General features: G+C 71.4%; 203 protein-coding genes and 5 pseudogenes (2 of these 208 running past the window's edge). 98 read left to right on the forward strand and 110 right to left on the reverse strand.

Translation table 11 applies throughout. The features are described 5' to 3' along the window. Positions 1 to 751: the 5' portion of a transporter substrate-binding domain-containing protein gene (locus Actob_RS19765; RefSeq protein ID WP_284921768.1), read on the reverse strand. The gene continues 89 nt to the left of window position 1, outside the view; the window shows 751 of its 840 coding nt (coding positions 1–751); it begins with the start codon at positions 749 to 751; the stop codon falls past the left edge of the window. Positions 752 to 840: 89 nt separating this feature from the next. Here Actob_RS19765 and Actob_RS19770 point away from each other — a divergent pair, with 89 nt between their 5' ends. After that, positions 841 to 2415 (forward strand): methyl-accepting chemotaxis protein, encoded by a 1575-nt coding sequence (locus tag Actob_RS19770; RefSeq protein ID WP_284921769.1) that lies wholly within the window; start codon positions 841 to 843, stop codon positions 2413 to 2415. 33 nt (positions 2416 to 2448) lie between these two features. On the opposite strand, the gene Actob_RS19775 is transcribed toward Actob_RS19770, so the two are convergent. Further along, positions 2449 to 3345, reverse strand: coding sequence for a tachylectin-related carbohydrate-binding protein (locus Actob_RS19775; protein WP_284921770.1), 897 nt, complete (start codon positions 3343 to 3345; stop codon positions 2449 to 2451). Positions 3346 to 3553: 208 nt separating this feature from the next. On the opposite strand from Actob_RS19775, the gene Actob_RS19780 reads away from it, so the two are divergent. After that, positions 3554 to 3946 carry a hypothetical protein gene (locus tag Actob_RS19780; protein ID WP_284921771.1) on the forward strand — a complete coding sequence of 131 codons (393 nt, stop codon included), beginning with the start codon at positions 3554 to 3556 and terminating at the stop codon, positions 3944 to 3946. Here the strand turns inward: Actob_RS19780 and Actob_RS19785 are convergent, their stop codons facing one another. Further along, positions 3947 to 4891 (reverse strand): alpha/beta fold hydrolase, encoded by a 945-nt coding sequence (locus tag Actob_RS19785; RefSeq protein ID WP_284921772.1) that lies wholly within the window; start codon positions 4889 to 4891, stop codon positions 3947 to 3949. Positions 4892 to 4954: 63 nt separating this feature from the next. Between Actob_RS19785 and Actob_RS19790 the strand changes: the two genes are divergently transcribed. Beyond that, on the forward strand, positions 4955 to 5908 hold the full coding sequence (locus Actob_RS19790; protein ID WP_284921773.1) for a helix-turn-helix transcriptional regulator: 954 nt from the start codon (positions 4955 to 4957) through the stop codon (positions 5906 to 5908). A 64-nt stretch (positions 5909 to 5972) separates the two neighbouring features. Here Actob_RS19790 and Actob_RS19795 read toward each other — a convergent pair whose 3' ends face one another. From Actob_RS19795 to Actob_RS19810, 4 genes are all read right to left on the reverse strand, one after another. Beyond that, a complete protein-coding gene (locus Actob_RS19795; RefSeq protein ID WP_284921774.1) occupies positions 5973 to 7349 on the reverse strand; it encodes an extracellular catalytic domain type 1 short-chain-length polyhydroxyalkanoate depolymerase in 1377 nt (458 codons plus the stop codon). A 35-nt stretch (positions 7350 to 7384) separates the two neighbouring features. Then, positions 7385 to 9715 carry an endo-1,4-beta-xylanase gene (locus tag Actob_RS19800; protein WP_284922352.1) on the reverse strand — a complete coding sequence of 777 codons (2331 nt, stop codon included), beginning with the start codon at positions 9713 to 9715 and terminating at the stop codon, positions 7385 to 7387. Between the two features lie 543 nt (positions 9716 to 10258). Then, on the reverse strand, positions 10259 to 11458 hold the full coding sequence (locus Actob_RS19805) for a cellulose binding domain-containing protein (protein WP_284921775.1): 1200 nt from the start codon (positions 11456 to 11458) through the stop codon (positions 10259 to 10261). Then, positions 11455 to 12537 carry a sialidase family protein gene (locus Actob_RS19810; protein WP_407653676.1) on the reverse strand — a complete coding sequence of 361 codons (1083 nt, stop codon included), beginning with the start codon at positions 12535 to 12537 and terminating at the stop codon, positions 11455 to 11457. Before Actob_RS19810 ends, Actob_RS19805 begins: the two co-directional genes overlap by 4 nt. Positions 12538 to 12990: 453 nt before the next feature. Here Actob_RS19810 and Actob_RS19815 point away from each other — a divergent pair, with 453 nt between their 5' ends. Next, positions 12991 to 13947 (forward strand): PaaX family transcriptional regulator, encoded by a 957-nt coding sequence (locus Actob_RS19815; RefSeq protein WP_284921777.1) that lies wholly within the window; start codon positions 12991 to 12993, stop codon positions 13945 to 13947. A gap of 711 nt (positions 13948 to 14658) precedes the next feature. On the opposite strand, the gene Actob_RS19820 is transcribed toward Actob_RS19815, so the two are convergent. The 5 genes from Actob_RS19820 to Actob_RS19840 all read right to left on the reverse strand — a co-directional run bounded on the left by Actob_RS19820 (position 14659) and on the right by Actob_RS19840 (position 18650). Next, complete coding sequence (locus tag Actob_RS19820; RefSeq protein ID WP_284921778.1) at positions 14659 to 15675, reverse strand: LLM class flavin-dependent oxidoreductase; 1017 nt, start codon at positions 15673 to 15675, stop codon at positions 14659 to 14661. A 149-nt stretch (positions 15676 to 15824) separates the two neighbouring features. Beyond that, the gene (locus tag Actob_RS19825; protein WP_284921779.1) at positions 15825 to 16532 is read right to left on the reverse strand and encodes a class I SAM-dependent DNA methyltransferase; all 708 of its coding nucleotides are present in this window, start codon (positions 16530 to 16532) and stop codon (positions 15825 to 15827) included. A gap of 67 nt (positions 16533 to 16599) precedes the next feature. Further along, positions 16600 to 16845: a hypothetical protein gene (locus Actob_RS43900; protein ID WP_328518437.1), complete on the reverse strand. Its 246-nt coding sequence runs from the start codon at positions 16843 to 16845 to the stop codon at positions 16600 to 16602. Between the two features lie 42 nt (positions 16846 to 16887). Then, a complete protein-coding gene (locus Actob_RS19835) occupies positions 16888 to 17271 on the reverse strand; it encodes a peptidoglycan-binding domain-containing protein (protein WP_284921780.1) in 384 nt (127 codons plus the stop codon). 473 nt (positions 17272 to 17744) lie between these two features. After that, positions 17745 to 18650: a LysR family transcriptional regulator gene (locus Actob_RS19840; protein ID WP_284921781.1), complete on the reverse strand. Its 906-nt coding sequence runs from the start codon at positions 18648 to 18650 to the stop codon at positions 17745 to 17747. Between the two features lie 71 nt (positions 18651 to 18721). Here Actob_RS19840 and Actob_RS19845 point away from each other — a divergent pair, with 71 nt between their 5' ends. From Actob_RS19845 to Actob_RS19860, 4 genes are all read left to right on the forward strand, one after another. After that, on the forward strand, positions 18722 to 19675 hold the full coding sequence (locus Actob_RS19845; protein WP_284921782.1) for a cyclase family protein: 954 nt from the start codon (positions 18722 to 18724) through the stop codon (positions 19673 to 19675). A 4-nt stretch (positions 19676 to 19679) separates the two neighbouring features. Continuing rightward, on the forward strand, positions 19680 to 19946 hold the full coding sequence (locus tag Actob_RS19850; RefSeq protein ID WP_284921783.1) for a CBU_0592 family membrane protein: 267 nt from the start codon (positions 19680 to 19682) through the stop codon (positions 19944 to 19946). A 218-nt stretch (positions 19947 to 20164) separates the two neighbouring features. Beyond that, the gene (locus Actob_RS19855; protein ID WP_284921784.1) at positions 20165 to 21538 is read left to right on the forward strand and encodes an outer membrane protein assembly factor BamB family protein; all 1374 of its coding nucleotides are present in this window, start codon (positions 20165 to 20167) and stop codon (positions 21536 to 21538) included. A 10-nt stretch (positions 21539 to 21548) separates the two neighbouring features. After that, positions 21549 to 22340: a hypothetical protein gene (locus tag Actob_RS19860; protein ID WP_284921786.1), complete on the forward strand. Its 792-nt coding sequence runs from the start codon at positions 21549 to 21551 to the stop codon at positions 22338 to 22340. A gap of 12 nt (positions 22341 to 22352) precedes the next feature. Here Actob_RS19860 and Actob_RS19865 read toward each other — a convergent pair whose 3' ends face one another. The 4 genes from Actob_RS19865 to Actob_RS19880 form a co-directional block, all read right to left on the reverse strand. After that, positions 22353 to 22928, reverse strand: coding sequence for a TIGR03086 family metal-binding protein (locus Actob_RS19865; RefSeq protein WP_284921787.1), 576 nt, complete (start codon positions 22926 to 22928; stop codon positions 22353 to 22355). A 157-nt stretch (positions 22929 to 23085) separates the two neighbouring features. Then, positions 23086 to 23997: an NADP-dependent oxidoreductase gene (locus Actob_RS19870; RefSeq protein ID WP_284921788.1), complete on the reverse strand. Its 912-nt coding sequence runs from the start codon at positions 23995 to 23997 to the stop codon at positions 23086 to 23088. Positions 23998 to 24023: 26 nt separating this feature from the next. Continuing rightward, positions 24024 to 24551 carry a GNAT family N-acetyltransferase gene (locus Actob_RS19875; RefSeq protein ID WP_284921789.1) on the reverse strand — a complete coding sequence of 176 codons (528 nt, stop codon included), beginning with the start codon at positions 24549 to 24551 and terminating at the stop codon, positions 24024 to 24026. Between the two features lie 60 nt (positions 24552 to 24611). Beyond that, positions 24612 to 25178 (reverse strand): MarR family winged helix-turn-helix transcriptional regulator, encoded by a 567-nt coding sequence (locus Actob_RS19880; protein WP_284921790.1) that lies wholly within the window; start codon positions 25176 to 25178, stop codon positions 24612 to 24614. 91 nt (positions 25179 to 25269) lie between these two features. On the opposite strand from Actob_RS19880, the gene Actob_RS19885 reads away from it, so the two are divergent. Then, positions 25270 to 25860: a hypothetical protein gene (locus Actob_RS19885; protein ID WP_284921791.1), complete on the forward strand. Its 591-nt coding sequence runs from the start codon at positions 25270 to 25272 to the stop codon at positions 25858 to 25860. 69 nt (positions 25861 to 25929) lie between these two features. Here Actob_RS19885 and Actob_RS19890 read toward each other — a convergent pair whose 3' ends face one another. From Actob_RS19890 to Actob_RS19910, 5 genes are all read right to left on the reverse strand, one after another. Beyond that, on the reverse strand, positions 25930 to 26130 hold the full coding sequence (locus Actob_RS19890) for a ferredoxin (protein ID WP_284921792.1): 201 nt from the start codon (positions 26128 to 26130) through the stop codon (positions 25930 to 25932). Further along, positions 26127 to 27341 carry a cytochrome P450 gene (locus tag Actob_RS19895; protein ID WP_456319254.1) on the reverse strand — a complete coding sequence of 405 codons (1215 nt, stop codon included), beginning with the start codon at positions 27339 to 27341 and terminating at the stop codon, positions 26127 to 26129. Before Actob_RS19895 ends, Actob_RS19890 begins: the two co-directional genes overlap by 4 nt. A gap of 84 nt (positions 27342 to 27425) precedes the next feature. Next, a complete protein-coding gene (locus Actob_RS19900) occupies positions 27426 to 28064 on the reverse strand; it encodes a TetR/AcrR family transcriptional regulator (protein ID WP_284921797.1) in 639 nt (212 codons plus the stop codon). 294 nt (positions 28065 to 28358) lie between these two features. Then, positions 28359 to 28871 (reverse strand): hypothetical protein, encoded by a 513-nt coding sequence (locus Actob_RS19905; protein WP_284921798.1) that lies wholly within the window; start codon positions 28869 to 28871, stop codon positions 28359 to 28361. A gap of 56 nt (positions 28872 to 28927) precedes the next feature. Beyond that, positions 28928 to 29377, reverse strand: coding sequence for an SgcJ/EcaC family oxidoreductase (locus tag Actob_RS19910; RefSeq protein ID WP_284921799.1), 450 nt, complete (start codon positions 29375 to 29377; stop codon positions 28928 to 28930). A gap of 69 nt (positions 29378 to 29446) precedes the next feature. Here Actob_RS19910 and Actob_RS19915 point away from each other — a divergent pair, with 69 nt between their 5' ends. Both Actob_RS19915 and Actob_RS44080 read left to right on the forward strand, forming a co-directional pair. Continuing rightward, positions 29447 to 29905, forward strand: coding sequence for a MarR family winged helix-turn-helix transcriptional regulator (locus tag Actob_RS19915; RefSeq protein WP_284921801.1), 459 nt, complete (start codon positions 29447 to 29449; stop codon positions 29903 to 29905). 340 nt (positions 29906 to 30245) lie between these two features. Further along, on the forward strand, positions 30246 to 30629 hold the full coding sequence (locus Actob_RS44080) for a DUF1990 family protein (RefSeq protein ID WP_407653677.1): 384 nt from the start codon (positions 30246 to 30248) through the stop codon (positions 30627 to 30629). Here Actob_RS44080 and Actob_RS19920 read toward each other — a convergent pair. Then, a complete protein-coding gene (locus Actob_RS19920; protein ID WP_284921803.1) occupies positions 30547 to 31212 on the reverse strand; it encodes a DUF4304 domain-containing protein in 666 nt (221 codons plus the stop codon). The genes Actob_RS44080 and Actob_RS19920 overlap by 83 nt on opposite strands. 245 nt (positions 31213 to 31457) lie before the next feature. Between Actob_RS19920 and Actob_RS19925 the strand changes: the two genes are divergently transcribed. The 8 genes from Actob_RS19925 (at position 31458) to Actob_RS19960 (ending at position 40583) form a co-directional block, all read left to right on the forward strand. Continuing rightward, positions 31458 to 32351: a HEAT repeat domain-containing protein gene (locus Actob_RS19925; RefSeq protein ID WP_284921804.1), complete on the forward strand. Its 894-nt coding sequence runs from the start codon at positions 31458 to 31460 to the stop codon at positions 32349 to 32351. A gap of 157 nt (positions 32352 to 32508) precedes the next feature. Continuing rightward, positions 32509 to 33096, forward strand: coding sequence for a hypothetical protein (locus Actob_RS19930; RefSeq protein ID WP_284921805.1), 588 nt, complete (start codon positions 32509 to 32511; stop codon positions 33094 to 33096). 258 nt (positions 33097 to 33354) lie between these two features. Further along, complete coding sequence (locus Actob_RS19935) at positions 33355 to 34779, forward strand: GGDEF domain-containing protein (RefSeq protein ID WP_284921807.1); 1425 nt, start codon at positions 33355 to 33357, stop codon at positions 34777 to 34779. A gap of 34 nt (positions 34780 to 34813) precedes the next feature. Beyond that, a complete protein-coding gene (locus tag Actob_RS19940; protein ID WP_284921808.1) occupies positions 34814 to 35950 on the forward strand; it encodes a DUF805 domain-containing protein in 1137 nt (378 codons plus the stop codon). Positions 35951 to 35959: 9 nt separating this feature from the next. Next, a complete protein-coding gene (locus Actob_RS19945; protein WP_284921809.1) occupies positions 35960 to 36556 on the forward strand; it encodes a Crp/Fnr family transcriptional regulator in 597 nt (198 codons plus the stop codon). Between the two features lie 45 nt (positions 36557 to 36601). Beyond that, the gene (locus Actob_RS19950; protein WP_284921810.1) at positions 36602 to 37456 is read left to right on the forward strand and encodes an NADP-dependent oxidoreductase; all 855 of its coding nucleotides are present in this window, start codon (positions 36602 to 36604) and stop codon (positions 37454 to 37456) included. 92 nt (positions 37457 to 37548) lie between these two features. After that, on the forward strand, positions 37549 to 39855 hold the full coding sequence (locus Actob_RS19955) for a putative bifunctional diguanylate cyclase/phosphodiesterase (protein ID WP_284921811.1): 2307 nt from the start codon (positions 37549 to 37551) through the stop codon (positions 39853 to 39855). Between the two features lie 92 nt (positions 39856 to 39947). Then, positions 39948 to 40583 carry a dihydrofolate reductase family protein gene (locus tag Actob_RS19960; protein WP_284921812.1) on the forward strand — a complete coding sequence of 212 codons (636 nt, stop codon included), beginning with the start codon at positions 39948 to 39950 and terminating at the stop codon, positions 40581 to 40583. Positions 40584 to 40595: 12 nt separating this feature from the next. Here Actob_RS19960 and Actob_RS19965 read toward each other — a convergent pair whose 3' ends face one another. Continuing rightward, positions 40596 to 41519: a quinone oxidoreductase family protein gene (locus Actob_RS19965; protein WP_284921813.1), complete on the reverse strand. Its 924-nt coding sequence runs from the start codon at positions 41517 to 41519 to the stop codon at positions 40596 to 40598. 92 nt (positions 41520 to 41611) lie between these two features. Here Actob_RS19965 and Actob_RS19970 point away from each other — a divergent pair, with 92 nt between their 5' ends. Then, on the forward strand, positions 41612 to 42304 hold the full coding sequence (locus tag Actob_RS19970) for a TetR/AcrR family transcriptional regulator (RefSeq protein ID WP_284921814.1): 693 nt from the start codon (positions 41612 to 41614) through the stop codon (positions 42302 to 42304). Positions 42305 to 42642: 338 nt separating this feature from the next. Here Actob_RS19970 and Actob_RS19975 read toward each other — a convergent pair whose 3' ends face one another. From Actob_RS19975 to Actob_RS19990, 4 genes are all read right to left on the reverse strand, one after another. Then, entirely contained in the window at positions 42643 to 44094 is a 1452-nt protein-coding gene (locus Actob_RS19975; protein WP_284921815.1) for a PepSY-associated TM helix domain-containing protein, read from the reverse strand. A 253-nt stretch (positions 44095 to 44347) separates the two neighbouring features. Beyond that, a complete protein-coding gene (locus Actob_RS19980; RefSeq protein ID WP_284921816.1) occupies positions 44348 to 45208 on the reverse strand; it encodes a class II fructose-bisphosphate aldolase in 861 nt (286 codons plus the stop codon). After that, complete coding sequence (locus Actob_RS19985; protein ID WP_284921817.1) at positions 45202 to 46206, reverse strand: 1-phosphofructokinase family hexose kinase; 1005 nt, start codon at positions 46204 to 46206, stop codon at positions 45202 to 45204. Before Actob_RS19985 ends, Actob_RS19980 begins: the two co-directional genes overlap by 7 nt. A 210-nt stretch (positions 46207 to 46416) precedes the next feature. Continuing rightward, entirely contained in the window at positions 46417 to 47190 is a 774-nt protein-coding gene (locus Actob_RS19990; protein ID WP_284921818.1) for a DeoR/GlpR family DNA-binding transcription regulator, read from the reverse strand. 121 nt (positions 47191 to 47311) lie between these two features. On the opposite strand from Actob_RS19990, the gene Actob_RS19995 reads away from it, so the two are divergent. The 3 genes from Actob_RS19995 (at position 47312) to Actob_RS20005 (ending at position 49751) form a co-directional block, all read left to right on the forward strand. After that, on the forward strand, positions 47312 to 48250 hold the full coding sequence (locus Actob_RS19995) for an SIS domain-containing protein (RefSeq protein ID WP_284921819.1): 939 nt from the start codon (positions 47312 to 47314) through the stop codon (positions 48248 to 48250). Between the two features lie 102 nt (positions 48251 to 48352). Further along, complete coding sequence (locus Actob_RS20000; protein WP_284921820.1) at positions 48353 to 49213, forward strand: hypothetical protein; 861 nt, start codon at positions 48353 to 48355, stop codon at positions 49211 to 49213. 121 nt (positions 49214 to 49334) lie between these two features. Next, positions 49335 to 49751 (forward strand): hypothetical protein, encoded by a 417-nt coding sequence (locus Actob_RS20005; RefSeq protein ID WP_284921821.1) that lies wholly within the window; start codon positions 49335 to 49337, stop codon positions 49749 to 49751. Between the two features lie 105 nt (positions 49752 to 49856). Here the strand turns inward: Actob_RS20005 and Actob_RS20010 are convergent, their stop codons facing one another. After that, positions 49857 to 50483 carry a DUF4360 domain-containing protein gene (locus Actob_RS20010; RefSeq protein ID WP_284921822.1) on the reverse strand — a complete coding sequence of 209 codons (627 nt, stop codon included), beginning with the start codon at positions 50481 to 50483 and terminating at the stop codon, positions 49857 to 49859. A gap of 436 nt (positions 50484 to 50919) precedes the next feature. Between Actob_RS20010 and Actob_RS20015 the strand changes: the two genes are divergently transcribed. Next, positions 50920 to 51510 carry a DUF4360 domain-containing protein gene (locus tag Actob_RS20015; RefSeq protein WP_284921823.1) on the forward strand — a complete coding sequence of 197 codons (591 nt, stop codon included), beginning with the start codon at positions 50920 to 50922 and terminating at the stop codon, positions 51508 to 51510. A gap of 306 nt (positions 51511 to 51816) precedes the next feature. Here Actob_RS20015 and Actob_RS20020 read toward each other — a convergent pair. The 4 genes and pseudogenes from Actob_RS20020 to Actob_RS20035 all read right to left on the reverse strand — a co-directional run. Continuing rightward, positions 51817 to 52342 (reverse strand): annotated as a pseudogene (locus Actob_RS20020) (IS30 family transposase); the annotation flags it as partial. Positions 52343 to 52417: 75 nt separating this feature from the next. Continuing rightward, positions 52418 to 53398, reverse strand: coding sequence for a phytanoyl-CoA dioxygenase family protein (locus Actob_RS20025; RefSeq protein ID WP_284921824.1), 981 nt, complete (start codon positions 53396 to 53398; stop codon positions 52418 to 52420). Positions 53399 to 53512: 114 nt separating this feature from the next. Further along, positions 53513 to 54115, reverse strand: a complete 603-nt coding sequence (locus Actob_RS20030; RefSeq protein WP_284921825.1) for a hypothetical protein — start codon at positions 54113 to 54115, stop codon at positions 53513 to 53515. Further along, positions 54112 to 54984, reverse strand: coding sequence for an ATP-binding cassette domain-containing protein (locus Actob_RS20035; protein WP_284921826.1), 873 nt, complete (start codon positions 54982 to 54984; stop codon positions 54112 to 54114). The genes Actob_RS20030 and Actob_RS20035 overlap by 4 nt, the downstream gene beginning before the upstream one ends. Positions 54985 to 55244: 260 nt before the next feature. Between Actob_RS20035 and Actob_RS20040 the strand changes: the two genes are divergently transcribed. After that, on the forward strand, positions 55245 to 55676 hold the full coding sequence (locus tag Actob_RS20040; RefSeq protein ID WP_284921827.1) for a universal stress protein: 432 nt from the start codon (positions 55245 to 55247) through the stop codon (positions 55674 to 55676). A 12-nt stretch (positions 55677 to 55688) separates the two neighbouring features. Here Actob_RS20040 and Actob_RS20045 read toward each other — a convergent pair whose 3' ends face one another. Then, positions 55689 to 56330 carry a TetR/AcrR family transcriptional regulator gene (locus Actob_RS20045; RefSeq protein WP_284921828.1) on the reverse strand — a complete coding sequence of 214 codons (642 nt, stop codon included), beginning with the start codon at positions 56328 to 56330 and terminating at the stop codon, positions 55689 to 55691. 176 nt (positions 56331 to 56506) lie between these two features. After that, the gene (locus Actob_RS20050; RefSeq protein ID WP_284921829.1) at positions 56507 to 57718 is read right to left on the reverse strand and encodes a multidrug effflux MFS transporter; all 1212 of its coding nucleotides are present in this window, start codon (positions 57716 to 57718) and stop codon (positions 56507 to 56509) included. A 35-nt stretch (positions 57719 to 57753) separates the two neighbouring features. Between Actob_RS20050 and Actob_RS20055 the strand changes: the two genes are divergently transcribed. After that, complete coding sequence (locus tag Actob_RS20055) at positions 57754 to 58194, forward strand: MarR family transcriptional regulator (RefSeq protein WP_284921830.1); 441 nt, start codon at positions 57754 to 57756, stop codon at positions 58192 to 58194. A gap of 9 nt (positions 58195 to 58203) precedes the next feature. On the opposite strand, the gene iolC is transcribed toward Actob_RS20055, so the two are convergent. From iolC to Actob_RS20070, 3 genes are all read right to left on the reverse strand, one after another. Next, positions 58204 to 59166: a 5-dehydro-2-deoxygluconokinase gene (iolC, locus tag Actob_RS20060; RefSeq protein ID WP_284921831.1), complete on the reverse strand. Its 963-nt coding sequence runs from the start codon at positions 59164 to 59166 to the stop codon at positions 58204 to 58206. Positions 59167 to 59182: 16 nt separating this feature from the next. Continuing rightward, entirely contained in the window at positions 59183 to 59476 is a 294-nt protein-coding gene (locus tag Actob_RS20065; protein WP_284921832.1) for a YciI family protein, read from the reverse strand. Positions 59477 to 59689: 213 nt separating this feature from the next. Further along, entirely contained in the window at positions 59690 to 60763 is a 1074-nt protein-coding gene (locus Actob_RS20070) for an alkene reductase (protein WP_284921833.1), read from the reverse strand. 161 nt (positions 60764 to 60924) lie between these two features. Here Actob_RS20070 and Actob_RS20075 point away from each other — a divergent pair, with 161 nt between their 5' ends. Then, positions 60925 to 61491 (forward strand): TetR/AcrR family transcriptional regulator, encoded by a 567-nt coding sequence (locus Actob_RS20075; RefSeq protein ID WP_284921834.1) that lies wholly within the window; start codon positions 60925 to 60927, stop codon positions 61489 to 61491. Between the two features lie 70 nt (positions 61492 to 61561). Here the strand turns inward: Actob_RS20075 and Actob_RS20080 are convergent, their stop codons facing one another. Continuing rightward, positions 61562 to 62131: a TetR/AcrR family transcriptional regulator gene (locus Actob_RS20080; protein WP_284921835.1), complete on the reverse strand. Its 570-nt coding sequence runs from the start codon at positions 62129 to 62131 to the stop codon at positions 61562 to 61564. 158 nt (positions 62132 to 62289) lie between these two features. On the opposite strand from Actob_RS20080, the gene Actob_RS20085 reads away from it, so the two are divergent. Further along, the gene (locus Actob_RS20085) at positions 62290 to 63009 is read left to right on the forward strand and encodes an ABC transporter ATP-binding protein (protein WP_284921836.1); all 720 of its coding nucleotides are present in this window, start codon (positions 62290 to 62292) and stop codon (positions 63007 to 63009) included. Then, a complete protein-coding gene (locus Actob_RS20090) occupies positions 63006 to 65426 on the forward strand; it encodes an FtsX-like permease family protein (protein WP_284921837.1) in 2421 nt (806 codons plus the stop codon). Before Actob_RS20085 ends, Actob_RS20090 begins: the two co-directional genes overlap by 4 nt. Positions 65427 to 65782: 356 nt before the next feature. Here the strand turns inward: Actob_RS20090 and Actob_RS20095 are convergent. From Actob_RS20095 to Actob_RS20105, 3 genes and pseudogenes are all read right to left on the reverse strand, one after another. After that, positions 65783 to 66158: pseudogene (locus tag Actob_RS20095) on the reverse strand (transposase); the annotation flags it as partial. Positions 66159 to 66346: 188 nt separating this feature from the next. Continuing rightward, positions 66347 to 66811, reverse strand: a complete 465-nt coding sequence (locus Actob_RS20100; RefSeq protein WP_284921838.1) for a hypothetical protein — start codon at positions 66809 to 66811, stop codon at positions 66347 to 66349. A gap of 215 nt (positions 66812 to 67026) precedes the next feature. Further along, positions 67027 to 67437 carry an HflX-like GTP-binding protein gene (locus tag Actob_RS20105; protein WP_284921839.1) on the reverse strand — a complete coding sequence of 137 codons (411 nt, stop codon included), beginning with the start codon at positions 67435 to 67437 and terminating at the stop codon, positions 67027 to 67029. 279 nt (positions 67438 to 67716) lie between these two features. Between Actob_RS20105 and Actob_RS20110 the strand changes: the two genes are divergently transcribed. Continuing rightward, positions 67717 to 68304 carry a hypothetical protein gene (locus Actob_RS20110; RefSeq protein WP_284921840.1) on the forward strand — a complete coding sequence of 196 codons (588 nt, stop codon included), beginning with the start codon at positions 67717 to 67719 and terminating at the stop codon, positions 68302 to 68304. A 479-nt stretch (positions 68305 to 68783) separates the two neighbouring features. Here the strand turns inward: Actob_RS20110 and Actob_RS20115 are convergent, their stop codons facing one another. Beyond that, a complete protein-coding gene (locus tag Actob_RS20115) occupies positions 68784 to 69263 on the reverse strand; it encodes an RICIN domain-containing protein (protein WP_284921841.1) in 480 nt (159 codons plus the stop codon). A 195-nt stretch (positions 69264 to 69458) separates the two neighbouring features. After that, the gene (locus Actob_RS20120) at positions 69459 to 69725 is read right to left on the reverse strand and encodes a hypothetical protein (RefSeq protein WP_284921842.1); all 267 of its coding nucleotides are present in this window, start codon (positions 69723 to 69725) and stop codon (positions 69459 to 69461) included. Positions 69726 to 70244: 519 nt separating this feature from the next. On the opposite strand from Actob_RS20120, the gene Actob_RS20125 reads away from it, so the two are divergent. From Actob_RS20125 to Actob_RS20140, 4 genes are all read left to right on the forward strand, one after another. Continuing rightward, positions 70245 to 70451 carry a heavy-metal-associated domain-containing protein gene (locus tag Actob_RS20125; protein ID WP_284921843.1) on the forward strand — a complete coding sequence of 69 codons (207 nt, stop codon included), beginning with the start codon at positions 70245 to 70247 and terminating at the stop codon, positions 70449 to 70451. A gap of 3 nt (positions 70452 to 70454) precedes the next feature. After that, positions 70455 to 71405, forward strand: coding sequence for a hypothetical protein (locus Actob_RS20130; RefSeq protein WP_284921844.1), 951 nt, complete (start codon positions 70455 to 70457; stop codon positions 71403 to 71405). Between the two features lie 10 nt (positions 71406 to 71415). Next, positions 71416 to 73626, forward strand: a complete 2211-nt coding sequence (locus Actob_RS20135) for a heavy metal translocating P-type ATPase (protein WP_284921845.1) — start codon at positions 71416 to 71418, stop codon at positions 73624 to 73626. 172 nt (positions 73627 to 73798) lie between these two features. After that, positions 73799 to 77059 carry an NACHT domain-containing protein gene (locus Actob_RS20140; RefSeq protein WP_284921846.1) on the forward strand — a complete coding sequence of 1087 codons (3261 nt, stop codon included), beginning with the start codon at positions 73799 to 73801 and terminating at the stop codon, positions 77057 to 77059. 228 nt (positions 77060 to 77287) lie between these two features. On the opposite strand, the gene Actob_RS20145 is transcribed toward Actob_RS20140, so the two are convergent. From Actob_RS20145 to Actob_RS20155, 3 genes are all read right to left on the reverse strand, one after another. Next, on the reverse strand, positions 77288 to 78694 hold the full coding sequence (locus Actob_RS20145; RefSeq protein WP_407653713.1) for a glycosyl hydrolase family 18 protein: 1407 nt from the start codon (positions 78692 to 78694) through the stop codon (positions 77288 to 77290). 199 nt (positions 78695 to 78893) lie between these two features. Further along, complete coding sequence (locus Actob_RS20150) at positions 78894 to 79592, reverse strand: molybdate ABC transporter substrate-binding protein (RefSeq protein ID WP_284921848.1); 699 nt, start codon at positions 79590 to 79592, stop codon at positions 78894 to 78896. Between the two features lie 7 nt (positions 79593 to 79599). After that, on the reverse strand, positions 79600 to 80325 hold the full coding sequence (locus tag Actob_RS20155) for a lytic polysaccharide monooxygenase (protein ID WP_284921849.1): 726 nt from the start codon (positions 80323 to 80325) through the stop codon (positions 79600 to 79602). Positions 80326 to 80562: 237 nt separating this feature from the next. Here Actob_RS20155 and Actob_RS20160 point away from each other — a divergent pair, with 237 nt between their 5' ends. Together Actob_RS20160 and Actob_RS20165 are read left to right on the forward strand one after the other, a co-directional pair. Next, positions 80563 to 81861 carry a carbohydrate-binding protein gene (locus tag Actob_RS20160; RefSeq protein ID WP_284921850.1) on the forward strand — a complete coding sequence of 433 codons (1299 nt, stop codon included), beginning with the start codon at positions 80563 to 80565 and terminating at the stop codon, positions 81859 to 81861. 82 nt (positions 81862 to 81943) lie between these two features. Then, the gene (locus tag Actob_RS20165; protein ID WP_284921851.1) at positions 81944 to 84277 is read left to right on the forward strand and encodes a M4 family metallopeptidase; all 2334 of its coding nucleotides are present in this window, start codon (positions 81944 to 81946) and stop codon (positions 84275 to 84277) included. An 8-nt stretch (positions 84278 to 84285) separates the two neighbouring features. On the opposite strand, the gene Actob_RS20170 is transcribed toward Actob_RS20165, so the two are convergent. From Actob_RS20170 to Actob_RS20180, 3 genes are read right to left on the reverse strand one after another with little or no spacing between them, the layout of a single operon-like run. Beyond that, a complete protein-coding gene (locus Actob_RS20170; RefSeq protein WP_284921852.1) occupies positions 84286 to 85545 on the reverse strand; it encodes a helix-turn-helix domain-containing protein in 1260 nt (419 codons plus the stop codon). After that, a complete protein-coding gene (locus Actob_RS20175) occupies positions 85542 to 86831 on the reverse strand; it encodes a transcriptional regulator (RefSeq protein WP_284921853.1) in 1290 nt (429 codons plus the stop codon). Before Actob_RS20175 ends, Actob_RS20170 begins: the two co-directional genes overlap by 4 nt. 51 nt (positions 86832 to 86882) lie before the next feature. Then, positions 86883 to 87305, reverse strand: a complete 423-nt coding sequence (locus Actob_RS20180) for a MarR family winged helix-turn-helix transcriptional regulator (protein WP_284921854.1) — start codon at positions 87303 to 87305, stop codon at positions 86883 to 86885. Between the two features lie 83 nt (positions 87306 to 87388). On the opposite strand from Actob_RS20180, the gene Actob_RS20185 reads away from it, so the two are divergent. Then, on the forward strand, positions 87389 to 88315 hold the full coding sequence (locus Actob_RS20185) for a quinone oxidoreductase family protein (RefSeq protein ID WP_284921855.1): 927 nt from the start codon (positions 87389 to 87391) through the stop codon (positions 88313 to 88315). 21 nt (positions 88316 to 88336) lie between these two features. Here the strand turns inward: Actob_RS20185 and Actob_RS20190 are convergent, their stop codons facing one another. After that, the gene (locus Actob_RS20190; protein ID WP_284921856.1) at positions 88337 to 89614 is read right to left on the reverse strand and encodes an MFS transporter; all 1278 of its coding nucleotides are present in this window, start codon (positions 89612 to 89614) and stop codon (positions 88337 to 88339) included. Next, complete coding sequence (locus tag Actob_RS20195) at positions 89614 to 90249, reverse strand: ArsR/SmtB family transcription factor (protein WP_284921857.1); 636 nt, start codon at positions 90247 to 90249, stop codon at positions 89614 to 89616. The genes Actob_RS20190 and Actob_RS20195 overlap by 1 nt, the downstream gene beginning before the upstream one ends. A 102-nt stretch (positions 90250 to 90351) precedes the next feature. Between Actob_RS20195 and Actob_RS20200 the strand changes: the two genes are divergently transcribed. Continuing rightward, positions 90352 to 90951 carry an HAD-IA family hydrolase gene (locus tag Actob_RS20200; protein WP_284921858.1) on the forward strand — a complete coding sequence of 200 codons (600 nt, stop codon included), beginning with the start codon at positions 90352 to 90354 and terminating at the stop codon, positions 90949 to 90951. 454 nt (positions 90952 to 91405) lie between these two features. Here the strand turns inward: Actob_RS20200 and Actob_RS20205 are convergent, their stop codons facing one another. Further along, positions 91406 to 92368: a helix-turn-helix transcriptional regulator gene (locus tag Actob_RS20205; protein WP_284921859.1), complete on the reverse strand. Its 963-nt coding sequence runs from the start codon at positions 92366 to 92368 to the stop codon at positions 91406 to 91408. Positions 92369 to 92424: 56 nt separating this feature from the next. Between Actob_RS20205 and Actob_RS20210 the strand changes: the two genes are divergently transcribed. Continuing rightward, positions 92425 to 93165: an alpha/beta fold hydrolase gene (locus Actob_RS20210; protein ID WP_284921860.1), complete on the forward strand. Its 741-nt coding sequence runs from the start codon at positions 92425 to 92427 to the stop codon at positions 93163 to 93165. 415 nt (positions 93166 to 93580) lie between these two features. Here Actob_RS20210 and Actob_RS20220 read toward each other — a convergent pair whose 3' ends face one another. The 3 genes from Actob_RS20220 to Actob_RS20230 all read right to left on the reverse strand — a co-directional run bounded on the left by Actob_RS20220 (position 93581) and on the right by Actob_RS20230 (position 96616). Then, positions 93581 to 94642, reverse strand: a complete 1062-nt coding sequence (locus tag Actob_RS20220) for a glycerophosphodiester phosphodiesterase family protein (RefSeq protein WP_284921861.1) — start codon at positions 94640 to 94642, stop codon at positions 93581 to 93583. Between the two features lie 156 nt (positions 94643 to 94798). Further along, a complete protein-coding gene (locus Actob_RS20225) occupies positions 94799 to 95749 on the reverse strand; it encodes a M20/M25/M40 family metallo-hydrolase (protein ID WP_284921862.1) in 951 nt (316 codons plus the stop codon). A gap of 246 nt (positions 95750 to 95995) precedes the next feature. Beyond that, positions 95996 to 96616 carry a TetR/AcrR family transcriptional regulator gene (locus Actob_RS20230; protein ID WP_284921863.1) on the reverse strand — a complete coding sequence of 207 codons (621 nt, stop codon included), beginning with the start codon at positions 96614 to 96616 and terminating at the stop codon, positions 95996 to 95998. A 158-nt stretch (positions 96617 to 96774) separates the two neighbouring features. On the opposite strand from Actob_RS20230, the gene Actob_RS20235 reads away from it, so the two are divergent. The 3 genes from Actob_RS20235 (at position 96775) to Actob_RS20245 (ending at position 100721) form a co-directional block, all read left to right on the forward strand. Then, on the forward strand, positions 96775 to 97797 hold the full coding sequence (locus tag Actob_RS20235; RefSeq protein WP_284921864.1) for an NAD(P)/FAD-dependent oxidoreductase: 1023 nt from the start codon (positions 96775 to 96777) through the stop codon (positions 97795 to 97797). Between the two features lie 67 nt (positions 97798 to 97864). Then, positions 97865 to 99364 carry an MFS transporter gene (locus tag Actob_RS20240; RefSeq protein WP_284921865.1) on the forward strand — a complete coding sequence of 500 codons (1500 nt, stop codon included), beginning with the start codon at positions 97865 to 97867 and terminating at the stop codon, positions 99362 to 99364. Positions 99365 to 99656: 292 nt separating this feature from the next. Further along, entirely contained in the window at positions 99657 to 100721 is a 1065-nt protein-coding gene (locus Actob_RS20245) for a DUF3616 domain-containing protein (RefSeq protein WP_284921866.1), read from the forward strand. A gap of 5 nt (positions 100722 to 100726) precedes the next feature. Here Actob_RS20245 and Actob_RS20250 read toward each other — a convergent pair whose 3' ends face one another. Then, positions 100727 to 100948: a hypothetical protein gene (locus tag Actob_RS20250; RefSeq protein ID WP_284921867.1), complete on the reverse strand. Its 222-nt coding sequence runs from the start codon at positions 100946 to 100948 to the stop codon at positions 100727 to 100729. Between the two features lie 207 nt (positions 100949 to 101155). Between Actob_RS20250 and Actob_RS20255 the strand changes: the two genes are divergently transcribed. Beyond that, positions 101156 to 101749, forward strand: coding sequence for a DUF4352 domain-containing protein (locus Actob_RS20255; RefSeq protein ID WP_284921868.1), 594 nt, complete (start codon positions 101156 to 101158; stop codon positions 101747 to 101749). 56 nt (positions 101750 to 101805) lie between these two features. Here Actob_RS20255 and Actob_RS20260 read toward each other — a convergent pair whose 3' ends face one another. After that, a complete protein-coding gene (locus Actob_RS20260) occupies positions 101806 to 103014 on the reverse strand; it encodes an MFS transporter (protein ID WP_284921869.1) in 1209 nt (402 codons plus the stop codon). A gap of 67 nt (positions 103015 to 103081) precedes the next feature. On the opposite strand from Actob_RS20260, the gene Actob_RS20265 reads away from it, so the two are divergent. Together Actob_RS20265 and Actob_RS20270 are read left to right on the forward strand one after the other, a co-directional pair. Continuing rightward, the gene (locus tag Actob_RS20265; protein WP_284921870.1) at positions 103082 to 104032 is read left to right on the forward strand and encodes a winged helix-turn-helix domain-containing protein; all 951 of its coding nucleotides are present in this window, start codon (positions 103082 to 103084) and stop codon (positions 104030 to 104032) included. 148 nt (positions 104033 to 104180) lie between these two features. Beyond that, entirely contained in the window at positions 104181 to 105437 is a 1257-nt protein-coding gene (locus Actob_RS20270) for a sialidase family protein (protein ID WP_284921871.1), read from the forward strand. Here Actob_RS20270 and Actob_RS20275 read toward each other — a convergent pair. After that, positions 105397 to 105630: a hypothetical protein gene (locus tag Actob_RS20275; RefSeq protein WP_284921872.1), complete on the reverse strand. Its 234-nt coding sequence runs from the start codon at positions 105628 to 105630 to the stop codon at positions 105397 to 105399. The genes Actob_RS20270 and Actob_RS20275 overlap by 41 nt on opposite strands. 134 nt (positions 105631 to 105764) lie before the next feature. Here Actob_RS20275 and Actob_RS20280 point away from each other — a divergent pair, with 134 nt between their 5' ends. From Actob_RS20280 to Actob_RS20290, 3 genes are all read left to right on the forward strand, one after another. Further along, entirely contained in the window at positions 105765 to 108203 is a 2439-nt protein-coding gene (locus tag Actob_RS20280) for a sensor histidine kinase (protein WP_284921873.1), read from the forward strand. Further along, positions 108200 to 108616: a roadblock/LC7 domain-containing protein gene (locus Actob_RS20285; RefSeq protein WP_284921874.1), complete on the forward strand. Its 417-nt coding sequence runs from the start codon at positions 108200 to 108202 to the stop codon at positions 108614 to 108616. Before Actob_RS20280 ends, Actob_RS20285 begins: the two co-directional genes overlap by 4 nt. Positions 108617 to 109029: 413 nt before the next feature. Continuing rightward, entirely contained in the window at positions 109030 to 110751 is a 1722-nt protein-coding gene (locus Actob_RS20290) for an aminotransferase class I/II-fold pyridoxal phosphate-dependent enzyme (RefSeq protein WP_284921875.1), read from the forward strand. Here the strand turns inward: Actob_RS20290 and Actob_RS20295 are convergent. After that, complete coding sequence (locus Actob_RS20295) at positions 110738 to 112111, reverse strand: permease prefix domain 1-containing protein (protein ID WP_284921876.1); 1374 nt, start codon at positions 112109 to 112111, stop codon at positions 110738 to 110740. The two genes, Actob_RS20290 and Actob_RS20295, sit on opposite strands and share 14 nt — an antisense overlap. After that, positions 112108 to 112458 carry a PadR family transcriptional regulator gene (locus tag Actob_RS20300; RefSeq protein WP_284921877.1) on the reverse strand — a complete coding sequence of 117 codons (351 nt, stop codon included), beginning with the start codon at positions 112456 to 112458 and terminating at the stop codon, positions 112108 to 112110. Before Actob_RS20300 ends, Actob_RS20295 begins: the two co-directional genes overlap by 4 nt. Before the next feature lie 139 nt (positions 112459 to 112597). Here Actob_RS20300 and Actob_RS20305 point away from each other — a divergent pair, with 139 nt between their 5' ends. After that, positions 112598 to 113065 carry a peroxiredoxin gene (locus tag Actob_RS20305; RefSeq protein ID WP_284921878.1) on the forward strand — a complete coding sequence of 156 codons (468 nt, stop codon included), beginning with the start codon at positions 112598 to 112600 and terminating at the stop codon, positions 113063 to 113065. Positions 113066 to 113069: 4 nt separating this feature from the next. Next, positions 113070 to 113723: a hypothetical protein gene (locus tag Actob_RS20310; protein WP_284921879.1), complete on the forward strand. Its 654-nt coding sequence runs from the start codon at positions 113070 to 113072 to the stop codon at positions 113721 to 113723. Between the two features lie 171 nt (positions 113724 to 113894). Here Actob_RS20310 and Actob_RS20315 read toward each other — a convergent pair whose 3' ends face one another. The 3 genes from Actob_RS20315 to Actob_RS20325 are packed head-to-tail and all read right to left on the reverse strand — an operon-like array spanning position 113895 to position 115190. Further along, entirely contained in the window at positions 113895 to 114503 is a 609-nt protein-coding gene (locus Actob_RS20315; protein ID WP_284921881.1) for an NIPSNAP family protein, read from the reverse strand. Then, on the reverse strand, positions 114500 to 114925 hold the full coding sequence (locus Actob_RS20320) for an Rrf2 family transcriptional regulator (RefSeq protein ID WP_284921882.1): 426 nt from the start codon (positions 114923 to 114925) through the stop codon (positions 114500 to 114502). Before Actob_RS20320 ends, Actob_RS20315 begins: the two co-directional genes overlap by 4 nt. A 55-nt stretch (positions 114926 to 114980) precedes the next feature. Then, positions 114981 to 115190 carry a VOC family protein gene (locus tag Actob_RS20325; protein ID WP_284921884.1) on the reverse strand — a complete coding sequence of 70 codons (210 nt, stop codon included), beginning with the start codon at positions 115188 to 115190 and terminating at the stop codon, positions 114981 to 114983. A gap of 255 nt (positions 115191 to 115445) precedes the next feature. Here Actob_RS20325 and Actob_RS20330 point away from each other — a divergent pair, with 255 nt between their 5' ends. The 3 genes from Actob_RS20330 to Actob_RS20340 all read left to right on the forward strand — a co-directional run bounded on the left by Actob_RS20330 (position 115446) and on the right by Actob_RS20340 (position 117027). Then, positions 115446 to 115898: a hypothetical protein gene (locus tag Actob_RS20330; protein ID WP_284921885.1), complete on the forward strand. Its 453-nt coding sequence runs from the start codon at positions 115446 to 115448 to the stop codon at positions 115896 to 115898. Positions 115899 to 115936: 38 nt separating this feature from the next. After that, positions 115937 to 116248: a hypothetical protein gene (locus tag Actob_RS20335; RefSeq protein WP_284921886.1), complete on the forward strand. Its 312-nt coding sequence runs from the start codon at positions 115937 to 115939 to the stop codon at positions 116246 to 116248. Between the two features lie 377 nt (positions 116249 to 116625). After that, the gene (locus tag Actob_RS20340) at positions 116626 to 117027 is read left to right on the forward strand and encodes an MmpS family transport accessory protein (protein ID WP_284921887.1); all 402 of its coding nucleotides are present in this window, start codon (positions 116626 to 116628) and stop codon (positions 117025 to 117027) included. A gap of 220 nt (positions 117028 to 117247) precedes the next feature. On the opposite strand, the gene Actob_RS20345 is transcribed toward Actob_RS20340, so the two are convergent. After that, on the reverse strand, positions 117248 to 117649 hold the full coding sequence (locus Actob_RS20345; protein ID WP_284921889.1) for a VOC family protein: 402 nt from the start codon (positions 117647 to 117649) through the stop codon (positions 117248 to 117250). A 294-nt stretch (positions 117650 to 117943) separates the two neighbouring features. Between Actob_RS20345 and Actob_RS20350 the strand changes: the two genes are divergently transcribed. Then, the gene (locus Actob_RS20350) at positions 117944 to 120967 is read left to right on the forward strand and encodes an AfsR/SARP family transcriptional regulator (protein WP_284921890.1); all 3024 of its coding nucleotides are present in this window, start codon (positions 117944 to 117946) and stop codon (positions 120965 to 120967) included. A gap of 47 nt (positions 120968 to 121014) precedes the next feature. Here Actob_RS20350 and Actob_RS20355 read toward each other — a convergent pair. The 4 genes and pseudogenes from Actob_RS20355 to Actob_RS20370 all read right to left on the reverse strand — a co-directional run bounded on the left by Actob_RS20355 (position 121015) and on the right by Actob_RS20370 (position 124107). Further along, positions 121015 to 122482 (reverse strand): annotated as a pseudogene (locus Actob_RS20355) (NF041680 family putative transposase). Between the two features lie 268 nt (positions 122483 to 122750). After that, entirely contained in the window at positions 122751 to 122954 is a 204-nt protein-coding gene (locus tag Actob_RS20360) for a tautomerase family protein (RefSeq protein ID WP_284921891.1), read from the reverse strand. Positions 122955 to 122956: 2 nt separating this feature from the next. Beyond that, the gene (locus tag Actob_RS20365; protein ID WP_284921892.1) at positions 122957 to 123373 is read right to left on the reverse strand and encodes a nuclear transport factor 2 family protein; all 417 of its coding nucleotides are present in this window, start codon (positions 123371 to 123373) and stop codon (positions 122957 to 122959) included. Then, on the reverse strand, positions 123370 to 124107 hold the full coding sequence (locus tag Actob_RS20370; protein ID WP_284921893.1) for an SDR family NAD(P)-dependent oxidoreductase: 738 nt from the start codon (positions 124105 to 124107) through the stop codon (positions 123370 to 123372). Before Actob_RS20370 ends, Actob_RS20365 begins: the two co-directional genes overlap by 4 nt. 122 nt (positions 124108 to 124229) lie before the next feature. Here Actob_RS20370 and Actob_RS20375 point away from each other — a divergent pair, with 122 nt between their 5' ends. After that, positions 124230 to 125177 carry a LysR family transcriptional regulator gene (locus Actob_RS20375; protein WP_284921894.1) on the forward strand — a complete coding sequence of 316 codons (948 nt, stop codon included), beginning with the start codon at positions 124230 to 124232 and terminating at the stop codon, positions 125175 to 125177. Positions 125178 to 125412: 235 nt separating this feature from the next. Here Actob_RS20375 and Actob_RS20380 read toward each other — a convergent pair whose 3' ends face one another. Next, positions 125413 to 126738: a BTAD domain-containing putative transcriptional regulator gene (locus Actob_RS20380; protein WP_284921895.1), complete on the reverse strand. Its 1326-nt coding sequence runs from the start codon at positions 126736 to 126738 to the stop codon at positions 125413 to 125415. 61 nt (positions 126739 to 126799) lie between these two features. Here Actob_RS20380 and Actob_RS20385 point away from each other — a divergent pair, with 61 nt between their 5' ends. Then, positions 126800 to 127282, forward strand: a complete 483-nt coding sequence (locus tag Actob_RS20385) for a hypothetical protein (protein WP_284921896.1) — start codon at positions 126800 to 126802, stop codon at positions 127280 to 127282. Positions 127283 to 127315: 33 nt separating this feature from the next. Here Actob_RS20385 and Actob_RS20390 read toward each other — a convergent pair whose 3' ends face one another. Beyond that, positions 127316 to 127894 (reverse strand): TetR/AcrR family transcriptional regulator, encoded by a 579-nt coding sequence (locus Actob_RS20390; protein ID WP_284921897.1) that lies wholly within the window; start codon positions 127892 to 127894, stop codon positions 127316 to 127318. Positions 127895 to 127984: 90 nt separating this feature from the next. Here Actob_RS20390 and Actob_RS20395 point away from each other — a divergent pair, with 90 nt between their 5' ends. The 3 genes from Actob_RS20395 to Actob_RS20405 all read left to right on the forward strand — a co-directional run bounded on the left by Actob_RS20395 (position 127985) and on the right by Actob_RS20405 (position 129728). After that, positions 127985 to 128431 (forward strand): DUF1772 domain-containing protein, encoded by a 447-nt coding sequence (locus Actob_RS20395; protein WP_284921898.1) that lies wholly within the window; start codon positions 127985 to 127987, stop codon positions 128429 to 128431. Positions 128432 to 128458: 27 nt separating this feature from the next. Further along, positions 128459 to 128884 carry a DUF4267 domain-containing protein gene (locus Actob_RS20400; protein WP_284921899.1) on the forward strand — a complete coding sequence of 142 codons (426 nt, stop codon included), beginning with the start codon at positions 128459 to 128461 and terminating at the stop codon, positions 128882 to 128884. 67 nt (positions 128885 to 128951) lie between these two features. After that, complete coding sequence (locus Actob_RS20405; RefSeq protein WP_284922353.1) at positions 128952 to 129728, forward strand: sterol desaturase family protein; 777 nt, start codon at positions 128952 to 128954, stop codon at positions 129726 to 129728. Positions 129729 to 130067: 339 nt separating this feature from the next. On the opposite strand, the gene Actob_RS20410 is transcribed toward Actob_RS20405, so the two are convergent. From Actob_RS20410 to Actob_RS20440, 7 genes are all read right to left on the reverse strand, one after another. Continuing rightward, positions 130068 to 130529 carry a hypothetical protein gene (locus Actob_RS20410; RefSeq protein WP_284921900.1) on the reverse strand — a complete coding sequence of 154 codons (462 nt, stop codon included), beginning with the start codon at positions 130527 to 130529 and terminating at the stop codon, positions 130068 to 130070. Between the two features lie 481 nt (positions 130530 to 131010). Beyond that, positions 131011 to 134352, reverse strand: coding sequence for a TIR domain-containing protein (locus tag Actob_RS20415; RefSeq protein ID WP_284921902.1), 3342 nt, complete (start codon positions 134350 to 134352; stop codon positions 131011 to 131013). Positions 134353 to 134572: 220 nt separating this feature from the next. After that, complete coding sequence (locus tag Actob_RS20420) at positions 134573 to 136117, reverse strand: RICIN domain-containing protein (RefSeq protein ID WP_284921904.1); 1545 nt, start codon at positions 136115 to 136117, stop codon at positions 134573 to 134575. After that, on the reverse strand, positions 136114 to 136788 hold the full coding sequence (locus Actob_RS20425; RefSeq protein ID WP_284921905.1) for a hypothetical protein: 675 nt from the start codon (positions 136786 to 136788) through the stop codon (positions 136114 to 136116). The genes Actob_RS20420 and Actob_RS20425 overlap by 4 nt, the downstream gene beginning before the upstream one ends. After that, positions 136788 to 138596: an Ig domain-containing protein gene (locus Actob_RS20430; RefSeq protein ID WP_284921906.1), complete on the reverse strand. Its 1809-nt coding sequence runs from the start codon at positions 138594 to 138596 to the stop codon at positions 136788 to 136790. The genes Actob_RS20425 and Actob_RS20430 overlap by 1 nt, the downstream gene beginning before the upstream one ends. Before the next feature lie 524 nt (positions 138597 to 139120). Continuing rightward, positions 139121 to 139687 carry a dienelactone hydrolase family protein gene (locus Actob_RS20435; protein ID WP_284921908.1) on the reverse strand — a complete coding sequence of 189 codons (567 nt, stop codon included), beginning with the start codon at positions 139685 to 139687 and terminating at the stop codon, positions 139121 to 139123. A 366-nt stretch (positions 139688 to 140053) separates the two neighbouring features. Next, complete coding sequence (locus Actob_RS20440; protein ID WP_284921909.1) at positions 140054 to 140719, reverse strand: PaaI family thioesterase; 666 nt, start codon at positions 140717 to 140719, stop codon at positions 140054 to 140056. A 93-nt stretch (positions 140720 to 140812) separates the two neighbouring features. Here Actob_RS20440 and Actob_RS20445 point away from each other — a divergent pair, with 93 nt between their 5' ends. Next, positions 140813 to 141244: a type II toxin-antitoxin system Rv0910 family toxin gene (locus Actob_RS20445; RefSeq protein WP_284921910.1), complete on the forward strand. Its 432-nt coding sequence runs from the start codon at positions 140813 to 140815 to the stop codon at positions 141242 to 141244. Positions 141245 to 141279: 35 nt separating this feature from the next. On the opposite strand, the gene kstR is transcribed toward Actob_RS20445, so the two are convergent. Continuing rightward, entirely contained in the window at positions 141280 to 141900 is a 621-nt protein-coding gene (kstR, locus tag Actob_RS20450; protein WP_284921912.1) for a cholesterol catabolism transcriptional regulator KstR, read from the reverse strand. 108 nt (positions 141901 to 142008) lie between these two features. On the opposite strand from kstR, the gene Actob_RS20455 reads away from it, so the two are divergent. The 6 genes and pseudogenes from Actob_RS20455 (at position 142009) to Actob_RS20480 (ending at position 146976) form a co-directional block, all read left to right on the forward strand. Next, positions 142009 to 143010 carry an acyl-CoA dehydrogenase family protein gene (locus tag Actob_RS20455; protein WP_284921913.1) on the forward strand — a complete coding sequence of 334 codons (1002 nt, stop codon included), beginning with the start codon at positions 142009 to 142011 and terminating at the stop codon, positions 143008 to 143010. Further along, a complete protein-coding gene (locus tag Actob_RS20460; protein ID WP_284921914.1) occupies positions 142991 to 144124 on the forward strand; it encodes an acyl-CoA dehydrogenase family protein in 1134 nt (377 codons plus the stop codon). Before Actob_RS20455 ends, Actob_RS20460 begins: the two co-directional genes overlap by 20 nt. An 8-nt stretch (positions 144125 to 144132) precedes the next feature. Then, positions 144133 to 144966: pseudogene (locus tag Actob_RS20465) on the forward strand (bifunctional MaoC family dehydratase N-terminal/OB-fold nucleic acid binding domain-containing protein); the annotation flags it as partial. Then, on the forward strand, positions 144958 to 145326 hold the full coding sequence (locus tag Actob_RS20470; RefSeq protein WP_284922354.1) for a hotdog family protein: 369 nt from the start codon (positions 144958 to 144960) through the stop codon (positions 145324 to 145326). The pseudogene Actob_RS20465 and the gene Actob_RS20470, both read left to right, overlap by 9 nt. Positions 145327 to 145387: 61 nt before the next feature. Further along, positions 145388 to 146515 carry a lipid-transfer protein gene (locus Actob_RS20475; protein WP_284921916.1) on the forward strand — a complete coding sequence of 376 codons (1128 nt, stop codon included), beginning with the start codon at positions 145388 to 145390 and terminating at the stop codon, positions 146513 to 146515. 140 nt (positions 146516 to 146655) lie between these two features. Then, a complete protein-coding gene (locus tag Actob_RS20480; RefSeq protein WP_284921917.1) occupies positions 146656 to 146976 on the forward strand; it encodes a hypothetical protein in 321 nt (106 codons plus the stop codon). 51 nt (positions 146977 to 147027) lie between these two features. Here Actob_RS20480 and Actob_RS20485 read toward each other — a convergent pair whose 3' ends face one another. After that, the gene (locus Actob_RS20485; protein ID WP_284921918.1) at positions 147028 to 147483 is read right to left on the reverse strand and encodes a hypothetical protein; all 456 of its coding nucleotides are present in this window, start codon (positions 147481 to 147483) and stop codon (positions 147028 to 147030) included. A gap of 197 nt (positions 147484 to 147680) precedes the next feature. Continuing rightward, the gene (locus Actob_RS20490; protein ID WP_284921919.1) at positions 147681 to 148658 is read right to left on the reverse strand and encodes an AAA family ATPase; all 978 of its coding nucleotides are present in this window, start codon (positions 148656 to 148658) and stop codon (positions 147681 to 147683) included. 436 nt (positions 148659 to 149094) lie between these two features. On the opposite strand from Actob_RS20490, the gene Actob_RS20495 reads away from it, so the two are divergent. After that, positions 149095 to 149796, forward strand: a complete 702-nt coding sequence (locus Actob_RS20495) for a hypothetical protein (protein ID WP_284921920.1) — start codon at positions 149095 to 149097, stop codon at positions 149794 to 149796. Positions 149797 to 149831: 35 nt separating this feature from the next. Here the strand turns inward: Actob_RS20495 and Actob_RS20500 are convergent, their stop codons facing one another. Beyond that, the gene (locus Actob_RS20500) at positions 149832 to 151445 is read right to left on the reverse strand and encodes a methyl-accepting chemotaxis protein (RefSeq protein ID WP_284921922.1); all 1614 of its coding nucleotides are present in this window, start codon (positions 151443 to 151445) and stop codon (positions 149832 to 149834) included. A gap of 236 nt (positions 151446 to 151681) precedes the next feature. Here Actob_RS20500 and Actob_RS20505 point away from each other — a divergent pair, with 236 nt between their 5' ends. Beyond that, positions 151682 to 152269 (forward strand): GNAT family N-acetyltransferase, encoded by a 588-nt coding sequence (locus tag Actob_RS20505; RefSeq protein ID WP_284921924.1) that lies wholly within the window; start codon positions 151682 to 151684, stop codon positions 152267 to 152269. On the opposite strand, the gene Actob_RS20510 is transcribed toward Actob_RS20505, so the two are convergent. The 8 genes from Actob_RS20510 to Actob_RS20545 form a co-directional block, all read right to left on the reverse strand. Continuing rightward, positions 152255 to 153154 (reverse strand): hypothetical protein, encoded by a 900-nt coding sequence (locus Actob_RS20510; RefSeq protein WP_284921925.1) that lies wholly within the window; start codon positions 153152 to 153154, stop codon positions 152255 to 152257. The genes Actob_RS20505 and Actob_RS20510 overlap by 15 nt on opposite strands. Continuing rightward, positions 153151 to 156090 carry a hypothetical protein gene (locus Actob_RS20515; protein WP_284921926.1) on the reverse strand — a complete coding sequence of 980 codons (2940 nt, stop codon included), beginning with the start codon at positions 156088 to 156090 and terminating at the stop codon, positions 153151 to 153153. Before Actob_RS20515 ends, Actob_RS20510 begins: the two co-directional genes overlap by 4 nt. Before the next feature lie 33 nt (positions 156091 to 156123). Further along, positions 156124 to 158364, reverse strand: a complete 2241-nt coding sequence (locus tag Actob_RS20520) for a hypothetical protein (protein ID WP_284921927.1) — start codon at positions 158362 to 158364, stop codon at positions 156124 to 156126. Positions 158365 to 158374: 10 nt separating this feature from the next. Next, positions 158375 to 160561 carry a hypothetical protein gene (locus tag Actob_RS20525; protein ID WP_284921928.1) on the reverse strand — a complete coding sequence of 729 codons (2187 nt, stop codon included), beginning with the start codon at positions 160559 to 160561 and terminating at the stop codon, positions 158375 to 158377. A gap of 43 nt (positions 160562 to 160604) precedes the next feature. Beyond that, positions 160605 to 162623, reverse strand: coding sequence for a hypothetical protein (locus Actob_RS20530; RefSeq protein WP_284921930.1), 2019 nt, complete (start codon positions 162621 to 162623; stop codon positions 160605 to 160607). 8 nt (positions 162624 to 162631) lie between these two features. Further along, on the reverse strand, positions 162632 to 164710 hold the full coding sequence (locus Actob_RS20535) for a hypothetical protein (protein ID WP_284921931.1): 2079 nt from the start codon (positions 164708 to 164710) through the stop codon (positions 162632 to 162634). Between the two features lie 72 nt (positions 164711 to 164782). After that, a complete protein-coding gene (locus Actob_RS20540) occupies positions 164783 to 165028 on the reverse strand; it encodes a hypothetical protein (protein ID WP_284921932.1) in 246 nt (81 codons plus the stop codon). 1 nt (position 165029) lies between these two features. Beyond that, positions 165030 to 166265, reverse strand: a complete 1236-nt coding sequence (locus Actob_RS20545) for a neprosin family prolyl endopeptidase (protein WP_284921933.1) — start codon at positions 166263 to 166265, stop codon at positions 165030 to 165032. A gap of 186 nt (positions 166266 to 166451) precedes the next feature. Here Actob_RS20545 and Actob_RS20550 point away from each other — a divergent pair, with 186 nt between their 5' ends. After that, on the forward strand, positions 166452 to 166973 hold the full coding sequence (locus tag Actob_RS20550; RefSeq protein WP_284921934.1) for a hypothetical protein: 522 nt from the start codon (positions 166452 to 166454) through the stop codon (positions 166971 to 166973). A gap of 14 nt (positions 166974 to 166987) precedes the next feature. On the opposite strand, the gene kstD is transcribed toward Actob_RS20550, so the two are convergent. Continuing rightward, positions 166988 to 168607 carry a 3-oxosteroid 1-dehydrogenase gene (gene kstD / locus Actob_RS20555; protein WP_284921935.1) on the reverse strand — a complete coding sequence of 540 codons (1620 nt, stop codon included), beginning with the start codon at positions 168605 to 168607 and terminating at the stop codon, positions 166988 to 166990. A 50-nt stretch (positions 168608 to 168657) separates the two neighbouring features. Here kstD and Actob_RS20560 point away from each other — a divergent pair, with 50 nt between their 5' ends. From Actob_RS20560 to dmpG, 4 genes are read left to right on the forward strand one after another with little or no spacing between them, the layout of a single operon-like run. After that, on the forward strand, positions 168658 to 170175 hold the full coding sequence (locus tag Actob_RS20560; protein ID WP_284921936.1) for an FAD-binding protein: 1518 nt from the start codon (positions 168658 to 168660) through the stop codon (positions 170173 to 170175). Next, positions 170159 to 170944 carry a 2-keto-4-pentenoate hydratase gene (locus tag Actob_RS20565; protein ID WP_284921937.1) on the forward strand — a complete coding sequence of 262 codons (786 nt, stop codon included), beginning with the start codon at positions 170159 to 170161 and terminating at the stop codon, positions 170942 to 170944. Before Actob_RS20560 ends, Actob_RS20565 begins: the two co-directional genes overlap by 17 nt. Continuing rightward, the gene (locus Actob_RS20570) at positions 170941 to 171795 is read left to right on the forward strand and encodes an acetaldehyde dehydrogenase (acetylating) (RefSeq protein WP_456319255.1); all 855 of its coding nucleotides are present in this window, start codon (positions 170941 to 170943) and stop codon (positions 171793 to 171795) included. Before Actob_RS20565 ends, Actob_RS20570 begins: the two co-directional genes overlap by 4 nt. Then, entirely contained in the window at positions 171792 to 172793 is a 1002-nt protein-coding gene (gene dmpG, locus Actob_RS20575) for a 4-hydroxy-2-oxovalerate aldolase (RefSeq protein WP_284921939.1), read from the forward strand. Before Actob_RS20570 ends, dmpG begins: the two co-directional genes overlap by 4 nt. On the opposite strand, the gene Actob_RS20580 is transcribed toward dmpG, so the two are convergent. The 3 genes from Actob_RS20580 to Actob_RS20590 are packed head-to-tail and all read right to left on the reverse strand — an operon-like array spanning position 172780 to position 175189. Further along, positions 172780 to 173835, reverse strand: coding sequence for a ferredoxin--NADP reductase (locus tag Actob_RS20580; protein WP_284921940.1), 1056 nt, complete (start codon positions 173833 to 173835; stop codon positions 172780 to 172782). The genes dmpG and Actob_RS20580 overlap by 14 nt on opposite strands. Next, positions 173835 to 174071, reverse strand: coding sequence for a hypothetical protein (locus Actob_RS20585; RefSeq protein WP_284921941.1), 237 nt, complete (start codon positions 174069 to 174071; stop codon positions 173835 to 173837). Before Actob_RS20585 ends, Actob_RS20580 begins: the two co-directional genes overlap by 1 nt. Next, a complete protein-coding gene (locus Actob_RS20590; RefSeq protein WP_284921942.1) occupies positions 174068 to 175189 on the reverse strand; it encodes a Rieske 2Fe-2S domain-containing protein in 1122 nt (373 codons plus the stop codon). The genes Actob_RS20585 and Actob_RS20590 overlap by 4 nt, the downstream gene beginning before the upstream one ends. Positions 175190 to 175284: 95 nt before the next feature. Here Actob_RS20590 and hsaA point away from each other — a divergent pair, with 95 nt between their 5' ends. The 5 genes and pseudogenes from hsaA to Actob_RS20615 all read left to right on the forward strand — a co-directional run. Then, positions 175285 to 176448, forward strand: a complete 1164-nt coding sequence (hsaA, locus tag Actob_RS20595) for a 3-hydroxy-9,10-secoandrosta-1,3,5(10)-triene-9,17-dione monooxygenase oxygenase subunit (RefSeq protein WP_284921943.1) — start codon at positions 175285 to 175287, stop codon at positions 176446 to 176448. 7 nt (positions 176449 to 176455) lie between these two features. Beyond that, positions 176456 to 177247, forward strand: a complete 792-nt coding sequence (gene hsaD / locus Actob_RS20600) for a 4,5:9,10-diseco-3-hydroxy-5,9,17-trioxoandrosta-1(10),2-diene-4-oate hydrolase (protein ID WP_284921944.1) — start codon at positions 176456 to 176458, stop codon at positions 177245 to 177247. Continuing rightward, a complete protein-coding gene (gene hsaC / locus Actob_RS20605; protein WP_284921945.1) occupies positions 177244 to 178149 on the forward strand; it encodes an iron-dependent extradiol dioxygenase HsaC in 906 nt (301 codons plus the stop codon). The genes hsaD and hsaC overlap by 4 nt, the downstream gene beginning before the upstream one ends. Beyond that, the gene (locus Actob_RS20610) at positions 178146 to 178796 is read left to right on the forward strand and encodes a flavin reductase family protein (protein ID WP_284921946.1); all 651 of its coding nucleotides are present in this window, start codon (positions 178146 to 178148) and stop codon (positions 178794 to 178796) included. Before hsaC ends, Actob_RS20610 begins: the two co-directional genes overlap by 4 nt. Positions 178797 to 178862: 66 nt before the next feature. Then, positions 178863 to 179078: pseudogene (locus Actob_RS20615) on the forward strand (IS701 family transposase); the annotation flags it as partial. A 12-nt stretch (positions 179079 to 179090) separates the two neighbouring features. Here the strand turns inward: Actob_RS20615 and Actob_RS20620 are convergent. Next, complete coding sequence (locus tag Actob_RS20620) at positions 179091 to 180014, reverse strand: NADP-dependent oxidoreductase (protein ID WP_284921947.1); 924 nt, start codon at positions 180012 to 180014, stop codon at positions 179091 to 179093. A gap of 88 nt (positions 180015 to 180102) precedes the next feature. Between Actob_RS20620 and Actob_RS20625 the strand changes: the two genes are divergently transcribed. Beyond that, positions 180103 to 181038: an AraC family transcriptional regulator gene (locus Actob_RS20625; protein ID WP_284921948.1), complete on the forward strand. Its 936-nt coding sequence runs from the start codon at positions 180103 to 180105 to the stop codon at positions 181036 to 181038. A gap of 246 nt (positions 181039 to 181284) precedes the next feature. On the opposite strand, the gene Actob_RS20630 is transcribed toward Actob_RS20625, so the two are convergent. Continuing rightward, positions 181285 to 182340 (reverse strand): hypothetical protein, encoded by a 1056-nt coding sequence (locus Actob_RS20630; RefSeq protein ID WP_328518438.1) that lies wholly within the window; start codon positions 182338 to 182340, stop codon positions 181285 to 181287. Positions 182341 to 182453: 113 nt separating this feature from the next. Here Actob_RS20630 and Actob_RS20635 point away from each other — a divergent pair, with 113 nt between their 5' ends. Continuing rightward, positions 182454 to 183029 (forward strand): MOSC domain-containing protein, encoded by a 576-nt coding sequence (locus Actob_RS20635; protein WP_284921950.1) that lies wholly within the window; start codon positions 182454 to 182456, stop codon positions 183027 to 183029. Positions 183030 to 183041: 12 nt separating this feature from the next. On the opposite strand, the gene Actob_RS20640 is transcribed toward Actob_RS20635, so the two are convergent. Genes Actob_RS20640 through Actob_RS20660 form a run of 5 tightly spaced genes read right to left on the reverse strand, consistent with a single transcriptional unit; the run spans position 183042 to position 188334 of the window. Continuing rightward, positions 183042 to 183983 (reverse strand): acyl-CoA dehydrogenase family protein, encoded by a 942-nt coding sequence (locus Actob_RS20640; RefSeq protein WP_284921951.1) that lies wholly within the window; start codon positions 183981 to 183983, stop codon positions 183042 to 183044. Then, positions 183974 to 184945 carry an acyl-CoA dehydrogenase family protein gene (locus Actob_RS20645; protein ID WP_284921952.1) on the reverse strand — a complete coding sequence of 324 codons (972 nt, stop codon included), beginning with the start codon at positions 184943 to 184945 and terminating at the stop codon, positions 183974 to 183976. The genes Actob_RS20640 and Actob_RS20645 overlap by 10 nt, the downstream gene beginning before the upstream one ends. After that, positions 184942 to 186021 carry an acyl-CoA dehydrogenase family protein gene (locus Actob_RS20650; protein WP_284921953.1) on the reverse strand — a complete coding sequence of 360 codons (1080 nt, stop codon included), beginning with the start codon at positions 186019 to 186021 and terminating at the stop codon, positions 184942 to 184944. Before Actob_RS20650 ends, Actob_RS20645 begins: the two co-directional genes overlap by 4 nt. Continuing rightward, positions 186018 to 186845, reverse strand: coding sequence for an enoyl-CoA hydratase (locus Actob_RS20655; protein ID WP_284921954.1), 828 nt, complete (start codon positions 186843 to 186845; stop codon positions 186018 to 186020). Before Actob_RS20655 ends, Actob_RS20650 begins: the two co-directional genes overlap by 4 nt. Further along, positions 186838 to 188334 (reverse strand): FadD3 family acyl-CoA ligase, encoded by a 1497-nt coding sequence (locus Actob_RS20660; protein WP_284921955.1) that lies wholly within the window; start codon positions 188332 to 188334, stop codon positions 186838 to 186840. The genes Actob_RS20655 and Actob_RS20660 overlap by 8 nt, the downstream gene beginning before the upstream one ends. Before the next feature lie 159 nt (positions 188335 to 188493). On the opposite strand from Actob_RS20660, the gene Actob_RS20665 reads away from it, so the two are divergent. The 3 genes from Actob_RS20665 to Actob_RS20675 all read left to right on the forward strand — a co-directional run bounded on the left by Actob_RS20665 (position 188494) and on the right by Actob_RS20675 (position 192797). Then, positions 188494 to 189648: an acyl-CoA dehydrogenase family protein gene (locus Actob_RS20665; RefSeq protein WP_284921956.1), complete on the forward strand. Its 1155-nt coding sequence runs from the start codon at positions 188494 to 188496 to the stop codon at positions 189646 to 189648. 104 nt (positions 189649 to 189752) lie between these two features. Then, positions 189753 to 190541 carry an SDR family oxidoreductase gene (locus Actob_RS20670; RefSeq protein WP_284921957.1) on the forward strand — a complete coding sequence of 263 codons (789 nt, stop codon included), beginning with the start codon at positions 189753 to 189755 and terminating at the stop codon, positions 190539 to 190541. A 246-nt stretch (positions 190542 to 190787) separates the two neighbouring features. After that, positions 190788 to 192797, forward strand: a complete 2010-nt coding sequence (locus Actob_RS20675; protein WP_284921958.1) for a M6 family metalloprotease domain-containing protein — start codon at positions 190788 to 190790, stop codon at positions 192795 to 192797. Between the two features lie 30 nt (positions 192798 to 192827). Here the strand turns inward: Actob_RS20675 and Actob_RS20680 are convergent, their stop codons facing one another. Next, a complete protein-coding gene (locus tag Actob_RS20680) occupies positions 192828 to 193943 on the reverse strand; it encodes a steroid 3-ketoacyl-CoA thiolase (protein ID WP_284921959.1) in 1116 nt (371 codons plus the stop codon). 129 nt (positions 193944 to 194072) lie between these two features. On the opposite strand from Actob_RS20680, the gene Actob_RS20685 reads away from it, so the two are divergent. Together Actob_RS20685 and Actob_RS20690 are read left to right on the forward strand one after the other, a co-directional pair. Continuing rightward, positions 194073 to 195296 carry a cytochrome P450 gene (locus Actob_RS20685; RefSeq protein ID WP_284921960.1) on the forward strand — a complete coding sequence of 408 codons (1224 nt, stop codon included), beginning with the start codon at positions 194073 to 194075 and terminating at the stop codon, positions 195294 to 195296. Positions 195297 to 195790: 494 nt separating this feature from the next. Further along, a complete protein-coding gene (locus Actob_RS20690) occupies positions 195791 to 197134 on the forward strand; it encodes a phospholipase (protein WP_284921961.1) in 1344 nt (447 codons plus the stop codon). A gap of 339 nt (positions 197135 to 197473) precedes the next feature. On the opposite strand, the gene Actob_RS20695 is transcribed toward Actob_RS20690, so the two are convergent. The 3 genes from Actob_RS20695 to Actob_RS20710 form a co-directional block, all read right to left on the reverse strand. After that, positions 197474 to 198001, reverse strand: a complete 528-nt coding sequence (locus tag Actob_RS20695; RefSeq protein WP_284921962.1) for a hypothetical protein — start codon at positions 197999 to 198001, stop codon at positions 197474 to 197476. A 219-nt stretch (positions 198002 to 198220) separates the two neighbouring features. Continuing rightward, complete coding sequence (locus Actob_RS20705) at positions 198221 to 199033, reverse strand: inositol monophosphatase family protein (protein ID WP_284921963.1); 813 nt, start codon at positions 199031 to 199033, stop codon at positions 198221 to 198223. Then, a complete protein-coding gene (locus tag Actob_RS20710; protein ID WP_284921964.1) occupies positions 199017 to 199451 on the reverse strand; it encodes a DUF5919 domain-containing protein in 435 nt (144 codons plus the stop codon). Before Actob_RS20710 ends, Actob_RS20705 begins: the two co-directional genes overlap by 17 nt. Between Actob_RS20710 and Actob_RS20715 the strand changes: the two genes are divergently transcribed. Both Actob_RS20715 and Actob_RS20720 read left to right on the forward strand, forming a co-directional pair. Next, complete coding sequence (locus Actob_RS20715) at positions 199419 to 199991, forward strand: DinB family protein (protein WP_284921965.1); 573 nt, start codon at positions 199419 to 199421, stop codon at positions 199989 to 199991. The genes Actob_RS20710 and Actob_RS20715 overlap by 33 nt on opposite strands. A gap of 79 nt (positions 199992 to 200070) precedes the next feature. Further along, the gene (locus tag Actob_RS20720) at positions 200071 to 202323 is read left to right on the forward strand and encodes a protein kinase domain-containing protein (RefSeq protein WP_284921966.1); all 2253 of its coding nucleotides are present in this window, start codon (positions 200071 to 200073) and stop codon (positions 202321 to 202323) included. Positions 202324 to 202352: 29 nt separating this feature from the next. Here the strand turns inward: Actob_RS20720 and Actob_RS20725 are convergent, their stop codons facing one another. From Actob_RS20725 to Actob_RS20735, 3 genes are all read right to left on the reverse strand, one after another. Further along, entirely contained in the window at positions 202353 to 203501 is a 1149-nt protein-coding gene (locus Actob_RS20725) for a thiolase domain-containing protein (protein WP_284922355.1), read from the reverse strand. A 70-nt stretch (positions 203502 to 203571) separates the two neighbouring features. After that, the gene (locus Actob_RS20730) at positions 203572 to 204627 is read right to left on the reverse strand and encodes a thiolase domain-containing protein (RefSeq protein ID WP_284921967.1); all 1056 of its coding nucleotides are present in this window, start codon (positions 204625 to 204627) and stop codon (positions 203572 to 203574) included. Further along, positions 204624 to 205580, reverse strand: a complete 957-nt coding sequence (locus Actob_RS20735; protein ID WP_284922356.1) for a Zn-ribbon domain-containing OB-fold protein — start codon at positions 205578 to 205580, stop codon at positions 204624 to 204626. The genes Actob_RS20730 and Actob_RS20735 overlap by 4 nt, the downstream gene beginning before the upstream one ends. Before the next feature lie 81 nt (positions 205581 to 205661). Here Actob_RS20735 and Actob_RS20740 point away from each other — a divergent pair, with 81 nt between their 5' ends. Next, a complete protein-coding gene (locus Actob_RS20740) occupies positions 205662 to 207176 on the forward strand; it encodes an acyl-CoA synthetase (protein WP_284921968.1) in 1515 nt (504 codons plus the stop codon). Between the two features lie 9 nt (positions 207177 to 207185). Here the strand turns inward: Actob_RS20740 and Actob_RS20745 are convergent, their stop codons facing one another. After that, positions 207186 to 207803 carry a TetR/AcrR family transcriptional regulator gene (locus tag Actob_RS20745; RefSeq protein ID WP_284921969.1) on the reverse strand — a complete coding sequence of 206 codons (618 nt, stop codon included), beginning with the start codon at positions 207801 to 207803 and terminating at the stop codon, positions 207186 to 207188. 63 nt (positions 207804 to 207866) lie between these two features. Between Actob_RS20745 and Actob_RS20750 the strand changes: the two genes are divergently transcribed. From Actob_RS20750 to pabB, 5 genes are all read left to right on the forward strand, one after another. Then, positions 207867 to 208862, forward strand: a complete 996-nt coding sequence (locus Actob_RS20750; RefSeq protein ID WP_284921970.1) for an aldo/keto reductase — start codon at positions 207867 to 207869, stop codon at positions 208860 to 208862. Between the two features lie 74 nt (positions 208863 to 208936). Beyond that, entirely contained in the window at positions 208937 to 209599 is a 663-nt protein-coding gene (locus Actob_RS20755) for an FKBP-type peptidyl-prolyl cis-trans isomerase (RefSeq protein WP_284921971.1), read from the forward strand. A 138-nt stretch (positions 209600 to 209737) separates the two neighbouring features. Then, the gene (locus tag Actob_RS20760; RefSeq protein WP_284921972.1) at positions 209738 to 213742 is read left to right on the forward strand and encodes a non-ribosomal peptide synthetase; all 4005 of its coding nucleotides are present in this window, start codon (positions 209738 to 209740) and stop codon (positions 213740 to 213742) included. 11 nt (positions 213743 to 213753) lie between these two features. Beyond that, a complete protein-coding gene (locus Actob_RS20765) occupies positions 213754 to 214344 on the forward strand; it encodes an anthranilate synthase component II (RefSeq protein WP_284921973.1) in 591 nt (196 codons plus the stop codon). Further along, a complete protein-coding gene (gene pabB, locus Actob_RS20770) occupies positions 214341 to 216590 on the forward strand; it encodes an aminodeoxychorismate synthase component I (RefSeq protein ID WP_284921974.1) in 2250 nt (749 codons plus the stop codon). The genes Actob_RS20765 and pabB overlap by 4 nt, the downstream gene beginning before the upstream one ends. On the opposite strand, the gene Actob_RS20775 is transcribed toward pabB, so the two are convergent. Beyond that, positions 216559 to 217293 carry a TetR/AcrR family transcriptional regulator gene (locus tag Actob_RS20775; protein WP_284921975.1) on the reverse strand — a complete coding sequence of 245 codons (735 nt, stop codon included), beginning with the start codon at positions 217291 to 217293 and terminating at the stop codon, positions 216559 to 216561. The two genes, pabB and Actob_RS20775, sit on opposite strands and share 32 nt — an antisense overlap. Before the next feature lie 29 nt (positions 217294 to 217322). On the opposite strand from Actob_RS20775, the gene Actob_RS20780 reads away from it, so the two are divergent. The 3 genes from Actob_RS20780 (at position 217323) to Actob_RS20790 (ending at position 225059) form a co-directional block, all read left to right on the forward strand. Next, positions 217323 to 218417 carry an FAD-dependent oxidoreductase gene (locus tag Actob_RS20780; RefSeq protein WP_284921976.1) on the forward strand — a complete coding sequence of 365 codons (1095 nt, stop codon included), beginning with the start codon at positions 217323 to 217325 and terminating at the stop codon, positions 218415 to 218417. 143 nt (positions 218418 to 218560) lie between these two features. After that, positions 218561 to 224698: an RHS repeat-associated core domain-containing protein gene (locus tag Actob_RS20785; RefSeq protein ID WP_284921977.1), complete on the forward strand. Its 6138-nt coding sequence runs from the start codon at positions 218561 to 218563 to the stop codon at positions 224696 to 224698. 19 nt (positions 224699 to 224717) lie between these two features. Continuing rightward, entirely contained in the window at positions 224718 to 225059 is a 342-nt protein-coding gene (locus Actob_RS20790) for a hypothetical protein (protein ID WP_284921978.1), read from the forward strand. Between the two features lie 46 nt (positions 225060 to 225105). Here the strand turns inward: Actob_RS20790 and Actob_RS20795 are convergent, their stop codons facing one another. Continuing rightward, positions 225106 to 225834 (reverse strand): crotonase/enoyl-CoA hydratase family protein, encoded by a 729-nt coding sequence (locus tag Actob_RS20795; RefSeq protein WP_284922357.1) that lies wholly within the window; start codon positions 225832 to 225834, stop codon positions 225106 to 225108. Between the two features lie 106 nt (positions 225835 to 225940). Between Actob_RS20795 and Actob_RS20800 the strand changes: the two genes are divergently transcribed. Both Actob_RS20800 and Actob_RS20805 read left to right on the forward strand, forming a co-directional pair. Beyond that, positions 225941 to 227551: an acyl-CoA synthetase gene (locus tag Actob_RS20800; RefSeq protein WP_284921979.1), complete on the forward strand. Its 1611-nt coding sequence runs from the start codon at positions 225941 to 225943 to the stop codon at positions 227549 to 227551. After that, positions 227541 to 228052: the beginning of an NAD(P)H-dependent flavin oxidoreductase gene (locus Actob_RS20805; RefSeq protein WP_284921980.1), read on the forward strand. 586 nt of this gene lie beyond the right edge of the window; only the first 512 of its 1098 coding nucleotides appear in the window; its start codon is at positions 227541 to 227543; its stop codon lies off the right edge, out of view. The genes Actob_RS20800 and Actob_RS20805 overlap by 11 nt, the downstream gene beginning before the upstream one ends.

Below are 228052 nucleotides of genomic sequence, written 5' to 3' on the forward strand. Positions count from 1 at the left end.
TCAGCGAGTACAGCGCCGTCTGCAGCGCGGTGGTCAGGGCCTTGCGGTCCTTGGCGACGCCGATGCCGTACGGAATGGCCTCGATCTGTGGCCCGGACAACTCCAGCCCGGCGTTGCGCTGGACGTCCAGGGCGGCGATCGGGAAGTCGTTGAGTGCGGCGTCGGCGCTGCGCCGTGCCACCGCGACCGACGGTGTGGCGGTGCGGACCAGGGTCAGCTTCTTCCGGCACTTCGCGGCCTGCGCGCCGGCCATGTCGACGTAGACGGTGTCAGGCTGCACGGCCACCCGGCGCCCGCAGAGTCCCGGCATGCCGCCGATGTCACCGGTGCCTTTGCCCACGACGATCGAGGTGCCGGCGTTCAGGTAGTTGACGAAGTCGGCCTTCTTCTGCCGTTCCGCCCTGTCGAACATCGACGAGACCGACACGTCGATCTTGTGCTGCTCGACGTTGTCCAGCAGGTCGCCGAAGCTGACCGTCTGCCAGGCGACCTTCAGGCCGAGCCGGGCGGCCATCGCCTCGACGAGCTGGACGTCCAGGCCGGTGTAGGTGCCGCCCTGCTGAAAGGTCATCGGCTCGAACGTGGGGTCGGTGCCGCCGACCAGCCGGCCCGACTGCTTGATGTCGGCGGGCAGCGCGGCGCGGGCCTCGGCCAGGCGGTCCACCGTCGTGGTGCCGGCATCGGATCCGCAGCCGGCGATGCCGGCGGTGAGCAGCAGCCCGGCCAGCAAGGGAAGGATGCGTCGTCCCATGCCCCTCTGTTCGGGCGGATGCCGGGCGGGCTGAGGCGAATCGGCACAAACACGAACTCTGCTTATTAATCTGACGGCGGGAGGTCAGCGTGACACTCACGATCCGGCGCCAGGTGGCGGCGCTCGCCGTCGCCGGTTTCCTGCTGGTCATGACGGCGAGCGCGATCGGCTACATCGGTACGTACGCCCTCGCCGCCCAGCAGGCCACCGCGCGCAACGCCGCCGTCGCCCTGCAGGCGGCTCAGTCGGCAGACATCGCCCGCGTGCTGTTCCGCGGCAACGTGCTGGCGGCACTGGTCACCAACGACGCCACCGAACGGCAGGAGGTTCTCGACAAGCTCGGCGAGAACGTCCACCAGGCCCGTACCGGGGTGGACGACGCCATCCGTCACCTGCCGGCGATCCGGTCCCGGGCCGACGCGGTGCTGCCGGTGCTCAACGACCTGATCGCCTCCGGGCAGCGCATCGTCACCCTGGCCAGCCGGGTGGCCTCGGACCCGAAGCGGACCGCGGCACTCGCGGCCCGCGGCGACTACGACGCCGTCGACGCGAAAGCCGCGCAGGCCATCGGTGCCCTGCAGGCCGCGATCAACGAGCGGGTCAAGGAGGCCTACGACAGCGCCACCTCGGAGGCCCGCTTCGCCAAGACCCTGGCGCTGGTGACCGGCCTGCTCGCGGCGCTCGTGCTGGGCGGCGCCGCGATGCTGCTGGCCCGCCGGATCGCCCGCCGGGTGGACAAGTGCCTGACGGCGGCCCGCGCGGTCGCCGACTACGACCTGACCGTCGACGCCCGGCTGCCCGGCAGCGACGAACTGTCCCAGCTCGGCGAGAGCCTCGACACCATCGTCGTCTCGCTGCGCGCCGCCGTCTCGGAGATCAACGGGAACGCCGCCTCGGTGGCCGCCGCCTCCGAGGAGCTGTCGGCGACGAGCCGGCACCTGTCCGAGGGCGCCGGCACCGCGTCGGCCGAGGCCGCCGAGGCCAACCAGGAGATCGACCAGGTGACCGCCGGCGTGGGCGGGACCACCAGCGCCGCGCACGACCTCGACTCCTCGATCCAGGAGATCACGTCGGCGGTGGCCGAGGCCGGCTCGGTGGCCCGCGAGGCGGTCGGCCTGGCCTCGGACGCGAACGGCATGATCGAGCGGCTGCGCAGCTCCAGCGACGAGGTGTCGGCCGTCGTCAGCATCATCACCTCGATCGCGGAGCAGACCAACCTGCTGGCCCTCAACGCCACCATCGAGGCCGCCCGGGCCGGCGAGCACGGCAAGGGCTTCGCCGTGGTGGCCGGCGAGGTCAAGGACCTGTCGCAGGAGACGGCGTCGGCGACCGGCGACATCTCCGCCAAGGTCACCGCCATGCAGGCCGACACCACCACCGCCTTCGAGGCGATCCAGCGGATCGGTCAGGTCATCTCCCGCATCGACGAACTCCAGCACTCGATCTCCACGGCGGTGCAGGCCCAGACCGGCGCCACCAGCCAGATCGTCGCGAACGTCGAGGTGGCGCAGCGCTCCGCGCAGGCCGTCGCCGGTTCCATCAGCCGGGTGACCGGCACGACCACGCTCACCCACGAGGCGGCCAACCAGACCGAGGCGGCAGCGGTGGAACTCAGCCACCTGTCCCACCAGCTCAGAACCGTCTCCGACCGGTTCCGCCTGTGACGGTCGGCCGGGGCCGGGCACCCCGGCCGGCTCTCACATCCAGCCGGGGCCGAGGATCCGGCCGCCACCGGTCGGGTACTGCCAGGTCGGCTCGCCGACCCAGTAGTTCAGCTCCTTGTTCCAGCGCAGGTCGCCGTTCCGGTCGATCATGTAGAGGCCGCCGGCGCCCGCCGACTGCACCGTCTGGTAGCCGTACGTCCCGCCGAGCCAGCCGGTACCCACCACGGTTCCGCCTTGCCAGCCCGTGATGTCGCCGTTTGTCGGGCCGCTGTACCTGTACCAGTACAGATCGCCGTTCGGCTTGACTCCCCAGAACACGTTGAGGGTGTCCGCCGTGACATAGGTGAAGTCCCAGCCGACGCCGATCCTCGTCCCGCTGTCCCGCGACCATTGCCCGCCCTCCCCGGGCAGGCCCTCATAAATGTGGCGGTAGAGGGTGCCGGCGGTGTCGATGGTGTAGAAGTAGGTTCCGCCGCTGTTGGCGTTGCCCTGGTTGGTGCCGCCACCGAAGAAGAGCCGGGTGTTGGCCCAACTGCCGGTCCGCGGCGCCGTCCAGACGGGCGCGCCGTCGTTGCGCCACCGGTTCTCGCCCTGGCTCCAGTAGTAGGCGTAGACGCCGTCCGAGGCCAGCCCGATGTAGAGGTTGTCGTAGCTGCCGTACATGCCCGATGTGGCGATCAGGCCGTACCTGTTCCACCCGCTTCCGCGCGGCTGCGGACCGATGATCGACGGGCCGCCGTACTGCCATTCGTTGTGGTAATACATCAGCATCTCGCCGGCCGGCGTGATCAGGCTCAGATTGCCGGTCTGCCCGCTGAGAAACAGATTTTTGGTACGCGCTGCCGCCGCCGGTGTCGCCGTGGCCAGCGACCCCAGGCCCGTGGCGACGGCCGCGCCGGCGGTCGCCCCCAGCAGGCGTCTCCTGGTCATCCCCCGCATGTTTACCGCCCCCGTTCTTCTCGGCATGCCGTCGTCGCCGGTCCCGGCGCGCTGACATTCATCAATGATGGCCAAGGCCGGTGCGGACGTCGTTGTCATCGCGCGCACGGTGGTTGCCACAGCGCGCAGGCCCGGCCCACGCTCGGCCGGGAACAAGGGCCGCCCGGCCGGCGCTGCACTCTTCGTGATCAACAGTGCGGTGCGGCTTGCCGCACCATCAACCGCGCACCCGCGGCCGGACCCGGCCATCCCGATGTACGTGCTGGCCACCGGCACCGGCCTGCCGATCGCCGCCGAGCTGCTGCTGCCGGAGGCGTGGGCGATGGCGCGCAGTCGTACCGAAGGCGTCTTCCCGCCCCTGGAACCGGTGGCCACGGTCCGGGCCGCCAGGTGGACCGCGCGACAGCGGCAGTACCTCGAGCAGACGGCCGCCGCGGCGATCGCCGGCACGCCGGAGCGGGTGGAGCGCCGGCTCGCTGAGCTGCTGGAGCGCACCGGTGCCGCCGAACTGGTCGCCGCGGGCAGCACCTTCGACCGGGACGCCCTGCGCGCCTCGGACGCGGCGCTGGCCGCGATGTTTCACCAGGCCTGATCAGGTACAGGGGGCATCGCGCCGGGCCAGCCACTTCAGAATCGCCTCGGTCGTCTCCGCCGGCTTTTCCTGCTGGATCCAATGACCGCAGTCCAGACTGAGCACTTCCACATTCGGCACGAACTCCGTCAGTCGTTCAGCCCTCGCGACCGTGTCGCGGTCGCCGTAGATCATGAGGGCGGGCTGTCGGATGATCGGGTCCACGTCCGCCAGCAGGCGCCAGTTGCGGTCCAGGTTTCGGTACCAGTTGATGCCACCGGTGAACCCTGTCGAGGCGAAGGCCGAGACGAAGACGGCCAGTTCGCTGTCACTCATGACGGACTCACCGAGTGGGGTTTCCGCTCTGGCGAGGTTGATCAACGCATTGCCCGGCTGAGGCTCTGCGAGGGGCACGTTCTTCCGGTACAGGTTCCGAAGGAATCGGACCGTGTTCTCCTCGAACACGGCGTCCGCGACGCCCGGCTGCCGGTTGAAGTGGACGAAGTAGAAGTCGGCGCCGAGCACGGCCTCCATGAACTCGATCCACGGAATTTCTCCGCGCTCTTGGTAGGGCACGCTCAGCGCCACCACGCCGTTGACCCGGTCCGGGTGCAGCAGGGTCAGGCCCCAGACGACGAACGCGCCCCAGTCGTGGCCGACAAAGGTGGCGTCCTCGTAGCCGTAGTGATCGAGGAGGGCGACGAGGTCGCCCGACAGGTGTGCGATGTCGTAGTCGGTGACTTCGGCCGGACGCGACGAGTTGCCGTAACCCCGCTGATTCGGGACGATGACGTGGTATCCCGCCGCGGCCAGGGCCGGCACCTGATGGCGCCAGGAAAAGGCGTGCTCGGGCCAGCCGTGACAGAGCACGATGGGGTTCCCGGCGTTCTGCCGGCCGGCTTCGAAGACTTCGAGTTCCACACCGTTGACCGAAATGCGGGTGGGCTCGGGAAAATCGGTGGTCATGCCGGCATCCTGCCGACCGATACCGGTCACCTGCTGTCCGGTTTTCGCGGAAGTGTTGTCCGGGTGCGAGCCGACCGGTTGATGGCCATTCTTCTTCTACTGCAACACCGCGAGCAGGTGACCGCGGCGGAGGTCGCCCGGGAGTTGGAGATCTCCGAGCGCACCGCCCGCCGCGACCTCGACGCCCTGGGCATGGCCGGAGTGCCGGTGTACTCCGTGCGGGGCCGCAGCGGCGGCTGGCGCCTCGTGGGCGGCGCCCGCACCGACCTTTCCGGGTTGACCGCGAGTGAGGCCCGCGCCCTGTTTCTGGTCGCCGGACCGGCCTTGTCGGTGACGTCGATCGGGAAGGCGGCGCTGCGCAAGCTCGTCCATGCCTTGCCGGAGCCGTTCCGGGTGCCGGCCACGGCGGCGGCGTCGTCGCTCGTCGTGGACCCGGAACGATGGGGGTGGAGCCGGGTCGAGTGCCGACCGCCTCGCTTCCTCGACGAGCTCCAGGACGCGGTGATCCGCGGCGTCCAGGTCCGGCTCGGCTATGTCGACCGGGAACGCCGCGAAACCGAGCGAACCGTCCACCCGCTGGGCATCGTCGCCAAAGGCCCGGCGCGGTATCTCGTCGCCAGTACCGAGGCCGGTCGGCGGACCTTCCGGATTGACCGTGTGTCGTCCGTCGACGCGACCGGCGATCCCGTGCACCGGCCCGATGACTTCGATCTTGCCGAGAGCTGGCGCGCGATGGCGGACGAGGTCGAACGCCAGCGAACACCCCTCGAGGTCCGGGCAGTGTGCGCGCCCTACGGGATAGGCGTGCTCCGGATGGGGTTCGGTGATCGGCTCGAGGTGGGAGGTGCCACGACCGACGGCCGCATCGAGGTCGTGATCCGCGGCAACGACGAATACATACTCGCCGGCGAACTCGCCGGGCTGGTCGCCTGGGTCGAGGTGACCGGCCCTCCGGGTGTGCGGGACCACCTCGCCTCGATCGGCAACGCGCTCGTCGAGCGATACGGCTCAGACTAGCTTTCCCGCCGCCGCCGTCGTCGCGCCCGGGGCGCGACGACGGCGGGACCGATGACGGCCGGGCCTACGACGAGCCACCCAGGGGTACGAGCTTGAACTGCTGGTTGGGCTGCCCGTTGCAGTCGTAGATCTGGACCTGCTGCCCGTTGCCGGTGCCCCAGACGTCCACGCAGCGGCCGGACTGGACGCCGGTGACGGTGCCGTTGGCGTTGACGTTCCACTGCTGGTTGCTCTGGCCGTTACAGGAGTAGATCTGCACCGCAGACCCGTTGCCGGACCCGGCGGCGTCCAGGCACATGCTGCCGTACACCTGGAGCTGCTTGCTTGCCGTGTACGTCCACTGCTGGTTGGCCTGGCCGTGGCAGTCGTAGAGCTGCACCCGCGTCCCGTTGGTGCGCGCCGCACCGGGCACGTCGACGCACCGGCCGGACTGGGTCCCCACGATCTCGTTCGCGCCCCCCGGGGGCGGGGGTGATGACGACGGGCTTGACGACGGCGGGGTCGACGGCTGGTCGAGTCCGAGGAAGGAGATCGCGTACGCGATCTGACCGCTCATCGGAAGCTGGTGGCCGGCACCGGAGATGCTGATCCCCTCGACGGTCGCCCGGGTGCCGGTGTCACCGTAGCGGGTCCGGGTCCAGGTGGACTGCGGGTGGTCGGTGTACGCCGGCGTCTGCGACAGGCCGTGCAGGTTGGTCCACTGCTTGATCTCCTCGCCGAAGTTGGGATAGGCGAGCGTGGTGTCGGTGGTGCCGTGCCACAACTGCATGCGCGGGTAGGCGCCGGTGTAGCCCGGGTACATGGCCCGGGCGGTGTCGCCCCACTGCTGGGCCGTCCGGATGACGTTGCCGCCGGAGCACTGGCTGTTCCACATCGACCCGTCGCTGGTGGCGAAACAGCCGGCCGGTACGCCGGAGAAGGCCGACCCGGCGCTGAACACGTCCGGGTACTCGGCGGCCAGGACGTTGGTCATCATGGCGCCGGAGGAGAACCCGGACACCACGATGCGGGAGGAGTCGATGCTCGGGTAGTGCGAGCGGGCGTAGCCGACCATCGACATGATGCCGGTGGAGTCGCTGCCGCCGTTGCGCCGGAGCCCGGCGGCGGTCGACACGTCGAAGCAGCCGCCGCTGCGGGTGGCCTCGGGCAGCACCATGATGTAGCCGTAGCGGTCGGCGGCGGTGACGTAATCGTGGCCGTTGCCGTTGAAGACCGCGCTTGCCGAACCGCTGCAGTAGTGCACCAGCACCAGCAGCGCCGGCCGGGGAGCGAGGTTGGCCGGCACGTAGATGTACATGTTGAGGTTGGTCGGGTTGGTGCCGAAGTTGGTCACCCGGGTCAGGCTCGCCGCCATCGCCGGGGAACCGGTCATCAGGATCGCGGCGAGGCCGGCGACCAGCGCCGTGCCGGCCGCGAGCAGGGCATACAAGAGGCGTTTCATCAGACCTTCTTTTCGACGACGGGATGCCGGCTCGGTCAGCTCAGGCTGAACCGCTGGTTGGCCTGGCCGCTGCAGTCCCAGAGCTGGATCTGCTGGCCGTTGCCGGTGCCCCACACATCGAGGCAGCGGCCTGACTGGACTCCAGTGATGGTCCCGTCGGCGTTGACGTTCCACTGCTGGTTGGCCTGGCCGTTACAGCTGTAGATCTGGACCGCCGACCCGTTGCCGGAGCCGGCCGCGTCCAGGCACACGTCGCCGTACACCGTCAGTTGCTTGCTCGAGGTGTAGGTCCACTGCTGGTTGGCCTGGCCGTTGCAGTCGTAGAGCTGCACCCGGGTGCCGTTGTTGCGGGTGGCGTTGGGCACGTCGACGCACCGGCCCGACTGAGACCCGAGGATCCGCCGCGGCGACGGCACGGGCGGCGAGCTGGACGGCGGGACGGACGGGCTCGAAGGCGTCGAACCGCCGCTCGGGATGGTCGAACACTTGACGTTCGACCGGACGATGCCGGTGGTGTCCTTGATGCTCGGGCAGAGGAACTGGGTGTAGCGGGTGTCGTTGTCGACGAAGATCTTCAGCCATTCGATCTGACTGCGCAGCTCGATGTCGTTGGGCCGGGTGAAGTAGAGGTGGTCGGCGTTGGCGAGCTGGATGTACGCGCCGGGCGTCGCCGCCGGGAGGGTCGGGTAGAGGCCGTCGAGGTAGGACGGCGTGACAGTGGTGTCGTTGATCCCGCCGATGATCATCGTCGGCACGTTGTCCGAGGCCAGGTTGCCCGACGGCTTGAACGGCGCGAGGCCGATGGCGGCCTTCAGCGACGGGCGCTGGGTGGCGGCGTACAGGGCACCGCCGCCGCCCATCGAGTGGCCGATGACCGACAGCCGGTTGCGGTCGACCCGGTCACGTACCGCGCTGGAGTTGGTCAGGTAGTCCAGGGCGGCGAGCAGCTGGGTGCCGCGGGCGGCGTCGTAGTCGTTGCGGCTGTTGGTCTCGACGCCGATGACGACGAACCCGAAGGACGCCAGCCGCGGACCCATCCAGGCTTCCTCATTGGCGAACAGGGCGGTGTAGCCGGGCACGATGGCGACCGCGCCGTACGTGTGACTGGTGTCGGTGGGGTAGTAGATGAAGCCGCCGTTGAAGCCGTTGCCGGGCGGCACCGTGATCTGGGCGGTGGCGAACGGCCCGTACTGTGCGGCGACGCTCGCCACGGTGGGATCCGGTCCCCGCTGGTAGGGGTTGTCATCGGTGGGGGTGCTGGGGCTCGGGGAATTCGGCACGCTGGGCGAAACCGGCACGCTCGGGGATGCCGGGGTGCTCGGCTCGGCGGCGTTGAGGGCGTTGAGCACCGAGGTGTACGCGGCCTTCTTGTTGCCGCCGCCGTCGAACAGCAGCGGGCTCTCGCTGGAGCGCCAGGAGTCGCTGTCGCGTACGCCCCAGACCGTGATGCCGACGCACCTCGGCACGTTGACGCAGGCCTGGGTCAGGCCGGCGTACTGCGAGGTGGACGCGTTGGTGACGTCGGCCTCGGTCAGGGCCACGTCGACGCCGAGGTCGGCGAAGCTGGCGAGGGTCTGCTGGAAGTTGCCGGGCAGCGAGCTGCCGCCGGTGAAGTGGGTCTGCAGGCCGACGCAGTCGATCGGGACGCCGCGGGACTTGAAGTCCCGGATCATGTTGTAGACGCCCTGCGTCTTCGCGTACGCCCAGTTCTCGATGTTGTAGTCGTTGTAGCAGAGCTTGACCGACGGGTCGGCGGCCCGCGCGGTGCGGAACGCGACCTCGATCCAGTCGTTGCCGGTGGCCTGCAGGTTGGAGCTCCGGCGGCTGCCGTTCTCGGCGAAGGCCTCGTTGACCACGTCCCAGTAGGCGAGCTTGCCCTTGTAGTGCGCCATCACGCCGTTGATGTGGTCGATCATCGCCTGGCGCAGGGTGCTGCCGCTGATACCGCCCCACCAGCTCGGCTGCTGCGCGTGCCAGGCCAGGGTGTGCCCACGGACCCTCATGCCGCGCTGGGTCGCCCAGTTGTAGATCTGGTCACCGGCACTGAAGTTGAACTGGCCCCGCTGCGGCTCGGTGGCGTCCGGCTTCATCTCGTTCTCGGCCGTGACCATGGTGAACTCACGCCCGGCGATCGAGGTGTAGGTCGAATCGCTGAGCCGGCCGGCCGCGATGGCCGTACCGAAGTAGCGGCCGGACTGCGCGGCCGCGGCGCCGAGCGTGTTCGCCGCCGCGCTCGCGTCCGGGACCATCGCGATCATGCCGAGCGCGACGGCGGCCGCCGTGACCGTGGCTCCGACCACGGTCCGTATTCCCACCGACCGTCTGCGCCGCGTACCGCCGAGGTGGACTGAGGGGCTGTCCGCCACCATGGCCTCTCCCTTCTCGAACCCGCGCCCGGGTCGCGGTCACGAGGGCACACCGGCAGGCGGAGACCACCCGTACGCCGAGGGGGATGCCGATGCGACAACGACCGGAGCCATTCATGGATTCATCTCGATATCGATGGATGCTAGGCACAGGCCTCACCCGTGAACAATAGTTTTCGGAAATGCTTCGTAAGTTTCTCTCGGCAAGGTAGGCCCCTCTGCGGAAGGTCTGAGCCGCTAGGCGGCCAACACCCGGAAAAGGGACAGGAAGAATCTGCGACGGCACCGCCACCGGCCCATATCGCAGGTTCTGAAATATTCCGGAAATCTTCCGGGAAAACTTGTTATGGCCTTACCGGGTGATCGGTCGCGCAGGAGCCGCAGGAGGAGCCGAAAGCCCCGCCCCGGGCCACCGCGGAGTGCTGACGGGTTTGCGGGCGAACACGAACGCTTTCGCCACGCTCATGACGGTGGATCCGTAATCGGCGCACAGACCAAGCACATCTCCCATCGCCGGAGCGCACGTTCTCCGCCGCCGGTCGGTCAACCCGCCGAACAGGTGGCGCTTGCTCCGGTGCCTGTGCCGGTGCCCTGGAATCCGAAGCTGGCGGTCTGACCCGGGGCCAGCTGGCCGTTGTACGACTGGTTCGCCATGGTGACCGTCCCGGTAGTGCCGGTGTTGACGGCGTTCCAGACCGAAGTGATGGTGGCGCCGCCGGGCAGGGCGAGGGTGACCCGCCACCCGTTGAGCGCGGCGCTTCCCGCGGTGACTACGACTCCGGCGACGAATCCCCCGTTCCACTGGTTCTGCAGCGTGTAGGTCGCCGTGCAGCCGGGAGTGCCGGACGGTGCGGGCGACGGTGAGGACGGCGTGACCGGCGGTGTGCTCGGTGGGGTGCCGTCGCCGAGCGTCAGGTTCTTCTGCCGTACCTGCCACTGGCTGTGGCACAGGCCGCAGTCGGAGCCGACGAAGTTGGCGCCGGCGGTGAGATCGCCCTTCAGCCGCCACTTGAGGTACAACACCGCCACGCGGCCGAACTCGCCGCCGTTGGTCTGGTCATACGTGCCGCCGTGCCCGACGTTCAGGTTGCCCATGAAGGCGGGTAGCGTGGCCGGCAGCTTGCCCCAGTCGTCGATGGCGTTCGGGTACGCGATGTCGCCGGGTCCACCGATGAAGTAGGCGATCGGCTTGGTCAGCCTGGTGAGCTGATAGTCGTCGCCGTCGTTCAGCAATCCGCTGCTGAAGATCAGCGTTGTGGTGATCCGCGAGTCGTTGGAGACGGCGTACGCCTCCAGGCCTCCGCACGACCAGCCACCGACCGCGACCTTGCTGGTGTCCAGCCGGCCGTAGTACTTGCTGCTCGGCTGGGCGTTCTGGGCGACGGCCCAGTCGATGGACTGGGTGAGCATCGAGGACGTGGTGGACCCGGAGCCGTTGGGCGCTCCGTTGGCGACGACCAGGAAGCCGTACGAGGAGATTTCTCGCAGGAAGTTGATCTGCGCGGTGCCGTTGGCGGCGCAACCTCCGTTGCCCCACACGACAATGGGCATGTGCTCGGACGGTAGGGTCGACGGCCGGTAGATGGTGTGATTGGCCAGGCTCGCCGAGGTCTCGTAGTCGGCGGGGTACGGCCCGGAGCCGCCGGCCGCCGCATCAGCCGGTGGTGCACCGACGGTGAGCACCGCGACCGCCGAGACGATCACGGCTGCCAGTCCGGTACCGACCTTGGTTCTTGTTCTCATCTGGGACTCCGCCCGGTCAGTGGGACCACGCCGGCCTGGATCGGACCGTTCTCGGCGTAATCCGGACCGGTGATGATGAACAGAAGACCGGGTTGCCGCCGGGAATCCGGGCACGCGAGCGGGATCGTTTGCCGGCTGTAGCCGCTGGGAATCGCCGAGGGCACCCGCGTCCATCTGCCGGGATCACCCAGGTGACGATTGACGAAGAGGTCTTGGTCGCCGTTCGCCGTCACCACGATCGTCCCGTTCGGTCCGCCGGAGTCCGACCACGACACGGTCGGCGCGGCTGACGGGACGTAGCCGTCCTGGTCGCGCAGCACGATGTCACGGGCCGGTCCGAACGACTCCGGATCCCTCGCCAGCTTGTAGTGGACGGCGTAGAAATTGTCGCCGGCCTCGTGGGTCAGGATCCACAGGCGCTCGTGTATCCGGGCGACGGTGGTCATGCCGGGCCGCTGGTCGTAGTCGGTACCCACGGCGTCGTCGACGACCGGTCCCCAGGTACGCAGATTCCGGCTGCTCTGGTGTGCCAGCTTCTGCCCGTACCGGGGGTCTCGCTGATCGGAGTAGTAACAGATGAGCCGGTCTTTGTGCAGCAGGAGGAACGGCTCCCACACCGGCGTGTTGCCGTTCTCCGGGATCGGCGCGCCGCCCTCCGCGACCGTGCTCAGGAACGTCCACGTGACGCCGCGGTCGCGGCTCGCGTACAGCTGGATCGTTGTGCTGGTGAAGTTCCCGAGCGCGTTGCCGGCAAACAACAGCGTGCCCTTGGGGAAGCCGGCGAAGGCGCGCGGCAGCTCGTACAGGAACGGCTGCAGCCAGACGCCCGACGTGTCGCCGGTGCTCGGCACGTTGCTCAGCGGATACCAGGTGCGGCCGTCGTCGTCGCTCCGATGGATGGCGAATCCCGGCGCCCCGAACTGCTGGAACGTCGCCAGCCAGGACCGGGAATTGCCGAGTCGTACGGCTCGGGCGTACGCCGCTCCGGATCCCGGATCGGCAACCACCACCGGTCCGAACGGCGTCGCGCCATGCGGCTTTCCCGGACCGCCCGGCGTCGCGAGCGCCGGTTCCGCCACGCCCAGAGTCAGCCCGGCCAGCGCGACGGCCCCGGTGCGCAGAAATGCTCGACGCGACCGGGCAATGGCGTCGTCCGACGCGCTCCCGAGCGGATCGTGGTGGCCGGGCTCGTGGGGATGACGTGGAGCTTCGTTCATCGATGCTTCCTCCTCCGGGGCGAGTCGGCAGTTGCCAGGAGCCATCGAGCCGCCCGCGGGCGAGACGAGGCGTCCGACGATCGGTGCCGCGCGATGTGCCCGAGCCGCCGGTGAGCAACTGTTGGCAGAGTCGACGAGCATCGATGTGTGTCAAACATGTTGCCCCTGGGACACGCTACTGTCAAACGTCGGCTCAGGTGGCACGGCGGTGCGCCCGCGGACGCGGCGGAACAGCGGGTGGAATGGATACTCGTGATCGGCGTCGCGTCGACCACGCGCCGCCGATCACCTCCCACTCGACGCCGGAGCAGCTAAGTGGTCAGCCCGTACGACATCGAGGACATCTTTCCCAACGACCCGGCGAGCGTGCGCCTGCCGCGCCAACAGGCCGGCAGTACCGCACAGAATCTGGCCGTGACGCTCCTGGCCGACTACACCCTGAGTACACGGGCCTGGCTGCCGTCGGCGTCGATCGTCGCGCTGCTGGAGGAGGCGGGGGTCGGAAGCGGCGCTGCCCGTACCGCCATCAGCAGGCTGTTCCGGGCCGGGATACTGGAAAGTTCCCGGGACGGCCGCTACAGCTCCTACCGCCTCACGACGGCTGCCGCCGCCAATCTGAGCGCGGGCGGCGCCTGGATCGCCCGATTCGCCAACCGGGTGGAGCCCTGGGACGGTTACTGGACCCTCGTGTCCTTCTCGTTCCCTCAGGATGAGCGCGGCCGGCGACGAACTCTCCGGGGGCAACTGAGATGGCTGGGGTTCGCGCCCCTGTACGACGCCCTCTGGGTCTCTCCCGACGCACCGAACCCGGTAGTCAAGGAACGACTGACGACCACCACCCTGGGCACCATGACCATGTTCCGGGCGCGGCAGGTGGACCTGGCCACCCCGGCCAGCCGCAACCCGATCGACGCCTGGGACGTCGCCGCGATCGCGAGGCGCTACCACACCTTCATCCGCCATTGGGAGCCGATGCTGCCCCGCATCCGCGCCGGAGAGGTCTCCGGTGCCGCCGCCGTGCAAGCCCGTACCGAGATCATGGATGCCTACCGGCAGTTCCCCATCGTCGATCCCGAGCTGCCGATCGAGCTGATGCCCGCGAACTGGCCGCGGGCGCAGGCCCGGGAGCTGTTCGTCACGGTCTACGACAGGCTCGCCGCGCCCGCCCAGGACCATGTGCGCACCCTGGTGACCCGGTTCAGCGACGTGCCCAGCAGCGAGATCCGAGCCCACAGCACGGCGGAGATGGCCGAAGCGGCGGATGCCTCGTGAGGCGGCATCGTTGCGCGTGCACCGACGCCTCGCCGGCGGGTTCGGCAATGGTCCAGCAGTTCTTCACCGGCAGCGGTGCCAGGAGCCCGGCCACGAGGTCACGGACGCATCCTCCGGCGATCAGGTCCGCCACCGGCTCTCCCGAGCGGGTGATCGGCAGATCAACCGGGTCCCGCACATCATGGCGACCGTCCAGCTGCGCAATCCCGCCGAAGGCCGCGCCTACCTCGACCGCGGGAAAGCAACCGGCAAGACGTCGATGGAAGCGATGCGGGCGCTGAAACGGCGACTGTCCGATACCGCCAGATGGTCGACGACGCCACCACGGCGATGGCGACGGGTTCGGGAGGACACCGGGGAACGTCAACGAACTCCAGCGTGACCGGCTCTCATCCCCACACCGGCTCTTCGGAGAAATCACTTCCCGAACCCGCCGACAACAACCCTACAACGTCGATGCAGACCACGTCTTGACACAGAGGAGCCAGATCAGCGCATCCGTAGGCTCCGCCTCCGGTCTGGTCGGCGGTGACGGAGCGTCATCCGGTGAGGATGGGGCGCCCCTCACACCTATCGACGCTCGTTGCGGCGGTCGTGACGGACAAGGTGGAAGCGATCGATGCGCTGGCGGGGTTCCGTGAGGAGCAGCAGCCGGGGCAGCACCCACTGCCCCCGCCCGCCACCGCCATCAGGACGGTCGACCGGGGCTGATCAGACGCGCGCGCCCAGCACCGCGCCGGCGGTCAGCCGCACCGACTCCACCCGGTCCTCGATGAGTGTCGACTGGTGGGCCAGGATCAGCTCGTCGGCCCGCGCCTCCTCGGCGAACGCCGTGAGGTACGCCGCGACCTCGTCCGGGGTGCCCACCGCCGCGTAGGTCAGCATCGAGGCGAGCTGCCGGCCGTTCGGCGTGGTCAGGAACTCGTCGATCTCCTCGTCCGAGTAGTCGGCCGGGCCGGTGGAGCGGGTGATCAGACCGCGCACGATGGTGCGGCGGGTGGTCTCGAACTGCTGCCGCGCGGACTCGGTGGAGGCGGCGGCGACCACGTTCACCCCGGCGATCACGTACGGCTCGGCGAGCTGCGCCGACGGCCGGAACTCGGCGCGATAGGCCGCGACCGCCTGGTGCAGCAGGCCGGGGGAGAAGTGCGAGGCGAACGCGTAGGGCAGGCCGTACGCGGCGGCGAGCCGGGCACCGAACATCGACGAGCCGAGAATGTACAGCGGCACGTACGTCCCGGCGCCGGGTGTGGCCCGGACACCGGCGACCCGCGACTCCTCGCCCAGGTAGCCCTGCAGCTCCAGGACGTCCTGCGGGAAGCTCTCGGCGGACATCGGGTCGCGGCGCATCGCCCGCATCGTCACCTGGTCGCTGCCGGGCGCGCGGCCCAGGCCCAGGTCGATGCGCCCGGGGTAGAGCGAGGCCAGGGTGCCGAACTGCTCGGCGATCGTCAGCGGGGCGTGGTTGGGCAGCATGATGCCGCCCGCGCCGAGGCGGATCGTCGAGGTCTGGCCGGCGATGTGGCCGATCAGCAGGCTCGTGGCGCTGGACGCGATCCGGGCCATGTTGTGGTGCTCGGCGTACCAGACCCGCTCGTAGCCGTACTTCTCGGCCGCACGCGCCAGGGCGACGGAGTTCTCGAAGGCCTGCGCCACGGTGCCGCCGGGCGCGATCGGCGCGAGGTCCAGGATCGAGAGGCGCGGCTCGGCCGAAAAGGTGCTCGTCATGGGACCTACCAACATCGGGTTCCGCCGGATCGTTCCCGCCGGTGCGGCAGGCCACATCTAGTCAGCTAGGTTCCTAGGATGCTCTAGCGGGTGTGACGGCCGCTGCGACGGCGCCGGGGAGTCACCGGGGACGAGCTGCCAGAGCGGTTTCAGCGACGGGCGAGGAGCAGCCAGTAGTGCAGGTTGTCGCCCGGACTCCGATGCTCGGTGGCCAGCTCGACCGTCTCCACGTCGAAACCGGCGGCCCGCAGATCGCGCCGCACCGCGTGCGGCGGGGTGGTCCGGTAGTACATGACGAAGGGCGGGGCCACCACCGTGTTGCGGACGACCATGGCCAGGTCCAGCCCGAGCGTCGCCCAGTAGACGCTGCCGGCCCGGGACGGCAGGTCGCCGATCGCGACGGCGAAGAGGCCGCCGGGGCGCAGCGCGCGGTGCACCCCGGCGAACAGCGCCGGCCGTTCCGAGGGCAGGAAGTGCCCGAGCGCACCGAAGGTCACCGCGAGGTCGAAGCCGCCGGCGAAGGGCAGGGCCCGGGCGTCGGCGCGCACCAGCGCGGCCTCCGGCACCGCGGCGCGCGCCTGGCGGAGCATGCCCGCGCTGAAGTCGACGCCGGTGATGCGCTCCCGGCACAGCCGCCGCAGCACGGTCAGCCCGGCGCCGGTTCCGCAGCAGACGTCCAGGCCGCTGCGGAACGGGCCGGCCGCCGACAGCTCCCGGACGGTCGCGTCGAGAATGCCGCGCGGGGTGCGGAACGGCGTGTGGTCGAACTTCTCCGCCAGCCGGTCGTAGCCGCGTTCGACCGAGGACAGCGCCTGGACGCACAGCTCGCGCAGCGACGGCCCGTGAGGAGAGAACATCCGGCCGAGCGTACCTTCCGGAATGTCGACATCAGGGGCGGGAAGACCGATTTCCGGTACGGCGGGGTCAGCGCGCCGAGCGGAACGCCTCCCGCAGTGCGGCCGCGAACAGCTCCGGTTCCTCCCAGGCGGCGAAGTGGCCGCCGCGGACCGGCTGGTGGTGGTAGTTCAGCGTCGGGTAGCTCGCGGCGACCCAGCTGCGCGGCGCCTGGAACAGGTTCAGGTGGAGGCCGGCCAGGCCGGTGGGTGCCAGGCGGTGGAAGGCGTCCGCGGCCCGGCCGCCGGAGCGGGTCGGGACGGCGAAGCCCCTCACCGCCGCATGCGGTGAGGGGCTTCGTGTTGTTGGTGTGCGGTGTCAGCTCACGCGTCCGCAGGGGGAGTCGCCGGCGAAGGGGTGGTTGATGGCGCGCCGGGTTTTGGGTCCGTAGATGCCGTCGGCCTTGGTGTTGGCCTTGGCCTGGGCGCTGCGCAGCGCTTGTTCGGTGCCTGCGCCGAAGAAGCCGTCCTTGGCGATGTCCGCCTTGTAGCAGTCCACCAGTGTTCGCTGAAGCTGCTTGACGCCGTCGCCGCGGTCACCGCGGCGCAGGCCGCAGTCGATGTTGTGGTTGGCGGCCGAGGGCAGCAAGGCTCCCGCGTTCTCGGTGAAGGTGGTGCAGGTCGGCCGGGCGGCCGAGGCCGGAGCGGCCGAGGCCGGAGCGGCCGCGAGGGTAACGGCTGCCGGAACGGCGAACGCGAGCATGGCCAGCACCGCGGCGCCACGGCGCTGACGAACAGAGAAAGTGAACATGTGATTCCCCCGTATGAAAGTGGTGCCCAGTCGAAGCAGCAGTACGTCTTGCGTGGACAGTCTGCTCAACCCGCCGGGGCGGGAACGGGACGCTCGGGACAGGCGGCACGAACCCGGGAGGAAGATCAGCGACCCAAAATTCTCCTGTTCCACTTCCATGGTTGTGGAACGGCATGGCCGCCCGATCGCCCTGTGCAAGATTTCCAGGCCGGAGACTTGCACCAAGATCACCTCTGCTCCGCCCGATCTCACCGTTGACGACCAGGGTGGCCTTCCCGACCTCGATCCAGGTGGCGCCAGTACGCGCCGCCGCCGTGGTCTTCCCTCCAGACAGGAGTCCCCGCGAGCGTCGCAGCAGCGGGTGTCGCACCGCTCGTGGCCCGTGGATCAGGCGGGTTCCGTACGGCCGCGGGAGGGTCCGGTGTCTAGCCCGGCTCGGCGGCGGTGCGCAGGGCGTCGAGGACCGCGCCGAGCAGCGGGGCGAGCCGCCGGGTGCGCTGGGCGTAGGCGCTGATCGTGCGGGCGCCGAGGCCGGGCAGGCGGACCACCTGGGTGGCCGGTTCGGGCGTGCGGGGCAGGGCGAGGTCGGGGACCAGCGCCACGGCGAGGCCGGCGTCGACCAGGGCGAGCGCGGCGGGGAACTCCAGGCAGGTGTGCGCGCCGCGCAGCGGCAGTCCGGTGGCGGCGCGCAACCGGTCGAGGACGCCGCGGACGGCGGAGCCGGCCGGGCCGTCGACCCACGGCCGGTCCGCCAGGTCGCCGACGTCGCCGGGAACCGGCCAGGCCAGCGGCACGGCGAGCCGGTAGGGGTCGTCGAGCAGCCGGTGTGCCAGCAGGCCGGGCGGTGGCGGTCGCAGCGCGTTGGCCTCGTCCTCGACGAGCACGATGTCGAGGTCGCCGGCGTGCAGGGCGGCGACGGCGGTGGTCTCGTGGAGTTCGTGCACCGCCACGCGCAGGCCGGGGGTGGTCTCGTGGAGCGCGAGAACGGCCGGGACGACCAGCCGGCGGATGGCGGTGGGGAAGGCGCCGACGCGTACCTCACCCGCCAGGCGATGACTCATCGCCAGGGCGTCGGCGGCGGCGTCGGCCAGCACCTCGGCGAGCCGGTCGGCGTGCGCGGCCAGCTGCCGGCCGGCGGCGGTGAGCGTGGCCGGGCGTTGCCCGCCGCGCCGGGACCGGTCCAGCAGGACCAGGCCGCTCTCCCGTTCCAGCGCGGCGAGGTGCTGCGACACCCCGGACGGCGCCAGGTGCAGCCGCGCGGCGGCGGCGGTGACCCCACCGGCCTCGGCGACGGCACGCAGGACGAGCATGCGGTACGGCGACAGGTGCATGCAGCCAGACTGTACGCCGGGTTCATCGGTACTCACTTCTCCTGCACGCCGTGCTGGGCGACGATGTCTTCATGATCGATTCGCAGTACCGCGCGGTGTTCGACGCGACAGTGACCTTCAGCAACGGCGGCGGCCTGAAAGCCGACGGCTTCCGGGTCGACCTGCCCGGCCCGGAGGTGACCGAGCGGCAGGTCGGCGAACTCTTCCTGGCCTCGCTGGGCCTGCTGCTGACCGACACCGTCGAGATCGCGAACCTGCGGGTGGTCGCCGAGGCGCACCGCGGCACCCGTGGCGGTCCCAGCGCCACCGGCCCCGCCCCCGAGGCCTCCGCCTGGCGGTACGTCGATCTCAGCCACGTCGTCCAGGCCGGCATGACCACCTATCCGGGACTGCCCGGACCGGAGATCACCCCGCATCTGAGCCGGGCCCGGTCACGCGAGACGTACGCGCCCGGCACGGAGTTCACCATCGACCGGATCAGCATGGTCGGCAACACCGGCACCTACGTCGACAGCCCGTTCCACCGCTATCCGGACGGCACCGACCTGGCCGGCCTGCCGCTGGAGAGCCTCGCCGGCCTGCCGGCCGTGGTGGTGCGCACCGCCGGCACCGGGGTGCGGGGTGTCGGCGTCGGCGCGCTGGCCGCCCACGACGTCGCCGGCCGTGCCGTGCTGCTGCACACCGGTGGCGACGCCGGCTTCGGGACGGCCGACTACGCGCGCCGGGCGCCGTACCTCACCGAGGACGGCGCGCGCTGGCTGGTCGAGCACGGCGCCCGCCTGGTCGGCATCGACGCGGTCAACATCGACGACATCGAGCCCGACCCGTCGTCGGGTGCCGTGCCGGGTGCCCGGCCCGCGCACACGCTGCTGCTGGCCGCCGGCATCCCGATCGTCGAGCACCTCACCGGCCTCGGCCAGGTCCCGCCGCACGGTGCCCGGTTCACCGCGGTCCCGCCGCGCGTCGCCGGTTTCGGCACCTTCCCGGTGCGTGCCTACGCCGCCGTCCCCGACCACGGGGAGTGATCCGATGTATCTCGCCGACCTGCTCGGCTGGGCCGGTGCCGGCGCCCTGCTGCTCGGGCACGCCCTGGTGACCCGCGACCCGGGGCAGGCGGCCGGGTGGCTCTTCCCGCTGCTCAACCTGGCCGGCTCGGCCGGGCTCGCGGCCAGCGGCGTGGTCCACGCCGCCTGGCCCTCGGCGGTGCTGAACCTGCTCTGGCTGGTCCTCGGCATCACCGCGTTGCGCCGGCTGCGCCCGGGTGGCGACCGGCACTGCCGCGCTGACGAGGCGTAGCCCGGCGGGAGCGGTGACCGGGACGGGCGAGTCCGCGGTGGGCGGGTGCTCCGGCGCGGTGCTACTGGACCGTGCTCTGGGCGTACCGAAAGTGGCGGCGCGGTGGGCCAGCGGTTTCTGACCGTTCGGACGGCCCCGATGGAGACCGGCCGTTTGGCGATCTTCCCGGGCCACGCGATATTCCTCTAACCCGCGACGGACGAGCGGGCGGAGGAGCCATGAACGGGCGGGGATGGGCCGCGCTGGCCGCTGCCGGCGCGCTCCTGGCGAGCGGCTTCGGGTACGGGCTGGCCGATCGTGCGGTGACACCGGCGGCGAGCCGCCCGGTCTTCGTCGACCCGTGCGCCCCCACCGGCGCGGGCACCGGGCGGATCGCACGCGAGCTGCCCGCGCCGGTGCGGCTGCCCGGCCGGTTCGGCCCGATCCTGAGCGCCACCCTGACCGACGACGTCGTCCTGCTCGACGTCGGCGAGTCGCCCCGGGCCGCGCCGCGCCCGCAGTGGCTGGTCGGGCTCGACCCGGACACCCTGGCGACGCGGTGGCGATGGCGGTTCCCGGCCGATCCGGGCCCGGCCACCCAGGGGATCGACGACGACTCGTGGGTGAAGGTGGTCGGCGAGGTGGTGCTCGCGGTGAGCGACGTCTACGGCCGCCGGCCCGTCCTGCACGCGGTGGACCTGCGGACCGGCCGTACCCGGTGGACCCGGCGGTTTCCCGCCGGTGCCCTGCCGGTCGCGGTGGCCGCCGACCGTTGCCTGGTGGTCGTCGACGCCGCGGCGGGCAACGGGACGCTGGGCCTGTGGGGGATGGACCCGGCGACCGGCCGGGTGCTGTGGCAGGACGGTCCCGCCGAGGAGCTGATCTGCACGGTCCCGGCGCGGCCGTGGCTGTTCGGCCTCAGCCGCGGCCACCTGGTCCGGTACCGCCTCGCGGACGGCACGGTCACCGCGGTACCGGCACCGCTGAGCGGCTGCGGCCCGGTCTGGCTCGCGGACGACCGGCTGGTCGACCGGTTCACCGGCCGGTGGTACACCGTCGACTGGTCCCGGCCGGCGGTCACCGCCGCCGGGCCCGGCCCGGTGCGGATCCAGCCTCAGGCGTACCCGGAGTTCCTCCCGATCGGCGAGGTGCTGGTGGTCGACGACCACGGGAAGGTGAGCGTCCACGATCGTGGTGCCGGGACGCCGCTCTGGCAGGACGACGGGACCGGCCGGGGCTACTTCGTCGCGGCGGCCGGGCAGCCCGCGGACCGCCTCTTCTTCCGCGGGCACTCGCCCTTCACCGCGAAGCAGCGGACCGTGTCGCTCACCGCGGTGCTGGCGCGCAGCGGGCGGACACTGTGGCGGTCGCCGTCGTGGCCGGGCACCGACGAGTACCCGATCGTCGATCCGCGGACCGGCGCGGTACTGGTACGCGTCACGACGACCCGGCAAGTCACCCCGGACCAGGTGGCGACCACCGGATCACATCTGTACGGCCTGGACGACGCGGGCCGCCCGGTGTGGGATCTCGGCGGCGACGGATTCAGCGTCGCCGGCCGGTGGCTGCTGGTCGAGCGCGGCGGCGTGGTCCGCGGCTTCCGGATCAGCTGAGGAGGTCCTCGTGCCCGAGCCCCGTCACCGCCGTCCGACGCGGTTCTGGGTCGCCGCCGGTCTGATCGTCGCCGCCGTCGGCGCTCTCGGCACCGTGGCCAGCGCCGTCGCCGACGGGTTCGCCGAGGTCCGCGAGCAGACCCAGCCGTCGCCGGCCACGGTCAGCGCCGCGCCGGGTGACGCGCTGCGGGTCTCGGTGCAGGGCGCCGGAGCCGGGGACGCGTCGTGCCTGCGTGCCCAGTACGTCGCCCGCGGCGGCCTGGCCGATCTGCGGGGCGATCCGCAGCCGCCGGACGCGCTGTTCGGCCCCGACGAGTCGGACGCGTGGTTCGCCGCGCACGGCGCGTCCCCGACCGCCGACACCGTGGTGTTCGTGGTGGAGAGCCTGCGCCGGGGCCGGGCGGTGCTGCGCGATCTGCGGGCCGTCGTGGACAGCTGGGAGCCGGCGCCGGCTGCCGTGCGGGTCGTGCCGAACGGCAGCGGGTGCGGCGCGCACCTGGACATCCAGGACTTCGGGCTCGCCCTGCGCGACGTCCACCGGCCGATCCTCGCCGTGCCGCACCGCGGGACCAGGGGTTTCCCGTACACCGTCGCCGAGGACGACCCGATCCAGTTCGAGGTCTTCGTGGCACCGCCCGCCGGCATCGCCACCTGGCACCTGGAGTTGCGGTGGACGTTCGGCGGGGAGGCGCACACGACGCGGCTGCCGGCCGGCGCCGGCACGTTCCGCAGTGGTGCCGGTCCCGCCTACTGCGCGGAGACCGTCGTCGAGGCGGTCCGGTCGCCGCGGCGTTGCCGGTGACTCCCGGGCCGGTCAGGCCGGCGTCCAGTACGGGTCACGGCCGATGAAGGCGATCATCCTGGTCTGCACGTCGGCGTCGTCCGGGACGGGCACCCGCGGGCCGTACTGACCGGAGGCGCGCAGCATCGCGTCGGCCGGCTCCAGGCCGGACAGCATGGTGGCGCACTCGCCGGTGTCCAGCCGGTCGTCCTGGGCGGTGGCGCGGGCCAGGTCCCAGGTGTGCATGAAGACGTCCGAGGTGTAGAAGCGGTCGATCGCCTGGTCCAGCGGCAGGGCGCCGATGTGCGGGTTGTCCAGCCGGCGGTGCGGCGTCGCCGGGTCGTCGAGCAGCTCCTGCACCGCCGCGGTGTGGTGCCGCCAGGCCGCGACCGGGTCGTCGTCGACGCGGGGCCCGGCCGGCAGCGTGACGCCGGCGCCGGAGTCGAGGAAGCCGGGCAGCCACTCGACGAGATGCCGCACGACGTCGCGGGCGGTCCACTCGGCGACCGGGGACGGGCCGTCCCAGTGCTTGGCGCCCTCCACCCGGGAGGTGAACCCGGCGGCGATCTGGCGGTGCCGCTCGGCGGGCGGTAGATCGGAGTACGACATCGAGGCATCCTTTCAACCGATTAGTTGAAAATCAGCTTAGCCGGTCGGCCGGGCGGGTCAAGGAGCGTTTCGCGCGGGCGGCCTGGCCGTCGCGGCTGACCCCCGCCCCGCGAGCCGGTGACCCGGCGCCGGGCGGCGGTGGCGGCGGTGGTGGTGGTCAGGGAAGCAGCACGAGTTTCCCGCGCAGGCCGCCGCGCTCGGCACGGCGATGCGCCTCGGCTGCCTCCGCGAGCGGCAGGGTGGCGGCGACCCGGGTGCGCAGGCGGCCGTCGGCGACGGCCTCGACCAGGTCGTGCAGGGCGAGGCGGTCCGGGCGTACCAGAACTGTCTCCTGACGCACCTGCCGGTCCGGATCGATCGGCGGTGCCGGACGCGTGCTCACCAGCGTGCCGCCCGCGGCGGCCAGATCAAGGACAGGACCGCTTATCGGTACGGCGTCGAGCACGGCGGGCACCGGATCGATGGCGAGTCCCGCCGAGCGGGGCAGGACGGTGTGCACGCCGAGGCCGGCGACCCAGTCGTCGTCCCCGTGCGTGGCGCCGGCCAGCACGGTGTGCCCGGCCCGCACCGTGAGCTGGGCCGCGAAACCGCCGACGCCGCCGCTCGCGCCGGTGATCAGCAGGATGGTCGGTGCGTCGAGCGCCAGCATCGCCAGGGCCCGGTGCGCGGTCAGCGCGTTGAGCGGCACGGTGGCGGCGAGCACCGGGTCGAGGCCGGCGGGCACCGGGACCAGCCAGTCGGCGTCGGCGGCGACCAGTTCGGCGTAGCCGCCGGGGGTGCCGCGGGTCAGGTACCAGGGGATCATCCCGGCGACGGTGTCGCCGGGGGAGAGGCCGGAGACGCGATCGCCGACGGTGATCACCTGGCCGGCGATGTCCCAGCCGGGGACGAACGGCGGGGGCACCGGGCCGCCCGGGATCCGGCCGGTGCGGGCGGCCAGGTCGGCGGGGTGCACGGCGGCGGCGTGCACGCGGACCAGCACCTGGCCGATTCCCGGCACGGGGTCGGGCCGCTCGACGAGTCGGAGCACTTCCGGGCCGCCCAGGGCGGTGACTTCCACGGCACGCATCGCAGCCTCCCTGTCAGCAGCACATATTACTGACAATCGATGCGCGGTGGGCCGGGCGTCCCGCCGTCGGGGCTGAGGGGAAGTGTCAGGTACACGCTGTTCGGGTCCGGCGAGTAGTCGGCGAACGGTGGGCACGTCACGAACCCGTGCCGGGCGTACAGGCGTCGGGCCGGCGCGAAGAACTCCTGCGATCCGGTTTCCAGGCTGACGGTGCGGTAGCCACGCCGGCGGCACTCGTCGAGCAGGAACGCGAGCAGGTGCGCGGCCACGCCCCGGCCACGGGCCTGCGGCCGGGTCCGCATCGCCTTGATCTCACCGGCGGACGGGCTGAGCTGCTTCAGGGCGCCGCAGCCCAGCAGCTCGGCCGCCGCCCAGACCGTCCAGAACGACACGCCGGGTGCGCGCAGCCCCGCATGGTCGAGCGCGTGCACGCTCTCGGCGGGGGACGTCGCGTGCATGTCGCTGAGATGGTCGGCGATCAGTTGCTGGACCTCGGGGCGGCTGAGGTCGTCGGGTTCGATCCGCAGTGGTCCGGGCTGCTCGTGCGTGATCACGCCGACAAGTATGGGGCAGCGGTGTCTCGCGACCGTTTCGGCGTGCGTTGGCCGCGCCGGTCATCGCGCCGCGTCGCGGTAGCGCAGCCATGCGGCGAACGCCCGCAGCTCGGCCTCCTGCTCGGCCGTCAACCAGGACGTGTCGGCCGGCAAGCTACGGGTGACGTGCTGCGCGCTGACCCGATAGGGCCGGGGCGGCAGCTTCAACGCCTCACGTGTGGCCGCATCCACTTGTTGGAGCGTGGCGCGGGCGTCATCGTCCGGCAGGTCGAGGTGCTCAGCGAGCCGCTGCTGCGCCATGGCCAGCGCCGGCAGCGCCGCGTCGTACACCGCGCGCCCCTGCTCCGTCAGTTCGACCAGCGTGCTGCGCCGGTCGGCGGCGTTGGGCGTGCGCGCCAGTTCGCCGCGCGCCTGACAGCGACGCAGCATGGCTGACAGCGTCGTGGGTGACATGCCGGTCCACTGCGACAGCTGGGTGGCTGTCACCGGGCCGAGATCGCTGACCAAGCCGTAGAGCGCGAACTCGTCGACGGACAACGGACTGTCGGCGAGTTCCTCGGCGACGAGCGCGGTGGCCACCGACGAGAGCAGCCAGATGTCGACGAGAACGTTCTTGGGGCCCGGCACGGAGGGCAGCATACCAACCGGTCATTGCATTATCGCAGTTACTAGTGCGAAAATGCACTATCTGATGTGCCTACCCCTCGGAGGTCTCACCGTGGTCACCGCAGCGCCCAGGCAACTGTCACATCCCCTGCAACGGCTTGCCGGTGTCGCCGGTCTGCTCGGTGCGAGCGTGCTCGTGGTCAACGCGGCCAAGCGTTCTCATCTCATTCCGACATCGGCGTTGACGCAGCTGCTCGCACCATTGGCCGAGGTCTTCGCCCTCGCTCTGATCACCGCCCTCTACCTCGTGTGCGAGGGGCGGATCGGCCGGATCGGCCGGATCGCCTTCGCGGTGAACTACGTCGCGCTGGCCGCGCTCGTCGGCGTCGAATTCGTCATCAACCTGGTGTTCTCGCGGCTGAGTACCGACCAGATAGCCGTCCTGCGCGCCGGTCCGCTCGGCGCGGCGCTGACTGTCGCGTCCCTCCTGTTCCTAGTGGGATCGGTGGGCTTCGCCATCACCCTGGCGTCGACCGCCATCCCGCCCCGAGGGGCCCTGGCGCTCTACGGCCTCGGGTCGGTGCCGGTGGCGCTGCGCGCCTTCGTGCCGGAATCGGTTCTCGACGCATCTCTGGTCGTGTTGGCGCTCGGGGTGGCTTGGCTGTCGATGTGGCTGGTCGGCACCCGGCACGCCGGGAACTGAAGCCTTCATCCCCTGCCGCGGCTGCTGGCGCGGCCGGGGATGGCGGCACCGGTCGCGGCCGCCCGGCGGTTACTCCGTCAGGGAGAGGGCCCGGCTCGGGCAGATGTCGACGGCGACCCGGGCCCGCTTCAGCGCCTCGTCGTCGGCCGGGGTGTCCTGGATGACGACGACCGTACCGTCCTCATCGCTTTGATCGAACGCGTCGGGGTCGGTCAGGACGCACTGGCCCGCTCCGACGCAGCGGTCCAGGTCCGCCACGATCTTGGTCATGCCGGGTCCTCCCATGTCACGGGTACCTCGTGGATGCCGTAGATGAAGGCGTCGTTCTTGTACGGCAGCCTGTCGGCAGGCGCGGCGAGCCGCAGTGTCGGAATGCGGCGGAAGAGGGTGTCGAAGACGATCTGCAGTTCCATGCGAGCCAGGTTCTGGCCGAGGCACTGGTGGATGCCGAATCCGAAGGCGACGTGGTTACGGGCGCCCCGGTCGAGTTTGATCTCGTCCGCCTCGTCGAAGGCCGACGGGTCGTGGTTGGCGGCGTTGCTCAGGGCCAGGACGGGGTCGCCGGCCCGGATGGTGACGCCGCCCATCTCCACGTCCTCGACGGCGACGCGGGAGTTGGCGAACTCGGCGATGGTGTAGACCCGCAGCAGCTCCTCGATCGCGGGCAGCGTACGCGCCGGGTCCTCGCGCAGCGCCACCAGTTCGTCCGGGCGCTCCAGCAGCGTCACCACGCCAAGCGAGATCATGTTGGCGGTGGTCTCGTGGCCGGCGATCAGCAGCAGGAAGGCCAGCGACAGGACGTCCTCGGGATCGTTGCCCTGGGCGAGCTGACGGCCCAGCAGGTCGTCGGCCGGGTCGGCGGCCTTCTCGGCGATCAGCTCCTTGAGGTAGTCACGCAGTTCCTTGACCGCCTGCTGCCGTTCGTCGGCGGTGACGTTGCGGCTCAGCAGGGCCGAGCTGTGGCTCTGGAAGAAGTCGTGGTCACGGTAGGGCACACCGAGTTGCTCGCAGATGACCAGGGACGGCACCGGCAGGGCGAGGGCCCGTACGAGGTCGGCGGGGCGCGGCCCGGCCAGCATGGCGTCGATGTGCTCGTCGACGATCTGCTGGACGCGCGGGCGCAGGCCGGCCATGCGCCGCACGGTGAACTCGCCGATCACGGCCTTGCGGGCGGGACCGTGCTCCGGCGGGTCCAGCTGGATCATCGATGGGCGCATGAGGCCGAAGGCGGGTTGCTCGCGGGTGAACCGGGGGAAGTTCGGATGCTGGCGGTCGGAGCTGAACCGCGGATCGGTGAGCATGGCGCGGATGTGTTCGAGTCGGCCCAGCGCCCAGGCGACCTGGCCACTGGGCAGGGTCACCTGGGAGATCCCGGATGCGGTGTCCCGGAGGCGGGTGTGCTCGTCCGGGGGCGCGTACGGGCAGCGGCGGGTGGTCTGCAAGACGGGAGCGGTCACCGAGGAACCTCCATCGGTCGCGATCGAATCTAAGCGGAATAAAACCGTCCGCTTCCCGCTGAGAATAGCTCTGAATCCGGACAATCGTCCAGAGTTGACAGTGAGCTCTCAGGAATCCAGGTGGAGGTCGGTGATACTGACCGGCTCGCCGGGAAGCACGCTCTGCCCGCCGGCGTGCAGGCCGTCGAGGATGAGCGTCAAGCAGCGGCGCATCAGCAGGTCGGACATCTCCGCGGACCGGCTCGGTGGCGGTTTGAGCAGCAGCGACACCACCGCGAACACGTCACCGACGCCGACGTCGGACCGCATCGAGCCCTCGGTCTGGGCCCGCTCGACCAGGTGCTCGACCAGGTCGAGCACCGCGGCGCGGGTGTGCCGGAAGTCGGGCGCCTCTTTGAGGGCCTGCCGCGTGTGCTCGTCCATCATGGTCACGTGCGTGCTGAACCGTAGGTCGACGGCCCGGCGGACGATCCGCGTGAGGGCGTCCCAGGCGGTCGGCTCCTCATCGATCGCGGCGCGGGCGTCGGCCAGGACGGCCGAGAGGCTCTCCAGGGCCACGGCGCGCAGCAGCGACCCCCGGTCGGGGAAGCGGCGATAGAGCGTGCCGACGCCGACCCCGGCCCGCCGGGCGATCTCGTCCATCGGCGCACCCGGGCCGATCTCGGCGAACACGACCCGCGCCACGGACACGATGTGGTCGCGGTTGCGCTGGGCGTCGGCCCGCAGCCGGGTTGTTTCCGCCTTCATCGCATCCTCCCGCGTTCCCGGCAGAGTAGCCGGACGCGGTCGTGCCGGCCACCGGCTGCCGGTCCGGATCCACCGGCGTCCGGCCAGATCCGTGCCCATCTCGCCACCAGGGACGACAGCGTGCCGGGTCGACAGCACCCGCATCCCGGTCGTGCGCACGAAGCCGAGGCGGTCACCGCTCGTGTCGCTGGGCCGTGCTGCGTGTACGCGGATCTGGCCGGGCCGCGGTCGTACCAGTAGATAAGTAGCCGCAAGGAGTGAATCCGATGGTGGCGGCGGATCGATTCCAGCGTTCTAGGTGTCGTATTCGCCGTTCCACGGCTCGTGGAACCCAAGTCTCTGCGGGTAGAGCTCGGCCCATGGCCCGCCATGGCCCTCGTCTGGGTAGTCGGTCGTCTCATCGATGAGGCCGAAGACGACGTTGTCGAAGCCGACCCGGAAGGTTCGAATGGCGATATTGCAGTTCGTGACCGCCTCAAGGCCGGCCAGCCAGTCCGACAGGACCTGCTCGGCCGACTCGACTGCTGCGGGATGGTCGCCCCTGACTCCGGTGAACCGGAGATTCGAGCCAGTGTGGTGCCCGCTTTCATCGAAGAGATGAAGCACCGCGTGGATCCGCTGCTGGTTCCGCCAGTCGTGACCTGGCCTGACGCCTTCCTGGTAGGCGCCGGTGATGTCAGCGAAGAACTGTCCGCCCGCATGTCGCCCGATGCGGTCGGTACGGTAGCCGGGCTCGTACTTGATCGGGATGACGTCTGGGAGCCGCACAGCGCGAATCGTAGCCAGCGCCGCCTGCCGTCCGCTCATGCCGATGTGAGTGCACCCGATAATGGCGAGAATGCCGTTGATTTGGCATGCGGAAGTCAATCGGTTGATCGGGTCATCAGTCGCCCCATGAGGGTTTTCGCCCACGGGCGGTAGCGCGTATTCTGGAATGCTGTCACCAGCCAGTCGTCTCCGTCGTTGCGCAGAACTGTCGTGTTCGTCGATAGGCGCTTTCTGGACGGACGCTTCCGACTCTTCTGCCAGCGCATGATGATGCCGGCGCGTTGCACCACGATCGCCGTCTCGGCATCAGCGAATCGGACGTCACGGTCGACGACCGCAAGCCGTGAGCCTCGCATGATCCCGTCGAACAGGGGTTGATGGCCCGCGGCGATCTCTGCCCGACCGGTCAGAACGGTGCCGTCGAACGCCACGTAGGTCGCCTCGACGTCGTGCAGGCGCGCGTAGCCGTCGGCATCACCCGCCGCCCAGCAAGCCTCGAGGTTGGTCAGAGTGTCCAAGACACGGGCATGGGCTGTAGTGGTCATCGCGCCCTCCTGGTTTACTTAGATCGAGCGTAGTAATTACTACGCCAAATCTAAGTAATGGTGGGTGGAGTGTCAACCGAAGGTCAGCACACTGGTCGCAACCTGGGCCGCGATCTCAGCGGAGCAGTCGTGTTGTTCCATCAGGCGGCAGCGGCGCGCGTAGGGCTGTCGGCAGGCGACCTCAAGACGCTCGAGTTGATCGCGGCCGAGGGCCCGTTCAGTGCCAGCGAGCTGGCCCGGCGTATCGGGCTTACCGCCGCTGGAGCCACGAGCGTCATCGCCCGGCTCGCCGCCGGTGGCTTCGTCGTACGAGAGATCGATCCGCGCGATCGGCGGCGAGCGATCGTACGTGCGGCCGATGGCGAACGCCCGGAGCTGGCCGAGGCGTTCGCGCGACTCGGCCAGGCACTCGGTGGCGTCATCGCCGAATACGACACGGCTGAACAGGCGGCAATATTGAGCTACCTATCCCGGATGATAGATGTTCTGCGCGAACAAACACTCCAGTTCGGTTCTGACGCTCGCTGATTTTCATTGCCCATGCGACATGTACTTCAGCAGGCCTGATAAAGCCATTGATTGTGGCGTCGACAATTGATTCTCCGGCTCATTTCGGCGCCTCTCAGCCGCGGCTGACCGACATCCTCATCTAATAGGTTTTGTCAGCCTGCGGGTCGAGGACAGGTGCAGGATGGCTCCGGTAGCGGCCGCCACTTGACAACGAAAAACATGGGATGTCTGCCGCGAAGCGGACGTACGCCGGCTGCCCATGGTGATCGGCTGGTGGAGGCTCGCCGGCAGACGCATCTCGGTGGGAGACGGTCCGTTTCAGTCGTGCAGGTCGGCCGATAGTGCCACGATGGCGTCGATGGCAGGCAAGTTGAGCTACGGCGCGGTGGGGCTGACGCGTCCGGGCGAAGAAGCCTGGTCCGGGCGGCCGAAGGGTTACCTCTGGCATGCTGCCACGACCGTCGTCGGTCATGGCCGGCTGTGTTGGGACGAGGCGGCTTCAGCGGTCATGGACTGGGAGGTGAAGACCCGCAGTGGGTTCGTGGTCGAGTCGCTGACGAATGGACTACGGGCGCGCGAGAACGCGGACTATCGCCTTACCGCTCGTTTCGGCCCGTTCATCGTTCATGAGCCGGTGCGGGCTCGGTCACTGGTCGCGGTCAGGGGCCGTTGCCGGAGCGGCTGCGGTGGACGCAGCGGGACACCGCGTCCCGTATCCGCTGACCGAGAGACGTGGCAGTGAGGTCGGCGGTGGGAACTCCTGGTGGGTGACGTTCGCCCTTGATCGCGGGGACGGCGTGGTCCCGGATCGCGGTGATCAGGTCGGCGGCCGCGTCGTCGCTCGGGAAGCCTGCCCACACCGACCACCAGTGGTCGCAGCCATGGTGGCTGATGAGACCGAGGCGGGCGGTCCAAGCGGACGGCGACGCCGCGCTGACGTTGACGGTGAACCGCACGCCCATCCAGGTATTGCCCTGCGACTGCTGGAACTCGATTGTCCCGAGGTGCTTCGGAGCCTGCAGGGTGAACCGGCGCCCCGAGCCGGTGAAACCGAGCCGCCGCAGTTCCGGTACCACCGTTGTCCGCATCATCCGCAAGTAACCGTCCCGGGCTGACGGACCGGTCTCCTGGACGAAGCCCGCCTGAACGACGCCGGTCGCCTTGTCCACCTGGGCGCAGAACTCCCCGAGGTGAGTGCCCGGCTTACCCGTTACCGCCCGCCACACCTGCCCGCCGTCGGCCAGCGCTTTGACCCGGAACTCGCCGTCCAGCCCGTCCAGCCAGCTCTGGACGGCCGCCGCAGCCGCCTCCTCGGTGTCAATCACGTCAGGCATTGTGCCGTCCCACACCAACCGAAGGAATTCACGACGCGCTGCGCTCGACTGTCGCAGACAACGCGCGGCCGAGGGACGGGCCCGGCGTGTCCAACAGCGTGCTGGTGGTTTCTCGGACACGCTGGACGGCGTGACCGCCATCCCGCATCGGCGCCATCGACGTGGCGAACACCAGCGAGGGCCGGGTCGCCGGCGGTCGACCGAGATGAAGCCCTGCCGGCCCGGTGACCGCGCCGATGTCTGACCTCCCCGCCCGGGAAGAGGTGCCGCTCGAGGTGTTGCTGCGGTTGGCGAGGCGCGAGGTCGAAGACGACTACGGTGACTCGCCGAGACCGGCACTCGCGGCCCTGCACCTGCGGGCGACCCGGGAGGTCTTCGACCGCGCCGCCGTACTCGTCCGCGACAACGACAGCACGCAGCGGGAACTGGGTGTGCAGATCCTGCGGGAGCTCGGCGGTGAGCGGCCCGACGGACGCCGGCCCTTCCACGACGAGACGGTCGCACTGATGCGAGCCCGCCTTCGTGACGAGACCGATCCCGCCGTGGTGCGCTGGATCGTCTCCGCGCTCGGCTATCACCGATGCCACGAGGCGTTGCCACAGGTGGTGGCGCTCGCCGGCCACCCCGACGAACGGGTGCGGTTCCACGTGGCGGCCGCCCTGCCAAGCCTGGTCGACCTCGACCGGGTGGAGCCGGAGGCGGCCGGCGCGCTGATCCGGCTCTGCCACGACGAGGACGACGAAACCCGCTTCTACGCCCTGTACGCCGTGACCCGGGAGATCGCGGGCCTGGAGGTTCAGGCGGTCACCGAACTGACGGCGCAGCTCGCGGACGATCCGGACGAGCAGATCCGCGCGATGGCCGCCGCGCACCACGAGGCGATCCACGAGGTCCGTGAGCTGCTCACCGAGGCCTTCGAGCCCGGCGACACCACTGGCTCGTACGACCATCTGATCGGACCTGTGCTGGTCACACTCGCCTGTGCCGGTGACGCCGACGATGCCCCGCTGCGGCTGGATGACGAAATCCACCGTCACCTCGCTACGGCAGCGGACCGGCTCGACACCTCGAGCCTCGCGGCCCGCCTCGTCACCTGGTGGGCCGACAAGGAACAGCGCAGATGGTCCTGAATCGGAGCGCTTCCCGTGACTATTGCCGCCGGACGTCACTACGGCCCGCCGCGGCGGGTGGCCGACCGTGGCGCAGGCCGGCCCATCGACGTCGGTACGTTCCACACCATGGACAGCATCGATGCGCCGTTAGCGTCTGCTCCATATGGTGGAGCGCATGCGGGATTATTTCCGGTGGATGGTGCTCGGTACCGTTGTGGCAATATCTGCGCTGACTGGCCACTGGATCTTGGGCGCCGGCGGCAAAGCGCGGTATGAGCCCAAGCCTCTCCCCACAAACGTCAGTGCGATCATGGCTTCGTATGGCTACAAGAAAAGCGGGGACAACTCGCAGAGTTATGCCGGCCGCATACTGGGCGCTGAGCATTACTTTTACTGTCCCACTGAACATGACTGCAACACGGCGGCCGGCAACGCCGCACATCCTCCCGTTGACATCTACGGTGCCGCAGCTGTGGAGGTGGAAATCTGGTGGCCGCCCGCGCTTCCCGCCAAGGACAGCCCGCTGGCGGGCAAACGCCTTACCATCTGCACGTATACGCCGGAGGTGATCTCTTCGGCACGTATAACCAACGATGAGTGGGCCAAGAACATCGCCTCGCTGTCCCAGGCGGCGCGAAGTCTGGTCACCGAGAAAATGGCGGCGAGCCCGCAACGGCTGCCCGTGGCTCCGGGAGACGAACAAGCCATCCCCGTGAACGGGTGGCAGTGCCCGGTGCCCGCGAGGCGTTCCCTGACCTGGTGACCTCGCTGTCGGGGTCGTTCCTGGGCTTCCTGTTCCTCCTCCTGGACGCTGCCTAGGCGTGCCGCCCGCGCACCGCCGGGCTGACGGGTCACCACGCCGACCCCCTGTTCGGTCAGGGGGACGACTCCATGCGGTTGACGGCGACGTCGCCGGGCCGAGACGGGCGGGTGCTCCGCGCGTACGCGAAACGGGTTTTTGGTGGTGTGGGTCACTCCTCGGGTGGCAAAGGTCGGGCGGTGCGCTGCCGACCCTCACACCATGGCAACACGCGGGGTCTGGTGGTTTCTCGGTGGCGCGCTGGTCGCTGTCGCCGCGTCGGTCGTCACCTACGACACGACGCTCGGCAACGTGCTGTACTTCGTCACCTACGCGGCCCTCTGCGCGGTGGCCTGGCGGGCCGTCGCCCGGACCCCGGCCGGCCCGCAGCGCCGGCTGTGGGCGCTGGTCGCGGTCGCCCAGACGCTGTGGCTGACCGGTGACGTCATCGAGATCGTCTACTACTACCTGTCGAGTGTGCCGCCGGTCGGCGTGGCCGACGCGTGCTGGCTCGCCGGGTACCCGCTGCTGGCGGTGGCGCTGACCCGGATGGCGGCCCGCCGCGCGCCGGGCCGGATGCGGGCCGCGGTCCTCGACGGCATGACCCTGGCCGTCGCCGCCGGCCTGGCGAGCTGGCAGTTCCTGATCCAGCCGATGCTCGGCGGCCCGTTCTCGCTGGCCCAGACCGTGGTGCCGGCGCTCTACCCGGTCGCCGACGTGGTGCTGCTGACCGCGGTGCTGTTCATCTCGCTGTCGCCCGGCGACCGTCGCGCGCCGACCCGGCTGCTGCTCGCGGCGGTGTCGCTGTACCTGTGCGTCGACGTGGCCTACAACGTGCTGCCGATGTTCCTCGACTACGACCTGGTGGCCCGGATCGGGCCGCTGATCATGCTGGGCAACGCGCTGATGATCGCGGCCTGCCTGCACCCGGACCGGGCCGAGCTGACCCGCCCCGGCCAGCAGGTGAACGTGCTGCACCCGTCCCGGGTGCTCTTCCTCGGCCTGGCGTTCCTGACCGCGCCGACGCTGAGCGTGATGCGCTCCGGGCTGGACAGCAACACCATGGTGGCGCTGGGCGCGACCGCGCTGAGCACCGCGTTCGTGCTCAGCCGGTTCACCATCGCGGTGCGCGAGCAGGAGAAGGCGCAGGCGCAGATGGCGTACCAGGCCCGGCACGACCCGCTCACCGGGCTGGCCAACCGGGCGGTGCTCACCGCCGCGCTGGACCGGGGCACGCCGGGGCCGGTCGCGGTGCTCTACCTCGACCTGGACGGCTTCAAGGGGGTCAACGACAGCCACGGGCACGAGGCCGGTGACCTGGTGCTGACCACGGTGGCGCGGCGGCTGTCGGCGGCGGTGCGCGGCACCGACCTGGTGGTGCGGCTCGGCGGCGACGAGTTCGTGCTGCTCTGCCCGGGGCTGCCGGAGACCGAGGCGGTCGGGCTGGCGGAGCGGATCGTCGGGGACGTCGCCCAGCCGATCATGTTCCGGGGCACGGCCCTGGACGTCGGGGCCAGCGTGGGCATCGCGGCCTACGGGGCGGACGCGCCGGCCAACGACGGGGACATGCTGCGCACCGCCGACCACGCGATGTACGAGGCGAAGCGGCAGGGACGGGGGCGGTGGGTGTTGGCCGCGTCCGCATAGATCTCTAGGCTGACGGGTTCGTCGAGGAGTCTGGATGAACTGGTACCTGTCAGCACTGCGCAACTATGCGAACTTCAACGGGCGGGCGGGACGCGCCGAGTACTGGTGGTTCCGCCTGGTCGATGCCCTGATCAGCGCGTTCCTGCTGGGTCTCGCCATCGTGGTGGACGACCGCGCGCCCAGCGCCGGGCCGATTCCCACCACGGTCTTCTTCGGGTACGCGATCGCCACGGTGTTACCCGGCTGGGCGGCGACGGTCCGGCGCCTGCACGACACCGACCGGTCCGGGGCGAACCTGTTCCTCGGACTGATCCCGCTGGTCGGGCCGCTCGTCCTGGTGGTGCTGCTCTGCCTCGCCGGCACCCGGGGCCCCAACCGGTACGGCCCGGACCCGACGATGCCGGCCGCCGCCTACCCGTATCCGCAGCCGTACCCCCAACCGCAGCCGTATCCGCAACCGCAGCCCTTCATCCGGTCCAAGCCGGCCTTCCTGCTGCGACTGATCGTCGTGCCGGTCCTGCTGATCGCCGCCTGCATGTTCGGCGGCCCCGCCCTGATGGACCTGGCCCGCCACGACAAGCCGGCCACCCCGGACCCCGGCGAGTCTGCCCGTCCCCGCGACGGCGCCGCCAAGGTCCACGGCGTGGCGACCAAGGGCACCCGCAAGAGCGCGACCCCGGTTCGCGGCGGCGACGACCTCGGCAAGGTCTGCGAGGGCGTGTACTACCCGTCCGCCCCGCGGTACACCGGCCTGGCCCCGCACCCGATCACCATCGTCACCCGCAACCGCCTGGTGCTCGACCACTGGACGACCACCGAGTACTTCCAGGCGCCGGACGCCGGCTGGTCGAGGGCCAAGGACGCCTGGCGCCCCACCGACCCGGCCAAGGTCCAGCTGGTGGCGTGCGCCGACCGGACCGCCACCGGCCCCAAGGTCGGCACCTGCCACGTCGACTCGAAACCGCCCGCCGACGTGACGATGCGACAGGCGGTCTTCACCGTCACGCTGTACGAGGTGGCCACCCGCAACCGCCTCGCGCAGGCCCGGGTGACCGGCGACGACGAGGACTGCGGTGTCATCGCGATCTTCGTCGACGAGCACGATCAGGCGTACACCGGGATCTCCGATCAGCGCATGTGGGAGACCCTGGAACGCTACGTCGAGGAGTAGGTTGCGGCAATGCGGGATTCCTACGCGGTGCTGGCGGCGGGGCTGCGGCGGTGGGCGCCGATCCCGGACGCCGAGCTGGTCAAGGCGCGGGCGGTGTTCCGGCCCCGGTGGGTCGCCGCCGGCACCGTGCTGCAACGAGCCGGCGAGCCGTCCCGGGACGTGTCGTTCGTGGTGCGCGGGCTGACCCGGATGTGCTATCCCGGCGTCGAGCGTACGAAAGGCTTCCGCGCCGAAGGCGACCTGGTCTGCTCCTACGCGGCGGTGTTGCGCGAGGTCCCGTCGGAGCTGCGCATCGAGGCCGTCGAGGCGTGCGAGTTGCTCACCGCCGGCCGGGCCGCGTTCGACCGGCTCTGCGCCGGCGACCCGGCCTGGCAGGCGATGCTGTCGGCGATGACCGCCCGGCTCTTCCTGGACGAGGAGCGCCGCCAGCGTGACCTGCTCACCATCGACGCGACCGGCCGCTACCGGGCGTTCCTCGCCGAGCAGCCGGAGCTCGCGGCCCGGCTCACCCAGCGGCAGATCGCGGCGTACGTCGGGGTGTCGCCGGAGGCGCTGAGCCGGATCCGGCACACGCTGCGGGTGACCGGCGTCTCGCTGCCGGCTTGATCTGGGTCAAGGCGGCCGGTCGCCGCGATTCCTAGCGTTACCGGCATGACGAATCACGAGATGATCGGGATGGGTGTCGAGCGCTTCGGCGAGCAGCCGCGGCCGCTGCGGGTGCCGGTCCCGGTGGCCGGGCCGGGCGAGGTGCTGATCCGGGTGGCCGCCGTCGCGGTCAATCCCGCCGACGCGGGCATGGTCGCCGGCACCTACCCGTGGGCCGAGCCGGCGCGGTTCCCGGTGATCCCCGGCTACGACGTGGCGGGTACCGACGTGGCGACCGGCCGGCCGGTCCTCGCGTTCACCGCGCACAAGGCGACGCAGGCCGGTGGCTACGCGCAGTACGTCGCGCTGCCCGCCGACCTGGTCGTGCCGCTGCCGCCCGGGGTGAACCCGGTCGACGCCGCGCCGCTGCCGCTGGCCGGACTGACCGCCCGCCAGCTGCTGGACGCGGTCGATGACGCCAAGACACTGCTGATCAACGGGCCGGGCGGCGCGATCGGCACCCTGCTGTCGCAGCTCGCCGCGGAGCGTGGGATCACCGTGGTGCCGGTCGGCCACGAGGGCCCGGTGGACGCGGCCGTCGACGTGGTGGGTGGCGCGGTCGCCCGGTCCGCGTTCGATCGGGTCCGCGACGGCGGCCGCTATGTGACGGTGGTGCCCGAGTTCTGGGTGCCGGGCGGACCGTTCGGCACCGAGCGGGGCATCACCCCGCGGGTGCTGGTCGTCGCCTACCGCCGGGAGCAGCTGGTGGACCTGGTCGAGCGGCTCGCCGCCGGCAGGCTGACCACCAAGGTCGGCGCGGTCCTGCCGCTGGCGGAGGCGGCCGAGGCGCTCCGGATCGTGGCACGCGCGCCGGGCGCCCCGCGGGTCTCCGGCAAGATCGTCCTGGTGCCGGACAACTAGTTCGGCGTCGTCGGCCACTCGGGCCCGCCAGAGGTGTCGACCGGGCGGGCCGAATGGCTCAGGGATGCGCGGCTTCGTCCGATTGTGCGAGTGTGGCATCGGTGAGGGTGGCGCCGGCGCGCGGACCGATCTGGCTCCGCGCCGGGTTCGTCCTGGGCGGATTGTTGCTGATCGCCCAGCTCGTGGCGATCATGCCGGTGGCGCGTGCCTGGATGGATCGCCACGCCACCGTCAACGACGCCCTGCAGGACGCGATCTACCTGCTGGCCGCCCTGCTGGTCGCGGCCCGGGGCGTCCGGGTGCGCCGCGACCGGGGCGCCTGGTTGCTGATGGCCGGTGGCCTGACCTGCTACGCCGCCGGCACCGTCTACTGGGTGGCGTTCGTGGCGGTGCTGGATCCCCAGCCGTACCCGTCGGCCGCCGACGCGATGTGGCTGGCCTACTACCCGTTCGCCTATGCCGCGCTGCTGCGGCTGCTGCGCGCCCGGCGTTCCCGGATCAGCGCGGCGACCTCGCTGGACGGGCTGATCGCCGCGGCGTGCGCGGCCGCGCTGGCGTCGGTGATGTTCCTGTCCGGCTTCACCTTCGGTGGCTCGGCGCTGCCGGCCGCGGTGAGCCTGGCCTATCCGATCGCCGACATCGTGCTGGCCGGCCTGCTCCTGGGCGTGTGGGCGATCAGCGGCTGGCGTACCGAACCGGTGTGGTTGCTGCTGCTGGCCGGGATGGGGCTGAACACCACGGCCAACGGCATCCACATGTTCGAGACGACGCACGGCTCGTACATCCCGGGTGGCTGGCCGGAGGTCCTGTGGTCGGTAGCCCTGGCCGTCATCGTCGCGGCCGCCTGGACGATGCCGAGGCCGGCGACCGCCCGCCCGCCCGGCCGGGCGGTGGTCGGCGTGGCGCTACCGGCGGTACTGGCCTGCGCGGCGATGGGCCTGCTGCTGTACGGCAGCTGGCGCGACCACGTGCTGCCCCGGGCCAGCAGCCTGCTCGCCGCCGCCGCGATCACCGCGACGATCGTCCGGATGCTGCTCACCGTTCGCGCGGTGGAGGGGCTCGCGGACGCCCGCCGGCAGGCCCGCACCGACGACCTGACCGGGCTGCCCAACCGCCGGCTGTTCCAGGAGACCCTGGACCGTGACCTGCGCCGCCGTGACCCGGCCGAGCCGATGGCCGTGGCGATCGTCGACCTGGACCGCTTCAAGGAGATCAACGACAGCTTCGGCCATCACCTGGGTGACCGGTTGCTGCAGCTGGTCGCCAACCGGCTGGCCGAGGCGTTCGGCAACGCCGGCCTGCTGACCCGCCTCGGCGGCGACGAGTTCGGCCTGCTGCTGCCCGGTGCCGGGGTGGACCGTGCGGTGGAGGTGGTGACCGGGCTGCTCACCGCGTTGCGGCACCCGTTCGACCTGGAACGCGTCACCCTGCACGTCGACGCGAGCATCGGCCTGGCCGTCTTCCCCGACCACGGCACCGACCGCAGCACCCTGCTGCGGCACGCCGACAACGCGATGTACACGGCCAAGAGCGACCACAGCGGTCTCGGCCTGGCCAGCGGCGGCGCCGACGACGAGGACAACGGCCGGCGGCGGCTCACCACGCTGGAAGAGCTGCGCACCGGCCTCGACCAGGGTGAACTCGTCCTGCACTACCAGCCGCAGCTGGACCTGGCCACCGGCCTGGTGTCCGGCGTCGAGGCCCTGGTGCGGTGGAACCATCCCACGCGCGGGCTGGTCTATCCCGACGGCTTCCTGTCCCTGGCCGAACACGCCGGCCTGATGGGGCGGATCACCACCCAGGTCCTCGACCTCGCCGTCGAGCAGTGCCGCGCCTGGCGGGCCGCCGGCCTGGACCTGACCGTCGCGGTGAACCTCTCCACCTCCAACCTGCACGACCCCGGCCTGCCCGAGCACGTCGCGGCGCTGCTGGCCCGGCACGGCGTACCGCCCTGCGCGCTGCACCTGGAGGTCACCGAGGAAGTCCTGATGCGCGACGCCGCCCGGGCCACCGAGACCCTCGCCCGGCTGCGCGCCCTGGGCATCCGGCTCGCCGTCGACGACTACGGCACCGGCTACTCCAGCCTGGCCTACCTGCACGCGCTGCCCGTCGACGACCTGAAACTCGACCGGGCGTTCGTCGCGCACTGCGACACCGATCCGCGCAGCGCCGCCATCGTGAAGAGCACCGTCGAGCTGGCGCACAACCTCAACATGCGTCTGATCGCCGAGGGCGTGGAGAACGAGGTGGTCCTCGACCGCCTCCGCGGGTGGGACTGCGACCTGGTCCAGGGCTACCACCTCAGCCGCCCGCAGGCCCCGGACCGGCTCACCCCCTGGCTCCTGCAGCGCCAGGCCGACGCCCTCGCCTCGGCCGGAGGCCAGCTCCGCAACAGATAGGCGACGGGTGCCCCGTGTTTCGGCGGCGAGCGATGAGTTTCCCGGCCCGGACCGGTCCTACTGGCGACGGTGACTAGTGGAGGAGGACCCCGATGGGCATGATCCATATCGACCTGTTCGCGACGCTGGACCTGATCGGCCAGGCGCCGGGCAGCCCCGAGGAAGACCCGGACGGCTTTCCGTACGGCGGATGGCAGGCACCACTGTTCGACGAGACGGTGGGCGAGCACGTCGGAGCCGGGATGGCGGGCCTGGACGCCCTGCTGCTGGGCCGGCGGACCTACGACATCTTCGCCGGCTTCTGGCCGCATCAGCAGGACGGCGTCGACGGCGGGATCGCGACCCTGTTCAACAGCATCCCGAAGTACGTCGCCTCGCGCGGCAACCCGAGCCTGGACTGGGCCGGCTCGACCCGGCTGGGCCCGGACCTGGCCGCCGGCGTCCGGGAGATCCGGGCCAAGCACGAGCACGTCCACGTGATCGGAAGCCTGGACCTGGTGCAGACCCTGCTGCGTGAGCGCCTCTTCGACCGGCTCAACCTGTGGATCTTCCCGATCACGCTCGGCGTGGGCAAGAAGGTGTTCGACGGCGGTACGGTGCCCACCAACCTGGAACTGCTCGAGCCGCCGGTCACCTCGGCCAAGGGCGCGGTGCTGCTGCGCTACGGCCTGGGCGCCGGGGTGCCGGCGGGCGGCGACATGCGTCGCGCGGATCGCGGCGTCAGCTGACCGCGGCTGCGCTCAGGTGGTGTGCAGGACGACGCGTCCCAGGTTGGCTCGCGTCGTGACCAGGTCGACCGCCGTCGTGATCTGGTCGAGCGGCAAACCGGTGTGCCGAGGGCGCAGCCGGCCGGCGGCGAGCAGTTCCCACAGCTCGGCGCGGTGCCGCTCGACCAGCTCCGGTCGCGTCCGGTGGAGCTGTCCGACGGTGAACCCGATCACCGCCCGGGAACCGCCGAGCAGGCTGCCGGCGTCGACGCTGCCACCGCCCGCGCTGAAGGCGACCAGCCGGCCGTACGGGGCGAGCGTGTCCACGCCACGCTGCACCAGCTCGCCGCCGACCCCGTCGAGCACCACGTCCACCGGGTCACCCCACGCCGGCTGGGCGTAGGTCACCACCTCGTCGGCACCGCACTCCCGGACGAAGCCGGCCTTCTCCGCCGAGCCGACCGCGCCGGCCACCCGGGACGCGCCGAGCGCCCTGGCCAGCTGCACAGCGACGTGACCGGTGCCGCTGGCCGCCGCGGTGACCAGCACGGACTGACCGGGCCGGAAGTCGCCGGCGCGCAGGGCGCCGAGCGCCAGCAGGCCGCCGCGGACCAGGACGAGCGCCGCTGCGGCGTCCACACCGGCCGGTACCTGGGCGACCAGCCGGGGATCGGCGACGACCAGGTCGGCGAAGGCGTCCTGGAACACCACGCCGCCGACCCGGTCGCCGACCTGGAACCCGGTCACGCCGGCGCCCAGCGCCGTCACCGTCCCGACGATCTCGCCGCCCGGCCGGACCGGCTCGCCACCCTCGGCGGCGGACGCCAGCATCCGGACCAGTCCGATGCCGACCCCGACGGCCTCGGTGCGAACCAGGATCTGCCCGGGACCGGGCATCGGCTCCGGTGCCCGCACGACCTCTGCCGGACGGCCGGCGGCGAAACGCACCACGCGCATCGCGAACCTCCTTCAACGGTGTTGAAGTTCAACAGTGTTGAAGTCTGCGGCATACTGGTGGAGATCGTCAAACCGTTCGTGAGGTGGCAGAGATGCGGCTCAACCGCGACCAGGTGCTCAGCGCGGCGCTCGACCTGCTCGACGAGGCAGGCCTCGACCAGCTGACGATGCGCCGGCTGAGCACCGCCCTGGGCGTGCAGAACGGCGCCACCTACTGGCATTTCCGCAGCAAGCAGGCCCTGCTGGAGGCGATGGCCGACACGCTGCTCACCGGCGTGGCCGACACGTTGCTCACCGGCGTGGCGGACGCGCGGCACACCGGCGAGGCCGACCTCGGCGAGCCGGAGCCCTGGGACGAGCGGATCGCCCGGCTGGCGCATCGCCTGCGCCGGGCGCTGCTGTCCCGCCGCGACGGCGCCCGGCTGTTCTCCGCCGCCTTCTTCCCACTGCCGAACGCCCTCGCCTACGGCGAAGCCATGATCGCGACCCTGTGCCAGGGCGGCCTGACCGCCCGGGACGCGTCCTGGGCCGCCGACACGCTCACCTACTACGTCGTCGGGCACACCATCGAGGAGCAGCTCGCCGCCGCCCTGCCCGACGGCGGGGCCGAGGGCGCCGCCCGGCTCGCCGAGGCCGTCGACCCGCAGCGGCATCCCCACCTGTTCGCCGCGCTCGCCCACATCCCGGCCCCGCACCACGAGGACCATTTCGCGTACGGCCTCCAGCTGGTCGTCGCCGGCATCCGCAGCACCGCCACCGCCGGCCGTGTCGCCGACCCCCGGTAGCGTTCCGTCGCCCGGTCCCGCGTCGTCCTCGGCTGCGATCCGGCAGGGCCCGTTCCGGATCGCTCGCCACGACGATCTCGAAGAGGTGCCGTGGCCTGAGCCGTTCACGGCCCTGCTCGAATCCGGTGCCGAGTTCTCGGCAGAGGCGCCGGGCGCTGGGCATCGCAGCCCGACCGGCGCGGGCGGTGTTCCGCCGAGCTCGGCTGCGGCTGCGGGTCGGCGATGTGGCTCCGCGGGCGCTGACGGACGCGCAGTGGGATGAGCTGTTCGCGGCGCCCTGATCCAGTCCCGCGGTTTAGCCGGACCTGACCCGGCTGCCCGCGCCCGGCGACGGGCGGCTACTGCCTGGCCGGGGCCGGGCTGACCGGAATGTTCGGGCGGCGGCGCCCACGCAGGCCGGTGAGGACCAGGTCCAGCGCCAGGAAGGCCAGCAGCGGGACGCCGAACAACGGCAGGAACCAGCCGACGGCGAAGAGCACCGGCAGTCCGACCGCGATCGCCGAGTTCGGTAGGCCGGTCCAGTTGCCACCGGCCGGCGCGACGCCGACCAGTGCCCGGCGGCCGGCCCGGGTCGGGCGGCGCTGCCACCACATCCGGTAACCCCAGATGATCACGCAGATCAGGCCCAGCGCCAGCGCGGCGAGCACGATCTGGTTGGGCAGGCCGAACAGCTGGCCCATGTGCGCGTAGATGCCCCACTGGGTGAGCTTGGCCAGCAGCGGCCAGTCGGCGAAGTCGATCCGTTGAACGATGGTGCCGGTGGAGTCGACGGCGACGCTGTCGCGGCCGACCGGCCAGAGGCTGTCGTTGCCGGTGACGCTCCAGGCGGTGGCCGCATCGGCCGGGACGGTGATCGAGACGGCGCCGGTGATCCCGGCGTCGCGAGCGCTCCGCAGGACCGTGGTGATCGCGGCCGGGTCGACGGCCGCTGTACTGGAGCCGCCCGTGGTCGTACCGCCGTGGTGCCCACCAGCGGTGGCCGGAGCCGCGGCCCCGACCAGGTCGGTCGAGACCGCGGGGCGGCTGGCGTCGAGCGAGTCGATCAAGTCGTTGAAGTTCTCGCCGGCGTGGCCGGACCAGGTCAGGCCGGTCGCGGACAGAAACAGCAGACCGATGGTGATCCACAGGCCGGTGGCGGCGTGCCAGCCGCGGGTGCGGCGCACACCCTTCTTCGCGGCCAAGTCCGGGACGAACATGCGCCGGTTGCGGTCACGCTGGCGGCGCCACCACAGGATCACGCCGCCCAGCGCGAGCACCCACAGCCAGCTGGCGGCCAGTTCCGAGTACAGCGCGCCGGTCTCGCCCAGGTGCAGGTTGGCGTGCAGGTTGTCCAGCCACTCGTTGAGCGGGGTGGCGGCCCACCAGGTGGTCAACTGGCCGGTGACCTTGCCGGTGTACGGGTTCACGTACACCGTGTGCTGGTGGTCCGCGTCCAGGGACGGGTCGCTGAAGTCGACCTGGGTGGTGGCGCTGCCCTCGCCCGGGCGGACGGTGACCAGATCACCCGCGGGGTGCGCGGCTCGGGCGGCGGCGACCTGGTCGGCCATCGGCAGGGCCGGGCTGCCCGGGGTGTCGACGGTCAGCTCGGTGCTGTAGACGGCCTTCTCGATCTGCGGGGTGAACGCGAACAGGATGCCGGTGGTCGCCGCGACCAGCAAGAACGGGGCGACCAGGATCCCGGCGTAGAAGTGCAGGCGCAGCAGCAGCCCGCCGAAGGCGGAGGGCTGTCTGGGTGATCTGGCCGGTGTCGCGGCCTGCTCCTGGGTGGTGAGGTCGGGGGTAACGGCCATCGGCTGTCCTCGTCGAGGTGTCGGCGGCGCGCAACGGGTGCGCCGGCATCCAGGGGGTTGCAGTCGACGCGCCAGGAATCGCGGTGGAGCGTCGCACCGATAGTCGCGACAAGCCGCTGATTGGTTCCCCGCTCGTTCTCCGAAGTTGCGGACCAGCTGTCAGCCGGCGCTTGGTGAGACGGCCGGGCGGTCCACGCGCCAGGCCGTGACCAGGCTTTTCGCGGGCGCGGGCGCGTATCACTTCGTGCTGGGTTCACGCCCCGCGCGCCGAGGCCACCTGTCCCGGAGTGAGCAGGCGCAGCACCGCGGCGACCGTGCCGGCCATCGCGGTCCGGGCCGGCGTCAGGTAGCGCCGAGGGTCGACGAGTTCCGGCCGTTCGTCGAGCGTGGCTCGGACCGCGCCGGTGAAGGCGGTGTTCAGCGCCGTACCGATATTGATCTTCACCATTCCGCCGCGCACCGCGGCGGTCAGCTCGTCGTCCGGCACGCCCGACGAGCCGTGCAGCACCAGCGGCACCGGGACCGCCTGCCGCAGCCGCACGATCAGGTCCTGGTCGAGCCGCGCCGTGCGGTCCAGCATCGCGTGCGACGAGCCGACCGCCACCGCGAGCGCGTCGACGCCGGTGGCGGCCACGTAGGCGGCGGCCTCCGCCGGATCCGTCCGGACGCCCGGCGCGTGCGCGCCGTCCTTGCCGCCGACCTCGCCCAGCTCGCTCTCCACCCACAGGCCCGCCGCGTGACAGGCCGCCGCGGCGCTCGCTGTCGCTGCGACATTTTCCCGGTACGGCAGGTGCGACGCGTCGACCATCACCGAGCCGAACCCGTTCGGGGCGGCCTGGTCGAGCAACTCGGCGGAGACGACGTGATCGAGGTGCAGGGCCACCGGCACGCCGGCTGTCGCCGCGACGGCACGGGCGGCGGCCGCGATCGGGGCGAGCCGACCGTGGTGGAAGCGCACCGCGTTCTCGCTGATCTGCAGGATCACCGGGCAGCCGGCGGCCTCGGCCCCGCTGACGATCGCCTCGGCGTGCTCGACGGTGATCACGTTGAAGGCGCAGGCCGCCCCGCCGCGGGCTCGCACCGCCGCGACAAGCTCGCCGGTCGGGGTCAGCACGGTATTCCTCCAAGTTCGCGAAAGTCCTGGTAGACGGTGTGGTCGAAGGCTCCGGCGACCGGGCTGGCCACGGCGGCGGCACCGAGCGCGACGGCGTCGGCGAGCAGCGCGGGCCAGGCGGTGCCGTCGCGCATGCCGCGGGCCAGCGCGGCCGCGCACGCGTCGCCCGCCCCGGTGGGATTGCCGGTGACGGGCCGCGGCGGGACACAGTGGAACTCGGCGTCCGGGGTGATCGCCCGCAACCCGGCCACCCCGTCGGTGACCACGACGGCGCCGCTGGTCAGGCCGCGCACTGCCGCGCTGGTGAGGCCGGATCGTGGGACGCTCGGCTCGGCGGCGCTGGTGGTGCCGGTGGATGGGTCGGCCGGCTCCGCGTGGGGGACGCCGGACGGTGGGTCGGCCGGCGCCGCGCCGGCGACGGCGGACAGCAGGTCGGCCAGCTCGGCGGCGTTCGGTTTGGTCACCGTGGGGCCGGCGGTCAGGCCGTGCGCCAGGGCGGGGCCGCTCGTGTCGAGCAGGACGGGAACACCGGCTTCGGCTGCCAGGTGCGTCAAATGGGCGTACCCGTCGATCGGCACGCCTCGCGGGAGGGAACCGCAGAGCGCGACCACCGGCGCGCCCCTGATCAGGCGGCCGAAATGATCGACGAACCGGGACCACTCCGCGGTCGTGACCACCGGGCCCGGCTCCCAGAACCCGGTGGCGTCCGCGGCGTCGACGACCGCGACCGTGCGCCGGGTCTCGCCGGCGACCGGCACGAAGGACGACGGTACGCCCTCCGCGTCGAGCAGCCGCGCGACGAAGGCGCCGGTCGGGCCGCCGAGCAGGCCGGTGGCGAGCACCGGTTCGCCGAGCGCGTGCAGCACGCGGGCGACGTTGAGGCCCTTGCCGCCCGCGCGCTCGGAAACCGCGGACACGCGATGCGTGCGGTGCGGGACGAGGTGGGTGATCGGGTAGGTGAGGTCGAGCGCTGGATTGAGGGTGACGGTGACGATCATGCGGGCTCCCGTGCGGAGGAGATGCCCCGGCACGGGCTCGCGGTAGCGCGACACCTCTGCGGCCCGACGGGCGCCCCGATTCCAGCTGACCGAACGCTCACCTGTCAATAGCGATCATGCACGTTTGGCTGTTCAGGATGCGCATATGAACATTTTGAGTTTGCCGTTTGGCGGTGGGCCGCTGCCTCGACGGGCGGCCGGACGCCGGGCTCAGGCGCCCGCGACGACCACCTCGGTGCCGGTCCGGCGGATCGCGTCGAGGGCGGCCGGGTCGGCGCTCGCGTCGGTGACCAGCGTCGCCACCCCGGTGATCGGGCAGATGCCGGCCAGGCACACCTTGCCGACCTTGGAACCGTCGGCGACCACTATCACCCGGTCGGCGCGACGGATCATGGTGGCGTTGGTGTTCGCCTCGATCTCGTCGTGCGTGGTCAGGCCGCCGCGGGCGCTGATCCCGTCCACACCGACGACGGCGACCGCCATGTTCAGCCCCTGCAACGCGTGGTCGGCGATCGGGCCGACCAGCTCGTAGGACTGGGTCCGGGACACCCCGCCGGTCATCACCAGTTTCAGCCGCGGGCGCAGGGCCAGCTCGGCGGCGATGTTCAGCGCGTTGGTCACCACGGTCAGGTCGACCCGTTCGGCGAGCAGCCGGGCCAGCAGGTGCGTCGTGGTGCCGCCGGTCAGCCCGAGGGTGAGCGGGCCCCTGGGCAGCAGGTCCGCGGTGGCCTTGGCGATCAGTGCCTTCTCCTCGCGGTGCTGGCCGATCCGGTAGCGCACCGGCAGCTCGTAGGCGACGTCGACGGCCACGGCTCCGCCGTGGGTGCGGGACAACAGCCGCTGATCCTCGAGGTTCTGCAGGTCACGGCGGATGGTGGCGGGGGAGACGCCGAACTCCTCGGCCAGCTGCCCGGCGTCGATCGAGCCGGCCCCGGACAGCCGTTCGAGAATGGCCGAGACCCGGTCGGCGCGACGCAGCGACATGAGTGTCTCCCCCACCTGGTGATCGAATACGCGGCCAATATAGCGCCCGGCGCGCACTTGAGAATGCTCGTTTGGTGCTCGGATCTTGTGAAACGCGCACGAACGAGCATAATCCTCGGACATGAACAGCACGCTCCACGAGGTCTTCAGCCAGCCCGCGACCTGGCGGAAGACCGAGCCGCTCACCGCCGGCGCCCACCGGGAGCTGGCGGCACCCGGCGAGCGGATGCTCCTGCTCGGCTGCGGCACCTCCTGGTTCGTCGCACAGAGCATCGCCGAGCTGCGGGAGAGCGCCGGTCTGGGCGAGACCGACGCGGTCTGCGCCTCCGAGTACGTGCCGCGCCGCCACTACGACCGGATCGTCGCGATCACCCGTTCCGGCACCTCGACCGAGGTCCTGGACGCGCTGCGCCGCGCGCCGGCCGGGGTGCGGCGAGTGGCGGTGACCGCCGTCGACGGCGAACCCGTCGACGACCTCACCGACGCGCGGCTGCTGCTCGACTTCGCCGACGAGCGGAGCGTGGTGCAGACCCGCTTCCCCACGTCGGTGCTGGCACTGGTGCGCCGGGCGTACGGAAACAATCTTGACGGGGTGATCGCGGACGGTGCGGCGGCTCTGGCCGCAAGCCTCCCCGCGGACCCGGAGGCCGTCGACCACCTGGTGTTTCTCGGCACCGGCTGGACAGTGGGCCTGGCGCACGAGGCCGCGCTGAAGGTGCGCGAGGCGGCGCAGGCGCACGCCGAGTCCTATCCCGCGATGGACTTCCGGCACGGGCCGGTGGCGGTGGCGGGGGAGCGGAGTCTGGTCTGGTCGCTCGGCGACGTGCCGGCGTCGCTCGACGAGACGGCCCGGGCCGCGGGAGCGATCGTCCACCGCGACGACCGGGACCCGCTGGCGCAGCTGATCCTCGCCCAGCGGTTCGCGATCGCCCTGGCCGAGTCGCGTGGCCTCGACCCGGACCGGCCCCGCCTGCTCACCAGATCTGTCCTGCTCGGCGCGGTGATCGGACATGTAGCTCCAGCAGAAGGCTCTGACACGAGCGTTGCGGGACGGCGATGACGGGTATGCCTGGCCACACCTCAAGAGTCGTGCCAGGCACCTGGTTCTCGTCGGCCGGTCCCGCATAGCGTGACCGCGTCCGTTCGGCATTAGGAGCAGGTCATGACCTCTGTGGCGTCCCCGCCGCGAACTCCCGCCCGGCCCGCCGCGTTGGCCGCGCTCATCGTGATGGTGCCGACGCTCGTCATCGCGTTCGTCCTCGGCCCGCCGCGGCTGTCCGGGGACCGCGCGCTGGGCGAACCGGGTGGGATGGAGGCGGCGTTTCGCGCGGCGCTGGTCGACTACTGGCGATCGCGGGACCTGACCCGGCCGCCGGCGGTGCAGCGACTGGTCGACTACTGGTTCCGGTGGCACTTGATCAAGATCGGGATCTCCGCGCTGATGCTGATCGTGCTCGTCGCGCTGACCGTCATGCTGTGGCGTGCGTTCCTGCGCACCGACCGGCGCGGCGCGGGACGCACGGCCGTCCTGGTGTCGGCCGGCGTCGCCCTTCCGATGGCGACGTTGTTCACGTTGTTCGTGTTGGACGTCAACATCAACACCACGGTGGTGCCGTTCCCCGCGTTGTTCCCGTTCCTGGTCGACGGCGCTGCACCCGATCCGGCTCTGGCCGGTGTCCTGGAACAGGCCAAGGCTCAGCTCGCCGGATCACACCTAGCGGGTGGTTACACGCCACCCGCGCTGCGCGACATGGTGGGCGAGTTCGCCCGGTATCACACAGTGCTGGCCCTGATCGACGCCGGCACGATGGTCGCCTTCGCCGGCCTGGCGGTCGTCCTGTGGAGGCGCTTCGCCCGGGCAGCGAGGGCGGACCGCCGGACGAAACGGGTCCTGGGTTGGTTCGGCGCCGTCGCGGTGGTGGCTGCGCTGCTCACGATGGTGTTCGTTGTCGCTAATGTGTCCGCCGCGCTAGACCCGGCACCAGCCCTCCTGGCCCTACTCAACGGCAGCGACGACTTCTGACGGTTAAGAGCGCCTAGGCTTGTCGTTCAACCGTCAGCCCTACCGGCGCCGCGGCGGAGCAGCCCGCTGCGTCGGGTCAATGGCAGCTACAGGGAGTGCCGGCCGACAGTGTCGGCCGGCCATGCGCGCCGCTCAGCAGGATCCGCGGTTCGCCGCGACCATCAACCTGGACGGCGGCGTCAACACCGGCCAGGGCCCCCGGCGCCAGCCCGCTCTCGCGCTGACCCACGAGGTCCGGGACCGGGCGGACGCCGACTTCGTCGCGCGGGTGTCCAAGCTGTTCGACGGCGGCCGGGCGACCAGCGATCGGCTCGGTGTGCCCGGTAGTGCCCACCTCAGTTTCACCGGTGCCCCGCTCTTTCTGCCGCCGATTCCCGCGCTGGTGGGTTCGCTCGGCCCGGCGGAGAGTGTCCGGATGACGGTGGAGACCAGCCCCGCGTTTTCGCCGTCGCCACGGCGCGCAGCCGGGCGCCGGCCTGGCCGCGACGCTGGCGGCGTACGGCGAACTGTCGGTGATCGGCCCGCCGCCGGGCGCTGACAGCGGCCCGGCTGGTCGCCTGCTGCTTCGTCCGCCTGGGGCGGACCGGCGAGGTGCGGTCGGCTCAGCGGGCCCTCCGTCACGGGGAGGGCCCGCTCATCGAGGTCAGCAGGAGGACAGGCTGAAGTTGAAGAGGGTGTCGACATCGCCCTCGGTGGTGTTCATCGACATCGTGCTGGTGCTGGTGGAGGAGCCGGCGTTGACCCGCAACTCGGTATTGACGTTGAGAACGCTCTGGGAGCCGCACGCGGTGTAGGTCAGCACGGGGGCCACGTCCCAGGTCGTCCAGAGGCCGGACCAGGGCCCGCTGAACGTCACGTCCTTGCGCTCGGTCGCCGAGGACCCCTGCCAGTAGTAGCTGGTGCGCTGCAGGGCGCTCGCTCCGGACTTCAGGTTCGCCCGGCCACGGTAGTTGGCCGAGGCGATGGCGACGGTCCAGCCGTCCGGGATGGTCACCAGGACGCCGAGCTGGCAGTTCTTGCGACGGTCGACGACGTCGGCGTCCCCGCCCGCCGCGGCGACGAAGTCGTGATATCTGACCCGGAACCCGGTGTCGTCGCCGTTGCTGTAGACCGAGGCGGTGCCCGGGGCGCAGCCCGATCCGCTGGCGGCGATCACCTCGACGGTGATCCTGGCCGCGGCGGCTCCGGTGGCGGCGTGTGCGGGGGTGCCGAGCGGGAGCGCGAGGGCCGTGGCCAGCGCGGCCGCCAAGACGCGATTGCTGTTTTTCATAGAAATCCTTCCGGGCATGGTTTTATCAGGGACGACCGCATTGACTCTTGAGTCATTCCAGAACGGCTGCCGTCACATCCGCGACAACCGTAGTGGCGCTGATAAGTCATACACAAGCATCAATTTCATATTGATCTACATCGAACTGTGGAGCGTACGGAGCGGGTAGCCGCCGATGGGTCGGGAGTGCGGTCAAAAGCGGGCATACCTGGCAATAAGTCGGCGCTTAAGCGGCTTATGTTCGGGTTCGTGCCTCGGCGACCTCTTTCTCGATGGGCTTCAAGAACCTCGCCGACCTCGGCGGCGGCTATTGACTTACATTGAAGTGAATCAATAGCTTGACTCCGGCCCGCCTCGACCCCGAAGGGATAAGAGAATGAAAGATTTGTTAACTCGTGCCGGCGTTGCGCTCGCGGTCCTCACGTCCTCGCTGCTCATGGCATCGCCAGCGTCCGCGGGACTCATTCTCACCGACCCGCCGCCCACCGACGAGATCTCCATCCACCTGGTCGCCATGGCGGGCTCCGGCTGCGCGCCGGGGACCGCCGACGTCGCGATCTCGCCGGACCACTCCGCGTTCACCGCGATCTACAGTGCCTACCTGGCGCAGGCCGGCCCCAGCGTCCCGGTCACCGAGAACCGTAAGAACTGCCAGCTCAACGTGCTGGTCAACGCGCCGTCCGGGTACACCTTCGCGATCGCCAAGGTGGACTACCGGGGATACGGATTCCTGCAGCGCGGCGCGACCGCCCAGCAGCGGGCGAACTACTACTTCCAGGGCATGTCGATGGGCAGTTACGCCAACCACCCGATCGCCGCGCCCCTGGACGACAACTGGATCGCCACGGACGAGGTCCCGATCGCGTCGCAGGTCTTCCGCCCCTGCGGCGAGCAGCGCAACCTCAACATCAACACCGAGCTGCGGGTCACCAAGGGAACCTCGACCGACGTCAGCTACCTGACGATGGACTCCACCGACGGCAGCATCGAGACGATCTACCACTTTTCCTGGATGCGCTGCCACTGACCGTGGTGCCGGGACGTCGGGCGGCCTCGGTCCCGAGCGGGCCTGGCGGCTCGGCGTCCCGACCGGCAGGGTGCGGGGCAAGGCGAGGTTGGATGCGTCCAAGGCACGGTACGGAGGCGGGCCGCCGCGGAGACGGTGTGCGCGGCATGATCTGCGCCAGGGCGTTGGACCGGCGCCGCGATCGCCTCGCTGAGCGCTCGGCCCGGACTTGAAGGTCCGGGCGCTCAGCGAGGCTCACCTCGTCCCGGCTGCCTCTTTCGCCAGAGCCTGCCGGTCGACCTTGCCGTTCGTCGTCAGTGGAAGGGTGTACTGGCGGAGCGGGCCGTTGGTGTTCTCGTTGGAGCCGCGTTGCCAGGGGCTGGCTGGGTCGCAGAAGTCGACCGGTGTGCTGGTGGCTGCGGTGAACTCGGCATGCCGGCCCATCTCGACGCCCCGGTCCCAGGCGAGCGACTGTGGCAGTCCTGCTGGAAGGGTCGAGAACGTGGTGATGAGCCGGTCGCAGAAATGTGCGGCGTTGCGGCCCTGTGGCAGGTGGACGAGGAGGACGTCGCGGGTGGTGCGCTCGACCAGGGTGCCGATGACCGGGCAAGGCGCGGTCGTCGGCGGTGGCGGGCCGGTCGTGAATTCTCTTCGAGCGGTCGGTGAACCGCGGTGTCCGCTGCTCGCGGCTGCGACGACGCTTGCGATAAGTGCGACCCGTGCGCAGCAGCGGCAAGCGACTGCGAATTAGCCCGCCGCGATCGGGCCGATACAACGCCTGGTAGATCGTTGCGGGCGTGAGCCGCAGCTCCGGCCGGTCAGGATGCTGCGACGGCAGGGTCCGGCAGATCTTTGTTCGCTTGCTCCGAACCGGCACCTGGTGGCTTACGTGGACGACGGGGCTCGGGCACGGCAGCTCCTGAACGGGTCAGGTGTTGCGACGACCGTGAGAACCTAAGCCGCCCGGGCCCCGGGTGCCCATGTCAGCGCTTCGCTTCCTGACTCGCCGGTCGCCAGGGCGAAAGGTCGCGCCTCGGATAGCGCAATGCCATGCCTGCCAAGGTCTCAGGCGTCCAGTAAGGGTGTCCGGGCCGGGGGAAACCGAGGACCTGCAGTTGCCGCGGGGTGGCGCGGCTGACGAACTCGACCCACTCGCTCGTGAAGCTCTTCGCCGCCCAACCGACCCGCTGTCCCCACTGCAGGCCGGCCGGCCGGAAGCACAGATGCATGCTGTACTGCGCCCCCTAGGTGCGCTCAGCTGCGTACCGCGGTGATAGGTCCCTGGCTCGAAGGCGATGACGGTTCCCGCCGGCCCCGCACCGGAGACCTCCGCTTCGTAGAGCTGTGGATCGGCCTCGGCCACGAACCGATCGGTACCTTCCTGTCCCGGCGGCAGCAACCAGTTGGGAACGGCGGGCAGGTGCGCGGTGTGCTTACGGGAGACCAGATGCGGCGGCCCGAGCTCCTCGGGAACGTCGTTGAGGAAGACGAACATCTCGACCTGCTGGCAACCCGGCGTGGTACTGGGCACCAACACGGTGTGGTTGAGATAGTCACGGTGCAGGGCCTGGTCGTAGTCGCAAGCGCCGGTGTACTTGGCCCAGGCCTCCGCCCCGTACAGGTGAAGATCGTCGTCCCCCAGCAGCGCCTCAGCCAGCGCCAGGATGCGATGGTTCACGGCCGCCAGGCTGATCTCCGCGCTGGCGAACGGGAAGGTGTCGATCCCAGCGAACTCGTCGCCAATGAAACGCTCGTGACGCGGATCGGTGCCGTCATGGAACCCGTCAGCCGAGGGGAACAACAGGTCCAGTTCCCCCAGCGCTGATGTCAACTCCTCCGCGGGCAAGAAGCCTGGGAGGATCACGAAACCGTCGGTCCGCCAGGCCTGCGCCGCCGCTGTGAGGTCCATCGGGCCAGGATCAGTGACCCGAGTTCGCCAGGCAACCACTTTTCTGTAGCGCCGCCGTGCTCACAGCTACCGGGACCCCGGATAACCCAGCGTTCGTCCCGGGGCGACAGCCGGTCAGTCGCCCGTCAGGTCGCGGCGGATCGACCAGGCCGCCACCGGCAGCGCCGCCACCGTCCACGCCGCCAGCGCCAACAGTCCACGCGTGTCGCCGGCCGAGGCCATCAGGAAGCTGCTGAACGGCAACGGCTCCTCCAGCCTGCCGATCAGCCCTTCCGCGAAGATCAGCCACCCGAGGTATCCCACCAGCAGCCAGAGCGGCTTCCTGATGATCGTCGCGTTGGCTACCCCGAAGATCGCCATCAGTGGGGTCGCGGTCAGCGTCCTGACGTACTGCGCCGCCTCCCCGCTGAAGACCACCGTGATCCCGCTGACCGCCACCAGCACGACACCCATGAGCACCGCCACCATGCACTGCACGGCCAGCACCCCGACCCGCTGCGGCCGGCCGAGGAACACCAGCAAGGCGGTGCGGTGCTGATAGTGCTGCGCGGTGGTCATCACCGCGGTGCTGAACGTGCCGAGCCCGGCCAGCAGGGCCCAGAAGTCCTCGTCGAACCAGCCGGTCAGGGCCGCGACGAACCCGAACCCGGCCAGCGCGATGATCGACGACGGCACGGTGAGAGCGCGGTACAGCTCGCTGCGCAGCACGGCGATCATGAGGCCTCCGCCAGGTTCAGGAAGACGTCCTCCAGATGGGGCGTCTCGGCGACCAGCTCGTAGAGCGGTACCCGCAGGTGCAGGGCCAGGTCGCCGGCGTCCTCCGCGGTGAGTCCCGAGACGAACAGCACGTTGCCGTCCGCGGTGACCTGGGCGCCGTGCCGTTCGAACGCCTGCCACAGCAGCGCCGGATCGCCCCCGCGCACCCGCAGGCGCGTCCCGCCGATCAGCCCGGCGAGTGGTCCGTCGTGCAGGACCCGGCCCTGCCCGATGACGACCACGTCGTCGGCCACCAGTTCCAGCTCGCTCAGCAGGTGACTGGAGATCAGCACGGTGCCGCCGTGCGCGGCGTGCCGGCGCAGCAGCTCGCGCAGCCAGGCCATGCCGGACGGGTCCAGGCCGTTGGCGGCCTCGTCGAGGATGAGCACGTCGGGCTCGCCGAGCAGCGCGGTCGCCACCGCGAGCCGCTGCCGCATGCCGAGCGAGTAGTTGCCGGTGCGCTTGGCCGCGGCCGCGTCCAGCCCGACGAAGTCGAGCAGCTCCTTGACCCGCCGGCGGGAGGCGCCGCTGAGCAGCGCCTGGGTGACCAGGTGGGTGTACCCGGTCTGGCCGGGGTGGGCCAGCCCCTGCTCCAGCACCGCGCCGACCTGCCGCAGCGGGTGCTTGAGGTCGCGGTATCGCCGGCCGTTGATCAGTGCGGCGCCGCGGGTGGCGCGGCTGAGCCCGAGCAGGATCCGCAGCGTGGTGCTCTTGCCGGAGCCGTTGAGCCCGACCAGCCCGGTGACCCGGCCCGGCGTGGCGGTGAACGTGACGTCCCGGATCGCGGTCACCCGCCGGTAGGTCTTGGTCAACTCGCGAGTCTCGATCATCAGCGCGCCTCAGCGCCGCCGCGCGTTCACGATCAGCAACGTGGCGATCACACCGAGCGTGAGGGCCACGCCGGCGCCGGACAGCAGGAGCAGCACGTGCCAGGGCTTGAGGGCATCCATGATCAGCGACCGTAGTGATCACTCAAGTCGGCGACATCGGCCAAAAGGAAGAGTTTGCCGATGGGTTCCCGCCGCATTACAGTCGACCTAAATGAACGGTAAGCGTTCAGTATGCGGCGCTGATGTCGGAGGAGGCTGCTGTGAAGCAGCGAGTGTTCGTCGTCGGCATCGACGGTTCCGAGTCGTCCCGACGGGCCGCCGCCTATGCCGTCGGCCTTGCCCGGCGCGAGAGTGCCCGGCTGATCGGCATCTATGTCCGCCCGCTGCCCAGCGGCATCGTGTCGCTAGCCGACGCCTCCGGCGCGGCGGCCAGCTCGGTGGTCGCCTCGCAGGACCAGGTGGTCACCGAGTTCCGTGACACGCTGCAGCGGGAGCGGACCCGGCTGGGCGTCGACATGGAGATCGTGGTGCGCCAGGGCGACCCGTTCACCGAGCTGTGCCAGGCGGCCAGGGAGCTCTGGGCGGACGCGGTGATCGTCGGCCGCTCGGAGGGCCTGCTGCACCGGATCGCCGGCTCGGTCGCCCAGCGCCTGGTCCGCTGCGGCCACTGGCCCGTCACCGTCGTCCCCTGAGGCGAAACCGCTTTACGGTACGCCCGGGGCGGCGCTCTCCCGGCCGGCCCGGTCCGGCGCGACCACCGCGTGCAGCAGAAAGCCCACCAGCTCCCGGGCATGTCCGGCCGCCCCGGCGGCCAGCGCCGCCCGCCGCTCCGGCGGCGTGGTCAGCGCGTGCATCATCGCCCCGCCCAGCAGGGTGTCCAGCAGCAACGTGACCGACGTGCCGGCCGGCAGCTCGCCCCGGCCGATCCCGCGCCGGACGATCGCCCGGGCCGCCGCGATCTGCGACGTGCGCAGCTGCGCGTAGTGCTCGGCAACGCCCGGAATGCTCGGCGCCTCCAGGTTCAGCCGCAGCGCCGCCCGGCTGGCCGGTCCGGTGTAGAGCTCGATCATCTGAGTCGCCAGCCGCACCAGGTCCCCGTGCAGCGTCCCGGTGTCCACGTCGCTGATCCGGGCCAGCCCGCCGCAGACCGCGTCGGTGAGCAGCTCTTCCTTGCTGTTCCAGCGCAGGTAGAGGGTCGCCTTGCCGATCCCGGCCCGGCGGGCCACGGTCTCCATCGCGAACCCGGCCCAGCCGGCGTCCCCGAACACGTCCAGAGCCGCCTGGTTGATCCGCCGATCCACCTCGGGGTCGCGCGGCCGCCCCACACCCGCCGACGTAGCGCTCATCGCCCCACTGTCGCACATTCCTGAACGCTCCCCGTCGGGATACCGCCCGGTACGCGGCTGCCGTGCTGACCCGCCGATGCGGCGTGGACCGCCCAGCATGCCCTCGACGTGCGCGCCTGAATCTGAGCGGGGGACGGGTTCGGGGCCGGCCGAGGGCCCCCGAACCCGGCGCGTGGTCAGCGGGCGGCCGGCCGCGGGCGGCGGACGACGAGCACGGCGAGCGCGGCCGTGGCGCAGACGACCATGGTGGCGCCCATGGCGGTGGTGGTGACATGCCCGGACAGGCTCATCGCGGCGGCCGCCAGGCTGCCGACCAGGAACTGCAGCAGGCCCTGCAGCGACGAGGCCGCCCCCGCGGCGGACGCGTGCCCGGCCAGCGCCAGTGAGGTGGCGTTCGCCAGGACGATGCCGAGCATCGAGACCAGCGGGAACAGGCAGCACAGCAGCAGCGGCAGCGGGAGACCGAACAGGCCGCAGGCCAGCACCCCGGCGGAACCCAGGACGGCGACGGTCAGGCTGATCCGCAGCAACCGGTGCTCGTCGGCGACACGGCCGACGAGCAGGCCGTTGACCTGGCCGAACATGACGATGCCCAGGCCGTTGAGGCCGAAGACCACGCTGAACTGCTGTGCGGAGAGTCCATAGGCGTCCTGCAGGACGAACGAGGACCCGGAGATGTACGCGAAGACGGCCGCGAACATCAGCGCCGCGGCGGCGACGTGGCGCAGGTACCGCTGATCGGCGCCGAGCGTACGGAAAGTCCGCAGCGTGCCGCGCGGGTGGGCCGGAGTCCGGCGCGGCGGCGGCAGCGACTCGGGCAGTGTGAAGACGACAGCGACCAGCAGGGTCGCGCCGACAGCGGCCAGCACCACGAAGACGGCCCGCCAGGTGGTGAACGTCAGCAGCTGGCCGCCGATGACCGGCGCCACGATCGGGGCCACCCCGTTGACCACCATCAGGCTGGAGAAGAACCGGGTCATCGCGATGCCCTCGAACAGGTCCCGCACCACGGCCCGGGCCAGCACGGTGCCGGCCGCCGCGCCCAGCGACTGCAGGACCCGGCCGGCGAGCAACCAGCCGACGGTGGGCGCCAGGGCGCACCACAGCGATCCGGCCACATACAGCGCCATGCCCGCCAGCAGCGGACGGCGCCGGCCCCAGGCGTCGGAGAGCGGGCCGACGATCACCTGTCCGACGGCCAGCCCGACGACGAAGACCGTCAGGGTGAGCTGCACCGGCAACGCGCCGGTGTGCAGCTCGTCCGCCATGCCCGGCATGGCCGGCAGGTACATGTCGATGGTCAGCGCGCCGAACGCGCTCAGCGAGCCCAGGATCAGGGCCAGCCGCGCCCGCTGTCCGGGCCGGGCCGCGGTTTGAGTTATGAGCACATAATTATCCTGCCATAATCCACTAGGCTGGGGCCATGCCCCGTGACGATGCCGACGCCGCCCTGGCCGACCTGGCCGACCTGATCCTCAACGTCGGCCGGCTGGTGCGTGCCCGGACTCCCGAGGAGAGTCCGCACGTGGTGCCGCTGAACGAGACGGAACGGCAGGTCATGCGCGTCGTCGACCTGTACCCCGGTGCGGCGCCGAGCGAGATCGCCCGGCGGACCCGGCTGCAGCGCACCAACGTCAGCACGGCGCTGCGTTCGCTGGAGGGCAAGGGGATGATCTCGCGCGTCGCCGCCGCCGGTCGCGGCGTGGCGGTGCACCCGACCGAGCTCGCCGCGGCCAACTTGCGGGTGCTGCGGGCCGGCTGGGCGCGGGAGCTCAGCGGCGTCCTGGGCGACGATCTCGACGCGGTCCGCCGCTGCACGGCACTGCTCAGCCGACTGGAGCAGCAGCTCACCGCCGACGAGTAGCCGGGGACGTCAGCGCCCCGGCCGTACCCGAGGGTGTGTGTCGAGCAGAAGTTGCACCTCGGCCTCGTCGGGCATGGCGGTCGAGCAGGCCAGGCGGCCCGCGACGATCGCGCCGGCCGCGTTCGCGAACCGCAGGATCCGGCGCAGGTCCCATCCGGACAGCAGACCGTGCACGAGGGCGCCACCGAACGCGTCGCCAGCGCCCAGGCCGTTGACGACCTGGACGGGCACCGGTGGCACCTCGACCCGTTCGTCGCGGGTCTTGGCCAGGACGCCTTCCGGTCCCCGCTTGACGATGGCCAGTTCCAGCCCACGGTCGAGGAGGGCGTCCGCGGCGCGGTCGGGATCCGTCTCGCCGACCGCGACAGCGCACTCCTCGCGGTTGCCGACCGCCACGGTCACCCCATGCAGTGCGCGCCCCACCTGCTCGGCGGCCTGGGCCGGATCCGGCCAGAACATCGGGCGGTAGTCGAGGTCGAGCACCGTGTGCGGCCGGCGGCCCCGGGCCGCCCAGGCGACGTGGTGCGCCTCGCGCGACGGTTCCTGGGACAGCCCGGTGACGGTCGACCAGTACACGCGCGCCTCGCGGATGGCGTTCAGCGGCAGCTCGGCGGGTTCGATCAGCAGGTCCGGGGCGATCGGGTAGCGGTAGAAGTAGAGCGGGAAGTCGTCCGGCGGGAAGACCTCGCAGAAGGTGACGGGCGTCGGCGGCCCGGTCACCGTGCCGATGAACCGCGGGTCGACACCGAGCCGTTCGGCCTCGCGAGCCACGTACCGTCCGAAGGGGTCGTCGCCGGTCCGGGTCACCAGGGCCACGCGGCGGCCGTAGCGGGCCGCGGCGACGGCGACGTTGGTGGCGCTGCCACCGAGGAACTTCTCGAACGTCCGCACGTCCGCCAGCCCGACGCCGTGGTCGAGCGGGTAGATGTCCACACCGGTGCGACCCGTCGCGACGAGGTCGAAGGCCGTCATCGTCTCAGCGTAGACGTCATCTGGCCGGCATCAGGAAGTCCAGCCGCGGGTCGGCCGTGCCCGGCGTGATTTCCAGGATCTCGGCGTCGACGACCCGGTGGATGACGAACGGGTCGGCGTCGACTCGCTGCTGCAACTGCGGTAGGGACACGTTGTGTGCCAGCACGGCGCCCCCGAGTCCTGGCTGGATGCCGCCCACGAGCAGAAATACTTGATCTTCCAAACCTAGCTTGATCCACTGCTGGTGGCCGGGCATGTGCTCGCCGGCGGCGGCCTTGTTGTCAGTGAACCGGAGCAACACGATGAACATGCGGTTCCTTTGCGGGTTGGGTCTTGGCGGATGTGACGATGCAGGTGCGCCGAGGGTGTCGGCGAGTATCGCGAGGCCCTGGCCGGAAGCCGGGCCATAGGCAGGCGATCGTGTCGGCAGAGCCCGCTGACGCGGTAGATCGCGTCCGCGGGCTCCTCGCCGCACGTGACGTCGCCGGCGACTTCGGGGCCGGGGATCGTGTTTCAGAGAGGGTCAGGCGTCGTACGCCGGGTAGTCGATGTATCCGAGTGGACCGCCTGTGTAGAAGGTGGATGGGTCGGCGGCGTTGAGGGCCAGGCCGTCGCGGTAGCGGCGGACCAGATCGGGGTTGGCCAGGAAGGGGACGCCGAAGGCGACGAGGTCGGCGGCACCGTCCCGGATCGCTGTCTGGGCACGGGCGAGGTCATAGCCGTTGTTGGCGATGTAGGTGCCGGTGAAGGCGGCGCGAAGACTGCGGTAGTCGAGGCCGCTGGTTTTCGTCGTCATGTCACCTTCGAGCATGTGGACATAGGCGAGGTCGCGGGTCCGGAGTTGTTCGAGGAAGTACCGGAAGTGTGCCTGTGGGTCGGAATCCGCCATCGAGTTGAAGCTGTTCTCGGGGGTGAATCGCACTCCCACCCGGTGTGCCGGCCACACTGCGCACGTCGCGTCGAGGATTTCGTTGAGCAGGCGCATCCGGTTGCGGGCACTGCCTCCGTACGCGTCGGTGCGGATGTTGCTCGCATCGCGCAGAAACTGGTCGACGAGGTAGCCGTTGCCGGCATGGATTTCGACGCCGTCGAATCCGGCATCGAGCGCCCGTTTGGCGGCATGCTCGAATTGGGCGACGACCTCCGGTACCTCGTGGGCTTCGAGCTGGCGTGGCGTGACGAATTCCTGAAGCCCCGAAGGGGTGAACGTGTGGCCCGACGGCCGTAGCGCCGAGGGCGCCACGGGGGTGCTGCCGTCCGGCAGCAGGCTCGGGTGCGAGATCCGCCCACAGTGTTGCAGCTGGACGAAGACGTGGCCTGATTCGGCGTGGACCGCCTCGGTGAGGCGGAGCCAACTGGCTGCCTGGGGCTCGGTGTGAATGCCGGGGGTGTTGGGGTAGCCGACGCCCTGGGCCGAGACGGGAGTGGACTCGCTGATGATTAGGCCTGCGGCGGCACGCTGCCGATAGTGGGTGACCATCATCGGCGTGACGACCCCGTCATGGTCGGCGCGATTGCGGGTCAGCGGGGCCATGACCATTCGGTTGGCGAGGGTCAGATCTCCCAGGGGGAACGGCTCGAAAAGGCCGGTGTGCACGGTGACCTCCGCTAGTCTCCACTTATTAGGACGAGTGCCCTAGGACGAGAGGCTAGGACGATTGACCTAGAGACGTCAAGCCGAAGCTCCCTGCCGGCCGATCATGTAGGACGGGTGACCTAAGGGGTGTTAGGATTTGCGCCCTGACGAGGGGATGTGTGATGGGCAGGGCCAGGGCGACCCGAGAGCAGATCATCGAGGCGGCCGATCGGTTGTTCTATCGGCAGGGGTACGAGCACACGTCGTTCGCCGCGATCGCCGAGGCCGTCCAGATCTCGAGAGGGAACTTCTACTACCACTTCAAGACGAAGGACGACATCCTGGCGGCCGTGATCGATGCCCGTCTCGCCGAGAGGCGGCGGATGCTCGAGCGCTGGGAGGCCGAGGAGCCCACGCCCGCCGGGCGGATCCGCAAGTACATCGAGATTCCGCTGACCAATCGGGCTGACGTCCAGATGTACGGGTGCCCGGTAGGCACCCTGAGCACCGAGCTGGCGAAGTTGAACCATGCGTCGTTCGCTGAGGCCAACAGCGTGTTCACCCTGTTCCGCACCTGGTTGCGCGAACAGTTCGCGCTACTGGGCCACGAATCGGAGGCCGACGCGCTCGCCATGCACGTCATAGCGTTCAGTCAGGGCGTTGCGACCTTGGCGAACGCCTTCCGCGACGAAGGTTTCATCTGGCGCGAGGTGAAGCAGATGTCCGACTGGCTGACCGCTTACGAATAGGCTCAAACATCCGCATGCGCCTTGAGCGGCAGGTCTCGCGTGTTGACCAAGCTGAGACTTCAGTTCCTGGTCAGGCGGAACTCGACCCGCGCAGCCCGGGCATGACGAGAGTTTGGAAGATGCGGTCGGCGTCCTCGGCCGCCAGCTCCGGAGCGCTGGTGAGCCACCAGTCGAGCAGGGACAGGTAGGCGCCGACGACGTAGTGGGCGACCGCCTCGTCCGGGATGCGGGGCGGGCGGCCGGGCGCCGCGGCCAACTCGGTGCGGACCACCTCGGTGAGCACGTCTTGGATCCGGGCGAGCACCGGCGTCCGATTGCCCCGGCCGAACAGCGCGCCGCCCAGCCGGCGCTGGCCCGCGACGTGTCGCAGCAGGGGCAGGCTGAACCGCAGGCCATGCTGGGTGCCGCCGACCGGCTTGGCGGGGGCGGCCAGGATCGACTGCAATTCGCCGAGGGTGTCGTGCAGCAGCTCGTCCTTGTCGGTGTAGTGGTTGTAGAACGTGGACCGGCCGACGTCGGCGCGGTCGATGATCTCGTGGACGGTGACCGCCTCGTATCCGCGCTCGGCCATCAGGCTCAACAGCGCGTCGCGCAGCGCGGCGCGGGTACGACGGACCCGGCGATCCGGTGTTGTGGCCATCGTCACTCCTCGTTCCTGGACGGCGAGGCGCTGGGGTGTCCAGATCGGCGCACTCGCGCCTGGACTGTTCCTTGCCCCGCTCCTTGCTGGACGGAGACCCTCTTTTCGGACCCGATGTCCAGAAATGAATCTACCGTCCAGCAGGGGAGCGCACCAGCATGGAAGTGTCCGGCACCGTCATCTCCGTACGCGATCTGGTGAAGGACTATCCCGGGCCAGCCGGCCGGGTCGCCGCTGTGCGCGGCATCGATCTGGACGTCGACGCCGGCGAGTTCGTAGCGGTGGTGGGCCGCTCGGGCAGCGGGAAGACCACGCTGCTGAACATGCTCGCCGGCATCGATCAGCCGACGTCGGGGGAGATCCGGGTGGCCGGCCAGCGCATCGACGAGCTGCGCGGCTCGCGGCTGGCCGCCTGGCGCGGCCGTACGATCGGGCTCGTCTTCCAGTTCTTCCAGCTGCTGCCGACCCTGACCGTGGCGGAGAACGTGATCCTGCCGATGGACCTGTGCCGGACCGTGCCACCGCGGCGCCGGCGGGGCCTGGCCCTGCAACTGCTGGACCGGGTCGGTATCGCCGAGCAGGCCGACAAGCTGCCCGCCACGCTGTCCGGCGGGCAGCAGCAGCGCGCGGCCATCGCCCGGGCGCTGGCCAACCGGGCGCCGGTGCTGCTCGCCGACGAGCCGACCGGCAACCTCGACTCGGCCACCAGCGAGTCGGTGCTCGGGCTGTTCGCCGAGCTGGCCGCGGACGGCAACACGGTCGTGATGGTCACGCACGAACGCGACCTCTCCGGATACGCGACGCGGCAGGTCACCTTGGCGGACGGCCTGATCCGCGCGGACGTGCGCGCGTGCGCCGAGCCGGGTGGCCGATCGTGATCAGCCTGCTGCGGTTACGCAAGGTGGCCCGCGACGCGTGGCTCACCCGGACCCGGATCGCCATGATGGTCGTGACCATCGCGCTCAGCGTTCTCGCGGTGAGCGCCTTCCTGTCCGCGCGGGCGATCCTCGGCCGGGAGATCGCCGGCAACTACGCGGCCACCCGCCCCGCCTCGGCCACCCTCAACGTGCCCGCCGGCGTCGACGCCGCGACTCTGGGCGCGGTGCGCGCCGTGCCGGCGGTGACCGACGCGGCCGCGCGGACGTCCGTGCTCGCCCGGGTCAGAGTGGGCGCCAGCCCATGGCGGGTGCTGATGCTGTTCGCGGCCGATGCCGATGATCCGCGCCGGGTGGCCACGGTCGCCACCGCTCCCGGTGCCTGGCCACCTCCAGCCGACGGGATGCTGCTGGAGCGCACCGCGCTGCCGTTCCTCGGCGTCGCCGCCGGCGACCGGGTGACCCTGCAGGTTCCCGGCGCGGCGCCCACACCGATGACCGTGTCCGGCGCGGTGCACGACGGCGCGGTGGCGCCCGCGTCGCAGGAACAAACCGCTTACGGGTACGTCACCACGGCCGCACTCACCAGGCTCGGCGCGCCGGCCGTCCGGAACCAGCTGAAGATCGTCGTCGGGGACCGGACCGGACCGTCCGGCGACCAGCAGCGGATCGAGGCGGTGGCCCAGCAGGTCGCCGGTGTGCTGGCGGAGCGCGGCCAGCCGGTCACCCGCGTCGACGTGCCACCGCCGCTGCGCCACCCGCACCAGGGCCAGATGACCATGGTGGGTTTCAGCCTGCTGGCGTTCGGGCTCACCGCGCTACTGCTGTCGGCGATCCTGGTCGCCACCATGCTCGGCGGCATGCTGGCCGGCCAGATCCGCCAGATCGGCGCGATGAAGGCGGTCGGCGCCCGTACCGGCCAGGTACTCGGCATGTACCTGGTCCAGGTCACCGCCATCGCGTTGCTGGCCACCGCGCTGGCCGTGGCGCCGGGAGTCGCGCTCGGCCGGTTCCTCGCCGAACGCGGCGCGCGACTGCTCAACCTGGACCTCACGAGCGAGGTGATCCCCGGCTGGGTGTACGCGGTCACCCTGCTGGCCGGCGTCGGCGTGCCGCTGCTGGTGGCGCTGGCGCCACTGATCCGCGGCAGCCGCGTGTCGGTCCGTCAGGCGATCGACGACCACGGGACGGCCAGCGTCCGCGCGACCGGCGCAGGCCCACTGAGCCGGCTGCCCGGCGTCAGCAGCGGCCAGCGGCTCGCACTGCGCAACCTCTTCCGCCGGCGTGGACGGCTGGCCCTGACCGCCGGCCTGCTGGCCGTCGCCGGCACCATGTTCCTCACCGGTCTGAACACCGCCGGTGGCTGGGCCGCCCTGGTCGACCAGGGCATCGCGCAGCGGCATTACGACCTCGAGGTACGGCTGCACCAGCCGTACTCCGCGGGCCGCCTGACCGCACTGGCGACCGGCGTGCCGGGAGTCACCGGCGCCGAGGCCTGGGGCCGCACCCCCACCACGATGCACGAGGCCGGTCGGGTCGACGTCGCGCACGTCTATCCGGACGACGCGCACGACAGCTTCACCGTGCTGGCGCCGCCCGCCGACACCGCGCTGCTGCGGCTGCCGCTGCTGGCCGGCCGGTGGCTGCGGGCCGGTGACACCGACGCGGTGGTCATCAACCATCTGGTGCCGGCGCAGCAGGCGCCGGGCATCCGGGTCGGCGATCCGATCACGCTGAGCGTCGCCGGGCGGACCGTCACCCGCACTGTGGTGGGGATCGTCTCCGATTTCGGCACCCAAGGCACCGCGTACCTGACCAGCCAGGAGTACGCGGCTGTGACCGGCACGACGGGGCAGGCTCAACTGCTGCGGGTGGTGACCGGCCGGCACGACGCCGCCAGCCGCGAGGCCGCCCTGGACGCCCTGGAGCGGGCGCTTGGTGCCGCCGGGATCGCCATCGAACAGGATCTCACCGTCGACACCCTGCAGGCCGCACTTGACGGGCACGTCCTGGTGCTCGCCGACGCGCTGATCGCCATCGCCGTCCTGACCGCGGTCGTGGGCCTGCTCGGGCTGGCCTCGGCGATGAGCACCAGCATCACCGAACGCACCCGCGAGTTCGGGGTGCTGCACGCGATCGGCGCGACGGCGACGGCGGTCCGCGGGATCGTCGTCACCGAAGGGGTCCTCACCGGGGTCTTGAGCCTCGCCGTCGCGCTGGCCGCAGCGCCGGGGCTGACCCTCGCCTTCGGCCGGTTCATCGGCACCCAGGCGTTCCGTCAGCCCCTGCCCTACGAGTTCTCGGCCGCCGCCCTGGCCCTCTGGACGCTGCTGGCCCTGGGCGGGGCCGCCCTGGTCAGCGCAGCCGCCGCCCGCCGGGCGTCCCGGCTGACCGTCCGCGAAGCACTCGCCACCGTGTGATCCCGACAAAGGAGAATGTCATGCCCCGCCCGCGCACCATCCTGCTGATCATCCTTGGCGCAGCGATCCTGCTGGCCACGATCCACTTCACCATCAACGGCCTGCCGGCGCTGTCCGATCTGAACCCGCACAGGAACTGAGTCTCCGTCGGCGGGCCGCCTCGCGGCCCGCCGACGAAGTTCCCTGGTGGTGAGCCGCCGCCGAATCGCTCGCCGGAGGCCACCCAGTACTCCTTCAAGATCACACTGAACGTCCTGACCAGGACCTACAGCGACGCCGGCGCTTCGTCCGCGACCCCGGCGCCAGCGATCACCGCGGCAACAGCAGCCGGGGCCAACCCCGCGCGGTGCGCACCGCCTCCTCGGCCGGCAGCCGTGCCGCCTGCTCTCGGCGCCGTCCGGGCGCGACCACGGCGAGACATCCACCGCCAGCACCAGCCGACCGTCTGCGGCCCGGGGCAACGGCAAGCCGGCCAGCTGCCGATGCAGCGACTTTACGTCGATGCGCCCCGCGTTGAGCGCGTCGTACATGGCGCCGTGGCCGCGCCGGTGCTCCGGGGCTAGGGACAAGCCCGACCAGGGTCTTGACCGGCCCGTCGGTGCACAACAGGGCGTCCGTCAGTTCGAACAAGGCGTCGGCCCGCCTGATCATGCACTGGTAGCGCTGCTCACGGAATCCCGCTAACACATCGATAACTTTCGTCCCGTTGGCCACGGCCGCCACAACGATCATCAAGAGGCGCGGACACGGCTCCGCGGGCCTCAGCACCCCGAAGCGTCAACGACCCCAGGCACCCATGACGCTCAGCTACAGCAGTTGGCTCGGAAGCGGGCCGACGAGTGCACGGATCTGGCCGACGAAAGTGCGTTTGAACTGCTGAGTGAATGCGAGCTGGACACTGTCTGCGGCGATCTCATGCGCTACCCGGCTGCCATGATGCGAACGATGCTTGCCCCCTCGACTGTGCTGCCTCCTCGCTGCTCGGAGGAGATCAGGTTGTAGTAGCCGGGCTGGGCGTCGAAGGGTATGACAATGCTGCTTACCGGCCTGTCCGCCAGCGAATCGGATGGATGAAGGGGTGTGGCAGCAAACGACTCGGACGCCGTGGTCCCTGTCGTGGTTTGCTTCAGCTCCGCGACGTTGTCGAAGGGGCCAACCAGTCGCGCGTTCAATTCGGGGGCAGAGGATCCGGGTGTTCCCTCCTGCGCGGCTACCGCCCAGTGCAGGCTGAACGTTTCGCCAGGCCGGTACTGCTTGTCGATATCGTTCTCGTCGCAGCAGGAGTAGGTCACGACGGTGCCGGTCGGCTGACCCGGCGCGTCATCGGAGCAGGCCGCCAGAGTCATCAACGAAAGTGTTGCCGCCACGACTCGATACAGCCTCATGGCAAGATCATAGGGGCGAACGCACGCCCTGACCTGCGCGGCACGAAGCGGCGAAGATCCGTTGGACCTCAGGTCAAGTCAGCCGGCCACAAGGCGGATCTGATAGCCGCCGCCCGGCTACCGAAGCGCTGACGATCCCGCTTCAAGATGCACGCTTCTGCCGCGATCCGCTCACGAGCCGGCCAAGTTCAAGTGCGGGCTTCGGCGAAGCTGGGCTACCCGGTCTCGCCGTGGGCAGCCAGGTCGTCGCCGCTCAAGACGAGGCAGCCGAGGATCTCTGTCAGGACACTCCGCTGGCGGCGTGTCAGGGTGTTGACGAAGACCGCGGCGTCGATGTCCGCCTCTCGGCACGCCAGGGCGATCTCGCGGAGCTTGCCATGTGTCAGCAGTGTGCGGCGGGAAAAGGGCTGCGACATTCGCAGCGATCCGCCGGGGCGCTGCTTCCACCGGTCAGACGCGCCCCGGCGCTGGACAAAACGGGCCACCACCCGGCCACCACGGGCCTCGACCAGACCGGCGAACTCGTCGAGCCTGGCCTCGTACTGCTTCTCCTTGGCCGAAAACAGACCGATGAGTACTACGTCGACACCATCGAGTGGGTCACCAAGGTTCCGGTACTGCTTCACGCCGCCATGATCGCTTCGGGCGCGCCGACGAGCCACAAGTTTCGAGGCATCCCGTCTCTCGGATGATCAGCTAGCACGACCCTGTCACCAGGGATGCCGGCGACCGAGTCGTCGCGGCGGCCGGCCCGAACAGCGTCGAGATCAGCGGCGGAATGGGGACTACCGCACCCGCCTTGACCAGGTAATATGCCACCGCTAAGGTGTCCCGCCGTGCCATGCCAGCGATGCGGAACCAACCTCGACCACCCCGGACAGGGCCACGACTGTCGGGGCGCTACCGTGCCCCGCGCCACACCACCCAGCAACTGGGCCACCACCACATGGGCGGCGATCACCCTCAGCACCCTGCTCTCCGTCACCGCGGCCACCCTTGCCCTGGTCATCACCTTCAATGCCAGTACCGCGACAACCGCTTCGATGCACCTGGCTGCCGGCCTGCTCACCCTCGCCACCATCGGCGTCGCACTGGCCTGGCGCCGCACCACCCGCGTCACCGTTGACCTCTTCGGCGGTCACGCCCGCCGCTACCTCAGCTCGTGGGGAACGCGACTCTGGTCGATGCTGCTGTTCTCCGGCTATGCGGTGCAATACCTCGGCGGGGCCGACAACAAGCGCGCCCTCGTCGCCGGGGCCATCCTGCGTGCGCTCGCCGCACTCGCGCTGCTGGCCGAAGTCCTGACAACTCGCACTCGCGTCCACCGGCTCGTCGCCGGCCTCGTCGAAGCCCCGAACCGATACGAGCCCAACTCACCCGACGACGGCATGCTCCCGCAACTCGTCGCCTGGAACGCCACCCAATGGGACCCCGAACTCCAAGCCGAAATCGAACACCGCCGCCGCCACGGCACCGGACAGCCCCGGCCATGAACGGCGCGCGGCACGGCCATCAAGCGGTGAGCCCAGCGGCCGGATGCTGCCCGGGCGCAGGGATGCAACGTCCCGGTCCACCGGATTCGAGTTTCTGAAAACGGCGACGGCATACGGATCTGCCGCGATCCGTGCTCGTTGGGCTTTCCCATTCTCCGGTCGTCCCGTTCAGCGCCCACTCTTGCCGATGCGTGAACGTCCACGCGGATCGCCTCGGAAGCGTCTAATCGGCTCGCTGGGCCGGCCTGAGTGGTTGAAGATGTTCATGGCCCTGCCCTAGTTGCTTCTCCTCACCCCGGGAGAGCGGCCGAGGAAACTCAGGAGAGGGAGGCAGCCCGTTCGAGCCGGGCCAGGGCGGGCTTCACTAGCCATCGAAGCTTGCGGTGCTCCTGTGCATTCATCTGCCGCTGACCGTGAGCGGTGGCTACAGGGGGTAGCTGCAGCGACGTCGAGGTGGAGCGGAAGGTCAGACGGCAAGCTCAGTTGCTGGAGTGCAAGCGGAACTCCCAATTCTGGTTGTGCCCTCCGTTGCACTCCCAGTTCTGGACCTTGCCGCCGTCGACCCAGATGGTCTCCAAGGCGGCGTCCATGCACCAGCCGTTGTACCCGTTCCGCAGCGTAGAGCCCTCCCGACGCCACTGGGCATTTTCCCAGCCGAGACAGTCATACATCTGGAGCTGTGCGCCCCTGTCCCAGATGAACTCGCGCGGCGCGTCCAGGCACTTGGAGTGGTAGGCGTTCACTAGATTGGTGCCGGACCAGTACCACAGCTGTTGGGGCTTGCCGTTGCAGGATCGCAGTTGAACCCGTGCCTTGTTGCCTAGGTTTGCGTTGTCGAAGTCCAGGCATCTGCCGTTGAAACCGCTGTGCACGGTGTAGAAGGTCGGACCGGCCTGCGCGGGCGCGGCGACCAGCACGGCGGCGGCGACGAAAAATCCGCTGACCAGAGCTTTAAGCATGTTTTCCTCCGATTTCGATGAGTCGGAGAAAGCGTATATAGCAATCTGGCGGGGGTGGGTCGATTCGGGCGAGGTCCGGGTCCTGCAGTGCTGTAGGCCGCTCCTGGCTCTCCCGCGCGGTCGGGCAACTCGGCACGCACGCCGCGGCGCCGCCGTATCCACCACCAGCGCCGCACGGGCATGTGTACGCCGCAGCTACCGCCACTGCCGGGCCCGGCACGCCTCCGAACAGAAACCCGGAGCCTTGCTCGCGCCCTTCGGCAGCACGCCATCACAGCCGCTAAACCGACCCGGCCCCGGCTTGGGCTTGCGCGCCGAGCCCTTCGCCACCGGAAGCAGACGCCCGCCGCTCATTCCACCAAGGGTAGAACCGCGCACCGAGCACCCCGTCAACACCACGAGCAGCCATTTCAAGCCAAAGATGCTGGTCAAAGCATGATCAAAGTGCAGGAACAGGCTCAAGCCGGGGCCGCCTTGTGCGGTCATCTGACCCTTGCGAGGTCTTCCGGCAGACCGTGCGCCCGCGGGTCGAGTTCGGGTTCTCTGGCGCGGCTCCTCCGGTCGCACGCCCCCGTCGATGACTCGGCGCATGTCGCTTACCTACCGCGGGCTCTGCGTCTGGCCGCCGCGGACGACGAGGCGCGGTATCTGGCCGGCCGGATCGCCGCCGGTGTACGTCTCGCTGCTGGCGATCAGCGCGAGCCCCGCGATCAGCGGGGACAACCCGTACGCGGTTGCGGAATTCCTCAGGGAGACGCGGCTGCTTCGCCCTGGTGAGGGCTGTGTCGCCGGTCCCAGGGGCCATCATCGCGGCGAACTCACGGGCGAGCTGATGGAGGGCGTAGTTCCGGGCCGTCGGCATCACGTGGGCGGCGTGACGCCCGTCACCGCGGTCGCTGTTGATACCCCTAGGGGGTATAGGTATGGTGATGTTCGACGGGCGGTGCTGCGCCGCCCCGTCACGAGACAAAGGAGATCGCCATGGCCACCGAGACGTACACCGTGACCGGTATGACCTGCTCGCACTGCGTCAACTCGGTGAGCGCCGAGATCGGGCGGCTGCCCGGCGTGACCGCCGTTCAGGTCGAGCTGGCCTCCGGCGCGGTCACCGTCACCAGCAACGAACCCCTCGACGAGGCCGCCGTCGCCGCGGCCGTCGACGAGGCCGGCTACGAACTCGCGAGGTAGGTCATGAACACCGCTGTGAAACTCGGCGGCTTCGGGATCGGGCTGGCGGCCGTGTTCACGGCCGCCCTCGGCCTCGGCCGCACCACCGGCCACGCCCCGGCGGCCACCCCGCCGGCGGCCCACGGCCACGACGCCACGACAGCGGCCGAGTCCGTCGCCACGCTGCCCGCCGGGCTACAGGTCAGCCAGGACGGCTACCGGCTCACCCCGCTCACCGGCGCGCTGTCCACCGGCGCGCCGCGGGAGTTCCGGTTCCAGATCACCGGGCCCGACAACAGGCCGGTCACGTCCTACACGACCAGCCACGACAAGGACCTGCACCTGATCGTGGTGCGCCGCGACCTGGCCGGCTTCCAGCACGTGCACCCCCGGCTGGCCGCCGACGGCACCTGGTCGATCCCGCTCGCGGTGCCCGCCGCGGGGCAATATCGGGTGTTCGCCGACTTCCGGCCCGCCGGCCACGACGGTCTCACCCTCGGCGCCGACGTGCCCGCCCCGGGCGACTACCGGCCCACCCCGCTCCCGGCGGCCGCCCGCACGGCCACTGTCGACGGCTACACCGTCACCCTCGCCGGCGACCTCACTCCGGGCGCCGCGTCGCGGCTGACCCTGTCGGTCAGCAAGGCCGGCCGGCCGGTCACCGACCTGCAGCCGTACCTCGGCGCGTACGGTCATCTGGTCGCGCTGCGCGACGGTGACCTGGCCTACCTGCATGTGCATCCGGATGGGGAGCCCGGCGACGGCCGCACCCCGGCCGGACCGGAGGTCGCCTTCCACGCCGAGGTCCCGTCGGCCGGTGCCTACCGGCTCTACCTGGACTTCCAGCATGGTGGCAAAGTCCGCACCGCCGAGTTCACCGCGGTTGCCGGCCCGCCGATCAACACGCCGCCACCGGTGGCGGCAGCCACGCCGAGCCCGTCCGGGCACGGCGCCGACGGTCACACCCACGACTAGGAGGACACCGATGACGGTGAGGGTGGCCCCGAACCAGATCGAGTTGTCGATCGGTGGGATGACGTGTGCGTCGTGTGCGGCGCGGATCGAGAAGAAGCTCAACCGGATGGACGGGGTCAGCGCCACCGTCAATTACGCCACCGAAAAGGCTTCGGTCAGCTTTCCGGCCGGCGTGACCACCGGCGACCTGATCGCCACCGTGGAGAAGACCGGCTACACCGCCAGCGAGGTCCAGCCGGAGAAGGCGCAGCCCACCGACGAACTGCACGACGCTCGTACCCGACTGTGGGTCTCGCTGGTCCTCAGCGTCCCGGTCGTCTTGCTGGCGATGGTGCCGGCGTGGCAGTTCACCTATTGGCAGTGGTTGTCGTTGACGTTGGCCGCGCCGGTGGTGGTGTATGGCGGTTGGCCGTTTCATCGGGCTGCTTGGACGAATCTGCGGCATGGTGCCGCGACGATGGACACGCTCGTGTCGCTCGGGACGGTGGCGGCGTTCGGCTGGTCGGTGTGGGCGTTGTTTTTCGGTACGGCCGGAACTCCCGGCATGACGCATCCGTTCGAGCTGGTGATCGGCCGTGGCGACGGCACTGGGGCGATCTATCTGGAGGCGGCCGCCGGGGTGACCACGTTCATCCTGGCCGGGCGCTACTTCGAGGCTCGCTCCAAGCGCCGTGCCGGCGCGGCCCTGCGCGTCCTGCTGGAGCTCGGCGCCAAGGACGTCACCGTGCTGCGCGACGGTGTGGAGCAGCGCGTCCCGGTCGCGGCGCTGGTGGTGGGGGACCGGTTCGTGGTCCGCCCCGGGGAGAAGATCGCCACCGACGGTGTGGTGGAGGACGGGACGTCGGCGGTGGACGCCAGCATGCTCACCGGTGAGTCGGTGCCGGTCGAGGTGGCACCCGGCGACACCGTAGCCGGTGCGACAGTCAACGCCGGCGGCCGGCTGATCGTGCGGGCCAGCCGGGTCGGCGCGGACACCCAGCTCGCCCAGATGGCCCGGCTGGTGGAGCAGGCCCAGACCGGTAAGGCGCCGGTGCAGCGGCTCGCCGACCGGATCTCCGGGATCTTCGTGCCGGTCGTCATCGCCCTGGCGGCGGCGACGCTGGGCTGGTGGGTCGGCACCGGCTCTGGCTGGACGGCGGCGTTCACCGCGGCGGTGGCTGTGTTGATCATCGCGTGTCCGTGTGCGCTGGGTCTGGCCACGCCGACGGCGTTGCTGGTCGGGACGGGCCGGGGTGCGCAGCTGGGGATTCTGATCAAGGGTCCGCAGGTGCTGGAGTCGACCCGGGCGGTGGACACGGTGGTGCTGGACAAGACCGGCACGGTGACGACCGGCCGGATGAGTCTGCTGGAGGTGAGCGCGGCGGCGGGTGAGGATCGTGACGAGGTGCTGCGGCTGGCCGGGGCGGTGGAGGCGGCCTCGGAACACCCGATCGCCCAGGCTGTCGCGCGGGCCGCGGCCGAGCGGGGCGGGTTGCCGCCGGTGACCGGGTTCGCCGGCCTGCAGGGTGTGGGGGTGAGCGGCACGGTGGAGGGTCGTGCGGTGTTGGTCGGCCGGTTGGGGCTGCTGCGCGAGCGCGGCTATCTGGTGCCGGCCGGGGTGGAGCAGGCGTTGGGCGCGGCCCGCAAGGCCGGTCGTACGGCGGTGGTGGTCGGCTGGGATGCCCGGGTGCGCGGGGTGCTGGCGGTGGCTGATGTGGTGAGGCCGAGCAGCCGGGACGCGGTCGCGGCGTTGCGGCGGCTGGGGTTGCGGCCGGTGTTGCTGACCGGTGACAACGATGTGGTGGCGCGGGCGGTCGCCGCTCAGATCGGTGTCGATGAGGTGTTCGCGGAGGTGTTGCCGGCCGGGAAGGTGGAGGTGGTCAAGGGTTTGCAGGAGCGGGGCCGGGTGGTGGCGATGGTCGGTGACGGGGTCAACGACGCGGCCGCGCTGGCGCAGGCCGATCTGGGTCTGGCGATGGGTACCGGGACCGACGCCGCGATCGAGGCCGCTGATCTGACCCTGGTCCGTGGTGATCTGAGTGTCGCGGCTGATGCGATCCGGTTGTCCCGGCGCACCCTGCGGGTCATCAAGAGCAATCTGTTCTGGGCTTTCGCCTACAACGTCGCCGCGCTGCCACTGGCCGCGGCCGGCCTGCTCAACCCGATGATCGCCGGCGCCGCGATGGCGTTCTCCTCGGTCTTCGTCGTCGCCAACAGCCTACGACTACGCCGCTTCCACTGAACCGGCCACCGCTGCCCGGCCCCACCACGGGGCCGGGCAGCGCCGCGTTCGCTGATCCTCGGGTGGGCCTTACTCGGGGTGATCCCTGCTCTCGGCCGTCTAGATCGCCGCTGCGACAGCACCCTCGTCACCGCATCCAGGAGTCGCTACAGTCCGCATGGGGGCGATTACGATGAGCGGTGTCGAAGCGGCGTTGGTCAATGTCGGGCGAGCGGTGGTGACACCCGTCTTCTCGCGATGGCTCGCTGACCGGCGCGCCGCCCGTGAGCGGGCGTTGCCGCTGGCGCACTTGTTGCGAGACAGGGCATCCGATGAGCTGTCGCGGCGTCGGGGAGAGCGTCAGATCGAGGCGGTGATCGACGAAGTCGCCGAGCGACTGGGTCCGTTGCTCGTCACTCGCTTCACAACAATGTCGTCGCACGAGAAGGAAGCCACCTTGGAGGCGGTGGCAGACACCTTCAGGCGGGCCGACCTCTCGGACGAAGCGCTGTTCGCAACCGACCTCAACCCGGAACGGTTGGGCACTTACCTGCGCCGGTACTCACCCCCTGCGGCTCTCTCCGAGCTTGGTGGACGGTTGTATGACCTGGTACTCGACGACTGCTGCGCCTGCTTCGTCGAACTCGTGAAGCAGGCGACGCCGTTCTCAAGCCGGGCCACGGTGGAAACCCTCGAACGGCTGAGCGGCCTCGCGACTCTCATGAACTACACGATCCGGCGCCTCGAGCTGACATGGCTACCACCAGTGGATTTTGGTACGAAATATAATGAGGCGCTGGTCAAGAAGCTCAACGTGATGGAGATGGTCGGCGTTGAACCGGCATATCAGACACGGACCAAGCTGAACGTGGCATACATCGGGCTCAGCGCGAGCGGGGACAGCGCCGGTCCGGCGCCGGAGTCACCGTGGGAACCAGGAATGGTTCGTCACGCACTGTCAAACGGCGGATCCGAGGGCATCGAGCAGGCCCTGGCAAAACGGAGTCGTACGCTGATCCGCGGGGAGGCCGGTGCCGGCAAGTCGACGCTGTTGCGCTGGCTGGCGGTGACTGCGGCGGAGAACGGTTTCGCAGGTGCGCTGGCAGGTTGGAACGGCAAGGTTCCGTTTCTGATCAAACTGCGTAGCTGGCCGGAGCGGCTACCCACACCGGAGCAATTCCTCACCGGGGTGGCCGACGTGATCGTCGGGACCATGCCACCTGGCTGGGTGCACCGGCAACTCGGGGAAGGGCGCGGGCTCCTGCTCGTGGACGGCGTTGACGAGCTCCCCGCCGAGCGGCGCCCGGCGGTGCGCGCCTGGGTCAAGGAGCTGCTGGACATGTATCCGGAGTCGCTGATGGTGGTCACCTCCCGGCCGCCGGCCGCGTCGGTTCGATGGCTGGAAGATGAGGCGTTCGCATCGCTCACCCTGGAACGTATGTCACCGGCGGACGTACGCAACCTGATCTATCAATGGCATCGGGCGGCCGTCATCGCGCCGACTTGGCCACCGCAGAATCTCCAGCGGTACGAACAATCGCTGGTGACCCGGCTGGCAGCGAACCGGCACTTGTACCGGCTCGCCGGAAATCCGTTGATGGCCGCCATGCTGTGCGCGTTGAACGTCGGCCGCGAGACCCATCTACCGGCCGACCGCACCGGCGTCTATCAAGCAGCAGTCGACATGCTGCTGCACCGCCGCGATACGGAACGCGAGATACGGTCGACAATGCCGGAGATGACGGTATTTGAACGCCTGCAGCTTCTCCAAGGCATCGCATGGCAGCTGTCGGTGAATGGCCGGTCCGAGTTGTCCCGCGCCGAGACGCTGGATTACCTGCGACGCCGGCTGGCTGCCATGCCGGGGGTGACGGCGTCAGCCGACACTGTATTGACGCATCTCGTTGAGCGCAGCGGTTTGCTGCGCGAGCCGACGATGGATCGCATCGACTTCGTCCACCGCACTTTCCAGGAGTACTTAACAGCTCGGGAAGCGGCCGATCAGAACATGGGCGGGATGCTGGCCGGCCAAGCTCACTTGGACACCTGGCGCGAGATCGTCATCATGGCGGCCGGGCAAGGCAACAATCCTATGCGGACGGAATTGATCGAGGGCATCCTCCGGCGGGCAGACCGCGAACCCCGGCGGCGCCGCGCGCTCATTCTGCTCGTCGCGGCATGTCGGGAGACGATGCCGTCCCTGGAGCCGCCGGAGTTGCTGAAGGAGATCGATCGCCGCCTCGACAGCCTGCTTCCGCCGCGCAACCGCATCGAGGCCCGTTCGCTCTACACCGTGGGAGAGCAGTTGCTGCACCGCCTGTCAGCCGACGGGACGAGCCTCACCCCGAAGCAGGCTGTCGCGGTGATTCGCACGGCTGCTCTTATCAACGGATCGCAAGCGCTGCACCTGATCGCCGGCTACGCGGATGACGCTCGCGTCGAGGTCCAACGTGAACTCGCTGAGGTATGGCGGTATTTCGATCCCGAGCAGTATGCCGAGCGCGTTCTCCAGGACGCTCCGCTCGACGGCGGCCGCGTCTGGATCACCGAGCCGATGCTGATGCGGTACGCATCCCGGCTGCGCAACCTGACCGCGATGCGGCTCGATTGCGAGGCTACAGTGGATCTCGGCTCCTTGGATGCGTGCCGGAAACTGACTCGTTTGAGTTTGATGAAAGGCTGGCGAGGATCCACCCGTGCGCTGGTCGCATCTTTCGCCGGTCTACGCGCCTTGATGCTCAGCGCCAATCGGTTGATTACCGCCGAGGACGTTTTGCCTCTCACTGAGCTGCCCGAGCTCCGTCGGCTATGGCTGTACGGTGACGGCGTTTCGCAGGGCGCCGCTGACGCGCTCACTTCGGCAAGGCAATTGACGGACGTTCACCTGACGAGTGCGGAGCGCATCGATCTTTCCTCGGTAGCCGGCCTGCCCTCCTTGCGGATGCTTGGCGTTTCCGGACAAGGGTCCGGCTTGCTCCGCGGAGTGTCGGCGCCCCGCCTGACCGGTCTCTCGCTAGGCCGTCTGAGCTCCGCGCCGGTCGAACCGAAAGGGCTGGCCGAAGCCTTTCCCATGGTGACCGAGCTGCAGCTCTACGGTTCCGGCTGGCCGGATGACCTGGGCTTCGTGGGGGATCTTCCCCGTCTGGAATGCCTATCATTGGATCACGCGATGGCGGGCCGTGTCGCCGGTCTCCGCGCCCCGGCGACCCTCCGAGAGGTTGGGCTCGGCTTCGCTGGTGAGGTAGATCTGACCGCGCTGAGCCGACTGTCGCAGCTGCGCCGGATCAGCCTCCGATGGATCGAGCGTCCCGTCGACCTGTCTCCCCTGTCGAAGTGGGACGGCGGCGCCCTCACCATCACGGTTACCCCAGATCAGCGACTCACGCACCGTCGGCAAATGCCATCGACGGTACGAATTCGGCGCGTTGACCCGGATGGCACCAGCTACGAATGACAGTGCATTGGACAGCGGGCGAGCGGGTCATGCTGTCGGACCAGCCGACTTGACCGCCACGTTGCTTGACGGTTCGGCTCCGATCTCAGCGCGCTGGATCCGGTGACGCGTGCCGCTGGGGTCGCCGGACGTACCGTGCGGCTTCGCAACCCTGCAGGAACGCGGGGAGGGGTGAGTCGAGGTGAGTAGGCGGAGAGCCGGTGACCGGCCCTCCGCTCACCCGTGATGCTAGAGGTTGCCGCTGATCGCGGAGATCAGCTCACCGTTGCTGGTGTCGCCGGAGAACTCCCAGAAGAACGCGCCACCGAGGTTCTGCTGCTTGGCGTACGCCATCTTCCCGGCGATCGTGGCGGGCGTGTCATAGCTCCACCAGTTGCTGCCGCACTTGGCGTAGGCGGTGCCGGCCACCGTCCCGGTAGCCGGGCAGCTGTTCTTGAGAACCTTGTAGTCCTCGATGCCGGCCTCGTAGGTGCCGGGCGCCGCCCCGGTCGCCGACCCGCCGGGCTCGGTCTGGGTGACGCCGGTCCAGCCCCGGCCGTAGAAGCCGACGCCGAGCAGGAGCTTGTCGGACGGGATGCCCTTGCTCTTCAGCTTCTGGATCGCCGCGTCGGTGTAGAACCCGGCGATCGGGATGCCGTTGTAGGAGGTGAGCGGGGAGTGCGGAGCGGTCGGGCCGGTGTTCGCCCAGGCGCCGAAGTAGTCGTAGGTCATCGGGAAGACCTTGTTGAGCTTCTGCGCCGCGGTGGCGTAATCGGTCAGGTCGATCTTGCCGCCGGTGCTGCCGTCGGCGGTGATCGCCGAGGTGATCAGGTAGTTCTGGCCGAACTTGGTGCGCAGGGCGGTGATCACCTTGTTGAACGCGTCCGGTCCGCTGCTGTCGCACTGCAGGCCGCAGGCGTTCGGGTACTCCCAGTCGATGTCGATGCCGTCGAAGACGTCGGCCCAGCGCGGGTCCTCGATCATGCTGTAGCAGGAGTCGGCGAACGCGGCCGGGTTCTGCGCGGCCTGGGTGAACCCGCCCGACCAGGTCCAGCCGCCGATCGAGTAGATCACCTTGAGGTGCGGGTACTTCTTCTTCAGCTTGCGCAGCTGGTTGAAGTTGCCGCGCAGCGGCTGGTCCCAGGTGTCGGCGACGCCGTCGACGGACTGGTCGGCGGTGTAGGCCTTCTCGTAGTCGGCATAGGAGTCGCCGATCGAGCACCGGCCGCCGGTGGTGTTGCCGAAGGCGTACAGGATGTGGGTGACCTTCGACGCCGATCCGGACGTGTCGATGTTCTTCACGTGGTAGTTGCGGCCGTACACGCCCCACTCGGCGAAGTAGCCGACGACCCACTTGTCGCCGGACGGGCCGGTCGGCGGAGTGGAGGGCGAGGTCGGCGGGGTGGACGGCGAGCTGGGCGGGGTGCTCGGGTCGCTACCGCCGTCGCAGGCGCCCTTGTCCGCCCACACGCCCCATTGGCCGCTCGCGGACGGGACATCGCCCTGCGTCCACCATTTCGCCGAATAATTCTTGCTTTGGTACGACACGGTGTTGCCGCCGGTGTAGATCTGCGTGGCACTCCACGCCGGCGCACACGGTGTCGCCGCGGCCGCGGTGGCGACCGGGAGCAGCATCGACGCCGCCCCGATCAGCATCGCGGCGCCGGCCCAGAGGGTACGGCGAGTGATCATGAGAACTCCCATGTATTGACATCCATCGATCAATGGGGCCGCACGACGCCGTTGTCGTGCGGCCCGGGACGTTCGGACCGTGCCGGGGAGGACCCGCCGAGCGTGTTCAGGCCGCGGCGGATCCGGTGCCGGAGCGGGTCCGCCGGGCCGGGGCCGAGCGTGTTCAGGCCGCGGAGAACCCCGCGTCCGAGAACACCCGCTGGGCCAGGGCCGAGCGCATCAGCTCCCGGAAGGCGTCAGCGGTGACCGGGTTCCCGCCGGGCTTGGTGAGCACCACGACGTACTGGTCGGCGTGCTCGATGCCCTCGCGGAAGTCGACGACCCGCAGGTCGGCCCCGGCCGCGACGACGTCGGTGCGGTGCACCACCGCCACGTCCGCGGCGCCGGTGACCACCGCCGCCACCGCGCCGGGCCCGTCGGTCCGTACCGTCGCCGGAACCAGCCCGGCCGCGTCGCCGCCGACCGCCACCCGGACTCCGGGCCGGCGCAGGTCCGCGGCGGTGTTGACGGTCGTCGCGGTCCGGGCGGTGGCGATGACGAGCGGATTGCGAGCCACGACCGTGGCCTCGTCCACGGCGCCCGGGTCGTCGGTGACCAGGACATCCGCCGCGGCTTTGCCGGTGCCGTACTCGACGGCGACGTCGGTGCCCGGGAACGCCTCCTCGAACTGGTCGGTCAGGACGCCGAGGACCGGCTTGAGCTGGTCGTCGGCCCGTACGACCAGGTGTCCCGCCGGCTGCCCGGACGCCGCCACCGTGTCGTGGTGGTGATGCGCGGGCTCGGCGGCGGGTGCCGGAGGCGCGGGCGAGCAACCCGCCACGGCCAGCGCCGCGGTGGCCGCCACGAGTCGGAATCGGATCATCGGAGGCTCAGCAGGCGCCCTTGTCCTGCCAGACACCCCACTGGCCGCCGGTGCCCGGCTCCTCGCCCTGCGTCCACCAGCGAGCGGTCCAGTTGTGACCGGCGTGCGACACGGTGGCCCCGCCGGTGTAGACCGCGGAGGCGGACCAGGCCGTCACGCAGTTGCCGCTGGGCGGCGTGCTCGGACTGGTCGGGGGAGTGCTGGGCCCGCCTCCGCCACCGCCGACGTTGACGTCGACGCAGGCGTAGAAGGCGTTCGCGGTGTCGTAGATGTTCCAGACGCTGAGGATCTTGTGGCGGCCGGCCGGCAGGTTCGTCAGCGTGTGCGACACCGTCGACGGCGGCTGGGAGGCGTTGCCGCTGATCGTCTGGTGCAGCTGGCCGTCGACGTAGTACTGCCAGTTGAGCGTGCGGTGCGCGGCGGTGTTACGCCAGGTGAACGCCGTGGTGCTGGCGATGTCGCTGACCTTCCAGCCGGCGTTGTCGTTGTCCAGGACGGTGAAGCCGCTGCCGCCGCTGCAGGTCCGGGCGCCCTTGGGCGCCTCGACGCTCTGCGGCTCATAGGCGATCTCCCCGCAGCCGGTCACGGCTCCGGTGGCGCACTGGTCCTGGCGGCTGGGCGGGCTGGTGATCCAACCGTGCGCGGCGGCCGGTGCGGACGGCACCAGCACGGCCGCCAGCGGCGCCAGCATGACCGCCGCGGCGGTCGCCGCCGACCTCTTATCGATCTTCATGTCGCTCCTCGGGGATGCACGGCGGGCATGTCGACGCCCGCCGATATTTATCAGAGCGATTAACAGTTAAGTTTGTCAACAGTTTGCGTCAAAAACGCTCGGACCTGCGGAAAGAGAGCGCTCTCGGTACCCAGGGCCATCGAGAAGTGCCTATTGACGGCGGCGGCCGCGCTCCCTATCGTGTCTCGACACAACGCACGTAACAGAAGTTAACGCCTCCGTATCCAGGGAGTTGTCGTGTCTCGAAGATCAGCCGCCACCCTCGCGGCCGCCCTCGCCGCCGCTACCGTGGCGGCACTCAGCCCGACCCCGCACGCCGACGCCGCGACCGCGCCGGCCGGCATCACTCCGGGGCTGTTCGCCGCCCTGCGACGTGATCTGCGCCTGACTCCGGCGCAGGCCACCGCCCGGCTCCAGACCGATCAGCGGGCGAGCCGTACCCAGCAGGTGCTCCGCCGGACTCTCGGCGCCCGCTACGGCGGCACCTGGGTCTCCGGGAACGGCGCCACCGTCCAGGTGGGGATCACCGACGACACCGCCGCCCCGGCCGTCCGCGCGCTCGGCGCCGAACCGGTCCGGGTGCCGCGCAGCGAGGCACAACTGCGGGCCACCGTCGCGCGTCTGGACCGCGTCCCCGCGCCCGCCGCCGTCGAAGGCTGGTACGCCGATCTGGCCGGCAACACCGTCGTGGTCCTGGCGCACGGCGACGCCCTCGACGCGGGCCGCGACTTCGCCCGCCGCGCCGGTGTCCCCGGGGACGTCCGGGTGCGGGCCACCACCGAGAACCCCCGGCCCTACCTGGACGTGATCGGCGGCAACGCGTACTACATCGGCAGCGGCACGCGTTGCTCGGTCGGCTTCTCGGTCACCGGCGGGTTCGTCACGGCCGGCCACTGCGGGCAGGCCGGCGCCCGGACCAGCCAGCCCGCCGGCACGTTCCAGGGCTCCACGTTCCCGGGCCGCGACTACGCCTGGGTCCGGGTCGACGCCGGCAACACCCCGCGCGGCCTGGTGAACAACTACAGCGGCGGCACGGTCGCCGTCGCCGGCTCCAGCGAGGCGGCGGTCGGCGCCGCGGTCTGCCGCTCCGGCTCCACCACCGGCTGGCACTGCGGCACCATCCAGCAGAAGAACGCCTCGGTGACCTACGCCGAGGGCACCGTCAGCGGGCTGACCCGCACCGACGCCTGCGCCGAGCCGGGCGACTCGGGCGGCTCCTGGCTCGCCGGCAACCAGGCGCAGGGGGTCACCTCGGGCGGCTCCGGCAACTGCACCTCCGGCGGCGTCATGTACTTCCAGCCGGTCAACCCGATCCTGGCCGCCTACGGGCTGACCCTGGTCACCTCCGGCGATCCGGGACCCGGGCCCACCGGCCCGACCACGCCGGCGCCCGGCGGCACCTGGGCGCCCGGGGTCACCTACGCGACCGGCGCCCAGGTCACCTACGGCGGCGCCACCTACCGCTGCCTGCAACAGCACACCTCGATGACCGGCTGGGAACCGCCCAACGTGCCGGCCCTCTGGCAGCGCGTCTGACCGTCCGCCCGCTGACCCGGCGGGCCCGGTTCAGGGGGATGTCCGGGCCCGCCGCCCCCGTGTTTCCCACAAAGGAGTTCCGGTGACAACGAGATCCGTCCGTACCGTGCTGGCGGCCTTGACCGTCGGTGCCACCACCATCGCCTTCGCGCCACCCGCGAGCGCGCAGGCCGCCCCGCCGGCCAGCACCCCGCCCGCCGCCACCCCGCCCGCCACCGCCCTGGCCGTCGCGGACCGGGCCGCCGCCAGCGGCCTCGACGCCCTGGCCAAGGGCCCCGACGATGCCTTCCTGCGGCGCACCGCCGTCAGCGGCCTCGGCGGCCTGCGGTACGTCACCTACGACCGCACCTATCGCGGCCTGCCGGTCGTCGGCGGCGACGCCACCGTCGTGGTCGACGCGGCCGGCCACGTCACCGACACCCTCGCCGCCGACCACGGCCGGGTCACGCTCGGCTCGCTCACCCCGCGGATCCCGGCCGCCCGGGCCGCCGCGACCGCCCGCGGGCAACTCGACACCGTGTCCGAGGCCACCCGGCCGCAGCTGGTCGTCTACGCCCTGACCGCGCAGCCGCGCCTGGCCTACGAGACCCTGCTGGCCGGCACCCGCGACCGGGCCCCGAGCCGGCTGCACGTCTGGGTCGACGCGCGGACCGGCAAGGTGCTCTCCACCAAGGACGACGTCGTCTTCGAGGCGGCGCGCGGTTACCTCAACGGGTCGGTGCAGATCGACACCAACGGCGGCCTGCTGCAGGACCCGCAGCGCTCCGGGCTGTCCTGCGGCAACTACAGCAGCAAGCAGACCTACCGCAACGGCGGCACCGGCACCGGCACCGACCTGCAGACCGCCTGCGTCGACGCGTACTACGGCGTCGAGCAGGAGTGGAACATGCTGCAGTCCTGGCTCGGCCGCAACGGCATCAGCGGCACCGGCCGGGCGTTCCCGCTCTACACCGGGCTGAACGCGGTGAACGCGTACTGGGACGGCTCGACCGGCACCTTCGGCCACAACCAGTCGAACACGGCCCAGGCGGTGAGCATGGACGTGGTCGGTCACGAGATGGGCCACGCCATCGACCAGTTCACCGGCGCCGGCACCGCCGCCGAGAGCGGCCTGGGCGAGGCCACCGGCGACATCTTCGGCGCGCTGACCGAGCACTTCGCGAACAACGCCAGCGACCCCGCCGACTACACCGTCGGGGAGGAGATCAACCTGGTCGGCTCCGGGCCGATCCGGTACATGTACAACCCGGGCACCAACGGCGACCCGAGCTGCTACTCCTCGTCCATCCCGAACACCGAGGTGCACGCCGCGGCCGGCCCGACCAATCACTGGTTCTACCTGCTCGCCGAGGGCAGCCGGCCGGCCAACGGCAACCCGGCCAGCCCCACCTGCGACGGCAGCACGGTCACCGGCATCGGCATCCAGAAGGCCGGGCAGATCTTCATGTCGGCGATGAACATGAAGACCTCCGGCTGGAGCGCGCCGAAGTACCGGGGTGCCACCGTCCGCGCGGCGGTCACCCTGTTCGGCGCCGGCTCCCGGGAGTGCGCCAGCACCAAGGCCGCGTGGAGCGCGGTCAGCATCGGCGCCCAGTCCGGCGAACCGGCCTGCACCACCGTCCCGTCGGACGACTTCTCGCTGTCGACCAGCCCCACCGCCGGCACCCTGGCGCAGGGCGGCACGGTGACCACCACGGTGGCGACCCAGCTCACTGCCGGTAACGCGCAGACCGTCACGCTGAGCGCGTCCGGCCTGCCGTCCGGGGTCACCGCGACGTTCAGCCCGGCCACCGTGACCGCCGGCCAGTCGGCCACGCTGACCCTGCGGGCCACCGCTACGGCGGCCCTCGGCAGCAAGGCGATCACCATCACCGGGACCGCCCCGTCCGGTAGTCACACCGCCACCTACACCGCCACGGTGACCACCGGCCAGCCGACCGGCAACGACTTCTCGGTGTCGCTGTCCCCGGCCTCCGGCACTGTCGCTCCGGGTGACTCGGCCACCGCGTCGATCGCCACGGCCGTCACCTCGGGTAACGCCCAGACGGTGAACCTGACGGTGTCCGGGGCGCCGACCGGGGTCACCGCCGCGGTCAGCCCGCCGTCGGTCACCGCCGGTGGCTCGGCCACCCTGACCGTCACCGTCGCCGCCACCGCGGCCGCCGGCACCTACCCGCTGACGATCACCGGAAGCGGCGCCGACAACACCCACACCGCCACCTACACGCTCACCGTCTCGGGTACCCCGCCGACCGGCTGCGGTGGCGTGGCGGCCTGGTCCGCGACCCGCGGTTACGTCCCGGGTGACAAGGTGTCCTACAACGGTCACCTGTGGAACTCCACCTGGTATTCCACCGGGGCCGAGCCCGGAGCCCCCGGCTCGTGGGCGGTCTGGACCGACGCGGGCCCGTGCTGATCGGTAACTCAGCCGGACCGCGGTGAGTCCCCGGACAACCGTTCCACATCGGCGAGGCCGTCGCGCAGCAGCGCGACGGCCTCCGCCGGCCGATGCTGCGCCTCCAGGTTGTCGGCGAGATCGAGCAGCACGGCCGCCAGGCTGCGCCGGGGCCCGCTGCGCCGGTAGCCGTCGGCGGCGTCGCGCAGATGACGCTCGGCGGCCCGGACATCGCCGTCGTCGGCCGCCAGCGCCGCCAGCAGCCGGTCGGCCGCCGGTCCGGCCGCCGGCCGATCGACTATCAGGTTCCTTGCTTCGGTACGCCGGCCGAGTCCCCGCAACACCGCCGCCAGTGCCACCGTGGCGTCGGCCAGCGGACCGGTCAGTCCCGCCGCCGCGAACCCGGCGTGGGCGGCGGTCAGATCCCGGACCGCGCCGTCCCGATCACCGGCGGCGTGCCGGGCCCGCCCACGGATCAGCCGGCAGTGCGCCAGCTCGACGGCGAGCGCGGCCTGCCGGCGGGCCAGGCCGGCCTGCAACAGCGCACCCTCCGCCGCCCGCGTGTCACCGTGCTCCAGCAGCGTGCGGGCGACCGCCAGATGCAGGTCCGCCACCGAGCCCGGGTCGCCGGGACCGACCAGCGCCAGCGCCGCCGACGCCGCGTTCGCCGCCGCGTCCTCGTCGTCCAGGTCCCGGTGGCACAGGGCCAGCCGGGTGTGCAGGCCGAGCAGCGCCTCCGGATCCGGCAACCCGGCGCCGGCCAGCTCGTCGAGTGCCCGGGTCAGCAGGAACACCGCGTACCGCGGGTCGCCCTGCCGGCGCAGGCACTCGGCCTGCCCGGCCACCGGCGCGGCCCGCAGATGCGCCGGCGCCCCCGCCGACAACCGGCCCGCCTCGGCGAACGCCCGACCGGCGGCGGCCAGGTCGGCACGGCCCAGCGCCAGGTGGCCCAGCCCGAGGTGGCACCGCGCCTGGCGCAACTCGTCACCGGCCGCCGCGGTCTCGTTCACCAGCCGCCGGAAGACGGCCTCGGCGGGCGCGGCCTCGGCCAGCGCCAGCTCCAGTCCGAGGCGGACCCGCCGGTCCGGGGAGCTGCCGGTGGCCAGTTCCTCGGCGCTGACGCCGAGCCGCTCGGCGAAGTGCGCGAGCGCGTCGGTGGACGGCACCCGCCGGCCCGCCTCCACCGACGACACGTACGCCGCCGTGTACCGGGGCGCGGCCAGCTCCCGCTGGGTCAGCTCGCGGGCCGTCCGCAGCCGGTGGATCCGCCGGCCCACGTCCTCGCTCATCGGCTGCGCTCCGCGGCACGCAGGCCCCGGCGCAGCACGGCACCGGCCTCGGCGGTGCGCCCGGCGCCGATCAGCACGTCGCCGAGCATCCGGCAGGTCCGGATCAGCTCGGTCACGAAGCCGCCGTTCTCGTACCTGTCGGCGGCCTCGGCCAGCAGCCGTTCCCCCTCGGCGATCGCGCCACGGTCCACCGCGACCAGGCCCAGGACCCGATCGGCCTCCGCCATGCACTCGACGTGCCGGACCTGCGCGCTGACCCGGGCCGCCACCCGCGCGAGGCGCTCCGCCTCGTCCAGCGCGCCCTGCCGGCGGCGGACCTCCGCCAGCTCCAGGGTGACGCCCGCGTGGTCCTGGGTGGCACCGACCGCCAGCAGGATCTCCGCGGCGGCGCCGAACTCCGTCGCCGCCTCCGCCAGCCGGTCCACCCGGCGCAGCACATACCCGTACGCCCAGTGGCAGAGCCCGATCTCCTTGGTCAGGCCCAGCTCCCGATAGACGCGCCCGGCCTCGCCGAACAACCGCTCCGCCTCGGCGAGCTCCGCGGCGCCCCGCCGCAGCTGGCCGGCGGTCATGAAGAAGTGCGCCAGCCACTCCGGGTTGGTGACGTGCGGCACCAGGCCGAGCAGGTCGGCCTCGAGCTCGTGCGCCCGCTGCCGCCAGTCCAGCTCCACGAACAGGTAGAGCAGCACTGTGGACAGCCGCAGCCGCGCGTCCGGGTCCGGCGTGCCGGACTCACGCATCGCCCGCAGTTCGTCCTGCAGCACGGCGGTCGCGGTGAACGAGTCCCCACCGGCGAACCGGCAGTACGCCCAGCGCGCCAGCGCCGCCGCGCGGGGGACCGGTGGACACCCCGCGTCGGCGAGCATCCGGCCGAACTGCTCCTGCGCGCCGCGCATGTCGCCGCGCTGCATCCGGGCCTCACCCAGCCAGTACGCCGCCCAGCAGGCCGGGGCGGGCAGGGCGTAGCGGGTCGCGTCGGCGTGCACCCGGCGGAACACGTCCTCGGCGTGGCCGGCCTTGCCCTGGGAGAGCGCCTGCCGAGCCTGGCGCAGGGCGTCGTCGAGGTCGGCCACGGCGCCGGGCGGACGGCCGTACCGTAAATCGTCGGGGTCGATGCCGAAGCGGCCGGCGACGTGCGAGATCACCTGATCGCTCGGATTGCGGGTGCCGGCCTCGACGGCCGCCAGCAGGGCGCGGCTGTAGTGCGGCGCGGCCAGCTCGCGCTGGGTCAGGCCGTGCGCCAGGCGCAGATGGCGGATGCGCGCGCCCACATCCTCCGTCGTCACGTCAGTTCTCCCAGGTCGCCGCGATCGTCAAGCATGCCACGGGGACGGCGCTCAGGTGGGGCCCAGCAGGGGCCCGAGCAACTCCAGCAGCCGGGTGCGCTGCTCGGGCGCCAGGCGCTCCAGGTCGGGCGCCAGCGTGTCGCGGACCTCGGTGTAGAGCCGCCGGGTGAGCTCGGCGCCGGCCGGGGTCAGGAACACCTCGATGACCCGGCCGTCGCGCGGGTTCCGGCCGCGGGCCAGCAGTCCCCGGCGCTCGGCGCGGTCGATCAGGCCGGACATCGTCGACTTGTCCAGGCCCAGGTAGGCGGCCAGCTCGGTGACGCGGGGACGCCTGTCGCGCAGGATGCCGAGCACGCGCAGCTGGGTGAGCGACAGGTCGTTCTCGGCGCCGAGGCGGGTGAGCACCCCGGTCACGTGGAAGGTGCAGCGGACCAGGGCGTCGATCAGCTCGTCCACCACGTCCTCGGGTCGCATACCGCAGATGCTAGTTGACATCGTTGGGAATCCCAACCATTCTCGAGTTAGTTGGTAATGCGAACTATCCCTCGGAGGTCACCATGCACGCCGCCGTCCTGTCCACGTTCGACGCCCCGCCGGCCTACCGTGCGCACCCCGAGCCGGTCGCGGCCGGTGACCACGAGATGGTCGTGCGGGTGCTCGCCGCCGGGCTGCACCACCTGACCCGGTCGAAGGCCACCGGCTCGCACTACAGCGGCAGCGGGGCGCTGCCGCTGGTGCCGGGCGCCGACGGTGTCGTCCGCGACCCGGCCGGAAGGCTGCGGTACGCGGTGCTCGACGACACCCGGTCCGGCACCTTCGCCGAGCGGACGGTGATCGATGTCCGGCGCAGCGTGGAACTGCCCGCCGGCGCCGACCCGGTGCGGATCGCCGCGGCGATGAACCCGGCGATGTCCTCGTGGGTGGCGCTGCGCCGGCGGATCACCTTCGCCGCCGGGCAGCGGGTCCTGATCATCGGGGCGACCGGTAACGCCGGGCGGATGGCGGTCCAGGTGGCCAAGCTGTTCGGTGCCGCGCGGGTGATCGCCGCCGGGCGGGACGCGGCCCGGCTGGCGGCGCTGACCGCGCTCGGCGCCGACGAGACGTGCACCCTCGACGAGATCTCGGCCGCGGCGGACGTCGACGTGGTCCTCGACTACGTGTGGGGCGAGCCCGCCGCCACCGCGATGATCCCGATGCTGACCGCCCGCACGGACCGTTCCGCGCCGCTGACCTGGATCCAGATCGGATCGATGGCCGGGGCGACGGCGCCGATCCCGGCGGCCGCCCTGCGCGCGGCCCGGATGCGGATCGTCGGCAGCGGCATCGGCTCGGTCCCCGCCCGCGACTTCCTCGCCGAACTGCCGCAGATCGCCGCGGCGGTGGGGGAGGGGCGGATCGACGTACGGGCGCGGGCGGTGCCGCTCGCCGGGGTCGCCGACGCATGGGCCGCCGAGACGGACGAGCGGATCGTCCTCGTGCCGTGACCCGCCGGGCGGTCGTGGCGACTACCCGGGCACGCTCTCCCGGACCGGAACCGCGGACTCCGGGCGAGCCGGATCGGCGCCGCGCAGCGCCGCCTCGATCCGGCGGTTGCTGGTCATGGTCGCCGTGACGGCGGTCATCGTGAGCAGCAGGCCGGCGGCGGCGTAGAGCGGGGTGCGCACGTCGAACGCCGAGGCCAGCCAGCCGCCCAGGAAGGCGCCGAACGGTGCCGCGCACATGGCCAGCATGCGCGAGGTGGAGGTGACCCGGCCGATCAGCCCGGCCGGCACGATCGCCTGGCGCAGGGACGGGCTGAGCACCATCGTGGCGCCCATCCCGGCCCCGCAGACCGCCAGGGCGAGCCCGGCCAGGTACGGGTTCGGTGCCGCGGCGAGGCCCGCGATGGCCAGCCCCTCGATCGCGGCCGTGCAGGTCAGGGCGGTGCCGGTGCCGAGCGCCCGGCCGAGGAGGGAGGCGATGCCGGTGCCGATCAGGCCGCCGGTGGCCTCCGCCGTGAGCAGCAGGCCGAAGCCGGCCGTGCCGACGCCGAGACGGTCGTGCGCGAACAGGGCCAGGACGGTCTCCACGGCGAGGAAGGCGACGTTCCCGACCGCCGGGCGCAGGGCGAGCCCGAGCAGCAGCCGGTCCCGGAAGACGTACGAGGCGCCGGCCCGGGCCTGCCGCAGCAGCGACTCGCGAGCCTCCGGGGCCGGCCGGGCCATGGCCGGCAGCGACCGCACGAGCAGTGCCGAGACCGCGAACGACACCGCGTCGGCGAGCAGCGGGACCGCCCGCCCGAGTGCGAGCAGCGCGCTGCCCGCGGGTGGCCCGGCGAACCCGGCCATGACAGTCTGCGCGCCACGCAGGCGGGAGTTGGCGCGCTCCAGGCGGGCGGGCTCCCGGCCGAGCAGGTCCGGCAGGTAGGCCGCGGCGGCCGTGTCGAAGAACAGCCCGCCGACACCGAGCAGGAAGGCGACGACAGCCAGCAGCGGGATGCTCAGCACGTGGAGTGCGGCGGCCGCCGCCGGGATCGCGAGCAGCAGTGCCCGCGCGGCGTCCGCGACCCACATCGTGCGCCGGCGGTCCCAGCGGTCCACCAGGGCGCCGCCGAGCACCCCGAAGAGCAGCCAGGGCAGCGTCCCGGCGGCCGTGACGACGGCCAGCACCAGCGGATCGCGGGTCAGCGTCAACGCGAGCAGCGGCAGGGCGGCGACCAGCACGCCGTCGCCCAGCGAGGACACCGTCTGGGCGGTCCACAGTCGCCCGAACCCGGCGGGCAAGGTGCGTGCGTCCGAGGTCATCAGGCGTCACCCCCGGTCTGCTCGGCCTGCTCGCCCTGCTCGGCCTGCTCGCCCTGCTCGCCCTGCTCGGCCTGCTCGCCCTGCTCGGCCTGCTCGCCCTGCTCGGCCTGCTCGGCCTCGCCGGCCTTCGCGGGCCGGAACAGCGCGAAGACGAGTGACACGTCCGGCAGAGCCGGATCGGAGAGCGCGCGGTACTCGTCCGCCAGGGCCTGCAGCTTCGCCCCCAGCTCGGTGAACTGCTCGTCGGTGAGTCGCAGGTGGGCCATCCGCACGTGCCGCTCGTCGTCCCGGGGCGCCGCCTCCAGGTCGGCCACCGCGTGCCGCATCAGCACCTCCGGCTGTCCCGGCCCCGGGTCCGGCAGCGTGATGCTCCGCGCGGCCATCGCGTAGTACCGCTCGACCACCCCGCGCACCTTCCGCGTGCGCACCACCGTCACCAGGCCGGCCCGTTCGAGCAGCCGCACGTGGTAGCTGGAGCTGCCCTTCGCGAGACCCACCCGGTCGGCGATCTGGGTGATCGTCGCGGGCTCGAAACGCAGCACGGCCATGATGCGGTGCCGGGTGAGGTTGGAGACGGCGCGCAGCTGCTCCGCAGTGGAGACGTGAATCGTCTCGGGGAGATCATCGTCAGGCATGCGCTAATGGTCAACGATCCTTGACCATTAGCGCAAGGCCTTTTTCGCGATCGTCGTCAGTGGATTCGTGTCGGGCCGGCGGCCGACCTACCATCCGGGTCCATGGCCATCGACACCGTCGTCTTCGATCTCGGCGGTGTGGTCTGCCGCTACCAGCCGGAACTGCGGCTGCGGGAGCTCGCCCGGCTCGCCGGCCGGGAGCCCGGCGAGGTGCGCCGGATCCTCTACGGCGGCGGCTTCGTCGCTCAGACCGAGATGGGCTACTGGACCGCCGAGGGGATCGTCGCCGAGATAGGCCGCCGGCTGGGCCGCCCGATCGGCCGGGCCGAGCTGGAGGCCGCCTGGCTGGCCGCGTTCCCGGTCGACGACGAGGTCCTCGACCTGGTCGCCCGCGAGGCGACACGACACCGCGTCGCGGTCCTCACCAACAACGACCTGCTTCTGCGCGAGGCACTGCTCCGTGCCCGCCCCGAGTTCGGCGACCGCTTCGGCGCCATCGTCTTCTCCGCCGAGATCCACGCCGTCAAGCCGGCGGCCGAGTCGTACCGCCGGGCGCTGTCGATCATGGACGTCGAACCGTCCGCCGTGCTCTTCGTCGACGACTCGGAGGCCAACGTCGCCGGATCCCGCCTGGCTGGCCTGTCCGCGGTGCGTTTCCACCACGCCCAGCAGCTCGGCGCCGAACTGGAGAGGTGCCGCTGAGGCGCACGTCGCCGTTCCCGCCGGATCGACCGGAGGAGTCGCCCGTCACCCGCCGCCTGCGCCAGCCGCGGCCGGCTCGAGTTCGCGCACACAGCCTGGCGCCGAAACCAGCCGTCCGCCGCCGGACCGATGCGGGTCGTTCGTCGTTTTCCCCGGTACGACTTGGAGCCCCGTGGCAATCGGCTCGCGAGGCCCGGCCCCCACCGGACCGCGGCGCGTGTCGTGCGGGTCCGCCGGCCCGCACGGCCGGCCCCCGGAGCTCAGCTTGGCGTTAACCTCCGGGTCCAGGGCGGTGTCGCCGGAGGTGAGACCGTTGCGCTGATGCGTCGGTTACATTGCGTGACATGCAGAGATCGGTCGTGGTTGGGCCGGTGAGCAACCGCGCGTTGAATGCGGCAGAGCGGATGTTTCATGCTGGCTGACCTACCGACCTCGACGGGACGCTGGTGGCGCCCTAGGCTGCTGCGTCTGCGTAGGTGAGTAGGCGAGCGGCCAGCGCGCGTACCTCGGCTCTGAGCTCGGCGGGTCGTTCGATGGTGAAGGACCAGCCGAGCCCGGCCAGCATCTGGGCGGCGCCGTCGAGGTGTTCGGCTCGGGTGGTCAGCCGCACTCCGTTGGCGACCTCGGTGAGTGTGCCGACCGAGGGAGGGATTCGCCGCCGTGCCTGGGCCAGGCTGGTGTGCAGCAGGACCGAGACGTCGTGGGCGTAGGGCACCGAGGCCAGTCCGGCAAGGACATGGCCGGTGGGGTCGAACCCGGCCGGTACCTCGAACGCCCCGTCGGTGGCGCGGATAGCGCTGATGCGGTCGAGTCGGAATGTCCGCGCGGATCCGCTGGCGTGGTCGCGACCGGTGACGTACCAGCGGCCGTTGTGGAAGACCACCCCGTACGGGTCGAGGCCGCGCTCGCTGGAGCGACCATGCCAGGTGGTGTAGGTCAGCTGTACCGGGTGCCGGTGGCGGGCCGCCTCGGCGAGCACCAGCAGCACTTCGGTGCCGGGCGGGGCGGGTTGTCGGACCGGTCCGGTGACGTCCATGGTGATCAGTAGGGCGTCGATGCGCCGGGCAAGGGCGGCTGGCAGTACCCGGCGCAGCTTGGCGGTGGCGCTCTCGGTGGCCGCGTGATCGGCTGTGACCATGCCCGCGCGGCGTCCGGCGGCAAGGCCGAGGGCGATGGCAACCGCCTCTTCGTCGGTGAGCATGAGTGGCGGCAGCTTGTATCCGGGCGCGAGCCGGTACCCGCCGTAGCGGCCACGACGCGCTTCGACCGGGATGCCCAGGTCGAGGAGGTGGCTCGCGTAGCGGCGGACGGTGCGCTCGTCGACGTCAAGCCGTCGGGCCAGGTCGCCGACGTTGAATGCGCCGCCCGACTGGAAGATCTCTAGCAGGGCCAGTACCCGCGCTGTCGGCCTGGACAAAGACGTCCTCCTAATCCGGGCGGAAACTGTCCGGTACTGACCGTAGCGTGCCGAGCATGACGACATTCGTACTGGTCCCCGGGTTCTGGCTCGGCGCCTGGGCCTGGCATTCGACGGCCGCTGAACTACGCCGGCACGGCCACGACGTGTACCCGATCAGCCTGACCGGCCTCGGGGAGCGCGCTCACCTAGCCCGTCCCGACACCGACCTTGATGTCCACGTCACCGACGTGGTCAACCTCCTGCGCTACGAGGACCTTCGCGACGTGGTCCTCGTCGGGCACAGCTACGCCGGTAGCGTCGTCACCGCGGCCGCCGACCACGTCATCGACCGCGTCGCCCAGTTGGTCTATGTCGACACCGGCCCGCTGCCCGACGGCGTGACGCAGGTCGAGTTCACCCCGCCGGCCGAGCGCGAGCGCAACGCGGCATTGGTGGCCGACCACGGTGACGGGTGGCGGCTGCCGCCGCCGCACTGGGCCGACCTGGCTGCCAGCGTGCCCGACGTGGATCACTCGATCGTCACGCTGCTGCGCGAGCGGTCGGTCGACCAGCCGTGGGCGACCGCAACCGCCCCGGTCCGGCTGACCGGGGCGTGGGAGAAGCTGCCCAGACTCGGCGTGCTGTCAAGCTTCACCGCCGCGCAGGTGCAGGGGATGGCCGCGACACTGCCGCTGTACCGTCACATGACCGACGACGGGTGGCGCTACGAGGAGCTGCCGACCTGGCATTGGCCGATGCTCAGCCGACCGGTCGAGCTGGCCGCGATCCTGCACCAGGCGCGGCTGATGCCATAACCGCCGCTGCCGGCTGACGGCATAACCGCCGCTGCCGGGTGACCACACCAGGCCACGCGGCAGCGGTACGCGGTCAACGACGGGAACCGAAACCCGGCCATGCCACCCAAGCAACGTCCGCAATTCGGCTAGTTCCGTGCATTCGTCGAGGAACGTCCGGCCGTGGCGGCTGTGACGCAGCGTTAGCCGGTCCGGTGATGCGGTGACGCTTCGGAACCTGCGCACGACCAGCGCCAGGCCAGCGCGTGCACCGAAACCAACTCGCCCCGGTCCGGGACGCCCGATCGGCTCCCGCAACCGGCATGCCGCCACCCGCTACGACGTGGGACTCATGCTGGTCACCGGCCAGGCGCATCAACGACCGGCCCACCACAAGAAGGGCACCAAGCCCCGTCGCACGGGTTGAAGCACAAGTTCAGGCCCTCGGCCGGTACGCCCGGGGCAGCCGCATCCCCCGCTCCGCCATGATCTGCCGGACCCGGTCCGGGTAGTCGGTGATGATCCCGTCGATGCCCATGTCCATCAGCGCCTCGATCGTCGCCGGATCGTCACAGGTCCACGGAACGACCTTCAGCCCGTACGCATGCGCCTCGCGCACCATCGCCGCGCTGACCTGGAACCGGAAGCCCGGATCCCGGACCGTCCCGTTCTGCGGGGACCCGTAGACCGGTGACAGCACCCGGACCCCGGGAACCGCCGCCGCCACCCGCACGACGTCACCGCCGAAGTCGTCGGCGTCCAAGCCGCCCAGCCATGGCGACGCCCCGGGCTGACCGACCTGGAGGAAGTCGAAGTTGCTCAGCGCCACCAGCGGCCACCGGGGCGCGAACCGGTGCATCAGCATCAGCGCACCCCAGTCGAACGACTGGATGGTGACCTGCCGTTCGATCCCCGAAGCGTGGATCTCCTCGTACACCCGCCGCACGAACAGCTCCCGCGGCTGCGTCTGCTCCGGCGCGCCCGCCTCCACCTTGGTCTCGATGTTCAGCGTGACACCCCAGGCGCGGTATCGCCGGACCAGGCTGAGCACGTCCTTGAGCTGCACCATCCGGAAGCCCTTGACGACCTCCTGCTCCGGGAATCCCGGCAGCTGCTGAAATCCGCAGTCCAGCGTCCTGATCTGGGCGAGCGTCAGATCCTTGATGAGTTTGCCGACGTAGGGATACAGCGGATCCCCCGGCGTGACCGGCGCCGTGTCGCGGCATTTCACCGCGCTGATCCGCCGGTCGTGGTTCACCACGACCTTCTCGTCCTTGGTGACGTGCGTGTCCAGCTCCAGCGTGCTCACGCCCAGCCGCAACGCCTTCGCGAACCCTTCGAGCGACTCCTCGGTCGTCAGGCCGAGCCCGCCCCGATGAGCCTGCAGATCGAAGGTCGCGGCGTGCCCGGCCGGAGGGCAGGCGGCCGCCGGGGCGGTGCCGCCGGCCACCAGCGCGCCGGCGAGCGCCACACCGAGGATCGCTTCTCGCAGGACCATCGCTCTACTCCGATCGACGATTTCCACCGCTCGTCAGCACCATAGGTCCGGTGTGGCGGGCCCGGGTGAGAACGCGATGAACGACGGCGAAGCAACACGCCACCATCACATCCCGAGCGTTCACCCCGCGCCGGAGCGAGCGCGCCCGCTGTCCGGTCAGGCCGTTCCGGCGAGGGACCAGACGGCGGCGGCGATCGCGTTCGAGCCCAGCGCCATGCTGTTCGTGCTCACGTCCGTCAGGTTGTCGCAGGCCCGGTGGTAGCACGCGCCCAAAGCGCTGAGACTGCGCACCGAGCTGACCCCGGTGACCTTCACACCGGCCCGCTTGAAGGCGGCGTGGTCGGAGCGGTCATCGGTGTCCAGCGACGGGTTGACGGTGATGCCCTGCCCGGCGAAGTAGGTCTTGAACGGCGCGTTCAGCCCGTTCGACTGGCCCTCGACGTACAGGCTCCAGCCGACCGTCCGCCCGTTCTCCGGCTTGTTGCCGATCATGTCGAAGTTCAGGTAGGCGTCGATCTTCTTCGACTCGCCGCTGGCCAGGTGCGAGACGTAGTAGCTGGAGCCGATGTCGCCCTGCTCCTCGGCACCCCAGAAACCGAACCGGATCCGCTTCTGCGGCCGCAGCCCGGCCTGCGAGATCGCGGCGGCGTTGGCCAGCAGCGCGGCGACGCCGGACCCGTCGTCGTTGATGCCCGGACCGGCCGCCACCGAGTCCGAGTGCGCGCCCGCCATGACCACGTGGCCGGCGTCGCCGTAGGGCCACTCCGCGACCACGTTGGCGGCCGACTTGCCGCCGGTGGTGAAGTTCTGCACGCTGGTCTGCCAGCCGAGCGCGTCCAGCTGCTGCTTGATGTAGCTGACCGTCGAGCTGAACCCGGCGCTCCCGATCACCCGGGTGTTGTTGCTGGCCTGCGCGAACCCCATCAGCTTCTGCAGGTGCACCATCGAGGCGTCCGCACTGATCACCGGCGGCGCCACGGCGACCAGCGCCACCGGCGCCGCAGTCACGACCGTCGCGGAGGTGTCGGCATATGCCGTCCCGGTGACCGCCACCGCGGTGGCGAGCGCGGCGGCCACGCCGGCATAGGCAAACTTGCGAACCCGCATTGTTCCTCCATGGGGGATGGATGGCGAACCACGGGGCCACGGCGCCGCCGGGGATGGACGGCAGCCGCTCCGATCGGCCTTGCCGTCGAACCTTACTGATCCCGCCCGGCAATTGACCCATACCAATATGACCATCACATCTCGTCGCGAACGGATCGTCCCGGAGTCGATCCGAGAGGGAAGTCCGGCGGGGTTGTCCCGCTCAGCTCGGCGGCGGGGGAGGGCCGATCCGCTAGCCGTGCCTTCTCAGCGGTGATGCGGGCGAGGCAACAATGCGAGCGCGCTCTCCACGATCGAGGTCAGACGGGCGGGACTGTGGCCGCACGCGCCGACGACGTCGATCCCGCGGACGATGGTCAGCAGCAGGTACGCAAGGTTGTCAGGATCCGCGTCGGGGTCGATGTCGCCGTTGCGCTGCGCTGCTCGCACGCACGCGGCCACCGCCGTCGCGACCACGGAGAAGCAGTCGTTGGCCAAGCGTTCCACCTCGGGGTCGGAGGCGCCGAGTTCCAGGGCCATCTTGGCGGCGAAGCAGGCCGCCGTCGCCCGGTCAGGGGCGGGGGGTACGTCGTCGGCGAGTGGCACCCCGTCGACGGCGTGCAGCAAGAACCGGTGCAGTCGTTCCAAGGCGCCCTGATCCGGTCCGGCGAGCGCCTCCATCGCCGACCCCAGCCGGGCGGAGTACCCGGCCATCGCTTGCAGCAGCACGCCGTGCTTGCCGTCGAACGCGGCGTAGAGGCTGCCGCGGCCCAGGCCGGTGGCGGCGCTGATGTCGTCGACGCTCGTGCCGTTGAAGCCCGAGGTGCGGAACTGCCGTTCGGCGGCATGCAGGACGTGGTCGCGGTCGAAGCTGCGCGGTCTCGCCATACACCAAAGGTAAGGCCCACCTCCCGTATTTGACAACTCAGTACAGAACTACCTAGGTTTTTGACTGTTCAGTACATAACCATGCTGAGCTCGCCGGACCGGCTTGGTACCGGCTTGCGGGACCGCGACGCCGCGAAGGCGGCTTGGAGGTTGAACTCATGACACAGGTGACCCAGCGACCGCCCTTCGGCGAGGACTCCGCGAGCGATGTGCTGGCCGAGGGGACTGTCGATGCGGTGGTGATCGGCGGGGGCGCCGCGGGGCTGAACGGGGCGCTGATCCTCGCCCGCTCCCGCCGCTCGGTCGTCGTGATCGACAGCGGCTCCCCACGCAACGCGCCCGCGGAGGCGGTGCACGGCTTGCTCGCCCTTGACGGCACTCCGCCCTCCGAGATCCTTCGGCGGGGCCGGGAGCAGGTGCGCCAGTACGGCGGACGCGTCGTGCGCGGCGAGGTGGTCTCGGCCGAGTCTGCCGCCCCGTCGGCGGACGGGGACCTGCGGTTCACCGTCACCCTGGCCGACGGCCGCAGCCTCACCGCTCGCCGCGTCCTGGTGGCCACCGGCCTCACCGATGTGCTGCCGGAGGTGCCCGGGCTCGCCGAGCACTGGGGGCACAGTGTGGTGCACTGCCCGTTCTGCCACGGCTGGGAGGTGCGCGATGAGCCCATCGGCGTCCTGGGCGCCGGCGCGGCCTCCATCGGCCCCGCGTTGCTGTTCCGTCAGCTGACCGAGGACCTGATCTACTTCACCAACGGCACTGATCTGGACGCCGACAGCCGCGCCCGCTTCGCCGCCCGCGGCATCCGCGTCGTCGACACTCCGGTCACCGAGATCGTCAGCGGCCCCGATGGCGCCCTCGCCGGGGTGCGCCTGGCTGACGGCCAGGTCGTGGCCCGTCGCGTCCTGGCGGTCAGCCCGCAGATGCAAGCCCGCACCCGAGGCCTGGAAGGTCTCGGCCTGCCGGTGCGGGACCTGCCGAACATGGCCCGCGGTTTCGTCTCCGGCCCGGCCGGCGCCACCGAGGTGCCGGGCGTGTGGGTGGCCGGCAACGCCACCGATCCGGTCGCCCAGGTCGGGGCCTCCGCGGCGGCCGGCGCGCTGGCCGGCGCCGACATCACCAAGATGCTGGCCATCGCGGACACCGACGCGGCCCTGCACGCGATCGCCGAGGTAAACGCGTAAGCGGCCATCGCGTGATCCCGAAGCCCGTCAGACGGTTTTCAGCCATATCCAGCAAGCAAGGGGAGAAATGAGTACCACCATCGACCACGGGGCGCCCGCTTCCGCGAAGACAAACCCGGGCCTTCGTGGCTCACATGCCGTGCGCTGGTGGGTACTGGTCGTGCTGGGCATCGCGCAGCTCATGATCATGCTCGACGCGACTGTCGTGAACATTGCCCTGCCCGAGGCACAGCAAGACCTCGGCTTCAGCGACGGCAGCCGGCAGTGGGTCATCACGGGATACGCCTTGGCGTTCGGCAGCCTGCTGCTGCTCGGCGGCCGACTCGGCGACCTGTGGGGCCGGCGCACCCTATTCATGATCGGCCTGGCAGGTTTCGGGGCCGCATCCATTCTCGGCGGCTCGGCCGGAAGCTTCGAGATCCTCGTCGCCGCACGCGTGGCCCAAGGCCTGTTCGCCGCGGTGCTCGCGCCCGCGGCACTTTCACTGCTCAGCGTGACCTTCACCGAACCGTCAGAACGGGCCAAGGCCTTCGGTGTCTTCAGTGCGCTGGGCGGCGCGGGCGGCGCGATCGGGCTCCTGCTCGGCGGGATGCTCACCGAATGGGCGTCGTGGCGCTGGGTGATGTACGTGAACGTAGCCTTCGCGGCTCCCGCCCTGATCGGTGCAGTACTGCTGCTGGCCCAGCCCGTGATCACCAAGAAACCCAAACTCGATATTCCGGGCATCGTCGCGGTGAGCGCCGCGCTGTTCGCCATCGTCTACGGGTTCGCGCACGTAGAGTCCACCAGTTGGACCGACCCGGTGGCCCTCGGCTCCATGATCGTCGGCGCGGTGCTGCTCGTGGTGTTCGTATGGCTTGAATCCAGGGTCGCGCATCCGCTGCTGCCGCTGCGAGTCGTGCTGGACCGGACCCGCGGTGGTTCGTTCGTGGCGGTATTCGTCCTGGGCATGGGGATGTTCTCGATCTTCCTGTTCCTGACCTACTACTTCGCCGCCAGCCTCGGCTACTCGCCGATCAAGACCGGCCTGGCGTTCCTACCGATGGTCGCGGCCGTCGTCGTCTCGTCGACCACCATGTCGCTGCTGGTGCTGCCCAAGGCCGGCCCGAAGATCGTCGTCAGCGCCGGCTTCCTGGTCGCCGCAGCCGGTATGGCCCTGTTGACCCGGCTCGAACTGGACAGCTCCTACGCCGCTCACATCATGCCCGGCCTGATCCTGCTAGGTCTCGGCATCGGCGCGGTGATGAGCACCGCGATCCAGGGGGCGACCTCGGGCATTCATCACCAGGACTCGGGTGTCGCCTCGGCGCTGATCAACACCGGTCAGCAAATCGGCGGCTCCATCAGCACGGCGCTACTGACCACCATCGCCTCGTCGGCCACCACCGACTACCTGACCTCGCACACGCCCAGCGCGCTGGCGGCGGCGCAGGCCGGGGTCGAGGGTTACACGGCCACCCTGGCGTGGGGCTCCGGATTCTTCGTGGTCGGCGCGGTGATCGCGGCGTTCCTGATTCCGAATCGGGCCCTGGAGCCGTCCGAGGGCGAGCCGGTGATGGCCCACTAGGCCGGCAGTGGTCTCGGTGGGGTGCCCGTAGTCGTGGCGGAAATCAACGGCACCACGGCGTAACTGAGCGTCAACTTCCCAAGCGACCTGACAAGTGCGGGCCACGAAGCCGTCCCGCACCAGCGCGTCGACCAGCTTGGTGGCGTTGCGCGGCGATCGCGCTGGTCTGGCGCACCACCGCGGCCGGCGCCGCCGGCGGGCGCGGTTGTCCGGCCGCCCTCCTGCGGATGGCGTGGGGAATCGTCCGGACAACCGGGGCCGCGGTGAGCGTGGCGATGCCACGATGTTGACCATGACGGTTGACTACACCGTGCGGTTGCGGTTCTCCGACGACTCGCGGGCCGCTGCGACACACACGAACCTTTCCGCGGTACGCCTGGACGGGCCGGTCCTGTGGATCGCCGGTGACGAGACCGCGACCGTCGAGCGGCTGCTCGCCGACCGGCCGGAACGGCCGTCGGAGTTCGGTGACGAGGCCCGGTTCCGGCTCGCCGACCTGGTGGAGCTGCCCGGGGTGGACGCCGACGAGGAGGCGGACGTGGAGGGGCTGGCCCGCGCCGGCCACTTCCTCTGGGCGGTCGGCTCGCACAGCCTGCGGCGCAAGCAGATCCGGGACCGGCACGACGGGCCGAAGGCTCTCAAGCGGCTGGCCCGGGTGGAGGGCCAGGACAACAGGCAGATCCTGGTCCGGCTCCCGGTCGCCGACGTCGGCGGCCTGCCCACCCCGGTGCGCGACATGGTGGTGGACGGCGTCCGGCAGCACGCCGCGGCGCTCAGCGGCCGGGACGACCTGCGCCGGCTGCTGCGCGACGACGAGCACCTGGCGCCGTTCCTGCCGATCCCCGGCAAGGACAACGGGCTGGACATCGAGGGGATCGCGGTCCGCGACGACCGGGTCTACCTGGGCCTGCGCGGGCCGGTGCTTCGGGGCTGGGCGTTCGTGCTGGAGTTGCGGCCGTACGTGACGCCGGACGAGCCGACACGGCTGCGACTGCGCGCCTTCGAGGACGGGCGGCCGTACCGTAAGCATGTTCTTGATCTTGGTGGTCTGGGCATCCGTGACCTCTGTCCGGACGGTGACGATCTGCTGGTGCTCGCCGGGCCGACGATGGCGCTGGACGGGCCGGTGTGGGTGTATCGGTGGCACGGCGCGTGCCGCACGGAGATGCCGTCGGTGGTGCGGGGCAAGCTGATCAGCAGGGAGCTGGAATTGACCTTCGGCGAGGGGGACGACCACGCGGAGGGCATGAGCATGTTCGGCGACGACCGGATCCTGGTGGTCTACGACAGCCCGGCGGTCGCCCGGCTGACCGCGGACGGCGCGGTGATCGCCGACGTGCTGCGGCTGCCGCGCTGACGCACTCACCGGTGGCGGTCGCGCCTGGGATCCGGCTGCACCCGGTTCTGCCGGGCCAGGCGCAGGCCGATGAGGGCCACCGCGACCCAGACGGCGAGCTGGACGAGATAGCCGCCCGGCAGGTAGTGCAGGGCGCCGGGATCCTTGTTGATCAGCAGCCGGATCGCGCCCTGCCCGCCGACGGCCAGCAGGATCAGTCCCAGGACCAGCCACACGGCCTGGCGCATCGTCGCCTCCTCGGGCCGTCCGGCGTCCTGCCGAGTCTAGGCGCGTGCGGGACCCGCGGTGGCCGCTTCGGCGGGCTGGCCTGCCGTAGTCGGAGTGGCTTGTCCGATCAGGCGAAGAATGCGACCGATCATGCCGAAACGCTGTTCCGTGACTGCCTGGTGGCTGAGAGTGAGGGGAGTGAATCACGTGGCCCGTGGAGTGGTCCGATGTCGCACGCCGTTCGTCAGCAGCGCCGGCCGATCCGGCCCGCCAAACCCGTCTCGCCGGTCAAGGTGACGATCGCCGTCGTCGGCTCGATCGTCGCGCTGATCGTGCTGTTCGCCGGCGGGATCGCCGCCGAGCAGTACACCCGCAGGCAGCCGGCCGCGGCCACCAGCCCGCCGGTGCAGGTCGTCAAGGCCGGCCCGGGACTCGGCAACGTGGTACGCGACGGAAAACTCGAATTCGTTGTCTCCCGGATGGACTGCTCCCGGACGACCATCGGCGTCGAGCACCTCAGGCGGAGCGCCCAGGGCAGGTTCTGCGTGATCAGCCTGTCGGTGCGCAACATCGGCGACGGGGCGAAGCTCTTCGTCGGGCACGCCCAGCTGGCCTACGACGCGTCCGGCACCGAATACCACAGCGACCAGCTGGCCGGCATCTATGCGAACCGGGGCACCGAGGCCTTCCTGGAGCGGCTCCAACCGGGCGAGAAGGTGGCCGGCAAAATCGTCTTCGACGTGCCGAAGAAGGCCAAGCTGACCACCCTGAAACTCCGCGACTCCCTGCTGTCGGGCGGAGCCGAGATCGCTCTCGGCTGACCGCGTCGTTCGCGGGCCGTGCGATGCGGACCCGGTGACCATTCGTGGCCAACGCACTAGCCGCGGCGGATCACCGGGCTCAGGAACGGGAGCAGGCACGCGCCCACGTAGCCCACCCCGCACACCAGGGCCACCCGTTGCGCGCCCGCCGCCGCGGCGAGCGGCCCCATCGCCACCTGTGACAACGGGATGGCGATGAAGGAGAACAGGTCGTCGAACGCCGACACCCGGGACAGCGCCTCCCGCGGTACCCGGGTCTGCAACGCGGTGTCCCAGGTGATGCCCGCGATCGTGAACCCGATGCCACCCACGAAGGCCGCCCCGGCCACGGTCCACGCCTTGCCGGACAGCCCGAGGGCCAGCAACGGGAGGGCGGACATGACGCCGAGCAGCAGGCCGGTCCGCAACGGGCGTCGGAACACCAGCTTGACCGCGACCAGACTGGTCGACAACAGCCCAGCCGCGCGTACGGACAGCACCGCGCCCCAGCCGAACGCGCCCCCGTGCGCGGTGACGATCGTCGGGCCGAGCACGTTCCACGGTCCGACGGCGAACGCGTTGACCAGGGCGTACGAGAAGCTGGTCAGCATCACCCAGCGCATCGAGCGGAAGACCCGCCAGCCGGCCGCGAACTCGGCGCCCAGCCCGGGTGCGGTGGCAGCGGTCCGGCGCCCGGGCGGCAAACGCAGGAACAGCGCCGCCGCCACCAGATAGCTGGCCGCGTCGACGGCCAGCGCCCAACCCCCGCCGGCGGTGGCGGTGAGCAGGCCGGCTACGGCCGGGGCGATGATCCGGATGCCGTTCCTGGTGCTGGACAGCAGCGCGTTGGCACGCCGTAGGTCCGCGTCGTCGACGAGCTCGGGGACGATCCCGCGCAGGGCCGGCGACGCGAACGCGCCGGCGGCCCCGCTGACCAGGGACAGCGCGGCGACCGTTCCGAGGTGGTAGCGGCCGGTGATCAGCACGACGGCGATCGCGCCGACGGCGGCCGCGCTGACCGTGTTGGCGGCGATGAGCAGCCCGCGGCGGCTGGTCCGATCGGCGAGGACCCCGCCGGCGAGCAGCAGCGCGAGCGTCGGGATCATGCTGGTGGCGAGCACGACACCGAGGTCGGTGGCCCGGCCGGAGGCCTGGAGCACGCCCAGGGCCAGCGCGACCGTCGTCATCGAGGTGCCGAAGAGGTCCACGGCCCGGCCCGCGAGGAACCATCCGAACCGGCCGCTCAGCAGTAGCCGCACCGGGGCAGCGGAGAGGTCGCTTGTCACGGCGAGAATCGTCGTTCCGTACGGGCGCGGGTTTGAATCCTTGCGGCGAATGCCGCAAGGTCGTGCCATGACCCAGATCCGCCTCGGACCGGAGGCGCTGCGAGCCAGCCGATTCGCGCTCTCGCCGCTCGCCGAGACGTTCAGCCGGCTCGTCGCCCTGCGGCGTGAGCAGGACGGCGGGCGGCCGGGCGCCCAGGCGAGGGCGCTGGCCGGGTGGCTCGGCGACGATCCGTTCGCCGCCGGCCTGGTCCGGCTGATCTCGGCGACCAAGTACCTGCCGGACTTCGTGGCGATCCCACCCACCTCGATGACCACCCGGATCGAGGACGAACTGGCCGAGATGCGCGCACTGCAGCCGGACGCGGCGGCGCGGGCGACGATCGCCGAGTCCCGCCGGTACGCCTGGAAGACGAACGATCTGGAATGGGCCGACGTCGACGGTGTCACGACCCGGGCCGCGGCGGTGTTCGCCCGGATCTGGGAATGGTTCGTCGAGCCGGACTGGCCACGCCGGCGGGCCGTGATGGAACGCGACATCCGGCACCGGGCCGGGGTGCTCGCGACCCGCGGCTGGCGGGACGCCCTCAGCGGGATGGGCAAGATCCGCTGGGCGGCGCCGGACGCGATCTTCTTCTCCCCGCAGGCCCACGCCGACCTGAACGTCGGCGAGCAGGGACTGGTGCTGGTGCCGCACACCGGGACCGTCGGGCGGTGGATGTGCGAGGCGCCGCCGCGCCTGGCGCTGGTGTATCCGGCCCGCGGCGCCCTGGAGGAGGTGCGGGTTGCGGCCGGCGGGGTCGCCCGGCTGATCGGTGAGGGCCGCGCCCGCGTCCTCGGCGCGCTGGCCGACGCCAGCACACCGTCGCAGCTGGCCGCGCTGCTCGGGGTGTCGCTCGGCACGGTCTCCGGGCATCTCGCGGCGCTGCGCGACGCCGGAGTGGTGGTGGGCCGGCGCAGCGGCCGGGCCGTCTACTACGAGCGCACACCGCTCGGCGACGACCTCGCCGCGACGCTGTAGGGAGCAGCGGCTACGTCCGCCGGGCTTCGCAGGGCCCGCGCGGCGGTGACCCGTACCGGCCCGGCGAACGTTCGATGAACATCGTTCGAGGGCCGTGCCGGGATCGGCGATCCTCCCCATACAGTCACGGCGGGTCAGGGGAGGACGAATGCGTAGATGTGGACTCCGTGCGGGAGCCGGCCGGCTCGCCGGCGTGCTGGTGCTGGCGGCGGCGGTCAGCGCGGTGCCGGCGGGGCCGGCGCAGGCCGCCGCGCCCAGCCCCGAGGGTTACACCCTGTTCGGCGCCGGGGACACCCTGAACGGGGTGTCCTACGACAGCTTCCGGATCCCCGCGGTGGTGGGCACCACGCCGGGCACGCTCGTCGCGTTCGCCGAGGGACGGCGCCACAACGAGGGCGACTGGGGTGACATCGACCTGGTGATGAAGGTGTCCGCGGACAACGGGGCGACCTGGTCGGCGCTGCAGCCCGTCGCCACCGGCGGTACCGACACCTGGGGCAATCCCACCCCGGTCTACCAGCCCAACAGCGACCCGGCCACCGGCGGCACCGTCTGGCTGTTCGCGCAGCTCACCGACGGCGCGATCACCGACGTCTCGCAGGCGACCTGGGGCAACCGGGAGGTCTTCGCGCTGTCCAAGCAGGTCGGCGCGAACGGCGTGCCCAGCGGCGCGTGGACCTTCAAGAATCTCAACGCCGCCCTCAAGCCGTCCGGCTACAAGTGGGACGCGATCGGGCCGGGCAACGGCATCCGTCTCACCCAGAGCGGCCCGGACAAGGGCGCGCTGGTCATCCCGGCCTGGGGCCGCAACATCTACAGCACGGACGGCGGGGTCACCTGGCAGCAGTCCGCCCTGCCCAGCCGGGACGGCGTCGAGGGCACGGTCGCCGAGCGCACCGACGGCGGCGTGTACCGCAACGACCGGCCCGGCGCTTCCGGCTTCCAGCCTTACCGCAAGCACCTCGCCGGCACGCTCACCGGCGGCTACACCGGGTACCAGTGGCACAACGGCGCCCACGACACGCTCACCGAGCCCACCACCGGGCAGGGCTGCCAGGGCTCACTGCTGCGGTACAACTTCGACGGCAAGCACCGCCTGATGTTCCTGCACCCGGCCAACGCCACCAGCCGCCGGGACATGACGATCAGCATCAGTTACGACGACGGGGCGACGTGGGACCGGATGTCCCGGCTCATCCCGCATCCGGCCGGCTGGGGTGGCAGCGACCCGGTGGAGGGCGGGTACTCCAGCATGGCCAAGACCTCGGATTACCACGTGGCGGCGCTGATCGAGGGCAGCAAGGCCGACCCGTCCGATCCGGGCGGGACCGGCGCGAGGGAGCACTTCATCGTGTTCCACAAGTTCAACCTGACCTGGATCCTGAACGGCCGGGCGGAACCGTAACCGCGCCGTGCAGGAACAGGTCGACGACCTGCTCGGCCGGTAGCGGCTCCCGCTCCTCGCCCGGGGTGCGCGCCGCGGTGCGCGACAGGCCGAGGAACGCCTCGGCGAGGGCGTCGGCGGGCAGCCGCAGGTGGTGCTGGTCCGGCCGCAGCAGGCCGGCCACCGCCTGCCGGACCGCGGTGCCTCTTCCCATCCGCTTGATCTTCTGATGGAATCTGCGTCGATCTATTCGCGGCTCAGGTCCGCCGCATGTGTCCAGGATCAGGGCGCAGCTGTCGTCCCCCGTGCCGCCCGGCGAAACGGTACGGGCCGATCGAAGGAGTTGCCGTGAGCGCGGGATCCCGCCGCTCCACCGCGCGACGACGTTTCATCCCCCGCCTGCGGGACGTGAAGATCCGGGCCAAACTGGCCGGTCTGATGGTCATTCCGCTGGCGGCGGTGCTGGCGCTGGGTACCGCGCGCCTGATCGACGTGCGTGGCACCGCGTCCGACTCGGACCGGATCGCCCAGCTCACCCGGCTCGGCACCGAACTGGCCGCGCTGAACCGGCTGGTGCACGCCGAGCGGATGGCGGCGGTGGCCTATCTGGTCGGCGACGGTGCGCGGCGGACCGACTACCAGGCGCGGGTCGGCGAGGTGAACACGCAGGTCACGGCGTTCCGCAACGCCCTGTCGCGCACCGAGGACGTGCCGAGCCGGGTGCGGGACAAGCTCTCGGTGATCGACGAGCAGCTCGGCAAGCTCGCCGGGATCCGCCAGGACGTCACGGAGAAGGCGGACTTCAGCGTGGCCAGCGCGGTGCAGCGCTACGGTGACGTCCTCGCCGGGCTCGCCGGTTTCGAGGAGTCGGTGGGCCAGGTCGCCGATCCGGGACCGGTCGCCGACGCGCTGCGCGCGCTGGGCGCGTTCAGCCGGATCGGGACGGCGATCGCGCAGCAGGAGGCGATCGCCTATTCGGTACGCATCACCGGCGAACTCACCGCGGTACGCGAACAGCAGCTGATCGCCGCGCAGGCCGCCCGTGACTCGGCCTTCGCCAGCTTCCGGACCCTGGCCGCCAGGGATCAGGTCGGCGTGGTCGAGGCGATGCTGGCCGACGCCCGGATGGGCGCCGCCGACGGGCTGAACACCCGGTTGACCGGGCCCGGCGCCGCGCCGATGGGTGAGCTGCTGAAGGCGTACGACGGGGTGCTGACCCTGCTGTACTCGGCGGAGCAGCAGCTGCAGGACCGGGCGGTCAGCGTCGCCGAGGACGACAGCGCCAGCGCCTCCTGGCGGGCCCGGGTCGAAGGCGTCCTGGTGCTGCTGGCGCTGGCCATCGGGGTCACGTTCGCGGTCCTGCTGGCCCGCAACCTGAACTCCGCGGCCCACCGGCTGCGCGACGGCGCGCTCACCGTCGCCAACCGGGAGCTGCCCGACGCGGTGCACCGGCTCAAGGACGCGAGCGACCTGGACAACGGCGGCGTGGACCGGATCGTCGCGGAGACCCACAACCCGATCCGGCTCACCGGCGAGGACGAGTTCGGGCAGGTGGCGAAGGCGTTCGCGGTGGTGCACCGGGAGGCGGTCCGGGTGGCCGCCGAGCAGGCGGCGTGGCGCACCAGCGTGTCGACGATGTTCGTCAGCCTGGCCCGGCGCAGTCAGCGACTGGTCGACCGGATGATCCGCGAGCTGGACCAGATCGAGCACGACGAGCAGGACCCGCAGCGGCTGGCCCGGCTCTTCGACCTGGACCACCTGGCCACCCGGATGCGCCGCAACGACGAGAACCTGCTGGTGCTGGCCGGTGCCGAGCCGGGCGCGCCGCGCCGCGAGGACGCCTCGCTGATCGACGTGCTGCGGGCCGCCCAGTCCGAGGTGGAGCAGTACAACCGGGTGGACTTCGGCGTGGTCGACCAGGACGTCGGGATCGCCGCCGGCGCGATCGGCGACGTGGTGCGGCTGGTCGCCGAGCTGCTCGACAACGGGACCCGCTTCTCGCCGCCGCGGACCCAGGTGATCGCGCACGGGCAGCGGGTGGAGAACCAGGTGGTGATCCAGATCGAGGACCGCGGCCTGGGCGTGTCCGACGAACAGCGCAAGCTGATCAACCGGCGGCTGGCCGAACCGGCCGAGGTGGACGTCACGGCGTTCCGGCTGATGGGCTTCGCGGTGGTGGCCCGGCTCGCGGCCCGGCGCGGGATCCGGGTCCGCCTGATCCCGAGCCCGCTGGGTGGGACGGTCGCCGAGGTGATGCTGCCCGCCTCGATCCTGGTGCGGCTCGCGCAGCCGGCCCCGCCGGTGGAGCCGATCCGGCGCGGCGCCCGGACCACGACGCCGATCAAGATGGAGATGCGGGTGGCCTGGTTCGACACGGTGATCGCGGCGGGCCAGGCCGCGCCGCGCGGCCTGCCGACCGCCGGCTACGCGCCCGCACCGACCCGTGCCCCGGCCTCTGCCGCGGCGGCGGCTCCGGCCTCGGCGCAGCCGGTCGTGGCGACGATGCCCCGGCCGCGGGCCGCCGCCGAGGACCGGTGGCGGATGCGGGCCGACGACGGCTGGCAGCGGGCGTCCGCGGCGGCCGCGCCGATCGCGGCCGGCACCACGGCCACCGGTCTGCCGCGGCGCAACCCGCAGGCCCAGCTGGTCCCGGGTTCCGCGCCGGCCACGCCGGCGAAGCGGGTGCGCCGCGACCCGGAGGCCATGCGCAGCCTGTCCACCTTCACCAACGCCGTCCAGCGGGGCCGGCTGAGCACTGCCCCCGGTGCTAAGGAGAACGATCGGTGACGACCCCACCCACCATGCAGGACCTGAGCTGGCTGCTCGACGACTTCGCGGAGGGCACCACGGGTGTCGCGCACGTCGTCGTGGTCTCGGCCGACGGCCTGCTGCTGGCCGCGTCCAAGGATCTGCCGGGCGGACCGGCCGGGCAGCTGTCGGCCATCGTCAGCGGCGTGGTCAGCCTGACCGGGGGCGCGGCCGCGCTGATCACCGGTGGCGTGGTGAAGCAGACCATCGTCCAGATGGAGAGCGGCTACCTGTTCCTGATGTCGATCAGCAACGGTTCGTCGATGACCGTGCTGGCGTCCGGCGAGTGCGATCTCGGGCAGGTCGGTTACGAGATGGCCCTGCTGGTCGAGCGCATCGGCGAATACCTGTCACCGGTACCCCGCCAGACGAGCGCGCCTGTGTCGGCGTGACAACCATCCGCTCGCTTGCGGGCCGCTGGGGTTGATCTCCGACATTCTCCGGTACGACTGGGCGTCGCGTGGCAGCCGGCTCGCCAGGCCCGGCCCCCGCACGACCGCCGCGCGTGTCGTGCGGGTCCGCTGTCCCGCACGGCAGCGGTGACGCCGAGGCCGGCGAGTGCCCGCGTGCCGCCCGGCCGTTGATCTTCCGGACCACCCGCGGACCCGCACGACACGCGCGGCGGTCCGGGGTGGCAGCGGCCTCGCGAGCCGATCGGCACGCGACGCCGAGTCGTACCGAAAATGGTGGTGAATCGCGGGTGTTCCCGGGGTGGTGGCCGGGCCGCATGATCCGCTTGATGGAATGAGGCGGCGAGTGCGCCGCGGCGGGCGGCGATCGCACAGCAGTCTAGAGAGGATCGTCGATGGGACAGTTCACCATCCGGGCCGCGACGGCGGCGGACCGGGACGAGATCTTCCGGCTGCGCCACGACGTCTACGCGGTGGAGCTCCAGCAGTACCCGGTCGACCCGAGCGGGCGCCTCGCCGAGCCGGCCGACAGCGGGAACGTGCATCTGCTGGCGCTGGCCGGCGGGGAACTGGCCGGGTTCGTCAGCCTCACGCCGCCGTCGGCGCCGCGCTACTTCGTCGAGCGGTATCTCGACGAGCCGGCCGTGCGGCGGGTGCGCGCCGGCCAGCCGTACGAGATCCGCGCTCTCACCGTGCACGAGCGCTTCCGCCGCACCCCGGTCGCGAGCCTGCTGATCTACGCCGCGTTGCGCTGGGTGGTGTCGCGTGGCGGGCGCACCGCGATCGCCATGGGTCGTGCCGAGACCCAGGACATGTACGCCCGGCTCGGCCTGCACCGCACCGGCGTGGAGTTCACCGCCGGCGCCCAGCGCTACGGCCTGATGCGCGGTGACGTGGCGGCCGCCCGGGTCACGTTCGCCGAACGGTACCGGCGGGTGCTGCCCCGGCTGGCCGCTCTCGTGCGGTGGGAGCTGGACACGCCGTTCCACCCGGAGCCGGAACCCGAGCCCGGGGCACCGGCGGAGCACTGCGCGCACGGGGGCCGGTCCTTCGACGCGATCGGCACCCGCTTCGACCGCCTGGACCGGCGGCACCGCATCGTCACCGCCGACGTGCTCGACGCGTGGTTCCCGCCCGCGCCCGGTGTCCTCGCCGCGCTCACCGAGGATCCCGCCTGGCTGGCGCGCACCTCGCCGCCGGCCCAGGCGGACGGCCTGATCACCGAGATCGCCGAGGCGCGCGGGGTGGACCCCGGCGCGATAGTGGTGGGCGCCGGCTCGTCCGACCTGATCTACCGGACCCTGCCCCGGCTGGCCGGCGCGGGTTCCCGGGTGCTGCTGATGCAGCCGACGTACGGCGAGTACCCGCACCTGATCGCGAAGCTCGGCGCCCGGGCCGACGTGCTGCGGCTGCGCCCGGAGAACGGGTGGCGGCTCGACCCGGACGAGCTGCGCCAGGCGCTGCGCCGCGACTACGACCTGGTGGTGCTGGTCAACCCGGGCAACCCGACCGGCCGGCACGTCGACGCCGAGCTGTTGTGGTCGGTGCTGCGGGACGCGCCGCCGAGCACCACGATCTGGGTGGACGAGACGTACACCGACTACGCCGGGCCGGGGCAGAGCCTGGAATCCAGGGCCGCGCTGGTGCCGAACCTGATCGTCTGCAAGAGCATGTCCAAGGCGTACGCCCTGTCCGGCCTGCGGGTGGGCTACCTGGTCGCGTCCGAGCCGCTCGCCGCCGGCCTGCGCCGCTGGTCGCCGCCCTGGCCGGTCGCGCTGCCCGCGCAGGTCGCCGCGATCCGGGCGCTGCGGGACCCCGGGCACTACCAGGACTGCTGGCAGCGCACCGGGGACCTGCGGCGGATGCTGGCCGACGGGTTGCGCTCGGCCGCGGACGTCGAGGTGCTGGAGTCGGAGGCGAACTTCGTCCTGGTCCGGCTGCCCCGCGAGGGGATGGCCGCCGAGGTGCGACGCCGTTGTGAGGCCGACGGCGTGTTCGTCCGGGACGTCTCCCCGCTCTCACCCGACTTCCGCGATCGCTACGTCCGGGTCGCCGTCAAGGACGTCGACGAGACCGAGCGGATCGTCGCGGCGTTCGGCCGGCTCAGCGGAAGTTGAAGACCGGCGGCAGGACCAGCACCACCACCCACATCCAGACCGCGAAGACCGGCAGGTAGGTGGTCTGCCACCGCTCGATCGCCGGGAACCCGGCGCGCCGGCGGACGAAGCTGAACAGCAGCCACGCCGCCCAGGCCAGGTTGGCCAGCAGCACGATGTTCTCGCCCAGCGCCGCCGTGTTGTTCGGGGTGGTGCCGTACTCGGCGATCCGGCCGGTCATGGTCAGCAGGACCAGCGCGTCGATGACCAGCGCGCTGACCACCAGGACCAGCTGGAGCACGTCGAACGTGCCGCGCGGGGCCAGCGGGTTCCGGGCGGAGATCGAGTACAGCAGCAGGCCCAGCACGATGGCGAGCAGCAGGTCGAACATCACCAGGTTCTCGCGTTCCACGTCGATGCCGCCGTGGGTCAGGCCGGTGGCGACCAGGAAGGCCAGCAGCACCACGGCGAACAGCGGGGTGAACAGCCGGGTGAGCACCGGCGCGATGTTCTCGATGACACCCTGCTTGGCCTCGACGAGCCAGCCGGCCACCACCACCGCCGCCATCCCGCCACAGGGCACCAGCCAGTACGTGATGAAGTCGTCGGCGCCCAGCCCGATGGCGTCGAACGTGCTGGTCAGGAACACGATCAGCACGCCGCCGCCGAGCGCGATCAGGACGAGATAGACGAACCACTCGCCGCTGAACCTGATGAAGTCCATCCGCCGGCGCGACGACCGTACCTCGTCGGAGACGTAGGCCAGGCCGACCACGAACCACAGGGCGATCGGCAGGTGGGAGCCGATCAGGTTGACCGACTGGGAGTCGTCGGCGACCGGGTAGAAGTTCGCCCCGGCGACGCCGAGCGCGAACAGCGCCACCAGCACCGCGCACAGCCGGAGACCGGCCCGCCGGCGCCAGGCCAGGAAGCCGGCCAGCCAGGGGAGGGTGAACAGGGCCACGTTGGTCTCGTAGAACGTGCCCTCGTCGTCGAAGTGCTGCCCGAACAGGGCCGGCACCTTGATCGAGAGGGCCGCGCCGGCGGCGCAGACCAGCATGGCGATCAGGTCGCGCCGCAACGTCGCCTTCGTCGCCGTGTCCCCGGAGTCGCCCAGGAACATCAGCTGTTTCCACAGCCGTTCGGAGTGCTCGCGGGCGAACTCGCGGGACAGGTCGTCCAGGCCGCCCATCCGCTTGACCGCGATGAGGAACGCCTCGTCGGGCCGCAGCCCCAGGGCGGTGAGCTCGTCGACGGAGTCGCGCAGGTGGTCCTCGAGCTCGTCGGCGTCGGACGCGATGAGTTCCGGCCGGCGGCGGACGTACTCCCGCCACTGCGCGAACTGGCTCTCCAGTTCGTCCGGACCGTTGGTCACTGTCACGCGGTGCCCTCCAAGGGAAGTGTCTGCGGCCAGATCTGCTGGAGCGCCTCGACCACCGTCGTCCACTGATGGCGCTGCTCGGCCAGCTCGGCCAGGCCCTGCTTGGTGATGCGGTAGTACTTGCGCCGGCGTTCACCGGTCACGGTCTGCCAGCTCGCTTCGACGTGGCCGAGGCGTTCGAGCCGGTGCAGCAGGGGATAGAGGAACCCCTCGGTCCAGTCCAGCTCGCCGCCGGACAGGTCGCTGATCCGGCGCAGGATGGCGTAGCCGTAGCTCTCGCCCTCGGCGAGGATGCCGAGCACGATCGGGGTGGCCGAGGCGGCCACGAGATCCTTTGTCACCCGCACGGGGGCACCCTTCCTCCCATACCGTTCGTCGCTGCCGTTCGTGATGCCGTTCGTGATGCCGTCGTGATACCTAGAAGATCAAGGCATAGTAGAGCTAGGTAAAGGTTGCCGCAACGGCCTGATCCCGTACGCTGCGGCGGTGAGCATCGGCAAGGGCGACATCGCGCCCGACTTCGAACTGCCCGACCAGGACGGCACGCCGCGGCGGCTGACCGACCTGCTGGCGAACGGTCCCGTGGTCCTCTTCTTCTACCCCGGGGCGATGACCAAGGGCTGCACCGCCGAGGCCTGCCACTTCCGCGACCTCGCGGCGGAGTACCGCGCGGCCGGCGTGCAGCGGGTCGGCATCAGCCGGGATCCGGTGGAGAAGCAGAAGCTCTTCGCGGAGACCTACACGTTCGACTACCCGCTGCTGTCCGACCCGGCATCGGCGACCATCGCGGCGTACGGCGTGAAGCGCAAGCTGAACCTGGGCCCGCTGAGCACCAAGCGGATGACGTTCGTGATCGGCACCGACCGGACGGTCCTCGACGTGATCCACAGCGAGCTGGACATGAACCAGCATGCGGCGCAGGCGCTCAGCGTGGCGGCCGCGGCCAAGGCCTGATCCGGTGGGCGGGTCCTCGGTGGCCCGGCGGCAGGCCGAACTGCGGGCGCGGGTCGGCGAGCATCTGGAGCCGGGGGAGACCTGCCGGGCGGCCGTGTGGGTCGCCCGGGCGTCCGGGCTGTCGTTGATCTCACGGATCAGCGGGGCTTCACAGGGACCGCTGGCGCCGGCGCCGGTGGGGCCGCGCGGTGGCACTGCCGCCGGGTTGTATCGATGCCTGCCGGAGCATACGTCGGCGGCGGCGCTCGCGTTGACGGAGGCTCGGCTGCTGCTGTTCCTGCTCACCGAGGCGACGCCTTCTGATCGGACGGACCTGGCCGGCCCCGCGTCGGGCGGCCCCGCGCCGGCCGCGCCCGCGTCGGGCGGCCCCGCGCCGGATGGTCCCGCGCCGACCGCGCCCGCTTCGAGCGGATTCGCGGCGGTTACGTCTTTCGACCGGGTCAAGCTGGCTGTCCGTCGGCTGTTCTCCCGGACCGAGGCCGAGCCGCTGGCGCCGCTGGCACTGGCCTGGCAGTGTCAGCGGACCGCGCTGGACGCGGCCGCCGCGAGCGACCCGGAGGGCGAACTCTCGCTGCGCTTCACCGACGGGTCCCACCTGTCCGTGGTCGCTCCGGCGATGCTGGCCATCCCGTTCGCCACGGCGGTGAGCCGGCCGTGAGCGGCCATGATCTGGGCGTGAGTTGCCCGTGAGCCCGGCCTGAGTCGGGCGTGAGTTGCCCGTGAGCCCGGCCTGAGCTGGGCCTGAGCCGCCCGTGAGCCGGGCCGGCCGTGCCTCGGCATCCGGCCGGGGCCGGCCACACTCACACTCGGCCGGATGCCGAAACCCGGCCTAACGAAACGCGGAGCGGGCGGTGGGCGCCAGCCGCAGCCGCTCGGTCTTCACCACGTCGAAACCGGCCGGGACCGTCAGCTCCGGCTCCGCCGCCGCGCCGAACCACACGAACGCGTGCTCGCCCTCCCGCACCGGCAGCCGCGGGAAGTTGTTCTCGGCATACTCGGTGGCGAAGACGGCGCCCGCGTCGCGCTGCTGCCCGGTGAACCACCGCGTGAACTCCTCGTCGAAGGGTCGCTCCCGGTACCAGATCGTCGCCGTCAGCACGGTGCCCGGCCGGCCGGCGTCGCGGGGCGAGGCCGGCGGTGCGACGATGGCCCGCAACAGCAGCACGTCGTCGGAGTCGACCATCGTGGCGTTCGCCGCCGGGCCGTGCTCGCGCCACACCGGGCCGCCGTAGAACTCGGGCAACGCCCGGCCCCGCACCGCCATGTCCGGGAAGCCCCGCAGCCAGACGAACACGTCGGGCCGGTCCAGGTCGCGGAACTGGCCGAGCACGCGCATGCCCAGCGCCTCCTGCGACTCGACGAACTCCCTGTCGAACAGCTCGATCAGCTCGTCCCGGCGGCCGGGCCGCAGGGTGTACTGCCGCAGCTCGACGATCACCGCAGAATCCTCTCCAGCATGCCGGCGATCGTCCGGCGGCGCAGTGCCGCCCCGAACGCCGCCGACGCGTCGTCGTAGACGTCGGTCAGGACCGGCTGGATGCCGCGGCCCACCGGGCACTCCGGGTTCGGCTCCGAGTTGTGCAGGGCCAGCAGTGGCTCCGGATCGACGGCCGCCCACACGTCGTACATGGTGATCTCGTCGGCCGGGCGGGCCAGCGCGAACCCGGCCCCGGTCCCGCGCCGTGCCCGGACCAGGCCGGCCCGGCGCAGGTCACCGAGGCTGCGCCGGAGGATGACCGGGTTGGTGTTGACGCTGGCGGCGACCTCGTCGGAGGTGAGCCAGGGCCGGCCGCGCCGGCGGGCCAGCTCCAGCCAGGCGAGGGCGTGCGCCGCAATGGTTACTCTGCTGTTCGATGGCATCGTAACCATTCTTGTTACAAATGATCTTCACCGCAACCCCGCCCGCCGAGCGACCTCACTCCACGCGGGCGAGACGGCGATGCTCCACGAGGCCGACCAGATTACCCTCGGTGTCACGCAGGAACGCCTGAACCTCCTCGGTCCCGGCCGGTCCGAGTAGCCCGTCGGCGTGCGTGAAGACGACATGTGGCTCCGACACCACCGTGGCGCCCGCGCGGCGCATCCGCCCGACCACCGCGTCGACGTCCTCGACCAGGTCCGTCACGAGGAGGGATGAGGAGGGTGGGGGATCGGGCTCGCTGGCCGAACGACCTGTGGATTCGTGAGCATTCACAGTGTGCCGCGAGCTGGTTGCGTGATGAGGATCGATGGATTGTCGGATCGAGGACAGGGTCACGCCGTTGATACAACTACGGTGAGTATTACTAGTCGTGACGGAGCGGAGGCGATCATGCCAACCGTCGTAACAGCCCCGCATCGAGGGACTGACCTGACCGGTGCTGGCCGATACTTTGCGCCGATGACCGCCAGCGCCATCTCCGTCATCAAAGCCATAGAGATCAACCGGCCGGGGCTGTCCGAAACCAAACGGAACCTGCTGCTGTTCTTCTGCCAGGGGCACTACCTTGCCCTCGGTGGTGACGCCCTGTTCGGCGAAGCGCTGTACGCCGTCGAACACGGGGTCGCCCTCGACGATCTGTCCGAACCTGACGTCCTGGAACCGCCGCACAGCGGCGCCCTGAACGCCATCAACGGGGTACTGCAGCGGTACGCCGATCTGTCCCCCGCCGACCTGCGCACCCTGATCCAGGCGTCCGCGCCGTGGCAACTCGCCATGAAGTCGGTGGGCAGCCCGCGGATTGAGCTGGCGTGGCTGCGGGACTGGTTCACCCGACCCGACGAGACTGACGACCCCGCTGATGAGCGACCTACCCGTAAGCAGCTTGCGGCCTGGGCGGCCCGGAACGCTTGAACCGCCACAGACTCGCCGCACCTTGCCAGGGAGGCTCGATGAGCGATTCGGACCGGCTGTGGAAGCTGGAAGGATTCCCGGAGCATGTCGGTCCCGCTTCTGGCGAGGTGCAGCGGGCCTACGAGCTGTGGAAAGATCGCTGTCAGGTCAACCCGCAGTCGGCCGGCCGGCAGCTTGAGAGCGGAGACCGGTACACGGCGCTGATCCCCGGCGGCCGATACGTCGACGATGCGTTCGGCGAACAGCAACTCATCTGCGACTACGAGATCAAACCCGGTTCATGGGGTACTCCCGGCGAGGTGATGTATCTGGACTGCGGCTTTGTCGGGGCGGCGGACCAACCTGACTAGGTTCGCGTTGCGGCGTTTCGATGGTGGAGCGGTAGCTGTACCTGACTGCTCGGCGTCCCCGGGAATGCGGCTCCGGCGCCTGGGGAGCCGTTTCGGCCCGTTCAAGCTCGCAGTGGCCTGAGACCCGGACGTCGTCCTGGATTGGTCGGCGATGGTAGCGGGTGCGGAGTAGCTGCTTGGCGCAACAGCCCCGACGTTGCGGTCATCGCCACGTGACCAGGTAGTCCACTTGCGGTACCGGTCGGAAGACAGCACTGTCCGTTAAGGCCATAACTTTGATGACTGCGAATGAGTTGGATCGGTGCGGCCGGGTTTCGTGGACTGGGGCCCGGCCGCCGACCAGTCCAACCATCCCCGGTCCATGGAGCGACTGCCCTATGCGGAACAAATCCTTCATCGCCGCGTTGGCCGTGACCGCAGCCATCGGGATCGCCTGCTCATCCGGTGGCGCTGACACGGCCGGTCCGGGCGCCCAGGACACTGCGGCAGATGGGAGCGCGGCAAAGAAGAAGTCCATCGTGCTGGAGGTGACCGGCGCGAAGAAGGCCGATATCACGTACGGCCTGAACTCGGATCAGTCACAGGACAACGGCGTCAAGGTGCCGTGGAAGAAGACGATGTCGTCGGGTGAGGCGATGATCGTGGCGACGGTGCTCGCGCAGAACAAGGGTGCGGGCACGATCAAGTGCAGGATCACCGTGGATGGCAAGGTGGTGAAGGAGAACGCGTCGAAGGGCGAGTACGCGGTGGTCACCTGTACCACTGACGCCCTCACCTGACCGATTGCCATGCCAACCGCCCCGCCTGCACGAGGAGCCGGACTTCCGGACGAGTTCCCCGCCGGCCCCGACGGCGGCCGGCCGACCACCTGAGCGACGACCTGGCTACCGTCCTCCGGCGCCCGAGCCGGCCGGGCGGCGGCGCGTCAGGTGACGAAGTGGCGGCCCGGCCGCCGGTCGCGGCCGATGCCGTGACCGGCCGCCGGGGGAGTGGCCGGGGTCAGGAGGCCGGCGTCAGGATCTGGGCGACCTCCCAGGCGTTGCCCGCCGGGTCGGTGAACGCGACGGTGCGGCGTCCCCACGGGCGGTCGACAGGTCCGTTGAGGATGGTCACGCCGTGCTGCTTGAGCTCCTCGTAGACCGCGTTGGCGTCGGCCACCTCGATGGTGATCAGCAGGCGGGCGCCGCTCCGCGGGCCGGCTACCGGGTGCGGCTCGACAAGTGTGCCGGCGCGGTCGGCGCGCAGGATGTTGATCATCAGGTTCTCGAGCCGGACCACCGCCGAGGCCTCGTCCGCCCAGACCACCTCGAGGCCGAAGACGTTCTCGTAGAACGCCCGGGTGGCGGCCAGATCCTCGGCGAAGATCGTGATGACCTCGATCTTGTTCAATCCCTTGATCACGTATGCCCGTCCCTATTGCGAAGATAGTTTCGAGTCGTGATCGTATGACGGCCGCGGCGCCGGTAGGGGGCGCGCGCGGTTCCGGAACTCGTTGCGGGGCAGGTCGCTCGTCACCGTCGGAGTCACTGTGGCGTCCCGATTCCCCCGTACGCTTGCGCAACCGGGCGAGGAGCGACCTGCCTCCCACAACGGTGTCAATGCTCGCCGGTGGACCTTGTACGAAGCGTGGGAGACTCGTACCGTCCTTGTGAATTTCTTGAATCCCCTGGTCGGGGATGGGCGTGCGGAGGTCAGTTGGCGGCGGAGTTCGGGGTGCTCGGCGTGGTGGAGGCCCGCATCGACGGCCGGTCCGTCGAGCTGGGGCACGCCAGGCAGCGGTGCGTGCTGGGGGTGCTGCTCGTCGAGGCGGGCCGTCCGGTCACGATGGACCAGCTGATCGACCGGGTCTGGGGTGCCAACCCGCCGCAGCGGGCCGCCGGCGCTCTCTACAGTTACCTGTCCCGGCTGCGCGGCGCCCTCGCCGGCGCTACCGGCGTGGAGATCCGCCGGGAGCCGGGCGGTTACCTGCTCACCGTGGATCCGCAGGTGGTGGATCTGCACCGGTTCCGCGGCCTGATCCGGCTGGCCCGCGCGGCGGAGCCGGACCGGTCGGCCGCCGACCTGATCACCGGGGCGCTCCAGCTGTGGCGGGGCGACCCGTTCGCCGGGCTGGACACGCCGTGGCTGGCCGCCATGCGCCGCACGCTGCTCGGCGAGCGGTTCGCCGCCGAGCTGGACCGCAACGACGTGCTGCTGCGCCTGGGCCGGCACGGCGAGCTGCTGCCGGCGCTGACCGCCGCGGTCGCCGAGCATCCGCTGGACGAGCGGCTGGCCGGTCAGGCCATGCTGGCGCTGTACCGCTGCGGGCGCCAGGCCGACGCCGACGAGCAGTACCGGCGGATCCGCCGCAGCCTCGCCGACGAGCTGGGCAGCGATCCGGGCAGCGCGCTGCGCCGGCTGCACGAGCAGATCCTGGCGGCGGATCCGGCACTGGACGTGCCGGCGGCCGACCCGCGGAGCGCCGTCCCGGACGCGCCGGCCGGTGACGCCGGCAACCCCGTCGCGCCGCCGGTCGTCGCGGCGCCGGTGCCCACCCAGCTGCCGGCCGACGTGCGCGCGTTCACCGGGCGTGCCGGAGAACTCGCCACACTGGACCGGCTGCTGGTGACCCCGGGCGCCGAGCCGCCGCTGACCGTCGCCCTGCTGTCCGGTACGGCCGGCGTCGGCAAATCCGCCCTGGCGGTGCGCTGGGCCCACCGGGTCCGCGACGCGTTCCCGGACGGCCAGCTGTACGTGAACCTGCGCGGCTACGACGCCGAACAGCCGGTGACCGTCGCCGACGCGCTGGCCGGCTTCCTCACCGCGCTCGGCGTCCGCGGCCCGGAGATCCCGCCGGGCAACGACGAGCGCGCCGCCCGCTACCGTTCCGAGCTCACCGGCCGGCGGATGCTGGTGCTGCTGGACAACGCGTCCTCGGTGGAGCAGGTCCGGCCGCTGCTGCCCGGCACCGGCTCGTGCCTGGTGCTGATCACCAGCCGTGACTCGCTGCCCGGCATGGTGGCGGTGCACGGCGCCGAACGGGTCAACCTCGACCTGCTCCCGCTGCCCGACGCGCTCACCCTGCTGCGCAAGCTGATCGGCACCCGGGTGGGCGCGGAGCCGGCCGCCGCCGAGGCGCTGGCCGCCGCCTGCGCCCGGCTGCCCCTGGCGCTGCGGATCGCCGCCGAGCTGGCCGCCGAACGCACCGACGTGCCGCTCGCCGAGCTCGTCGCCGAGCTGGGCGACCACCGGGTGCGGCTGGACCTGCTGGACGCGGGCGGGGATCCACGCGCCGAGGTCCGGGCGGTGTTCTCCTGGTCGTACCAAAATCTGCCGGACGCCGCGGCCCGGACCTTCCGGCTGCTCGGGCTGCATCCGGGGGAGACCGCGCACGTGGACGCGGTGGCCGCGCTGACCGGCAGCACCGCGAGCGAGGCACGGCGGCAGCTCGGCGTGCTGGTCCGCGCCAGCCTGGTCCAGGCCGGCCGCGGCGGCCGGTACAGCATGCACGACCTGCTGCGCGTCTACGCGGCGGAACTCGCCGCCGAGCACGACGGCGAGCCGGACCGGCGGGCGGCGCTGACCCGGCTGTTCGACCACTACCTCAGCCGGGCCGAGGCCGCGATGGGCACGCTGTACCCGGACGGCGCGACCGTGCCCGGCGACCCGGACGAGGCCCGCGCCTGGATCGAGGCGGAGCGGCCCAACCTGGCCGCCACCTGCGTCTACGGCGCGGCGCACGGCTTCTACCGGCACACCGTCGCACTGGTCGGCACGCTGTTCCGCTACCTGGACGCGGCCGGGCCGGTGGCTGAGGCGGCGACCGTCACCGCCTCCGCCGTGGCCGCGGCCCGGGCGATCGGCGACGGCGCCGCGCAGGCGCGGTCGCTGTCCCAGCTGGGCCGCCTGCACCGGCGCCAGGGCCGCTTGCACGAGGCGGCGGCGACCTACCGACAGGCCCTTTTCCGGTACGCCGAACTCGGCGACCGGGCGGCCGAGGCGCAGGTCCTGCGCAACCTGGGCAGCGTCGACTGGCGGCTGGGCGACTACCGGCAGGCGGCCGACCACTACCGCCGGGCCTGGACCCTCTACGAGCAGCTGGGCGACGACGCCGGGCAGGCCGACGCGCTGGTCCGGCTGGGCCTGGTCGACGCGCGGCTGGGCGACCAGGACCAGGCGGTGCGGCGCTTCGAGTCGGCGCTGGAGCTGTATGCCCTGCTCGGCGACCGGTACAGCGAGGCGTACGTGCTGTCCCTGCTGGCCCGGCAGCCGCGGCACCCGACCGGCCTGGAGCGCGCCGCCGCCCATCTCGAGCAGAGCCTCGCGGCGGTCCGGCGCGCCGGTGACCGGACCGCCGAGGCGTACGCGCTGACCGACCTGGCCGCCGTCCATGCCCGCCAGGGCCGGCTCACCGAGGCGGCCGGCCAGCTGCGCCGGGCGCTGGTGCTGCACCAGCGGATCGGCGACCGGGCCAGCGAGGCCGAGGCGCTCAACGACCTCGGCCAGGTGCTGCGCGCCGCCGGGCAGGCCGGCGAGGCCCGGACCCGGCACGGCCAGGCCCTCGACCTGGCCGAGGAGATCGGCGACAGGTACGAGACGGCGCGCGCCCACGACGGCATCGCGGCGGCCCTGCGCGACCTGGGTGACGCCGGCGAAGGTCAGCAGCACCTCGACCGCGCCCGGCGCATCTTCGCCGACCTGCGGGTCCCCGCCGCCCCGGCCGTGGAGCTGCCGGCGTAAGAGGTGTCGCGGAGCCCAGCGGGGGCGGCCCGCGGTCAGCTTGTCGTTTAACCAGTTCGGCGGGGGCTTGGTGCCCTTCTTGCGATGGGCCGGTCGCTGGTGTGCCTGGCCGGTGACCAGGATGAGTCCCACGGCGTAGCGCGTCGTGGTGCGCCGGTTGCGGGAGCCTGGCGGGCGTCCGGGACCGGGCCTGCTGGGTTTAGGTGCATGCACTGGCGAGGTGCTGGCCGCGCGCAGGTTCCGAAACCCGCGCCGGACCCGGGCCGGGGTGAGCCGTTCCGGGGCCATCGGGCGTTCCCAAGGCCGGCGTAGGTCCTGAGCGAGGGGCCGGGCGAGACGCAGCTGAGTATGCGCAGCGAGGATGAGCCAGGTCCAGCGGTCGGCTGCGGCTGGCTCACGGAGTCGCGGTGCGGTCCAGCCGAGAGTCTGTTTCAGCAGGCGGAAGGTGTGCTCGATGTCGAAGCGGCGCAGGAACGCCTGCCAGCACCGGTCGACATCGTCGGCGGTGGCGTCGCCCTTGGACCACCACAGCCAGAGCGGCTTGGGTTCGCCGCGGCTGGGCAGGTGGTCGACGGTGAGCCGGATGACCGTGCCGGCGATGATAGGCAGCGCCTGGTCGTGATCGACCCAGGCGGCGCGGCGGGTCAGCCGCGGGTGCAGCCGGTCCCAGGCCTGAGCCTTCACCTGGCCGTAGAGCCGGGTGTCGGTGTGGGTGACCGCGTGCTCGGTGTCCCAGGTGGCGGGGTCGCCGAAGACGAACTCCCCGCCGTGCTTGGCCGACCGACCGCCTTCAGGGTTGTAGATCCTTGGCGGCGTGGGGCGGCGTAGCACCCGATCCGAGCGCATCCGGCCCAGGATCTCCACCGGGAGGTCCCGCAGCAGCCAGGCGATGCGCGGTGCTTCGTAGCCGGCGTCGAGCACGATCAGGATGTCGCGGTCGTCGGGCTTCCACTGGCCGGCGTCGGTGAGGCGGTCGACGAGCTGGCGGATCTGTGCGCAGGTGATCGTGGTGACGTCCGCGCCGGGTGGCAGGCGGACTGCGTCGAGTAGGGCTGTCCATGAGGTGCGGCCGGTTTCCAGGGCGGCGATGATCGAGTAGGGCCAGCCCGGGATCATGCGGTGTTCCTCCTTGCCGCGGCCGTAGGTGTGGCAGAACGAGCGCTGCGGACTGCAGTCGCCGTCCGGGCGCAGCCACGGTGAGACGTCCACCGCGAGCACCAGCCGGCCGTCCGCCGCCCGCGGCAGCGGTAAGCCGGCCAGCTCCGGGCGCAGCGACTCGACGTCGATGCGGCCGTGGTTGAGCGCGTCATACATGGCGCCGTGGCCACGCCGGTGCTCCGGGGAAGCGACAGCCCCGACCAGGGTCTTGACCGGCCCGTCCGTGCACAGCAGTGCGTCGGCCAGCTCGAACAAGGCGTCCGCCCGCCGGGTCATGCATCGGTAGAGCTGCTCACGGAACTCCGCCAACACATCGATCGCTTCTGCTCGGTCAGCCATGCCCGCCACAACGATGATCGATAGGCGCGGACACGGCGCCACGGGCCTCAGCATGCCGAAGCGTCACCTACCCAGGGCACCCGACAACGCTGAGTCACAGCCACTCGGGTCGAGGCGGACCCGACGAGTGCACGGATCTGCCGAGATGAGCGTGTTTGGCTATCCCGGTTCAATCAGTGCGACCGATATCCGGACGACTATGGAGCCCGAATGCGCAAGCGTTGAAGGCGCTTCCGGCTCGCTGATTGTATGCGTCCCTTCCAAGCGGACAGCAGTTGACATTCCGTTAGGCGCCACTTTTGCGGAATTCGGGAACCGGCACGCCGCCGATGCCCCAGTCGTCGAGCTCGACCTCGTCGATGACGACGAAGGTTGTGCGGGGGTCCTTGCCGAGTACGTCGACGAGGACCTGCGTCATCTCACCGATGATGCGGCGCTTCTGTTCTCGCGTCACACCCTCACGAGTGATCTTTACATTGATGTACGGCATGGTCAGCCCTTCTCGTCGAGGCGTCGTGGAGTCGCGCGGAATGCCTTGGCAACGATCTGCCAGCGTCCGTCGGAAGCGAGCAGTGTCAGCACGTCGGCGTAGTCGACGTCGCCCAAGGAGCATTCGACAACGGCGACGATCAGGCTCTTTGCGACCTGCGTGATCGAAACGATGCGGTCGTTGCGGGTTTCGCCGCGTGCTGCGGGAGCCGTCCGGTGTGCCACGACGTCGAGGTAGGTCGGTAGGTCACGGTGCAGCGTGCCGTCCGGCGTTTGGGTGATGTAGAGCGCGGCGGGGTGGAAGACGGCCGCGAGACGGTCGACATCGCTGTGGTACAACCCGTCGAAGTAGGTCCGCAGCAGGTCCTCGACGTCCTGGAACCCGACGGCGGCGACGCTACCCGAGGAAGCAACAGTCATGACCGCACCGTGACGAAGCCGCCGTCCACGGCGAGGGTGTGACCGGTGACGAACTGTGCCGTCGCGAGGTAGTGCACCGCCTCGGCGATCTCGTCGGCCTCGCCGACGCGATTGAGCACCGCGAGGCCGGCGAACGCGTCGACGTCGACGGCGGAGTGCAGCGGAGTCCGCACGACACCGGGTGCCACTTCGTTGACCCGGATCGAGTGGGGAGCGAGTTCGGCCGCGAGGGCAACGGTCAGCGCCCGGACCCCACCCTTGGAAACCAGTGCCGCGGAGGCCGGGAAGCCGGTGACCGCGTGGTCATTGAGTACCGTGCCGATGTTCACCACGCTGCCACCGTGGCCCTGCGCGACCATGCGGCGCACGACTGCCTGGGTGGCGAGGTAGGTGCCCCGCAGGTTCCCGGCGAGGAAGCCGTCGAGTTCCTCAGCGGTCACGTCGAGGAACGGCTTCGCGGCGAACGTGCCGGCGCTGTTGACGAGTACGTCGACTCCACCGAACCGGTCGACGGCAGTACGGACAAGGCGCTCGCCGGTGTCGGCCGCACCGATGTCACCGGCGACCGTCGCCACCAGGTCGCCCGCTGACAGGTCGTACTCCGCCTGCTTGAGCCGCGCATCGTCTCGTCCGCCCAGGACCACCCGGTAGCCATCGGTGAGGAAGCGGCGCGCCGCGGCGAGACCCAGACCACTACTGCCACCGGTAATGATCACTGTCGAGAAACTGCTCATGGCTCATCCTGTCGTCATGTGGGGGCCGGTCCGGTTCGGCCGGTCCGTCGAGCAATGACGCTACGGAGCAAGTGACCGATCAGTCCAAGACGCAACGGCCCCTGCTGCCATAAGGTCAGCTTATGAATGTGGATGTGCGGGACCTGGAGCTACTAGCAGCGCTCGCGAGCGGCGGAACGCTACTGCAGGCAGCCGAGGAGCTCTATGTGAGTCAGCCCGCGCTCAGCCAACGGCTCGCTAAGATCGAGGCACGCGTCGACGCACAGCTCTTCGAACGCCGCGGGCGCCGCCTGGTGGCCACCGAGGCAGGAAGACGGCTCACGGTCAGCGCCGTTCACGTGCTCCGCGAACTCAGCGCAGCCGAGGCCGATGTGCGCCGCATCGCGCACTTCGGGCGTGGTCGCGTGAGAGTCGCCACGCAGTGCAGCACGACGTTCGGCTGGCTCACACCGGTGATCCGCCGCCACAGGGAGAACCACCCCGACAGCCAAGTGCGCGTTGAGTCCGTGCCCGATGACGACGTGGTCGGCGCGCTGCTTGACCAGCGCCTCGACGTCGCGGTCCTGACCAAACTCGACCGACGAGCCGAAGAGCTCCAACTGACCCGGCTCTTCGACGACGAGATGGTCGCGGTGGTCGCGCCGCAACATGCGTGGACCCGGCGCGACCATGTGACGGCCCGCGACTTCGCCGACGTCGATCTGATCATGTACGACTCCTACGACCCGGGCCGGGCGCTGGCCACGCCGCTGCCGCTGCCACCCGGCGCACACCCCCGCAGCCTCACAACCGTGCCCATGGTGACGGATCTTGTGGTCGAGCTCGTCGCAGCACAAGAGGGCATCTCGGTACTCCCTTCCTGGGTGATTGCGCCGTACGCCGAACGCGGCGACGTCGCTGTGGTACGCATCAGCGCACGGCCGACCACGCGCACCTGGTACGCCGCTGTGCGCGCCGGCGACGAACGCCCGTCGGTACGCGGCTTCATCGACGCTCTGCACCAGCACTTCGCCACCCAAGGGCCCGGCGAGGTGCTACTGAACGCGGCAGGAGGCTCAGGTTCTCTCTAACCTTTGGCATCTGAAGTCACACCGCCGCCACCGCTGAACGTGCCAGCCGATGGTGCGGCATCATCGAGGGCAGATGGAGCAACGCACTCATTTGCCGCAGAGAACGCGCGTTGGGTCCCGTTGCCACCCTCGCCCAGCGTGCTGACCGACACGCACCGTAGTCACCCTTGATAAGGCGGCGACGCCTCCACAGCGACGTCAGGGTGGAGCGGGAGGTTAAACGGCAATCTCACGCTCAGTGCGCGCAGGTGGCGACGCTGCAGTACCGGCGCTGGCGGCTCGGGTCGAGGAAGAGCCAGCCGCACCGCGGGGCGGGGCAGGCGCACACGGTGAACCGGCGCGGGTCGGCGAGCAGGGCGGCGGCACTGTTCGCGGCGGCGTGCAGCGGCAGGTCGAGCCCCGCCTCGGCGGGCAGCACCCAGCGTCCGAGCCCGCTGGCGTCCCGGACGAAGACCGACGCGGCCGCGGCGGCACGGGCGAACTCCGCCACCGCGGCGAAGGCGTGCTCGTCCGCGGGGTCGGTGAGGCACGCGTACAGAAAGGTCCGCAATGTCGTGGCGCGCCGCAACACGGCGGCGGCCTCGCCGGGCGCGCGGCGCGCGACCCGCAGCAACCTGGTCGTCGTCTCCGGATCGGCGAGATCGAGGTGCTCGGCCCAGGCCGCGAGCGCGGGATAGCCGCGCAGCCACTCGCCGCCGCCGGCCGGATGCGGTTGCCGCCAGCCCGCGTACGTGTTGCAGAACTCCAGCGCCGGGTGACCGCCCACATGCCACGGCAGCCACTGGTCGCGCACCCGGACGGCGTAGGCCGGCGCCGGCGGCCGGTCCAGCCGCGGATCCCGCCGCGCGATGCGGTCCCGCAGCTCGCGCAGCTCGGCCCCGGGAGCCACGCCGAGATCGGCGCGCAGGAGTTTCGCGGTGACGTCGTAGCGGTGCAGGGCCTCGGCCGGCCGCCCGTCCCGGTGCAGCGCGGTCATCAGCAAGGCGACCAGCCGTTCCTGTGCCGGACAGCGGTCGGCGACCGGGAGCAGATCGGTGACCACCCGCTCGTGGCGCCCCATCGCCAGCAGGTCCTCGGCCCGGCGCCGGACCGCCACCAGCCACTGCTCGTGCAGCCGCGGCGCGAGCCGTTCCCGCAGCCGATCCCCGGCCACGTCGGCCAGCAGCGGCCCGCGCCACAGGGCGAGCGCCTCGTCGAGCAGCCGGACCCGCTCGGCGGTGTCCGGTGCCTCCCCGGCCTGGCGGCAGAACTCGGCGAACTCGTCGACGTCCCGCCGGTGATCGGCCGGCTCGACCAGGTAGCCGTCGTGGCGGGTGACGATGGTCAGGCCGTGGTCGCCGAGCGACTGCCGCAGCCGGCCCACATAGGTGTGCACGACGCCGCGGGCCGTGGCCGGCGGCTCGCCGTCCCAGAGCAGGTCGGTCAGCCGGTCGGTGCTGACCACCCGGCCGGCCTCCAGCAGGAGCAGGCCGAGCAGGCAGCGTTCCTGGCGGCGCGGGCCCGCCGTGACCGGCCGGCCCCGGTGGCGGATCTCGAACGGGCCGAGCAACCGGAAGTCCATCGGATCGAAGGCTATCGGTTCCGGTCAGGATCTGGTGAGCGGCTTGTCGCAGGCTGCCGTGATGCGCCGAATCGCCATCACCGCCGTCACGTCCGCCGCGCTGCTGACCGGCGCCGGTTCCGGCTGGGAACCCGCGCCGACCCCGCCGTTCCGCCAGGAGGCCGGGGTCAACTGCGACTTCCCGCTGTCCGCCGAGCCGGTGGTCGACGAGGTGGTCACCAGGGTGTTGCAGCGGTACCCGGACGGGTCGATCCGCCGTGACGCGTACCGGGGTGACCTGGTGGTCCGGGTGACCAACACGGAGACGGGCGCGGCGTACGACGCCGACGTCAGCGGCAGCGCCGTGGTCGACCACGGCGCGGACGGCTCGCAGACCTGGTACGTGGCCGGCCCGGTGCTGCTGCGGGTCCGGGAGGGCCAGGGCAACATCCCGCGCGGCCTGTGGATCGTCGACGGGGTGTACCGCCTGCGGATCTCACCGACCGGGTACCGCACGCTCACGATGGTCACGGGCACCCTCGACAACGTCTGCGACCACCTCTGACGAGCCTCGGCGGGGCCGCTGTGGACGGCCGGGTCAGGCGACCGGAAGCCGGTCGACCAGCAGCCGCACCCGCTCCTCGGTGAACTCCGGCGGCAGTCGTCCGGCCCGGGTCAGGGTGGCCAGGCCGTGCAGGGACGCCCACACCGTCTCGGTGAACAGCCCCGGTGCGATCCCGTCGCCGGCCACCTCGCCCAGCGTCTCCAGCAGCGCGGCGAAGGCGTCCTTGAGGGGCTCCGGGGTGTCGTCCCGCGCGTACGCCAGGCCGCCGTCGAGCTGGAAGATGGCGTCGTAGACCGCCGGGTTGCGGGCGGCGAAGTCGAGGTAGGCCCGGGCCAGGGCGGCCACCCGGGCGCGTGGGCCGTCGGCGGCACCGGTCGCGGCCCGCACCGCCACGGCCATCTCGGTGGCGCCCTGCAGGGCGACGGCACCGATGATCTCCCGTTTGCCGCGGAAGTGGCTGTAGAGCACGGGCTGGCTGTACTCGATGCGCTCGGCGAGCCGGCGGGTGGTGACCGCGTCCCAGCCCTGCTGCTCGGCGAGCTCGCGGGCGGTCGCCACGATGAGCCGCTCGCGCTCCGCCCGGTCGCGTTCCTTGCGTTCCTGTACCGACATGACCCGATCCTAGCACCGCTAGACAGTCGAGCGCTGGCAGTGCTAGCGTTGCCCCACAAGCTAGCAACGCTAGATTTCAGGAGGGTCGTCATGCTCAGCGCACTTCAGGTCGTCACCACGGTGGTTGTCGGCGTGATGGTGGGGGTGGAGTTCGCCGTCGCCTTCGTCATGAACCGGATCTTCAACGCGCTCCCCGAGGACAGCGACCAGCTCGCCCGCGCCCACGGTGGCCGGATGCTCGGCGCCGTGATGCCGTTCTGGTACATCGGCTCGCTGGTGCTCGTCGCGGTCTGGGCCGCCGCCGGCTGGCACGACCCCGGCACCGGGCTGGTGGTCACCGCCGGCGCGCTGCTGCTGCTCAGCGTGGTCATGTCGATCCTGCTGCTCGTCCCGATCAACAACCGGGGCAAGACGTGGACCCCGGAGAACCGGCCGGCCGACTGGAAGGAGCAGATGAACCGCTGGGACCGCTACCACTACGTCCGCGTCGCGGTCATCATCGCCGCCTTCGCCTCGCTCGCCGCCGCCCTCGCCTGAACCGCCCACTCGCCAAGGAGAAGAACGATGTCGCTCAAGAAGATCAACACCGTGCTGGCCGCCGTCTTCGTCCTCTTCATCCTCTGGTTCGGGACGGAGTACATCGTGCGCCCGGCGGCGACGGCGCCGAGCTTCGGCCTGCCGTCCTGGCCGTCCGGCGACGGCGGCGGCTTCCTGATCGTCAAGGGCGTCCGCGACGTCGTGCTGGCCCTGGTCCTCGGCGTCCTGCTGGTGACCGGCCAGCGCCGGGCGCTGGGCTGGGTGCTGCTGGTGGAGGCCCTCGCCGCGTACGGCGACATGACCACCGTGCTGGCCCACCACGGCGCCGTGGCCACCGCACTCGGCGTCCACGGCCTGACCGCGACGCTGATGGCGGTCACCGGCCTGCTGTTCCTCCGCGAGACCGGCAAGCCGGCGGACGCCCGCGCACCGCGCACCCGGCAGCCCGCCTGACCGGGCGCTTCCCGGACGGCCTTGTGCCGGCGCCCGGAATCGCAGCAAGATGCAGGCCGTGACCGGCATGCTGGAGTTCCTGCGGACGCTGCACCCGGGATGGTGCGCGCTGCTCGCCCTGGTGGAGAACACCGCCCTGGTCGGACTGGGCGCTCTGCTCGGGCACGGCGCGCTCCGGCTGCCCGGCGCCCGGCGACTCACCCCGGCGCCCGGCCCGGTGAGCGGGCAGGAGTACGCGCTGGTCGCCAGCACCACGCTGATCAACACCGCGATCACCGTGGCCGGCTGGTGGCTGTGGCGGGCCGGCGTCATCGCCCTGCGGCCGGGCCTCGGCCCCGGGGCGATCGCCGAGCTCATCGTGCTGGTCATGGTGATGGACGTGCTGATGTACGCCGGCCACGCCACCGCCCATCTACGAGTCCTGTTCCCCTGGGTGCACCGGCTGCACCACGTCTTCGCGGACGCCCGCCCGATCACGCTGTTCGCGCTGCACCCCCTGGAGGCGATCGGCTTCGGGGCGATGTGGCTGGTGGTCCTGGCCGTTCACCCGTTCACGGTCGCCGCCCTGACCGCCTACACGGTGCTCAACCTGGTCTTCGGTATCCTCGGCCACCTCGGGGTGGAGCCGCTGCCGCCGCGCGTACGCCGCAATGTGATCTTCCGATGGGTCGCCACGCCCACCATGCACGTCGGACACCACGCGGAACCCCGCTACAACCTGGGCTTCTACACCACGGTGTGGGACCGGGTGTTCCGCACGCTGGAACCCGGCTACGACACCCGGCGGACCGCCACGGTGCCGGAGCCCTACCGCCGACCGGCCGCCGCCGTCGCACCCGATTGAGCCGTTCGGCGGCGCGCCCGTCGTCCTGCGTTTCCGGAAGCCGGCGAGGGGAGGGACGATACCCGCAAGTCCCACCTGCTTGTCAGCCCGGGCGCCTGCGAACGCGGCTGCGTGCGTGGGGGGATGCTGCGGATCACCTGGCTGCTGGACACCGGGATCATCCGGCACCTGCGGGTCATCCCGTCGACGAGTGGGCCCTGGCGGCCCGCGCGGATGGTCGACAGGCCGCCGTACCAAGCTCATCGCCGCCTGATCAGCTCGGCATCCGTGAGGCGCGGATCGCGGCGAATCCGGTCAGTGCTCGAGCGGGCGGCCGGTAGAGCCGGCGTCCCAAACGTTTCACGTCCGCACTCGCTTCACGATCGCGATCGGCACTGTCTCGATCACATAGTCCTCGATCAGGTCCGGCTGCACGTCCACCGTCGCATCGGTGCCGACGTAGCGAACGACGAACACCGTCCTGCGCAGGATCGCCTCGTCATATTCGGCAAGGCTCTCCGGCAGGTCGCCCACGATACGAACGGAGTCCCCCGGCTTGAGCGCGGCATGTTCCGGAGCCTCACCGCGCTGGACAGCGGAGATCATGTCGATGAGACTCACCAATGGCTCGCTGTCCATGCCGTAGTGCACGAGATGCCCGGCCTGGCCGAAGATCACACCAGCTTCGTCCCTGCTCAACCCGGCGAATGCCTCGGCGACTTGATCAGGAAGGCCCGATTTCCCCGACTTGTCGTGCTGCTGCATCGCTAAGGCCAACAGCAGGCGGTCGATGACTCGTTCCGCGGTGTCTTCGTACGTCACCCGGCGAGGATATGGTCATCGACATCAGCGGATCCGCGGATGAGCCGCGACGCCCGCTGCGTTTCCGCTCAGCAGCAGATCCGCGCATCGGAGCAAGCTGAGGTCGCCGCCGCGGTGCGGCGTTCCGGTAGGCGTCACCGTGACGGTGACCCGAACGGCAGAGGCCGCACTCGGCTGAACGGAACATCTGGCGGTGGTGTTCGTCGAGGTTCTCCCGGCCGGCCCGGAGGGCATGGTGGGTCGGCCACGACCCGGGGCGACGATCTCGCGTCGACCGCTTTCCAGGAGCAGCCCCGCATCGTAGGGGTGACTTCCGAATTCACCGAGGTCTCCGGCAGGCGCTGGAGCAACGAGGGCCTGGACCAGCATCGACACCCCGGCGGCTACATCGGCTCACCGAACGATCTCCCGCTGGGGTACTGGCGAGCAGCACTCCGGGCGTACCGGAAATCCGGCCGCGAGGGAAAGCGGCCCGCACGTGTCAGCATGTCGGCTGGCGGGGGAGTTCGGGGATGTAGCTCTTCCACTCCTGCTCGGTGAGTCCCCGGCCGCTGATCGCGCACGCCTCCCGCGCCGGATCCGCCGCCAGATTCGCCGGCACCGTCGCGTCCCACACCGTCACGTTCTGGCTCAGGTCGCCGAACGCGCCCCCGGCCGCCAGCGTGTGACCGTCCGGGCTGAACGCCACGTTCACCGTCTGCAGGGCCGGGCTCTTCAGCGTCGCGAAGGGCACCGCCGTGGTCGGGTCCGCGATGTCCCAGAGGATCATGGTGTCGTCGGTGCTGGCGGTCGCCAGCGTCCGCCCGTCCGGGCCGAACGCCACCCACCGCACCTGGCTGGTGTGCCCCATCAGGGTGGCGATCCGGCTCGGCCGCTCCGGATCCGCGACGTCCCAGAGGATCGCGGTGGCGGCGTCGTCGGTGCCCGCGGCCAGCGTGCGCCCGTCCGGGCTGAACGCGACCGAGTTGGCGGTGAACCCGAAGACGTTCTTGAGCAGGATCGAGGTGTAGCGGACCGGCGCGGACCGATTCGTCACGTCCCACAGCGACACGTTGTAGCCCTCGCTGACCGCCATGGTCCGCCCGTCCGGGGTGAACGCGATGGCCGACAGCGTCTCCTGCAGCGCGAGGTCGGCGAGCCGGGCGGGCCGCCGCCGGTCGGCGAGGTCCCACAGCGTGGCCTTGCCGTCGCGGCGGCCGACGGCGAGGGTTCGCCCGTCGGGGCTGAACCTGACCGCGTACACGAGATCTCCCGGCTCCTTGATGGTGGCCAGCGGCGCCGGACCGGCCGAGCCGCTCATGTCGAGCAGCGTGACCGTCGCGTCCGTTCCGGTGACGGCGAGCGTGCGGCCGTCGGGGCTGAGCGTGAGGCCCTCGACGGTGCCGTCCCGCAGCGGCCACGAGTCGCCCCGCACCGGGCCGGCCGGGTCGGTCAGGTCCCACGGGGTGGCGGTGCCGTTCCAGCCCGCGGTGATCAGTGAGTGGCCGTCCGGGCGGAACGCCAGGCCGACGATGTTCGAGGGGAACGGGCCGGGCAGTTCGGCGAGCTCCTCCCGGGCGTACCGGCCCTTGGTGGTCCAGATGGTCGCGGTCCGGCGGCCGCCGGCGGTCGTCACCGTCCGCCCGTCCGGGCTGAAGGCGATCGAGCGGACCGGGCCGTCGGGCATCCGCAACGTGGCCACCAGGGTGGACAGCCAGGCCCAGGTGCCGGTCGTCTCGACGCTCCACAGCGCTGTCGCCCCGTCGGTGTCGGCCATCGCGAGCGTGCCGCCGTCCGGGCTGAACGCCATCGCGCTCAGGTGCGCCGACCCGGTGGCGGCCAGCTCGGACAGGCCCTGGCGCGGCTTGGCCGGGTCGGTCACATCCCAGAGGCGCACGTAGTCGTAGAGGGTTTCGACGGCCACCACGTTGCGCTTGGGGTTGAACGCGATGGCCGCGTCGACGACCTGTTCGCCGCGCGACGAGACGAGGCTGGCGCCCGGCACCGGGTGGGCCGGATCGGTCAAGTCCCAGACGGTGACAGTGCTGCCGCTGGTCACCCCGGTCTTGCCGTCCGGGCTGAACTTGAGCGGCCACGCCCCGGGCAGCGTCGCCGGCGTCGTCGGCGCGCCGCCGCTGACGTCCCAGAGCAGCGTGTCCTTCGCCTTGTTGCTGGTCGCGACCAGGTGCCCGTCGGGGCTGAAGTTCACCGCCACGATCCCGGCCGGGTCGGGCAGCGAGAGGGTCTTCACCGGGTGGGCCGGATCGGCCACGTTCCACAGGACCGCCGCCGGGCCGCCGTCCAGGACCGCTAGCGTACGCCCGTCCGCGCTGGCCACCAGCTTCGTGTCCGCCGTCGCGCCGGCCGGCAGCGTGCCGAGCCGTTCCGGTGCGGCCGGGTCCGTGGTGTCCCACAGCGACACCGTCCCGCCGGTGTCGGCGGTGGCGACCACGTGCCCGGCCAGGGTGGTCACGTAGGTCACGTCGCCGAGCACCCCGGCGTAGTGGGTGGCCATCACCAGGTGGCTGAGCTGGTCCCGGGTCTGCGCGTCGGGGTGCAGGCGTTCCGCGGCAACGGCGAGCATGAGCGCCTTCTTCGGGTCGTCGACGATCATCGCCCGGGCCCGGGCCAGCAGCCGCCGGCTGATCTCGACGCGCTGCAGCAGCGCGGTCTGCTCCCGCTGGCGTTTCGCCTCCTCGGCCGCCTCCTTGGCCAGCCGCTCCTGCCGCTTACGTTCCCGTTCGGCCTGGCGGGCCAGCTCGCGGTGCTGGTCGGCGAGCCGCTTCTGTTCCTTGGCCCGGGCCTCCGCCTGGTTCGCCAGGTCCTCCTGGCGCTGGGCGTTGGCCAGCTGCCGGTCGGCGTTGCGCTTCTGCCGCTCGGCCTCCTCCTTGGAGTCGGTGGCCAGCGCCTTCTCCCGTTCGGCGCTGGCCCTCTCGCGTTCCGCGCTGGCGTGGTATCGCTGGGCCTCGGCCTGCTCCCGCCGCGCCTCGGCGGCTGCCTCCTGGGCCAGCGCCTGCTGGTCGGCGGCGAGCTGGGTCTGCCGCCGGGTCTCGGTCTGCGCGGCTCGCGCCCGGCCCTCCTGCACCCGGGCGTTCTCCTGCTGCCGCAGCGACTCCTGGGTGGCCCGTTCGGCGGTGGTGCGCTGCTGCACCGCCTCCCGCTGCTGGGTCTGTGCCTCGACGGCCGCGGCGTTGGCCCGGTTCGCGTTGTGCACCGCGACGATGCCGGTCAGCGACGTGACCAGGGTCAGCACGACCAGTGCCGCGGCCGCCACCACGGACAGCCGCCGGGCCCGCCGGTGCTGCCGGACGTCCTCGCCCTCCAACTCGTCCTTGCTGATCCCGTGCATCGGCGCGGCGAGCTGCGCGATCGCGTCCCGGAACCGGATGTGCTGCAGGTTGAGGTGCACGTCGTCGCGCGCCCACCGCAGGTCCAGGAAGAGCGGTTCCTCGGTGAACACCCCGCGCAGCGCGTCCGGCACCGCGGTGGAGTCCTCGGTGAAGTCGCGGGCGCCGGGATCCCAGCGCCACTCACCGTCGGTCACCACCGGCAGGATGCAGTCCGTCGACTTCGTCGCCAGCCAGTGCTCGATCTCCCGGTTCACCCACGGCGAGCGGGCGGCCTCGGGCGAGGCGAGCAGCACGAAGTGCTTCGAGCCGTCCATCGCCTCCTGAATGGAGGTCCACAGCTTCGGTGTCACCGCCAGGCCGGTCTGGTCCCGGAAGATCCACAGCGCCCGGCGCCGGTGCCAGGGCTTCGCCAGCCGGTGCAGACCGCGCTGGACGGCCGGCGCGAGCCGTCCGTCAGCGGCGTGGCTGTAGGAGATGAAACCATCGAAGAGCATGCATTTTCCCGCGGTCGGCGTGATCGGCGGGGACCGATTCTCCACGCCGGCGCCCGGCAGGTAAAGCGGCGCCCCTCCCGCGTGGCGCCGACCCACCGTGATGTGCTTTGATCTATGCAGGCCGGGCACCTCCCCCCGTGGGTGCCCGGCCCTTTCCCGTCTTCCGACGATCAACACCCGATTCGGGTACGCCCGCGGCACACGCCCGCGACGAGGGCCGCTACCGCTGCGTCACGTTCAGCAGCGGCGACCCGTTCCGCGCGGCCGGCGGTGCGTTCCACTTCTGCTGGTCGGAACCGTCGCACGTCATCGTACGGAGAATGCTCGCGTTCGCCGGTGCGCCGGCGTCCGGGAGAACGTCCTGCCGTACGGCGGTGAGGCACAAGCCGTGGTCGTCCTCGATGCGATAGCTGGTCACGGGCTGGCCGGTGTTCCGGGTGACGGTCCACCGGTATCCGGCCGTCGTCGCGGAACAAGCCTTGGCCTGCGCCTTCTGTCCGGCGACCCCGGGGCTCCACAGGCAGTACCTGCCGTCGGGGTTGGCCGGGCTCCCGTCATTGTCGGTCACCGTGAACAGGATGTTGCCCACGCCGGTGGCCCCGTTGCCGAGTACCGCGCCCAGACCGCTGGTGGCGTCGAGGGGCACCCACTGCTGGCTCCACTCGGCGCTCGTCAGGGCCTGGCCCTGGCGGCACGGGTAGGTGATCAGCCGGGCGTCGGCGACCTTCCCGCCGGAGACGTCCAGGCATCGGCTGAACTCGGCGTAGTCCACCCACTGGTTACGGTCGGCCAGCACGGCCGCGCCCGCACCGGCGGAGCCGCGGGAGACGAAGGTGGACGCGTTGCCGCAATCGGCGTCGAGCTTGGCGCGGCTGCCCGCCGCGGGGCTCGTCACGCGCCAGCAGAGAGTCTGATCGGTGGAGGTCCAGATACCGCCGCCGGACGCGCCGAGGCCCGAGGAGACCCATTGCTGGCTCGCGGGGACCACGGTGGTGCCGCACGCGGCGAGGGTCAACGAGGCGCCGCTGGTCTGCTGTGCGTCCACGCAGAGGCCGCCGGGTTGGCTCGAGGACACCATCCTCACCTGAAGGCCGGAACCATAGGCGAACAGTTGGCTCCGGGGCCGGGTGCTGGCGGCGCAGTTGCTCAACGAGAGCTGCTGACCCACGGCGGGCGAGTCGCCCGCGTCCAGGCACAGGTTGGTCGCGCCGAGCCGGATGGTGTCGCCGGCCAGGTTGCGGTCGCCGGACAGCAGGGGGTACGTGGCCGTCAGTGTCGCGCTGACCTTGCCCGCCGGGTCGATGCCGGTGGACGTCAGCAGCACGTACGCGGCCTCGTCGACCGGACCCTTGCCCGGCTGGCACGCGGGCAGCGCGGTCCCGCCGTACTGGGGATCCTCCGTGTAGTAGTCGAAGCTGACCGCGTAGGTGGCCGGGCTGCCGGACGGCGCATCGGTCAGCTTCGCGCAGGGCAGCTTGGTGCGGTCGCCCCGGAGGCTGCCGACCGCCGTGGAGAGGGTCGGCTGCGACACGCCACCCGACGTGGACGCCTGGATGGTCGCCACGGCGACCTCCAGGCCCGCACGCGCGTTCTGCAACCCGTCGACTCGGCGCTGTTCGAATCGCGTGGTACCGATCTGCGCGATCATCAGCGTGCCCACGATCACGCTCAGGCCCGTCGCCACCATCGTGATCAGCATGGCGATGGCCATCGAGCCCCGGTCGTCGGCCAACGGTCGGGCGAGCGGCTGCCGTAGCACCCTCACGGCGTGTTCCTTCCCAGCGAGCAGGCAGTCGGGTCGTGCCAGCCGACGGCGCTGTTGGCCGCGGTGATGGTGATCTGGGTGTCCCGTCGCGTCGAGCCCTTCGCCCCGCTCGCCGTCGCCGTGAGCCGGATACGCAGCTGCATCGGCGTGGCACTCGGCAGGTTCGCCAGCGACGGTGTCGAGTAGTCGGGGAAGTGGAGCACCTGCGGTGCCGCCGCGGTGCCGTCCGGGTCCGGCGTGGCGGGCGCGGACAGCTCGGACGCGAGGATCCGCCAGGTGGCGGCGGGTGCCGTCGTCGCCGACGCCGGCCACTGGCGTAGCTTCAGCATTCCCCCGGACAGGCGGAGCTGGTGGCAGACCCGCTGACCGCTCGCGTCCTGGGTGACGTACTCGACGGACGGATCGCCGCCGGCTCCGGCGCCCGGCTCGCTGATGTCGTAGGCGTCACCGATCTCCGGTTGCAGGTTGGCATACGCCAGACTCGCCTGGGACTGAGCCTGGTCCATCCGGTCCGTGGCGTCCGTCATCTGGTACAGCTCGATCAGGCCGCCGGTGGCGATGGCCCCGACGATCGACATGACGGTCATGGCCGTCATCAGATCCATCATGGTGACCCCGGCGTCGCCGCGCGGCAGCGCGCGGCGGGCCCAGATCCGGATCCGGTCCTTCATCAGCTCACCTGCCAGGTGAAGGAGACCGTCTTCGAGTTGCCGGCGTAGTCGGTCACGGTCACGTACACCGTCGTCGTCGCGACGGTCGTCGGCGTGCCGGTGATCACGCCGGTGTTCCGATCGATCGACAAGCCGGCCGGCAGCCCGTAGGTGGTCCAGGTGAACGGCCCGGCGCCGCCGGTCTGGGTGAGTTGCAGCGGGGTGATCGCCTTGCCCTTCTTGCTGGACTGGGCACCCGGCGAGGTGACAGTCAACGGTGCGAAGATCGTCCACTTGAACGGCACCGTGCGAACCGTGCCGTTGGCCTCGGTGAGCAGGACCTGGATGTCCCAGGTGCCGACCGTGGTGGGCGTGCCGCTGACCAGTCCGGTCGCCGAGTTGATGGACAGCCCCGGCGGCAGGTTGACCGCACTCCAGGTGTAGAGCGAGGGGTTGGCCACGATGAGCTGTGTGGTGGTGCTGTCGTACACCTGCTGAGCCTTGTCGATCGACCAGTCGAACGTCACCGAGGCGCTCTCGCCGCGGCTGTCCGTGACCGTCACCACGACGTGCGACGTACCCAACGCGCCGGGCGTGCCGCTGATGACGCCGGTCTTCGGGTCGATCGACATGCCGGGACGCAGGCTGGCGGCCGTCCAGGTGTAGGGGCCGACGCCGTCGGTGACGACCATCTGCAGCGGAACCGCGGCGGTGCTGACGTAGGTGTCCTGCTTGGGGGGAACCGCCAGCTTCGGCGCCGAGTAGATCGTCCACACGAAGGTCGTCTTGGCGGTCTTCTTGCGGGCGTCGGTCACCGTGATCGTGACGGTCGAGGCGCCGAGAGTGTCCGGCGTGCCGGTGATCACGCCCGTGGCGCTGTCGATCGACAGGCCGTTCGGCAGGCCCTGGGCGGACCAGCTGTACGGAGTGGTGCCGCCGGCGGCGGATGGCGACAGCGTGACCTTGCGGCCCTGCGTGGTCCCCTGGTCCGCGATCTTCGCGAGCGTGAGGTTGGTGACGATCGTCCAGGTGAACGTGTCCTTGGCGGTCTTGCCCTGGGCGTCCTTGACGGTCACCGTGACCGTCGAGGTGCCGGCGGTCGTCGGCGTTCCGGATACGGAGCTGGTGGCCGGGTCGAACGTCAGGCCGCTCGGGAGGCCGGTGACCGACCAGGTGTACGGCTGGGTGCCGCCGGTGGCGGACAGCTGCAGCGGCGCGATGGCCGACCCGAGATCGTTCAGCTGGTCGTCGACGGCGGTCACGGTGATGGCGCCGGTGCCGAACACCGGATCGCCCGACGCGCCGGCGCCGAAAAGCGTTGACGAGGCGACCGAACAGGTGCCCTCGTCACAGACGTGCGACGGCCAGCTCACCCCGACGACCGCCCGGACCATGGCGATCGGCTGGGTGTCGTCGTCGGTGCAGGCGCCGCCGCCGGACTGCTCCCAGCACTTGCCGAGATACAGATAGCGCTGGTAGGTGACTCCGTTCACCGTGATGGCCGACGAGCTCGGCGGCACCGGGAAGGCGGGGGCGGTCGGGAAAGCGACGGTGGTGATCGATGTCGGCGGGGCCGCCGCATCCCACCGTTTGACGCCGGCCAGCAACGGCACCGCCTTGGCCACCGGCGCCGGGCACGCCGAAGCGCACGGTGCGCGGTCGGCCAGCAGAGCCGCTACCTCCGGCGCCCGGAGCGCGCCCATGGCATCCGCGACGAGTCGTACACCCACCTGTTGCTGGCCCTCGACGTGCGTGGTCGACATGGCTCGCACGAAGAAGGTGCTCAGCCCCATCAGAACGATGCCCATCACCGCGGCCGAGACGACCACCTCGAGCAAGGTGAACCCGCCATCGCCCGCACCGCGTGGTGTGGCTCGCTCTCGCGCTTCGCCTGCAGGGGGCACGGTCGCCAACTCTCATCGATCCATGACAGTTCGGCCCGCACAAGGCGGACAGGAACCTATCGGTACGACGACGGCCGATTTGAGGGATTCGCCATCTGGACGCCGTGAATCCGTGATAGGTGGCACAATCATCCGCGCAGGTGTTGACATCTCGTGATTTGCCGCTCAGCGGCTGTCTCGCGACACGTTTCCGCAGCTAGCGCGCATGGTGGTGGGCCGAGTTCCCGCTCTGCCGTTCGCCTGATCGGCACGGTGACGCCAGCCGGTAGGCGAACGCCCCGTGATCTATCGAGTTCTGCTCGGCCGGCGCTGGGGTGGTGAACGGGTCCAGACGCCGTCGGGTGGTGCCCAGGTCGATGCGCTGGTGGGGTAGGCCGATCTCGTCGAGCGGCAGGCCGCGGACCTGATGAGGGCGTAAAGGGTGGACGCCGATCGCTCGCGACCCGGCGTCAAAGAGATTCGAGGAAGGCCGACGTACGCCGCCAGACGAGTTTCGTCGCAGGCTCGTCGTAGTCAGGGGTGTCGGGGTCGGTGAACAGATGCCCGGCACCCGGGTACGTGTGAACCCGCACGGCCGCGCCCGCATCGGCCATCGCGCTGCGCCACGCGCGCACGGCGCCGGGTGGGAACAGGTCGTCCTGGCCGGCGATGTGCAAGTGCACCGGTAAGCCGCTACGGACCGACGCTGGGTCACCTCCGAGGCCATGAAGGAGCAGCAGCCCGGCGGTGCACCGGCGGTGAGGGAGCAGACCGGCCACGACGCCCACGCCCATGGAGAATCCGGCCAGGACCGTGTCGCCGGGCAGGTCGCGTACGGCATCATGGGCGCGCCGCATGATGACTTCCCAGCCGATCCGGTCGCTCAGCGCGAACCCTTCCTCCATCGAGGTGGCCACCTGACCCGCATACAGGTCCGGGGCGACAACGAGGTGCCCAGCGGCTCGCAGTCGCTCGGCGGCGGCGAGTACAGCGGGACGCCGGCCGTAAACGGAGTGGAACAGGGCGACGTGAGTCACCACGCGATCGTGTCAGATACGTCGCGACGACCAGCTCGGCGGCGCGCAGGCCGGTGCGGTGAAGCAACTCCGTACGATCGTCGTGTCCCGGATCGAGGGCAGCCGTTCGGCGTGGCACTGCTCAGCTGACCTGAATTCGCGCCAGCTGCCGGAACCGGCTGTGAGACAGCCACTCACCTTGTGCTTCAACCTTTCGCCCTCACCCGGCATCGCCGCGCACCAGACCGCTGCGTCCCCGAGCCGACACGGTCAAGTGCCCGGATCTCGGCTGGATCCGTGTGCTCGAACGCAGGCGCCGCATCACCGCGTCCTGCTCCGGGATGCCGGCTCCGGTGAGCGTCAGCGGCCCGGCGAGGGGGGCGTGGTCTACGGCTGGGGGCGCAGGACCGGGCCGAACAGGCGGCGGGTCTGGTCGGCGCGCAGGCCGACGAAGGTGCCGGTGGCGGTGACCAGGAGGGTGCCCGGCTCGGCCTCGGTCGCGATGGTGCCGGTCGCGGTCACCCGGCGGCCGTCCACCTCACGCACCTCGGCGGTCAGCAGCAGTGGGGTCAGCAGCGGGACCGGCGCGTGATAGGCGGTGTCCAGCCGCACCGTCATCCCGGGCCGGCCGGCGGCGACCACGGTGTGCCCGAGCAACTGGTCGAGCAGCATCGCGCTGACGCCGCCGTGCGCGAACCTCGGCGGCCCCTCGAAGGCCATGCCGAGCGTGCACCTGCCGATCGCCGTCCCGCCCAGCACCTCGACGCGCAGCGGCGGCGCGAGGGCGCTGCCGCCGCCGGTGACCGGGTTGTACAACCGGATGCCGCCGAGCAGGTCGTCGGCCCGGGGCAGGGCGGCCGGGTCGCGTGTCCGCCCGCCGAGCCGGTCGATCACGTCGCGGATGCCGGCGGCGGCCCGGAGCAGATCGCCGGTCGGCGCCTCGGTGACGGTGGCCTGCTCGACCAGCGCCCGCAGCGCGTCGCCCAGCTCGGTGATGGCCTCGCGTCGATGGGTCAGGCCGGTTCCGTCGTCGGTCACCGCGTGTCCGTCCATGACAACAGCATCGCCGCCGGCGGCCGGATGAACTAGTGAATCAAGTCACACTGCTATAACCTGTTCTAGTTGCTCGACTGGAGGAGGGGCGCGATGGCCAAGGTGACAGTTGAGGCCGATGCCAAGGCGGATCCGCAGCGAGTGTGGGACGTCGTGGCGGACCTGTCGCGGGTCGCGGAATGGAACACGATGCACGAGGGGTTCACCGGCGAGGTGCCGTCGCACCTCGGCGAGGGCACCGAGTACCGGCAACGGGTGAAACTGATGGGCATGCCCGCCGAGATGGCGTGGCGAGTAGTCACGGCGGCGGCGCCGACCCGGCTGGAGCAGAACGGCGACGGGCCGATGGGCGTCAAGGCGAAGAACCTCATCGTGATCGAGAAGGCCGAGGGTGGCTCGCACATCACCTACGAGATGGAGTTCATCGGCCCGGCGCTGAAGGGCCCGATGGCCGGCATGCTGGAGAAGCAGGCCGGCGCCGCGGGTCAGCAGGCCCTGGCGAAACTGGTGGCACTGGCCGAGTGACCGGCGCGGCGGGCGCGGCCGGACAGGGCCGGTGATCAGCGCAGCAGCAGGCGGCTCGCCAGTTCCAGGTGGTTGATCACATCGTTCGCCGAGGCACGGCGGGTCACCCAGGCCACCAGGTTGGACAGCCACACGTCGCCGATGACCCGGGCGATCGCCCGGTCGTCGGCGGTCGGCTCGCCGTCGTGCACGGCCCGGGTGAACATGTCCTCCATCAGCCGGGCGACCGCGTTGACCTCGGCGCTCGCCGACGGATCGGCGAACATGAAGGCCCGGGTCATCGCCTCGGTGAGCTGCGGCTCGCGCTGCATCGCCCGGGTCACCCGGCTCAGCACGAACTGCATGCGCTCGTGGGCGGTGTCGCCGGGGATCGGCTTGCGGTCCAGTTTCTCCCGGGTCTTCTCCAGCTCCAGGGCCAGCGCCGACACCAGCAGGTGGATTTTCGACGGGAAGTAGCGGTACAGCGTGCCCAGGGCGACCTCGGCGCGCTCCGCGACGGTGCGCATCTGCACCGCGTCGTAGCCGCCTTTCGACGCCAGCTGCAGCGTGGCCTCGAGGATCCGGCGGCGCCGGTCGCGCTGTGCGGCGGAGCCCTGCTCGGCGTCGAGGGTGCTGCGCGCGGCGCCAATACTGGTATTCGTTCTCGGTGTTGCCATGGTTTACCCCTCGCGGCGCGATGTTCTCCTCAGCCTAGCAACGCGTCATCGCGTGCCTGTCGCGGCGATCGATGTTCACCCCGAAGTGAAACGTGTTCTAATGGCGGCATGGGTCCGGACTTCACGCTCGACGACGCACAGGAGGCGATCGTCCGGCTGGCCGGCGAGGTGCTGGGCGACAGCGACGGCGACGGCTCGGCGGGGCGCTGCTGGGCATCGCTCGGCCAGGCCGGGTTGCTCGGCCTCGCGGTGCCCGCCGAGCTCGGCGGCGCCGGGCTCGGCCCGATGGCCACCGGCCTGCTGCTCACCGAGGTCGGCCGGTGCGCCGCGGGGGTGCCGGCCTGGTCCACGCTGTCCCTCGGCGTGCTGCCGGTGGTGCGCTGGGGCAGCCCGGACCAGCAACGCGAGCTGCTGTCCGCGGTGCCGGCGGGCCGGGTGCTGACCGGCGCCCCGCACGCGGAGGTCACCGCCACCGGGGGCGGCCGGCTGACCGGGACCTGCCGTGCCGTACCGGACGCCGACCGGGCCCACCGGATCCTGGTCCCGGTGGGCGAGACGGTCGCGCTGGTGGACCCGGCCGCACCCGGCGTCACGATCCTGCCCACCCCGGGCGGGTTCGCCCTGCGCCTGGCGAGCGCCGCCGCCGAGCCGCTGGGCGACGGCAAGGCGGACCTCGAACGGTACGCGGTGGCGGGCGCCTGTGCGCTCGGGGACGGCGCACTGGCCGGGGCCCTGCGGATGACCGCCGCCCACGTGCGCGACAGGCACCAGTTCGGCCGCCCGCTCGCCACCTTCCAGGCGGTGGCCCAGCAGATCGCCGACGTCTACGTCGCCTCCCGCACGATGCACCTGGCAGCCCTCGCCGCGAGCTGGAGCGTGGAGCGGGACGACGGCGGCGACACCGACCTGTGGACCGCGGCCTACTGGCTGTGCGCTGAGGTGCTGCCCGCCCTGCGCACCTGTCACCACCTGCACGGCGGGCTCGGGCTGGCCGCCGACTACCCGCTGCACCGGCACACCGCGCTGGTGCGTGACCTGATCCGGTACGTCGGTGGGGCGGAGTACTGCCTCGACCGGCTGGGAGCGAGCGATGTTCATCGAGCTGAGTGAGGACCAGCGGGCGCTGCGAGCGCGGCTCCGGGCGTACCTCAAAGGGGTGGTTTCCGAGGCGGACCGGGCGGCGATGCTGCGGCAGAGGCACGGTGCGGTCTTCCGGACGCTGGTCCGGCGGCTCGGGCGGGACGGGTGGCTGGGGATCGGGTTCCCGGAGCGGTTCGGCGGCGGCGGGCTCGGCGCGGTCGAGCAGCAGATCTTCGTGAACGAGGCGGCGCGTGCCGACGTGCCGCTGCCGGCCGTGACGCTGCAGACGGTGGCGCCCACGCTGCTCGCCCACGGCACACGCGAGCAGCAAGAGTTCTTCCTGCCGCGGATCCTGGCCGGGGAGATTCACTTCGCGATCGGGTACACCGAGCCGGAGGCCGGCACCGATCTCGCCGCGCTGCGCACGCGTGCCGTGCGGCACGGCGACGAATACCTGGTGAACGGGCAGAAGACGTTCACCACCGGGGCGCACGACGCCGACTACCTGTGGCTGGCCTGCCGCACCGACCCGGACGCGCCCCGGCATCGCGGCCTGTCCATCCTGATCGTGGACACCGCCGACCCCGGCTACTCGTGGACGCCGATCATCACCTGCGACGGTGCGCACCACGTCAACGCGGTCTACCTCAGCGACGTACGGGTGCCGGTGAACCGCCTGGTGGGCGCGGAGAACGGCGGCTGGCGGCTGCTGACGGCGCAGCTCAACCACGAGCGGGTGATGCTCGGGCCGGCCGGGCGCTTCGGCGCGTTCCTCGACCGGGTGGGCGCCTGGGCGGTGGATCACGACACCCCGGACGTGCGCCGGGCGCTGGCCCGCGCCGAGGCCTGCCGCCGGGTGAACGAGCTGCTCAACTGGCAGGTGACCGGCGGTGAGCCGAACGCTGCCGACGCGTCCGCCACCAAGGTGTTCGCCTCCGAGCGCCTGCTGCGGATCGGCCAGGAACTGGAGGAGGTGGTCTGGCGGCACGGCGATCCGGCCGACTCGGCCACCGCCGAGCTGCTGACCTGGCTGGACCTGCAGGCCAGACGCAACCTCGTGCTCACCTTCGGCGGCGGGGTCAACGAGATCCAGCGGGAACTGATCGCGTCGGCGGGCCTCGGCCTGCCCCGGGTGCCCAGGTAGGAGGCGGGATGATCGACGAGGCTGCCCGGCGCATCGCCGAAGCGGGCTGGTACCCGGCGCGACCGGCCCGGGATCCGGTGAACCGTCCGGCGATCCGCGACTGGCTCGCCGCGATCGGCGACACCAACCCGGTGTACGAGCGGGACGGTGTGGCACCGCCCGCGATGGCACAGGTGTGGACCATGCCCGGCCTCGGCGCCCGGCCGGAGGATCCGCTGCGCGCGATGACCGGGGTGCTGGACGAGGCCGGGTACACGTCGGTGGTGGCGACGGACTGCGCACAGACCTACCACCGTTACTTGCGGGACGGCGAGGTCCTCGCGGTCCGCAGCCGGCTCGCCGGGGTCGCCGGTCCGAAACGCACGGCGCTGGGCGAGGGGTGGTTCGTCACCACGTCGAGCATCTGGGAGGTGGCCGGGGAACCGGTGGCCGAGATGAGCTTCCGGGTGCTGAAGTTCCGGCCCGGCCCGGCCCCGGAACGCGCGGCGCCGGTGCGTCCGGTGGCCGGCCCGGACACCGCCTTCTTCTGGGCCGGGGTCGAGGCCGGTGAGTTGCGCGTGCAGAGCTGCGGCGAGTGCGGGGCGCTGCGCCACCCGCCCGGACCGGCCTGTCCGGCGTGCGGCGCGCTCAAGCCGTCCTACGTGGTGGCGGCCGGGACCGGGACCATCCACAGCTACGTCGTGCACCACCATCCGCCACTGCCCGGGCGGCGGTCGCCGGTGACCGTCGCGCTGGTGGACCTGGACGAGGGCGTACGGATGGTGGCCGAGCTGCGCGGCGTGCGCCCGGCCATCGGGGAGCGGGTCCGGGCCGGCTTCGAGGACGGGCTGCCGGTGTGGCGGCCGATCGGCGTGGACCTGCCGTCCTGGGAGCTCGCGGTCACCCCCACCGTGATCATCAGCAGCGCGCTGGCCACCCGGGACTTCCAGGACGTGCACCACGACCGGGACGCGGCGGTGCGGCGCGGCAGCCGGGACATCTTCCTGAACATCCTGGCCACCACCGGGTTCGTGCAGCGTTATGTGACCGACTGGGCCGGGCCGCAGACGGTGCTGCGCGGCATCGAGATCAGGCTCGGGACGCCCTGCTACGCCTACGACACGCTGACCTTCAGCGGGCAGGCGCGGGGCGACGAGGTGACGGTGGCCGGGCGGACGGCGGCCGGCGAGCACGTCGCCGGGATCGTGCGGGTGGCGTCGTGATCGCCCGGGTCGCGGTGGTCGCGGCCGGCGGGCACGTCGCCGGGGTCGTGCGGGTGGCGTTGTGATCGCCCGGACCGCGGCGATCGCGGGGATCGGGGCCACCGAGTTCTCCAAGGACTCCGGGCGGAGCGAGCTGCGGCTCGCTGTCGAGGCGGTCCGGGCCGCGCTCGACGACGCCGGCCTGCGGCCGTCCGACGTCGACGGCCTGACCACGTTCGGCATGGACGGCAACGCGGAGATCGCGGTGGCCCGGGAGATCGGCGCGGGCGAGCTGACCTTCCTGAGCCGGATCGCGTACGGCGGGGGAGCGGCCTGCGCGCTCGTGCAGCAGGCGGTGCTCGCGGTGACCGCCGGGATCGCCGGGACGGTGGTCTGCTACCGCGCGCTGAACGAGCGGTCGGGCCGCCGGTTCGGGCAGGCGACAGCGCCGCCCGGGCTGGACGCGACGTGGCACCACCCGATGGGGCTGGCCACGCCGGCCGCGCAGGTGGCGATGGTGGCCCGGCGGTACCTGCACGACTTCGGGGCGACCACCGACGACTTCGGCAGGGTCACGGTGGCCGCCCGCCGGTACGCGGCGACGAACCCGGCGGCCTGGTTCTTCGGGCGGCCGATCACGCTGGAGGACCATCGGGCGTCGCGCTGGATCGCCGAGCCGTTGCGGCTGCTCGACTGCTGCCAGGAGAGCGACGGTGCGGTGGCCCTGGTGGTGACCTCCGTATCGCGGGCCCGTGACCTGCGACGGCCGCCGGCGGTGGTGTGCGCGGCGGCGCAGGGCAGCGGGCCGGACCAGTTCGTGATGACCAGCTACTACCGGGACCCGGTGGCGGCGCTGCCGGAGATGGGGGTGGTGGCGCGGCAACTGTGGGGACAGTCCGGGCTGACGCCTGCGGACGTACGGGCGGCGGTGCTGTACGACCACTTCACGCCGTACGTCTTGATGCAGTTGGAAGAGCTCGGCTTCTGCGGACGTGGCGAGGGCCGGCACGTGGTCGCCGAGGACCGGCTGCCGATCAACCCGCACGGCGGGCAGCTGGGGGAGGCCTACATCCACGGGATGAACGGGATCGCCGAGGCGGTGCGGCAGGTCCGCGGTACGGCGGTCAACCAGGTCCCCGGCGACGGGCCGGTACTGGTCACGGCCGGCACCGGCGTGCCGACCAGCGGCCTGCTCCTCAGCGGGGCGTGAGCCGGAACGCGACCTGGTGCGTCGACCTCGAACATTCCCTGAGCGCGCCAGGGAGTCGGTGCGGGGCCCGCCGGCGTCCACGAACGCCGACGGGCTCGTGGACGCTCGGCTGCCTTGTGCGTTGCTCGTACGATCCAGGCATGATCGGGAAGCGGGCGATGGTCGCCGCCGCCCTGCTCGCCGGCGCGACCGGCCTGGGGCTGGTCGCGCTGGGCTGGTGGGTGCAGGACTGGCAGTACCTCAGCGACTGGACCGATCCCGACCGGTGGTGGGGTGGACTGGTGCGCGGCATCGGCTATCTGATCATGGGCAAGATCGGCTTCAAAGCGGCCCTGGCCCTGATCGCCGCGGTGACCGTGCTGATCGGCTGGCTGCGGGCCCGTGCCTCGCGGGGGGCGGGCCGCGCGCCGGCCACCGTGCCGCCCGAAGCCGAGGATCGGAGCACCCCGGCGGCCGGCTGAGGTCGCCAACACCTCCAACGTTCATGCTGCCAGGCGGGCTCCGAACACGGTTCAGGGGCAGGTCACCGGAGTGGCGAAGCTGCCGGGGCCCCACGCGCCGGTGCGGTTGTCCCAGACCCGGAGGACGTATCCGATGGTGTCGCCCTGGTGGCAGCCCGCCCAGCCGGGCCAGCCGGCGACCTTGCTCGCGCCCGCGGGCACGGTGCGGTCGGAGGGCGTGTTCGGGTTCCACTGGATGCTTCCGCCGTTGACGGTGTAGCCGTCCTGGATCCTGATCGACACCGCGCTGCCGTGATTATTCTGGATCTTCGCGAAGCCGGCGACCGCGTGGGCGCTGGTCTCGTCGGAGTCGCAGGCGGTGTAGTAGATGCTGACCCGCACGTTCTTCGTGGCGCCGCACCTGGTCACCGCCTGAGCGGGTGACGCGACGACGAGCGGGAGGGCAACGATCAGCGCGGCGGTGAGCCCCGCGAGGCCCGGACGCCGGTGTCGTACCGATGCAAGCATGCGGATCTCCGGTGAGGTCGGCGGACCACGACAGGTGCCCGGGGTGGCCCGGTGGGAACGGGCTCGCTCGGTCGGCTTCTTCCGCGCCGACCGGCCGGGGGGACGTTACCGGCGCCGCCCGGGCCGGGAAAGGGCCGGGACAACGTATTCCGGATCGCGAAACATCCGTCGATCCCGCCGTGCGGACCCGCCTCTGCTCAGCGCTTGGCCGAGCCGGGTCGTGCCGGAACGGAACGCATCGTTAGCCCGAGGCTCGCATCGGCGTCCCGTCGGCGATCGACGTGGTCCAGCACTGTCGCCACACAGTCCTCCAACGGTCGGGCCGTGTCGACGAGCAGGGCGTCCGGCCAGGGCGGGAATGCCGCGAGCCGGGCCCTCGCGTTCGGCCAGTCGCCGGCGTCGGCCCAGCCGGGGATGCCGCGCACCCGGGTCTCCACCCGCTCACGGTGCAGGGATTCGACGCCGCAAGCGCAGACCACCGGGACGAACGCGGCGCCGGCCGCTGACGCGAGGCTCGCCCAGCGTGCCCGTACGTCCGGGTCCTCGCTCGTCGTGTCGAGGATCGCCGACCGTCCGGCGGACAGCTCCCGATAGGCCAGTGTCGTCAGCAACTCGTCGCCGATGCTCATGATGTCGGTGCGGTGCCGCATCCCGAACGGGCTCAGCGCACCCAGCAGCCAGTCCAGCGCGAACACCGGCACGTCGAGCGCGGCCCCGACGCGCTCGGAGACGGTGCTCTTACCGCTGCCGGGTACCCCACCGAATACGATCAACGCCGCGCCGGACCCGGACGGCATCGGCACGTCGGTGAAGTCCGCCGGCAGGCCGGGCGTGAGGTAGTCCGGAACCCAGCGCTGCGTGTGCGTCAGCGTGATCCGATGTGGCGCCTCGGGCTCGACCTCCACGTGCGACACCCACAGGTCGTCGTCGCGGGTGCGGAAACGGGCCGTGGCCGCTGTCCCGTCCGCGTCGACACCGACGACGCGGATCGGCGCTAGCCCGGCCGCCCGGCTGTCGGTGATGTCCCGGAGTGCCGACGCGCCGCCTATCCGCGCCGCGAAGCCGGGGTCCAGGGCACCGGCGACGTCGACGTCGGCGGACCACCGGCCGCTGAGTCCCTCGAGCAACCAGCGCAATCGCGTCAACGCCGGCGTGCCGGCCACCAGATCGTCCATGCGTCGATTCTCGACGGACACCGGGACCGTTCACCGTCCCGCGGGTTACGCGGAACGCGTATCGGCCCCCTGGACCTCGACCACCCGAGTGATCGGCGCATTCGGGAAACACCGAACAGGCGCGATCACCAGCCACTCATCGAAGGAAGCGTGCTTGCTGATCACGAAATACTCACCGAAAACGCGACCTGAAATGGACCGCGAACCGACACAGAATTCGAAACTCACGAACGTCTCGGCATGACGACTGATAAGCATCGATCGTGGCGCGACGGCGGTGAACGCTGTAGCAGCTCCAGAGTATTTCCGGAGCTACCTACACCCACGGCCAAGAGGGTTACCGTGGCGCTGGAGGCGAACATCTTTCGCCGCCAATTGCGGGGTCGCCACGTGTGTCTCCGGGCGCAAACAGCGGTGACGTCCGATTGCGGCGTCAATGCGCAGCCGTGACTGTTGGGCCGAAACCGGCGCTACCATTCCGTCGACCGCGACCAGGCAGGCCGATCGAAGGAGTGACATGACTTTCGATGGATATGCCCACAGCTCGGCGCACCCGGAGCAAGCGAACCCCGATGAGTCGTCGGCCGGCATGAAGTCCGGTTCCGGCTCCGTAAGTGGGCCGGCAGCGGAGGAGCCGCAACCCGCGGCGCCGGGTTCCGAGGAGGCGCTCTGGTACCGGCAGGGACTGCTCAGCGATCTGCGGGACTGGATCGCCGCCCAGCCCGGCATCACGACCAGTGGCTACGTCACCTCCGTCAACGACCCGGAGAACGGCTCCACCGTCCTCGTCTGGCACGGACCGGCCAACCGCATGCGGCAGCGGATCGTGGACGAGGCCCGCCGCCGGCACATCCCCCTCTCCATCCAGCAAAGCGAGTACCGCCCGGCTGCCCTGGAACGGGCCGTCGAACAGCTCATCGCCATCGGCTCGGGCACCGGCGTGTTCCAGAACTTCATGGTCAGCTCAATCGGAACCTTCGGCCTCGACCCCGCCTTCGACGGCGTCACCGTCTATGGCGACTACATCGATCCGCCGGCCGAGGGCATCCCCGCCGCGGACAGCGCACTCGCGCGGGCGCTGACCGCCAGAACCGGCGTAGCGGTCGCTATCGAACACGGGCGGATCGAGCTGCTGTGACGGTAGCGTCCGCCTCCCTCGTTTCCCGGCGGGGTTCAGTGGCGGAAGTTGCCGACCAGGGTACTCAGCTCACTGGAGAGGCGGGTCAGGTCGGTGGCGGCTTGCTGGGTGGAGCGGGCGCTGTCCGCGGTCGAGGTGGTGCCTTCGGCGACGCCGGAGACGGTGGCGGCAACGTCTCCGCTGTTGCCGGCGGTCTCGGCGACCGAGCGGCTCATCTCCTGGGTGGTGGCGGTCTGTTCCTCGACCGCTGAGGCGATGGTGGTGGTGTAGTCGCCGATCTGCTGGATCACTTCGGTGATCTCGCTGATGGCGTCGGCGGCGGATCGGCTGGAGGCCTGGATCGCGTTGATCCGTGAGGTGATCTCCTCGGTGGCGCGGGCGGTCTGCTGGGACAGCTCCTTGACCTCACCGGCGACCACGGCGAAGCCCTTGCCCAGTTCGCCGGCCCGGGCGGCCTCGATGGTGGCGTTGAGCGCCAGCAGGTTGGTCTGCTCGGCGATGCTGGTGATGAGTTTGACCACCTCGCCGATCTCCGCGCTGGCGGTGCCGAGTTCAGCGACCTGTGCCGTGGTGCGCTCGGCGACGGCTATGCCGCGATGCGCCACTTCGGCTGCCTGTCCTGCGCTGTTGGCGATCTCGGCGATCGAGGCGGACATCTGTTCCGCCCCGGCGGCGATCGTCTGCACGCCGCTGTTGACCTCCTCCGAGGCGCGTGACGCCGTGGCCGCGCGGGCGGCGGTGTCCGCCGCCCCGGCCTGCAGTTGGGAGCTCACCGTCGACAGCTGTCCGGAGGCGTCCGCCAGGGTGACCGCGGAACCGCCGATCGTGGCGATCGTCTGGCGAATCCTCGCCAACGCGGTGTCGAGGGCCTGGGCCATCCGGCCGACCTCGTCACGGCTGGCGATCGCCGCGGTGCGCGTCAGGTCACCGTCCGCCATTCCCGACAACACGCTGCTGACCTCTCGCAGCGGCCGCACGATCCGGGCCACCGTGTACGCCGCGACGACCGCGCCGAGCAACACGCCGGCCAGCAGCACGACGATCAGCAGGGTACGAGCGCTGCGGTATTGGCTGCTGGCGTCGGCGATCCGCCGGTCGGCATCCGCCTGCTCGGCGTCGAACGCGGTCTGCAGATCGTCCATCGCCTCGGTCACCATCGGCGTCAGGGTGCTGGCGGCCTGCTCCTCGAACGACTTGAAGTCATTGGCGCGGGCGGCCGGGATCTGTTTCTCGTCACGCAGGCTGGTGTACTGCTGCCACACCTTGCTGAACGCGTCGAACGCGGCGGGGTCGGCGGCGTCCGGGCGGTACGCGGCTGCCGCTGTGGTCACCGCCTCGTCGGCCGCCTTCAACTTGGCGACTGCCGCGTCCTTGTCCGACAGCAGAGCCACATCGCGGGTGGCCACTCGCACACTGAGCGCGGCGGCGCGGACCTCCGACAGCTGACCCAGTGGACGCAGGTTCTTCTCGACGATCGTCTGGGTGCTGTCGTAGACGCCGGCCAGACTGCTGACCGCGAGCACCCCCGCGATGATCGCTGCGGCGGCGACCACCCCGACCGCCGAGAAGATCTTCGCGCCGACCGGGAGATCGGCGAACCACCGGACGATCGGATTCCTGTCCCGCTGCACCATCATGGCCTCGGCCATCGATATGGTCCTCCAGCTCCGGGGCCGCGGCTGCCCCCGCCACCCACCACCGTTCTCATCGACCGTCTCCGCGACATGCTTAGCCGACGACATCACAACGGCTCAGGTAGCCGCGTTCTCCGCCGATAAGGCGAACAGCCGGCACCGATGACGAACCGGCCGGTGACCTCTGCCCAGGTCGCCGGCCCGGCACTATTTCGGTGGCGCGTGGCGAGCGACTCGGCACACTGGGGGCCATGCGGCAGACCGAAGACGTGATGTGGACTTTCCGGCGGGTGACCAGCGGCGACTTCGCGTTGCTCGCTCGCTGGCTGTCCCGGCCGCACGTCGCGCGGTGGTGGAACCACGAGTGGTCGGCCGAGGCGGTGGACCGTGACTTCGGGCCGTCGGCACGCGGCGACGAGCCGAACCAGGACTGGCTGGCGCTGCTCGCCGGCCGCCCGGTCGGGTTGTTCCAGCGCTGCTGGTGGACCGACTATCCGGAGTACCTGGCCGAGATGACGCCGGTGTATCCACCGCCGCCCGGTGCCGTCAGCATCGACTACCTCATCGGTGAGCCGGAGGACACCGGGCGTGGCCTGGGCACGTCGATGATCGCGGCGTTCGTCGCACGGACCTGGGCGGATCTGCCCGGGGCGTCGTGCGTGCTGGTGCCGGTCGCGGCGGCGAACCGGGCGTCGTGGCGGGCCCTGCGGCGGGCCGGGTTCGTCACGGTCGCCGAGGGCGAGCTGGAACCGGACAACCCGATCGACGATCGCCGGCACCTGGTGCTGCGCCGCGACCGGCCCGGTCCGGGCGGCGAGGCGCCGTCAGGTCGGGCGTAGGCCGGCCTGCAGCCAGGCCCGGCCGGTGCTGTCGACACCGGCGCCGACCATGCCGTGCCGCCACCTGCCGTCGTCGGGACCGGCGGACAGGGCCGCGTACAGCTGGCGGGACGCCGCCGGGTGGTCGACAGTGTCCGTCGTGCGCAGCACGGCCGCACGGGCCGCGGCGTCGCAGGCCCACACGGTTTTGGCGATCGCGAAACAGGTCAGTGCCACCGGCGTGCCGGCCGGCGCCAGCACCAGGCTCAGCCCGCACGGCCAGGGGTACCCGACCAGCCCGCCGACCAGGCCGACCAGCCGGGAGCCGTCGCCGACCAGGGCCGCGGCCGAGGTCAGCGCCGTCCACGTGGGATCCAGCGCCCGGGCGTACAGCTCGACCGAGCCGTCGTCGTTGAGCCCCGCCATGCGCCAGGTCAGGCCGCCCACGCGCGAGTCCAGCTCCGCGGCGGCAGCGGACCACGGCCCGGCCGGGACCCGGCCGTCCGGCAACTCCAGGTAGATCTTGCGGTGGCGTACGCCGTCGAGCTGCCGCCACCCCAGCCAGGCCCCCCACAGCAGCCGATGCTCCCGCTGTGCCAGCAGCCACGGACCGGCGTCCACGGCGGAGCCGGCCACGCGCCGGGCCAGCCGCAGCCGATCCGCCTCGGGCGTCTCCGGTCCCGCCACCTCGCAGGTCCACCGCACGGCGGCGTCCCGGGAGGCCCAGGCCAGCTCGACCGGGTAGCCGGTCCCGGTCAGCCGGCTCGATCGCCACGCCACCTCCGGCCAGACCGAGCCGGCGAGCGGGCGCAGCGCGTCGGTCAGCGCGTGCTCGGCGGTGTCGGCATCCGCGGCCCGGCTGGCCCGGAGCCGGTCGAACGCGCGGCGCAGGGCAGCGGTGCTCATCGGATCGGGATCACCTCCTCGCTGGTGGTCAGATAGGCGTGCTGGTCGAACCGGGCCGGCCCGACGAAGGTGAACCGGACCCGGTACTCGCGCCGGTTCGAGTCGCGCAGCGCGATGCGCAGGCGCAGCGGCTCGGTCGACGCGCCGGGCAGCTCACGGCGCAGGGTGCGGCGGTACTCGTGGACGTCGTCGAGGTACTCGACGTCGATGAGGACGCGGTCCACCCCGGCGGCCGGGAACGCGGGCACCAGGACCAGTTCCAGGGCGCCGGTGAAGAGGTCGTCGACGCGGACCAGGGAGAGGTCCACCGGGACCGGCTCGGTCCGGTCGACGGTGCCGTCGGTGAGCGTCTGCACCAGGCTCATCGACACCGCCCGGTCCGCCGGTGCGGGCAACGCCCCGCGCAGCCGCCACACCTGCGCCGGGGTGTCGCGCCGCAGCGTGACCAGGTGGCGCAGCTCGCGGTCGCCGTAGCCGGTCGCGGTGAGCCGTACGTCGATCGAGGCGACCACGTCCCAGTCGATGTCGCCCGGCTCGATGCCGATGGTCCGCAGGTCGAGGTGCTCGTACGGGTTGATCACGACGTCCCGGTCGGTGGAGCCGGGCAGGGGGATCGAGTAGCGCAGCGCGTCGCCCTCCCAGCCGGCGGTGCCGTCGAAGGTGAGGTCCAGGCGCGCGTCGTAGCTGAGAGTCAGCCGGTCGTCCAGGAACGTCGTGAACGTCTGCGGTGCGGTCTGCTGCGGGGTGAACACCAGGTCGCTGTGGCGCGCGTGGCCCGGCGGACCGTAGTCGATGGACAGGTGCGCCTCGGTGAGCCCGAGGTCGCCGACCTGGCCCGGCATCCGCGCGGTGACCTGGAGTTTCTGGAAGAACTCATGGTTGAGGTCGATCAGGGTGACGACCTTCTCGGCCGCGCCCAGATCGGCGGCGAGGAGCCCGATGAAACCCTGCGGGGCCAGCGTACGGCGGACCGCCTCGCTGCGCTGGTAGCGCAGGACCAGGTCGCGGCGTTCCTCCTGCCGGACCACGCGGAGCTTGAAGGCGGCCAGGGTGGGCAGGGCACCGGGCTTGTTGTCGGTCGTGTCGGCTCGCTCGTCGCCCGGCTTGGGTTTCGTGTCGGCCGGGTTCGGCTGGGGCTTCGGGTTCGGCTCCGCGTCCGGGCCGGGGGCCGGACTGGGCGTCGCCGCCCGTTGCAGGGTTCCGGTCCACGCCGGACCGGCCACCGGGCCGTGCACCTGGACCTGGGCCACCCGGTTGTCCGGGTCGCCGCCGAACGGCTGGTGAGCGCCCGGCCGGGCGGCGGCGACGGTGTCGCCCCGGGCCTCCCGCACCACCGGGTCGCCGCCCGCCCGCCGGACGAGCGCCTCGGCCACCTCCAACCGGCGGCGGGACAGGCGCAGGTTGTACGCGGCGCGCGCCTGATCGTTCTCGGGCAGGGTGTGCTCGTGGCTGGCGTACCCGCGGATCTCCACCCGCCGGGGCGCGGGCAGGCCGGCGATCCACCGGGTGAGCCGGTCGGCGCCCAGCTCCGGCCCGGTCCAGGCGCCGTCGCCGGCCGGCTGCTGAAGGCCCGTGGCGGACCGGAACCGCGGATCGGTGGTGGTGTTCTCCACGTAGGCCCGGAACTCCGTGCCGGGTGGCTGGGTCGACCAGCCGTTCTCGGCCGGCTTGTCCATGTCGAAGTAGAGGCAGAAGATCTCGCCGGTGCCGGCCGCGGGCCAGCCGACCTCCACCGGTACGGACTCGCCCGGGGCGACCGTCCGGGTCACCGTGCCGTCGGCGGTCAGCGGTACGTCCTGCCCGGCCATCCGGACGTGCGCCCCGGCGCCGGTGATGCGCAGCGTCTCGGTGGTGCCGGTGCTCGCCGGCACGTGGGTGACCGAGAATCCGGCGGGCAGCGAGCCGGTGTCCGCCCGCAGCACGGCGGCCGGCGGTGCCGCCGGGCTCGCGGGCGGGGTCGGCCCGCCCGGCGGCGTGGTCGTCTCGCCCGGAGGTTTGCCGCCGGGTGGGGTCGTACCGCCGGGTGGGGTCGTGCCGCCGGGAGGAGTTGTGCCGCCGGGAGGAGTTGTGCCGCCGGGAGGAGTCGTGCCGCCCGGCGGAGTCGTGCCGCCGGGCGAGGTTGTGCCGCCGCCCGGCTTGCCGGGCGCCAGGGTGGGCTTGAACCAGTCACCCAGCAGGTGGTCGGTGAAGAGTTGCAGCGCCCATTTCTCCTGCTCCTTCTCGTCCGCCTCGTCGGTGAACTTGTGCACCTCGATGCTGATCGCGCCCTGGGCCGTCAGCCACTCCAGCGCCGCCTCCAGCCCCGCCTTGAAGTACATGTACTGGCCTTCCAGGCTGGCGCTCAGCGCCGCGTAGACCTGCTCCAGGTGGGCGGTGATCGTCACGTCCAGGGCCGGGCGCTGTGCCAGGTACTCCACGCAGTAGACCAGCCCGACCGGGGTCAGCCCCCGCTCCAGGGCCTGCTCCATGATGACCGCGCCGTCCTGGCTGAGCACCAGGTTGAACGCCGCCCGGTTGGCCGCGTCCATGGTGGGCGTCGCCGACCCGAGGATCTTCTCGGTCGCGTGGAACGTGCCCTCCGGCGCCGCCGTCCCGCCCGCACCCTGCAGGTCCAGCGCGATGCACTGCACCGTGCCGTTCTCGAACGGCGGCGGCGCCAGCGTGATCGGCAGCTCGACGCCCGGCTCGCCGCTCACCCGGGCCTCGATCCTGCTGAGCGTCGCCCTGGGCAGCTCCAGCGTGCTCTCGAACATCATGTAGCCGCCGCCCTCCCGCACCCCGCCGGCGTCCGCGGGGCGATAGGTCAGCAGCGACAACGCCGACGTGCCGTCGGCGCGGTGGGCCAGCGCCACCCGGCCCGGCAGGTACCAGAACCGGCTCTTGTCGGCGTGGTCACGGCAGACGGTGATCCCGTCGACCACCAGCGGTCGTTCCAAGCTCAGCATGATCGTCTCCGAGGTGGCGGGCGGTTACGGCAGGCGCGGCAGCACGACCGGGTCGGCGGTCGCCGTCCAGCCGCCGCTGCGCCGCAGGCCGTTCTTGAACAGCACGGTGGAGCGCCACTCGTAGCGGTTGCGGGCGACGTCGGCGTAGTCGAACTCGAAGCGGGCCCGCGCGTCCGGGCCGTCCAGTTCGAGCTGGGCGGCGTAGTTGAGGTTCTCGGTGAAGTCCTCGAACCGCAGGTCGACGGTGATCCGCTGGACGGCCCGGGACTTCCAGTCCGGCGGGGCCACCACGTCGATCACCCGGTGCCCGCGGCTCTTCGGGCTCACGACGATCCGCTGGTCGTAGGTGACCGAGGGCGGCAACTGGACGATCCGCCCGTCCTGGTAACTGAAGGTCACCGTGTACTCGATAGCGGTCTTGGTGGGATCACGCAGGTCGACGACGAACGTGGGCGGATCGGTCCCGCGGCTCAGGTGCAGGGTTTGCTCGACCAGAACGTCCTTCTCCGGGTTCGCGTAGCGGACGTCGACGAAGACGTCGCGGATCTCGTCCCAGGAGACGTTGGCCAGGACGCTGAGCGTGCGGGCGCGGAACGGGTTGCGTACCGTGACCTGTTCCTCGTCGCTGACCGCCCAGCCGCTGTCCACGTCGTTGCCGTCGGCAGCGCGCAGGACCGTACGCACCTCGTACGCCGTCGCCTGCCGGTCGATCACGAACATCGGCCACACCGCGCCGGGCGCCTTCTCGGTCAGCCGGAACATCTCCCGCTCGTCGAGCCCGTGCTTCTCGTCGCGGTGCCGCAGGTGGACCTCGACCGCGCCGAAACGGGTCCACGGGATGCGGTCGGCGAGCAGGCTCACCCGGCGGATCGTGAACAGGTCGTGTTCCGGCAGCAGCGACACGATGTCGCCGGTGGCCGGGACGTGCCCGCTGCTCAGCTGGGCCGGCCGTGCCGAGGTGCCGGCGTCGGCGAACCGCACGTCGTACGACACGTCGACCTCCTCGCGCAGGACGCCGCCCTGGGTGTCGCCGAGCCACTCGAAGGTCGTGCTCCAGGCGTCCGGGACCAGCAGGGCGTTACGGGTCACGCCGCCGTACCGGGCCCGTACGTCGATGCTGTCGATGAACGGCGCGCCCAGGTTGGGCCGGTAGATCGCCTGGATCCGGCGCCGCTTGAAGAAGTCGGCCGGGCTGACCTCCCGGACCAGCCGGTCGAGCAGGCCGGGCGTGGCCGCGATGACCTCGGCCAGCGAGGCGAGATGCCCCTGCGGGTAGATCGAGCGCCGCACGGTGGTGCGTTCCGAGAAGTTCACGTCGAGGTGCTTGCGGTCGATCCGGGTGTAGTCGGTCCGCTTGTAGCTGAAGGTGATCGGGCTGCTCTGCGCGGCGGGACCACCGGCGGCCAGGGCGGCCTGCTGGGCGGTGAACTCGCCGACCGCCTTGAGCGCGCGCTCCCACTCGGCCGGCTTCTCCGGCGTCCACGGTGGCAGGCTGGGCTCGAAGAACGCGGCGGTGATCATCGCGCGGACCTGGGCCAGGGCGGCGTCGCGCCGGTCGATGACGCCCTCGGTGTCCTCCGGCACGAACGTGTCGGCGCGCAGGTCGATCGCCTTGGCCTCGTCGAGCTCGTCGACCGCCTTGGCGATGTCGGTGGAGAAGATCCACGCCTTGGCGCCGAAGCTCTCGTCGAGGTGCTTCTGCACCCGGTCCCAGTCGATCGACAGGGTCACCCGGTACGCCGGGCGCAGCCCGTTGAACTCGACCGCGTAGAGGACCGCGACCGGCAGCACGGCGGCGTCCAGCGTCTGCCGCACCATCGCGTAACCGTCCTGGTCCAGGCGTACCGAAAAGGATGCTTGATTCTCCGCGTAGAGCGACGGCTGCGTGTTGTGCACCGCGGTGACCACGAACGGCCGGTCCGGCGCCGGTGCCGCGGCGGTGTCCACGCCCATCATGATCAGGCGCACCGTGCCGGCCTCCAGCGGCACCGGGGCCACCCGGGGGTCGTCGTCGAGGTCGAACCGGGCCCGGATCTTCTGTTGCAGCGCGGTGATCCGGGCCTGGTCCAGCCCGATGTTGCAGTCGAAGGACAGCAGCCCGCCGCCCTGCTCGCCGCGGAAGCCGATGAGCTGGAACATCGGGACGCCGTCGGCGACGGTCAGGTGCGGCTGGCTGGGCAGGTAATACCACTGCAGCGGGTCGCTGACGTGGGGGAACACCGAAACCCCGTCCAGTACGGCGCAGCGGGAGTCGAGCAGCAACATGGCGGCGGCCTCAGGCCGGGATCTCGAGGAAGACCGACTCGTCGGTGGCGTTGTCCTGCCTCGCCGTCCTGCGGCCGCCGTCGAGCAGGAAATACGTCACCGTGTACGAATAGGAGGCCGGCGCCCCCGGCGGCAGGAACACCGTCCACGTCTTGGTAGTGGTGTCGGTGGAGCGGAACATGAAGTCGTCGGTCCGAGGCGGTGTGGTCCCCGGGTACCGCAGCGACACGCTGACCATCTTGAGCCTGCTCCAGTCGAGCAGGTCGGGGACCAGCGCCACGTCCAGCCGGTCGGCGAACTTGCGGCCGATCTGGAACCGGGTGCCCTTCGCGTCCGTCACCTCCACCTCCTCGCTGAGGTGGTTCCGGTACTCGATCGTCGCCTGGTACGACAGCGTGCCCTTGTCCTCGTCGATGGTCGGGATCGACCAGAGCGCGAAGGTGTTGCCCTCGTCGCTGAGTGTGACCTGGAACGTTTGCGAGTATCCGTTCGCCGGCTCGGTGTACGTCGCCTGCACGGTGACCTCGCCGATGTCGGTCTTGAGGTCGCCGACGGCCTGGAAGGTGACGGTCTTCAGGGCCCGGAACGGGTCCTCGACGGAGATGACGTCGGTGTCGGTCGCCTTCGGCGGCCCGGTGATCTTCCGGCCGTCGCCCTTCATCGTGTACGTGGTCTGGTAGGTGACCGGGCCGGTGCGCGGCTTCCCGATCATCTCGAGCATCGTGTGAGTGCTGTTCGGGTCGGTCAGGTTGAAGAACCGTTCGATCGGGTGGTCCCCGCCCTCGTAGCGCACCCGGACCCGGGCCTGGCTGACCTGTTCGAAGTTGATGTCGTTGGCGATCTCCACCCGGAGCACCGGCAGGTGGCTGAGCTTGACGTTGAGATCGGTGCCGTCGTCCTCGTCCTCCTCCGACGTCCACGGTGGCGAGTCGCCCTCGAAGTGCACGGTGTAGGACCAGAGGAACGTCCGGATCCCGTCGGCGACGATGAACTCGGCCTTCTGCGGCTTGCCGGCGTCGTCCTTGGTGAAGGTGGCCTCGACCGTCTTGGCGTTGTCCCCGTGCGGATAGCGCACCTTCACCTCGACCAGCGTGATCCCGTAGTCCTCGAACCGGGCGTCCACCCGGATGTTGAGGCGCAGCGTGCGCAGGAACTCGTCGACGCTGACCTTGGTGTAGTAGTCGGACCACTTGAGCGGCTGGCCGTCGGGACCCTTGAGGCTGGTCACCGTGGGCAGCATCCCCTGCGGGTGGATCTGCCGGATGATCGCCTTGGCTTCGGTCCAGGCGACCCGTACGTCGCTGATCTGGGTGTTGGAGATCTCGCGGTGCACCTTCTCCATGTCCTGCCCCTCGGTCCACTCCTTGACGCTGGGGTCCACCGCTTGGACGGCCTGCAGAAGGTTGCGCTTGACGCCCTCCTCCAACTGCTTGGTGATCAGGTCGTGCACCCAGGTGTCGAACTCCTTGCGCTCCGCGGGGGTGAGCCCGGGGTCGGCGATCGGCTCGAAGTGGGTCTCGCTGACCTCGCTCGAGTAGCGCGTACTGCGGGTGATCTCGGTGTAGCTGTCCTCCCCCCAGAAGCGCTCCTCGACGTGGACGTCCTGCCAGAAGGAGTAGAAGGCGTCCGCGTGCCACCAGCCGGACGCCTTACCCTCGGGAAGCCGGCAGTAGTGGTCCAGGTCGTAGGCCACCTGGATGCCCGAGGCGGTGCCCTTGCTGAGCGCGTCCTTGAAGATCGCCGTGCCGAGCACGGTCAGCTCCACGAAGAAGCACGCCGTGTTGTCGCCGGTGAGCGACGGTGCGGGCTGACCGGTGATCCGCTCCACGATCTTGCCGTCTTGCTGCAGGTTCAGCCGGACGGCGCCGCTGAGCCACGGTACGGTCTGCAGTTCGACCTGCGGGGCGCCGGCGCCGAAGCGGTTGTTCACCTCCTTCTGCAGCTCGTCGCGGATCTGCTGCTGGGTGGCCGGGAGCATGCTGAGGTCGGCGTCGAAGGCGGCGCAGCCGCCGAACTGACTGTCGCCCGCGACCCGGATGGCGTCGTACTCGAACAACCGCAGGGCGAGTCCGCCGTTCTCCAGCCGGGCGATCCGTGGGTAGCGGGGCATGACGTAGAACACGTGCGGGCGCGCGGGATCGTCGTCCCCGTGCACCTGGTGGTCGGCGATCATCCGGACGTTGTCGAGCTTGAGCATGGGAATTCCCTTCCTGAGCCGGTTTCCGCCGGACCGCGAAGAATCAGGTGCGCCAGGTGCTGGCGTCGGAGGCCACCCGGACGGGATCCGGCCCGCCGGTCAGCGCGAGGGCGCGCGGCCCGGTGGCCGTCACCCGGAGGAGGTATTGGACGACGAGCAGGTCCTTCTCGCCGGCCAGCGACCGATGGACGGCGGCCAGCTGACCGCCGGTGAGGGTGGCGCTGAGGGCGGCGTCCTGGGTGACGGTGCCGGACGGCCGCACCGCGGCGATCTCCTGGAACTGCCCGCCCTGGCGGAGCAGGAGCCGTACCGGCCCGGCCACCTCGAACGGCGCGGGAGAGAGCCGGACGTCGCCGGCCGCGCCGGCCGCCCGGCAGGCCTCGCGGGCGGCGTCCTGGGCGGCGTTCGACACGTTCAGGGCTGTCGTGACCGCGAGCATCGCCATCCCGGCCGCCTCCAGGATGGACAGCTGCGGCACCCCTGCGGCGTCGCGGGCCGGACCGGCGGTCAGCGGCAGGAACTCCCAGTCCGCGCCGCCCTTGTGGCCCACCGCGCGCAGGCCGGCGGCGGTCACCACGAGCACCTGCTCGGCGGGCTCGCCGGGGCGCCACGGCGGATCGGTGAACGAGAACGGGTCGAGCCAGACCGCCGCGTCCGGCAGCGGCTGCCGGACCGTCCGGGGCTCCGGGTCGTGCGTGGTCGCCACCGCCTCCACCGTCACCTCGGCGGCGTCGCGCGGCAGGGCGAGCCACGCGCCGGCCGCGCCCGATCGCGGGACGGCCCGGCTGACGAACCTGGCCGGATCGCGGCTGAGCCGGGTGGCCCGGGCGGTGACTGTCACGTCGGCCAGCTCCAGCAGGTCGTCGGTGGCGTGCACCGGTATCACCCGGATGCCGAGGTCGGCCGGCGTGACGACGGGCGTCCGGTCGTCCGTCACGCGGCGGGCCGGCCCGGTGAGCGTGCGTGGCCCGCGGTCGGTGTCCAGCGCCGCCGAGCCCCGCAGGTCGTAGGCGAGGGCCTCACCCGGCGCCAGCTCCAGGGTGGCCGGGGTGGGCCGGGGCGGGGTGAGGCGGACGTCGGCGACCGCCTCGAACGGCCGGTGCGGAGGGACCGGCGGCGCGCTGAGCCGGACCGTGGCCGCCACCACCCCGGCCGGCATGGCGGGCAGGGTGCTGTGCACGACCAGCTGTTCGTGGCCGTCGGTCAGCGGCGGTGCGGTGATCCGGCGCACTACCGCGCCGCCGCCCTCGCCGAGCACCGGGTCGCAGCTCAGCCGCAGCAGCCGGGCGGCCGCCACCGGCTCGGCCAGATCCCAGGTGAGCTTGCGGTGCGCGTCGCCGGGCGGGGCGAACAGCCAGCCGGCGCCGGTCTCGTCGACGAACGCCGGCGCCGCCAGCCGCGCCACGAGCCGGTCCAGCACCGCCGCCGCCACCAGCCGGTCGTCGTCCGGCACCCCGGAGACGGTGATGCCCGGCAGCCCGGTGCGCGCGCGGTCGGCCAGGCCGCCGGCCGGGAGCGGGCCGCCGCCGAGGCTGTTCAGCAGGGTGTCCACGTCGACGGTGAGCGTGCCGGGGCAGCGGGTGGCGACACCGTGGACGGTCACCAGTGCGACCGCGCCCAGGGTGAGCAGGCCGGCCCGCAGCGCGCCGATCAGCAGTTCGGCCGCCACCCCGTCGAGGCGGATCAGGGTGGGCAGGACGGCGCCGGCCGCGGCGTCGCAGGGCTGCGGGGCCAGCGCGGTGGCGGGTACCCCGAGGTCGGCCGGGGTGGTGAGGCGGACCAGGCCCGCGCCGAGCGGGGCCGGCCGGGCGAGCAGCCGGGTGCGGTCGTCGCGGGTGGTGGTGTCCATCGCCGTGTCGAGGGTGAAACCGGCGGTGACCAGCGCGAACTGCGCGATCTCGGTGCCCCGCTCCTGCAGGCACTGGTCCACTTCGAGCGGCTGGGGACTCAGTGAGCCGGGGACGACGGACAGGATGGCGGGCTGGTCGTACGCGAGGTAGCCCTCGGCCACGCCGGCGCGCTCCGGCCGGCCGAAGTCGGGAAGTCCGGTGAAGATGCCCATGATTTCCCCTATGGCAGAGGCAGGGTGAGCAGATTGGTGTCGCTGGAGCGCCAGTCGGTGTCGGCGCTGCTGGTCCCCGAGCGGTACACCAGCGTCTGACGGAACCGGAAGGTGCCGAGGCCGCGGTCGAGCAGCCAGTCCGCGAGCGGGACCGGGACCGGGACCTCCCGCTGCAGGGTGCCGCGGTCGAGCAGAACGGAGTCGGCCACGCCCTCGAACTGCACGCCGATCTTCTCGAGGTCGGGCTCCAGGCCGCCCTCGGTGGTCAGCACGGTGACCTGCCGTGGTAGCCGTTCCACCCGGCGGTCCAGGGTCAGCCGGACGGCCTGCTCCCGGTCCATGACCACCCGCACGCCGGTCACGTCCAGTGTGATCTCGGAGGAGGTGGGGCCCGGCGCGACGGTGAGGTCGAGCCCGGTGCCCGGCGCGAGCGTGGCCGGCAGGGCCCCGTCCGGCGTCACCGGCGTCGCGTCGATCCAGGCCGGCAGCCGTGGCACGGTGAGGGTGGCCTCGCCGTCGTTGTGCAGGCTCACCGTGAGCGAACCGTCGGGCTGCCGGTGCTCGGTCCAGGACAGCGGCGGTGTCGCCGGCCGGGCCAGCCGCAGCTCGACCGGGACCTGGTGGGTCTCGTCGTTCACGTCGACGTCGACCCGTCCGCGCAGCAGGGCGCTGGCCGCGCCACCGCCGGTGAGGATCACGTAGATGTCGCGGAGATCCTCGAACGGGAAGCTCTCCGCGACCCACCAGCCGCGTACCAGGTCCGGCGCGGCGGCGGTGGTGACCGGGCCGCCCGGCAGGTCCAGCCGGCAGGTGGCCGGACGGACCGCGGGCCGCAGCTGCGGCGCGCCCCGACCGGCCGGCACGTGGCCGGCCAGGACGTTCGCCGCGGCGAACAGCCGGGCCGGCGAGGACTGCGGCACCAGGTGCACGCTGATCAGCGCCAGGGCGTGGTCCTTGCCGGTCTGCGCGTCGGTGGCCCGGCCGACGGTGAAGGACAGTTCCGGACCGTACGGCGCCTCGTCGCGCTGGCCGATGAGGACGGCGTCCGGCAGGTAGTAGAAGACGTCGCCGCGCAACAGGTCCTGGAAGTACACGTGGTTGCGGGACGACGGGCCGTCGGGTGGCCAGGGCACCACTAGCGTGGTGAAGCCCTTCGCGGCCGGCGGCTGGCCGGACGGGAACAGGTAGGGGTGGGCCGCCACGTCGAACCGCAACGGCACGGCGAACTCCGCTGTGGTGCTGACCGGCAGATAGCGCGGCTCGGGGTCGGGGACCGGGACGGGGACCGGGTCGACCACGACGGGACCCGGGCCGGCCGGCACCGGCCGGGGGAACGGCCACGGGTAGGGGCGAGGGAAGGGGCCGGGGAAGGGATGACCCGGTATCGGCAGGCGGGTGCCGCCCACCACGACGCCGCCGAACGCGTGACCGGCCGCGAGATCGGGCAGCATCACGTGCGTGCCGAGCTGGTCCGTCCGCGCCGGAGCCAGGACTGCGGGGACCGGCGCGCGTACGGCCTGCGGCACGGCCACCGTGACAGCACGGCGGACCACCAGCTGTGCCGGCTCGTCGTCCCGGGTGAACGCGCGCAGCAGCGCGTCGCGTTCCGGCAAGGTCAGCCGCAGCACCACCTCGGGTCGCACCTGGGCGTCTCCGAAACCGGGGGTGAACTCGGCCACCGGGTAGTCGCGGGACAGCTGCCCGGCGGAGGACACGGTGACGGCCAGTTGGTGCGGAAGGATGCGGGCGCCGGCCTGGGTGATCTCCGGCGCGGGGAAGCTCTCCAGGCCGAAGGTCATCCGCCACAGGCCGTCGACGAGCTCGGTGGTGATCTCGTACTGCCCGGCCGGGGTCACCCGCAGGCGGTACCGCGGCAGGTAGTAGGTGGTGGTGGCGTCGGCGTGGTCCTGGTACAGCACGGTGTCGTCGACCCGCCCGTCCGGGCTGATCGGCACTGTCACCTGGGAGCGCGGGACACCGGGCCGGTACGACCCCATCCGGCGCAGCCTCTCGAGATCGAGGCCGGGCCGCAGCATCATCATCCGCGCACGGAACTGCGGACCGAACATCCCCTGTGCTCCGGACATCGCCTGCCTCCTCGGCGCGATGGAGTGGCCCGGTGGTGGCGGGAGGTGGCCGGAGCGGGTCGCCGCGGGTGTTCAGCCGGCGGGCGGCGGTTCCGGGTTCTGCGTGGGCGGATCCTCCGCGATCCGTTCCTTGCCTCGCAGACCGTAGGGGGCGCGGCGCTTGAGCCGGGGCACGTAACCGGGCGGGCACAGCGTCTCGCCGCCGGTGCCGGCGGTGGACGGCGGAGCGAGAGCCGCCCGCGGGTCGAGGAGCACGCACTCGTACTCGTCGTCCGGTCCCGAGGGCAGCACCTCGGGCAGCTCGTCGCCGTCCGTCACGTCACACGCCTCCCGGTCCGCCCCAGTACATGTACGAGCCCCAGCCCGTGCTGCCGCTGAAGTCGGCGGTGATGTCATAGGACGCCGGGTTGGTGGTTTGCGTCGTGCCCCGCAGCCTCGCCAGGGTACCGTTCGCGTCGCTCTGGTAGCTGAGGTTGCGCATGTACGCGGCGTGTTGCCAGCCGAACCGGGAGAACTCGCCGCTGCCCATGGCGGTGCTGGTCGGCTCGGGGTGGTTGTCCGAGTCGTCGACGATCTCGCCGCCCCAGTCGACCTGGTCGGCCATCGAGCGCAGCCCGGTCGGGCTGTACAGACTGGCCGGGTAATAGCCCATCCACTCGGCGCCGACCCGGACCCACCAGTTGCCCTGCCACAGCTGGACCTTGACGAGCGTGTCGTACTGGTTGCCGCCGACGACGCTCTCGGACATCCGCATGCCGGGGAAGGTGGACGTGCCGGTCTGCACCCAGCCCTTGACGTCGGTGTTGTAGCCGCCCAGGTTGTCGCCGGACTGCGAGTAGCCGTTGGTGGTGTAGAAGATGAACAGGTGCGGCGACCAGTCGCCGTACAGGTCCTTGTAGGTCTGCACACCGACCTCGAGGGTCTGCAGGGCGCCGCCGCTGCCGCGGACGATCCAGAGCTGGCCCAGGGAGAACTCGTTGGACCACTGGACGTACGGCTTCCAGGTGTTGACGGTGCCCTCGGTGCCGTAGTTGGTGACGAACTGGTAGGCGTGCGCGTACTTGTGCTTGGCGCCGACGGCCGGTGGATGCGGGTCGTCCGGGGGTGTGAACTGCCGCCGGTAGGGTCCCTTGGCGAGATAGTCCTCGAGGGTGCCGACCGGGCGCAGTTCGCTGACGTCCTTGCGCAGCAGCGGCACCGTGCCGGCCGGACCCCGGTCGGTCTCCGGTGCGGCGAGGGCGCGTGCGGCCGCCAGGGTGGGGCGCTCCGCGGCGCCGGGGCCGGTGTCGTCCAGGTGGGGCGGTTCGGCCGGGGCGTCGCTGGTCTGCGACTCGACAGGCACCCAGTCCACCCGGTCGCCCTCGGCGGTCACGGTCTGGGCGACGACGTCGCGCCGGGCGTAGATGTCCAGGTGATGCTGGCGGATCTCGTCCAGCTGCTGGGCCGCGACCTCGACGGCGACGTCCGCCTCGGGCCCGGCCAGCCGCGGGCGGGCGCGGGCACCTTCCTTGGCGGGAGCCGCCTGAGGATTCTGTTCGATGATCCCGACGTCCATGGTTCCCTCCTCGCTGTGGTCGGTCCGGGCACCAACCCACTGACCGTATGGCAGTGGCGAAAGGCCTGCGTACGAGTGCTCTCGATCCGACAGCGGAAGTCGATGGCACGAATCCGTGATGATCACTTCACGGCGTGTCGCCTACGTTCTTCGTCAACGACAGCAACAGTGCACGGGGAGATCACCATGTCAGCGCGCAACCTTTTCGTTCTCGTCGCCGGTGCCGGCCTCGCTCTCGGTGTCGCGGCCTGCGACAACAACGCGAAAGCCACCGCGCCGACGGCGACCAGCACGGCCGCCGCCAAGCCGGCCGCGACCACGGCCGCCGCGAAGCCGGCCGCCACCACGGCGTCCGCGAAGCCGGCCGGTACCAAGGCCACCACCACGCCCACCGCCAAGGCCACCACCAAGGCCACCACCGAGCCGGCCTCGACCGACGCCATGTCCGCCTGCCCGGTGTCCGAGAAGACGCTGCTCGCGGCCCTGCGCAAGCGCGACCCGAAGGGCTCCCTGGGCGCCTCGCTGTCCGACATCAAGTGCTACCGGGGCTATGCGTTCGGCAGCACGCCGTCCGGCCCGGTGGCCGACGGTGAGCAGATCCTGTTCCAGTACAAGTCCGGCTCCTGGGTGTACGTCTCGGGTGGCAGCGGCGGTTACTGCGACCACGACCTGCCGGCCGGCGTCGAGAAGCACTTCGGCTGCGACTGAGGCGGCGCCGGCGGTCAGAGGTCGAGCGCCGCGAGGTAGCCGAAGGTCAGCGCCGGGCCGAGGGTGGCGCCCGCCCCGGCGTAACCGCGGCCCATCAGCGCGGCGCTGACGTTGCCGGCCGCGTACAACCCGGCGATGGCCGTGCCGTCCGGGCGCAGCACCCGGGCCCGTTCGTCGGTGCGCAGCCCGCCCTTGGTGCCCAGGTCGCCGGGGACCATCCGGAACGCGTAGAACGGCGGCCGGGCCACCGCGCCCAGGCACGGGTTCGGCCGCTGCCGCGGGTCGCCGTAGTACCTGTCGTACGCCGAGTCGCCGCGGCCGAAGTCGTCGTCGTGCCCGCGCGCCGCGAACGCGTTGAACCGCCGCACCGTGTCGCGCAACGCCTCGGCCGGGACGTCGATCCGCCGGGCCAGCTCGTCCAGGGTGGCCACCCGGTGCGCGATCCCGGCCGCGAACCACCGGCGCGGCAGCCTGGCGCGCGGGCCCCGGCCGGCGAACAGGTAACGGTCCCGGTAGGTCTGGTCGGCCACCAGCCAGGCCGGCAGCCGCACTCCCGGGGCGAGCATCGCGTGCACGGCGTCCACGTAGGGCGCCGCCTCGTTGACGAAGCGCCGCCCGGTGCCGTCGACCATCAGGCAGCCCGGCTGGTTGCGCTCGGCGAGACAGAAGTACGGCCCGCCGGTGAGCGGGATGGACGGGCCCCACCACGCCTCGTCCATCAGGTCGAGCGCGGCGCCGAGCCGCTCGCCGGCCTCGATGCCGTCACCGGTGTTGCCGGTCGCGCCCACCGTCCACTCCACGCCCAGGTCCTGGTACTTGCGGCGCATCGGCTCGTTGTGCTCGAAGCCGCCGCTGGCCAGCAGCACCCCGCGCCGCGCGCGGAACGTCAGCTCGTGGGAGAGCACGCCGGCCACCCGGCCGTCCTCGACGAGCAGGTCGGTCATCGGCGTGCCGAGCAGCAGCTCGACGCCCGCCGCGCGCAGGCCGGCCCGCAGCCCGGCGGCCAGCGCCTGACCCATGGTGAGCCGCCGCCGGCGGGACAGCCGCGTGGTGAGCCCCTGGACGGCGAGCCGGGCCGCGGTGCGGATCGCCCGCGGGTGCCGGGTTCCCAGCGCCAGCCAGCGATAGTCGACCTGGGTGACGGCGACACCGTCGGGAGCTTTCCGGTACGGCTCGGCCAGCGTCCCCAGATCCGCGCCGACCCGTCGGGTGTCCAACGGTCGCGGCTCGATGCTGCGCCCGCCCGCCCGGCCGCCGGGCGCCTCGGGATGGTAGTCCGGATACCCGGGCACCCACGCGAACTCGAGCGGGGTGTGCGCCCTGACGAACGCCAGCATCTCCGGCGCCGCGGCCAGGAAGGCGTCCTGCCGGGCCGCGGACACCTCCGGCCCGGCGACGTGGGCGAGGTAGGTCCGGGCGTCCTCGGTGGTGTCGCTCACGCCGGCCCGGCGCAGCACCTCGTTGCCCGGCAGCCACAGGCCGCCCCCGGATCGGGCGGTAGAACCGCCATACGTTCCGGCCTTTTCCAGCACGATCGCGCGCAGGCCACGGTGCGCCGCCGTCAGTGCTGCCACCAGGCCCGCTCCGCCGCTGCCGACCACCACGAGGTCGAAATCGCGTTCCGCCACTGTCACTAGAACAGGTTATAGTTATCCGGCATCGAGCACCACTGATCGGAGGCGCGGTGACCGGCACTGTCGACGTCGTGGTCGTCGGGTTCGGCGCGGCCGGGGCGTGCGCCGCCGTCGAGGCGGCCGACGCGGGCGCCCGGGTTCTGGTGCTCGACCGCTTCGCCGGCGGCGGGGCCACCGCGATCTCCGGCGGGGTGGTCTACGCGGGCGGCGGCACCCGGCAGCAGCGGGCGGCCGGGGTGGCCGACACCCCCGAGGCGATGGCCGCCTACCTGCGCGAGGAGGTCGGCGACACGGTCTCGGCGGGCACCCTGCGCGGGTTCTGCGAGCGGAGCGCCGCGATGCTCGACTGGCTGACCGGGCTCGGGGTGCCGTTCGACGCCCGGCTGTGCCCGTACAAGACGTCCTATCCGACCAACCGGCACTACCTGTACCTCTCCGGCAGCGAGACCGTGTTCGGCCAGTCGGCGCCGCGCGGCCACCGGGTGCTCGCGCGCGGCACGTCCGGCCGGCTGCTCTTCACCCGGCTCGCGGCGGCCGTGCGCGAGCGCGGCGTGGAGGTGCTTCCGCAGACCCGGGCCGAACGACTGATCACCGACGACGGCGGGCGAGTGACCGGGGTGGAGTGCCGGACCCTGCGCGACGCGCCCGGCTGGGCGCGGCTCGGGCACCGGGTGCTGCACCGGTTGTCGGTCAGACCGGGCCTCTACCTGCCCGGGCTGGGCCGCGCGCTGCACCGGCCGGTGGTCCGGCTGGAGAAACGCTACGGGCGCCCGCTGCGGATCCCGGCCGGTGGCGTCGTGCTGTGCGCGGGCGGGTTCGTCTTCGATCGCGCGATGATGCGCGAGCACGCGCCCGACTACCGGGGCGGGCTGCGACTCGGTACGCCCGGCGACGACGGCTCCGGCATCCGGCTCGGCGTCGCGGCCGGCGGCTCCACCGCGCACCTCGACCGGGTGACCGTCTGGCGGTTCCTGAGCCCGCCCGCGGCCATGCTCGACGGCCTGCTGGTCGACCGGGACGGCCGGCAGGTCTGCGACCTGGCCCGCTACGGCGCGGCGGTCGGCGAGGCGATCCTGCGTTCGCCGGGCGGCCGGGCGTGGCTGCTGCTCGACGCCGCCACGCTGGCCCGCTGCCGCCGCCAGCTGTGGTCCCAGACGCTGTGGTTCCAGCGGTGGCAGGCACTCTGGCTGCTCACCTTCGGCCGGGTCGGCGGGTCGAGCCTGGCGGAGGTCGCCCGGCGGGCCGGCGTCGACCCGGACGGGCTGATCGCCACCGCCAGGGCGGCGACCGGGCCTCCGCCGTACGTCATGATCGACGTCTCGGTCCGCAACCGGACCGCCTTCCCCGCGCCGATGCTCACCCTCGGGGGTCTGCGGGTCGACGAGGAGACCGGGCAGGTGCTGGGTGTGCCGGGCCTGTACGCCGCCGGGCGCACCGCCGCCGGCATCTGTTCGCGCCACTACGTGAGCGGGCTGTCGCTCGCCGACTGCGTCTTCTCGGGGCGCCGGGCGGGGCGGTCCGCGGCGCTCGACTGCCGGGCGGGAGACACCCATGCTGACCGGAAGTGACCGGCTCGTGCTCGCCGACTGGCTGCGCGCCGCCGAGCGCGACCGCAAGCCGATCCCGCCGCTGGTGCGGCAACGGCCCGACCTGACCGTGGCGGACGCGTATTCGATCCAGCTCATCAACGTCCGCCGCCGGGACAGCGCCGTGGTCGGGCACAAGGTCGGCCTGTCGTCGGTGGCGATGCAGCGCATGATGGGCGTCGACGAGCCGGACTACGGGCACCTGATGGCCGACATGCGACTGTCCGAGACCGACCCGGCCGACGCGTCGCGCTACTGCTACCCGCGGGTGGAGATCGAGACGGCGTTCCTGCTCGGCGCCGACCTGCCCGGCGAGGGCTGCACCGAGGCCGACGTGCTGGCGGCGACCGCGTTCCTCGCGCCGTCGATCGAGCTGATCGACAGCCGGATCGAGGACTGGAACATCAGCCTGGCCGACACCATCGCCGACAACGCCTCGTCGGCCGGGTTCGTGGTCGGCGCCGGCCGGGTGCGGCCCGGCGAGATCGACGTCCGGGGGATCGAGGCGGTGCTGTTGCGGGACGGGGAGCCGGTCGTGCGGGGCCGGTCCGACGCGGTGCTCGGCAACCCGGTGACCGCGGTGGCCTGGCTGGCCCGGACGGTCGCCGGTTTCGGGGTGCGGTTGCGCGCCGGGCATCTGGTGTTGCCGGGGGCGTGCGCCCGCGCGGTGGACGTGCACCCGGGTTCGTCGTTCCGTGCGGTCTTCACCGGCCTCGGTGACGTGCGGCTGTCCTTCGCGGGAGGTGCCTGATGGCGACGGCGGCGATCGTCGGGTCCGGCAACATCGGCACCGACCTGCTGCACAAGCTGCTGCGCTCGGAGGTGATCGAGCCGCTCTGGATGGCCGGGATCGACCCGGACAGCCCGGGGCTGCGCCGCGCCGCCGGCCTCGGCCTGGCGACCAGTGCGGCGGGCGCCGGCTGGCTGCTGGCTCAGGACCCGCTGCCGGACCTGGTCTTCGAGGCCACCTCGGCGGCCGTGCATCGGGCCTGGGCGCCGCGGTACGCCGAGGCCGGGATCCGGGTCGTCGACCTGACGCCGGCGGCCGTCGGCCCGTTCGTGGTGCCCGAGGTCAACTTGCGGGAACACCTCGGCGCGCGGAACCTCAACCTGATCACGTGCGGCGGGCAGGCGACCATCCCGATGGTGTACGCGGTCTCCCGCGTCACCCCGGTGGCGTACGCGGAGATCGTGGCCACCGTGGCGTCGCGCTCGGCGGGGCCGGGCACCCGGGCCAACATCGACGAGTTCACCCGGACGACCGGGCGGGCGCTGTCCCTGGTCGGCGGCGCGGCGACGGGTAAGGCGATAGTCGTGCTCAACCCGGCCGATCCGCCGATGGTCATGCGGGACACCGTGTTCTGCGCGATCGGGCCGGACGCGGACCTGGCGGCGGTCCGCGAGTCGATCATGGCGATGGTCGCGTCGGTGGCCCGCTATGTGCCCGGCTACCGGTTGCTCAACGAGCCGCAGTTCGGCGAGGGCAGAGTGACAATCCTCCTGGAGATCGCCGGGGTCGGCGACTATCTGCCGGTGTACGCCGGCAACCTGGACATCATGACCGCGGCGGCGACGCGCGTGGGGGAGGAGCTGGCCGGATGAACATCCGGATCACGGATTCGTCGCTGCGGGACGGCTCGCACGCCAAGCGGCACCAGTTCACCGTGGACGAGGTCACCGCTGTGGTCGCGGCCCTGGACGCCGCGGGTGTCCCGGTGATCGAGGTGACCCACGGCGACGGGCTCGGCGGTTCGTCTCTCACCTACGGCCTGAGCCGCACGCCCGAACAGGATCTGATCAAGGCCGCCGTCGCCACCGCGGTACGTGCGAAGATCGCGTTCCTGATGCTGCCCGGCATCGGCCTGTTCGACGACATCCGCGCGGCCGCCGCCAGCGGCGCGACGGTCTGCCGGATCGCCAGCCACTGCACCGAGGCCGACATCACCGAACAGCACTTCGGGCTCGCCCGCGACCTGGGACTGGAGACCGTCGGCTTCCTGATGATGGCCCACTCCCAGCCGCCCGAGGTGCTCGCCGCCCAGGCCCGGATCATGGCCGACGCCGGCTGCCAGTGCGTCTACGTCGTCGACTCGGCCGGCGCGCTCGTGCTCGACCAGGTCGGCGACCGGGTGGCCGCGCTGGCCGCCGAGCTCGGCGGCGACGCCCAGGTCGGTTTCCACGGCCACGAGAACCTCGGCCTCGGCGTCGCCAACTCGGTGCTGGCCGTGCGGGCCGGCGCCCGGCAGATCGACGGCAGCACCCGCCGGTTCGGTGCCGGCGCCGGCAACACGCCGGTGGAGGCGTTCGTCGGCGTCTGCGACAAGCTCGGCATCCACACCGGCGTCGACTTCTTCGCCATCGTCGACGCGGCCGAGGACGTGGTCCGCCCGGTCATGCCCGACGAGTGCAAACTCGACCGCCTCGCCCTGATCATGGGCTATGCCGGGGTCTACTCCAGCTTCCTGACCCACGCGTTCACCCTCGCCGAGCGCTACCGGGTCTCCGGCGCCGAGATCCTGGTCCGCGCCGGCGAGCGTCACCTGGTCGGCGGCCAGGAGGACCAGCTGATCGACATCGCGGTCGAGCTCAGTAATAGGTGACCGCGACGTGGTCGCTGCGGGCCACCGACTGGCAGGCCAGCACGTAACCCTCGGCGAAGTCCTCCTCCTCCAGGATCTCGTTGTTCACCATCTCGACCTTGCCGCTGAGCAGCCGGCAGGCGCACGCGCCGCAGTGTCCCTGGCGGCAGGAGAACGGCGGGTTCAGCCCGGCCTCGATCACCACGTCGAGCATCCGCTTGCCGGCCGGCCACGGCAGCCGGTGCGTCTGCCCGTCCAGCTCCACGTCGAGCGTCGCCTCCCCGGTAGCCGCCTGGTGGACCGTCGCGTCCCCGGCCGGCGCCGTTTCCCCGGCCGGCGCCGCGACCACCTTCGCTTCCCCGGCCGGCACCTCGTCGAGCGCGAAGCGCTCCACCCGGACGCGATCCTGCGGGACCCCGGCTCGCCGCAGCGCGTCGCGGGCGATCACCACGAACGGATCAGGACCGCAGACGTACGCCCACCGCCCGGTCCCGGTGATGAGCCCGGCGAGCGTGGCCGGACCGGGAGCGCCACGCTCACTGTCCAGCCAGTGCGTGACGGTCAGCCGGTCACCGTGGCGGCGGGTGAGGCCGGCCAGCTCGGCGGCGAAGATGATCGAGGACGGGTCCCGGTTCGCGTAGATCAGGGTGAGCCGCCCGCGCCCGCCGGCCAGCACCGACTTGATGATGGCCATCGCCGGGGTGATCCCGCTGCCCCCGGCCAGCAGCAGCAGATCGTCGTCGAGGGACTCGGGAGTGAAGTCGCCCGCCGGGGCGAGCAGTTCGATGGTGTCGCCGGCGCGGACGTGGTCGCAGATCCAGTTCGACGCCTGCCCGTCGCGTACCCTTTTAATCGTGATCTTGAGGTCTTTGTCGGTGTGCGGGGAGCTGGACAGCGAGTAGCACCGGGCTACCCGGCCGTCGTCCCGCGGGACCAGGACGGTCAGGTACTGACCGGGCCGATAGGCGAAGGTCTCGGTCAGCTCCGGCGGCACCGCGAGGACGAGCGAGCAGGCGTCGGCCGTCTCGGCGACGACCTCCCGGACCGGCAGCCGGTAGGACATCAGGGCACGTCCAGCCGACCGGTGCGGACCGCGTGCTCGATGCTGGCGCGCAGGCCGGGACAGGTCGGCACGAGCGCGCCGAGCTCGGTGGCGCACTGCCGGACGGCCGCCGTGGTCCACTGCACGCTGGTCTGCTGCGGACTCGACTTGCGGACCCGGACCAGGGCGGCGCAGCTGTCGCAGGCCAGCTCGGCGAGCCCGCCCTCCAGGTAGTGCTGCCGCTCGGTGCGGGTCATGACTGCCGTTCGAGGTTGGCCTGGACCTCGGCGGTCCAGGTCTGGACGGCCCGGGTGGTGTCCACCTCGAACTCGTAGCGGGCCACCATGTCCTCGGTGACGTCCTCGACGTCCACGTAGAACTGCTCGTACCACCGGCGCAGCTGGTAGACCGGGCCGTCCTCGGCGCAGAGCAGCGGGTTGTCGATCCGCGACTTGTGCTTCCAGATCTCCACGTCCTGCTCGAAGCCGATCCCGATGCTCGTGGCGAACCTGCGGGCGGCCTTCGCGGCCTGCTCGTTGGTGAGACCGGGCAGCCGCTTGACGATGACACCCCACTGCAGCACGAACGCGTCGGGCGACACCGGGTAGTGGCAGTTGATCAGCACCGACTCGACGTCGATCCCGCGGTAGGTGTTGAACAGATAATCGATCATGTACGACGGCCCGTGGTACGCCGCCTCCGAGCGCAGCGTCGCGTCACCCGACTGCTTCGCCGTGCTCGGCACGTCCGGTCGCGGCCGGGTCTGGAGGAACTGCGCCGCCACGTGGCCCTCGAGGACGTTCTTGAAGAACGTCGGGAAGGCGAAGTGGATGTAGAAGAAGTGCGCCATGTCGACCACGTTGTCGATCACCTCGCGGCAGTTGGCGCCGTCGATCCGGATCGAGTCCCAGGTCCAGTCGCTCCACTCGTCGGAGAAGGCGCCCTCGATCCGGGGGATGGTGACGTCCGGCGGCGGTGGGGCGCCCCGGGGATCGTTCCAGACGAACAGCTGCCGGTTCTCCTCCAGGGTGGGCCAGGACCGGGTGCGGGCGCGTGGCGGGACGCGGTGCGCGTACGGCACCGCGGCGCAGCGGCCGTCGCCGCGCCAGCGCCAGTCGTGGAACGGGCAGGCGATCTCGTCGCCCTTGACCGTGCCCATCGTCAGGTCGCCGCCCATGTGCCGGCAGTACCCGTCGAGCACGTGCAGCGCACCCGCCGAGTCGGCGAAGACCACCAGCTTGGTGCCGAACGCCTCGATCGGGTGCGGCCGGCCGTCCCGGAAGGAGTCGGCCAGGCCCAGGCAGTGCCAGCCCCGGGCGAACCTGATCGGCAGGACCCCGGTGTCGATGGTGCGTGGTGCCGCGCCGTCGGTCATGTCGCTCCCCGAACTCTTCGGTAGCCCACCAAGTAGAACGTGTTCTAGTATAGGGACCGTTCCGTTCGCCGGCCAAGCCGAGGAGTCGTGATCTCATGGAGGGCGTCACGTCCGGGATCCGTGAGTTGTTACCCGTTCTACGCGACCGGGCGCAGGAGGCGGAGGACCGCCGCACGATCTCCACCGAGACCGTCAAGTCGCTCGCGGCCACCGGATTCTTCCGGCTGCTGCAGCCGGCCCGGTTCGGCGGCTACGAGGCCGATCCGGTGACGTTCTTCGGCTGCGTGCGCGACCTCGCCTCGGCCTGCGGGTCCACCGGCTGGGTCGCCTCGGTGATCGGGGTGCACAACTGGCAGCTGGCCCTCTTCCCGGACCGGGCACAGCAGGACGTCTGGGGTGACGACCCGGGCACGCTGATGTCCTCGTCGTACGCGCCGACCGGCCGGATCGAGGCGGTCGACGGGGGATACCGGGTGAGTGGCCGGTGGAGTTTCTCGTCCGGCAGCGACCACGCGAGCTGGGTGCTGCTCGGCGGCATCGTGCCCGGTGCCGGGGACACCCCGGCCGACTTCCGCACGTTCCTGCTGCCGGCCGCCGACTACACCGTCGAGGACGTCTGGCACACCGTCGGGCTGCGCGGGACCGGCAGCAACGACATCGTGGTGGCCGGCGCGTTCGTCCCGGCGTACCGGTCGCTCAGCTTCGCGGACACGGCGCGCTGCGTCTGCCCCGGCCAGGAGCAGAACCCGGCCGCGCTGTACCGGATACCGTACGGCTCGATCTTCCCCAACACGATCACCACGCCGATCATCGGGATGGCGACCGGGGCGTACCACGCGCACGTCACCCACATGCGCGACCGGGTGCGTGCGGCGTACGCCGGGGTGCGTGCCGCCGAGGATCCCTACTCGCAGGTCCGGGTCGCCCGGGCCGCCGCCGACGTGGACGCCGCCTGGCTCGCCCTGACCACCGACATGACCGAGCTGATGACGCTGGCCACCGCCGGTCAGAAGCTGCCCATGCGGCTGCGCCTGCGGGTACGCCGCAACCAGGTCCGCGGCACCGAGCTGGCGATCCAGGCCGTCGACCGGCTGTTCGAGAACTCGGGTGGCCGGGCCATCTACACCAGCCACCCGATGCAGCGTTACTGGCGCGACGCGCACGCCGGCCGGGTGCACGCCATCAACGACCCCGAACGAGCCCTGTCCATGTACGGCCGGGGCGAGTTCGGCCTGTCCGTAGCCGACGCGATGGTCTGAGGCCGCCATGACACTCTCGTTCCACCGAGCCGGGCCCGCCGGCGCGCGACCCGTCGTCCTGCTGCACGGCGGCGGCCCGGGCGCCTCGGCGATGAGCAACTTCGCGCGGACCATCCCGGTCTTCGCCAAGACCTTCGACACCCTCGCCGTCGACCAGCCCGGATACGGCGGCTCCGCGCTCGGCGAGCTCAAGGGGCAGTACTTCACCCACGCCGCCGACGCGCTGGTGACCCTGCTCGACGAGCTCAGCCTCGACCGGGTCGACCTGATCGGCAACTCGCTCGGCGGCGGCACCGCGGTCCGGCTCGCGCTGAACCACCCGTCCCGGGCCGGCAAGCTGCTGCTGATGGGCCCGGGCGGGCTCAGCCTCAACGTGTTCGCCGCCGATCCCACCGAGGGTGTCAAGCGGCTGGGCGCGTTCGGGGCGGCGCCGAGCCGGGAGCGGATGGCGGCGTTCCTGCGCACCCTCGTCTTCGACCCCGCGCTGATCACCGACGAGCTGATCGACGAGCGGCTCGACGCGGCCGGCGACTCCTCGTTCCTGCGATCCTCGTTCAGCGGCCCGGCCTTCGAGGAGGGCCTGCTCTGGCGGGAGGCGCACCGGCTGCGCAACGAGGTACTGCTGGTCTGGGGCCGCGAGGACCGGGTCAACCCGCTCGACGGCGCGCTGGTCGCCCTCAAGATGATCCGCCGCTGCCGGCTGCACGTCTTCGGCGGCTGCGGCCACTGGGCGCACCTGGAGAAATTCGACGAGTTCAACCGCCTGGCGTTCGACTTCTTGGAAGGAGACCGGCCGTGAGCCTCGTCCGATCCCTCGGCTACCTGCGGGTCGAGGCCACCGACGTGCCCGCCTGGCGCCAGTTCGGCGTGAAGGTGCTCGGCATGGTCGAGGGCCGCGGTCCCGACCCGGACGCCGCGTACCTGCGGATGGACGACCTGCCGGCGCGCATCGTGGTGCTGCCCGGCGACCGGGACCGGCTGGTCGCCACCGGCTGGGAGCTGGCGTCCTTCGCGACACTGAGGCGGCTCTGCGGAGTCCTGGAGGCGGCCGGTGCCGGGTTCAAGCAGGCCGGGGCCGACGAACTCGCCGACCGGCGGGTCGCCGAGATGATCAGTGTCGACGACCCGGCCGGCAACCACCTCGAGTTCTTCTGCGGCGCCGCCCTGGACACCCGGCCGGCGATCAGCCCGTACGGCACCCGGTTCGTCACCGGCGAGCAGGGCATGGGCCACGTGGTGCTGCCGGCCTTCGACGACGAGGCGGCGCTGCACTTCTGGACCGAGGTGCTCGGCTTCCGGCTGCGCGACTCGATGCTGCTGGACCCGTCGACGATGGGCCTGCCGGCCGGCGACAAACCGCTGTGGATGCGCTTCCTCGGCTGCGGCCCCCGGCACCACAGCGTCGCCCTCGCCCCGATCCCGGCACCCGCCGGCCTCATCCACCTGATGACCGAGACGGCGTCGATCGACGACGTGGGCCGCGCCATCGACCGCTGCGCCCGGCACAAAGCCCCGATGATCTCCACGCTCGGCCGGCACGCCAACGACAACATGATCTCTTTTTACGTACGCACACCGAGCGGCTTCGACATCGAGTACGGCACCGCCGGCCGCACCGTCGACGACGAGTCCTGGGTGGCCCGGCAGACCACCGCACACAGCGTGTGGGGTCACCGCTTCGCCCTGCCGGGCCACGGATGACCGCCATCCGGGAACGGCTGGACGCCCGCGAGTTCCGCCGCGTCTTTGGCCACTTCTGCACCGGCGTCACCGTCATCACTACGGCCGGGCCTGTCCGTTCCGGTGGCCCGGCCGGGCCTGTCCGTTCCGGTGGCCCGGCCGGGTCTGTCCTTTCCGGCGCTCCGGCTGGGGCCGCCTTTTCGGAGGGTCCGGCCGGGTTCGCCTGTCAGGCCTTCGCGCCCCTGTCGCTGGACCCGCCGCTGGTGCTCTTCTGCCCCCAGGCCGGCTCACGGACCTGGCGGCGGATCCAGCACACCGGCCTGTTCTGCGTCAACGTTCTGGCCGACCACCACGACACCCTGTCCCGGGCCTTCGGCACCAGCCGTCCCGACAAGTTCGACGGCGTCGCCTGGTCACCGTCCCCACGCGGCGCCCCCATCCTGCACGGCGCCCTGACCTGGGCCGAATGCGAGATCGAGGCGGTCCACCCGGGCGGCGACCACGCCATCGTCGTCGGCCGGGTCCTGACCCTCGGCGAATGCCGCGACGGCGACCCCTTGCTCTTCTTCAAGGGCCGTTACCGGACCGCCGCACCGCCGCCCCCGTCGGCTGCCACCGAGGTGGTGGACACCCTGCTGGCCTGGCCCCGCCACACCGACTGGATCTAGTACTGCAACGGCAGCTGTAGTTCATGTTCGTTCGCGCCGACTGGCGCTCTCGAGCATTAGTCGGGCGTGGTTTACGTTGACGTCGAATTTCGGCGTGATGAGCTGGATGGTTTGCTGGCCCGGATCGGCGTGCGTTTTAGCAGGTCAGAACCGCGGGTGCGGGTCCGCCGCTACGTGGGTGGGCTGGTGGCCGGGCTGGAACGCAAGAACGGCTGGACCCTGGCCGAGCACGCCGGTGAGGTACGCCCGGACGGGATGCAGCGGCTGCTGCGCCAGGCTGACCGGTGTCCTCTGTTAAGGGGTCAGGATGGTCTTGCCGCGGAGGCGGCCGGCTTCCGCGTCGCGATGGACTGAGGCGAGGTCGGCCAACGGGCGGGAGTCAGCGATGTCGACCCGCACGGCGTTCGAGTCAATGAGGTGCACCAGTGCCTGGAGCTGGCGGACGTCGTTTCGCGCGATGAAGGTCATGGCCTTGACCGCGGCGTGGGTCGGCGGCTCGATCGGATTCGTGATCGACAGGATGGTTCCGTCCGGCCGGAGCGTGGACAGTAGGCCCGCAGAGGCGCCAGGGTTCAGCGGGACCAGGTTGAGGATCACGTCGACTGGCTTGTCGAGGGCCTCACCGAGGACGGACGCCGTGTAGTCGATGATGTGGTCGGCGCCCAGCTCGCGGACCGCGTGGGTACTTCGTGGACTTGCCGTGGCGACGACGTACGCCCCCGCATGCTTGGCCAGTTGGACGGCGAAGCCTCCGACGCCGCCGCCGGCACCGTTGACCAGGACTCGTTGCCCGGGGGTGATGCGGGCATGCTCGTACACCGCCTGCCACGCCGTCAGCCCCGCGACCGGGAGGGCACCGGCATGTGGCAGGGGGATGGTCGTCGGCGCCCGAACAAGGTTGGCCGTGTCGGCGATGACGTACTCGGCGGCCGCCCCGCCCGTATCGAGTCGACCGACGACCGGGTCGCCCTCGGAGAAGGCGTCAACGTGCGCTCCGGTCGCCTCGACCGTCCCCGCGACATCCCAGCCCAGTGTGTAGGGAAGATCGACAGGAAGCACCGTGCGTAGGTACCCGGACCGTAATCCGGACTCGGACGGATTGAAGGACGTGGCCGCAACCCGGATCAACACCTGCTGCGGCCCGGGTGCTTGGCGCGGGACTTCTTCGTACCGGATGACGGAAGCGTCGCCGTACTCGTGTATGCGTGCAGCTCTCACATAACCAAACTATGCGGAGCCGAGTAGCCGACCCATGCGCGAGAAGCGCCTCTGCATACTCGATCGTCTTACATGAAAGACTGATCCCGTGGATGTCCTGAGTGCGATCGTCGCCGCCCTGCGTACCGGCCGACCGAGATCCGCACGGGTTGCCTGGTCGGCGCCGTGGCATCAACAATTCGCACCGGTCCCCGGCGCCGTCGGCGTCCAGGTCCTCCTGCAGGGGCCCTGCTGGTTGATCGCTGCCAACGCCAAACCCATGCCGCTAGCCGTGGGCGATGTGCTGTTCAGCCACGGCGGACACGGCTACGCACTGGCGGACAGCCCGGCAAGCCCGCCCATCGGTCCGGCGTGCGGCCCTGAGGACATCAAGACCTTGGACCAATACATCAACCACGTGGTCGACTACGGCAGCGAGGCTGCCGGACCCGTCACGGTTACTCTCTGCGGCGCCTACGAACTCGACTCGTCACGCACGCATCCCCTGCTCAACGCGCTGCCCCCACTCGCTCACCTGCCCGTTCACCTAGGGCGACACGCCGAACTGCGTACCGCCGTCGACCTGCTCGGCTCAGAACTGGAGTCACCACGGCTGGGCGTGGACGCCATCGTTCCGGCGCTGCTCGACGTCGTGCTGCTGTATGTCCTGCGAGCATGGTTCGACGAGCAGCCCACCCAGGCAACAGGCTGGATCGCCGCGCTCCACGACCCCGCGACCGTCGCCGCACTGCACGCCATGCACCGTGACCCCGCCCGTCCCTGGACCGTCGCAGCACTCGCCGCCAGGAGCGGGCTGTCTCGGGCCGCGTTCGCTCGCCGCTTCACCGCCCTGATCGGCCAGCCCCCGATGAGCTACCTGACCTGGTGGCGCATGAGCACCGCCGCCGGGCTGCTGCAAGAGTCTGACGCCCCCTTGCACGCGATCGCCGCCAAGGTCGGATACACATCGGAGTTCGCGTTCGCCAATGCCTTCAAGCGCGAGTTCGGTACCGCCCCAGGCCGGTACCGAACTCGGCAATCTTGATCCGCGATCATCCGCTCCTGCGCGCTACAGCAAAGTGACCGGATATGTACTTGTGCAGAGAACCTCGGACATCGACAACTCGTGCCGCCCACCGTCGTGAACGAGGCGGGCGATGGTGACCCGCGACTGCTTCCGCCGTCAGCTGTGCGGCGGGCGCGAGCCGGCCGATGACTGCGGATCGGCTGGGCTTCTGGGCGATGGGAGTGAGGCACGGGAGGAAGGGCGCCGTCACGGCGAGTCAGGCGGTCAGAAGATGAAGTAGCTATAGCTGTAGGGACGGCCTCGGTCGTAGATGGCACGCAACCGTGGCTGCCTGACCTCAGGCAGTCGGGCCAGAACGCGAAGGAAGATCTGGCGGTCTGGCTCGAATCGGTGACCCGGGAGCAGCGCCGGCAGGGCCTCCGGCGGGATCGGGACCGACCGCCCGACCGGCTTCGAGGTTCGGTGGAAGGCGAGGTGTCGCCAGGCATCCCAGGCCAGCGGGACCGGCTTCACCGGCGGGGCCACCGGCCAGAGCTCACCGGTATGCGGGTGTTCCGGGAGCAGAGCGAAGTCGCCGCCAACGTCCGGAAGGCCGGGCCCGGCCAGGACCAGAGCGCGCCGCGGCCCCGTGCCGACCGGGCCGACGAGACGGTCGAGAGCGGGCTGGAAGACCTCAGCGACCTGTTGATCCGGGATCACGACCGGTTCGCCGCCCGAGGCAGCCAGCAAATGCGCCAGCGCCGAGGCGGCGGCGGCCGCCCACATCGGGTGCCAGCCACCGTCCGGTTCGGTCGGCGGGATCCCGAGCCGCTGATCGATCAGGTTTGCCCAGTCGAGCACCGGGTGCGGGCCGGGACCGTCTTCGATCACGCGGGTGGTCAGCGGGTCCAGCCAGACCGCCTGCCGCAGGCCGCAGTCGTCGATCCGGACGGCCACCGGCGTGCCGCAGGCGACGCAGATCATGTTGGGCTCGCCGCCGTCGAGGCCACAGCACGCGAAGTCGCCGGCCAGCTCCGGATCGATGACGGCGCCGCGGACGTCCCCCGGGGCAAGCAACACACGGCCGACCGGCCCGGTGGAGATGCCGAACCGCGGCGCGTACCAGCCGAGCGCCTCGGCTTCGCCGGCTTCGAGGTCGGCCCAGCGGCGCCACGGCGCACCGAAGGGCAGCGGATCCACCGCGAACGTGCCCGGCTCCAGTGCCGAGGCCAGCGATCCCGGCCCGTTCCCGTACTTCTGGTTCGCGTGGACCGGAAGAGCCACCCGCGACACCGGAACCGTCAACGTCGCGTCGCAGCCCCGGCAGCCGAAAACCGTCATGAATCCCCCGTGCGTCGACTGAAGTCGGCTACATCATCGGTCCAGCCGCGGACCGCCGCCACTGGTCGGAAACGCGGTGGACGCCGGTTGCGGGCGTACGGCAGAGTCGACCCGTGACCGACTCCATTGCCGTACGCCACCGTTCGCTGGATGAGATCGTGGAAGGCCTCGACGTCGTGCGGCAGTCCCCGCAGGGCGTCGGCACCCTGGCGCTCGCCGTGCGCCGGCCGGCCGACGGCGAACGCGAGGTGCTGGCCCGCGCCGAGCTCGACACCCGCCTCGGGCTGGTCGGCGACAACTGGAGCCAGCGGCCCTGCAAGCGGACGGCCGACCTCTCCCCGCACCCGGACATGCAGCTGAACGTGATGAACGCCCGCTACATCGAGCTGATCGCCGGCCCCGACCGGGATGCCTGGGCGCTCGCCGGTGACCAGCTCTACGTCGACCTCGACCTGAGCGAGGACGCCTTGCCGGCCGGTTCCCGGCTGGCGATCGGCGACCGGGCCGTGATCGAGGTGACCGACCAGCCGCACACCGGCTGCGCGAAGTTCGCCGCCCGGTTCGGGCGGGACGCGCACAAGCTGGTGTGGACCGACGAGGGCCGCCGGCTGCGGCTGCGCGGCCTCAACGCCCGGGTGATCGTCGGCGCGCCGATCGAGCCGGGCGACGCCGTGCGCCGGCTCGCCTGAGACGACGGCGGGTCAGGGCAGCAGCGTCGCGGCGAGCCGGTCGAGGTGGGTGGCCGGCGCGCCGAACAGCTGCGCGTCGGCGTGGGCGCGCCGCAGGTAGCGGTGGGCGTCGTGCTCCCACGTGATGGCGATGCCGCCGTGCATCTGAACCATCTCGGCGACGATCGCCTGGAACACCTCCGAGCAGTGCACCCTGGCCATCGCGGCCAGGGCGGGGGCATCGGGCGCGTCGGCGGCCAAGGCTTCGGCGGCGGTCCAGGACGCGGTGGTCGCGGTTTCCAGATCGAGGTACGCCTCGGCCAGCCGGTGCTGGATCACCTGGAACGAGCCGATCGGACGGCCGAACTGGATCCGCTGCCGCACGTAGGCGTGGGTCAGCTCGAACGCCCGGGACGCGGCGCCGACCTGCTCGGCGCTCAGGGCCACGCAGGCCAGGTCGCGCAGCCACGACTGCAGTCCGGGGGAGCTGCCCAGGTGCCGGGCCGGCGCGTCGGGCCGGCGGACCACGCTCAGCGGCCGGGTGGGATCGAGCACGTCGCAAGGGCGCAGGGCGACGTCGGCCGCGGCCACCTCCGACAGCTCGTCCCCGTCGACCACCAGCACGATGTCGGCCGACGCGGCGTCGAGGACCCGATCGCCGGCGAACAGCACCGTGGCGACGCGGTCGCCGGCGCACAGCGACGGCACCAGGCCGGTGGCGCCGACCCGCAGCAGGGCCTGCGTGGCCAGCACCGCGCTGCCCAGCATCGGCGACGGCGTGAGCTGCCGGGCCAGCTCGGCGAGCACCACGTGCGACTCCAGCAGGGTGGCGTCGGCACCGCCGCACGACGATGGGACCGCCAGACCGGCCACCCCGATCTCCTTGCACAGCCTCGGCCACAGTGGATCGGGACGAGACGCCAGCAGCTTGCGTACGGCGTCGCGCAGCGCCCGGCGTTCCTCGGTCAGTTCCATCGGTCCCCCTCGGCCAGTTCCGCCATCAGTCGCGCCCGGTGGCCGGCCGGGGTGCCCCAGGACAGGCTCAGCGCGCGCACCTTGGTCAGCCAGCGGCCCAGTCCGTGCTCCTGCGTGTAGCCGATCGCGCCGTGCACCTGCAGCGCCGTGCGGGCGGCCCGGTTCGCGGCGTCCGAGCAGGCCACCTTCGCTGCCGAGACGTCCCGGGCGGTCATCGTCACCGCGGCGGCGTAGAGCAGTGGCCGGGCGAACTCCAGTCCGACAGCGACGTCGGCGAGCCGGTGCCGGACGGCCTGGAACCGGCCGATCGGGCCGCCGAACTGGGTCCTGGTGCGGGCGTGCGCGGTGGCCGCGTCGAGCAGTGCGCGGCCGGCGCCGAGCAGTTGCGCGGCACAGACCAGCGCGCCGAGATCGAGCGCCCGGGCGATCGCCGGGCAGTCCCGGGCCGGGCCGGCCGGGGACACCTCGAACAGCCGCCGGGCCCGGTCCAGCGATGGCTTCGAGGCGCCCGCGCGGGCCGGGCCGACAGTGCCCCGATCGGCGAGAAGGACCACACCGGCGGCGTCCGCGTCGAGGGCGTAGGGCAGCCACGGCGGCGCGGCGAGCGTACCCAAGATCTTTCCCTCGGCCAGTGCGGGCAGCCATCTGCCGGGCTCGTCGAGGGCGGCCAGCAGGGTGGGCACGGCGGCGAGCGTCTCGGCGACCGGGCCGGGCACCGCGTGCCGGCCCAGCTCCTCGGCGACGACGACCAGGTCGGCCGGGCCGGCGGCCAGACCGCCGCAGCCGGCCGGCACGGCGAGCGCTGTCACCCCGAGCTCGGCCAGCCGCGACCAGAGCCGCCGGCCGGGACCGTGGTCACCGCCGGCCCAGGCGTCGGCGGCGGCCGGCACCCGCGCCGCGAGCAGCATGTTGTGCAGCCCGGCGGCGAACGCCGCCTGTTCCGGTGCCGGGGTCAGGTTCATCGGGGCAGGCCCAGCACCCGGGTGGCGACGATGTCGCGCTGGATCTCGTTGGTGCCCGCGTAGATCGGGCCGGCCAGCGCGAACAGATAGCCGGCGGTCCACGAGTCGTCGGTCTCGGCGTGCGGGCCGAGCAGGTCCAGGGCGGTCTCGTGCACCGTCAGGTCCATCTCCGACCAGAACAGCTTGGTCATGCTGGGGGAGCAGGGCACCCCGGCGAAGGCGTGCGCCCGGTACGCCCGGGCGGCGATCCACGCGTCGGCCACCCGGTCGCGCAGGGCCGGGTCGCCGGTCTCCTGCCACAGCGTGACCAGCCGGCGCGCGGCCGCGGTGAACCGCCCCGGGCCGCGCAGGCCCACCCCGCGCTCGTGCCCGGCGGTGCGCATCGCCACCCGCCAGCCGTCGCCCGGGTCGCCGAGCACGTCGGCGTCCGGCACGAACACGTCGTCCAGGAAGATCTCGGCGAAGCCGGGACGGCCGTCCAGCTGCCGGATCGGCCGCACGGTGACGCCCGGCGCCCGCAGGTCGAACAGCACGTAGGTCAGCGCCGACGGGCCGGTGCGGAACAGCCCGAACGCCCGGTCCGCGACCACCGCGCGGGAACTCCACGTCTTCTGCCCGGACAGCAGCCAGCCGCCGTCGGCGCGGACCGCGCGGGACCGGATGGCGGCGAGGTCGCTCCCCGCCTCCGGCTCCGACCAGGCCTGCGCCCACACCTGCTCACCGCGGGCCATCGGCGGCAGGATCCGTGCGCACTGTGCGGCGGTGCCGTGCGCGAGCAGCGTCGGGGCCAGCAGGAACAGGCCGTTCTGCCCGATCCGCACCGGTGCGCCGGCGGCGTGGTACTCCTCGTCGAACAGCAGCCCGTGCAGCGCCGGGGCGGCCCGGCCGCCGTACCGCGAAGGCCAGCAGACCACCGCCAGGCCGGCGTCGGCGAGCCGGCGCTCCCACGCCCGGTGCGCCGCGGCGCCGGCCGGGGTGTTCACCTCGGGCAGCGGCTCGGCGGGGACGTTCGCGGCGAGCCAGGCGCGCACCTCGTCGCGGAACGCCTCGGCCTCGGGCGGCAGGTCGAGGTTCACCCCTTCATCGCCTTCGGGTCCAGACCGGCCAGGGGATCGCCGGTGACCTCGGCGTTGTGCGCGTGGGCCAGGTGGTGCAGGCCGAACACCGCGTCCATCCCGGCGCGCATGCCCATCAGGTCCTCGCACTGGTTGAGCGCCCGCTTGGCCAGCGCGAGACCGAACGGCGGCATCGCCGCGACCCGCCCGGCCAGCGCGAGCACCACCGGTTCCAGGTCGGCGCGGGGCACGACCCGCTGGACCATGCCGATGTCGTACGCCCGGCGCGCGTCGAAGCGGTCGCCGGTGAACAGCACCTCGCGGGCGAAGCGCGGTCCCAGCGCCCACGGGTGCGCGAAGTACTCCACGCCGGGAATGCCCATCCGCAGCACCGGGTCGGCGAAGAACGCGTCCTCGGCCGCCACGATCAGGTCGCAGACCCAGGCCAGCATCATCCCGCCGGCGACGCAGGCGCCCTGCACCATCGCGATGGTCGGTTTCGGGATCTCCCGCCACCGCCGGCACATGCCCAGGTAGACCTCGATCTCCCGGGCGTACCGCCGGTCGGCGCCGGCGCGGTCGGTGTGGTCCCACCAGATCCCGGCCCGGCGCGTGAAGGGCGTGTCCGCGTCCCGCCCCGGCGAGCCGATGTCGTGCCCGGCCGAGAAGTGCTCGCCGGCCCCGGCCAGGACGATCACCCGTACCGCGGGGTCGTCGACGGCCCGGGAGAACGCGGCGTCCAGCGCGTACGTCATCGCGGAGTTCTGCGCGTTGCGGTAGCGCGGCCGGTTCATCGTCACCCTCGCGAGTTCGCCCCGGCGTTCGTAGAGCACCTCGTCAGACATCGGCGGCCTCCGTGCGCAGCAGGTATTTGAGCACCTTGCCCGAGGCGTTGTGCGGCAGCTCGGCCCGCAGCTCGACGGCACGCGGCACCTTGTAGCCGGCGAGCCGTCCCCGGCAGAACGCGAGCACCTCGGTCTCGGCGAGCGAGTGGCCCGGCCGGCACACCACGAACGCCTTGCCGACCTCGCCGAGCCGCCGGTCCGGCACCCCGATCACGGCCGCCTCGGCGACCTGCGGCAGGCCGGCCAGGGCTCGCTCCACCTCGGCCGGGTAGACGTTGAAGCCACCGCAGATGTACATGTCCTTGAGCCGGTCGGTGATGGTCAGGTAGCCGTGCTCGTCGAGCCGCCCGACGTCCCCGGTGTGCAACCAGCCGTCCGCGTCGATCGCCTCGGCGGTGGCCACCGGATCGTCCAGATAGCCCAGCATCGTGTTCGGCCCGCGCAGCAGGATCTCCCCGGTGGGCCGGTCGATCCGGACCTCGAACCCGGCCGCGGCGCGCCCGGAGGTCTCGGCCACGATCGCGGCGTCGTCACCGGGACGGCACATGGTGGCCACGACCGCCTCGGTCAATCCGTACGCGGTGAGCACCTCCACGCCCAGCTCCGCACGCATCCGCTCGACCAGCGCGGGCGGCACCGTGGCCGCCCCGGTGACCGCCAGGCGCAGGCTCGACAGGTCGTACCGGCCGGCCTCCGGATGGTCCAGCAGGCTGGTGTAGAGGGTGGGCGGCCCGGGCAGCACGGTGATCCGCTCGGCGGCGATCAGCTCCAGCACGCGCGGCACGTCGAAGACCGCCTGCGGCACGATGGTGGCCCCGCTGACCAGGCAGGCCAGGATGCCCGCCTTGAGGCCGAAGCTGTGGAAGAACGGGTTGACCACCAGGTACCGGTCGCCGGGGTGGAGCCCGGCGATCCCGGCCCAGGCCTCCGCGACGGCCAGCGACTGCCGGTGCGCGCTCATCACGCCCTTGCTGCGCCCGGTCGTCCCCGAGGTGAACAGGATGTCGGCGACGTCGTCGGGGGAGACCCGCTCGGCCCGGGCGCCGGCCTCGGCGTCGGGCACCGCCTCACCCCGGGCCAGGAAGCCGGCCCACCCCCGCGGGATCGACACCACCATCTCGGGCAGCGAGGCGGCGGCCGCGCGCAGGCCGGCCAGGCGGTCGACGCCCAGGAACGGGCCGATGACGACCAGGCCGCGGGCACCGGACCGCCGGATCACGTCGAGGGCCTCGACCGCGGTGAACCGGGTGTTGACCGGCACCAGCGTGCCGCCCGCGCAGCTCACCGCGAGCGCGGTGAGCACCCACTCCACCGAGTTCGGCGCCCACAGCGCCAGCCGATCACCGGGCCGCAGGCCGCCGGCGATCAGCGCCCGGGCCACCCGCCGCACCTCGCCGGCCAACTGCCCATAGGTCAGCCGGCCGAGGGCCGGGGCCGAGGCGAACCGGCCGGCCGCGCGGGACAGGGCCGCGGGGATGGTCGAGGGCATCACACCTCCCGGGAACGGCTCCGCTCGCCTCCGTCGGACCCCGGCCGCGGTGCCGCACCGCTGACCGGCTGACGGGGCGACCGGGCTGACCGAGCAACCGTGGTCACCCAAGCAAGTGCTTGGTAGGGTGAGCGTACGCGTGGGGCGGGAGGCGGGCCAGTGGAGGACGACCGGGAGTTCAGGCGCGAGGTCCGGGACTGGCTCGCCGCGAATGTGACAGACGACCTGCGCGGCGCGGGCGGTGCCGGCCGGGAGACCGAGGCCTTCGACAGGCGCCTCGCCTTCACCAGGCGCCTGGCCGCCGCCGGGTGGAGCACCCTGGCCTGGCCGGTCGAGCACGGCGGCCGCGGCGCGTCGCTGGCCCGCCAGGTGATCTTCCACGAGGAGTACGCGCGGGCCGGCGCGCCCGGCCGGGTCGACCACATCGGCGTCACCATGGTCGGTCCCACCCTGATCCGGCTCGGCACCGACCGGCAGCGGCGGCGGTTCCTGCCCGGCATCGCCGCGGCCACCGAGCTGTGGTGTCAGGGCTACTCCGAGCCCGGCGCCGGCTCCGACCTCGCCGCCGTGACCACCCGGGCCGAGCTGGACGGCGACCACTGGGTGCTCACCGGGCAGAAGGTGTGGACGTCGCTGGCCCACGTGGCCGACTGGTGTTTCGTGCTGGCCCGCACCGCGCCGGTCCCGGCGGGCGCCTCCCGGCACGCCGGCCTGTCCTACCTGTTGGTGCCGATGCGCCAGAGCGGTGTCACGGTCCGCCCGATCCGTCAGCTCACCGGCGACAGCGAGTTCAACGAGGTCTTCTTCGACGGCGCCCGCACCGAGCGGGACCTGGTCGTCGGCGAGCCCGGCCAGGGCTGGCGGGTGGCGATGGCGACGCTGGGCTTCGAGCGTGGTGCGGCCACCGTCGGCCAGCAGGTCGGCTTCCAGCGCGATCTCGACGACCTGGTGGCGCTCGCCGGGCGCACCGGCGCGGTCGCCGACCCGGCCGTGCGGGAGCGGCTGGCCCGGGCGTGGATGGACCTGACCGTGCTGCGCGCGCACACCCTGCGGGTGCTCGCCGAGCCGCCCTCGGTGGGCACCGCCTCGGTCATCAAGCTCCTGTGGTCGCGCTGGCGGCAGGGGCTCGGCGAGCTCGCGATGACCATCCTCGGGCCGGCCGGGGTGGCATCGGACGGCGACGGCGAGGTCGACCGCTGGCGGCGGCTGTTCCTGTTCAGCCGGGCGGACACCATCTACGGCGGCTCCAGCGAGATCCAGCGCGGCATCCTCGCGGAGCGCGTGCTGGGCCTGCCGAGACAGGACCGCCGGTGAGGCCGGCCGAGGCGAGAGTGCCCGGTGAGGCCGGGCGAGGCGAGGGCGCCGGTGAGGGCCGTGCCGGCGGACCGCTCGCCGAGCCGGCCGGGGCGGGACCGCCGATGACGGGCGTTCCGGCGAGCGGGCCGCCCGAGGGCCGGGCGCTGCTCGACGGCAAGGTCGTGGTGGTGACCGCCGCGGCCGGCACCGGGATCGGCTGCGCGATCGCCGAGCGCTGCCTCGCCGAGGGCGCCCGGGTGGTGCTCAGCGACCGGCACGAGCGACGTCTCGCCGCGACCTGCGAGCGCCTGGCGACGGCGTACGCCAATCGGGTCTTGCCCCTGGTCTGTGATGTCACCGACGACAGTGCCGTGCGGTCCCTGGTGAGTGGCGCGGCCAGGGAGTTCGGGCGGCTCGACGTCATGATCAACAACGCCGGGCTGGGTGGTGAGCGGGCGGTCGACGAGATGTCCGACGACGAGTGGGACCTGGTCCTGGACGTCACGCTGACCGGCACCTTCCGGTGCACCAGGGCGGCACTGCGCCAGATGATCGCGCAGGGTGGCGGGGGAGCGGTGGTCAACAACGCCTCGGTGCTCGGCTGGCGGGCGCAGGCCGGGCAGGCCCACTACGCGGCGGCGAAGGCCGGGGTGATGGCGTTCACCCGATGTGCCGCGCTCGACGTGGCCGGGCACGGCATCCGGGTCAACGCGGTCGCGCCCAGCCTCGCCACCCACCCGCACCTGAGCAAGGTGATCAGCGAACCGGAGCTGGCCGAACTGGCCCGGCGCGAGGCGTTCGGCCGGGCCGCGCAGCCGTGGGAGGTGGCGACCGTGGTGGCGTTCCTGGCCAGCGACTACGCCTCCTATCTCACCGGCGAGGTGATCTCGGTGAGTAGCCAGCACCCGTGACCGCCGGCGCTGTGCCCAGGGCACCCGGGCGACGGTCCACCGGCACTTCCCCGGCGAGGAGGACCTGGTCCTCGCCCATCTGCAGGCGGCCGGCCAGGCCATCCGCGGCCCGATCGACAAGCTTGTCGCCGCCGGGATGCCACCGGCCGACGCCGTGCGCGCGGTGGCCGTCTCGATCGCCGCCGGGATCCGGTCGCCAGGCGTCCGGCGATTGAGGGGCGTCGATTTCTCTGCCAGGATGGCGGGATGGTGACGGCGCGAGGTCTCGGCTCGGTCCTGTCCGCTGTGGTGGTGCTGGTCACGGGTGTGCTCACCGTGACGCCGGCCGGTGCCGCGCCACCCGGCACCGATCCGGAGACGCCGTGGCGCACCAGGCACTGGCCGCGGACTCAGCCGTGGCAGGCCGACGAGCCGGCCGCGCTGGCCAGGCCGGGCGGCGGGCCGCGGCCGATCGATCCGCAGCACTACGAGCTGCCGGACACGATGACCTGGTCGGACTACCGGAAGGTGCCCGGGACGAACTGGGCGGATCCGGCGGTACGCGGATCGGAGCGGACCTTCAACGGCGCGCTCGTGCTGGTCGACTACCCGAACCAGCCCTTCGTGGTCACCCAGCCGGCGAACTCCACGATCTACGGCAACCCGTCCGGCGTACAGAATCTGGCCCGGGATCAGGTGCCGGCCTTCTATCGGGACTTCCTCAACAAGCCGGGCAAGCTCAACCGCGGGCACACCATCCACGAGTACTGGATGGAGGACTCCGACGGCCGGTTCGGCATCGACCTGAGCGCGTTCGGCGTCTACCGGATGCCGAACCCCAGCCACGAGTACGGCATCGAGGACTTCATGCAGCACGGCAAGGGCTGCCCGGGCGGCGAGGTGTGCGGCCGGGACCTGCGTGCCGACGCGCGTGCCGCCTGGATCGCCGCGGTCGGCGAGGCGGAGGCCGCCCGGTACGACTTCGTCTTCTTCCTCTCGGCCGGCCAGGACGAGTCGTCCACCTGGCAGGAGTTCGGCCCGATGAAGTTCACCACCAAGGAGGACGTCACCGACGAGTTCGGCCCGCCGGACGAGTCGCTGCCGAACTGGAACGACACCCGCTACGTCCCGTGGACCTCCTGGCAGGCGTCGTCGAACATCTGGCCGAACGCCGCCGCCGGCAGTTCCCTGCAGGCGGAGAGTTCCGGCATGTCGACGTACGCCCACGAGTTCAGCCACATCCTCGGCGTCGGCGACAACTACAACAATCCGTACGGCGTCCCGCCCCGCCGCGACTACAGCGGGCCGTGGGAGATGCTCAGCCGCGGCACGTTCAACGGGCCCGGCGGACCGCACAGCCGCTGGCTGATCCCGGGCACCGCGGGATCGTCGATGGGCGCGCAACACATGCTGCGCAACAAGATGAAGCTCGGCATCGTCGACGACGGCGCCGTGCTGAAACTGTCCCGCGCCGCCCTGGCCACCTCCGGAGTCGTGGTGACCAGGATGACGGCCCGCGAGGTGGACCCGGGCGGCCGGCGGCTGGCCGGGATCAACGTGACACTGGACGGTGGCGACCGGTCGGCCGCGTGCGACCCGGCCACCGATCCGTACTGTGACGGCGGCGGGTACGACAACTACACCCTCGAAGTGGTCGACCGGATGGGCTTCGACTCGTTCACCCCGGACTCCGGGGTGCTGCTGGCGAAGACGAAGAACGCGGACAGCGCGCCGTTCATCTGGACGGTGGACGCCAACCCGCAGGACATCGACAAGGTCGACTTCGTGCTGCCGGACGGTACCCCGCAGAAGATGACCATCGGCGACTACCGGCAGCTGTCCGACGCGCTGTTCCACGCGGGGACCGGGTCGGGCAGCGAGTTCGAGTACGTGGACACGGCGAACCGGCTGCAGTTCTACGTGCTCGACCGGCAGCGGGACCGGAACGGGGTGTTGTCGTACCAGGTGGCGGTGCGGTCGCTCGACGGGGCGGGGCCGTCCGCGCGCGGGGTGCGGGCCCTCCCGGCGTCGGCCCGGCTCGACAAGTCCGGCTGGGCGCGATGCACCATCCCGGTACGCAACACCGGGCGCGGTGACGACGTCTTCCGGGTCACGGCGCAGGGGGCGACGCTGCCGCGTGCGGTGATCGCCGTGTCCGGCGGCCGGACTTCGGCGGTGGAGGTCTACGTCAACCGCGCGGCGAAGGTGTCGGTCACCGTCGCCTCGGAGAGCGATCCGGCCGCCACGACCACCACCTCCTGCACGGCGCGGCGCTGACCGGCCGGCCCGCGACCGTGCCCGCCGTCCTCAGATCCGTTCGAGGATGGTGGCGGTGGACATCGCGCCGCCCGCGCACATGGTGACCAGCGCCGTCGTGCCGCCCGAGCGCTCCAGCTCGTGCATCGCCGTGGTGATCAGCCGGGCGCCGGTGCTGCCGACTGGGTGGCCGAGGGCTATCGCGCCGCCGTTGACGTTGACGCGGTCCGGGTCGGCGTGGTGGACGCTCAGCCAGGACAGCACCACGCTGGCGAAGGCCTCGTTCACCTCGACGACGTCGATGTCCTCGATCGTCATGCCGGTCCGGGCGAGGACCCGGTCGGTGGCGGCGACGGGCCCGTCCAGGTGGTAATAGGGCTCCGCGCCGATCAGGCACTGCGCGAGGATCCGGGCCCGCGGCCGCAGGCCCAGCCGGCGGGCCGGTTCCTCGTCCATGAGCAGCACCGCGGCGGCGCCGTCGGAGATCTGCGAGGAGGTGCCGGCGGTGTGCCGGCCGTCGGGCAGCACCGGCCGCAGCCCCGCCAGGCCGGCCAGTGTGGTGTCACGTAGCCCCTGGTCACGGGCGACCGAGCCGATCGGCGCCACCTCGCGGTCGAAGCGGCCCTCCCGCCACGCCCGGGCGGCGTTGGCCTGCGAGCGCACACCGAACCGGTCCAGATCCTCGCGGGACAACCCGCGCCGGTCGGCGATCCGCTCCGCGGCCACGTACTGGTCGGGCAGGTCGAGGTCCCAGGACTCCGGGCGTGGCAGGCCGGCGTCGCCGAGGTTCGCCCGCAGCGGGACGCGGCTCATCGACTCCACCCCGCAGGCCACGCCGGTCGTGATGGCGTCCGCCGCGATCAAGCCGGCGACCAGGTGACAGGCGTGCTGCGCCGAACCGCACTGGGCGTCGAGCGTCGCGCACCCGGTGGTGTGCGGCAGGCCGGCGTGCAGCCAGGCGGTCCGGGTCACGTTGTTCGACTGCTCGCCGCCCTGGGTGACGCACCCGCCGATGGCCTGCTCGACGTGGGCCGGGTCCAGGCCGGCCCGGTCGAGCAGCGCGCGCTGGGCCGTGCCGAGCAGTTCGGCGGGGTGCAGTCCGGACAGCAGGCCGCCGCGGCGGCCGATCGGCGTGCGGACCGCCTCGACGATCACCGGTACGCCCACGGCATCCTCCTCACCTCGGGACCGCTCAGCGGCCACCGCCAGACGACGGCATCCCCGGAAAACTAGAACGTGTTGCTATATCGAAGCACAGGAGTTTGAATCGGTAGAACCTGTTATCGAGGAGGAGCCGTGAGAGACCTCACCGACCCGGAGATCTACGTCCACGGCATCCCGCACGCCGAGTTCGCCGAGCTGCGCCGCGACGCCCCGGTGTCGTGGATCCCGCAGGCCCGCGGCAGCGCCGGGTTCGACGACGAGGGCTACTGGGCGGTGACCCGGCACGCCGACGTGATGACCGTGTCCCGGGACAGCGAGACGTTCTCCAGCTGGGAGAACACGGCAATCGTCAGATTCCAGGCGGACATGCCCCGCGATCGGATCGAGATGCAGCGCGCCGTGCTGCTCAACATGGACCCGCCGCAGCACACCCAGCAGCGCGCCATCGTGTCCCGCGGCTTCACCCCGCGAGCGATGAACAATTTGCGTACGGCGCTCGCCGCCCGCGCCGAGCGGATAGTCCGGGAGGCCGGCGAGTCGGCCACGGGCGACTTCGTCACCGAGATCGCCTGCGAACTGCCCCTGCAGGCGATCGCCGAGCTGCTCGGCGTGCCGCAGGAGGACCGCCGCAACGTCTTCGACTGGTCGAACTCGATGATCGGCTACGACGACCCGGAGTACCGCGGCGGCGCCGATCCGATGGAACCGGCGATGGAGCTGCTGGCGTACGCCATGAAGATGGCCGAGGAGCGCCAGGCGTGCCCGCGCGACGACATCGTGTCCACGCTGGTGCAGGCCGAGATCGGCGGCGAGCACCTGTCCGCCGACGAGTTCGGCTTCTTCGTGCTGATGCTGGCCGTGGCCGGCAACGAGACCACCCGCAACGCGATCTCGCACGGCATGCTCGCCCTGCTGGAGCACCCCGACCAGTGGGCGCTGTGGCAGGAGACCCGGCCGCGGACCGCCGTCGACGAGATCGTCCGCTGGGGCACCCCGGTGAACGTGTTCCAGCGCACCGCGACCCGCGACACCGAGCTGGGCGGGCAGCGGATCGTCCGGGGCGACCGGGTCGCGCTCTTCTACGGCTCGGCGAACTTCGACGAGGAGGTCTTCGACCACCCGGAACGGTTCGACATCACCCGCAGCCCCAACCCGCACCTCGGCTTCGGCGGCAGCGGCGCCCACTTCTGCCTCGGCGCCAACCTGGCCCGCCTGGAGATCGACCTCATCTTCCACGCGATCGCCGACCGGATGCCGCGGATCAGCCTGGCCGGCCCGCCGGAGCGTTTGCGGTCGGGTTGGCTCAACAGCATCAAGCACCTGCCGGTGCGGTACAGCTCAACCACCGGGACGTGACACGCCCATCCGCGACGGCGTCGCGGGCCGGCGACGCCGCCGTACCCAAAGGTTTGGGATACCTTCCCGGCGTCGTCGGTGCCGTTGTCGCCGCAACCGTCGTGCGCGTATCGCCTCTGCAGGGGTATGCGTGTCCGGATAGGGACCCTGCCATCCGCACCGGCACAGGTCTGACCGCGACCCGCAGTCGGCTTCAGGTCGTGACGGCAGCGAGGCGAGGCACTGACCCCCGTGCGCATCCCGGCCGGCCACCGCGGGTCCACGCCCCCGGTCGAAGCCCGCTCAGCCGGCGGCCGGTTGCCGGGCGCCGATCAGCCGCAGAGCCGACGGGCGGACCCGACCGGCGGACCCGGATCGGGCTGGTCCCGGCCGACCGGGCCCGGGCGCTGCCGGCGGCCGAGGCGATGGCCGGTCGCTCCGCTTGACCGCGCGGACGGACCGGGCGTATAGACATTCATCATTACGTTGGCGTGCCGGAGTCAAAGGGGACCTGCATGCGCCCGATCCGTACCGTTGCCCGAACCGTCCTGGTCCTCGCCGTCGGCCTCGCCCCGGCGGTGCCGGCCGCCGTGTCCGCCGCACCCGCTCCGGGCGGCTACTACCTGCAGAGCGTGCTCACCGGCTTCGCCGCCGCGGCGGCCGGTGACGCCGTCGCCCAGCACCGGCCCAAGGGCGACGAGGATCAGCAGCAGTGGAGCCTGCGCGCCGACGGCGCCGCCTGGTGGCTGGAGAACCTCGTCCGCCCGGGCCGCTGCCTCGGTCGCGCGGCGACCGCCCCGGCCATGCTGGCCTGCGGCGATCCGAACACCCGGTGGGAGATCACCGACGCTGGCGATGATCAGTACGCGGTGAAGGACCCGGCCGCGGACCGCTACCTGAGCCTGACGCCCAGCGGTGACGGGTGGGCCGAGGGACTCGGCCTGGCCGCCGACGGCCCGGCGGCCAGGTGGTACCTGACTCCGCTCACTCCGGTCAAGGCGGCCCTGCCCGCCGAGGCGGACCGGACGCTGGACCAGGTCACCTTCCTCACCGCGCACAACGCGTACGCCAACGGCGTCGACGGCGGCTTCTCGCCGCCGATCATCAACCTCTTCCCGAATCAGGTGCGGGGCATCGACCGGCAGCTCGCCGACGGCGTACGCGGGTTCATGCTCGACCTGCACCAGACGCCGGACGGCGCGATCCTCTGTCACGACAGCTGCACGCTCGTCTCCCGGCCGGTCGCCCTCTGGGTGGACCTGAAACGGATCACGGATTTCCTCGCCGCCCATCCCACCGAGATCGTGACCGTCTTCTTGGAGGACTACGTCGCGCCCGGCGTGCTGCGCGCCGAGCTCGCCCGGGTGCCGGGCCTCGCCACCATGCTGATCCGCCCGGACCTGGACGGTGTCCGCGACCACGGCTGGCCGCGCCTGTCCGAGCTGCGCCGCCGCAACCAGCGGCTGCTGATCATGACCGACCACGACCGCGCCTCCGACCAGGCGGCGGGGCTCACCCGCGACAGCTTCGGGGTGCAGTACCAACGGGAGTGGACCGTGGAGAACTACTGGTCGATGGGTTCCGGCGCCGGCACCTCGGACTGGTCCTGCTCCAGCCGCTGGCCCGGCATCCCCCTCACCCGCACCGAACCCGGCTTCCGCCCGCTGTTCGTCATGAATCACTTCCGGGACGTGACCGTGGCGGCCACCGCGTCCGGCGACAACGCCAAGGTGCTCAACCGGGCGGAGCGATTCTGCGCCCCGGCCGCCCGCAAGAAGCCCAACTACATCGCCGTCGACCGGTACGACCTGGGCACTCCGGCGGCCGCGGTGGCACAGCTCAACACGTACGCGTACTGACCACCCGGAAGGCGGCGGTTCCCGAGCAAGCGGGTTGCTCGCGGTCACCAGCGACTATCTGATCCTGCAGGACCCCGGAGCCCCGGCGGGGCGCCTGCGCCTGTCGGACATGCGGAGGTTCACCGTCACCCATCGGACGACCCGGCGACGGCGCAGCCTCCTCGTCGGATCGATCCCGCTGCTCATGATGGTGGTGGGCGGCCTGATCGCGTACCAATGGGCCGGGAAGCCGCTGGCCGCGGTGAGCGTGGGCGCCCGGTGTCGCGGCGCCTTGACCATAGGGATCTTCGCTCAACGGAATATGGGCCGACGCGGACGCGATACTGGTGGGGGCGAAGGTCAACAGGCAGATACGAGAGGCTTACCGTCGGACGCCTCGACGGTATACGTCATGGGTTCTGCTGGCGACGACGACGCGCTTGGTGCCGGGTCGAATGAGATGGTGAACACGACCGTTGTGCCAGCGACGTCTTTGACCAGGCAGGATACGCCGCGCTGGAAAGCAAGTGACGGTGCCACCTCCGGAGGTATCGCCGGCGAGGCGTTGCGCCAGCCGTCCTTCATCAGCTCGCCCCAGTAAAAGGCGCGGATGGTGGGTTCCGCTGACGTGCTGCGATAGCGCTGACCCGCGTAGGGAGCGATCGGGTCCCCGGAGTCGTCCTGCCCGCAGCCCGAGTAGGTGCCGGCGGCTTCGGTGGAGGAAGGACGCGCCCGCAGGATCGGAAGCTGCGCCAAGACCTTCACCCGCTGTTCGTCGCGGTCGGGACATCCTGCGTGCCCCGGTTGGCCACACCCGGCGAGCGGGCCGGCGGCAAGCGTGGCGACCATCGTGAACGCGGCGACGCTGCCCAGGACCCGGTGGATCATGACGGCAGTATGAATCATGGCGCGGCCCCAAGGTCCTGGTTGCAGAACGAACGCCGGTCGGACACGTGCGCACCGCAGGTCAGTGCGTAGATCGGGGCGCCGTGACCGTCGCAGATCAGACGGTGCTTCGAGCCCGGCTCGCCGCGGTTGATCGGCGACGGCCCTGTCCCGGCACCCCTTTTTCCAGCCTGCACTCAATGCTGAGTGGGACCTATTCGGTTAGCCTTCGCGCGCCATCTCGTCGTTGAGGAGTTCTAAAAGCGATGGCAGGATTTCGGGATTAGCGGCAACGGTCGCCTTCGCATCGACACTGTGGGGTGCTCCATCGCGGTCGACGACCACTGCGCCGGCTTCGCGAGCGATGATGACGCCGGCCGCGGTGTCCCACGGCTTGTTGGCGAGCATGACCACCGCATCGACCCTGCCTTCGGCGAGCCATGCGAGGTCGATGGCGGCAGAACCATGCATGCGGACGCGCTGCATGTTGGTGGCTAGTCGTCGGGTCAGGGCAAACCTGTCACGGTTCTTTTCTTCGGATTCCTCGCCAACCGCGTAATCCCCCATGGCTACGACAGCTTCGCTGATCCTCGTTGTCGTGCTGGCGTGGATGGGCTCACCGTTGGCATGAGCGCCGTTGCCCTCGGCCGCGCTGTAGCGGCATCCCAGAAAGGGCAGATCGATGACGCCGAGCACGGGCCGTCTTCCAGTAAGGAGGCCGAGAGAGACCGCGCACAGAGGCGAGCCGTGGACGAAATTGACGGTTCCGTCGACCGGGTCCAGCGCCCACACCAGGCTCTTGCGGACCTCGATACCGCCGTTCTCCTCGCCGAGAAATCCGATATCCGATGTGTGCTCGGCGAGAAGGCGCGCACTTGCTCCTCGATGGCGTAGTCGACCTCGGAAGCCATGTCGCGGTCGCCTTTGGCGGTCAACGCGCCGGGCTGCATGGTGCGCATGACGTCGCGGGCGAGGTCGACGGCATGGTGGGCGATGGGGAGTAGGTCGGCGTAGTCGGTCATCGGGGCTGGCCACCGCTCCAAAGCTCGTGGAAGGTGCGCTCGAACACGGGGTACAGCCCAGCGTCCGGCCACCGCTTCTTGATCACCATGGTCGGGGACTCGACGCCTCGCGCGTGCGGTAGGTACTGCTGCGCGACGCAGACCGAGTTATTGATCAAAGTGATGTTGACACGGATTGTCTGGTCGTAGGTGGCAACCTCGACGCGGTCCCGGATGTTGGCGGGCAGCCGGTCGCGGACGCGGAGGACGCCTTGCAGGTTGAGGGTGGTGAGGGCGCCGACGCAGTTCACGAATCGCTGCTGACCACCCGCGCCGAGAAGCTGCGCTCCGGCCGGTTCGACAGCATCAAACACCTGCCGGCGCGGTACCGCCGGCCCGGCGGTGCGATATTGGTCGGCATGACTGACCTCGACGCCAAGGCGAACCTTCACCTCTACCTGCGCGAGGCGCGCGAGGCGCTGCTCGGCAAGCTCGACGGCCTGTCGGAGTACGACGTGCGCCGCCCGCTCGTCCCCACCGGCACCAACCTGCTGGGCCTGGTCAAGCACGTGTCGACGGTGGCCGCCGGGTACTTCGGCGAGGTGTTCGACCGTCCGTTCCGGGATTCACTGCCGGCCGTGGGGCAGAACGCCGAGCCGAACGCGGACATGTGGGCCACCGCCGACGAGTCCCGTGACGACATCATCGGCCGATGGCACCGGGCGTGGGCGCACGCCGACGCGACGATCGAGGCCCTGCCGGTCGACGCGCCCGGTGTGGTCCGGTGGTGGGGTGGCGCGCCGGTGACGCTGCACCGGATCCTCACGCACATGCTGGCCGAGCTGAACCGGCACGCCGGGCACGCCGACATCGTCCGCGAGCTGATCGACGGCGGCGTCGGCTGGCGGCACGCCGGCGACAACATCGACGCGGTCGGCGACTGGGCGGCCCACCGCGAACGGCTGGAGTCGGCAGCGCGCGAGTTCAGCTGACGAGCCGGCGATCGGGGGAGGGCGGTCGGCGGCCTCGACCCCCCGGTGGACAATCATCGCGGTGTCGAGGGGGTGCCGCGTGCCGGATGTGCGCCTGAGTGAGGTGATCGCCGCTTACGGCGAGCTTGTCGACGGTGACCTCGACGAGCGCGACCTGGTCGATCGGTTGTCCGAGCTGACCGTCGAGGTCCTGAACCGTCATGGCATCGGTGCCCGGCGGTCCCGTCCCGGCGTCGTCACCAGTGCCGCCACCATCGCGGTGCCGTTGCCTTCGATGAGTGTCTCCCTGGAGATCTGCGGGGCCCGGGCGCCACTGACCGGTGGGCAGATCGCCGCCGTGGGTGCGCGCGCCAGCACCACGCCGCTGGTGGCTGTTCTGTCGCTGCGGGGCTTCGCGGCGGAGGCGATCGAGGGCGGCGACAACGTGCTGCTGATGGACCGCCAGCATCTCGAGGCGATTTTGTCCGGGCTGGTGGATCCGGCCGGGTTGTTCGAGGAAGCCGTTCATCTGGCGACCTTCGACGCGGAGCCCTACCTGCCCCTGACACGGTTCCTCCTGCACCGGAACCCGGCGCCGGCACCGCGATTCATGCCTCCCGATCGTGTGCCCCCGCCGTGGGACCTGCTTCAGGACACCGCGGCCGAGGTGCGTGTCCGGCAGGTTCTCGGCGGCCTGCCCGGCTGGCCGGAGATCACCGGTATGACCGCTGTCGACGCCGACAGGCTGCTGCTCACCTCGGCGGACGGCTTGATCGAGGTGCACGTGCGACGCGGCACCACGGACTGGTTCCTGCCGATGCCCGGCCTGCGCGGTGCGCCTGTCCGGCGAGCGGACGGGTCGGTGCTGGTGCTGTGCGGTGACGCCGTCATCGCCTATCGGGGTGGGACGGTGGAGCCGATCGCCGGTGGATTCCGTGCCGCGGTCGGACTCGCCGCCGACCGTGACGGCGAGGCTTGGGTGCTGTCGGGGACCGGAGCGACGTTCGGCGGAGGATCCGGCACACTCTCGCTGACGCGTGTCGGTGAGCGATTCGGGAGCCAACAGACGTACGGCGTCGCCTTCGCCGCCGGCGTTCACGGCCTGGCCTGGCTGCGGGGCCGTCGCTTCTTCCTGGCGACCGGAAGCGACAGCGGGATCGTCGACCTGTCCCGCAGCAGCGCGGTGTCCCCGCGGGACCACGTCCGGTCCGAACAGCCGTACCCCGAGCACGTGATCGCCCTTGACGCCCGAACCGTGCTGACGGGTTCGGGCGACGGCCGTGGCGTGGGCGTCACGATCTGCCGGACGGACCTGGTCACCCACAGCGTCGAGGTACTGGCCCGGCTGAGGCTGAACAAGATCCAGGGGATGGCGGAGGCTGCGGAGGGACCGGTTTACCTTCTCGGCGATGTCCGGGGCAACGACCACAGCCGGCCCCGGCCGGTGATCCTCAAGGCGACCATCCCACGCCCGGCTCCGGCGGCTGCCGAGGATGGCCCCACATCGTTTCGCGACCTGCGGCTCGCCGCGATGGGTGACAGGCGCTCCGAGGATGGCCCCACATCGTTTCGCGACCTGCGGCTCGCCGCGATGGGTGACAGGCGCTCCTACGCGCTCGACGCGACGCCGATCGCCGACGGCGGTCAAGCGACGGTTTTCGGGGCCCGGCACCGGGCCAGCGGAACCCGGGTGGCGTTCAAGAGGCTGAACCGCCGGAGCGTCGACGACATCGCGCGTATGCGTCGCGAGATCGAGGCGGGTCAGCGCTACGGGGACAACGCCCACGTCGTACCCGTGCTGGATTTCGACCCGGGCGCGAGCTGGCTGGTCATGCCGCTGGCATCGGGCACCGCCGAAGAGGTACTCGACGAACTGGAGGACCCGCGGCGTCTGCTCGATCTGGTAGCCGCCGTCTGCGCCGGCCTCCGCAGGCCTCATCAGGACGGATGGGTGCACCGGGATCTCAAGCCGACCAACATTCTCCGACTGGACGGCGAGTGGGCCGTCGCCGATTGGGGGCTGGGGCGCCGCCCGCGCGGTCAGACGAGCCAGCCGGGCCGCACCCGAGCCGGCTTCCTGTACGGGACCGAGGGCTTCGCCGCGCCCGAGTTGTCCGACGACGCGCACGAGGCCGGCCCTCAGGCCGACATCTTCAGCATCGGACAGCTGATCGGCTGGGCCGTGACGCGACAGTGGCCGCGCGCCAACCGGCCGTTGATACCGGCCGGCACGGTCTGGCAGACCGCCGTCGAGGTGATGACCCACGACGATCCCGCCCGGCGCCCGGCGAGCGTCGACGACGTTCTGGAACTGGTGAGGTCGGCCCCGGCAGAGCCCACGGGTCAAGGGTGAGGCCGCCGCGGCGATCGAAGGCGGGAGGGTCAGGAACTGCTGACCACCCACATCGAGAAGAACTGTGAGCCGCCGCCGTACGCGTGGCCGAGCGCCGTCCGTGCCCCCGCCACCTGGTGCTCGCCGGCCCGGCCCATCACCTGCATGGCGGCCTCGGCGAAGCGGAGCATGCCGGAGGCGCCGATCGGATTGGAGCAGAGCACCCCGCCGGACGGGTTGACCGGCAGCCGGCCGCCGATCCGGGTCTCGCCCGCCTCGACGAGTTTCCAGCCGTGGCCGGGCTCGGCGAAGCCCAGGTTCTCCAGCCACATCGGCTCGAACCAGGAGAACGGCACGTAGATCTCGGCCACGTCGACCTGGTCGAGCGGGTCGGTGATCCCGGCCGCCTGCCAGAGCGCCCGCGCCGCCTCGGCACCGGCGCGCGGGTTCACGTGGTCCTTGCCGGCGTAGAAGGTCGGCTCGGTGCGCATCGCGGTGGCCCGGATCCACGCGACCGGCCGTGCCGACGCCTCGGCCGCGGCCTGGTCGCCGATCACCAGCGCGCAGGCGCCGTCCGAGGAGGGGCAGGTCTCGTCGTACCGGATCGGGTCCCAGAGCATCGGCGAGGCCCGCACCGACTCCAGGGTGATGTCCGGTTGGCGCAGGTGGGCGTACTCGTTGAGGGCGCCGTTGCGGCGGTCCTTGACCGCGACCAGCGCGCCGATGTGGTCCGGCGCGTGCGAGCGGCGGATGTAGGCGCGCAGGTGCGGTGCGAAGTAGCCGCCCGCCCCGGCTCCGATCGGCGCGGTGAACGGCGGCTGGATCGACAGCGCCCACATGGCGTTGGACTCGGACTGCTTCTCGAACGCGACAGCGAGGACCCGGCGGTGCACCCCGGCCCGGACCAGGGTGGTCGCCACGTTCGCGGTGGCGCCGCCGACCGAACCGGCGGTGTGCACCCGCAGCAGCGGACGGCCGGCCGCGCCGAGCGCCTCGGCCAGGAACAGCTCCGGCATCATCACGCCCTCGAACAGATCGGGTGCCTTGCCCAGCACCACCGCGTCGATCTGCGGCCAGTCCACCCCGGCGTCGGCGAGCGCCCGGTCGATCGCCTTCCGGCACAGCCCGGCCATCGACACGTCAGTCCGCCGCGTCCGATGATGCGTCTGCCCGGTCCCCAGCACTGCCGCCCGCATCATCAAGCCCCCAGTCTCAGCACTGCCGCCCGCATCACGAAGCCGCACCACGACGCCGGATCACGAAACCGCTTCACGACGCCTCCAGGACGCAGACGAGATTCTGTTGGAGCGCCGGCCCGCTGGTGGCGTGCCCGGCCGCCCGGCGAACCCGGCCGGACATCACCTGCCCCGCCGCCGCCCCGATCCGGGCGAGCCCGGCCGAGAACATCGGATTCCCGCAGAGCGCCCCACCGGACGGGTTGATCCGCACCCGCGCGTCCAGCCCCAGCGCCACCCGCAGCAGCAGCTCCTGATGGGTGAAGGGCGCATGCAGCTCCGCCACTTCGACGTCACCCGGCAACCCCGCCGCCTCGGCCGCGGTCGTCGCCGACGGCACCGCCGTCAGGTCCCGTTCGCCGAGGCCCGGCGGGTCGATCCGGTGCGCCACCCCGCTGATCCACGCGCGCCGCGGATGCGCCCGGGCGCGCTCCCCGGCGGCCAGCACCAGCGCCGCCGCCCCATCCGAGACCGGCGCGCAGTCGTGCTCCCGCAGCGGTTCGGCCAGGTAGGGCCGGCCGAGAAGATCGTCAAGATCAAGAACACCGGAGACTTGAGCGTACGGGTTGGTCGTCGCGTCCGCGCGGCTGCGCACCGCCACCTCGGCCATCGCCCGCTCGGTCACGATGCCGGCGTCCAGGGCGAGCCGCGCCTGCACCGCGGCCACGCTCACCGAGTCCGGCCACAGCGGCGCCACCGTGTACGGGTCCAGTTGCAGCGCGAGGACCCGGCGCAACCGGCCGGCCGACGACTTCCCGAAGCCGTAGACCAGCGCCGTCTCCGCCTCGCCGGCCAGGATCTTGACGTACGCCTCGTAGAACGCCCACGCCGCGTCCATCTCCACGTGCGACTCGCAGATCGGCGGGCACGCCCCGATCGCGTCGACGGCGTTGACGAACGAGAACGCCCGCCCGGCCAGGTAGTCCGACGAGCCGGAGCACCAGAAGTCCACCTCCCGGCGGTCCAGCCGGGCCTCGGCGAGCGCCCGCTGAAAGACCGGGACCAGGGTCTCCACGCCGCTGGTGGTGCCGGCCGAGGGCAGGCACGGCGCCTGGGCGAAACCGATGACCGCGACCCGTGGCGTACTCATAAATGGTCCTTGAACGACTCGTAGGGGGCGTCCGGCTCACCGGTGGGGCGGAAGTGCGCGATGTTCTCCGGCGTGGTCGTCCAGGTCGAACGGTCCCGCCAGACCGCCGCCACCCGCATGCCCATCCGCACCTGGTCGGCGGGCAGGCCGAGGATCAGGTGCGGGATCGGGATGTCGGCGCCGTCCAGCAGGATCTGCGCCACCACGTAGGGCGGGTCCCGGCGCTGCCCGGCGAACGGGACGTTGACCACGCAGAACGTGGTGACCGTGCCGTGGTCGCCGAGCGTCACCTCGTCCTCGGTGGGCACGCCGTCGGCGGGGCAGACCCGGGGCGGCACGTAGACCTTGCGGCAGACCGGGCAGCGCTGCCCGAGCAGCCGTCCCTCGGCGAGCGCGCGCAGGTAGCGGCTCTCCTCGGGGGAGGTGGTGTGGGTGTACGCCAGCCGGATCGGCGTGGTCATGACCGTGACGGGATCACCGGCCGGCTGGTCCGCCTCGGCCGGGCCCTCGCCGGGTTCGAAGCACGCGATGTCGCGGATGTGCCCGGTCCGCTCGGCGGCCCAGCGGATCCGGACCCGCATTCCGGTACGCATGGCGTCGCGTGATCCCGCGTCGACGGCGTGCAGCAGCGCCGTGGCGGCCCCGTCGAGCCGGATCAGCGCCCAGCCGAACGGCCGGTCCAGGGGCTGCCCGTCGAGCGGCCGATCGGTCCAGGTCCAGCCGGTCACCACGCCGGTCGGCGCCACCTCGACCAGGTCGGTCAGCGGGGCGTGGGTCGCCGGATCGTATTCGAGCGGGGGCACGTGGACCCGGCCGTCGGCGGTGCGGCTGCCGAGCACCCGCCGCTCGCGCAACCCGGTCATGAACCGGCTCAGCACCGGGCCGAGCGAGCGCGTGTAGTCGAAGCTGATGGTCAGCGGGGCGGAGAGCGGAGGCGCATCCACGCCGCTCAGTGAAACACGTTCTAAGTATGCGAATCAAGCACGCCGCGCGACGCCTGTTCGGATACTGGAACGCGTTATAGAGTGACGGTCGTGAACGCCATCGGACTGTGGAACATCGCGGGCCGGGAGCCGGAGCGGCCCGCCGTCGTCGACCCGGACGGCCGCACCGTCACGTACGGCGCGCTGGCCGCCGAGGCGGACCGGATCGGGCGGGGTCTCCAGGCGCTCGGCCTGGTTCCGGGCGACACCGTCGCGATGCTGCTGCCCAACGGCGCCGACCTGCTGGCCGTCGAGTTCGCGACGCTGCAGACCGGGCTCTACTCGGTGCCGCTGAACTGGCACCTGACGGCCGCCGAGATCGCCTACATCGTGCGGGACAGCGGGGCCAAGGTGTTCGTCGCCCACGAGCGGTTCGCGGCGACGGCCACCGCCGCGGCGGCCGAGCCGGGGGTGCCGGCCCCGACCGGCGTGGCGGAGCTGGGCAGCGCCGGATCGCGGCGGCCGGAGCCGCGGACGACGGGTGCGCTGATGGTCTACACGTCCGGTACGTCGGGGCGGCCCAAGGGGGTGCGCCGGCCGTTGACCGGGGCGGATCCCGACGCCGTACCCCAGGTGTCCCAGTGGTTCTTCGGGCTCTTCGGACTGGAGCCGTTCGGCGGGCACGTGCATCTGTGCTGCTCGCCGCTCTACCACACGGCGGTGATGAACTTCGCTGTCATCTCGCTGCAGCTCGGTCATCCGGTCGTGGTGATGGACCGGTGGGACGCGCACGAGATGCTCCGGCTCGTCGAGCGGCACCGGGTCACCCACAGCCACATGGTGCCCACCCAGTTCCGCCGGTTGCTGGCCCTGCCCGCCCCGGTCCGCGACGGTTACGACCTCAGCTCGATGCGGGTGATGATCCATGGTGCCGCGCCGTGCCCGCACGAGGTGAAGCGGCGGATGCTGGACTGGTGGGGCCCGGTGGTGGTGGAGTACTACGCGGCCAGCGAGGGCGGCGGCACCCTGATCACCGCCGCGGAGTGGGTGAAACGGCCCGGCTCGGTCGGCCGGGCGTGGCCCGGATCGCGGGTGCGGGTGCTCGGCGCGGACGGCGAGGACGTCCCGGTGGGGCAGCCCGGGACGGTCTACCTGCAGATGGGCGACGCGACGTTCGAGTACCTCGGTGACGCGGAGAAGACCCGGCGGTCGCGGCACGGGCGGATGTTCACGGTCGGCGACATCGGCTATCTCGACGAGGACGGCTACCTCTATCTGTGCGACCGCCAGAGCGACGTGATCATCACCGGCGGGGTGAACGTGTATCCGGCCGAGATCGAGGGCGAACTCGCCGGTCACCCGGCGGTCGCCGACGTGGCGGTCTTCGGGGTGCCGCACGAGGAGTGGGGTGAGGAGATCAAGGCGGTGGTGCAGCCGGTGCCGGAGGTGACCGCCGGTCCCGCCCTGACCGAGGAACTGCTCGGCTTCCTGGCCGGTCGGCTGGCGCGGTTCAAGCTGCCGCGCACCGTCGACTACGCCGACGAGCTGCCCCGGGATCCGAACGGCAAGCTCTACAAACGGCTGTTGCGTGATCCCTACTGGGCCGGGCGGGAACGCGCCATCTGACGGCCGCCGTCAGCCGTAGAGGGCGGCCACCCACAGACGGGTGAGCGTGTCCACCAGCACCGCCCGGTCGTCGAACGGCGGTACGCCGCAGGCGGCCAGGTAGTAGAGCCGCTCGCCGGCCCAGGTCAGCGACGCGGCGAGGGCGGGCACGTCGACGCCGTCGAGCCGGGCCCGCACGGCCGGATCGGCCTGCCGGTCGGCCTCGATCCGGTTCACCGCGGCGTCGGTGAACGTCGCCATCTGGGTCAGCCACAGCTCACGAAGCTGCGGGTCGGAGGCCCAGCTCTCCACGATCGCGCGCAACACCGCCGCGTGGGACAGCCACAGGTCGGCGCCCGCCTCGACGCCGGCCCGCAACGCCTCGCGCGGATCCGGCCCGCCCCGGACCCACGGCTGCGCGGCCTGGTGGCCGGCGCCGACCGCCCGGCGCACCACCTCGGCCAGCACCGCCTGCTTGCCGGCGAAGTAGAAGTAGAAGCTCGCCCGGGAGACCCCCGCCGCAGTGATGATCTCCGCCACGCTGAGCGTGTCGAAGGTGCGCTCGCGCAGCAGCTCCCGCAGCGCGTCGAGGATGCGTTCGCGCAGGCCGGTGCTCTCCTGCTGGGGTTCGTCGCGGCGCGGTGTCACGGGGCGCAGCCTAGCGCACAGTGGATCTGGACGGCCTGACCAGACACGCTGTATGGTCGGTTCATGAAGTACACGACGTTCGGGCGTACCGGGCTGCGGGTGTCCGAGTTGGTGCTCGGCGCGATGACGTTCGGCGAGCAGGGCGGCGTCGGCGCGCCGATCGAGGAGTGCCGGCGCATTCTCGACGCGTACGCCGAGGCCGGTGGCAATGTCGTCGACACCGCCATCAACTATCGGGGCGGGGCCAGCGAGGAGATTCTGGGGGAGTTGCTGGCCGGGCGGCGCGACCGGTTCGTCGTGGCCACGAAGTACACGGTGACCCGCGACCCGGCCGACCCCAACGGTGGTGGCAACCATCGCAAGAATCTCCGGCTGTCGCTGGAGACCAGCCTGCGCCGGCTGCGCACCGACCACGTCGACGTCTACTGGGTGCACATCTGGGACCGGCACACGCCGATCGAGGAGACGATGCGGGCGCTCGACGACGCGGTCACCGCCGGCAAGGTGCTCTACATCGGGGTGTCGGACACGCCGGCCTGGGTGGTCTCCCGGGCGAACACGCTGGCCGAGTGGCGCGGCTGGACGCCGTTCGCCGGTCTCCAGGTGCCGTACAGCCTGCTCAACCGGGACGCCGAGCGGGAGCTGATCCCGATGGCCGAGGCGTACGGTCTCTCGGTGACGGCGTGGAGCCCGCTCGGCGGCGGTGTGCTGTCCGGGAAGTACGGTGCCGCCGAGCCGGCCGGGACGACCCGGCTGAGCCGGGACGCGATCGACGAGCGGGACCTCGCGGTGGCCCGGGTCGTCGGCGAGGTCGCGGCCGAGCTGGGTGTCACCCCGGCTCAGGTCGCCCTGGCCTGGGCCGGCCGGCGCGCCGGCGTGCTGCCGATCGTCGGTGCGCGCACCGTCGACCAGCTGCGGGACAACCTGGGCTGCACGGCGGTGACCCTGCCGCCGGAACTGGTGACGCGCCTGGAGGCGGCGACCGGCTTCGGCCTCGGCTTCCCGGCCGACTTCATCGCCCAGACCACACCCTGGGTGCTGGGCGCGGCCGCGCTCTGAGCCACGTCAGCCCGATCGGCGATCGAGATCCGGGGTGGACGTCATCCGGCGGGCGTGTGTCGTATCGTCGGACGGTGCCCGATTCCGTAGTTGGCCGCAAACGTGCCGCCGCAGGTCCGCCCGTCAAGACGAAGGCCGAGAAGCGGGCCGAGGCCAAGGCCGCCAAGGCGCGTGCCCGGGCGAGGCGGCGGCGCCGCGAGCTGATGACCGTGGCCGGCGCGGCGGTGGTGGTGCTGGCGCTCGTGGTGGGCCTGGTCGTGTGGATCGGCGGTTCGTCGCCGGAGTCGAATTACGCCACCGCGGACGGGGTCGCCTCGTCCGCCGCGACCGCCTCGCCGGTGCCGAGCGCGGCGGCGCCGTCGATCCCGGCGGCCCTGCGCAAGAAGCCGGTCGCGACGGCGGGCACCGGTGCGGTCCGCAAGCTCACGGTGACGACTCTGGTCAAGGGCACCGGACCGGCCGTCGAGTCCGGGCAGACGATCGAGGTGAACTACGTCGGCGTCACCTATGCCGAGGGCAAGGAGTTCGACTCGTCCTGGAAACGGTCCCAGCCGTTCAGCTTCCGGATCGGGGCGGGCAGCGTGATTCCGGGCTGGGACCAGGGGCTCGTCGGGGTGAAGGTGGGTAGCCGGGTGCGGCTCGACATCCCGGCGGCGATGGCCTACGGCGAGCATCCGAGCGGCCCGCAGCCGGCCGGCCCGCTCCGGTTCGTCGTGGATGTCCTGTCGGCCTCCTGACGCCGCGTCTCACTGAACCGGTTAACGCACTGGTTCCAGCTGGTGTGGGCTTCCTCTCTGTAGTGGACGGAGGGGCATCGCTATTCGACGGCGATCGGTAGCTTAACCGCGTAAGTGTCCGGCGACGCGGGAGCACACATGACTGTCGATGGCATTACCTCGCACCAGGGCGCCGGCAGTCCCCTGTCGTGGTTCCAGGAGCGCATGTGGGTCCACCACCAGCGCGATCCGGAGAGCACGAGCTACAGCCTCCCGCTGCTGCTGTCGGTCCGGGGCGACCTCGACGTGCCGGCCCTCGAGGAGAGCCTGAGCCTGATCGTCGCCCGGCACGAGAGCCTGCGCACCGCGTACGCGATGACCGACGACGGCCAGGCGCTGCAGTTCGTCACCCCGCCGCGGCCGGTACGCCTGCCGGTCCTGGACGTGGACCGCGGGCAACTGCTGAAGCAGCTGGACCGGGTGCTCGAACACCGCTTCGACCTCGGTCGCGGCGAGGTCTTCATCGCGAGCCTGGTCCGCCTGTCGCCCGACCGGCACCTGCTGCTCCTCAACGTGCACCACATCGCCGCCGACGCGTGGTCGCTGCAAGCCGTCTTCTTCGCCGAGCTGCAGGGCGCCTACGCGGCATGCTGTCGCGGGCGGCTCCCGGCCCTCCCGCCGCTGCCCGTCCAGTACGCGACGTACGCCCGGGCACAGCGGACCGCTGACATGTCCGCCGACCTCGCCTACTGGCGCGACGCCCTCGCGGGTTACGAGGACAGCCTGGAGCTGCCGACCGAGCGCCCGCGCCGGCAGCGGTCCGGCACCACGAGCGCGAGCTACGCGCACCGCTACTCGCCCGGCTTCGCTCTGGCTCTGGAACGCTTCGCGCGGGATCACGACTGCACGATCTTCATGTGCCTGCTCGCCGCGCTCGGTGTCACCCTCAGCCGGTACGCCGACAAGGACGACCTCTGCGTCGGCACGACGGTGTCCAGCCGGTCGGACGTCGAGCTGGAACCGCTGATCGGGTTCTTCGTCAACATCCTGCCGCTGCGGCTGCGGATCGACGAACAGAGCAGTGTCGCCACGCTGCTCGAAGCCGTCCGGCGGCAGGTCCTGGACGCGTTCGAGCACCCCGCGCCGTACGAGCAGATCCTGCGGGCCACCGACGTGGCGCGCCGCGGCGGCGGCAACCCGCTGGTGCCCGTCGTCATGCGGCACCAGAACTTCCCGCAGACCGCGCTCGGGGCGCCATTGCCCGGCGGGGTGACGTTCACCGGCTATCCCGAGCCCGGCGACACCGACGCCGACGTCCGCGAGCTGCTGGCCCGGGAGCACGTGCCGGCCCGGTCGGAGATGGAACTGTCGTACCTGGGCAGTGGCGGCGAGCTGACGGTCGAGGTCTCGTACGCCTCGGACCTCTACGACGGCGCCGCCATCGAGCGCCTGCTCGCCCATCAGCAGCAGGTGCTGGAGGGCATGTTCGCGGACCCGAGCCGCCGCCTGGCCGAGATTCCCATGCTGCGCGACGGTGACGTGCGGCAGCTGCTGGAGCGGGCGGACCGGGCGCCGGTCACCGAGGCGCCGGCGTGGTCGTTCGTCTCCCGGTTCGACGCGCTCGCCGGACGCTCCCCGGACGCGGTGGCGTGCTGGGACGAGCGCGGCGCCTGGACGTACGCCGAGCTCGCCCGGCGTGCCGGCCAGGTCGCCGGTGCGCTCGCGGCGCGCGGCGTCGCACCGGGTGACCTGGTAGGGGTGTGCCTGCCCCGGGGCGGCGAACTGCTGGCGGCCCTGCTCGGCGTCTGGATGGCCGGTGCCGCGTACGTGCCGATCGATCCGGGCTATCCGGCGGCCTACTCGCGGCAGATCCTCGACGACGCGCACCCCGGCGTCGTCGTGTGCCGGGCCGCCCACCAGGCGTCCTTCGACGTGGCGGACGCCCGATGCCTGCGCGTCGACGACATCCCGGACGACGCGCCGGACGCCGTCCGCGCGCGACACGTCGCCGCGCCCGACGCGCTCGCCTACGTGATGTACACGTCCGGGTCCACCGGCCGGCCCAAGGGCGTCCGGGTGCCGCATCGGCAGCTGGTCAACTGGCTCGGCGCCCTCGAGGCACGGCTGCCGTTCGGGGCCGGCGAGGTGGTGGCGCAGAAGACCACCTTCGTCTTCGCGGTCGGCGTCAAGGAGCTGTTCGCGGGCCTGCTCAACGGTTGCCCCCAGGTGGTCATCGCGGACCAGACGGTGCGGGACACGCCGGCCTTCGTCGGCGCGCTGGCCGAGCACCACGTCACCCGCCTCAACCTCGTCCCGTCGCACCTGGCCGGGGTCCTGGACCACCTCCGGGCGAGCGGGACGCGGCTGCCGGCGCTGCGGGTCTGCGTCACCGCCGGGGAGCCGCTGCCGAGCGCACTCGTCGCCGCGTTCCGCGCGGTGCTCCCGGGCGCACGGCTGCTGAACAACTACGGGTGCACCGAGCTCAACGACGTCAGTTACTACGACACCGCCGGCTTCGGCGGGGACGGTGAGTTCGTGCCGATCGGGACGCCGATCGCCAACACCAAGGTGTACGTGCTGGATCGCCACGGCCGCCTGGTGCCGGACGGTGTCCCGGGTGAGCTGCACGTCGCCTCGGCCGGCATGCCGGAGGGCTACCACGGCCGGGACGACCTGACCGCCGAACGCTTCCCGCCCAACCCGTTCGGCGCCGCGCCGAGCGACCGTCTCTACAACACCGGCGACGTCGTCAGGCACCTGCCGGACGGCACCCTCGACTTCATCGGCCGCTGGGACTTCCAGGTCAAGGTGCGTGGCTTCCGCGTCGAGGTACGCCAGGTCGAGAAGGTGATGGGCGACTTCGACGGCATCGGGGCGCGCGCGGTGGTGGGCCAGGGCGACCGGTTGGTGGCCTTCTACACCAGCCGGCCGGACCGGACCGTCGACGTGGCGGAGCTGCGCGCGTTCCTGCACGACCGGCTGCCCGCCTACCTGGTACCGGACGTGTTCGTCCCGCTCGACGCGATGCCGGCGCTGCCGAACGGCAAGCTCGACCGGCGCGCGCTGGCCGGCTCGCCCGCCCAGCAGCGACCCGGCGAGGACCACGAGCCGCCGGTCGGCGCGACCGAACGCGCGCTGGCCGACATCTGGGCGTTGATCGTGAACGTGCCCGTCGCCCGGATCGGCCGCCGTACCCACTTCTTCGACATCGGCGGGCACTCGCTCTCGGCGATGCGCGTTCTCGCCCGGATCAGGGAGGAGTTCGGGGTCGAGGTCGGTCTCTCCGAGCTGTTCGACGCGCCCCGCCTCGACGCGGTCGCCGCGGCGATCGACCGCAAGACCGAGCGCCGCCGGCCGGACGCGAGCGCGTCAGCACGGACCCCGGCGCGACCGCCCAGGCCCAGTGCCGGCTCGGGGCTGCTCCATGACCGGGTGGTGCTGGTCACCGGCGGCAGCCGGGGCATCGGCCGCGCCACCGCGCTGCTGCTCGCGGAGCAGGGCGCGAGGGTGGCCGTCAACTACCGGGACAGCGAAGCGGACGCGCGGCACGTCCAGGAGACGATCGAGGCGGAGGGCGGCACCGCCGAGATCTTCCGGGCCGACGTGACCCGCGCCGACGACGTGGCAGCCATGGTCGCGGCGGTGACCGACCGCTTCGGGCGGATCGACGTCCTGGTGGCCAACGCGCACATGCCGTACCGGCAGCGGTCCTTCCTCGACCTCGACTGGACCGATCTGGAACGCAAGGTGGGCGACGAGCTCCGGGCGGTGTTCCACCCGTGCCGGCTCGTCCTGCCGGGCATGCTGGAGCGCCGGAACGGCAGCATCATCGCCCTCTCCAGCACCCTCTCGCGCCAGGGCGGCACCGGATCGCTGGCCCAGGGCACGGCCAAGGCCGCTGTCGACGCCTTCGTGCGGTCGCTGGCCGCCGAGTTCGGTCCCCGGGGCGTTCGCGTCAACGCCGTCGCGCCCGGGGTCACGCTGACCGACGCCGCCATGGGGTTGGCGCCGGCGGCCCGGGAGGACGCCGCCGCCCGGGCCCCGATGCGTCGCAACGGCCTGCCCGAGGACGTCGCCGGCGCCGTGCTGTTCCTCGCCAGTGACCTGTCCCGGTTCATGACCGGCGCGTACCTGCCGGTCGACGGCGGCTTCACCACGCTGTAGGAGTGCCCAGCATGCGTTCCAGGCTCCTTGTCATCGACAACTACGACTCCTTCACCTACAACCTGGTCCAGATGTTCCAGAACTACCCCCTGGAGATCTCGGTGGTCCGCGCCGACCAGCTCGCCGTCGACGACGTCGCGCGGGAGCGGCCGGACTACGTCCTGGTGAGCCCGGGCCCGAAGAGTCCGGGCGCGGCCGGGATCTCGACCGAGCTGGTCCGCCGCTACCACGGCGCGTTCCCGATCCTGGGCGTGTGCCTGGGCATGCAGTGCGTCAACGAGGCGTTCGGCGGCAGCACCGTGCACGCGCCGGTGCCGATGCACGGCAAGACGAGCGCCGTGCACCACGACGGGACGGGCCTGTTCGCCGGGGTGCCCGAGCCGGTCACCGTGGCCCGCTATCACTCGCTGGCCGTCACCGGTCTCAGCGCGGACCTCCGGGTCAACGCGCGCTCCGCCGACGGGGTGCCGATGGGCATCGAGCACGTCCGCGACCCGCTGTTCGGCGTCCAGTTCCATCCGGAGAGCTTCCTCACCCAGCACGGGTTCACGATGATCGAGAACTTCCTGCGTACGGGTCCGCTGAAAGGAGCACTGGCGTGAGCGCCGACCTGCTGTCCTCGCTGCGGCGGGTGACCGGAGTGCACGCCGAGCCGCTCCCGCTGCGGGAGCCGTTCGTCGAGGTGGTGCGCCGCTTCGCCGGCGAGCCCGGCACCGTCGCGCTGCTGAGCGGGGGGACGCTCGACTGCGCCAGGTACCACATCCTCGGCGTACGCCCGTGGCTCACGGTGAGCGGGCAGCGCGCCCGGACCACGCTCACCGACGGGGACCGGCGGTACGAGCTGGACGAGGATCCCTTCACGACGGTGCAGCGGCTGCTGCGGCACAACACCGTGCCGGCGCCGGACGCGTCGCTGCCGCTGTCCAGCGGGCTGCTCGGCTACCTCGCGTACGACCTGAAGGACTGCCTGGAGCAGCTGCCGAGGACGAGCGTCGACGATCTCGGGCTGCCCCTGATGCACCTCGTCGCGCCCACCCTCATCCTGGTCCAGGACCGGGTCACCGAGGCGGCGACGCTGCTCGTGATGCGCGTGGCGGGCGATGACACGCCGGTGAGCGAGCACGTGACGCGCTTCCGGGAGGCGCTGCGCGCGCCGGCGGCACCCCGCGCGGGGGAGCCGGCGGCGACCGGCAGGTGTGAGTCCGCCTTCTCCCGCGACGAGTACCTCGCCGCCGTGGAGGCGATCCGCCGGTACATCGTCGAGGGCGACGTCTACCAGGTGAACATGTCGCAGCGCTTCCAGGCGCCGTTCACCGGCGATCCGTTCGACTGCTTCGCCGGCATGTTCGCGGAGAACCCGGCACCCTTCTTCGCCTACGTCAACGCGGGCGACCACCAGATCGTCTCGACCTCGCCGGAGCGGTTCGTCGAGTTGCGGAACGGCACCGTGGAGACCCGGCCGATCAAGGGGACCCGGCCGCGCGGGACGACCCCGGAGCGGGACGACGCCCTGCGGGCCGAGCTGCGGGAGAGCACCAAGGATGACGCCGAGCTGTCGATGATCGTCGACCTGCTCCGCAACGACATCGGCAAGGTGTGCCGTCCGGGCTCGGTACGCGTGCTCGACCACAAGCGCCTGGAGACCTACCGCAACGTGCATCACCTCGTGTCGACGGTGACCGGCGAGCTGGCTCCGGGGCGGGACGCCGTCGACCTGCTCCGGGCCACCTTCCCCGGCGGCTCGATCACCGGCTGCCCGAAGATCCGGGCGATGGAGGTCATCGACGAGCTGGAACCGGTCCGCCGGCACATCTACACCGGCAGCATCGGCTACCTCGGGTTCGACGGCACGATGGACCTGTCCATCGCGATCCGGACGGCCACGTTCACCGGCGGCACGGCGGTCTTCTCGGTGGGCGGCGGCATCGTCTTCGACTCGGACGCCGCGAGCGAGTACGAGGAGACCCTGCACAAGGGGCGTACGTTGATGAACGCCCTGCACGCGGCGTCCGGCGACGACCGGGACACCGCGACGGTGTGGCAGGACGGGATCTTCAAGCCCGCCGGCGCCGCCACGGTGCGGCTGGACAGCGAGGGCCTGTCGTACGGTCTCGGGTTCTTCGAGACGCTGCGTGTCCGGGCCGGCCGCCCCATCCTGCTCGACGCCCACCTGCGGCGCTTCGAGCTGGCCTGGCGGGAGTTCTTCGGCAGCACGCCACCGGATGTCACCTGGGCCGACGTCATCGCCCGCCTCGTCGAGCGGAACGGGCTGTCCGGCGCCGACGCCGTGGTCAAGCTGGTCGCCGCCGCGGGCAACCCGGCCGGGGCGCGGCTGTCCCCGGTGCTGTTCGCCGCCGCCCGGCCGTATGTGCCGCGCCCGGCCCTTCGCGCCCGGCCCGGGCTGCGCCTGATGACCTACCCGCACCGCCGGGAGACGTACCTGGCCGGCCACAAGACCCTCAACTACCTGCACTACCGGATGGCGGGTGCCTGGGCGGCCGGCCACGGCGCGGACGAGGCGCTGATCCTCAACGCCGACGGCTCGGTGTCGGAGACCAACACCGCGAGCCTGTGCTGCGTGGCCGGCGAGACGGCGGTCTTCCCGGTGTCGGAGCACGCGCTGCCCGGCACCATGGCGGCCGAGGTCGGCGCGCTCCTGCGGAGCTGGGGTCACGCGGTCGAGCACCGGCGCCTCTCCGTCGCGGACCTGATGGCCGCGGACCACGTCTTCGTGACCAACTCGGTGATGGGCGCGGTCCCGGTGATCAGCCTCGACGACGCCCGGCTCGGCTACGACGTCGCGTTCTGCGAGAAGCTCACCCGCGCCGTGTTCGAGGACGGCTGGTGATGCCGTCCAGCAGCGTGGTCAGGTGGTGGCGGAAGGTCTCCTCCGGGTCGAGATGGGCGCCGTCGACGACCAGCCGGGCGACAGTGGGGTAGCGGCCCGTGGCGAGCATGCGGGTCAGGTAGGGGCCGTGCGCGGCCTGCCAGTCGGGCAGGCCGGTGCCGGTCGACCGGGCGGTGCGGCGTTCGGTGATCTCCCGTCGCAGCGCGCCGGCCAGGAACGCGTTGAGGGCACCCAGCACCCGCTGGAGATCGTCGATGCCGTCGATGCCGGGGGCCCGGTCGAGTGCCGCCGCCGTCGCCTCGCCCACGGCCAGCGCGTGCGGGCCCAGGTGCGGCCGGGCGCCGAGCAGGTCGGCGAACCACTCGTGCTCCAGCGCCACCGCCCGGGTCCGGTGCACGATGGCCAGCACCGTGGCCCGCCACCCGGCCGGCCGGGCGGCCTCGGCGATCCGGGCGTACACCGCGTCGACCATCAGATCGAGCAGCTCGGAGCGGTTGGCCACGTAGTCGTAGAGCCGCATCGGGCCGACGCCGAGCTCCTTGGCGATCTTGCGCACCGACAGGCCGTCGAGGCCGTCGGCGTCGGCGATCCGGATCGCGGCGCCGGCGATCGTCGCCCGGCTCAGCGGCACCGCTGCCGCCCGGGGCCGCGGTTCGGGGCGTTCCCAGACGGGCAGCGATGCGCTACCGTACGGCGTATCCATGACGTACAGCGTACGGTAAGGATGGTGACATGCGCATCGCGATCGCCGGCGGGGGTCTCGGCGGCCTGACGCTGGCCCGGATCCTGCACCGGCACGGCATCGAGGCGGTCGTCTACGAGCGCGAGCCGAGCCGAGCCGCGCGCGGCCAGGGCGGGCTGCTCGACCTGCACCCGGAGTCCGGCCAGCGAGCGCTGGCCGAGGCGGGTCTCACCGAGCGGTTCCGGTCCGCGGTGCGGCCGGAGGGTGAGGAGCACCGCATCCTCGCCCCGGACGGCCGTGTCCTGGTGCACCACCGGCCACCGCCCGGCTCCTTCGACGGGCGGCCGGAGATCGACCGCGGCGTGCTGCGTGACCTGCTGCTCGACGCGCTTCCCGAGGACGCGGTCCGCTGGCGGCACCGGCTCGTCGGGGCGGCGCCACGACCGGCCGGCGGCTTTGCGCTGAGCTTCGCCGACGGTCGCGACGCCGGCTGCGACGTCCTCATCGGCGCGGACGGCGCCCGCTCCGCCGTCCGGTCGCTGCTGACCGACGCGCCGGTGTCCGCCGTGGGCACCCTCGTCGAGCTCACCATCGCCGACGCCGACCGGCGCCACCCGGACCTGGCCGACCTGGTCGGCCCCGGCAGCCTCTGGTGCGTCGGCGAGTGCCGCATCCTGGCGGCGCAACGCCAGGGTGACGACACCATCCGGGTGGGGATCACACTGCCCGCCGTCGAGCATGACCTGGACACGTACCGGAGCAAGGACGCCGTGCTGAAGGTCTTCGACGGCTGGAGCCCGCGCCTCACCGCGCTCATCGAGGCCGGCGACCGCCCGCCGATCCCGCGCCGGATCGAGCAACTGCCCATCGGTACGCGCTGGGCCCACCACCCGGGCCTCACGCTGATCGGCGACGCCGCGCATCTCATGCCGCCGGTCGGCGAGGGCGCCAACCAGGCCATGCTCGACGCCGCCGTACTCGGTGCGGCGCTTGCCGCCGATCCCGGTTCGGCGCTCCAGGCGTACGAGAAGGAGATGTTCGCCCGCATTCATCCGATCGCCGAGATGTCGGCCCGGGTGCAGGCGATGATGCTGGCCCCGACCGCCGCCGACGACCTCGTCCGGTTCTTCGGCGGGGGCGCCTAACTGTCCACTCGCACCGTTTACATTGGATCTTGTCACCCCTACATTGATCAGGGACTATCTGATCTCTGATACGGGGTGCTCCATCCATGCCAACCACTCATTCGAGGGCGCGGTCACCGCGCCCTCGTTCGCGACCTGCCTCATTGACGACCCGTCTGCTGAGCTTCGCCCTGCCGGCCGTCCTGGTGTGCGGCACGCTCCAGGCGGTGGCCGTGACCCCGGCGCACGCCGACTCCGGGCGGTCGGGTCCGTTGCGGGCGCAGACCGAGAAGCTCGACCACGACGGCCGGGAGATCACCGGCATCGCCCGGCCGGCCACGAACCTCGCCGCCGCGAAACTGCCCCCGCCCTCGTGGCCGGCCGCCGGTAGCGCGATTCCGGCCCGGGTCGCCAAGGGAACCGGCCACAGCTCAGCGGTCGTGCTCGCCCGCACGTCGGTGCCCGCCCGGTGGCGAGCCGGTGTGGTGGCGCGGGTCTCCGCGTCGGGCCCCGCGACCGTCTCGGTGGCGATGGACTACTCGACGTTCGGTTCCGCGTACGGCGCGGGCTGGGCGTCGCGACTGCGGGCATGGCGGCTGCCGGAGTGCGCGCTGACCACCCCGGACAAGGCCGGCTGCGCGGCGACGCCGCTGCCGTCGCGCAACGACGCCGCGAGTGCGACGGTGACGGCGGACGTGGCGATGACCGCGACGGCCCGGCAGGCCACGGCACTGGTGGCGGTCGCCGCCGGGCCCTCGGGCGACGACGGCGACTTCACCGCCACCCCGCTCTCCGCCTCCTCGACGTGGTCGACGGGTGGTTCGGCCGGCAGCTTCAACTGGTCGTACCCGGTCCGGGTGCCCAAGGTGATGGGCGGCCCGCTGCCGGAGGTCTCGTTCGCCTACTCGTCGGCGAGCGTGGACGGCCGGTCCTCGGCGTCGAACAACCAGCCGTCCTGGATCGGTGAGGGCTTCGAGTTCTCGCCCGGCTTCATCGAGCGCCGCTACGTGTCCTGCTCGGACGACAAGTCCGGCTCGCCGAACAACCCCCAGTTCACCGGCGACATCTGCTGGCGGTCGAACAACGCGACGATGTCGCTGGGCGGCAGCAGCACCGAGCTGATCTACGAGTCGGGCAAGGGCTGGCACGGCCGCGCCGAGGACGGCTCCACGATCGAGCAGCTGACCGGCGCGAGCAACGGCGACGACAACGGCGAGCACTGGAAGGTCACCACCACCGGCGGCACCCAGTACTTCTTCGGCCTGAACAAGCTGCCCGGCCAGAGCACGGACACCGACTCGGCGTGGACGGTGCCGGTTTACGGCAACCACGCCGGCGAGCCGGGCCACGCCGACAAGTTCGCCGACTCGCGGCTCAACCAGGCGTGGCGGTGGAACCTCGACTACGCGGTCGACGTGCACGGCAACACCATGTCGTTCTGGTACGACAAGGAGACCAACCAGTACGCCACCGAGGTGACCAAGACCAAGAACGTCTCCTACGTACGCGGTGGCGTGCTCAAGCGCATCGACTACGGCACCTGGGACCGGGGCACCGCGGACCGCTCGGTCACGCCGGTGGCACAGGTCGTCTTCGAGTCGGCGGACCGCTGCCTGTCGGACTGCTCGACCCACGACGGCGCGCACTGGCCGGACACCCCGTGGGACCAGGAGTGCAAGGCCGACGCGACCAGCTGTGACGACTTCTCGCCGACGTTCTGGTCGACCAAGCGGCTGGCCAAGGTGCGTACCCGGATCTGGGACACCACCAAGGCGACGCCGGCGTGGCAGGACGTCGACTCGTACACCCTGACGCACGCCTTCCCGTCGCCCGGCGACGGGCAGCGCGGCGGGCTGTGGCTCAGCTCGGTGGTGCACACCGGGCACGTGGGTGGCACGATCGCCCAGCCGCCGGTGTCGTTCGACCCGGTGGCGATGCCGAACCGGGTGCTGACCAAGACGAACACCACCAACAACTGGCAGCGGATGGCCGCCATCCACACCGAGACCGGTGCCGTCATCCAGGTGACGTACTCGCTGCCGGAGTGCTCCAGCGGGAACCTGCCTGACTCGCCGCAGAACAACACCAAGCTGTGCTACCCGGTGGTCGGCCCGGACCCCTACTCCACCGACGGCGGCAGCATCACCGAGTGGTGGCACAAGTACGTGGTCCGGCAGATCACCGAGACCGACGTGCAGTTGCAGGACGGGCACCAGGCGCCGGTGAAGAACACCTATTACACGTACGAGGGTGCGCCGGCCTGGCATTACGCCGATGACGACGGGTTGAGCAAGCCGAAGTACAAGACGTGGAACCAGTTCCGTGGGTTCGCCAGTGTGCTGACCCAGGTCGGTGACAGCGACAAGACGCTGAAGAAGACCACCTACCTGCGGGGCATGCACGGTGACAAGCTGGCGCCGTCGGGTGGTACCCGCAGCGTGACCGTGCCGGCGTCGCTGGGCTCGGAGACGGTGTACGACGAGGACCAGTTCGCCGGCATGATCCGGGAGGAGGTGGTCTACAACGGGACCACCGACAAGCCGGTGTCCAAGACGGTGAACGTGCCGTGGCGTTCGCCGGCGCTGGCCTCGCGCACCATCAACGGCGACACCGCCGAGGCCCGGTACACCGCGGTCAAGACCACCTACACCGGTACCGCGCTCGGCGTCGACGGGGCGCGGGGCTGGCGGGTCACCAGCCAGATCAGCACCTTCGACGACACCTACGGCACGGTGCAGACCCTGCAGGACAGCGGCGACCTGGCCAAGTCCGGTGACGAGAAGTGCACCACCACCGTCTACCACCGCAACACCGCCAAGAACCTGGTCACCCTGGCCCGCCAGGTGACCACCACGGCGCTGCCCTGCGGGACCTCGCCGGCCAGCCGGGACCAGGTGATCTCCGATGCGGTGACCTACTACGACGGGGCGGCCAGCGCGACGACCGCGCCGGTGCGTGGCCTGCCGACCCGGACCGACGAACTGACCGACTGGACCACGGCGGCCGGCGCGATCCGGCGGACGACCTCGCGGGCGACGTACGACGCGTTCGGGCGCAAGATCACCGCTACCGACGCGCGGGGCAACACCACCACGACGACCTACAGCCCGGCGAACGGCATCAACACCAAGCGGACCGACACGACGGAGCTCGGCTGGGTGACGACCACCGAGGAGCACCCGGCGTGGGCGGTGCCGACGAAGATCACCGACCAGAACGGTCGGATCACCGAGGGCACCTACGACGCTCTGGGCCGGACCGCCGAGGTCTGGCGGCAGGGCTGGACCCGGGACGCGCACCCGACGCAGCCGACCACCCGGTACGGCTACTACTACAGCCCGACGCGCAGCGGGTACCCGTACGTCAGGACCGAGACGCTGAACGCCGGCGGCGGCACCGACGTCAGCTACGAGATCTTCGACGGTCTGCTGCGGTCGCGGCAGACGCAGAAGGCCGCGGTCGGCGGTGGCCGGGTGGTCACCGACAAGCTGTACGACGCGCACGGCCGGGTGGCGATGGAGTTCGCCGCGCACGCCGAGCCGGACGCGCCGTCGGGCACCCTGTGGTGGGAGCCGGAGTGGTCGGTGCCGACGCAGACGGTGAACGTCTACGACCGGGCCGACCGGGTCACCGACGCGATCTTCCGGTCCGGTGACGGCGTCACCAACCTGGTGGACAAGTGGCACACCAGGACGGCCTACGAGGGTGACCGGGTCACCGTGATCCCGCCGCCCGGGGGCACGCCGGAGACCAGGGTGCTCGACGTGCGGGGCCACGTGGCCGAGCTGTGGCAGTACACCACGGCGGCCGGGACCGCCGGGGCGTACGAGCGCACGCGGTACACCTACAACGGCAAGGACCAGCTCGCCGCGGTCGTCGACCCGTCGGACAACCAGTGGACCTACAAGTACGACATGCTGGGCCACAAGGTCGAGGAGGTCGACCCGGACACCGGCAAGCTGCTCTCCGAGTACAACGAGCTGGGCGACCTCACCAAGACCACCGATGCGCGCAACGAGGTGCTGGTCTACACGTACGACTCGCTGGGCCGCAAGACCGCTCTCTACGACGACGCGGTGGCCGACGCGAACAAGCGGTCCGAGTGGAGGTACGACAAGCTGTACACCGGGGTCACGGTGCGCGGTCAGATCACCGAGAAGATCCGGTACGACAACGGCAACGCGTACAAGTGGCAGGCCCGCGGTTTCACCGGCGACTACAAGGTCTCCGGGGAGCAGTGGGTGATCCCGGCGGCGGAGACCGGGCTGGCCGGCACGTACGTGTACGGGCACTCGTACTCGCCGTACACCGGCGTGCCGACCAGCGTCAGCTACCCGGCGGCCGGTGGGATCGCGGACGAGCAGGTGACCACCGGATTCGATCAGACGTCCGGCCTGGCCACCTCGCTGACCTCGGCGTGGTCGGCGGTGGGCAGCTACGTGGCGGGGCAGCAGTACAGCTCCTACGGCGAGCCGACGGTGACCACCATGAAGATCACCGGTGGCGTCTACACCCAGCAGGCCATCGCCTACGAGCTGGACACCCGCCGCATGCAGCAGATCAAGGTCAAGCCGGAGACCGCCACCGGTACCGTCGCCGAGCGCGGCTACACCTGGGACCCGGCCGGGAACCTGACCTCGATCGCCGACGCGCCGCAGGCCGGGCCGGCCGACACGCAGTGCTTCGGGTACGACGCGCTGCGCCGGCTGACCTCGGCGTGGACGCCGAAGGCCGGCGTGACCTGCGGCAGCACGCCGTCGGTTGCCGACCTGGGCGGGGCGGCGCCGTACTGGCTGGAGTGGTCGTTCGACAAGCTCGGCAACCGCACCCGGGAGGTGTCGCACTCCAGCGTGGGTGACACCGTGCGGGACTACACGATCCCGCCGTCCGGCGCCGACGCGGTACGCCCGCACGCGGTCACCGCGATGAAGACCACCGGGCCGGCCGGCACCAGCACGATCAACTACGACTACGACAACACCGGCAACCTGAAGACCCGCGGTGCTCAGGCGCTGACCTGGGACGCCGAGGGCAAGCCGGCGAGCATCGTGGCGAACGGGCAGACCAGCACCAGCGTGTACGACGCCGACGGCGCCCGGTTGCTGCGCCGCGACGCCGGCGGCACCACCCTGTTCCTGCCGAACAACGAGGTGCGCAAGAGCGCCGCCGGGATCAGCGGCACGCGGTACTACACCTTCAACGACAAGGTCGTCGCCTCACGTACCAACGTGGCGCAGAGCCTGACCTGGCTCTTCGACGACCACCAGGGCACTCAGCAGGTGGCCGTCAACGCGTACACCCAGAAGGTCGACGTCCGCCGGCAGACGCCGTACGGCGAGGGCCGGGGCACCAACCCGGCCTGGCCCAACGCCAAGGGCTTCGTCGGCGGCGACAACGACCTGAGCACGCTGGTCCACATCGGCGCCCGCGACTACGACCCCGCGCTGGGGCGGTTCGTCTCGGTCGACCCGGTGCACGACCTCAACGATCCGCAGCAGTGGAACGCCTACGCGTACGCCCACAACAACCCGACCACCTCGGCGGACCCGACCGGTCTGTGGGACAACCCGTGGCCCGCCATCATCGGGGCCATCGTCGGGGCCGCCGCCGCCATCATCGGCGCCATCAACGGCGGCGGCGGGAACAACAGCTCGGAGGGGAACTGCTCGAGGGGAACGTCGTGCACCCGGGTCACCTCGGCCAAGCAGACCCCGCAGGGCGCGAACCTCTACAAGAAGCCGATGGACCCCTGTCAGGTCGCGCCCCAGCACTGCCAGGGCATGCAGAACGTCATCAAGGACGACCTGTACTACCTGCTGGACGACGTGGTGCAGCAGGCGTCCGACGCCAACATCGATCCGCGCCTGCTGCTGGCGATCATGATTCGGGAGAGCGGGGACAAGCATCGGAGCTCCTGGCTGGACAACAGCCCGGCCGGCTGGTTCCACGACTTCTCGGTGGGCATCGCCAACATGCAGGAACCGGCCTTCGAGGAGGCGAAGGAGTTCGCCAATGGCAAGATCGATTATGATCTCGACGCCACGGCGGAGGATCCGGTGAAGTCCATGCGGGCCGGTGCCTTCCTCGCGGCCAAGCGGATCGACCAGCTGCCGGCCGACCGCAGCAAGAACTTCACCGACGACGAGTACGCGCGCATCGGGTACCGTGCGGGCCCGGACGTGATGCTCGAGGCGGCCCGGACCGGTCGTTACGAGCCGGGTCTGACCCTGCATCAGGAGGCGTTCGCCGTGGCGGACTACTGGGTCTGCCAGTCCGGTAACTACGTCTGCACCGGTTCTTGACCGAGAGCGAGGAGAAGAAGTGGACCAGCAAGTGACCGATCGGCGCGGAAGCGGTGTGGCCCGGCGGGCCTTCGGCTTCACGGCGCTGGTTCACTTCCTCTCCGCGGCCTGCTTCCTGGCCCTGGTCGCGGCCGACCTGGAGGGCTGCGATCGGGGCGATGGCGCCGTGCTGGCCCTGGTGCTGGCCATCGCCCTGGACGTGGTCCTGGCCGTGGCCGTGCTGGTCGTGATGTCCGTGCGGCGGCCCGGTGAGCGTCGCCAGGTGCTCCTCGGCGGGGCGGCCGGCCTGATCCTGGCGCTGGCCGGCGTCGTGGCCGCCGCCGTGTACATCGGCGGCCTCGGCTCCGGCTGCCCCGTCTGATGGTTCGGGTGCCCCGGCCCGCCGGGGCGGGGCACCCGACACGGGACTAACGTCCCCGGAATCGCGGGGTCCGTTTCTCGATGAAGGCGCGCGGGCCCTCCTTGGCGTCCTCGCTGCGGAACACCGCCGTCCCGATCTTCGACTCGGCGGCGAACGCGTCGTCCTCGGCCAGCCCCTCGGTCTCCCGGATCGTGCGCAGGATGGCCCGCACCGCGACCGGCCCGTTCGCCGCGATCGCCCCGGCCAGCTCGAGAGCCGTGCCGAGGGCCTGCCCGTCCGGCACCACGTGCCCGATCAGCCCGGCGTCGCGGGCCTCCGCGGCGCTCAGCTGCCGGCCGGTCAGCAGCATCTCGGCCGCGACGGTGTACGGGATCTGCCGCACCAGCCGGACCGCCGACCCGCCGAGCGGGAACAGTCCCCAGCGCGCCTCGGACACCGCGAACCGCGCGCTCTCCCCGGCCACCCGCACGTCGGTGGCCTGCAGGATCTCCGTGCCGCCGGCCACCGCCGGACCCTCCACCGCGGCCACCAGGGGCTTGCTCAGCCGGCGGCCCTTGAGCAGCGCGTCGATCCGGGACAGGTCGGCGCCGTCGAAGGTGTCGCCCGGATGCGACTCGGTCATCGCCCGCAGGTCGGCGCCGGCGCAGAACGCGCCGCCCGCCCCGGTCAGCACGGCCACCCGGATCGCCGGATCGCCGTCCACCCGGTCCCAGGCGTCCCGCATGATCGCCATCATCTCGGCGGAGAGCGCGTTGCGGACCTCCGGGCGGTTCATCGTCACGATCAGGATCGGTCCACGCTGCTCGACGATGGCGTGCTGTTCCACGGCGACTCCCTGGGCAGAGCTTGCCTCGTACGATAACAGGTTCTAGTTTCTAGTGATGGCGGCAAATATTGCGGATCTGTTCGAGCACGCTGTCGACGCCTTCGCGGAACGGACCGCGGTGTGCTTCGGCGAGCAGGAGATCAGCTACGCCGGGCTGGAGGAGCGAGCCAACCGTCTGGCGCACTTCCTGCAAGATCGCGGGATCGGACCGGGTGATCACGTCGGGCTGTACGCGGGCAACTCGGTCGAGGCGGTGGTGGCCATGATCGCCGTCTACAAGCTGCGCGCCGCGGTCGTCAACGTCAACTTCCGGTACGTCGAGAACGAGTTACAGTTTCTCGTCGCCGACGCGGAGCTGTCGGCGCTGATCCACGACCGTCGTCTCGCGCCCCGGGTCGCCGCCGTGCTGCCCGCGACGTCCGGCGTGCGCACCGTGGTGGTGCTGCCGGACGGCACCGACGGCCCGGCCGACGGCGTCCCCTACGCGGACGCCGTCGAGGCCGGCACCCCCGTCCGGGACTTCGGCGAGCGCTCCGGCGACGACATCTACCTGCTCTACACCGGCGGCACCACCGGGTACCCCAAGGGTGTGCTCTGGCGGCACGAGGACGTCTGGCGCACCCTCGGCGGCGGCGTCGACTTCATGACCGGCATCCCGCTGGACGACGAGTGGCAGCAGTCGCGGCGCGGCGCCGCCGCGGACGGCATGGTCCGGCTCTGCCTGGCCCCGCTGATCCACGGCAACGCGCAGTGGGCCGCGCTGATGGCCCTGTTCGCCGGCGACACCGTGGTGATGCTGCCGCACTTCGACGCGCACGAGGTCTGGCGGGTCGTCGACCGGCGCCGGGTCAACGTGCTGGTGCTGATCGGCGACGCGATGGCCCGGCCGATCATCGAGGCGTACGCCACCGGCGGCTACGACGGCTCGTCGCTGATGGCGGTCTCGTCCAGCGGCGCCCTGTTCTCCCCGGTGGTCAAGCGGCAGTATCTCGACCTGCTGCCGGACGTGCTGGTCACCGACGCGATCGGCGCCTCCGAGACCGGCTTCACCGGGCTCGGCGTGGTCGCCGACGTGCCCGGCGGCGCGGTCGAGGACCCGCGGGTGATGCCCGGCCCGGACACCGTGGTGCTCGACGCCGACAACCGCCCGGTGCCACCCGGCGGCGTCGGCCGGCTCGCCAAGAGCGGCTACCTGCCACTCGGCTACTACAAGGACCCGGAGAAGACCGCCGCCCTGCTCACCGAGATCGGCGGGGTGCGCTACGCGTTCCCCGGCGACCTCGCCCGGGTGGAGGAGGACGGCACCGTCACGCTGCTCGGCCGGGGCAGCACCTGCGTGAATACCGGCGGCGAGAAGGTCTTCCCGGAGGAGGTCGAGGGCGCGTTGAAGACCTGCCCCGACGTCTTCGACGCCCTGGTCATCGGCATCCCCGACGACCGGCTCGGGCAGCGGGTGGCAGCGCTCGTGCAGGCCCGGCCGGGAGCCAAGCTCGACCTGACCGGGGTCGAGGAGCACCTGCGCGAACGGATCGCCGGCTACAAGGTGCCCCGGGCGGTCTGGCTGGTCGACGAGATCCACCGGACGATCAGCGGCAAGGCCGACTACCGCTGGGCCCATCGGCACGCCGCCGAGCATCCGGCCGAGGAGCTCAGCCATGCGGACTGAGCTGTGCGAACGCCTCGGCATCGAGTACCCGGTGGTCGGCTTCAGCCCGTCCGAGCAGGTGGTCGCGGCGATCAGCCGGGCCGGCGGGCTCGGCGTGCTCGGCTGCGTCCGATTCAACGACGCCGCCGAACTCGACACGGTCCTGAGCTGGCTCGACGATCAAACCCAGGGATTTCCGTACGGCGTGGACGTGGTGATGCCCAGCCACGAACCGGCCGAGGGCGTCGCCGCCGATCTCGACCGGCTGATCCCGCAGGGCCATCGTGACTTCGTCGAGCGGACCCTGCTGCGCCTCGGCGTCCCGCCGCTGGGCGTCGACCCGCAACGGCGGGCCGGCGTGCTCGGCTGGCTGCACTCGGTGGCCCGCTCGCACGTCGAGGTGGCGCTGAACCACCCGGTCCGGCTGATCGCCAACGCGCTCGGCCCGCCGCCGCCCGACGTGATCGCCCAGGCGCACCAGCACGGCCTGCTGGTCGCGGCCCTCGCCGGGCGGGCCGACCA

This window comes from Actinoplanes oblitus (genome assembly GCF_030252345.1).
Lineage (GTDB): Bacteria > Actinomycetota > Actinomycetes > Mycobacteriales > Micromonosporaceae > Actinoplanes > Actinoplanes oblitus.

Bases quoted from the DNA above. Each gene is read 5' to 3' on its own strand.
- Actob_RS19775 (WP_284921770.1), bottom strand. From the start codon at position 3,345: ATGACCAGGAGACGCCTGCTGGGGGCGACCGCCGGCGCGGCCGTCGCC.
- Actob_RS19785 (WP_284921772.1), bottom strand. From the start codon at position 4,891: ATGACCACCGATTTTCCCGAGCCCACCCGCATTTCGGTCAACGGTGTG.
- Actob_RS19795 (WP_284921774.1), bottom strand. From the start codon at position 7,349: ATGAAACGCCTCTTGTATGCCCTGCTCGCGGCCGGCACGGCGCTGGTC.
- Actob_RS19805 (WP_284921775.1), bottom strand. From the start codon at position 11,458: ATGAGAACAAGAACCAAGGTCGGTACCGGACTGGCAGCCGTGATCGTC.
- Actob_RS19820 (WP_284921778.1), bottom strand. From the start codon at position 15,675: ATGACGAGCACCTTTTCGGCCGAGCCGCGCCTCTCGATCCTGGACCTC.
- Actob_RS19825 (WP_284921779.1), bottom strand. From the start codon at position 16,532: ATGTTCTCTCCTCACGGGCCGTCGCTGCGCGAGCTGTGCGTCCAGGCG.
- Actob_RS19835 (WP_284921780.1), bottom strand. From the start codon at position 17,271: ATGCTCGCGTTCGCCGTTCCGGCAGCCGTTACCCTCGCGGCCGCTCCG.
- Actob_RS19840 (WP_284921781.1), bottom strand. From the start codon at position 18,650: ATGCACCTGTCGCCGTACCGCATGCTCGTCCTGCGTGCCGTCGCCGAG.
- Actob_RS19845 (WP_284921782.1), top strand. From the start codon at position 18,722: ATGATCGATTCGCAGTACCGCGCGGTGTTCGACGCGACAGTGACCTTC.
- Actob_RS19850 (WP_284921783.1), top strand. From the start codon at position 19,680: ATGTATCTCGCCGACCTGCTCGGCTGGGCCGGTGCCGGCGCCCTGCTG.
- Actob_RS19855 (WP_284921784.1), top strand. From the start codon at position 20,165: ATGAACGGGCGGGGATGGGCCGCGCTGGCCGCTGCCGGCGCGCTCCTG.
- Actob_RS19865 (WP_284921787.1), bottom strand. From the start codon at position 22,928: ATGTCGTACTCCGATCTACCGCCCGCCGAGCGGCACCGCCAGATCGCC.
- Actob_RS19870 (WP_284921788.1), bottom strand. From the start codon at position 23,997: ATGCGTGCCGTGGAAGTCACCGCCCTGGGCGGCCCGGAAGTGCTCCGA.
- Actob_RS19890 (WP_284921792.1), bottom strand. From the start codon at position 26,130: ATGACCAAGATCGTGGCGGACCTGGACCGCTGCGTCGGAGCGGGCCAG.
- Actob_RS19900 (WP_284921797.1), bottom strand. From the start codon at position 28,064: ATGAAGGCGGAAACAACCCGGCTGCGGGCCGACGCCCAGCGCAACCGC.
- Actob_RS19905 (WP_284921798.1), bottom strand. From the start codon at position 28,871: ATGAGCGGACGGCAGGCGGCGCTGGCTACGATTCGCGCTGTGCGGCTC.
- Actob_RS19910 (WP_284921799.1), bottom strand. From the start codon at position 29,377: ATGACCACTACAGCCCATGCCCGTGTCTTGGACACTCTGACCAACCTC.
- Actob_RS44080 (WP_407653677.1), top strand. From the start codon at position 30,246: ATGGCAGGCAAGTTGAGCTACGGCGCGGTGGGGCTGACGCGTCCGGGC.
- Actob_RS19925 (WP_284921804.1), top strand. From the start codon at position 31,458: ATGTCTGACCTCCCCGCCCGGGAAGAGGTGCCGCTCGAGGTGTTGCTG.
- Actob_RS19930 (WP_284921805.1), top strand. From the start codon at position 32,509: ATGCGGGATTATTTCCGGTGGATGGTGCTCGGTACCGTTGTGGCAATA.
- Actob_RS19935 (WP_284921807.1), top strand. From the start codon at position 33,355: ATGGCAACACGCGGGGTCTGGTGGTTTCTCGGTGGCGCGCTGGTCGCT.
- Actob_RS19940 (WP_284921808.1), top strand. From the start codon at position 34,814: ATGAACTGGTACCTGTCAGCACTGCGCAACTATGCGAACTTCAACGGG.
- Actob_RS19945 (WP_284921809.1), top strand. From the start codon at position 35,960: ATGCGGGATTCCTACGCGGTGCTGGCGGCGGGGCTGCGGCGGTGGGCG.
- Actob_RS19950 (WP_284921810.1), top strand. From the start codon at position 36,602: ATGACGAATCACGAGATGATCGGGATGGGTGTCGAGCGCTTCGGCGAG.
- Actob_RS19960 (WP_284921812.1), top strand. From the start codon at position 39,948: ATGGGCATGATCCATATCGACCTGTTCGCGACGCTGGACCTGATCGGC.
- Actob_RS19965 (WP_284921813.1), bottom strand. From the start codon at position 41,519: ATGCGCGTGGTGCGTTTCGCCGCCGGCCGTCCGGCAGAGGTCGTGCGG.
- Actob_RS19970 (WP_284921814.1), top strand. From the start codon at position 41,612: ATGCGGCTCAACCGCGACCAGGTGCTCAGCGCGGCGCTCGACCTGCTC.
- Actob_RS19975 (WP_284921815.1), bottom strand. From the start codon at position 44,094: ATGGCCGTTACCCCCGACCTCACCACCCAGGAGCAGGCCGCGACACCG.
- Actob_RS19985 (WP_284921817.1), bottom strand. From the start codon at position 46,206: ATGATCGTCACCGTCACCCTCAATCCAGCGCTCGACCTCACCTACCCG.
- Actob_RS19990 (WP_284921818.1), bottom strand. From the start codon at position 47,190: ATGTCGCTGCGTCGCGCCGACCGGGTCTCGGCCATTCTCGAACGGCTG.
- Actob_RS19995 (WP_284921819.1), top strand. From the start codon at position 47,312: ATGAACAGCACGCTCCACGAGGTCTTCAGCCAGCCCGCGACCTGGCGG.
- Actob_RS20000 (WP_284921820.1), top strand. From the start codon at position 48,353: ATGACCTCTGTGGCGTCCCCGCCGCGAACTCCCGCCCGGCCCGCCGCG.
- Actob_RS20005 (WP_284921821.1), top strand. From the start codon at position 49,335: ATGCGCGCCGCTCAGCAGGATCCGCGGTTCGCCGCGACCATCAACCTG.
- Actob_RS20010 (WP_284921822.1), bottom strand. From the start codon at position 50,483: ATGAAAAACAGCAATCGCGTCTTGGCGGCCGCGCTGGCCACGGCCCTC.
- Actob_RS20015 (WP_284921823.1), top strand. From the start codon at position 50,920: ATGGCATCGCCAGCGTCCGCGGGACTCATTCTCACCGACCCGCCGCCC.
- Actob_RS20025 (WP_284921824.1), bottom strand. From the start codon at position 53,398: ATGGACCTCACAGCGGCGGCGCAGGCCTGGCGGACCGACGGTTTCGTG.
- Actob_RS20030 (WP_284921825.1), bottom strand. From the start codon at position 54,115: ATGATCGCCGTGCTGCGCAGCGAGCTGTACCGCGCTCTCACCGTGCCG.
- Actob_RS20035 (WP_284921826.1), bottom strand. From the start codon at position 54,984: ATGATCGAGACTCGCGAGTTGACCAAGACCTACCGGCGGGTGACCGCG.
- Actob_RS20045 (WP_284921828.1), bottom strand. From the start codon at position 56,330: ATGAGCGCTACGTCGGCGGGTGTGGGGCGGCCGCGCGACCCCGAGGTG.
- Actob_RS20055 (WP_284921830.1), top strand. From the start codon at position 57,754: ATGCCCCGTGACGATGCCGACGCCGCCCTGGCCGACCTGGCCGACCTG.
- iolC (WP_284921831.1), bottom strand. From the start codon at position 59,166: ATGACGGCCTTCGACCTCGTCGCGACGGGTCGCACCGGTGTGGACATC.
- Actob_RS20065 (WP_284921832.1), bottom strand. From the start codon at position 59,476: ATGTTCATCGTGTTGCTCCGGTTCACTGACAACAAGGCCGCCGCCGGC.
- Actob_RS20075 (WP_284921834.1), top strand. From the start codon at position 60,925: ATGGGCAGGGCCAGGGCGACCCGAGAGCAGATCATCGAGGCGGCCGAT.
- Actob_RS20080 (WP_284921835.1), bottom strand. From the start codon at position 62,131: ATGGCCACAACACCGGATCGCCGGGTCCGTCGTACCCGCGCCGCGCTG.
- Actob_RS20085 (WP_284921836.1), top strand. From the start codon at position 62,290: ATGGAAGTGTCCGGCACCGTCATCTCCGTACGCGATCTGGTGAAGGAC.
- Actob_RS20100 (WP_284921838.1), bottom strand. From the start codon at position 66,811: ATGAGGCTGTATCGAGTCGTGGCGGCAACACTTTCGTTGATGACTCTG.
- Actob_RS20115 (WP_284921841.1), bottom strand. From the start codon at position 69,263: ATGCTTAAAGCTCTGGTCAGCGGATTTTTCGTCGCCGCCGCCGTGCTG.
- Actob_RS20125 (WP_284921843.1), top strand. From the start codon at position 70,245: ATGGCCACCGAGACGTACACCGTGACCGGTATGACCTGCTCGCACTGC.
- Actob_RS20130 (WP_284921844.1), top strand. From the start codon at position 70,455: ATGAACACCGCTGTGAAACTCGGCGGCTTCGGGATCGGGCTGGCGGCC.
- Actob_RS20135 (WP_284921845.1), top strand. From the start codon at position 71,416: ATGACGGTGAGGGTGGCCCCGAACCAGATCGAGTTGTCGATCGGTGGG.
- Actob_RS20140 (WP_284921846.1), top strand. From the start codon at position 73,799: ATGAGCGGTGTCGAAGCGGCGTTGGTCAATGTCGGGCGAGCGGTGGTG.
- Actob_RS20145 (WP_407653713.1), bottom strand. From the start codon at position 78,694: ATGCTGATCGGGGCGGCGTCGATGCTGCTCCCGGTCGCCACCGCGGCC.
- Actob_RS20150 (WP_284921848.1), bottom strand. From the start codon at position 79,592: ATGATCCGATTCCGACTCGTGGCGGCCACCGCGGCGCTGGCCGTGGCG.
- Actob_RS20155 (WP_284921849.1), bottom strand. From the start codon at position 80,325: ATGAAGATCGATAAGAGGTCGGCGGCGACCGCCGCGGCGGTCATGCTG.
- Actob_RS20170 (WP_284921852.1), bottom strand. From the start codon at position 85,545: ATGAGCGAGGACGTGGGCCGGCGGATCCACCGGCTGCGGACGGCCCGC.
- Actob_RS20180 (WP_284921854.1), bottom strand. From the start codon at position 87,305: ATGCGACCCGAGGACGTGGTGGACGAGCTGATCGACGCCCTGGTCCGC.
- Actob_RS20185 (WP_284921855.1), top strand. From the start codon at position 87,389: ATGCACGCCGCCGTCCTGTCCACGTTCGACGCCCCGCCGGCCTACCGT.
- Actob_RS20190 (WP_284921856.1), bottom strand. From the start codon at position 89,614: ATGACCTCGGACGCACGCACCTTGCCCGCCGGGTTCGGGCGACTGTGG.
- Actob_RS20195 (WP_284921857.1), bottom strand. From the start codon at position 90,249: ATGCCTGACGATGATCTCCCCGAGACGATTCACGTCTCCACTGCGGAG.
- Actob_RS20200 (WP_284921858.1), top strand. From the start codon at position 90,352: ATGGCCATCGACACCGTCGTCTTCGATCTCGGCGGTGTGGTCTGCCGC.
- Actob_RS20210 (WP_284921860.1), top strand. From the start codon at position 92,425: ATGACGACATTCGTACTGGTCCCCGGGTTCTGGCTCGGCGCCTGGGCC.
- Actob_RS20220 (WP_284921861.1), bottom strand. From the start codon at position 94,642: ATGGTCCTGCGAGAAGCGATCCTCGGTGTGGCGCTCGCCGGCGCGCTG.
- Actob_RS20225 (WP_284921862.1), bottom strand. From the start codon at position 95,749: ATGCGGGTTCGCAAGTTTGCCTATGCCGGCGTGGCCGCCGCGCTCGCC.
- Actob_RS20230 (WP_284921863.1), bottom strand. From the start codon at position 96,616: ATGGCGAGACCGCGCAGCTTCGACCGCGACCACGTCCTGCATGCCGCC.
- Actob_RS20235 (WP_284921864.1), top strand. From the start codon at position 96,775: ATGACACAGGTGACCCAGCGACCGCCCTTCGGCGAGGACTCCGCGAGC.
- Actob_RS20240 (WP_284921865.1), top strand. From the start codon at position 97,865: ATGAGTACCACCATCGACCACGGGGCGCCCGCTTCCGCGAAGACAAAC.
- Actob_RS20245 (WP_284921866.1), top strand. From the start codon at position 99,657: ATGACGGTTGACTACACCGTGCGGTTGCGGTTCTCCGACGACTCGCGG.
- Actob_RS20250 (WP_284921867.1), bottom strand. From the start codon at position 100,948: ATGCGCCAGGCCGTGTGGCTGGTCCTGGGACTGATCCTGCTGGCCGTC.
- Actob_RS20255 (WP_284921868.1), top strand. From the start codon at position 101,156: ATGTCGCACGCCGTTCGTCAGCAGCGCCGGCCGATCCGGCCCGCCAAA.
- Actob_RS20265 (WP_284921870.1), top strand. From the start codon at position 103,082: ATGACCCAGATCCGCCTCGGACCGGAGGCGCTGCGAGCCAGCCGATTC.
- Actob_RS20270 (WP_284921871.1), top strand. From the start codon at position 104,181: ATGCGTAGATGTGGACTCCGTGCGGGAGCCGGCCGGCTCGCCGGCGTG.
- Actob_RS20275 (WP_284921872.1), bottom strand. From the start codon at position 105,630: ATGGGAAGAGGCACCGCGGTCCGGCAGGCGGTGGCCGGCCTGCTGCGG.
- Actob_RS20290 (WP_284921875.1), top strand. From the start codon at position 109,030: ATGGGACAGTTCACCATCCGGGCCGCGACGGCGGCGGACCGGGACGAG.
- Actob_RS20320 (WP_284921882.1), bottom strand. From the start codon at position 114,925: ATGCCATCGAACAGCAGAGTAACCATTGCGGCGCACGCCCTCGCCTGG.
- Actob_RS20330 (WP_284921885.1), top strand. From the start codon at position 115,446: ATGACCGCCAGCGCCATCTCCGTCATCAAAGCCATAGAGATCAACCGG.
- Actob_RS20335 (WP_284921886.1), top strand. From the start codon at position 115,937: ATGAGCGATTCGGACCGGCTGTGGAAGCTGGAAGGATTCCCGGAGCAT.
- Actob_RS20340 (WP_284921887.1), top strand. From the start codon at position 116,626: ATGCGGAACAAATCCTTCATCGCCGCGTTGGCCGTGACCGCAGCCATC.
- Actob_RS20360 (WP_284921891.1), bottom strand. From the start codon at position 122,954: ATGCCGTACATCAATGTAAAGATCACTCGTGAGGGTGTGACGCGAGAA.
- Actob_RS20365 (WP_284921892.1), bottom strand. From the start codon at position 123,373: ATGACTGTTGCTTCCTCGGGTAGCGTCGCCGCCGTCGGGTTCCAGGAC.
- Actob_RS20370 (WP_284921893.1), bottom strand. From the start codon at position 124,107: ATGAGCAGTTTCTCGACAGTGATCATTACCGGTGGCAGTAGTGGTCTG.
- Actob_RS20375 (WP_284921894.1), top strand. From the start codon at position 124,230: ATGAATGTGGATGTGCGGGACCTGGAGCTACTAGCAGCGCTCGCGAGC.
- Actob_RS20380 (WP_284921895.1), bottom strand. From the start codon at position 126,738: ATGGACTTCCGGTTGCTCGGCCCGTTCGAGATCCGCCACCGGGGCCGG.
- Actob_RS20385 (WP_284921896.1), top strand. From the start codon at position 126,800: ATGCGCCGAATCGCCATCACCGCCGTCACGTCCGCCGCGCTGCTGACC.
- Actob_RS20390 (WP_284921897.1), bottom strand. From the start codon at position 127,894: ATGTCGGTACAGGAACGCAAGGAACGCGACCGGGCGGAGCGCGAGCGG.
- Actob_RS20395 (WP_284921898.1), top strand. From the start codon at position 127,985: ATGCTCAGCGCACTTCAGGTCGTCACCACGGTGGTTGTCGGCGTGATG.
- Actob_RS20400 (WP_284921899.1), top strand. From the start codon at position 128,459: ATGTCGCTCAAGAAGATCAACACCGTGCTGGCCGCCGTCTTCGTCCTC.
- Actob_RS20405 (WP_284922353.1), top strand. From the start codon at position 128,952: ATGCTGGAGTTCCTGCGGACGCTGCACCCGGGATGGTGCGCGCTGCTC.
- Actob_RS20415 (WP_284921902.1), bottom strand. From the start codon at position 134,352: ATGCTCTTCGATGGTTTCATCTCCTACAGCCACGCCGCTGACGGACGG.
- Actob_RS20425 (WP_284921905.1), bottom strand. From the start codon at position 136,788: ATGAAGGACCGGATCCGGATCTGGGCCCGCCGCGCGCTGCCGCGCGGC.
- Actob_RS20440 (WP_284921909.1), bottom strand. From the start codon at position 140,719: ATGGACGGACACGCGGTGACCGACGACGGAACCGGCCTGACCCATCGA.
- Actob_RS20445 (WP_284921910.1), top strand. From the start codon at position 140,813: ATGGCCAAGGTGACAGTTGAGGCCGATGCCAAGGCGGATCCGCAGCGA.
- kstR (WP_284921912.1), bottom strand. From the start codon at position 141,900: ATGGCAACACCGAGAACGAATACCAGTATTGGCGCCGCGCGCAGCACC.
- Actob_RS20455 (WP_284921913.1), top strand. From the start codon at position 142,009: ATGGGTCCGGACTTCACGCTCGACGACGCACAGGAGGCGATCGTCCGG.
- Actob_RS20460 (WP_284921914.1), top strand. From the start codon at position 142,991: ATGTTCATCGAGCTGAGTGAGGACCAGCGGGCGCTGCGAGCGCGGCTC.
- Actob_RS20480 (WP_284921917.1), top strand. From the start codon at position 146,656: ATGATCGGGAAGCGGGCGATGGTCGCCGCCGCCCTGCTCGCCGGCGCG.
- Actob_RS20485 (WP_284921918.1), bottom strand. From the start codon at position 147,483: ATGCTTGCATCGGTACGACACCGGCGTCCGGGCCTCGCGGGGCTCACC.
- Actob_RS20490 (WP_284921919.1), bottom strand. From the start codon at position 148,658: ATGGACGATCTGGTGGCCGGCACGCCGGCGTTGACGCGATTGCGCTGG.
- Actob_RS20495 (WP_284921920.1), top strand. From the start codon at position 149,095: ATGCGCAGCCGTGACTGTTGGGCCGAAACCGGCGCTACCATTCCGTCG.
- Actob_RS20500 (WP_284921922.1), bottom strand. From the start codon at position 151,445: ATGGCCGAGGCCATGATGGTGCAGCGGGACAGGAATCCGATCGTCCGG.
- Actob_RS20505 (WP_284921924.1), top strand. From the start codon at position 151,682: ATGCGGCAGACCGAAGACGTGATGTGGACTTTCCGGCGGGTGACCAGC.
- Actob_RS20510 (WP_284921925.1), bottom strand. From the start codon at position 153,154: ATGAGCACCGCTGCCCTGCGCCGCGCGTTCGACCGGCTCCGGGCCAGC.
- Actob_RS20520 (WP_284921927.1), bottom strand. From the start codon at position 158,364: ATGTTGCTGCTCGACTCCCGCTGCGCCGTACTGGACGGGGTTTCGGTG.
- Actob_RS20525 (WP_284921928.1), bottom strand. From the start codon at position 160,561: ATGCTCAAGCTCGACAACGTCCGGATGATCGCCGACCACCAGGTGCAC.
- Actob_RS20530 (WP_284921930.1), bottom strand. From the start codon at position 162,623: ATGGGCATCTTCACCGGACTTCCCGACTTCGGCCGGCCGGAGCGCGCC.
- Actob_RS20535 (WP_284921931.1), bottom strand. From the start codon at position 164,710: ATGTCCGGAGCACAGGGGATGTTCGGTCCGCAGTTCCGTGCGCGGATG.
- Actob_RS20545 (WP_284921933.1), bottom strand. From the start codon at position 166,265: ATGGACGTCGGGATCATCGAACAGAATCCTCAGGCGGCTCCCGCCAAG.
- Actob_RS20550 (WP_284921934.1), top strand. From the start codon at position 166,452: ATGTCAGCGCGCAACCTTTTCGTTCTCGTCGCCGGTGCCGGCCTCGCT.
- Actob_RS20565 (WP_284921937.1), top strand. From the start codon at position 170,159: ATGCTGACCGGAAGTGACCGGCTCGTGCTCGCCGACTGGCTGCGCGCC.
- dmpG (WP_284921939.1), top strand. From the start codon at position 171,792: ATGAACATCCGGATCACGGATTCGTCGCTGCGGGACGGCTCGCACGCC.
- Actob_RS20580 (WP_284921940.1), bottom strand. From the start codon at position 173,835: ATGTCCTACCGGCTGCCGGTCCGGGAGGTCGTCGCCGAGACGGCCGAC.
- Actob_RS20585 (WP_284921941.1), bottom strand. From the start codon at position 174,071: ATGACCCGCACCGAGCGGCAGCACTACCTGGAGGGCGGGCTCGCCGAG.
- Actob_RS20590 (WP_284921942.1), bottom strand. From the start codon at position 175,189: ATGACCGACGGCGCGGCACCACGCACCATCGACACCGGGGTCCTGCCG.
- hsaA (WP_284921943.1), top strand. From the start codon at position 175,285: ATGGAGGGCGTCACGTCCGGGATCCGTGAGTTGTTACCCGTTCTACGC.
- hsaD (WP_284921944.1), top strand. From the start codon at position 176,456: ATGACACTCTCGTTCCACCGAGCCGGGCCCGCCGGCGCGCGACCCGTC.
- Actob_RS20610 (WP_284921946.1), top strand. From the start codon at position 178,146: ATGACCGCCATCCGGGAACGGCTGGACGCCCGCGAGTTCCGCCGCGTC.
- Actob_RS20630 (WP_328518438.1), bottom strand. From the start codon at position 182,340: ATGACGGTTTTCGGCTGCCGGGGCTGCGACGCGACGTTGACGGTTCCG.
- Actob_RS20640 (WP_284921951.1), bottom strand. From the start codon at position 183,983: ATGGAACTGACCGAGGAACGCCGGGCGCTGCGCGACGCCGTACGCAAG.
- Actob_RS20645 (WP_284921952.1), bottom strand. From the start codon at position 184,945: ATGAACCTGACCCCGGCACCGGAACAGGCGGCGTTCGCCGCCGGGCTG.
- Actob_RS20655 (WP_284921954.1), bottom strand. From the start codon at position 186,845: ATGTCTGACGAGGTGCTCTACGAACGCCGGGGCGAACTCGCGAGGGTG.
- Actob_RS20660 (WP_284921955.1), bottom strand. From the start codon at position 188,334: ATGCCCTCGACCATCCCCGCGGCCCTGTCCCGCGCGGCCGGCCGGTTC.
- Actob_RS20670 (WP_284921957.1), top strand. From the start codon at position 189,753: ATGACGGGCGTTCCGGCGAGCGGGCCGCCCGAGGGCCGGGCGCTGCTC.
- Actob_RS20675 (WP_284921958.1), top strand. From the start codon at position 190,788: ATGGTGACGGCGCGAGGTCTCGGCTCGGTCCTGTCCGCTGTGGTGGTG.
- Actob_RS20690 (WP_284921961.1), top strand. From the start codon at position 195,791: ATGCGCCCGATCCGTACCGTTGCCCGAACCGTCCTGGTCCTCGCCGTC.
- Actob_RS20695 (WP_284921962.1), bottom strand. From the start codon at position 198,001: ATGATCCACCGGGTCCTGGGCAGCGTCGCCGCGTTCACGATGGTCGCC.
- Actob_RS20715 (WP_284921965.1), top strand. From the start codon at position 199,419: ATGACTGACCTCGACGCCAAGGCGAACCTTCACCTCTACCTGCGCGAG.
- Actob_RS20725 (WP_284922355.1), bottom strand. From the start codon at position 203,501: ATGATGCGGGCGGCAGTGCTGGGGACCGGGCAGACGCATCATCGGACG.
- Actob_RS20730 (WP_284921967.1), bottom strand. From the start codon at position 204,627: ATGAGTACGCCACGGGTCGCGGTCATCGGTTTCGCCCAGGCGCCGTGC.
- Actob_RS20750 (WP_284921970.1), top strand. From the start codon at position 207,867: ATGAAGTACACGACGTTCGGGCGTACCGGGCTGCGGGTGTCCGAGTTG.
- Actob_RS20760 (WP_284921972.1), top strand. From the start codon at position 209,738: ATGACTGTCGATGGCATTACCTCGCACCAGGGCGCCGGCAGTCCCCTG.
- Actob_RS20765 (WP_284921973.1), top strand. From the start codon at position 213,754: ATGCGTTCCAGGCTCCTTGTCATCGACAACTACGACTCCTTCACCTAC.
- Actob_RS20775 (WP_284921975.1), bottom strand. From the start codon at position 217,293: ATGGATACGCCGTACGGTAGCGCATCGCTGCCCGTCTGGGAACGCCCC.
- Actob_RS20780 (WP_284921976.1), top strand. From the start codon at position 217,323: ATGCGCATCGCGATCGCCGGCGGGGGTCTCGGCGGCCTGACGCTGGCC.
- Actob_RS20795 (WP_284922357.1), bottom strand. From the start codon at position 225,834: ATGAACCGCCCGGAGGTCCGCAACGCGCTCTCCGCCGAGATGATGGCG.
- Actob_RS20800 (WP_284921979.1), top strand. From the start codon at position 225,941: ATGGCGGCAAATATTGCGGATCTGTTCGAGCACGCTGTCGACGCCTTC.